Origin of the sequence: Pseudomonas sp. Irchel 3A5 (assembly GCF_900187575.1) — a bacterium.
In the GTDB taxonomy this organism is placed as follows: Bacteria; Pseudomonadota; Gammaproteobacteria; order Pseudomonadales; family Pseudomonadaceae; genus Aquipseudomonas; species Aquipseudomonas folii.
Genome location: NZ_FYDU01000004.1, coordinates 1 through 230,686 on the forward strand (window position 1 = coordinate 1; position 230,686 = coordinate 230,686).

Consider the following 230,686-nt stretch of genomic DNA (forward strand, 5'->3'; position numbering starts at 1 on the left):
CGCGATTCAGGCGCCTCGGTGCATCAGACATACCGAGTAATCTGCATCGCGGGCAAGCACCGCTCCCACAGGGAATGTGCGAGGCCGTTCGATCGCCTCAATGCCCATGACTCCTGCCCACATGGGAATGCTCCACATCAGCGGTCACCACGCTGCCGCTGACTTGGGGTCGGCTGCCGAGATATAGCCAGACCTGGAGTATCGACAGTTCTATATCCGGACGGGTTCTTTTATGGCGTTCTGTTTTTCCAGCCCCGGGGTAAAGCAGAGTTCTATTACAGAGCCCTCTCTGGCGAACTTCATACTATAGTTCCCCGGGGTGAAGTTTAAGGTTTCTCCTTGCATCACATCAGAGCCATCTGGCTCGAGCTCTCCCCCGGACGTGTCCTCCCCTGCCCCAATAAAAACGTTGCCCGATGGGAAGTATATATTTAATGACCCTGCTTCATTTTCTATGGTGTCCAGAATTTTTATCGTGTAGTTACCGTCTTCTCCCAAACCAAGAAAAACGATGTTACCTTCGTTTATCTCGAGAATCTCGTCCTCCACAATGCTCCACCAGTCAGGGGAGTCTGAAACTCGATGCTTCATGGCATCGATATCAAATATTGAAATTGTTGCAGTGTCGGTGAATATGGAAAACTCTTTTAACATGCTGCGTCTCCTGCGATCCCTGACTATCTTTCATATGGACCTTAGTGTGGATGATTCAGATCTTTGCTCTCAAGGATCTGACTAATCAGATTGCACACAATTGGCAGTTTCTCATGGCGGCGAAACAACGCTCCCACCTCTGAAAATATGGGCGGCCCGGCTATCTCCTTGAAGACAATATTCGGCAATTGGACAGTTTGAACGAGAACGCTGGGGATCACCGCTATACCCATACCCAGTGCCACCTGTGTCAGCACAGCGACCAGACTTCCAGGAACCGAACCAATCTGTGGAGCGAATCTTCCGCGCCTGGCCACTTCGCGCAACCCCAACCCCTGTTCAGGTAGGACAAACAATTCGCTGGCAAGCGCGCTCGGGAGAATGTCATTAACTGTTTTTGCCAGGAAATGGTCAGCGGGCAACGCCAGGCAGAAGCGGTCTCGCGCCAAAATACGGCTGGAGATCGCGTCAGGTAGATCCACTGGCATTCGTACAAAGGCCACATCAATCCGTCCATCCTCAAGCAGTGCGGTGAGCTGCTCTGTAGGGAATTCACGGGTGTTCACCATGACGTCTGGCCACTGATTGCGAAACCGCTGGACTTGGTCCTGGAGTACGCCGAAAAAGGCGGCTGACCCCACGTAGCCGATTTCAACGCGGCCGACCTGACCTCGACCTGCACGTTGACCCACGCTGATAGCTTTCTCGAATTGTTCCAGAGTAGCGCGGGCTTCTCTCAGAAATGCCTCCCCTGCCGGAGTCAAAGCAACGGAACGCTTTGTTCTATTAAAAAGCCGAGCCTCTAACGAGCTCTCTACTTCCTGAATCTGCGCAGTAAGGGTTGGGGCAGAAACGCCCAACTGCTCAGCTGAGCGTGAGAAATGCAGATTTTCCGCAACTGTGACGAAGGAGCGGAGATGGCGAATATCCATGAAAGCTGCACCTGCTATTCAGATTTACTGAATTATAAGACGGTTGAGCTTTGTTGTACTGAATTATCCTGCCTGTTTCAATCGCTGAACTCACCACATCAGGAGTTCACCCATGTTCCGTCTTCCTCACATCGCCACTGCTCTGGTTCTAGCCGAATGCCTTGCATTGATCTCTTTGCCAGCAGCTGCATCAGATTTGCCCACCCAGCCAGTTCTGACCCTTGCCGCAGCTCAACATATCCTCACGGCAGCGCAAACCAAGGCGCAAATGGCCGGGTGGCCTTGTGTTATCGCAGTTGTCGATAATGCGGGTTCGCCTATTCTGCTCGCCCGAATGGACAACGCCGCTGTCCCAGCGGGTGTCGAACTGGCGCCCGGGAAAGCTCGCACTGCCGCTCTGTTCCGTCGTCCCAGCGGCGCATTGGAAGACGCTATCAATGGCCAGAGACCGGCCGCCATCACCGCCCAAGGCTTCGTGCTGATGCGCGGAGGTTTTCCGATCATCGTCCACGGACACACCGTTGGAGCCGTCGGAGTCTCCGCGGACACGCCTCAGCACGATGAAGAAATCGCTCAAGCCGGTCTGGCTGCATTCAAATAACGCTTAATTCAACCAATGCAGTCACCGCCCCGGCTATCCAAAGAGGCTCGCGTTCCATGAGAAAAGAAGCAGCCATACTGGTTGTCGCGTCAGCAGGTTGTGCCATGACCGTTCTTGATACGAACGTCGTGGGCATCGTTTTGCCAACCATTGCCAGAGATCTTCATGCATCGTTTGCAGAGATCGAGTGGGTCATAAGCGCCTACGTGCTCTGCTTTGCTGCCCTCCTCCTTCCGGCTGGCTCCATTGCTGACCGGTACGGTCGACGGCTCGTGTTTCTATTCGGGATAGCACTCTTCGGCGTCGCTTCCCTGGCCTGTGGTCTGGCGCCTTCAGCACCGGGCCTTTATCTCGCAAGAGCGGTACAGGGAGTAGGCGCCGCGTTCCTGCTTGCGCCTGCCCTGGCCATCATCGGACATACTTTCCACGATGAAAAAGCGCGCAGCCATGCATGGGCGATATGGGGTGGCATCATGGGACTCACCATGGTTATCTCGCCGCTGATGGGTGGCGTGATCAGTAGCTCGCTTGGCTGGCGCTGGGCGTTCTATATCAATATCCCGGCCTGTTTGTTGCTGGCGACCGCTGTCGTCATGCGGGTGGATGAGTCTCGTGACCCCACGCCCCGGGTTCTGGATATCCCGGGAATTACGCTCTTCGCCCTGGGCATGTTCAGTGTCACCTGGGCACTCATCAGCGGCCCCAGTCATGGATGGATGAGTAGCCCCGTGCTCCTGAGCATGATCGCAGGCCTGCTATTGTTCACAGTCTTTGTCTGGGTTGAAAAACGTCGCACTTACCCGATGCTTGATCTTGAATTGTTCAAAGCCAGGCCCTTCGTCGGCGCCGTACTCGCGATGCTCGCCTACGCCTCATCTGCTCAGGTCATGGCATCGCTGTTACCGCTTTTTCTACAAAACGGCCGTGGAAACGGCGTACTTGCAGCGGGTATCGCCATGCTGCCCTTTGCCCTCGCGATGCTGATTTTTCCGCAGGTAGGTCGGCGACTTTCGCCTTACCTTGATAGTGCGCGGATCCTGGCACTGGGGCTCTTGATCGTTGCATTGGGTAACCTGATCCTGATGTTCGCTGCCGTTAACCAGGGAGAACTGTTGCTGATTTCCGGTATGGCAGTTCTGGGAACAGGCGGTGGATTGCTCAATGGCGAAACCCAGAAGGCAATCATGGGCACTGTTCCCAGGCATCGGGCGGGAATGGCATCAGGCATCAGCACCACGTCCCGCTTCACCGGTATATTGCTGGGCTTCGCCGGACTGGGAGCGGTGCTGGCCAGCGGCGTGAGATCTGCGATTGAAAGCAGCCTGATGCATTCCGGAGTGTCTGTTGAAAGCGGATTTGCTGAATATGTCATGGCTGGCGACTTCGACCGTGCTGTCGCTATGTACCCCAACGACTTGACTGAAACGCTGAAAAGGCTTGCTCAGCAAGGCTATAGTCAGGGGTTCGCCGGTGCATTCTTGATTGCCGCGATGTTCGCGCTACTCGCCTCTGCTGCGGTGTATGTGCTGATGCGCCGCAATCAAAGCAAGAGCGAGCCATTTATAACGCATGAGTAAAGTTCGATGTCGCACAAGACTCGACTTATCACCGGTTGTAACCTCGCGGTTCACAGCCGACACAGCCTTTGATATTCGAACAGACTTTTGCTTCATGGCAGGCGATGTGTATTGAAAGCCAGGCGCATAATTTTCGCTCGAAGGAACGAGATTCAGATCAGCTCTCGCCTCCGATCCTCCCTCGGGCATTTCGCAAACCGCGCTCGGTAGCTTCGTGTGAAATACGACGGCGATTCAAATCCGCAGGCGATACTCACTTCCAGCACACTAAGACCGCTTTGACGCAGCAGTTGCCGGGCTTTCTCCAGACGCAGGCCCAAATAGAAGTTGCTCGGCGTGTCGTTCAGATGCAAACGAAACAAGCGCTCCAGCTGGCGTCGGGTGACTTTGATCGCCTCGGCCAGCGCCAACGTGCTCAGCGGCGGTTCGGTGTACTGTTCCATCTCGCCGATCACGTGTAGCAGTTTCTTGTTGGTGATGCCGTAGCGCGTGGCGATCTGCATCCGTTGGTGGTCTTTGCGCGGGCGGATGCGACCAAGGACGAATTGTTCAGACACCTGAATCGCCAACTCAGGGCCATGTGCCTGGGCGATCAGGTCGAGCATCAGGTCGATGGACGCGGTGCCCCCAGCGCAGGTGATGCGGCGGCGGTCGATCTCGAATAGCTCCTGGGTCACGGTGAGCCGTGGATAGGACTCTTTAAATGCGTCGATGGCCTCCCAGTGCAGGGTCAGCCGATAGCCTTCGAGCAGGCCGGTTTTGGCAAGCACGCATGCGCCTGTGTCGATGGCGCCAAGGGTCACGCCTTCATGGTCGAGTCGACGCAGCCATTGCTCCAGGGCCGGAGTGACAAACTGCAGCGGTTCAAAGCCTGCTACCACCAGCAAGGTGGTGTCTTTTTCCAGCGGCATCAGCGATGCGTCGGCGTTCACCGACATGCCGTTGCTTGCGTGTACCGCCTCGCCGTCGGCGCTCAAGACGTGCCAGCGGTATAGCTCGCCGCCAAAGCGGTTGGCCACCCGCAGCGGCTCCAGTGCGGAGATAAAGCCGATGGCCGAAAACCCCGGCATCAACAAAAAATAGAAATCCTGGGCCATGGGGCGCTCTCGTCGGACCGGCAGCGTGCTGCTGTGATAATTCCGGTTATGGGCGGATTCAAGGGTGGCAGGTCGCCGTAGTGCAAAAGCCGGTCGCCGCCGTGCGCTTCGTCGCCTGTCAGGCCGCGTAACTTGATCTCACGGCGCACAAAGACGCCGAAACCCATAATAACAATCTGCCCAGGGCCCCACCATGAACCGACTGATCAGCCGTAACGTACTTGCACTCAGCGTCACCACTATTTTGAGCTCCAACGTGATGGCAGCAGATGCCGCATCATGTCAGAACGTGCGCATGGGCGTGGTGAACTGGACCGATGTCATCGCCACCAGCGCCATGACCCAAGTGTTGCTCGACGGCCTCGGCTATAAGACCAAACAGACCAGCGCTTCCCAGCAGATCATCTTCGCGGGCATTCGTGACCAGCGCCTGGACCTGTTCCTGGGTTACTGGAATCCGCTGATGACCCAGACCATCACGCCGTTCGTTGAGGCCAAGACAGTCAAGGTCCTCGAAAAACCAAGCCTGGAAGACGCCCGCGCCACCCTCGCCGTGCCTGATTACCTGGCGGACAAAGGCCTGAAGACCTTTGCTGATATTGCCAGGTTCGAAAAGGAACTGGGCGGCAAGATCTACGGCATCGAGCCTGGTTCAGGCGCCAATACCCAGATCAAGACAATGATCGCTAAAAACCAGTTTGGCCTGGGCAAGTTCCAGCTAGTGGAGTCCAGCGAAGCCGGCATGCTCGCCGCCGTAGACCGCGCGGTGCGCCGCAAGGAAGCCGTGGTGTTTTTCGGCTGGGCGCCGCACCCGATGAACGTCAACTTGAAGATGACGTACCTGAACGGCAGCGACGGCGCTTTGGGCCCGAACGAAGGCATGGCGACCGTGTGGACCGTTACTTCGCCGACTTATGCCGAACAGTGCCCCAACGTGCACAAATTGCTGACCAACCTGACGTTCACTTCCGCGGAAGAGAGCCGGATGATGCAGCCAATCCTGGATCACAAGGATGCCCTGGAGTCCGCCAAGCAGTGGCTCAAGGACAATCCCCAAGACCAGGCGCGCTGGCTGGAAGGCGTCACCACCTTCGACGGCAAACCGGCAGCGGCAAACCTTCAATTGAGCAGTCAATAACCTGATTTGAACTCACGTTTCGCGGTCATCCCCGGCCGCGAACGGCATCTCCACGTCTGTAAGGAGCCAACCCTATGAACCACGACGTCATCATCACCTGCGCACTCACTGGTGCTGGCGACACGACCGCCAGAAGCCCGCACGTACCGGTCACGCCCAAACAAATTGCGGCAGCCGCGGTCGAGGCCGCCAAGGCAGGTGCGACGGTGGTGCACTGCCATGTGCGCGACCCGCATACCGGCAAATTCAGCCGCGACGTGGCGCTGTACCGCGAAGTGATGGAGCGTATCCGGGAGGCCGATATCGACATCATCGTCAACCTCACCGCTGGCATGGGTGGCGATCTGGAGATCGGCGACGGCGAGCGTCCGATGGAGTTTGGCCCCAATACGGACCTGGTGGGCCCGCTGACACGTCTGGCCCATGTCGAGGAACTGCTGCCGGAAATTTGCACCCTCGACTGCGGCACTCTGAACTTTGGTGATGGCGACACTATTTATGTGTCCACCCCGTCGCAACTGCGTGCCGGGGCCGAACGTATCCAGGCGCTGGGCGTGAAGGCTGAGCTGGAAATTTTCGACACCGGCCATCTGTGGTTCGCCAAGCAGATGATCAAGGAAGGATTGCTCGATAAGCCGTTATTCCAACTGTGCCTGGGAATTCCATGGGGCGCCCCGGCCGACACCACCACCATGAAAGCCATGGTCGATAACTTGCCCGCCGACGCGGTGTGGGCCGGTTTTGGCATCGGCCGCATGCAGATGCCGATGGCCGCGCAAGCGGTATTGCTGGGCGGCAACGTGCGAGTCGGTCTGGAAGACAACCTGTGGCTGGACAAGGGCGTGCTCGCTACCAATGGGCAACTGGTGGAACGCGCCAGTGAAATCCTCAGCCGCCTTGGCGCGCGAGTCATGACCCCGGCGGAAGGTCGCATCAAGATGGGCCTCACCAAGCGCGGCTAACGCCTGATGCGCCGCGCCGCGCTGTCGCGCCACAAACACAGGATCTGTTAGAGCTCAGAGCACCACGAGGCAGCGATGGCGTCCCGTCTGATCCACCGCCATCGCCGCCTCGCGGTGCTCATGAGCGCCTACAGGAAAGTAAGCCAAATCAGATACAAGCTAACTCCCATATCCGGGTTGGCTTGTACATCGAATCACCGCACTCTTCAGGAATGTCGCCATGAGCTTTATCACTGAAATCAAAACCTTCGCCGCTCTCGGCAGCGGCGTGATCGGCAGCGGCTGGGTATCCCGCGCCCTCGCCCATGGCCTTGATGTGGTCGCCTGGGATCCCGCTCCCGGGGCCGAAGCGGCGCTGCGCGAACGTGTCGCCAATGCTTGGGGCGCTCTGGAGCAACAGGGTCTGGCACCAGGTGCATCCCAGAGCCGCCTGCGCTTTGCCGCCACTATCGAAGAGTGTGTGAGGGACGCGGACTTCATCCAGGAAAGCGCTCCGGAACGCCTGGAGCTGAAACTGGATCTGCACAGCAAGATCAGCGCGGCGGCCAGACCGAATGTGTTGATTGGTTCAAGTACGTCCGGCCTGCTGCCAAGTGCATTCTACGAAAGCTCGGTGCATCCGGAACGTTGCGTGGTCGGCCACCCATTCAATCCGGTTTACCTGCTGCCGTTGGTGGAAGTGGTGGGCGGCAAGAATACCGCTCCGGCGGCCATTGCGGCGGCTATCAAGGTGTATGAATCCCTCGGCATGCGCCCGCTGCATGTGCGCAAGGAAGTCCCCGGCTTCATCGCCGATCGCTTGCTCGAAGCGCTATGGCGCGAGGCGCTGCACCTGGTCAATGACGGCGTGGCGACCACCGGCGAAATCGATGATGCGATTCGCTTCGGTGCCGGGTTGCGCTGGTCATTCATGGGCACTTTTCTTACCTACACATTGGCGGGTGGCGACGCGGGCATGCGTCACTTCATGGCGCAGTTCGGCCCGGCGTTGCAGTTGCCGTGGACCTACTTGCCAGCGCCGGAGCTGACCGACAAATTGATCGACGATGTGGTCGACGGCACCCGTGATCAGCTGGGTAAACGCAGTATTTCAGAGCTGGAGCGCTACCGTGATGATTGCTTGCTCGCAGTGCTGGAGGCGGTGAAAACGACCAAGACCAGGCATGGCATGACCTTTGTCGAATAACGCTAGGGGCTGGCGGCGGTGAGTTGAGTATCGCCACTGCAATCAAGCCAGCCCCCACAGTTTTGCGCCCCCCCTCCCCGTGGACCCGCTTTGGCCGGGAGGGCGTCGGCACAGTCGTTAAATATCCTTCGCCAGAAATACCGCTCGCCCGGCTAAAGCCGGTTTACAGGAATCTCCCAAATGCCAGCACTGACCACCTATACCACCCAAGTCCAACCCGCCTGGGTCGACTATAACGGGCACCTGCGCGACGCGTACTACCTGCTGATCTTCAGCTACGCCACTGACGGGCTGATGGACGCCTTGGGCCTGGACAGCGATAACCGCGAAGCCAGCGGCCACTCGCTGTTCACACTGGAGCTGCACCTCAATTATCTGCATGAAGTCAAACTCGGCGCCGAAGTTGAGGTGCATACCCAACTGATTGCGTACGACGCCAAGCGCCTGCATCTCTATCACAGCTTGCATCTGGTCGGCGATGAGATGGAGCTGGCTGGCAATGAGCAGATGTTGTCGCACGTAGATCTGGCCGGGCCGCATGCAACAGCGTTTACCGATGCCACACAGGAAAGACTTAACGCCATAAGCGCTGGACAATCCGAGCTGCCGAGGCCTGCCCTCCTCGGCCGAGTCATTGGTTTGCACGCTAATAAATAAACGGCCGCTGCCCGGTTATACGGCCTGTCTGGGAGACGCTCTGATTGGGAGAAACAGCCTGAGCGCAATGGTGTGGAAAACTGGACGTCGCTGATTGTTGAATCCGGGACGGACTTTTTCAGCACATAAGCATCCAATTCCGCGACAGGCACCGCCTTTTCAGATCACATGTCCTCCGTTCAGGAATCACTATGACCTTCTACATTTATCTACTCGCATGCTGTGCTGCCGCCGCAACGGGCATCATCTTCAAACCTGGGGCTTGGTACGAGTCGCTTCAAAAGCCAGGCTTTACCCCACCGAACTGGGCCTTCCCGGTGGCGTGGACGACGATCTATCTGCTGCTCGCATGGGCAGGTTACCGTTTGACCCTGATCCCTGGCAGCGAGATCGTGCTCGCGCTGTGGGCTGCACAAATAGCGCTGAATACGTTGTGGACACCGGTATTCTTCGGCGCGCACCGCATCGCCATTGCGATGGTGGTCCTCGCGCTGCTTTGGGTGGTAGTCGCTACCATGGTCGTGATGTCTTTCCAACTGGACATCGTTACGGGCCTGATTTTATTGCCCTATCTGGCGTGGCTCTCGGTGGCGGCTGCACTGAATTTTTCTATTCTTCGGCACAATCGCCAACGTTAACGTTGTGCTCACGTTCGCCAAAGAGCCCCGGTAGCCTGCAAAGCTACCGGGGCTCTTTGTTTCAGCAAGGCTAAAAACGACGGGCCAACTCGCTGGTAATTAAAACGATACGTCACATTCGTAATGTTTTCCTGAACCATTACCTATGTCATCGCGAGCAAGCTCACTCCTACAGATGAATGCGGTTTTCTGTACGAGTGAGCTTGCTCGCAATAAAAGGCAACAATTGGAGTTCCCATTCGTATGCATGAGTGAACAGGGATGAGGAGCCTCACGGCACACTACTGAGCCCCGCTCATGGCTTCATGTTGAAAACCCCGGTTATCAGCAAGCGCCCGGTGCCATAGGCTCCGACTACGAGAAGTCCAGTAACACTGTCTTTTCATCCGGTGCGCTGGTGAATATTGCCTTGCCAAGAGGCATGAAGGCGGTCGGTCGATTGAAAAGGAGCAAGCCCCATGAAGTTTGATACGCCTGCAAGCACCAACCCAATCGATCAGATGAAAGTGATTGGTCAGCCCGAAGATCGTGTTGAAGGCAAACTTAAAACAACCGGCACGGCGACCTATGCTTACGAACAGCAGGCCACTGTCAGCGCGCCCGCCTACGGCTATGTATTAGGTGCATCCATTGGCAAAGGCCGGATCTCCTCAATTGACTCGAGCGAAGCACGCCAGGCCAGCGGCGTTATTGCAATCGTCACGTATGAAAATGCCGGGCATTTGGACAGAGGCGAATTTTACGTGGATCGCGCACTTGCCGGCCCTGAGGTGGACCACTATCACCAGGCGGTAGCAATCGTCGTCGCGCAGACGTTCGAACAGGCCCGGGCCGCTTCTGCTTTGCTTCGCGTCCATTACGTCAAGGAGTCTGGTGCCTATGACCTTGCCGCGCAGCGAGAGTCAGCAACAACACCTGCACCGGGCGCGTTTGGCCCGCCTCCACACACGGCGATCGGGGATTTCGAAGGCGCATTCAAGCAAGCAGCTTTCACCCTCGACGGTCATTACACCACCCCGGATCATGCCCACGCGATGATGGAACCCCACGCTACCATTGCTCAGTGGCAAGGAGACAAGCTGACGCTATGGACGTCTATTCAACAAATGAACTGGGGTGTCAGAGATCTGGCCAAAACACTGGGTATTTCCAAAGACAACATTCATTTGATCTCGCCTTACATTGGCGGCGGTTTTGGCGGAAAAGGCACCATTCTGTGTGACGCTGTGTTGGCGTCTCTTGCGGCCAAAGAAGCCGGGCGGCCGGTCAAAGTAGCGCTTCCCCGCCCGCTGATGTTCAACAACCTGACCCACCGACCCGCAACGATTCAGCGAATACGGCTGGGTGCCAATCCGGACGGCAAACTCACCGCCATCGGCCATGAGAGTTGGTCCGGCAATCTGCGCGGTGGTCGTACTGAAGCCGCCACCGCATCGACCCGGACATTGTATGCGGGCGCGAACCGTATGACCCGTTTGTACCTGGCCAAACTCGACCTTGCTGAAGGTAGCGCCATGCGAGCGCCCGGTGAGGCGCCTGGCATGATGGCGCTGGAAATTGCCATGGACGAAATGGCTGAGAAAGTGGGCATGGACCCTGTGAAGTTTCGCGTCATCAACGACACCCAGGTAGACCCGGAGCAGCCTGATCGCCCGTTTTCTCAGCGCCAGTTAGTCGAATGTCTGAATACGGGAGCTGATCGTTTTGGCTGGGCTCAACGCAACCCCCTTCCCGGCAAGGAACTGCATGACGGCTGGTGGACCGGCATCGGCATGGCCTCTGCGATTCGAGGCGCACCTACAACGAAATCTGCTGCTCGCGTCCGGCTGGATCGCGATGGCATCGTCACCGTTGAAACCGACATGACAGACATCGGAACCGGCTCTTACACCATCATTGCCCAGACCGCTGCGGAAATGATGGGTGTAGGCATGGATAAGGTTAACGTGCATCTAGGGGATTCACGTTTCCCTGAGTCTTCCGGATCAGGCGGCCAATGGGGCGCAGCTTCATCTACAGCAGGCGTGTACGCCGCCTGCGTAAAGTTGCGGGAAACCATCGCTACGAGGTTTGGCATGGACCCAGCAAAAGCGGAATTTATCGATGGCCAGATTCGTGATGGTTTAAACAGCGCGCCATTGGCACAAGCGGCACTGGACGGTGATGTAGTGGCCGAAGACATCATGGAGTTCGGCGACTTGGCAAAGCAGTATGCCCAGCAAACCTTTGGCGCTCACTTTGTCGAAGTTGGCGTCAACGCGGCCACAGGAGAAATTCGTATCCGCCGCCAGTTGGCGGTCTGTGCAGCAGGACGGATACTCAACCCCAAAACAGCCCGCAGTCAGATCATCGGCGGGATGACCATGGGCGCAGGTGCAGCGCTAATGGAAGAAATGATTGTGGATCATCGCCTGGGATTTTTTGTTAATCACGATCTGGCCAGCTACGAAGTACCAGTGCATGCCGACATCCCGCATCAGGAAGTCATTTTCCTGGATGAAGTAGACCGCTATGCAACACCTCTCAAGGCCAAAGGTGTCGGCGAGCTTGGTATTTCCGGAGCAGCAGCGGCCATTGCCAACGCTGTTTATAACGCTACCGGCATCAGGGTTCGCGATTATCCCATTACGCTCGATAAGCTCATCGACCATTTGCCCGCGCTGGGCTGACCTTCCCTTATTCAATTCACTTGGCTTCGGAGTCATCCATGCAGCTCAGCCGCACGAACCTGGCAGATATTGTTTATTTCCTCGCCATCGCTCGGCATCAGAGCTTCAGAAAGGCAGGTCTGGAGGTCGGCATCAGTGCGTCAGCGCTGAGCCATGCCATGAAGGGGCTTGAAACACGGCTTGGTGTTCGACTTCTCAATCGCACAACCCGAAGCGTGACGCTCACGGCTGCGGGCGAAGAGTTGCAGGGCCTCATCAGCACTCCCGTAGATGATATCGGGCAAGCGCTTGAGTCCCTGAATCGGCTGCGTGATGAGCCCGCCGGGCGTATTCGCTTGAACGTCCTGAGCGACGGCGCAAAATTGCTGTTGGGCCCCGCTCTTCCGGTTTTTGTTGACCGCTATCCGAACATTGAGGTCGACCTGACCGTCACCAATCGGATGGTCGACATCATCGGCGACGGGCATGACGCAGGCATTCGTTTTGGTGGGACGGTTCCCGCAGACATGATTGCTCAACGCCTGTCTCCCGATGTGGCATGGGCAGTCGTTGCATCGCCTGACTACCTTGCGCGATTCGGTACCCCGAAACAGCCTGAGGATCTATACCAACATCGTTGTTTACGCGTGCGTCTGGGTAACGCACGCATCTACCACTGGCAATTCTCGAAAGAGGGTCAACAGATGGAGATTGACGCGCCCGGCGCCATAACCATCGATGAAACCCGCGTTGGTGTAGCAATGACGATGCGCGGCGCCGGTTTGATGTATGTTCCCGCGTCTGTCGTCGAACGACAGATCGCCGAAGGCTCGCTGCAGCGAGTCCTGGAGGACTGGACTCACTACGACCCAGGTTTTCACATCTACTACTCCAGCTTCAGGCAGGTTCCCGTGGGCCTTCGCCTGCTCATTGATCTCATCCGCGAGCTTGAGCCTTTGGGCCCGCTTCCATAGCGAACCTGGCTCGCCTGCAACCAGATGAAGATTTCGCCAACTCCTGTTACCGCAAGATTTCTGAATGGCACGCCCATCAGATTGCGCCCTGTACACGGCCCATTTGAATGGTGACAGAAACTGTCCACATACACCGTTAGATTTGACTCCGAAGCTGGCTCACCTACTTGATGAGGTTTGGAGACGTATCATGAAACGCATTCAATATCACACCTACGGCGGGCCGGATGTTATGCGGGTCGAAGATTTTGACCTGCTTCCCCCTGGCGAAGCCGAAGTGGCGGTCAGAGTCAGATTTGCTGCGATCAATCCGATTGACTGGAAGCTGCGTAGCGGGCAAATGAAAATCGTCACCGGTAATAAATTCCCTAGAACAATGGGGATGGATTTTTCTGGCACAGTTTTATCGGTCGGCCCAGGTGTCAAGCGTTTGAAGGTGGGCGATGCGGTTTTTGGATTAGCCCGATTCAAAGAAAGCGGCGCGTTTGCCGAGGCTGTTATCACCAAAGAAGCATTTCTAACCCAAAAGCCCGATGAAGTTTCATTCCAGGACGCCGCGTGCCTCGGCACGCCAGGTATAACCGCATGGAATGGACTCATCGACAAGGCGAAGTTGCACGCCGGCCAGCATGTATTCATCAATGGTTGTGCCGGCGCCGTCGGCGAGGCCGCTGTGCAAATAGCAATGATGCATGGCGCTGTCGTCTCAGGCAGTTGCAGCGCCAAGGACATCCAAAGGGCACAAACACTCGGTGTGCAAACCGTGTATGACTATCGCACTACACAGTTATCCAGTATCACCGCCCGATTCGATATCGTTTACGACACGGCGGCGACGCTTTCGATTTCCACAGGCGTTGCAATGCTGCGCGCGGGAGGCGTGTTTCTGGATCTGAACCCTGGCCCCTGGAAGTTTGTTCGCGCGATCTTTGACCGCCGTCTCAAGCCCGTCATCGGGTCGCCACGCGCAGACATTCTGGATAAGCTCGCCAAAGCTGCCAGTGCAGGAAGCTTCAGAATCCCTGTAGGCAAAACTGTTGCTCTGCACGATGCCATTCAACTGATCGGGGATATCGAAAACGGTCGAAAACCTGGCGGTAAGGCTGTCATTGAGATGGGAGATGCATAGGGGGAGCTATGGCCAGAAGTGATCGATTGTTTGAGCTGATGCAAGTGCTTCGGCGTCATCGCAGAACGGTATCGGGACGAATACTCGCTCAAGAATTGGGAGTATCCCTTCGCACCATACGCCGCGATGTTCTGACATTGCAGGGTATGGGGGCGGACATTGATGGTGAACCCGGCCTGGGCTACGTGCTCAAGCCGGGTTTTCTTCTGCCTCCACTCTCATTTACTGAGGAAGAAATACAGGCACTGGTGACCGGCGCTTTATGGGTCAGTCGTCATACCGATGACAAGTTTGCTTTTGCGGTCAAAAACGCATTGGCCAAGATTAACGCCGTACTTGCGCCGGATATGCGACCGGCCTTCGAGGATGAAACGTTCTACGTAAGCAGCCCCACGCTACATTTCGCACCAATCGATTTAAGCGAGATTCGCCGCTCCCTGCGCAACCAGTGCAAGCTACGTATCACGCTATCGATCAATCATGGGCCAATGGAAGACCAGGTTATCTGGCCAATCATGTTGGGGTTTATCGAAAATCGGCATTCTGTGGCAGCCTGGTGCGAGGCTGACGCCAGGTTTCGCATGATAGACCTGGATAATGTGGCAAACGTTGAAGTGCTTGAAGAACGTTACTCCCGTAATCGTCGCCAAATGATCAAGGAATGGCGCGCCCTGAATATTTTGCCTTGCAACAGCCGTGGTGAGACCTGCGAATAGTAATCGGCTCACGGTGTTTATTCGTATACGCCAGTTTTGGCAGCGTAAGACATGGTTATTACGCAGCCGATATTCCTGGATAAATCGCAACGCGTTGGCGAACGTTCAACACTCATGCACGTCTTGGCAATACCCCATAATGCATATAGCCATAAAGGCGCTCGCCTCGTGAAAGTGTGCATTAACAGTGCATATTTCCAGTCCCCACATTTGCTCTTATTGGCAAACAGCGCCCACCACAAACGAAAAACCTCCCCACAGCAGGCAAACGGGTAGTTCCGTTCATTAACGGCCGCCCACCCCACCGGCAAGGGCGAAAATGGCAAGCAAATTGCTATTCCTTACAGGAAACTAAATTACCCAAAGGGAATGACGCGTTTCACCCTGAGGCGTAAATCCAAGCGCTGAAGCACTTTGCCCCGCAGAGTCGTGACAGCGAAATTCCTGACCTCTGGAGATACTCAGCCATGATCCGCCTTACTCGTACAGGCCGCGCCCTCTGCGGCCTCTTTCTTGTTGTGGCTTGCTCTTCAGGGTATGCCGATGAAACTGCGCCGGTGATCAACACGGGCGACACAGCGTTTGTTGCACTGTGTTCGCTGGTCGTCTTATTGATGACATTACCCGGCCTCGCGCTGTTCTACGGCGGTATGGCAAGAACCAAGAATGTCCTCTCGGTGATGATGCAAGTGTTCTGCACGGCGGCCTTGATGTCGGTCATATTTGCCGTGTATGGCTACAGTCTGGTATTCGGAGACGGTGGCTCGTTGAATGCAATCATTGGCAACTTCGACAAGTTGTTTTTGCAGGGTGTGACCATCCATACGGTGGTGGGCACTATTCCAGAATATCTGTACTTCCTGTTCATGTTGCTGTTTGCCGCCATTACCCCTGCAATTATTGTCGGTGCGTTTGCCGAGCGCATGAAGTTTGCGGCAGTCATGGTGTTCATGGCGGTGTGGATCACCATTAATTACATCCCTATGGCACACATGGCATGGGGCGGCGGCTGGGTATTCAGTCTGGGCGTGCAGGATTTCGCCGGCGGCAACGTGGTGCACCTCAACGTCGGTATTGCCTCGCTGGTCGGTGCCTGGCTGATTGGCCGGAGACGCGGTTTTGGAACCTCGGCGCTCGCACCGCACAACATGACGATGACCATGACCGGCGGTTCGCTGTTGTGGGTTGGCTGGCTGGGTTTCTGCGGTGGTTGCGTGCTGGCGGTTAACGGTTTCGCCATGCTGGTGATGGTCAACACTATGCTGGCCAGCTGTGCCGGTGCGCTGGGCTGGATGGTCGTGGAATGGAAACACCGCGGCCGGCCAAGTCTGTTCGGTGCGGTATCGGGCTCTATCGCGGGTCTGGTGGCAATTACCCCGGCATGCGGTTTCGTCGGGCCCATGGGCGCCATTGTCCTGGGCTTTATCGCAGGCCCGCTGTGCGTCTGGTCAGTGGAAAAACTCAAGCCGATGCTGGGCCTGGACGACGCGTTCGATGTATTTGGCGTGCATGGTGTCGCCGGTATTCTGGGTGGGCTTCTGACGCCCGTCTTCGCCATGACAGCGTTGGGCGGTCAAGGGTTTGCTGAAGGTCGCGATCTCATCAGTCAGTTGATGGTCAATGGCGGCGCGTTGCTGTTCAGCATCGTGTTTTCGGCAGTGAGCAGCCTGGTGGCATTCAAGATCGCGGCGATGCTGTGCGGTGGCTTGCGCGTCGATGAAGATGCCGAGGTGGATGGTCTGGATCTGGCCGCCCACGGCGAGGTCGGTTACAAATACTCGAACTGAGTTTCAGGATTATTCGGGGTTGATCGTCGGGCTGAAGGTGTTCAGCCCGGCTGCAGATTTGCGCAAACCAAATCCACCGCAATCTTGTAGGACTGGCTTTAGCCGGGAGGACGTCGGGGCATTCACTAAACCCTGTTCAGCAGAAATACCGCCCTCCCGGCTAAAGCCGGTCCTACGCAGTTGCTGGCAAACATAGAATCTCCCACGCGGTATGCGCAAACCTCAAGTCCACCGTGCCCCTTGTGGGACTGGATTCATCCGGGAAGACGGCATTTCTGACGATGAAGAAGCTATGGCTCTGAGGGGGATGCAGCTACACGCCCCCTCCTTTTCAATCAAATGAAAAAAAGCGCCAGTGCAAGATACATCCTGCAGTGGCGCCTTTTAACGCTGGAAAGATTTCAGCTACGAACCCGCAGCTTGTCTGGATCGTACGCCACGGTACTGGCCGCTACCTGCGCGCGAATGCGCTTTTGCTGGCCATCAAGCTTACCGACCTCCACCGTCGTGCCCGGTTCGCAGTACGCAACGTCCAGTCGGCACAAGGCAATGTTGCGCCCAAGCACCGCAGAGCGCGTCGCGCTGGTGATAACGCCGACTTGTGCGCGTCCCACCCGCACGCAATCGCCATGCGCCGCCACTTCATTGCCTTCCAGCACGAGCCCCACCAGCTTATGCCGAGGCTGGGCACTACGCCGCAACAGCGCTTCACGGCCGATGAAGTCAGCGGTTTTACTCTTGAGGGGCACGCAAAATCCAATCCCGGCTTCAAACGGATCCGTCTGGTCGTCGAACTCGTAACCGGCAAACACCAGTCCGGCTTCGATGCGAAGCATGTCCAGAGCCTCAAGCCCCAGTGGCACCAGCCCCAAGGGTTCGCCGAGCGCCCAGAGCCGTTCCCAGACTTGCATCGCGTGATCGGGATGGCACCAGATTTCAAAACCCAGTTCGCCGGTGTAACCGGTGCGCGAAACCATCAGCGCCGGGCCGTTATGGCCATCAAGACGACCAGTGAGAAAGCGGAACCAGCCAAGCTCCGCCATTGCTGGCTGGGTGCCTGGGGTCCAGATCATCTGCTTGAGCAGTTCGCGGCTCAACGGGCCTTGTACGGCGACGTTACTGATCTGTTCGGAAGCGCTCTTGATCCACACTTTCATCCCGAGCTTTTCGGCCTGCTCACGCATCCACACACCGGCGTGGTCTTCACCGCCAATCCAGCGAAACGCATCCTGGCCCAGGCGCAGCAAGGTGCCGTCATCGAGCATACCGCCATGTTCGTAACACATCGCCGAATAGACTACCTGTCCGATGGCGAGTTTGCGCACATCGCGGGTCAGGCAGTAATCGAGCAAGGCTTCCGCATCGGGCCCAAGCACTTCGAATTTGCGCAATGCCGACAGGTCCATCACCGCCACCCGTTCACGGCAGCCGTGGTATTCATCAAGGGCGCCGTAGCCATCAAAGCGGCTTGGGGTCCAGAAGCCACGATAGTCGATGAACTGTCGGGTCAGGCTTGAAGTGCCCGCATGAAAACCGCTTTCGCGGGTCAGCACCGGGTCGGCGTCAGCAGTCTGTCGGGTAGTCATGGCGATACTGAAACGCTCCTTTTCGGAATACACGCGAACGTGGATATCGGTGGGTTGCCAGCCATTGGCCGGGTCGATGTCATCCGGGCAACTGCTGCTGGCGCAGAGGAGATCCGTCATGGCCTTGAGTAACACGTAATCACCGGGACGAGACCATGGCTCATCGAGAGTCAGGTGCTGATGGGCATCGATACCGGTATTGAAAAAGAAATTGATCGCAGGCCACCCCGCCCGCCCCTGTACCCCATGCGCGGCAAGTACACGGCTGATGTTATCGCTGCAGTTTTCGTGGCCGAAGTAGCCCTGGGATTCGTAATAGCGTGCGGTGCAGGCCAAGGCAAACGTGTCATGGCGGCCGACCGTGTCACGGACCACTTCCAGCATTGGCTGCAGGTTGCGGTCGAAGAAACGGCTGAACAGGCCTGGTCCCGGATAGGCACTTCCGTTGAGGGTACGTGTGACCGTGGGGTCCAGATCGATTTCGCGCCCGGTATCCAGGCCTCGCTGATCGAAGGCGACAAAGTCCGAGCATTGGCGTCCGGCGACGTCAATCACCTGAATGAACTGTCCCGCGGCCACTCGATAATCCCGCGCGGTGCCGGGCGTGATGGTGAACTCGTCGATGACTTCACCCAAAGGCGCTGGCAGCGGTGGCACCCATAATGCTGTCGGATTGGCCCGCTCAATGATCAGGCGCAACTCGCTGGCCCTGTCCTGCCCATCCACAGGTGTACGCCCGCCGGGTGCGGCGACTACCACCAACAGATCGGCACTGGCGGTCATGGCGCGGCTGAAGCCTGCCGGTGTGGCGCTCGGCCAGAGGCTGCACGCTTCGCCGAGATGGCGGCAATCCACGCCGCGCTGCGTCAGGCCCGCCGCAACATGCTGCGCTTCACGGTTTGCCTGGCCAAGGCTCTCGCCGATAAAGCGTGCACCGGAAGTACGTTGCAACCCCAGTGCTGAAAGCGCCTCGCGGCCGTCGACCAGAAAGGCCAGCAATTCAGCGGGCTGGTCCCCCTCCAGATCGATGACCTGCAAGCGATCGCCGGCCTGCAAGGCAATTACCGTCAATCCACCCGGCGCAACCCGATGGCGTTCATAACCGGGGGTGCGGGCAAACAAGGCCGGCTCCAGAGGCCGGCTTGTGACAGGAAGATTCATGGCAACCTCAACCTGCAGATTTCAGGCGATCGAAACCATCACTGGCCAGGTAGGCGGCTAATGAATCGTCCAGGGCGTCCAGCCACGGCGTGTGGTGCACGGTCGCCATAGTGCCGGTGATCAACGAGCGATAGCAGTGGTTGCGATAGCCCATGATGTCGGCGTGCTTGTCCTTCTTCCATTGAAGGAAGGTCTCATTCACCTGCGAGATATCGAAACTGGGGTAGTCGGTGGCTTCGATCAATTGGCGAATGTATTCACCCTGAAATTCGAACATCTGTTGCGCGGTCTCAAGGCGTTCTTCCTCATAGCGCCAAGCCAGGTTTTCAGCCTGCATGGGGGCTCTGTCCGGTAAATCAATGCGCCCCAGAATAACGTCGCGGGCATACCAGGCCTGGGCGTCGAACATGTTGAAGCTGTACCACTGGTCCTGCATGCCCAGATAAATCAGCCGAGGGTTGGCTTCCCAGAAAATGCCTTTGTACAGGTTCAGCGGCCACAGGCGGTTGCCTGTTTTCAGGCGCAGGTCCTCGGGCAGGAAAGCAAAATGATGTTTGTAGCCGGTGCACAGAATCACCGCATCGACTGCCTTACTCGTGCCGTCGACAAAGAACGCCCGATTGCCCTGTACATGAGTCAGCAGTGGCTTCTCTTCCCAATTGTCCGGCCAGTGATAGCCCATCGGTGCGCTGCGATAGCTGCTGGTGATGGTCCGCGCGCCGTACTTGTAGCACTGCGAGCCAATGTCCTCGGCCGAGTAACTGCTGCCGACGATCAATACGTCCTTGTCCTTGAATTCCAGTGCATCGCGGAAATCGTGCGCATGCAGCACGCGCCCGGCGAACGTCTCGAAACCCGGAAAATGCGGCACATTGGGTGTGGAGAAATGCCCGCTGGCAACCACCACATAGTCGAACACTTCGCTGCTGGTCAGGTCCTTGCCGTGATCATGAACGGTGACGGTGAACTGCTCTTGCACCTCGTCAAAAGTCACGCTGCGCACCACCGTATTGAAACGGATGTAATCACGCACGCCCGCTTTTTCGACCCTGCCCTTGATGTAATCCCAGAGCACCTCGCGCGGCGGATAAGAGCCGATGGGGCGGCCAAAGTGCTCGTCGAAACTGTAGTCGGCAAACTCCAGACACTCTTTTGGCCCGTTGGACCACAGGTAGCGGTACATGCTGCCGTGCACCGGCTCACCATGTTCGTCCAGCCCGGTCCGCCAGGTGTAATTCCACATGCCGCCCCAGTCAGACTGTTTTTCGTAGCAGACCAGTTCGGGTGCCTGCTCCGGCGTGCATGCGCCGGACTCTACGGCCGACTGAAAGGCTCGCAACTGAGCCAGTCCGCAAGGGCCCGCACCAATGATCGCGACTCGTTTTTTCATGTTCTATTCTCCGCAATGAGGAAAGCTCGATGCCTTACAGGCATTTCAAGCGGGTGGCGGCAAAGAGGTTGTGTATCAGGCAGGCGATAAACATCGGGCGCTCATCGGAAGATCACCGTCTTGTCGTGGTTGATGAATACGCGATGTTCCAGGTGGTATTTGAGGGCCCGCGAAAGCGCGACGGTCTCGGTATCGCGGCCGATGGCGACCAGGTCGTCCGGGCTATGGTCATGCTCGACCCGTTGCACCTGCTGCTCGATGATCGGCCCCTCGTCCAGGTCGCCGGTGACGTAATGCGCTGTTGCGCCGATCAGTTTGACGCCCCGTGCATAAGCCTGGTGATAAGGCCTGGCACCCTTGAAGCCGGGCAAAAACGAGTGGTGAATATTGATCGCCCGCCCCGCGAGCTTGTGACACAGCTCATCGGACAGAATCTGCATGTAGCGTGCGAGCACCACCAGGTCGGTTCCGGTCTGTTCGACGATGCTCATCAACTCAGCTTCCTGCTGCGCCTTGGTGTCGGGCGTGACGGGCAGATATACGAAGCGGATGCCCTCGCGCTCAGCCATCGGCCGCAGGTCCAGGTGGTTGGAGACAATGGCGGTGATGTGCATGCTCAGCTCGCCCTTTTGGTGGCGATACAGCAGGTCGGTCAGGCAATGGTCGAACTTGCTGACCATCAGCAGCACCCGCAGCGGTGTGTCGCCAGCGTGCAGGGCCCATTGCATGTCGAATGGCACAGCGACATCGTCGAACCCCTGGCGCAGGGCCTGGATATCGCCCGTGGTGCCAGCATTGAAGCGAAACACCGCCCGCATGAAAAAACGCCCGGTGTGCTCGTCGTCGAACTGCGCCAGTTCGCTCAGGTAACAGTCGCGCTCGGCTAGGTAAGTGGTCACGGCGCTGACAATGCCCGAGGTCGCCGGGCACTGAACGTTGAGTATGTAGTGGGAGGTGGACATGGCATCTTCTCTTGTCATGAAAAAATCGCTCACTCAGCCCTTGGCCGTGCGTTTTTTCTTCTCGGGGTCATCGAATGGCAAGCTGTGGCTGATTGCCTTGGTGCTCAGGCTGCCGCGAACTTCCAGGGCAACGCCCTGCTCGGCAATGTGCGGCTCGACCCGGGCGATCGCCATGGATTTGCCGGTCAGACGCGAGTACATGCCGCAGGTAATCAAACCCACCTCCTTGCCTTCGAACCACAGGCTGTCGCCCGCCTGAGCCGCCACCTGACCGTCGAGCAGCACACCGAATATCTTGAAGCGCTCAGAGCCCTGGCGTCGGTAATGCTCCTCAGCACCCCGAAACCCCTGCTTGCCGGGCGACACGGTGAAATCCAGGCCCAGTTCCCAGAGGCTGTCGCCGGCCTTCTGATCGGCAAAGGGGTACATCTGCGAGTTGTCGTAGGGGAAAAACAGCAGTGAGCTTTCGACACGCAGCCAGTCCAGTGCGGTAAAAGCGCACGGGATAATGCCCAGGTCGCGGCCCTGCTCAAGAATGCCGTCCCAGATCAGCGGGGCATCGGCAGCCTTGCAGAAAATTTCGTAACCGCGCTCCCCGGTGTAGCCCGTGCGCGAGATCATCACCGGGCGGTCGAACAAGCGGGTTTGCAGATGGTGGAAATACGCCAGATCCCGAATACCCGGTACGTGATCGGCGAGGAAATCCACGGCCTTCGGTCCTTGCAGCGAAAGATCGTGCAGGTCGTCATCGAACAACACCGCGACCTGACGGCCCAGTGCCGAACGCACCAGCAACTCATGGCCACTGCCTGCGCCATGCACAACCATGAAAGCATTGGGGCCGGTGCGATACACAATGCAGTCGTCAGCAAAGTTTCCGTCTTCATCGAGCATGCAGGCGTATACCGATTTGCCCGGATACAGCTTGGCGATATCGCGGGTGGTGGCCTGCTGTAACAGGCTTTCGGCGTGCGGCCCGACGTAATGCACCTTCTTCAGGCCCGACACGTCCATCAACCCGGCGCGGGTGCGAATGGCCTCATGGTGGTCAGCCAGGTCGCTGGCGTAGGTCCACGCAGTGGGCATGCCGTTCCAGTCTTCCAGCTGTGAGCCAAGGGCCAGGTGCCGTTCGCGAAGCGCAGGGGTGCGCCATGAATGAGTCATGGAGTATTCCTCTTAGATTAAGTGAGGGTTTGAGGTCAGAGCTGGAAGTCAGGCCTGATCTCAGGTATCGAAATCAAAGCGTCGCAGCCACTCGATCAGGGCCTGCCGATAGCGGGTCATGCCCTTGTAGTCGGCAATGGCCTCGGGCAAATCGCGAATTACCCGGTGCATGCGTTGCGCCCAGGCCGGATTGGTGACGAGTTCGTCCATGCTGATCAGGTAGGTGCGAATGCCGAACATCAGCGCGTTGGAGCGCGGCAAGCGCATCATCAGCTGCATCTCCACACGCAGATGAACCAGTCGTCCTGCGTTTTCGGCAGTGACCTTGCCACGGTCGTTGCCCCATTCATGAAAGGTTTCGGGCGACGAATCCAGTCGCGGATTGATCGTCAACGTCCAGTTCAGGCGACGCACCGGCTGGCCGACCTGCACATTCAGCAGGTATTTCAGCGCCCGGTCGAAGATGCCCATCTGATGCGCCATCGGTACCGGCGAGTGCCATTGTTTGAAGCTCATGCCAGCGTCGAAACGCAATGACCAGTCGGCCGGACAGGTGACCATGCCCGCGTCCATGAACAGGTCGCCATCTCGCTGGTCGAGCACAGCGAAGTCGCCCTGCAACTGGCGGGTGATATACTCCAGTGGCTCGCACGGCAGGCTCGCCGGATCACCGAAGGTGAAACGCTGATCAATACCCATCGGCAGGTTCTGCCAGTGCCAGGCGTCGCCGTCGCGCTGCAGATGAAAGTGCTGCGGATAGTCTTCAGACAGATGCTCCATCAGCACCTGCACCATGTCCCAGGCGGCCTGAGTCATGTGCGGCATGACCAGACAGCGCCCGGGGTCGCGTTCCAGTACCCGGGCTCGTTCGGCGGTCTCGGACAGGTAATGTTCGTCGATGTCGAACGGATGCTCGAAGATCGAACCCGGATCGCGGGAAGTTGCTGGCTCGATGTTCACCGAGTACATGTACTGATCTTCGGGAAACGGAAACGGGAAGCGCGCGATGGCCTGCGGGCTGTTGCGAAAGCTGAAGTCGTCGCAGTAGGTTTGCGGCGCTTTGAAGGCTAGGGTCATGACAAAACTCCACAATCAGATATCGAGTACCAGCGCTCCGCCGCAACTGCGCGACACACAGGGCATCAAGTGAGTGTTGCGTTCGTGGTCGCTGAGAAACAGATCCCGATGCTCGACCGCGCCGTCTATATAGGCTGTCTGGCACTGCCCGCAGACCCCGCCGCGACAGAGGTTGGGCACCTCGACACCCGCCGCTTCCAGGGCTTCGAGCAGGCTGTCTTCGGCATTGACCTTTAACCGTTGACCGCTACGTGCGAGGTGCACATCGAAGGGCACACCAGGCTCCGGCGCAGCGAACGCCTCCCAGTGCACGCGGCTGGCCGGCCAACCCAACGCCTGGCTCTGCTCACGCAAGGCATCGATCAGCGTTTGCGGGCCACAGGCGTAAACATGCGTGCCCAGTGGTCGCTGGCTCAGCAGTTTGTTCAGGTCCAGTCGCCGCGTGGGGCTGGCATAAACATGCAGGCGTGCCTCCAATTGCTCGCGCAGCGTGTCGAGATAAGCATCGCTGATGCCGGGACGGCAGGCGTAATGCAGCTCGAAATCCTGGCCCTGACGCGTTAGCTCCGCGCAATACGCCATGAACGGCGTAATGCCGATGCCCGCTGCGATCAACAGGTGCAGGCGCGCTTTGCTGTGTACCGGAAACAGATTGGCCGGTGCCGAAATGGTCAGCCGGTCACCGACGTCCAGTTCGTCATGAACGAAGTGCGAGCCACCGCGTGACAGAGACTGACGGCGCACGGCAATGCGGTAATGGCGCGTCTGCGCCGGATCGCCGAGCAGCGAATAGGCATTGCGCCGACCATTGGGCAAGTGCACTTGCACATGGCTGCCCGCTGAAAACGCCGGCAAAGAACCCCTCAACGGCTCCAGCAACAGCTCGCGCACCATCGGGGTCAGCAAGTGGGTTTGCGCCACTCGAACGGCAATCGTGTGGCTCATGCGCAAGCCTCCCCGTGTGGTCGGTCGGCATCGGCGCAGACTCCGATATACGCCCCCAAACGCTCTGAAAAGTGCTGGCGAATTTCGAGTACCACAGCGCACTGGCAGCAGGTGTGCAGCGCGGCCTCTGTAGCGTCCTGCACCCTTGCACAGTGCACGCAGAACACCGAACGGCTACCGCCCTCGCCCGGTCCCGAGTTCAGGCTCAACGTTATTTCATCGGCCAGCAGCCCGGCGTCAATGGCCACCGTGCGAACCTTCCAGAGAAACGACTCATCGCCCTGCACATGCAACTGCACACCGACATGGCTGTTGCGTAAATGCTCGGCCAGTACCCCCTGTAACGTCTGTAGATCTTCCAGTTCGGGCAAGGCCAGGTGCGTCAGGCTGCGGGCTTGTGCAAGCCGGTCTTGTAGCTCGGCATGAAGTTTAAGGCCTTGCGTCTGGGTCACCAGCAAGTAATCACGGGACAACTGCATGGGTGGTACTGCGTCATACGTCGGCAGGCTGAAAGGGCGCGACGCTGCAATCGGATTGTTCATGTCGATCCTCGTGCTGACGAGGGCGGAATTGCCCTGGCGTGTTTCCTCATGAGCAAGATAATTTCCTATGGGGCATTCATCCTCAATCCTCAAGACGAGCTACTCCCAATGGGGTAGTTGACAGCCAAGGGCATGGAATTTGCTGTCGCACTGGACTCATGCCGATAAGACGGGAGGAAAAAATGCACACAATCAGCCCCGCGCCTTCGCCGCTATCGACCACCCATTCGCTAACCGAACGTGAGACGCAAACCCTCAGCCTGATCAGGGACGGCCGCAACAACAAGCAGATTGCCCGGGAATTGGGCATCAGCGACGGTACTGTGAAGATTTATGTGCGCAACCTGCTGCGCAAGTTTGACCTGCACTCACGCCTGGAGCTGGCGTCATGGATGCATCGTCATGAAGCGCAGCCGCAAGGTCATGAACCGATAACGGTCACTGAACAAGCTCCGCAGGCCGCCACCTCGATCAGTGTCAGCGGCTTGGTCAACGACTTGCCGGCGCTGATCTACAAGGGTGAAAACGTGCGCGCTTGGCGCATGCAATACGTCAGTGAAGGCTGCCTGCACCTGACCGGCTACTCCGCCGAACAACTGACTCGCGAACAAAGTTACGGCGCTTTGATTCTTGAGGAATACAGCGACTATGTCTGGTACTGCGTGCAATGCGCACTGCTCAAGCGTGAGCCGTTTCAGCTGAAGTACCGGATATGTTGTGCCGATGGCCGCATCAAGGAAGTGTGTGAGACCGGGGTCGGGTTGTACTCGAGTAGCGGCGAGATCCTGGGGCTTGAAGGGGTGATATTCGAAGTGGGTGCGTAAGGTCTGTACCCTTCGATATTTCAGGTGTTCCGTGGTCTATTCGGCGCCTTCCACGTCTCTCATCAAACATCACGTCAATAATGGATTGAAATACATTTTCTGTAGGAGCTGCCGAAGGCTGCGAAGCACCTTGTCCTGACACACGGTGATCGCAGCCTTCGGCAGCTCCTACAAGTCCTATGTTCACCGCGAGACAGCGCGGCGGCTGGACGACGTATAAATCAATAGCACACCTGTGCTATCGAAAATGATCCGCAGGTCAATTACTGTTTTTCAGCTGAACCAGATTTTCAGGTTCATTGAATACAGTCATTGCCATGCTACGTACCACCTTGTTTTCATTGCTGATGCTCACAGCGTTTGCCCCAGCATTCGCCCAGACGGCTTGCCCGGGCGGCGTTGCTCCCGGCAGCCCTCAGTGCGGGCCGGACTCGGGGACATCAAGAGCCGATTCTGCCCCTTCCCGTCCGACCGGCGAATGGCTTAAAACCTGGGGCGCGATTGCAATGTCTAGCTCCACAGGCGAAGTAGGAGCCGTTGTTGGCAAACTATCCGAGGGCGATGCGAAGAGCTCTGCCATTAAACAATGTGCCAAGGGCGGAGCGAATGATTGTGCTGTTCAACTGGTTTATCGAAATCAATGCGCTGCGCTGGCTGCGTCTCAGGTGGACACTTTTTTCCAGTCGTCTCCGAGCGAAGAGCTTGCAGAGAGTAACGTGAAAAAGGTGTGTGATGAGAGTGGTGGAGGGACATGCAAGGTCTTGTACTCGGAGTGTACCGAACCGCTGTTCAGAAAATACTGAAGTCGGAACCGGCTTATCCTTGGTCACCGATGTTCATCGCGAGTTTCATTCCCCTTGAATAACCGTTATTTCACGCAGAGCGCAATGTTCGTGCGCGCAGCGTGGATCACGCTCAAATAATCGTCGACGACGGCAGGTGACATGTCCTGGGTAATTGCATCATCGGCCATCGCAGCATCCTGGCGATATTTCGACAGCGTCGCCAGGCATCCAGCTTTATCCTTCAATTTATACTGCGTGAGCGCATAGTCATTGCGCAGACCGCCCTCATCCATCATTCCCATTGTGTTGAGGCACTCACGATAAACGGGCGCCAGGGTCGTCTCGGCCTGGGAGTATTTTTTCTCGTCGTAGAGTTTTTTGAACAGTCGACGCGTCTTGTCCAGCGCGGGTTGAGCGCAGAAGGCCGGCACATAGCGGTAATCACCTTCGAAACTGCCATTGCTGCCGCAATACTCACGACACTGTTCTTTTGTAGATGTACTCACCACTAACCCGTCGGGGGCGATGGTCAGGTCCAGTGAACATTGGCTCGGGGCATCGCCTTCGTAAACTACCGCGCCTCCTCCCGGGTTCAACCTGCCGGAAAACGTGCAGCCACTACCGGCGTTTTCGGTGTCCAGTGAGAACGTCTGGATACCCTTCGCGCCTGCGGATTCAATGACCAGTTGCCCCCAACCACCCTCAGTCCCATAAGTGCCCGCTTTTAGCGGTGATTGTTGCGCCATGGTTGATGCAGGCAACATCAAAGAGGTAAAACAAAAAGCAGCACAGCAAATATTAATAGCTCGCTTCATCGCTACGCCCTTATGGAGGATTGAGCCCATTTACTGCCACCGCGGATAAGATGCATAGGGACCTGAAACTGCCCCACTGCGTAAATAAACAACATCGAGTTTGGCGCTCCGCAACGTTTCGACAGGCGCACATGACGCTTCCTAGCTCTTGGTGAGCGCCGTTTTTTTCTGGTAACCAACTTACGGACTGCAGGCGATAAATCAATAGCACACCTGTGCTATCGAAAATCATCAGCAGGTCAATTACTGTTTCTCTCTGGGCAGGTGTTTAAAGGTTCATTGAAATTGAGTAATCAATATGATTCGTTCCACGTTATTTTCACTGCTGGTACTCGCTGTCTCTACTCCGGCCTTTTCGCAGACGGCTTGCCCAAGCGGCGTCGCCCCTGGCAGCCCTCAGTGCGGACCTGACTCGGGGACTTCACGAGCGAACTCCGCGCCTTCACGGCCAACCGGGGAATGGATTAAAACCTGGGGGGCGATTGCTGGATCGGATAGTCGTGGGGAGTCGTGGACCTCTCTTGGGAAATTATCGAAAGACGACGCAGAAGACGAGGCACTTAGTCAATGCAAGGCGGCTGGTCTGCCGGACTGCAGGGTCAGTATGACTTATCACAATCAATGTGTATCGATGGCATCACCTCCTGGTGAAGGGACTAGCTCGATACGTACCGCGGAGAGCAAAAAGATCAGCAGCCAAGATGCGCTGAAAATCTGCCACGATTTAAACGGTGTGAAGTGCGACATTGTTTATGCAGCTTGCACAGATCCGATATTCAGAAAGTTCTGATAATCATGACAACCGGAGTTAGCTTGCGTGAGGAGAGACAACATTACTTCTCACTGGATAATCCGTCACGCAGTGCATCACTTACTCGACAACACGAGAGCCCAAAACGAGGGCGCACTGGCAAGCGATGACAACTCATGACATGACAGCGCCTAACAGCCCTAAAGCAAACGAGTTCTACACGCTGATGCCCGACATCCGCAGTAACTGGGGGCCCTGCGGCGTCATCTTTTCGAATGAGCGCGAGTTACTGACACCGCCGCGCCGTATCCTGCGGCCCCCTGAAGGTGGTTTCCCGCCGCTACGCCAGATACCGCAGCTTGAATATGACCCCAGGAAAGGCAAAATGCCGCGCGACCTTGAAGGCATATTCAGCGGCTACTGGCTGGTTTCAGAGCGGCTGAAGAAGGTGTTCGAAGAGATAGATCCATTGGCCTTTGAGTTTGCCGAATGCACATTCCGTTTGCCTGATGGCTCGATGGGCCCCACTCATTTCCTCTGTGACATTGTGCGCGTCCTCAATGCGGTGGATGAAGAAGCCTCCAGGTTGAATGTCGAGATCAGCGATGAATTCGTGAATGGAAAGTTCTATAACCTCTGCGGCGGCGCGAGGCTCGTTTTTCATCAAAGCGTCGTCGGTTCGGCGCACATTTTCCGCGTCCCCTACTCCGGCCGTTTGGTTGTCTGCGATAAAGCATTTCGGGATGCGGTTCGACAGGCCGGGATTGGCGCCAAGAGTCACTCGGATGGGCTGTGGTTCGAAGATGCTGCCAATCTGTAGGCCGAGTCAAACACTTGAGGTCGGGGCAAATCTTGTGGCCCCGGTGTCCATAGTCCTGCGCTGTCTACCCGCAGACATAGGACCTGTAGGAGCTGCCGAAGGCTGCGATCTCGGTATACCTGTAGAAATGCTTCGCAGCCTTCGGCAGCTCCTACAGAAAATGCATTTCAATCCAGTATTTTTGCTGTTGCTTGATGAGCGCGCTTGCCCGCGATTCGGTCTGTCAGTCGATGAAGATATCGTCTGTGCTGGCGCAATCGCGGACAACCGCGTTCCTACAGGAAAAATCACTCTTTCTGGATGAATCCTCTCTGAGATACGCGCCATGATTAATTCACGCTGAGGAGCCAGCCATGCAGTTGTCCCCCTCGTTGAAGTCCTTGATACCGGAATGCAGGCAATGGCTTGATCGGGCCCGGACCTCGGGCGATATCGACCGCTACACAAGCGCCGTGGAAGATCATCTCGCAGTTGCCGGCCGCCTTAACCCCAAGGTCGGAACACAGCTTGGACGAATTAGCCACTTTTGGAGCGTCGCCGCCTGCGACGCATACTTTCGGGCGGATCTGGATAAACTTGCCTGTTTTTTAGGTGGACGATTGAAAGCCGTGCGCTGGTGCTGCGCTGGGATGCGGTACACAGTCAGCTGCGTCCACAGCTTGGCAACTGGCCCCGGGAGTACGAAGACAGCCTGCGCGCTGCAGGCCCCACCGTGTTGTCTCACTGGGATACAGGCAAGATTAGCGCCCGGCGCTTTCTGGAAATGGCGGAGAAAGATGCGCGGCTCAATCTGTTCCCTCAGTCACGTCGAATCGCTCATAACACCCACGATGTGTTTTTAACGTTCCTGTTCTGCGACGCCTATGGACTGTCGATCCGGTTCGAGCCACGCAAGCCCTTGATTGAGGTCTATCAAGGGCTTCTGGATAACTGGAAGACCGACGACCAGATCACCTTTGCGCAATACATGAGCCAGGCCGCTGAATTCCATATCAGTCGGAGCAAGCACAGCACAGGCTGGAAAATTTGCGAATTCGACTACGACTTTGATCGCGTCTTCCCGATCGAGTTACTGGCCGTCCTGGCACTACGACGTCGAGATAACTTCGCAGACTTCCCGGCGGGTCACGTGCTGATCGATGGGCCTTGGTCGGTGCTCAGGGACCTGCCCTGTGCTGAGCTGCACCCTCTCATCGAGGCTGTTCTGACGCGTGTGAAGAATGATTATCCGCAATTTCTTTGACTGAGGCCCGGTCAGCGACTGGCGCCGCAATAGATCGCAACTAACGCCAGGAAAACTCACGCTCAGCGTTGAAAATAGAGGTAGGGATGAAGGACTGGAAACTCGCCGAACTCAATCAGGCAACTATCAGGCTGATCCTGGCAGGTTGCGTGATCGCATACGTGGTGGTCGTTGGGCTTGTCCCGGGCCTTGTCCTTGAGCATTACCGGCTGATCATTGGGTATTACACCGGCGTTTTGGTGTTTTCCCTGATATTGCGCATGCACATTGTCAGCTATCCGGGCGTGTATCTGACGCGCCGCCTGTTGGCAATGGTGCATGACTACATAGGGATCTCGGTCGGTCTGGTATTGGGCGGTGAAGCTACCCTACCGCTTTTCAGCCTGATGGTTTGGGTCACCCTGGGTTACGGCATGCGCTTCGGCTCGCGCTATCTGGCCACGGCGGCGGTCATGGCGCTGCTGTCTATATTGATTACCTATCAACTTACGCCCTACTGGCAGGCGCAGCCTTATATGGTCGTGATGCTGCTATTGGTCATTATTCTGGTTCCGGCCTACGCCAATACCCTGCTGATAAGGCTCCGTCAGGTCTCCGAGCAGGCGACGGTTGCGAACCAGGAAAAGGAACGGTTTTTAGCCCAGGCCAGTCATGATCTTCGGCAACCTATTCACTCCATTGGCATGTTCACCGCATGCCTGCGTACGAGCTCTCTAGGCGAATATGAGCGGCAGTTGGTCGATAACATTGATCGCTCACTGCAAAACGTGTCGCAGCTTTTCCGCTCCATACTGGATATCTATACGCTGGACAGCGGCAAAGTCTCAGTCAAATCAGAGATGGTAAATATCGGCGACCTGCTTAGTGATCTGGCCCGGCAAAATGCAGCTGCAGCGCGCTGGGCTGGCGTCGAATTGAGAGTTCGTGCGTGCCCACGATGGGTCAGAATAGACGCCACACTGCTGTCGACGATGGTGCAGAACATCATTTCCAACGCGCTCAAATATGCCCCGGAGCATCCGGTTCTGATCGGGGTACGCAGAACCCGCAGTGGTCTTTCGATCCATGTACACGATCAGGGGCGCGGCATCTCGGATGAACACTTGCCCAAGGTTTTTGATGAGTTCTATCGCGTTCGACATACGCGGGAGAAAGACATCGAGGGTGTGGGGCTTGGATTATCAATTGTCAGGCGCCTTAGCCAGATCCTTGGTCTAAGAGTCAGCCTTGTTTCCCGGTTGGATCACGGAACCAGTGTGGCCATTCACGGCCTTCAAGAAGTGTCGGCGCCCATGCAACAGACCTTTAAGAAGATACCTGGCGATAGTCTGCTCAGAGGCCTGAGAGTCTGTCTGGTCGAGGACGACGAAAACGTGCTGACCGCTACCGCTACGTTGCTGGGACGATGGGGCTGCGAGGTTCAGACCGCTCGTTCGGCGCAGGGTTTGATCACCGAGTGTGACATCCTCATCGCCGATTATGATTTGGGCACAACCGCCAATGGCGTGGACTGCATTGATCAGGTCAGAGCTGCACGTGGCAGAGATATTCCGGCCATGATCATTACCGGGCGTGATGTCGGGTTTGTCGCTGAAGAGTTGCATAAACGTAATGTCGTGTTGCTGGCCAAGCCATTAAGGCCCTCAGAGTTACGACTGGGTCTGCTATCAATGCGCGAGACATTAATGGATGCCCCCCCGTGATGTTCTGGCGCGCGCCATGCAGGACTAGCGGTTCTCCTTTAAAACTGATGATTCGGAAGACTCCAGCAAGAGAAGCTTAAATGACTACCAGGCAATTACTGGAAAAAGAACAGTTTTATGTGCTGCAGAGTGATCCGCGCGGGGGCGGACCCGGGACGGACGTTGAGATCGCAAATCTGGACTCCCTGTTAACGCCACCGAGCCGCATTCTCAGGCCTGAAAACGGTGGAATTCCTTCATTGCCAGAGGTGCCGCATTTGGTGCATGCCAACAAGTCAAAGCGAATGCCTCGTGATCTCGAAGGTGGATTCAGCGGTTACTGGCTGGTTTCCGAGCGTCTGAAGCAGGTCTTCGAATCCATAGATCCAAATGGATTCGAGTTTCTGGCCTGTGACTACACGCTGCCAGATGGTTCAAATGGCCCACCGCATTACCTCTGTGACGTTGTACGCATGATCGCGGCATTAGACGAAGAAAAATCAACTTATCAAGTTCGCACAGGTCATGAATTCGAGACTGGCAAACCGTTCAGGATAATGACCTTTCTAGGTGGCGCACGTCTCGCCTTCAAAAAAGATCTTGTGGGTTCTGCCCATGTTTTCCGCATGGCCGAGAAGAAGTCGTCAGTCATTTGTGATCGCGTGATGTACACCGCGATCAGGAAAGCCGGTATTGGCGTCAAGCCAAGTTCTGGTGGTCTTTTATGGCGCGACGCTGCCGATGTGTGAAAGGTACGTCCAGTCTGAATGTCTTAATAACATACTCGTTAAAACCGAACCTATAGTACGGGTGTGCTATTGGAAAAATGCCCTGCCCCTGTAACTTACAGAAGATCATCGCTGGATTACTTTTCCACGATTTTTTGATCAGGCACGAAAGCACAGAGGCTTTTCAATTGACGCTAGATACCGTTACCAACCGTTTGCCCGTGGGCTGGAAAAATCCACTGCTGCGAGCAGCGTTCATCACAGTGGCGGCGACATGCTGCTGGCAGCCGCTGAGCGCACTGGCCGGATCTATGTCCCCTGCTAACGCTTCCTCTACCCTGCCTGTCGATAACACCGAAGCCTCGCTGAACCTTGATGAGCGCAAGCTGATTCAGGAAGGTTTGATCTGGGGCGGTTTTTATCAGGGTGCTATTAACGGCAACTTTGACAAAGATACGCGGGCCGCCATTACCGAGATTCAGCAGCAGTATAAACAGCCCGGCACTGGTCTCCTGAACGCCGACCTGGCCATGCACCTCGGCGGTTCAGCGCTGAATAAACGAACAGCCTTCGGCTGGACCACCGGGACGGAGCCAAAGACCGGGGTGAGACTGGGTTACCCGTCAAAACTACTTACGGTACTCACCAGCCCAAATTCCAATACCGTGAATCTGAATGCCGAGGACAGTAGTATCTCGTTGCGGGTTGAGCGACTGATCAATATGAAACCCGGCCAGATTGGTACGATCTACAACAACCTGGCCAGCGATACCCAATCCACCCTTACGTACAACCTCAGACATGATGATTCTTTCATCACTGCGGGCTCGCGTGGTCCGCTGAAGTTCCTGCGTCGCTATGAGCAGCGCGGGAGTGAGATTCGTGCTTTAGACCTCGTATGGGTTAGCGAGCGCGATGCAGATATGAAAGCCCTCGCGATACTGATTTCCAACAGCTTCGACCCGTTCAATACTTCGGGCCCGCAAAAAGAGCCGGAATACCCTTACCTCTCCAGCCTCGCCCGCTCAGCAAGTAATGAGTCGACTGGCGGCAAACCCAATGCCGTGCCCACTCAGTAATGCAGTTCGGCAGAAGCCGGACTTGAGAACGGAAGTCTCAGTTGAATGAGACTTCCACTGGCCCTCGTTGCAGCTGCCTGCCTGGTTATGGACCTCCCCATCGTGAGTGCGAGCGAAACAAGCGCCGTGACCAATGAGCAGGGATGCATCAGGCAGCGCGGCGGTCCACAGGATCCCGGCACGGTGCCGCCGCCCGTCATGGATGCCTGCGTGGGCCCCTACTCTCTGCGCATTCCCGCCAACTATTTCGATGACCAGATGGGCCCGAACTTTGATGGCAGCTTTGGGCTGTATCTCGAATACCCGGACCTGACGCCCTTCGCGCCAGGCGAACGAACACACCTGACACTGGATGTGGCCACGCGCACGGTGAACATTGGTTATGTCTACCTCGACCGGGTAAGCGCCGAGGCGTTTATGCGACGACAAACCGTGCCAGACGGTTCTGGCGAAGATGCGCCCGAAATGGATATCCAGACGCGTCTCAAAGGCAAAGAGGTCGATGGGCTCACACCTTATTACGCCGATGTTGCGACGTATCGCGCGCACTATCTGGCGAAGGGGCTGAAGCCGTCCAACTCCATCATGCAAGCCAGTTATTACAAGGACTGGTACGTGGCGCGCGATACGCGAGGCCAAATCGAGACGATCATCAAGTGCACATCGCGCGAAGTCCAAGAGTCCGGCGTGGAATATCGTGAGGGCAAGCTGATACGCAGCAAGGAGCGCCAGTTACCCGAGTGTGAGCACACATTTGTCATGCCCGAGATGAAGGTGGCCGTGAAAATCAACTATGTGCGCTTCGCGTTCAACGACTGGAAAAAGATTCAAGACCGCGCACGAAGCGCACTGCAGGAATTATCTCGTGATGCTGGTTTGACCCGCCGTTAATGAAGAAACGGAGGTTGTGCTGTTGCAAGACATCATCCACAAGCAACTTAAGGAGATCGGGTCATGACCCAGTCGTATTCACCAAACCCGGCCTGCTTATCGATAAAAACTACGTCTACGCGCGCGATGAAGCTTATCTTTGCGCTGAGCCTTACAGGGCTATCGCATTGCGCTTTCGCTGCCAGTTTCGATTGCAATAAGGCCTCGACCGCCACGGAAAAGCTGATCTGTAGCGATGCCGAGACCTCCGCGCTGGATGGCAAGCTGCAGCAAGCCTATAAGACGGCACTGGCTGCGACCGATGCGTATGGCAAGAAAGCCTTGGCTAAAGAACAAAGCAACTGGATCACTTACAGTCGTGGCCTTTGCCAGGATACGACCTGCCTGCAACAGGCATATACCTCTCGCATCGCCATGCTGGCGCGTAATGAGAAAAACATACTCGACGGTGAGGCTTACCCGGACTGCAAGCTGCCGGGCGAAGCCAACCAGACCGGCAGTGGCGAATGCGTAAATGTGGTGCCTGTCCGAGATCCTGACTCCCGGATCGACTCATTCAACCAGTCGCTGAAACAGCGCAAGCAAAACGGCCAGGTGATTGGTTGCAGCCGACTGATTGATCTGCCGGTGGGCGTAGCCGTAAGTAATCATAGTTTTGGCGGCGTCTGCGTCTTGCAGGAAGGTGCGCAGCGCAAAGCCGTGATGATCTGTAACGACGATATGTTCGGGCATTTCCAGATCCAGCCGTCCACTCTGCAGAACGTTCCAGACAAAACCCTGATCGATTTCACATATGCGCAATGTTATGGCGGTTGATGCGCACCGTTATCTAAATCCAATAATCCACGCTGATAGTCAGTTACTGCCACAGGATTAAAAAGATGGGATTTAAAGTTCACTTGGTGAGTATTTCGCTGCTGTTATTCAGCCTGCAAGCCGGAGCGCAGACAAGGTGCCCTATGGGCGTTCAGGCAGGCAGCATTCAATGCATTCCGGATGACCCGCAGACCGGTCAAAGTGCACCTCCCCGTATGACCGGCGAATGGATAAAAACCTGGGGAGCAGTTGCAGGTTCGGATGCAACTGGCGAGTCCGGAGCGGTGGTCGGCAAGTTAACCGAAGAGGAAGCGAGGTCGGTAGCCCTGCATCGATGCGCTCTAGGAGGAGCCACTGACTGCAAGGTGAACCTGGCCTATAAAAACCAGTGTGTCGCACTGATCTCCAGTGAAATCAATAGCGTCGTACAAGGCTCCGTTTCGGAACAGAGAGCGATTGATTTGGCAATGGCCAGTTGTAAAGAAGATAGCGGTGGCCGTGAATGCAAGGTCCTGTACACCGCCTGCTCTGATCCGATTTTTCGCAAATATTAAGCTTTTTGTGTCGAGTGTGAGCTAACTAACCAGGTTTACGGTCAGCGCACGCCAGCTTCTTCAAGGCATGGCAACGCTGCCTGGCGTTAACTGTTCACTGGCGTGGAGCGTCAGTCGCAGGCCCCCAAAACGCTCTATAGGTGAACTCCGGCAACGTAGTCGCGAGCTCCGGTCGACCTATTTTGATCATGCCGTTGGTTCGCCGAGTGCTTGCTTTACAGACGAAATCATAGGGCCGCTCCAGCATGGTGCGGGCAACCGGTTCCCACTGAGTACTTGTCGGTCCCTGGGTGACGTCGCCCGAACGCAGTTTAGAATTCGATGCGTCTACACTGTACAGGCCAGCCTTACACTGAAAGGCAATCCTGTACAGGGTGAAGAGAGGTTTGTTCTCATCTTCGAATACATAAACAACATCCACTGAACGCGTGGGCTCAGCACCTGATTTCGAAGGACTGTCCGCGACGGAAAGAGCATCGGCATAAATGACTTGCCGTTTCGGCTGGTCCCCACTTCCGAAGATTAGCCACCAGTCAGGCATTGCGGCAACTGCCGCGCCTGGGGCGATGACAAGCGGGGACAGGACGGCGAGAACCAAAGCGTATTTATGCACCAGCGTTTACTCCCGGAGTTGCTGACAATAAGATTCGAACAAACTTTTAATTGACGTTAATGATCGCATACCCTCTTTAGCGTTCAATAGCACACCTGTACTATTCACCACGACAACTCCGGGACCTAGAGTCAAGGTCTCGAACACACAATTGCGGGAATTGAAAAGTATGCTCAAAAACCTCTTCAACAGCCTTTTCAATCGTCCGCTGACAAAAGATCAGTTCGCCGAACACCTCATCGAGGCCGCGCGGGAAAAAGGCTTTACCGGCCCTCTCGAATACCGCCCGGAAGAATTCAGAATCGAGCATGGCGATAACAGCTACCTGAATCTTCACAATGCGTTTGACGAGTATCAGAACGCTGATAAAACCGAAAAGCCCCAAATAGTGGCCAGGTATGTGACGGCGTTTATCCATGCCAGCTCCGCCCCCTCAGCATCGTCCCGGACTTTCGAAGACACCAGAGCCCTGTTGCGGCCGGTTATTCGTAACCTGGCGACGTATGAGGAAATTCGCCTGAATCAGGTCCGCACTAAAGGCTGGGATGCCCCGTTCGAAATAGCCCAGCGGACCTTTGGCAAAGATTGCGCTGTACTGCTCGCAGTCGACTACCCGGATTCGCTATCAACTTTGTTCAACGGTATCCCTGATGACTGGGGAATCACGCTGGACGAAGCATTATCGATTGCAATTCGAAACCTGCGTGAGGAGACCGAAGACCGCTTCGAAGAGGTCGCGCCGGGACTTCATGTCGGTCGCTGGAATGACGGTTATGACATCAGTCGGGTACTGCTGCCTGACGTTTTGCAGCGAATCCCCTTGCAGGGACAGCCAGTTTTCATGGTGCCTACACGCGATGTTTTGTTGGTGGCCGGCGACAAGGATGAGCACGGAATTCGCCACATGATTGAGGTCTGCTTCCAGGTAATCGAAACCGGGTGCGCCGTTTCCAGCCAGTTATATACGTATCAGGACGAAAATGTCGTCACGTTCTTGCCTCAGGACGAGGACAGCCAAGCCCGTCTCGCCACACTGGGACGGATGCTCCTTCAGGGTGAGTACGATTCACAAAAGACGCTTCTTGATGCGCTCCATGAGGAACAGCAGGAGGATGTGTTCGTTGCGTCTTACTTGCTTTACAAATCGGATGAGTCCGGCGAAAGCACTTTTTCCATCTGTAGCTGGGCAGAAAACGTCATCACGCTGCTGCCCAAAACAGACCGGGTTTCGCTTGTTCAACCTCTGCAGGATGGAACAACCCATACGCGCATTGTGGAATGGGACGAACTTGAAAGCCGGTTCGGCGAGTTGATGAAGCCCGTGACGCTCTACCCGATCAGGTACCGGGTCGATGGATTCCCGACGGCCGAGCAGCTCGGCCAACTGCCGTAAATAATCAGGCCACCAGCATTTCAAACCACTGCCACGGGGTCAGTTTCGTCACCATCATCAGCACCACGATGAACATGCCGAGAAAACCGCAAACGCCCATCCAGAACCATTTCTGGTAGAGGTTATGGTATCGATCATCCAGTAACAGGCCCTGTTCAACCGCGCTCAATGCCAGCCCATGCATCCTCTTTTGCAGGACGAGGACCGGCAGCCAGAGGGCACCTACGCCAATGAAGATCGCCACCGAAGTCATCAACCAGGGTGATGTCAACGGCAGCCCCGCAAGCGTTATCAGCAGGTAGCCCGTACCGAGCTGAAGAAAGCCGGCGGGCGTGGTAATCCAGGTATCGAACCGCACCACCATCGCACAGACATGGGCGATGACTTGTGGGTTGCGAGTACGACTTGCAGCGATCAGATAAAGAAACGAGCCCATGCCGAATCCGAACAGGAAGATCGCCGCGATCACATGCAAATACTTCATCGCCAGATAAAGCATTGATCAACCGTGCTCATCTGAAAAGCCTACAGCCAGCTTTATATTCTGCGGATCGTTCATAGCTGCCAGATATTCGTCAACGCTGATCTCCCCCACACAGGGTCGGGCGCCTGGCTGCGGGCGATACTGCTGAGCGACTTTTGCCACCAGCGCTACCGCAGCGCAACTGGGTATTTCCGGACCTTTGTCGTTGTACGCCGTTAGCTGGGCATTCATGCTCAGGGCATTACCATCCACGCCGACACCCTCCACATCGATGTACATCGCACTGAGACCGTCACCGAAGCGCTCGAACAGCGTTCCCCAGCGATGCAGTCGAGCGGCCCATCCCATCCGATCCTTGACCAGCCCTGCGCGCAAGGAGGCTGCCAACAGGTAATTGGCTACGCCCCCAAGCTTGAGGCCCGAGCCTGCTTTGAAACTCAGGGTGTGCGCGCCATAACGGCTGCCAAAAATGTCGATATCCGGCACATCGACGTTGGCCAGCACGCGCGTGCCCAGATGCTGCATTTTGCGTAACGTCAGATCCTGCCAGCCCGAAACTTCGTGAACCTGCCCGCCTCGCAGTTGTTTGATCGGCTTGCCCGCGTAAGCGAGCACCCCTTCAACGGTGGACAATCCGGGCATTTTTGCCGAGGAAGAGATGCCATGTTCAATGACGTCAATACGGCTGAAGCGATGACGGTACTGATCAATGATGGCTGATGACAGCGTAGGCACCGAGCTGCAGCCGCTAAGCAGGGTTACGCCTGCTCGCCTGGCTGCTGCGTCGAGAATGCCGATACCGTTGACGAAAGCTCGGCAGTCCGCCAGGTCACAGTAGTTGACCCCGGCCTCGATACACGCCTGGGCCACAGCATAGGACTGCCCCTGAAATGGACCGCCTGTGTGGATGACCCACTGGATATCCAGCGCGCGCAATGCCGAACCGAACTCTGCGCCCATAGCATTACCACACCAGCTCTCACACATAACGCCCGATTGGCCTTGCAGCGTACTGACACTGTCAGCCAGCCTTTCAGGGTTGCGCCCCGCAATTACAAGCGCAACGTTGGGCATGTTGATCAGGTGTCGGCAGACAATCGTGCCGAAATTTCCGTACCCGCCAACCACCATGACTCTCAGCGACATTCAATGCTTCCCTGTCTTAAATACTGTTCACGTTAACATTCGCCGCTAGGTTGATCAGGCCCGTTCCACAGGTTTCTCACACATCGACAGCAGTGTCAGGCGCAGTTCCGAAGGTCTCAGCGGTTTTGACAGCACAGAGATGTCCCGTGCCTGCGATGCCTCCTGAACCATGTCCACTTCTCGGCCGGTGACAATCAGCGCCGGAACATCCCAGCCCCGAGCCATGCGGATGCTGTCGATGCAATCGAGACCGTTGGCTTTCGTACCCAGATCGTAATCGGCCACGATAATGTCGCAGTTGGTACTCAACCCTTCCGCCGAACTGGCGGTCTGTACGTCGCAGCCCCAGCGCTCAAGCAAAGCTGCGGTGGCCATGAGGACGTTGTTGTCGTCCTCCACCAGACAAATTTTAACGCCCTTGAGCAGGCTGTGCCCCAGTGTTTTTTTGCGCGGTTGCTGCACGGGCGCAGCGACTTCTTCGAGACCGTGAATGGTCACGCTCGTACCACGGTTTACCCTGGATTTAATCTGAATCTGCACGCCGATAATCAGGCTGAGTCGCTTGACAATGGACAGGCCTAATCCCACGCCTTCTACATCCTTGTCGCGCTCGTGGCGTATTCGATAAAACTCATCCCAGACGTTCGGAAGATGTTCGGCGGCGATGCCCGGCCCCTGATCATGGACACTGATCGACAGTCCTTCCTTGTGGTTACGTACACCGATCAGTACTGGATGATTTGGAGCGTATTTGAGTGCGTTGGAAAGTATGTTTTGGACCATCGTGGCGAGCAGCGTGGCGTCCACCCTCACCCACCGGTTACAAGGCCGGATCCTGAGTTCGACGCCGGCCCAGCGCGCAGCAGCGATATTCTGTTGCGCGATTTCACCCAGCATTTCGCCGAGGTTAACCACGTCTGATTTGGCCGAAACCTTGCCGCTGTCCAGTGTGTAGATGTCCAGGATCGAGCGGAACAATTGCGCCACGTTATGCAGTGAGCGATCAATGTTATCCACCAGCTTGCGCTCGTAATCCCCGAGCGGGCTTGAACGCAGGCAGGCAGTGAACATGCCGATGGAGTGAATGGGCTGACGCAGGTCGTGGCTGGCCTGGGCGAGAAAACGTTCTTTCTCCTGATTGGCAACGGTGGCCTGCTCCGACGCCTGGCGCGCCCTGACCAGCAAGATGTGGGCGTAGCCCGGCACCAGAATGGTGACAGCAACCAGCATCAGGACCATGAACGGCTGGGCCTGCCAGTACGGAGTCAACTGATAAATAATCAGGATCGCCAACAGTGCCAGAGACGCAGCAATCGCCAGGTAGCGCGAGCCGTAGCGCATGCCGTTCCCCAGCGTGACCCAGACCATCACACTGAAGATCGGCAGCGTCGCCTCTCCGCCCACCACCAGCCCGACTGAAATTCCGGTGTAATCGTGCACCATGCCGAATACCCGACGTGCCGGGAATACGCCAGGGCGACTGATGATGTACTGCCGCAAGATATATGAGACCACCAGAAAGCCGGCATAGTAAGCAATGATCGGTTCATACTGTGCGACATCGTATCCCGGCAAAAAACCTATCAGCGATACATAAGTGATCGCCACCGTCGCCACGGTCAATCTCAGCGTGGCCTGATCCAGCTCAGCGTTTTTCCGGTCTGTCATGAGTAACCCTGCCGTTAGCGTGGCGGTGATGCGCGGTCTTGCTTCGGATAAGTTTAAAGATGAGACATGGAATACTCACTCAGCAAGTCCCTGCCGTTCAAATTCGGCAACTGCTTAGCTGCTTGTGATGACTGAACGGCCTTGCAAAGGCGGATTTATTTTCCCTGATGAGCCTTGCCAAAATGGATCTCGAGTGGGGCTGGAGGCGTATCGGCCAGGCTTCCTTCCCGCTGCACAGTCACTTGATAGTGACCCGTCTCAAGTTTTCTCTTAACCAGATCGGCACTCAGATAGTTGCCGGCCCAAGAGTTTAGTTTAGGGTGCATGACCTGCTGGTCCAGCATCTCTATACCGCTTTCGATCTCTTGAATGCGGACTTGAAATACTAACGCGGAACCTGGCTCGCTCCAGGTATCGCCCTTCCGGGCATCCCCACCCGCCAGGGCCCAGGCTTTCTCTCGCTCACCGCCGTCGCCGTATGGGTAATGAAGCGCCACGGCATAATTACCGGGTTCCGTCACCCACACTTCAAGATTTGTTGCACTTGCCGGGCCCTGCATGTCCAACACGACGCTATACCTTGGCGTGCGGTCTGTCGGGAACTGTGTAAACAAAAACATGACGAAGAGCACAATCGTTCCGCATACGACTGCCAGAATCCCGAGCGCACCGGCCAGCAGTTTTCTAAGCAAGGAAAGCCTCCCGGCGCAAACGCGCATTGCAATACTTAAGGATTGAGAAAGTTGGCGTCAACACACCCCGGCTGGTGATCGCTGTTATTGTCCACCGACTGCACCAGAGGGTAGCCACCTGGCGGGTGATTACTTCGTCGGAAAATAAAACCTGATGGTAGATGCTTAAAGGTTATTGCCCGCTACCTCTTCCAGGCAATAGCACATCTGTACTATAGGCAATTTTCTAACAGTCCCTTTAAGCTATCGCCATAAACGAAATCTACCAACCGTTAGAAGTATGCGTGGCCCGGTAACTCCACATGGCAAGTAACCTGCCATTTGCAGTCGCACCTGCACGAAAAAGATTAACACCATTCTACTTTCAGAACAGAGGTAACAGGCATGGGTACTTATTGCCAACTGGCAAAATTCAAAGGCTTGGCGACTGCAGCCATGTTAATGGCTGCGTTGACGGCCTGTTCAAGTGGTATCGGGAGTTCAATTCCTGGACTGGATTCTCTGACGGGCGATTCAAAGTATGCACCTGAGTACATTAAGGCAAACATTATTGCTGGCAAATCGTCAAAGCAACAGATTCGGGAAAAGTTTGGCGATCCTACCTCGGTGCGTGATGATTTAGGTAATGATTCTTCTGAGTGGGTCTACGACAGCAAAGATTCGAAACTGGGCAAGCTTGCGGACATGGCCTATAAATACACCAGCCGATATGGAGCAGGCGATTCTGCAAGCGCCATCATTGGTGGTCAAAACAAAGTAGGCGACGCTCAAGAAATTGCGGAAGACGCGGGCACGCTCTCAGGCAGCAACACCCCCGGAAAAAAGGTAAAAATCACCTCAATCCATATTGATTTCAGAGGTGAAGTCGTACGCGCCTTCAGGACTTATTGAGCAATGACCGATGCCTTTTAAAGATAAAAGGCATCGGTTCTCAGGCGCCCGGGCTCTATCAGAAACGGTAAGTAGCCCCTACCCCAAACAAGTTGGCGTCGCTTTGATAAGTCGCACTGTAACTCGCCAACGCATTGGAGCGACTGACATCAACGCTTTCTTCCTTGAGGTAGGAATAAGCCAGATCAATCGTCAATTGCGGCGTCACGTTATAGCCGACACCGACGCTGAATATCTGCCGATCGCCAGTCGGCGTTCGCGGCGAACGATTGGTGTTGCTGGTCGGCGATTGATCGAGCGTCAAACCGGCGCGCACGACCCATTGCGGGTTCAACTGGTACGCAGTGCCAATCGCATAAGCCCAGGTGTCATGCCAGTTCAGCCCTTCCTGAATGGAGCCAGTCAAAGCCGATGCCAACACACCACCCTGCGCTGCCGAGATCGGCTGATTACGCAGACTCAGGTCCTGCATGCTGCTCCAGCCGGTCCAGGTCGCGCTGGCGAAAAGCTTCCAGGCGTCGGTAATTTCCTGGGTAACCGAAAAATCGTAGGACTCAGGAGTCGTCACTTTCAGCGTGCAGTCATAGCGGTTGCTGGCCAGTATCTGCGGGGGCGTTCCTGCACCGGTGGCTACCTGAGTGTGACAGTCCAGCTTGTAATCCACTTTGGAGTGGTAGGTCAGCCCGACGCGGGTGGTATCGGTGGCATTGAACAACACGCCCAGATTGAAGCCGACAGCTGTGTCGTCACCTTTGACCTTGACGTTGGTGTCAGGAATGGCCGGATTCAGTGTGACGTCTGACTCAAGCGTGCCAGCAATGCGGTTGAAGGTAGGCCCGAAGCCGATCGACAACCGGTCGTTGAAGGCGTAACTGACGGTGGGCTGCAGCGTGACGACCTTGATGTCACTCTTGCTGGCAAACATGCGCCCCTGAAAGCCGTTTTCATAATCAGTCGACAGGCCAAACGGCGCATAGACACCGAAGCCAAAGGACCAGTGCTCATCGAGCTTTTGCGTATAGAAGCCGAATGGCACCGTGCTGAACGGGACCATATCGCCGTCATTGCTGCCAGTGGAACGACCGCTGACGTTGCTGATGTCCGTGGAGGCGTCGATGAATGTTGCGCCAGCGGTAATCTGCGTGCCTTCAAGGCGCGCCATGCCTGCCGGATTCCCGTACACGGTACCTGCGTCATTGGCGGCCGATGCGCGCCCTGCCTGACCACTGCCCATGGAACTGATGCTTTGTTCAGTGCGGGCGAAGCCGCCAGCAAGAACCTGAGTGGATACAAATGCAACGGCAAGGCCAAGGGTTGTCTTGAGCATGGTCATTTCTTTCTTCAGAACCCGTTATTGAAAAGCGCCGGGGAAGATCATCAACGATGCCTTCTCTTCCAGCATGAATCGGCGCGAGGCCGAGGCGAGTCCGTTCACACAGCAATCCGATAAATCAAACACTCAGTTTCATGGCGAGTTATTGCGAGGTGGTGACGATTTTTATCGTTTCGTTAGTCACGTCCGGCAATCCACCATGGGCTGGAACAAAAGTTTTTATGAGCCGCCCGCGGTACTGCCCGGCCGACGCAAACCAACTCTCGATGACAGCCAGATTTCGCCCATCCTTGCTGGAAGCGAGTCCCGAGGAAATCTCATTGGTGAACTTGCAGGTATCGAAAGTGCCCAGCCGCGTCGTTATTGTCTCTCGGCCGATGTAGGTGTGCTTTTCAGTAATATCGTACTCGACACCCGGCCCGGCCGTAACGGTTTTGCTACGGTAGCTGACCGTAATGGATTGACCCGGCTGAAGATCGATAGGGACGGCCGGCGGCGGCTCATTGTAAGTCGTGACCAGCGAAGCACCGCTGCCGTGCTGGTTGCCGTATCTGACGAGCTTGCCATCCACCAGATCGACAAAGGCATACCCGGTAAAGACCGGGGCGTTATTAATCAGCGTTGTCTGTGCCTGCATCAGCGGGTTGGCACCGGCAAATGATTGACGGCCGAGGGTCTCGGTTTTGTTGTGACCTGGCGCACCGGGCGCGCTGCTGATCCACGTCTGAGTTTCGACCACCGAGCCTTGACGGAAGTCGGTCTCGGCAACGCAAGTGCCTGACGACTTGTCGCTGGCAGCCGCTGAGCCTGCAAATACCCCGCTCCATGCCACAACCACCAAAGCAGCGAAGTGCATCGCTTGTTTTGGGTAGCGACGTTTCAAACTGAATTCACCCATGGACCGTCTCTTAGCCAGCAATAAACGCCCTCCGCCTGGCATTCGCTGCACAATCATTTGGCTGCGTCGACGTGAAGACAAACCACGGACGATATCAGCCGCTGAAAACGTGCTCAATAGCACATATGTGCTATATGGCCATGCTGGAGGTATGGACTTTTATTGCGCGGGAACCGCCCCGGTGTCCAGCCTGTAGGAGCGCACGAGCACCTACGGAAAAGTATTCCAAATTCAATAGTTGTACCGGGGTATCGATGACACCGCGCTATCTCGAAAACATTGTGATCTGTAGGAGCTGCCGAAGGCTGCGATCGCGGTGTATGAGGCAGGACGCCATCGCGGCCTCGCAGTGCTCGTGCACTCCTACAGGTCCCCTGCTTGCTGCGCGACAGCGTGATGTCGGAGACAACGGGGCAGCGCCTACAGAAAATGCTTTACAGATTGAACAGGGTAATTCAGCTCTGGAACCTGACTGGAGGGTAATGTTGGTTAATCCCTCACTTATGCAACGGCCCGGTGCTACCCATTCCCATGAAACCGCAGCCTATGGTTCTATAGCCACCGATGATGCAGCCCGTAATTCAGACAATCAATAAGGCTGGAAGAACTGGCCCGGTCATCATGGTTGATACTGATTCAAACGGAGCTTGTCAACTACCTGAACATAAACCGGGCTGATCTGCGGGGTAAGCAAAGTACATCGGCTGATCAACCCGAACTCAGATAGAGAGAGCGAAGCCTTAATAAGGTGATTGCTTGGTGGGCTCACCCTTTTTCGAACATGAAGGCGGGTTCGTCATGCCCATGGTCAGAATGTTGCCACCGTTAATGATGCAAACGAACTCTTTTTTATCGTTGGTTTTAAAGTTGGCGTAGGTGTTAGTGCCATCGGTACGACGATTGACGAGGGTCAATTCTTCGGGCGAGTAACCCAACGCACCAGCGCCAATCGATTTTATTTTTTCGTCATCCAGAATATTGGTTTTGCTGGCGATGATATTACAGCCTGCCAGACTTGAAACGATAAAAAGCGACAACGCGATTTTTTTGAACATGATGTTTAGTCTCCAGAGCGATTGCGATAAGACCAAACGATACCCGCTGCGAGTCCGTTAAAAAATAGTACACATGTGCTATGGGGATAAAGAATAAGGCGTGCGAAGTAAAAGGCCGGGGCCGTATAAAAAACATTACGATCATTCCCGGCGCACTATTGGCTATTTTATTCAAATCAGCTGGCGAGCCACGAGTCTACGACGTCTGCACCGTACTTGGTTTTCCATTCTTTAAGGGTGCGATGATTGCCGCCTTTCGTTTCAACAACCTCCCCCGTCTCGGGATTCTTGAACACCTTGATCACTCGCGCCCGGCGGGTTCTGCGCTCGGTGACAGGCTTGTCGGTGGTGAACCGGGGAGCGGCAGCGTGTGGATCAAGCACGGCCACCACATTTTTCAGACTGAAACCGTATTCAGCCAACAGGCCGCGCAACTTGGTTTCGAATTCGATCTCTTTCTTTAGCCCTTCATCGCCTTTCAGCGCATCCAGCTCTTTAAGCTGCTCGGCCAATTTTCTTTCCAGCAAACGAAACTCTGCAAGCTTGGACATTTATAACTCCATCACGTATTGGAGGTTGGAATGGGCGGGCAAACCGAATTGTCCTGTTCGCTCGCGGAAAAGCATTCAATGTTGCGCCAGGTCGCGCTGTGATCCAGAACAGCTTCTCTACTGGCTTTTTATACGAACGGCATTTACCTGACTAAGCATACTGTCTTTAGTGAACGCGAAGGTCATCACAACGGAACTGGCATCAGGGTCGACTATAGCCCGACCCCGATTATCCCGAACCACAACTCTGTCGGGAAGATTCTCGACAATCGTCCACGTACTGGACGGCGTAAATGCTCGGATGAGCGCCGCCTTGTGGGTATTCAGCGGAAAATATCGCGTGACCACATCGCTGACATCGATCTGTTCAAACCCGACCGGTTTTCTAGACGCGTAAATCTCTTCAAGCATGGCGTTCAGGTCCGTAGACGCGCCCCATGGAAAGCCGGGATCTGTCAGGCATTGTTTCAACCACTGCTCATCGCCCTCTTCGGCCCAGAGCTCCACGTCGAGACTGGCCAGCGGTTGTTTATCAATCTGGTCATAAATACGTTGCGTGTCTGCATCCGGAGCATCGGACCTGGCACTCCAGCCAGCACTGCCTTCAACGCAATTCTTGATACCAGGTTTGCACGTCGCAATCAGGTTTGGCTTCCCGTCAACGATATCTGCCACAGCACGGGTCTGATACAGGTCCCCGCTGGCCCAGTCCTGAGAAAGACTGCAGACCCGGTTCTTATTCTGATGAAAGCGAGTCCCGAAACAACCGTAGGCATAGGAATCCGCTTGTGGCACAAACTCACATGCAACGTTACTTCCGGCGAATCGACCGCCTGTAAATCCTGCATCAAACTTACTTTGATCAATAGCTCGCTTAACCAACTCAGGTTTCGCCAATGCCTGATCTGAAATCCGACCCAGTTGCCGGGTACGCTCCTGGATAGCTTTCAGCACAATATTGCTCTGCACCTGCCGGGTGTATGGCTCACCTGTCCGGGTATCAATACTGTCACGCAGTTTCCCGAGACTTTGATCTCTTGCGGTCATCCAGCGACGCTGGCTCGCAACCAGCATGCTGCGAATCCTTGCGTCATCTGCGCTCTTCAGGATCGACGCATAGGCTTTACCCATTGCCGCATCAGCAGTGAGCAGACGGGAATCGGCGCATATCAAATGTTCAATTTCGGATGATGCCTTACCACAATCCATGGATCGCGCCAGAGCATGCTGCGAAGAGAAAGCCAGCAAAATAACTGCAACCGCGGGGTACTTCATTAAGAGGATCCTTGGTAATTCTTGACCTGATATTTACCGGAACATTGTTGACCAGGATTTACAGACAACCCTCTTCCCGATAATTGCCGTCAACATAAGCCAGCGTATCGCCCGGCCCAGGCTGCCAGCGGACCCTGGCAGTCACCCTGCACGGTATCCATCCCTCGCGTCGTACAGCACCGTAATAACCTGCACTCTCAAACCATGTGGGCTTGAAGCCTTCCTTGTTGAGTTCGCGAACGAAGTCACCCGCGGGCATACCCAGAGGAAAGCGGGCGCGCAGACGACTGTCAAACTCCGCAGACGCGCCGTTCCATGAAGTGGGTAATCCATCAGTCAGAAAAGATGGCGAACGCACCGAGTCCCACATCAGAACGCTGAAAACTCCGATGACGACCCCTGAACCGTATAGCGCTGCATGTCGAAAAAATCTTCTAACGTTCAGTCCAGGAGCTAGTTCCACGGACAACCCCTTGATGGTTTCTGATCCTGCTCGCCTGTCATGACTCGCGTTTAGTGGTGCACTTCGAAAAGATGTAGCCAATGGCAGCAATTAATTCATTCATGCCAGGCCGTTTTCAATAGCACATGTGTGCTATTTGTTCGTGCGCGACCTCGGTATAGCCTTTCGCAATGCCACTCATGGGCATCGCTGATCTGTTAGTTATCTATGAAGGATGTTTTATGCACCATCGCTTGCTGACTACTCTGGCTCTTGCTGTAAGTGCGATCACTGCTTTCCAGGCTCAGGCGAGTGATGATGACTCCTGCACACCGACCTGGTCAGTCAACAAGAATCAATTCAGTGTTTGCAGCAATCTCCCTTTTCTCAGCCCCAGTAACGACAGCACCGTCAACTTGCGCCTGTTACTGGCAGACTTCGGCAAACTGCCGCTGACACCTGCGCCCCTTAGCAAAGATGACATCGCAGAAGGTTATGGTGAGGTGCCTTTCGCCTACTATCGCCTTCAACCCGCGTCTGACACTGAGAATGAAAGTACGACATCTTCGGACAGCGCAAAAAGCCAGAGCCTTGATCCATTGCTGACAAGCCTGGGAATCAAGCGCGAGCAGTCGGAGGTCGCCAGCTCGACACTGGTCGACGGTGAAGGCAGTCGTTGCCGAAGCAACAACGAACAGACAGCTGCAAATTTTATTCAGGCGCTGGTCAACACACAGGATTTATCACCTGCTGAACGCTCTGCACTGGGCGCGAGCAGGTTGCGTATGCTCTCGGCTTGCAGTTGGGAGCGAGAGCAAGTTAAAAGCATGCTGCCTGCGGATCTGCAGTCCGCTGCAGGCAAATCTTTCGCTACCTATCTGGAGGCTGCGGGGGATTTTTACAGCGGCCGGTTCCTTGAATCCACGTCTGGCTTTATGTCGCTCGCGAATAATCCCAATCCCTGGCTGAAAGACACATCGCTGTACATGATCGGCCGCAGCGAGTTGAACCTGGCTCAGGAGAAGGCCTTCGAGTACGGCGAGCTGAAGCCTGATCGGGTCGATAAAGCGGCTGCCCAACGCGCCGAGGAGGCCTTCGACAAGTACCTTGAAACGCTCCCGTCAGGCACTTATTCCGCCACAGCCAAAGGGCTGCAGCGCCGCGTCCACTGGCTGTTACAGGACACCAACAAGCTTGCTGCCGAGTATGAAGCGTTGTTTGCCGATATCGATAAAGCCACTCAAGCCGACAGCACCGCCTACGACGCGCTGATTCGCGAACTGGATCTGAAGCTGATCACGCCTAATAAAGCGCCTGTCAGTTCGCCACTGATTGCGGCGGTCAATGACCTGATGTGGATGCGCGTGGGCATATCGAACACGTTGACCGAACCGGCTCTGCTTCAGCAGAAAGAGATTTTTGCTCAACAGCCCGCACTCTTCAGCTACCTGCAAGCAGCGGTCGCCTTCTACACCGAAAAAAATCCGAATCGCGCGCTGCAATTGTTGCCTTCCGAGGTGCCTGACACGCTTGGCTATGTCGCGTTCAGCCAGCAAGTCTTGCGCGGCCTGGCGCTGGAGGCCATCAAGGATGACAAGACCGCACAGCAACTCTGGCTGCAATTGTTGAGCAAGGCCAAATTGCCGTTGCAGCAAGAGCAACTGCAGCTCGTGTTGGCGATGAACTATGAGCGCAGCGGTCAGGTGGCCGATGCATTCCGCGCAGACTCGCCGATCAAGAACGAGAAAGTGCGGTATATCCTGCTAGCCAAATCGGCTAATGCAGATCTACTGCGTCAACAGGTTACTCAGGGGATCAGCAAAACTGAACGCGACACCGCCCTCTTCCTGCTGCTCTATAAACAATTGATGCACGGTCAGTTCGCAGCGTTTGCCAAGGACCTGAAACAACTGCCTGATCAAGTCCCTGACACCAAGCTCAGTTACAGCCTGGGCTATCAATATGATCAGGGCCAGTCACTGGCACTGTTCAAATGGAACGGTGAAAAGGCTGAGTCCGGTTACCGCTGCCCGAGCATCGCCGAGATTGCGGCGGTACTGGAGAAAAACGCAAGTGACGACCAAGGTTTGATTTGCATGGGTGAGTTCATGCTGCGTAACCATCTGGACGACTCGCCACTGAATGAAAAGCTGACTGATGGCGTGTTGGGCGGCGGCCCCTCGAGTTTCCCGGGTGAGTCGTTCTCACGGCATAACGCTTACGTAACGGTCATCAACAATCCAAAGGCCAGTCACACAGACGTCGCCTATGCGCTTTACCGCGGGATTAATTGCTACGGCCCGGCGGGTATCAATAGCTGTGGCGGAGAGGATGTAGAACCCAAAGTCCGTAAATTCTGGTTCCAGGACCTCAAGAAAGAATTTGCTGATACCCGTTGGGCGAAATCCCAACAGTATTACTGGTAAATGCGGGCGCTGTTATGGCTGACCCTCGCCAGCCTGCTGCATGTTGCTCCGGCATCAGCTGCAGTTGAGGCCGAGGACTATGATGCGTTCTGGCTCTGGGGAGGCGTGTCATCGCAAACGGTGCTCGCCAAGGCCCAAACGCTGTATGTGCTGCAGGGACAAATCAGCAGTTCACGCAGTGAGCGCCATCAACGGGTGAATTTTGTCGCGCAGGGCATGCCAATCTCCAGGCTGCCTCAGGAAGAGCTCTGGATTGTTTATCGTGCACATACCCTGCGCTGGCCGGACTCTGTCTACACGCAGTTGCTCGGACAGCTCAGTCGATGGCGGCAGGCTGGTAACAACGTTGTAGGCATCCAGATCGACTTTGACGCCCGTACACGGTATCTCGGCGAGTACGTGGAATTCCTGCGCGATCTACGCGATCGCCTTCCCGAAAACTATCGATTGAGCATCACGGGTTTGATGGACTGGAGCAGTAACGCCGACGCGTCGGTCATCGGCGAGCTCAAAGGCGTGATCGACGAAGTGGTGGTTCAAACCTATCAGGGCAGGCACAGCATTCCGGATTACAAAGCCTATCTGCCGCGACTGAGTCGCCTGGGGCTGCCTTTCAAAGTGGGACTGATTCAGGGCGGTGAGTGGAATGCGCCCGGTTATCTGGAGCGTAGTCCGGGTTTTTTGGGGTATGTGGTGTTTCTGCAAAACCCTCAGTGAGCACACTTACATTGCCAGATCAGGGGCGACATCGTATGCAAAGCCACATCCATCCATCCTTGAAACGCCTGGCACTGGACTGTAGTGAGTGGGTTGAACGCGCCAGGCTTGAAAGTAAACACGAGAATTTCACAGCCGCTGTCCAGGGCTACCTCGATACCGCTGGCCCACTTCACGCAAAGGCGGGACTGCATCTGGACAGCCTGGCTCATTACTACGATGTGGCCAGCTGTGACGCGTTTCTTCGCGGCGACAGGCCAATGCTTAGCCGTACGCTTCAACGCGCAGCCTCCTTGAGGGCACTGATACTGCGTTGGGACGGTATGTACAGCCATATGCGTCAGGATCTAGGGAACTGGCCTAGAGAGTTTAAATACGGAATGAGGGCTGCCAGTCCGGCGATGTTTTCCTGGTGGGACCGCGCCGAGATCTGTGCCCGTTTATTTATCGAAATGGCCGAGAAAGATCAGCGTATTAACACGACGCGTGAGATGCGCAGGATAAAGCGCGGCACGAGCGACGCTTTATTGATTGGCCTGTTTTCCCAGGCATTCAACATCGAAACGGATTTCATCGCGCCAAAGCCGCTTATCCCAAGTTACCAGCTGCTACTGGAGCACTGGCAAAGCGAGGATGAATCCACCTTCACCACCGTCATGCAAGAAGCGGCTGACTTTCATATCAGCAGGAGCAAGGAAAATACAGACCGGCAAAGGTACGAGTTTGACGCCACGCTGGATCGCTGCTTCCCCGCCGAGCTACTTGCAGTTCAGGCCCTGCGTCGTCGAAAAGGTCTTCCCGAATTTACCGTAGGCCACCTCCTCATCGACACTCCCTGGAGTTTCGTGCAGGAGATGAAATCGGTGGAGCGCTATGCATTGGTGGATACCGTGGAGGCCAGATTGATTCATGACTATCCGGAATTTCGTTGAAGTCATACGCCAAGCTTAAAAAGCTGACGGCTAGATGAACACGCGTTTTTGCAGCAACCATTAAACCAGGACGACGAATATGATCCGCCCCGCACTGGCATTGATTTTGTTGATTTTCTCTACTGCGGCGTTCACTCAGACACGCTGCCCTGTAGGGGCTCAAGCAGGAAGTGCGCAATGCATGCCTGATGAACCTGCAACCGGAACGACACCTCCTCCCCGGCCGACCGGTGAATGGATAAAAACCTGGGGCGCAATTGCGACGTCGGAGCTGGGCAACACAGGTGTCAGTACTGGCTACGTGGAAAAAGATGCTGCAGAGGCAAGCGCAGTTTCGAGCTGCGAAAAACTGGGTAAAGAAAAATGCCAAGTGTCGCTGACATTTTTTAATCAGTGCGTGGCGGCCGCGATGTCTGATTCAGGTAAAGGCGCAGCATTGACCTCGGACACATTGGAAAAAGCATCCAGCCTGGTCAAAGATCGGTGTGAAAGTTTGTATGGCGGTCAGTGCCGGATCACTTTATCGGCCTGTACAGACGCCGTGTTCAATAAATTTTAGCTCAGACAACTACTGAGGCCAGACCTGAAATCGATCTATGGATTCAGGACCGAGAAGCCAGGGGCAGTTTCAAACCCGGCGCCGGATGCCGTACGTGAATTGGCAGGTGTATGCCATGTAGAAGCAGAGGAACTACCCATTGACGATGCTGACTATTGCAACCCGTGTCTCGGCGCTCTGGAAAAATCGCATGCTGCGTTTGGCGTTCACTGCCACTGCGTCAGCATTTTTGTGGCAACCGCTGGGTGCATTTGCCGCGCCGACAGCACCCGCGCCTCCCTACCCCATTCAGACTGCGGATGACATCGAAAACCTGCTCAATCTTGATGAGCGAAAAATCATTCAAGAAGGCTTGATCTGGAGCGGGGTTTATACCGGCGGGATCGATGGCAACTTTGAAAAGGACACCCGTGACGCTATTGCGGTAATCCAGAAACAGTACCAACAACCCGAAACGGGTCGGCTGAGTACTAAAATAGCCGCGCGTCTGTACCAGTTAGCCCAACACTCAAGAAATAAATTCGGCTGGGAAAGCTATATCGACCCGAGGACGGGCATGACGCTTTCCTACCCGGAGATATTACTCACAGCATCCCCCGACCCACGCACCGGAGCGATGGGCTTTGTCTCCGACGACAAGAAAATAGTGCTTCAGATGGTCAATCAGGTTGGGGTCCAATTTGACGCTCTCGACGCCCTTTATAAGCAAACGACTGAAAACTCAAAGTCAAACATCACTTATAAGCTAAAGAACGAGAACATGTTCGTCAGCGCCGGGGAGCGTGGTGCTGTTAAACACTACAGCCGTTACGAGCAACGAGGGGATGAGATTCGTGGTTATGACCTGATATGGTTCCACGAGCGTGATATAGAGATGAAAATTCTATCCCCCTTGATTGCCAACAGTTTCGCATTCGGCACGCTCGGGACATCAGACCCCTTTCTTAAACCTCACGGGATAAAGTTTCCTCATTACCCCTACTTGGGGGATCTTTCTCAGGAAATAAAAAAACAATCCGTCGCCACCAAAGCTTCATCTCTTGAAAAACAACCTCCGGTCAAAGCCACTGCCGATGGGCTTGGTCCGCGCTTTTCGTATTCTTACGAGGAGTTCACAAGTGGAAAAGCTGTAGACGCCTATCGCGTGGCACGCAAGTCTGAATTGCTGAGAAGCAACGTCGCAATCGCCGCGCTGGATGGGATGTTCATGACGCAACATCCTCTGCGTTATATCGCCAGACCTTGTCGCGTGGATGCGGACTACGAGCCCGAGGAAGCCGCAGTTTTCCTGTGTTATGAGATGGTCGACTACCTTATTCGCCAGGCTAAATCTCTCTACGTCGATAAGGATCCGGCATTCCAGCTTCAATACATTAAAGCCAGACTGCAGCTTATTCTTCTGCATGCGACAGGCCATGCGCTCATGGACCTCTTGAAATTGCCACCGCCTATGAACGTAGAAGAAGCTGTCGATCAACTGGTCGCCACCCTGATTCTGCTGGGTATGAAAAATGAGGACGATCCTGAAGAAATCACGCACATGCTGGCAATGAACGCGGCCGGATTCAAAGCCGATCCGTCAGTACAGCCGGCTTACACCCGCGACTATTTTTCCGAAAAACACGCCTGGAATGAGGAACGTTATTCCAACGTGTTGTGCATGATTTATGGCAGCAACCCGAAGAAGTACGCGTCGATTATCGATCAGCAGTTGCTTCCAGAATCCAGATCAGCAAGTTGCCGAGAGGAGACGCCAAGGAAATATGAAGCATGGGTGGGCTTTCTGTCGCCATACCTGGCACCGCGTTATCAGAAGAACATCAGCGGTTCAGTTGATCACGAGGATGCGCAGACGCAGAAATAAGCATCGAGTTCTTCATCCATGCACGCCTGGCGGCGACTTGCCTCACCCGTCAATGCCAGGAGAACCAATAGCGCGTTTGACTTGAGCATCACGCTATCCTCACGGCACCATTGAAATAACGCTTGTTAACGTTAGTTGTTAGCACACTCGCTATCGCGGTACCTATAGTACGGATGTGCTATTGGAATTTTATCGTTTCCCCGTACATTGCTAATAACCAACCTCTGCTATTTCTGCCGAGAGCGTGATTTCGCGGCCGACATTAGAAGCCGCCGACAGTGCAGCAATTAAGGATAACTACGGAGTATGGCTACTGCATCCGTCTGGATAACAACACCTCGTAAAGCCTCAGCAGGCTTCATGGTGTCACTTGTACTTCTGGTACTGCCCGCCGGCGTCCATGCCAGCGGGCAACTGCCGCCGAGTACGCTCGAAGACCGCACGTTGCCTAGCGCTGCCGCCTGCCGTGCTTTCCTTGAGGCGACCTGGCGAACCGATCAGCAGAAAGCCGATCCGCAGCCTTTGCCCGGTGATAACGGATCGAGGCAGACGTTGATCTACTCCGACGGTGTGGTTGCCATTGATGACAAACACCTGACTTATGACGTTGAGGAAGGCTGGCAATTCCGACGGCTGCTGCGCGATATAAATATGAATAGCATACGAACTTCCTACAGTTACGAAAAGCGAAGTTACAGGTGCGATGACGCTCATCTGACGGGCACGAGTATCAAAGGCTACGCACTGGAAGGCTATGAAGACCTGCCTGACAACTGAACTGAACGATGACGAACTTACTTAATCTGGCGAGCGCACTTCAGGGGCTATTCCATTGATGATAGGGACCGTAGCAACCCGCTCCTCGACGAGCTGGAAAAATCGAATGCTGCACGTGGCATTCATCACGACCGTTGCAGCTTTGGGCTGGCAGCCTGCAAGTGTGTTAGCGGGTGTCGCCGCCCCCGCTAACCCCTACGCCACCCAGAATGCCGACAACACTGAAGGCTCGCTCAATTACGATGAGCGAAAGCTGATCCAGGAAGGCCTGGTCTGGGGCGGGTTTTACAACGGCTGGATCGATGGTCAGTTTGGCAAAGGCACCCGGGACGCCATTGCAACTGTTCAGCAGCAATACAAGCAACCTGGCACCGGGATGCTCAATGCAGATCTCGCGGTGCATCTGGGTGGTCTGGCGCTGAATAACCGCACGAAGTACGGCTGGACGACCATCACCGAGCCCAAATCCGGCGTGACCCTGGCCTACCCTTCAAAGTTGCTTACCAGGACCACCAATCCGGAACCGAATTTCGTCAATATTGATTCTGAAGATCGAAGTGTTTCGATCCAGCTATTACGTATCGATAACGTCAAACCCGACGCCATCGACACGCTGTACAACGACCTGACCGGCAACGGTAAATCCACCGTCACTTACTCGTTCAGAAAAGGCAGTTTGTTCATCATCTCGGGTGATCGCGGTACCGGCAAATACTACAGCCGCTATGAACAGCGTGGTGGCGAAGTCCGTGGTTATGATTTGGTCTGGAGCGGCAGTCGGGACGCGGAAATGCAGCCGATCTCGGTATTGATTTCAAACACCTTTGAACCCTTCGACACCCCTCGCCAGAATAGAGAACCTGACTACTCCTACCTTGTCGGGCTGGCCCAGGCTGCCAATAAACAAACCGGCGGCAACCCGCCTCCAAATAACGCACCCGCACAGCAACCCGTCCAACAACAACAACAACAACAACAACAACCTGTACAGCAACAACCCGCTCAACAGCAATCCGCTGCGCAGGACACGCAAAAAACCGATGTCTCGGACGGCAAGGGCACGCGGTTTTCCTATACCTATCAGGCCCCCCGTGATGCCCGGTTGGAAGATGCTTACCGTTTTACACGCAAGGCCGACCTGCTGGTCGGTAACGTAGAAATTGACGCCATGGACGGCATGTTCATGATGCCTCGCCCTCTGCACTATGTGGCCATGGAGTGCGGGATGGTGAATGCGTTCTACAGCCCGAAAGACTCTGCGGTGTTCCTCTGCTACGAGATGGTCAACTACCTGCTGCGTCAGGCCGATGACCTGAATACGAACAACGACCCGGATTTCCCGACCGATTACGTAAAGTCCAACCTGCGTTTTATTCTGCTGCATGAAACCGGCCATGCATTTATCGACTTGCTGAACCTGCCCTCCACAGGGCGTGAAGAGGACGCGGTCGATCAAATGGCGGCGACCATGATTCTGTTTCACGTCAACCGTGATGAGACACCTGAACAGCTGACTCGCGTACTGGCGATGACGGCGACCTGGTTCAAAAACAATGCATCACTGCAAAATGGCAACACGCACAATGACGCGTTCTCGGATGAGCACTCCTTGAATGAACAGCGTTATTACAATCTGCTCTGCATGGTTTACGGCCGTAATCCTCAGGAGTACGCGTCAATTGTCGATCGAGGGCTGCTACCGAAGTCCAGAGCTGCACGCTGCCCTCAGGAAACCAGCAAAATCGTCTCGTCGTGGGCGCGATTATTGCTGCCGCACTTTGCACCGCGTTATCAGAAGGACGCCAACGATTCAATCAATCGCCAGGATTCTCAGAGTCGGCAGTGAGTCTTTTCAACTACATATCCTGAGATCTCTACCAGTGGGAGATTCTATGCTTGTCCGCAAGCTGATTGACGACGTGGGACCGGCTTTAGCCGGGAAAGCGGTGTTCCTACGGATGAAAATTCAGCGTCTGTCCCGGCCTCTTCCCGGCTAAAGCCGGTGCCACGTCATCATTGACTCCTGCGGGATTCATTCGCGAAGGGGCAGGTACATTCGATGCATCTGCGTCGTCAGGAATACCGCCTTCCCGAATGAATTCGGTCCTGGGATTAGGTCGCTTCACAGCGAAATATCAAATGAGCGCTCGTCAAAAACCAGCGGCTGCCCCTGCTCAAGCAACTGCCTGATGCCCGGCCCCAGCAAGTCTTGTGGGCCATCCAGGGGCGTGGCCGGGTATTGCTGGAAGCGACGTCTGTTGGCACTGACCTGCACCAGAATCTGTCGGTCCTGGCGCAGGATGACCTTGAACGCCTGCCGCAATACGGCACGTTTCAGTACGGCGGGAATTCTGCCCCGCGCAGTCGCCACTCGCGCAAAGACCCGCAATTGACCTTCAGCGCAGGGCGTCATCCAGGCACTGACCAACAAATTGAGGCGGTCATTGCCATCGCGGTACTCGATCTCCGAGAGCCCCGGCAGGCGAAAACGCCCCATGCTCTCGCCCCGCTGCCCTTCGAACAACCGTGAGATAAGCCCTGACTGTTTGCCCTCCTCGCTGTAAATCGCTTCGATACCGTCGTTGAGCGGGCGAACACGGGCTGAGACGCGTTGGCGCTGCTTGTCATGACGAATCCAGCCCGCATGAACAAAATGAGTATGAAATCCGTCCAGGAAATTCTCCGCTGCGTCCTGCAATGAGCACTGCACTTGATCCGTCATCCAGAACGTATCGAGTTTCCGCCCCTGCTCGGCCGGGGCAACCGGCAAATCATCCGGACGCTGGTCACTCAAGCAGACCCACACCAGGCCATGGGCTTCGCAGCAGCCCAAGCTGTTCAGCAATGCTTTGCCGGAGGGGGGGTGATCAGTGCCGGGGACCCGGGTGCACCGACCGTCCGCGGCAAACCGCCAACCGTGATAAGGGCATTCGATATGTCCATCGTGAACCCGGCCCTGACTCAACGGTGCAAAGCGATGCGGACAGCGGTCCGGCAATGCGGCTGCATGTCCATCGTCGGCGCGGAACAGCACCAGAGGCATGTCGTGAACCTGACACGCCATCGGTGCTTTTTTCAGTTCGTGGCTCAGCGCTACCGGCCACCATTGAGCAAGGCGATTCACAGTTTGAGTTTTCTCATGAGGGGCACACCTATCCCATGCAGCAGAACACTGAGCAATCGCCATATCCAGCGACGCCCCCAAGGTAAATGGGCGACCCTGATCAGGCTGTACTCGATCTGCGGCTGCCCCCCGCGCAAGCGTTTGAAACCTGCGGCACCGGAGCTGAAATTCAGTATGGTACGGCGCTCGGCGGCTTCCAGCAGGCACAAACAGGTCAATTGCCGGTACAAGCCGGTCTTCTGGGGCAACCCGGTGTCGTATCCCACAATCGGGGTGCTGAGCGTCGCGTCATTGGCAAACCAGCCCAGCGCGCCGTCGATACGGCCATCCGGGTTGCGCAGAACGCGTATCTCCAGCCAGCCCTCTCGTTGACCACGCTGCATCCAGCCAGCGCTGTAATGCGGGTTGAGCCGACAATACTTGTCCAGATACAGCATGCTATACAACTGCTCTATCCGAACAAAGTCACTGTCGCTCAGAGCAGAGCCAGGCACTACTTCATAAGGGCTGCGGCGCAACAGTGTGCGGTCGAGCCGGGTGTTGTGATGCCGGAGGAACGGCGCATCCGCTCCGCTCCGGCCGTCGAATACGTACACCTGTCGGCTAGGGACACTCAGGAAGCCGAGCCCTCGCAAACGCTGTTTCAGTTCGCGGTTGCTGAACTCATTGATCGAGCGAAAACACAGCGCGTGATCGGGAAATGTTCGCTGTAAAAAAGCGCTGATCTGCGGCAGCTCGTTCAGATCCCAGTCAGCAGGATACAGATTGGTCGACAGCAGCCAGTTGTTGACATGAACCAGCTTGTCGACTTTGGCTGCGCTCAACAAGGTATCGACGCCCTGGGTCAGTGCGCTCAGTGGTCGGGTCAGCCACGGGCGGCCAATGCGGTTGAGTTCTTCGCGGGCGTAACCGCTGTAGGCGGTACGGGGCGACACCACATAGCAGTTGTCTTCAGGGTCGTGTCCATCATTGATGCTCACCGCAAGCTGCTGCGTCCCGGTGTCCAGCAGCGCCATCCGAGTGCTGACATTGGCAATCAGTCCTGTCTCGCTCCAGCCGCGGACGTATTGTCGGGCTGGACTTTCGTTGGGGGTCACCGGTTCCTGAAGAAGTTGCTCCTGAAACAACAGCCTCATCGCGGCGGCTCCCCTAATGCTTGCCCGTTCCACTCGATGTCTGCGGTGGATGCGGCCAGCACCCCGCAGCGGCGCGAGGCAGCGCGGCAGAGGATTTCCCCCAGGCTCAACCATTGGGCGGCCAGCGGCAGGACATCACCTTGCTGAACGATCACGTCGCGGGCCAGCCGGTAATCGCGCCAGAACGCCGCGCTCAATGCACGTGACGGCGCAGCCAGTAAAAGCATCGCCAGCGCGATCATTCGTGGTTCCTGGGTAGGCTCAATCACGCCACTGGATGCTTCGCCAAGGCTGTTCACCAGCGCCTGACGCTGATTGTCGAACAGGTGCACGCCACTGGTGGCCCGCGGGTTGCACTCCAGCACATGGAAACGGCCTGCTTGATCTTCAATAAAGTCAAAGCCGACCTGTCCGGTATAGCCGGTTTCACGCCCGAACTGCTCCAGGAATCGACGCACAGGTTCGGGCGTCGCAGGCGCAAAATAGATCCCCGATCCCCGGCCCACACGGTAGCGCGGCTGGTAGACGCTATGCGCGCGCAACTGGCCATTGATCAACACGCTGAAGCTGCAAAACTCCCGCCCCTGAATAAACCGCTGCGCAACCCAGGGCGCCTCAATACTGGGCTGGACTTTACTCAACTGCGTCATGTTTGGCTGAATCAGGGTTTGCGAAGCGAAACGCGAATAAGCCGGTTTGAACACCCACTCCTCAGTCTCCGCGCTCAACGCCAACACAGACGGGTAATCCGTCAGCAGCCGGGTTTCGGGGGTCGACAACGTCCAGTCCTGAATCATGTCCGCAAACTGGCCCTTGTGATGCAGCCGATGCAGCAGCGCAAAATCACTGGTCAGCACCCGGCACAATGGCCCGAGGCGCGCCAGACCATGGGACAGATAGAACACTTCTTCGCAGGTTGGCAGCAACACGTCGATACGTTCTGCCTTGATCACGCTGGCCAGCGCTTCGATCCAGCCTGCGGGGTCGAGTCTGGGCTCGGGTAAACGAACGAAGTGGTGTACTGAACGACTGAAACGGCTCAGCGGCTGACCCAGCGAATCCCCCACGCTCACGGTCCAGCCGGCCTCGTTGAAGGCCCTCGCCCACTCCAGACAGGCAGGTGCACGAGCCCCCAGAATCAGTACGCGCATGGCAGCCCCTCAGGCAATTGCAGGAGTTTCAAACGTCGGCGTTTGACGTGCGGGGGCGGCGCTTGCCAGTGACCGAAGATGAACTCCGGTGGACGCATGCCCTGCCCGGCACATAACTGGTGAAGGTTTTCGCTGATAGCCTTGCACAGCGCGTCATGATCGCCGTAGGCCTGAATGTTGATCTGCCAGTTCAGCCTGGTCTGATGGATCTCATATTCCTGCAGCTTAGCGCCATGCATTAGCAAGGTACGGCGCAGGACATCCGGATACAGCGCCCGCAACTGACGTCCCGCCACATCAGGCAGCCAGAGAATGTCGTCGGCACGCCCCTCGATAGCGGCAATGGCCCTTTCGACCCGCCCGCAAGCGCAAGGAGCCTCACTGACCCGCAGCACGTCGTTGAGCCGATACCGCACGATCATCTGCGTACGTCTGGAGAAGTCGGTAATGATGGGCTGAAAACGGGTGTGTTCGGCGTCCAGCCACTCCGGCTCAATGTGCAGATGGCTTTCATTAAGATGCAAAGTCCCCTGCTCGCAGGTGTAACCGAGAAAGCCTTCGCTGGCCTGATAAATCTGCTGCGGCATCACCCCGAAGGCTTTGAGCACGGCATCTGCATCCGTGCTTTCAAGCACCTCGGCCACCGACAGAATATGCGTCGGGCGTATGGACAAACGCCCGTTCAATGAAGCTTCAGCCAGACCCCGCAACACCGTCGCCGGGGCAACAAGCACATCGGGATTCTGCGCCTGCAGACGTTCAAGTGACGCCTCGAGCCCCCGCGTCAGATCGTGAAACACGAAGTCGATACGGCGACTGCTCAACGTGGTGTACAAACGGCTATTGGCCCGCAGGAAAAAAGCGATCCGCAAAGGCGCTTGCCAGAAGCACAGCAGACGGGGAAGGAAGCGGCCCGGCAAGGTCCTCGCCAGTAGAATCCCTGCCCAACGCTGACGCTCAAGAGAACTGACCAGAAACACGCCCTGGTTACCGGACGTGCCACTTGAAAGCCCCACGGTTATATCGCCCAGCGTGGGGCTGAAGTCGCGGGATTCTTCTGCCCGCCGCGCAACTGGCAAGACCTGATCCAGACCAAGACCGCGAGTGTTGTACGCAGCAAAGTCGCTCATCATTGTCGCTTTGTCCATCAGCGGAAAGTCCGCCAGATGCGTGTACTGATGGTCTTTGAAGCGCTCGGCTGTCGGCAACACATCTTTCAGGAAATGCTTCAACTGTTGAGCCTGCCACGCCTCCAGTTGCTCTCGTCGAGTGAACCGCAAGCGATAGCGACTGTTGAGAAAACTCAGTGCGCTGCGCAGCTTGCCGATCAAGCGTTCATTGCTCATTGCTGAACGCCTCCCAGGCATGCGTGCAGTGCGAAGGCAGCACCGCCACGGCGGGTTCTCGCCGGATCAGCGTGCCAAGGTTGGCGTAGGTCTGTCGGTATTGTCTGGCGTCGTGACCGGCAAACCACAGCGCGGGCGCCGCCGGCAGTCGTTCTGCGCGACAAGCGGGCACAGACCAGCAGGCATCGGCCACCAGAAATACCGGGCGCCCCTGGGCATCGGGGATGAACAGACCCAGTTGGCCATGGCTGTGTCCCGGTAGCGGCACACCGATCAGGCTGCCGTCACCTAACAGGTCGAGGCCATGGGTGAAGGGGGCCATCCATTCCGGTAAGGTTGCTTGCCTGCAATGATCGGCAAGGGTCAGCCGACTGGCGAAATCATCCGGCAACAAGCCAGGCAAATGGCCGCCTAGGGTGGCCCGCCAACGCGAACCGCGAAGGCTTTCAATGTGCTGCCGATCAGCATCAAGAGCAATGAATGAAGCCTGATTGAAGTCTCGCAACCCGGCGACATGATCGCCGTGAAAATGCGAAATGATCACTGTGCGGATATCCTCCGGCTGAATGCCGAAGCCCTTCAGTTGGGCGAGCAATTGCTCCTGAACGGGCAACTGCACCGGCACCGCTGTGCGATACAAACGCTCTGGCAGGTCCTGGGTAGCCTTGAAGAAATGTTCGGAGTAGCCCGTGTCGTACAGGATCCAGCCTGCGACGGGATGGCGAATCAGCCCGCACAATGACGGGAAGCGCGTCGGCGCCCAACGAGCGCTGCGATCTGCCATGCATGCCAGGTGTCGGCACCAACCGGCACGCAAAACGTTGAGGCTGACCGTCCGGCTCATTGTTTGATGCCCTGTTGCGCAAGCCACCATTGGGCATGCTGGCGAATGCCCTCCTCCTGAGTGATCACCGTGCGGTAACCCAGATCGTTGCGTATCGCGTCCAGATTAAGGGTCTGGCTGAATGCAAGCACTCCAGCACCATAGCGAGTCAGTAAAGGTTCGCCGCTTTGCCACAGGCGAGCACTGGTTTCGAAGGCCAGCGCTACGGCATCCACGACCCGCCATGGCAGGCGTCGGGTTCGCAGCGTCAGCTGAAATTGTTCGGCAATGCGTTGCAGCAGATCTTCAACGGCCAGCGGCGTACCGTTGCTCACGTTGTAAGTACAGACCGGGCGCGGTAACGGTTGATTGAGGCTCAGTTCCACGGCGTGTACCAGATTGTCGATGCAGGTCAGGTCCAGTTGAGCCCTGCCTCCGCGCATCAGCGGTATGTGCCCGCGCTGCATGACACGCAACAGGCGCGGCAATAACGTACCGTCCCACGGGCCGAATACCGCGCGCGGGCGCAAAATCACCGCCTCGGCAAGACCCGCTTCCAGCACCATCGTTTCGGCCAGCGCTTTGGTGCGCGCGTACTCGTTGACCGGCGCAGGCAAAGGTTCGTTTTCATGGATGTCGAGCCGGTCACGAAAGGCAAAGTACAGGCTGGGCGTCGAGAGGTGTACGAGGCGCTTCACCTGATTGACGCGGCAGGCGTTCAGGACCTCTTGAGTGGCCAGCAGATTGGCTTGGGCAAACGCTTCTGTCGTTCCCCAGGGCGAGGACAAAGCCGCGCAATGGACGACTGCCGTGCAGCCACGCGTCGCCTCGATCAGCGCGCTCGCTCCCGCTGGAGAACCGTGCTCAAGCGCAAGCCACTGAATCGCGCCAGGGCTATGGCGAATGACATCCGCCGCTGCTGCCGCGTTGCGACCGCTGAACAGCACTTCACAGCCTTGGGAGGCAAGTCGCCAGACGATATGCCGACCAATGAAACCGGTACCACCGGTCACCAGAGTTTTCATCAATACTCCAGGATCATGCCGCCGATCGATAACCCTGCACCGGTACCGATCAACATCAGGATCTGTCCGCGCTGAATGCGCTGGTCTCGAATCGCAATGTCCAGCGCCGTTGGCAGTGAGGCGGCCACCTGATTGCCGTGATGAGCAAAAACGTCGATGACTTTTTCCGGGGCAAAACCCAGACGCCTGGCCGCATGCTGCATGGCTTGCTGGCTGGCTTGATGAGGGATCACCCAGTCGATCTGGTCTTGAGTCAGCCCGGCCTGATCCAGCAGATCATTCATCAACGTGGGCAGGTGCTTCGCGGCAAGACGGAATACACCTTTGCCCTGCATGGAAAAGCTGGTCAAAGGTTCGAACGGGATATCGATACGGCGTGGATGAAAGCGCGATCCACCGGCCGGGATCTGGCATAAATGGGCCCCCTCGGCAAACGTCTTCAGGTTCGAAGCGATAATCTTCGCCCCGCCCTCGCTCGCGCACAGGACAACAGCCGCTGCACCGTCGCCGAAAATGCCGCTGACCTCTACTTGCTGCCAGTCCAGCCCGCAGGAGGCGATATCGGAGCAGACCAGCAGAACGCGCCGGTAGCGGCCTGCAACGAGGGGCCATGACAAGGTGTCGACGGCGGCAATGAACCCCAGGCAACTGGCATTGATGTCCATGGCGGGAATGCCTGAGTGCCCCATGCCCAACTCTCGTTGCAACAATGCGGCGTTGCAGGGCATGCCCTGATCCATAGTGCCACTGGCGCAGGCGATCAAGTCGATCTGGTCCAGCTCGATGCCGGCGGCCGCCAGGGCATTTCGCGCGGCAGCCGCGCCCAGGCTTGCAGCCGTTTCCGCGCAGGAAGCGACATGCCTCTGCACAACCCCGCTGATCTGCTCGACGCTGCCCGCCGCCAGACCCAACTCATGATCAAGGGCGATGCTGGTGACTATTCTGTCCGGCAGCGCATGGCCGGAACCGAGAATAGTCACACGCCTTGGGGGCAAAGCCAGCGGTGAAGTGTGCATTCAAATTCCGTTTAGAGAAGATCATTGTATTGACACTTATACGGGGTGATTACCGCACGGCGGTATAGTACAGGTGTACTATTTTTTACGCGCTCGAAACACTTTAAGTTATTGAAAATAAGTGCAGATTTCAAACATAAGGCTTATCCATAACTTTCAGGCGACGGCTGGCAGATTTTTGACTGCCTCGTCACGTACTGACGCTTAATAGTGAGCGATCAATGCGCCCCTGTTGCTGATCAAAAAGGATGTTATTGAGTGCTGTCTCTTCTTCTGGAAATGGGTCTGGGGATAGCCGATTTTCTCAATGATAATCCGGCGTATCTCTGGGTCATTGGCGCCCCTCTGTTACTGCTGGGCCTGGGCGTCTGGCTCAATCAGCGTGTCACAGCGCTGAGTCTGGATTCTGCCCGGCAAAGCGAACAGCTGGCGCAAGCGCAGCAGCAGATTGGAACCTTGCAAGCACGCATCTCTATGCTGGAGTCGATGCCTGTACAGGCATCGGATTCGCCAGGGCCAGCCGCAGCATCTGCGCAGCTTTCTGACACTACTTCCACTTCTGTCAGCCAGGCGCCTGAGACGGAGCTCGTCTGGGAGCTTCCTTCGCAAACACCGGACTTACCCGTAGAGCCTGCAGCGCCCGTTACCAGCCAGCTGGCCGCTCGACCAGCACCACCAAACCCCGCCATGCCGAACGTTATAAACGTCGCTTTCATGACAGCGCGTGACTGGTTATTGGGCGGCAATACTGTGCTGCGAATAGGGGCTGTGGTGCTCTTTTTGGGGCTTGCCTTTCTATTGCGTTACGCCACCGAAGGCGTTGTGGTGCCAATCGAAACCCGATACGCAGGGGTTGCTGGCAGCGCAATCGCGTTGCTCGGCCTCGGCTGGTGGCTGCGCCACCGCAAACCAGCCTTCGCGCTGATGATGCAAGGCACCGGCGTCGGCGTGTTGTACCTGACCGTCAGCGGTGCCATTCGCGTGCATGAGTTACTGGACCCGACGCTGGGCTTTGCGCTGTTGGTGGTCATCATGCTGTTCTCCGCCATGCTCGCGATTACTCAGAACTCTCTGGCGCTGGCCTGTGCGGCGACACTGGGCGGTTTTGCCGCGCCGATTCTCTCCTCCACGGGCCAGGGCAGTCATGTCACGCTGTTCAGCTATTTCGCCTTGCTCAACGTCGGGATTTTCGCTATCGCCTGGTTCAAGACCTGGCGTGTGCTGAACCTGATCGGTTTTTTTGGCACGTTCGGGATTGGCGTGGCATGGGGGTTGTGCTCCTACACCCCGGATCTGTTCTGGAGCGTCGAGCCGTTCCTGATTCTGTTCTTCCTGATGTATCTGGCCATCGGACTTCTGTTTGCCCGACGCAAACTGCAGGAGCTCAGCGATGCCCCGACAGACGCCGGCCGCGAGGCGATGCTGCAATGGTCCCGACGTCAGGGTGACTACGTCGACGGCACGCTGCTGTTGGGTACGCCGCTCGTGGGCTTCGGTTTGCAATACGCACTGACAGCCGATCTCGAATTCGGCTCGGCGTTCAGCGCCCTGGCGTTGGGCCTGCTTTACATGGGAATCGCCCGCCTGCTTTCTGGCCGGGCACCGGGACGTGCCTTGCTGCTGGTTGAAACATGCCTGGCACTCGGCATCGTGTTTGCCACCCTCGCTATTCCGCTGGGGCTGGGTGCGAAATGGACCACCAGCGCCTGGGCCATCGAAGGTGCGGCAATCTTCTGGCTGGGTATGCGTCAGCAACGTCTGCTGGCTCGTGGCTTTGGGGTGCTGCTGCAAATAGCTGCAGGTCTGGCATTCGTCGGCGTGATGACCACCTGGTACTTCCCTTCAACAAAAGGGGGGGATTTCTGGACGCCAATGATCATCGCCCTCTCCGGCTTGTTCAGCGCCCTGCAGGTGCACCGCATCAAGACTTTGCGCTACATGAACGAGAAAGCACTTTCCGCGATATTGCTGCTCTGGGGCGGTGCATGGTGGGGAACGTCGTTACTCGTAGCGAACATGCACCTGGCACCTCATACCCTTTTCGCTTCGCTGCTACTGCTGTCAGTCGCGATCAGTGTCGGTCTGTGGACTATTGGGGCGAGACATTGGCGTTGGCCCGGCCTGGCTGCGCTATGCCTGGGGCTGACACCAGCCAGTTGGCTTGTACTTGTCTTCTCGGTGACCGAGTACACACACCCGTTTGCACATTGGGCCTGGGTGGGATGGAGCGCATTGCTGATGGTGCACATGCTGTCATTGCGCCGCCTGGCGGAATTGCTGCCTCGCAGGGCAGTGACGGGTGTCCACATTCTTGGGGCCTGGTTATACATAGTTCTGCTCAGCATTGAACTGAGATACGGCTTAGATAACCTTTTCGATTCCAATGCTGATTACAGCGCCTGGTTTTCCCTTGCGGGCTCGCTGATCCCCAGCCTTTACCTGATTGCCATGGCCGCGAGCCGTCGCTGGCCATGGCCGGTTGACGCGTATCCAAAGGCTTATCGCGTTTGGGCCGCCGTTCCCTTTGTCCTTTGGTCGCTGGGGTGGTTCTGGTTGATGAACTACTACAGCAACGTCAAAGCCGACCCGCTGCCTTACATACCACTGCTCAACCCTCTGGATCTGGGCCTGTTGTTTGCCCTGCTGGGGATCGTGAACTGGATCCGTCATAACCTGCCGCTGATTGGTATTGAGGCTAAACATGCCGAAAGACTGGCGATCATTACGGGCGGTGCTTCGTTGTTCGCCCTGATCACCGGGATGGTGTTTCGCAGTCCCATCGATCCCACGCTCCTGCAAGCGGCACTCTCTATCGTCTGGACGCTTATAGCACTGGCGCTAATGATTAGCGGCCACCTTCGCAGGCAGCGTGAAGTATGGATTACCGGCGCAGTGCTGATCGGGGTCGTGGTTGCCAAGCTGTTCCTGATAGAGCTGAGCGACCGTGGCGGTATGGCGCGGGTCATCTCCTTCATCGGGGTCGGCATTCTGCTATTGGTGGTGGGTTACTTCGCCCCTCTTCCGCCAAAAAAGACTACAACGCAAAAAGCTGATTCAGTTGCCGGCAAGCCGGATCTGACACTATGAGGAGCGCACTCTTGAGTTATAAGCAGCTGTTCCGGCTAGCCCTGTGTGGTGTCGCATTGCTTGGCTCGACACTTGCCAGTGCAGATGACAACCAGGCAGATTTCGCCAGCAAGACCCCCTTGAAACTAAGCGGTAACGGCCCGTGGTATCGAATTGAACTGCCCATGAATGTGCAGCTCAATTCTCGACAGCAGGATCTGGGTGATCTGCGCATTTTCAATGCCCAAGGACAGGCTCAGGCGTATGCCCTCGACCGTAATCCGCCTCAGGCGAAGCAGTCACAAGCGCCGACGATGGTGAAGTGGTTCCCTCTTTACAACCGGGCGGACGAGCTCGACAGAGCGCCCAGGATCAAGGTCGAGCGCAGCGCCACGGGTACGCTCGTGGAGGTTCAACCTCAGGATGGCGCATCCCCGGATGAGCAGGTCTTGCGAGGCTGGCTGCTGGACACCAGCACCATCAAACAACCTCTGCAAAAACTGATTCTTGACTGGGATAGCGCTCAAGACGGCTTTCAGCGTTTCAGCATCGAAGCCAGCGATGATTTGCAGAACTGGAGTCCATGGGGCACGAGCCAGGTAGCGCGTCTGTCATTCGACGATCAAACTGTAGAACAGCGCGAGGTCACCCTGCCCGTTCGCACCGCACGTTATCTGCGCCTGATCTGGAGCTCCTCGGCCGAAGCACCGATGCTCACGTCAGCGCAGTTGGTGACGGTGAATACCGACACCCCACCTTTACCGCTTGCCTGGTCGGAGCCCGTGACTGGCAGCGTTGAAAAAGCTGGCAGCTATATCTGGCAATTACCGAATGGCCTGCCCGTCGAGCGCCTGCAAGTCGATATGGCCCAGGCTAACAGCGTCGCCCCGGGCCGCTTTTACGGTCGAACGGACAGCAAGGCACCCTGGCAGGCCATCGGCAATGGCCTGCTTTACCGGCTGACGCAAGACGGTAAGGACGCTGTCCAGAATGAAGTAGAGACCAACGGCACAATCGTGCGTCAGGTAAAACTCGAACTCGACGAGCGCGGCGGCGGACTGGGCTCTTCGTCGCCCACCTTGCGTTTCGCGTTGCGCGCGCCGCAGGTGGTGTTTCTGGCACGGGGCGACGGTCCGTTTACCCTGGCGATTGGCAACGCTGCAGCAAAACCCGCCGATTTACCGATTGCGACGCTGATCCCGGACTTCACCCCGCAGAGAATGAACAGTCTGGGTCGCGCTGAAGCCGACAATACGCAGGTCAAACTGATCCCGATGTCACCGGATGACGCATCAGGTATCGACTGGAAACGTGTCGGGCTCTGGTCAGTGCTGGTTCTGGGCGTGATGCTGCTCGGCTGGATGGCATTCAGTACGCTGCGCGCTTCGCCGTCAAAGGCCAGGACCGGCTCTGCTGACGATGAATCCCCTCCTCTGCTGTTCACAAGAGCGCCATCGGGTGAATGGGAAGCTCTTGAGGGTTATTATCAGGCGCGATTTGAGGGCACGCGCGTGGGTAATAACGTCTACCTCAATGTGAATGGCAAACCGGAAGCATCGGTTTTTGTCTGGTCAGAATTGAGCCATGACAATGAAGTTCGTGGTCGTATGTGGACACTGGGGGCGAAGCCTGAATTCGGCCAGTTAAAAGTGGGTCATCACACGTGCGATACGATATTCCTTGCGCTGGCCAAGGCCGTCAGTGAGACCGAGAACGTTACGATAGTTTATGACCCTGCGATACAAAACACCGTGCTCGATCGCTGGGGGCCGTAACCCGGTTCATGGGTCAGTGGATCAGTTAATGCAGTCGCGCTGTTACAACGCCATAGGTGTTATTCACCGCAGAAAAACAACCGGATAGAGCTTTTATCCTCTGTGAAGAAATTTGAATGAATCCGCTCAAGATCCTGACAGCGTCATTTCGCCTGCTATTCCGTAACGCCGGTAGTATCGCGTTGCTGTGCGTGCCACTTCTGGTGGTAGAGATGTTCATAAGAGATATCAGTAGAAGCCTACTGGGTATCGATAACGACTGGGCATGGCAAGCGATAATCGGCACAGTCATCCCGCCGCTTTACACCGGATTGCTGCTGCTCATTCTCGATGCGCGCAGCCGGGACGAGCCACTGGCCAAAGCCGGCTTACTGTCCAAAGCAATACGCCTGTGGCCAGCACTGGCTGTGCTGTCTGCGCTCGACCAGATGCTGATCGTCATTGCCGGTCTGGCGTTCATTTCTGCTGATACGTGGCTAAAGATCATCCTTGCCACCGTTCAGTTCATCCCTCCCGGGGTGTGGGCGGCATTTAAGTGGGCAATGTTTTTCCTGGCACTGTGGGTAATGATGCGACTGATGTTTAACCAGTGCCTGGTGCTATTTCGGGGACTCTCGATAAAAGCATCAATACGCGAAAGTATCATCCTGTCCAGAGGGCTGCTATGGCCGGTAGTGGCTTGCCTTGCGTTATTACTGGCCCCGGTGTTGCTGGCTATTCTTATCATATTCATTCCGCAGCCCGACTGGGCGGCAGACGTCATGATTGCTCTTCAGCAAGACAGTCCAGGTAGCGTCACGGCCTATTCGATATTCGCGGGTTTTATCCGGCTGTTTACGACCATTGTGGTATTTCGCTTTTTCACAGTGGTCGCCGAACAACCAGGCAATAAGGAGTGATCCGTATGGCGCCTTTGGACATTATAAAATCTTCATTTGGCCTGATACGGCAAAATGCCCTGAGCATCGCCGTATTATGCCTGCCAGTGCTGTTAGTAGAGATGGGTTTAAGGCAGCTCATCAGAAGCCAACTGGGGGACGAAAATGCGTGGGCCTGGAGCGCGCTGATCAATACAGCCTTTATACCGCTCTATGCGGCATTTGTGATTCTCACTCTGGAAGCTCGCAGCCGCGAAGAACAATTAGGCAAGGCTGAGTTACTGTCCATCGCGCTCCGCCGTTGGCCCTATCTGGCGGCGCTTTCAGCGCTCAATGAGTTGCTGTACATACTCGGTGATTTGCCGTTCATGGGGGAGCACGAGTGGAGGCAGCTCATGTTCAATACCTTTGACTACCTGCCTACCCAGTTCTGGCAAACAGTCAGATATTTGCCTTACCCTTTCGCAATCTGGCTGATGATCAGACTGACCCTCTGCCATTGCCTGGTATTGCTGAGGGGCCGTAACTGTGTCGCCGCGATACGTGAGAGTTTTCTCATGATGAAGGGGGAATTCTGGCGAGTGGTGGGCTGTATCCTGTGGGTATTCATTCCGTATCTACTGGTCACCTATTTTATTATGCTTCAGTGGCCCGGCCTTTATGTCAGTTTGCTGCATGAAGATATTTTAGCCCCTCAACATGGAGCGGCACCCAGCATGATTATGTTATGGAGCGAGAGCTTTGTTTTGAAAATACTGGTCGTGGTGGTGTCATTCCGCCTGTTTACGCTGATAGCGGGTACTCAGACAAGAATGCCTTATCGGTAGATCGAGCAGCTTCAAGATGTGAGCAATAATGGGACGGTCTCCGCTGGCGCTCATTTTTCTTACCTTTATTAATGGACTACAGGTCGATGCGTAAACTTGCCGCTTTACCGCTGCTTTTCTTCCCATTGCTTGCGTTACCGTTGTTTGCCTCGGCGAACTGTGCAGACAATATTCGGGGATGGGCCAAGACGCTGCGCCCGGACTTGAAGCTCGACAGCGAGCACGCGGTGTGCAAAATCAATCCAGCCAACTCCAGCCAGGTTCTGGCCGCTCTGCCCTTTGCCGAAAATGTCACCGAGGATGGCCAAGGCGACTATGGCCTCGGTGTAATCGTCGCGAACGCCAGCAATGGCAAGATCATCTCGCAGCACTATCAAGCAGCTGCGATCAGCTCAGACGCCATCTATTTTTCCGGACTGGAACTGGATACTGCCCGTTATCAGTTGGCACCGAAGCTGCGAGCGTTTGGTGTGCGAGTGACCTACGGCGGCTCGTCGCGCCCCAATCCGTTCGAAAGTAAAGTCCTGACGCTGTACGCAGCGCTGCCAGGCGCTCAATTGCAGCCGGTGGTGAGCGGGCTGGAGGTCAAAAGAAGCAACGGTGAATGGGACACTCGTTGCGCCGGCGAATTTACCGAGACGCAGCGCACGATCTCCATCTCGGACAAAAGCAATAAAGGTCTCGCGGCCCTGGAAATCGAGCAGACAGTCATCGACACCCAGAACCGGCCCAAGGGCGAAGAGTGTGAAAGGATCTCAGCCAAACCGGCGGTTACCCGTTTTACGCTGGAATATGACGGCAGCCAGTATCCAGTGCCGAAAGAGCTGTCTTCTCTTTGATGAACATCGGCCCTACCCCGAATGGGGCCTTCGCACCCGTTTCGACACGCCATCAGGGCATTTCAGTTCACTCGCCGGTTTCAGCAAACCACTTGAGTTCCCCGGTTCTGTCGATGGTCATGGTCAACATGCAGCCAGCGCCGTTGATCTGGTCCATGGTGCCGCCCGAAAAGTTGTAATACATGAAGCAATTGGCGTCTCGGTATTTGACCCATAACCGTTGCGCATCGCGCAGTTGTGTTTTTTGCTCGTCCGACAGTGCGCCCATCGCGGCTTTGTAGGACTCATTCAGGCGGGTATTCTGTAACGCCAGTTCCTTGTTATTGCAGTCGTTCAGGTTGGAGGTAATACCTTCAGACTTCTCCACGCAGGCATCATATTCAGGGGAATATTTGTCTTCCGCAGATGCATGCAGGGAGAATACAACGGCGCACAATACAGCCAGGCATCGCATCATGACTTAAATCCGGTTCAATGAGGGGGTTCAACAATCAAGCTTTTCCTAAAGCCAAAGGCTTTTCAATAGTACAGGTGTAGTATTTCTAATTCGTCGAAAGCCCCTTTATTGTGTCGATCACTATAGAAAGAGGCAGACAGATGAACAAAAGGATTGGCCTGTGCTTTACAAGCGCCCTTCTCCTTGTCTTTACCCTGCACGCGAATGCTGGAGCCGACGATATTCCGCCCGGCTATTCCGATTTCGGGTTTGCCGAGCGCTGCGACGATGAAAGTGCAAAGTTGACCACGCTCGAAGATATCGCCTGTTCAAGCGAAAGCCTAAGAGCGCAGGAAAACAAAATGTTGTCTTTGGTTGAAGACGTGAGGGCTGAAACCAAAGGGGTCGATGGTGAGACCGGTAAGGCGCTGGACCCCATGGGCGCACAACAGAAGGAGTGGCGCGATTCACTGGCCCGCGCGTGCAAGGATGCCGTCTGCCTCTCTGTGGCTTACGCAGCACGCATCGCAGCAATCCACAAAGAATGGTCGGAGGCGCTTTGATGAATACACTTGCTCACTGGCGAACCCACGCAACCGCCCTGCTGGCAGTTTCGATTATTTCCACCGCGACGCTGCAAAGCCCGGTGTCCCTCGCTGCGGATACTCAATCGCCGACGGCAAGCGTGGCGACGTGTCCGGCTCAGGATTTCGATGGCTTCCTGAAGCGCTTCGCCAACGACATCGAGGTACAGAAAGCGTTTGTCAGTACGCCGTTGCAGAGCGAGTACATCGATCCTGAAGCACAACCGGAACCTCGTCCTGTCTCTGAGCTACTGTACAAGTCCCAACTGCAGTTTCCACTGATGCCCAGCGATCAACAGCAGCACGATCAAGGTTTGACGCTTGCCAAGCGGCTCAAGAGGCCGGATCAGGCAGTGATCAAACTGACTAAAGCCGACACGGGCTACCAACTCTCATTATTCTTCAAGCGAGAAGCCTGCTGGATGCTATACCGCATTCAGGATGAGTCGCTGTAACCCATACTCTCTGCCGGACCTATAGAAAATTATCTATACCGCCCTATTCAAGATTGCATCAGTGTAAAAGCGCATAGTACATCCGTACTATTGCGCGACTGATGAGATGAAACTTAACCTGACAGTCATAAACAAACGAATTATTCCATTTGATCGTCGGCAAGTTGACACAGACCTCATGGCGTCCTTTGTGCAGACATTGACCGTGGTGTTAAATACCGGTCACACGTGATGTCGACATTGAGGAGATGGCCAACCGTATGGATTCATCTAAACGCGTGCGACTCACCTTTCAATATACGGTAGGCCCTGATGACCATACCTTATCTCCCACTGCAGGCATGGAACAAGCACTGGAGACTCAGGGGCGAGTCAGTGTACTGCCAGCACTGTGGTTATTCACAACACCTTATTGATCCCCACCCGTTCAAACATGCGCCACACTGCCCGCACTCTTCATTGCTTTATCAATCACCTGGGCGTGAGTTAGGTCAGATTATTGAGCAAAAGATAAAGGCAGGGTTGTTCTGAATAACGGCTGGCCTGAAGATCCCGGCGTCCATCGCTGTATAACCATGCCGTGTTGGAGCGAGGCTTGCCCGCGAAGAACGATAATGTGTTGGGCCTGACTGACCGAGTTGACTGGTTCGCGGGCGAGCCTCGCTCCAACAGAAGCAGAATTCAGTTTCTCAGGGCAAAGTTCTGGGACTTGCCCGAACGCCCGGACTCGCCTCCTGCGGTTTGTCTGTCCACGTCAGGAGTTTTGACAGGGTTCCATAGGGCGTAGCAAAGCGTTGGCAAGACGCCTCATCGGTCGCATCAGATAGTCTCGCTGACTGGGTTGCGCCCGTACGCAGCGCCTTCAACCATTCCTTGGCACGGCGCTTGTCCTGATCAGCCAACGCGTACCGGCTATAGTTCAGTTGCGCGTGAGCATTGCGAGTAATGGTGTCAGCGTCAGCCTGATCCAACACCCGACATAACTGACCGATCATAACCAATCGCTCAAGCCGTACGGTGTTCATGACCTCGCCCTGCCACTTTTTCCACGAGAGCAATCGCTGAACATCAGCCGGCATTGTTCCGCCTGACGCGACTGCACTCTGGATGTACCTAATTTCCGGATCTGTCGCGTGCCAGGCAAACCACTCACTTTCCGTGCGGGGCAGCCATTTACCCCATTGGGTAAATAACCGGTCATCCTCAGCACTGTCACCACCTACAGGCGTGCACACAAACGTATTCAGTTGCGAAGGACGGCACTTCCAGGTGGCTTCGCTGAGCGCCCGCTCACTTACGACACTGACAATGCGGGCGGTATTCGCGTCTTTGCCGACAAGGCCAACCAATAACCGTGGCGGCTTTGAATGATCAGCCTGGTTGTCTGGTTTATATTCGCAGACAGTCGTGATCGGCGATAACTTGATGTCAGCGGGCGCACAAGGCAGCTCGTCCAGTTCGGTGACGTCGAACCACAGCTCCATGAAGTCGCGCATTTTACGCGATGTCCACGCAAGATCCTCTGAGCGGAAATCCTCCAGTGCTGCCATGGGATCAATGGGCTGCTCTACGGGCGTCAGCGCCATAGCCGGAGCAAGTGCGCTGCTTAGCCACAGAGTCAAGACACACGCTGCTCTGCGTCGTGCAATATCGAGGACGCCCGCAAACATAGTTGATCTCCCACTGTTATTTGCTTAACGAATTATGGTTCTTCGTGTCCTAATAGCTGCGCTATCCGGCTTGACGCTTGACTCGACATTCTATGTTTTCAAGCCTTGAACCCACCGCAATCCCCTTTCGCTCAAACTGCCCCTGCATCACCTCCAGCGCATATTTGGCAGGCTGCCCGGACAAGTGATAGTCCGCAGAATCCGGCTCCATGTCCTCCATCTTGAACACCCTTCGATCCTCGCCAATGTAAGCGACGGACAAAGGCACCCATGTATTGCGCATCCAGAATGAGAGTGTTCCCGCTGAGTCGTAGGCAAACAGCATCCCGGGTCCTACATCATCGCGATAAGACAGCCCTTTGGATTGCTGCGGCCAGGTACGCGCGACCGGTACGCCAGCAAGCTTGATGTTTCCGGTGAATGTCAGGTCGCACAGTTCTGTTATTTCGGCTGCCGTAGCCAGTGGTGCGTTCAGCGCACCTGTCAGCAGCAAACCAGCAATTGCCCTGAGGGCTGCGGTTTTCAAAGCGTTCGCAATCATCAAAGGTCACGGCTTTGGCAGATATATTATCTGGACCGGCGCATTGTACTTTGTGTAAGACCCCGTGGGATCCACGTTCGGTTTCAAACCCGGGTACCACGCCCTGAACTGTGTGTCCGACAGCCATTCAAGTTGCAACTGTTCGACTGCCAATCCGGGCGGGCTCGCTTTGAATCCTGTAAAGGACTGCACCTGTGAATGGCATTCTTCCGATACGCCCGCTTCGAGAATCCTCACCTCCAGTTGCTCGCCCCACGTGATGGATCCGGTTTCAGGACAGCTTCGAACCTGGGCGTGATATTTGCCATTGGGTGAAGGAAGATCGTAAACGATTTTGTCGGGCCCGCAGGCTGTCAGCAGGACAGACGATGCGAGTAAAAACAGGGCAGTCTTCTTCACGGTGCTACTCCAGGTTCAATCAAGCGCGACATTTAATTTTTTTTGTACCTCGGCTGAGTACATTCCGTGAATACCAGATTACATTCTGATTTTTTGGCATTGCGCTTACAGTAGCCCATCGACTTCTCTTGCGCCGTCAAGGGATCGTCTGCGGTGAAAACAGCATTTACGCTCCCGTCTTCTGACTGGACCGCTGCCACACACTGATCGGAATAGGTCGCGACGAGAAAGCAATCCGTGGCGCCCGCTGATTCGCACCGGCCAAGAACATCCCGTTTGGCGTATTCCGCGCTTTGCTGTTTAGTGGTCGTCCAGATCTTGTCGAGTTGGCCCGAGGTCATGACCGCGCCCCAGGTACTGACCCACTCTCCAGATTTCGATCCTGAAGTATCGGAGTCAGGCCCACATGCAGCGATCAGCGCGATTGACGACAGTAGCAAACAGCGCTGCAAGTTATCCATTCAGCGTCCTTACAGGGGTAGCAAGCGAGATGAAAACAATTGAACAGCATGTCGAATAAAATGAAACAGTAAAACCCTACGGCACATAGAAATTTTTTACAGTGCGGGATTCGCAAATCCAAGACCACAAGCCTGAACTAAAGATTACTCAGCCAACTTACACAGAACACAATTTTTCTTGAGCTCACCACTTCCAAAAAAAGCATCCATAAAACCACAGTTTTCGACCTCGTAATCCACTACGATGTCTTGAGAGTCAGCGGTGACGTTGACGGAGCAATACTCTCTCCACGTTTGTTGTTGGTAATGATCGGTAATTTGTAGATACCCGGCGCTCCGGTCATGAGTGGCGCCCATGTATTTATTCTCCGAAAACGTACCCTTATATCGCCTCCATCCATAGTTGGTGTTCGTTGGATTTTCACTATCAGGCTGTACCCATTCCGGCGGCCCGCCCATCAGAGGCGCAAGTTTTGCGATGACCTCACTGACATCTTTACCCTGGGCATCTTTTACACTACTGAGCTCCTGACTCGGAATCGAAGTACACCCCACCAATGAAGACAGCAAAGCGGCGACAAGCGCATGTTTTGTGGCTGCGCTTTTTAAAACTCTGAAAGCGGCTGTCTGGGCGGAAAGCTCTATCCGCGGCTCAGACCTTTCATTCATCATGCTTGTCATACACCGTCTCGTTCAAAATTACTGGAATGGGTGGAATCGTGAAAAAATCATATTCGACGCTCTGAAGTTTTTCGATAGTACAGGTGTACTATCGGCTTTCTCGTCGTGACGACGAGCCGTAATCAGTGCGGGATAGTTTGTGTGGCTGTTGCCGGTAATTTAACGGGCGTGCTATTCCAGCAAAAGACTACGGGCGAGCCCTTCGATATATGCTTCATCCTGGCCATTGGGATGTGCCTTGAACGCCAGGTGCAGGTACTCGTGCGTCAGGTCGAGACGGTCTTGAAGCGACAGCACGCCACGTACGTAGATCCGGTTGCGCTCGCGGTCGACATGGGGATTACCGAAAGCCACACGGCATACGGCAAAGGTACTGACTTCGTTGTAACCCACCTCCCCTTCGAGCCGTTGACGCCAGGCCCGGCGCTGTTTTTGCAGCCACTCCTGAGCGTCGGGCAATGCTGTGCAGGACGCGACCGGATTGTCCCAGCGGGCAAGACTCGCGTCTGGATAGGCGTGCGACAGGATGGCGTCGTAACGCTGACCAGCATTGGCTTGCTCGACCGCTTGCTGCCAGGACAATTTGTCGGCATCCGGTTGCGTCAAGTGATAGGTGACATTCGTGCCCACGAGGATCAGGTCGCTGGTCCACGCGGCGATACGCCGTGAATCGGTACTCGCCGGGCGCGGCGCGACACGCTGTCGGTTGCTGCTGTCATCGATAGTCAGACATTCACCCGTGCGGCCGGCGTTTTGCAGGAGGTAAGTGCGAATCGCGACGGCCAGCGCCTTGGCGGCTTCGGCCGGTTCTGCGCTGGCTTCGCGTTGCAGCACGCGCGCCACATATTCTTCGCGGTCCAGCCGGGCGACGAGTTTGTCCTTCACCAGAAAGAGTTCGCCGTCGCTGTGGATGTCCAGTTGGTTGCCATTCAAAAACTCGACGCGATAGTCGCCCAGCAAGGGGCCTGACTCAACGGCGCGGCCCGCCTTGAGCACATGCCCGATCGGGTAACGTGAGAACAGGTCGACTTCCACGCAACGTCCCGGCTCGGCTGGCCAGCCTGCGGGCAGGACCGACGCCAGAGCCTCGTTGTAATTGCGCAGGACCGTCTGACTGGTGCCGCGCCCCTGCGCCCAGATGGGTGTGCCATCCACGGTCCAGCCGGCAAAACCGCCCTCCCGTTGCGCAGCGGCTTCGTCGGCAAACCAGCTCCAGGTTTTGATCCGCAGAAGACCACCCAGCGCGCCAACGACATTGCCGTCCGCCGCGCCCAGCACCACATCCAGCAGCACCCGTCGTGCCTGATCCTGTGCCGGAAGCGTGCCGAGCGTTTCCAGTAATTGCGCAACGGGAACCTGGGTCTGTGGCTGCAGTGTCGAAGTGCTGAGCAGCCATGGCGGTGCTTTGCGCGCTTGCCAATAGGCCCGCCATTCAGTCTCTGAGATGCGGAGACGCTGTGGCTCAAAATACAAACCACAGGATTTCACCAATGCCTGATCGCGACCGATGCTGCCATCGGCCGTGCAGCAATAAACTTCTTCCTTGGACTGCCCTCGGCACTCATAGGCGGGCTCGGTGGCGCCGGTGTCTACCAACCAGGCGTAGACAAACAACTTCCACAGACTGCCCAGCGGGGCCTGTAAATCCGAGGGCAACGGTGCTCGCGAAACGAGCCCGGTGCGGTTGAGGGACAACAGCTCTCCCTTCAACGCAACCTGAATCGGGTCCTCCTGCGCCGAGGTCAGCGCAGGGAGTATAAACAGCACCAGCCAGAGCCAGCGTGAACGCACGTCAGTTGACCTTGATCTGGCCGAATGCAGGTTTTTGCTCAAGGGCCTGGTGCTGCGGTGCGTAGACCTGGGTGAAGCGCACTGGCGGCAGATTGAACTGGCCTTTTTGCGAGAAACGCACCAGATGCCGCATGCGCAACTCACCGCTCAATGCATCCACCGGAATCGCGTAGCCCAGCTGGCCCGGCTCGAAGCGCGCTTTCTCAAGCGCTGCGGCTTCGGTGCCCGCCTTGCCTTGGAGTTTGATACCCCAGGTCGTTTGCTCGATATCAGCGCCGGGCGGCAATGGCACTTCGATCATGCCGTAGCGCAGTGGCTTGGCAGCCTTGCTGGTGATGATGACTTCATCCAGATAGAGGCTGTCGCTGGACAGCGGTTTACCGTCGATGGCTTCGAGGCTGAAGGTGAACGCTTCAGTGCCCGGCACAAGACGAGAAAGTCGTCGAGTGACGGTCACAGGCATTGGCTCCACCGCAGGCTGTCGGGTCTGGTAGCTGAGCAACGCACGCAGAGGGCGTTCCTGGGCTCCGGCCAATGACAACGATGAAGGGACGGGATTGGCACCTTCCCATGTCCAGTACATTTCACCGCTGGCACCGTAGCGCTTCTTCCAGCCTTCGCCTGGCGCCAGCGCGATAGTCGGCGACGCCTGCTCGATGCTGCGCTGCAACCAGCTCAACGCCAGAGCACGCTCAAGGGTTGATTGCTGAGGCAGCAAACGCTGCAACAACGCACGCGCACGTTCTTGATCGAAAGCTTTGAGCGACAGGTTCAAGGCTTCGGCGAATGGCTCGGAGCTGACATCCAGACGCTGCTGAGCGCCCGGCAACTGGCGACTGAACGCCTCTGGCATGATCACCTTGTTCTGCCTGGCCAGCGAAGCCGTCATTACCCGCGCGGCTGCGAGGCCCAAAGCAGAATCCGGAGCATTCATGACGATGCTGACCTCATCCATGTCCATGACGTTGGCCTGAGCGCCCTCGCCGGCTTTCGCCAGGTCATCCATCAAGCCACTGAGCAGCGTATTGACCGGCAGTTGCATTTGTCTGGCAAACGAGAGGATAAGCGCGCGTTGCAACAGCGGCGTTTTACCGGCCTGCTTCGCATAGACATTCAGCACGCGTTGCCAGTGCTCGGGCGGCAGCGACAATTCCAGCGCCTTGCTCGCGTGCCAGTCGGCATAGTAAGCGTAAGCCGTGAGGAACGCGTCCGGTTCACCGCCGTAGCCCCACCAGTTAAAGCTTGCCGAAGGCCCCGCCAGATGCACCAGACGTAAACGGCTGTTTTGCATGATCAAGCGCAAGCGGTCTCTGATTTGCGGATCAGATGACAGTACTGGATACGCCATGCCCAGTGGCAGCAAACGGCTGGCTATCTGCTCGACACCGCCATAGGGGTAGCTCAGCAGATCATCCAGTGCCGAGCGGAACAACGCTTGTGAGCTGTCATCCAGACGCAGTCGAATGGCGGTGGCGTCGGCTGGCAAGGTCAGCGGTGTATCGCCACTGACCGCGTCCAGACTCTGGCTCTGCGTGACCTGCCAGCCCTCACCAGTGGCGGTCAGGCTTACGGCCAGCGCATCAGCAGTTTTACCGTCCTGCACCAACTCGGCCTTCCACTCGCCACTTGCGAGGGGGAATGCAGGCAACGCGATGTAGTTGATGCCTTTGTTCAAGGTCACCGGTATGCGTTGCTCGGCTCCCGCGTAGTGGGTCACGAGTTCTGACTTGACTGGCTGATCGGCCTGGCTGAACGCGAACACGCCGAGGTCCGGCTTGTCTCCGGCGCGGAATCGGGTAGGCCCGCTCCATTTCAGGTACAACGGTTTTTCCGAGCGCACGAATTGCTTTTTCTGACCGACCTGTCCTGTTTGATCGATGGCCCTGGCAGTGATGCGCCAGCGAGTCAGCGAGTCCGGCATTTTGAAGGTGAAGCGCACTTTGCCGTTTGCATCGGTCACCAGTTCAGGCTCCCACGCAGCCGTGTCAACGTCTTCACGGCGTGGCCGCTCCAGCACTTTAACGCTGCGATCACTGCGATTGGCCTTTCCGGGCGCGGTCGGGCTGCCGGGCAACGCGACGTCGTAGCTGATGAAAGACAAGCTGGCACTGGTGCGCACATTGTTACGGCGCGGGTGGTGGAAAAACTGGTCGATGGCGGGCGCAATTTCCGGCTGCAGCGCATAGATCATCTCGTCGACCACGCTGACCGTCAGATGCGCGGGAATCGGCTTGCCTGCGAACTGAGTCGTCAGGTCCACGGACACGGTGTCGCCCGGCCGATAAGCGTCTTTGTCGGTGGCGATGACTACGTCGATTTGTGGTGCGAGGACCTTGATCCCGGCGTTCTGGAAGCTGTACTGCCCGCCTTTGGTGTAGAGCACCGAGAAGGTCAGGTTCGGGGCGAAGTTATCCTTCACGGCAATTCGCACCCGGTACTGGGTATCGTTGAGCTTTTCCAGCTTCAACCAGTCGCCGCCCTTGGACAGCAACGCCGTAGCTTCAACCTTGTCGCGCTCCAGAGACAGCAATGCATCGCTGACGGGCTCAGGGAAGGTGATCAGCGCAGTAGCTTCGTCGCCGACGGTGTACTCGGGCTTGTCGAAAATCACTTCAACAGTACCCGCTACCGCCTTGACGCCGTCACCGCTCACCGAATGGCCGGTGGCCCCCAGCAAACGACCGCTTTCATCCATCAACGTCAGGTTGTAAGTGCCTGGTTGCTGAAAGGTCACGCTGAAACCTTCATTCCCCGCGACGAGTTTGTCACCGCCACTGGTCTGGTCCTCCAGTCGCACCCATTTATAGCTGGCGGGTGTGACGGACCGGGTTTGCTCGCTGCCACCTTCGTTCGAATAGCCGAAGACAACCTTTTCACCCACAGCACTGAACCGTTGCGGGGCGGTAATCCGGTAGCTGGCGGCGCCTCGGTCAATCAGGATTTCTTTCGTGGTCCGGACACGATACGCCGCACCGTCACTGGCAAACACAGTGAGCATGTAGCGACTGGGATTGAACGCAGGCGGCAAGTCGATTGCCGCATTGCCCTTCGCGTCAGTGGTGAGTTCGGCGCTCTTCAATTCCACCGGAAACTGCCCAAGGTATTGCAGTTCATTGTCCACGGTCGACAACTGCTGAGCACGCAAGCTCAGGGTCAACTTTGCATTCGCCACCGGCTTGCCATCGGGATAGAGCAAGGTCAGGTTGCCTTTCACCGGCTCGTTGATGCTGTAGTCCTGTTTAGCGAGGTTCAGGGATATCTCAAAGTGCGGCTTGATGTACTCCGCTACGCGAAACGCGCTGCTGTAGGCCTGATCCTTGTACCTGAAAAGCACTTCGTAACCACCGGCAACGGCATTGTCCGGAAGCTGAAAACGGCCTTGGGCGCCCGCCTTCGAATCAAGCTTCAGGGCCAGCGACTGCAGCGCAGTACCGGTGGCATCCAGGATGGTCACGTCAACATCGGCAGCGGCTGGCGCCACGGAATCGCGAGCATTCTTGAACTCCCGCCCGACAATCTTCAACGAGACCCAGTCTCCGGGGCGGTACAACGGCCGGTCAGTGAACGCGAAGAGTTTGGTGTCGTAAATCTCGCTGTCGTAATAGAAATTCTCTGCAACGAAAACCCCACCCTCCTGGTCTTCACCGATCACGAATGAGCGTTCGGGGCTGACGTGTTTCAGTCTGAGCAAACCCTGCGCATCAGTCGCGCCGCTGCTCATGACGCCCAGGCCGTCGGTCCAGAGCACGTTGACTTTCTCCGCCGGGCTGCCTTCGTTTTTGCGGGCAGCCCACACCAGAAGCTCATCACCGGCAACTTTGCTCACTGCAACGGTATTGGAGACGAACACCATGGTCGTGGCGCGGTACTTGCCGATCAGCGCCTCCACGAGATACAGCCCGGGCTTTAACTTGCCTAGCGGGATGTAGACGTTACCGGGCACGACTTTGATGAATTTGCTGGACGAGCCGTTCAGGTCAACACCAGCCGGTGGCTGGATCGGTTTTGCTTCCCAGATCGGGTAACGGAACTGACTCACCACCGGCAAGCCGGGGATCAGTGCGAACTGCGCTTGGGCCTCGTAAGGTGTAGGCGCAGCCATCGCGTTACCCATCTTCAGCTCAGGCACTTCCTCGGTGACCTGCTTGCGGGACTCATAGGAAAACGCACGCTGCATGACGCGTCGGGACTGGCGATACCAGCTGTCCCAGAGATACGCGAGGGTGTTGGAAAGCCCTTCCCCCCTGAACTGTCCGTCACTGACCACGCGGTGCAGATTTTTCTGACGTTTGAGGAAGTCCATGGGTTTGTCGATGCGATACACGCGGATGTCTGCGCCGCCGTAAGGCTGCATGCGGAATCGTCGATAGTCACGGCCCGGAGCTTCCAGGCGTACTTTGGCCTGCTCATCGCTGGAAAAACTGCTGTCCGCCAGTAGAAAAAAACTTTCTCCCGGTACTGCGCTATAGCCGCTTGGCTCGACGCTGTCGCCGGCGTTGACGCTGGTCATAGGCAGCAACAGTGCCAGCGACAATGTAATCAGAGAGCAAATACGCGGCATGCGGGCACCGATCATTGGGAGAGAAAGTTGAGTCGATAGACGCCGATGAAATTCGGGTTGGCAGCGTCGGGTATCCATCGGGTGTCCTTCCATGTCATGAGTTGCTGCAGGCTTGCCGAGCGCATGCCGTTGTCAGTGGGTGTCGTGGTGCCGGTGTGATAGGCGATGTAGCGGCCCATCCAGATCATCAGGTGCTGGTCGTCGCCCTGATCGAAAAACATCAGGTCACCGGGTCGGGCCTGAACCATGTCGCGCCCTACCAGATGACTGTTGAACTGAATCAATTTGATCGCATTCACGTAGGGGCCGGTTTGTCCGTCGCCTTGCTGCCATTGCTGGGCGAGTCCCCGCTGAGCGTCGCTCAGTTGCATCTCCGGCGGCAGGTAACGATTGGACAAGCCATTGCTGCGCAGCCATTTGTCGTCGTGAACCTTCAGTGCTTCGTTGCTGGCAAAGCGCACCAGGCCCGCGCAATCCTGCTGATACCAGCGTGGGCTGGGCCCTTGGGCCAGTTGCTCTTGAGCAATACGTACGAACCAGGCACGAAATACCTGAGACTGCTGCGCGTCGAGCGCTGGAATCTGACTGGCAAATGCTGGGCTGCCGAGCAAGATCGCCAGCAGAGCAAGGCCTCGACCCAGAGCAATCACAGCGGCTTCCACTCCAATGGCAACCACTGCCATTGACCATCAGGCTCAGTACCTTGCGGCAGCGTCAGCGCGTACTTGCCGTACCCACCGAGTTTCTGCAATTTCGGGATCAGATGCGTCTGCGCGGCGTTGTAAAAAACCGGTTCCATGTCCTTGGGCAGACTGCCCAGGGTTTCCTGTTGCAGGAGTTGCGCAATGGCGCCAGGGTTGAAATACATCGGGACCAGTTGATCGCCAGGCAGCACGTCAGCCAGCGGCGGGAAACGTTTGTCGAGGGTGCCGACGGCTTTGTCCAGGAGTTGGTCGTCCAGGGAGAACAGCAGTGTCGAACCGTGCCGCGCCAGACTGACCTTCATGAACGCATTGCCGCTGACCGCGTCAGGTTTTTCCGCCTCTCTGGCCAGATACGGACCAAAACGGGTGCTGACTTGTCGCTGCCACTGATGAGTATCGCCCTGCTGCTTCTCGACCACCGGGAACACATGACCTTCGGCATTGGCCTCGTAGGCGCCGACCATGGAACCGAACAGCTTGCCCAGATCACCATCCAGGCTGGCGCTGTTCTTGTCGTTCAGATGAGCAACCAGCAACGGCGTGTACAAACGCGAATCGGCATACCAGCAAAGACCCGCTGCATCAGAGATGTGCGCAGTGAGCGCCTGTGCAACCGGCTCTTCTGCTCCGAGCTTTACCAGCAATGGCTTTTGTTGCGAGGCCGCAAGGGGCAAGGCCACACAGGCGCTGGCACCGACGGGCATCGCCTGCCAGATCGGTTTGAAATCAAAGCCTGGCTGATGTTCGGTTTCGTTCATCGCCAGAAAGCTGTGCCAGCCCTTCTCGTCCATTTCGAAACGCAGACCGGCGAAGTTCGGAATGAAGCGCTGATACCCCATGGCAAGAACACTGGCGTTGACCGACAGCCGTTGCTTGACCTGCGGCGCGCGTGGCTGCAGCCCAAATGCTTCTGTGAACAATTTTTCGCCACTGAGTAATGCAGCGAGGGCTTCGGGCGAAATGCTGCCGGACTCCAGAGCAGACTGTTCGGCTGCCTGACCCTGAGGCTGACCCACGCTGGACGGCGCTTGTCCATACAGAGTCGAATCACGCCCCGCGATTTTGTTCGGATTTGACACCACCACCAGCTTGTCGCCATAGGAGGCGAACGCCAGCGACTTGCTGGCGTTGTAATTCAAAAGATAGAGCGGCACCTCATCGGAACCGATCTTCACCACACCGATTTCACTCAACTGCGGGTCATAGAGCACTTTGAGCAACTGTTCCAGCATCTTGGCCATGCCACCTCGATCCATGACCATAAGGAAGTCTTTGAGTCGCCCGTCCTTGCCGCGCCACAGTGCGATGTCCGCAGGCTGATCAAGGAGTTGCTCAATCAGGGTGTCCTGTAATGTCAGGTCATATTCGTAGATGATTCTGCGCAGGCTACCGATCAATCCGAGGCGGTCGGCATGGGTTTCGTAATAGAAAACGAAATCTTCGGTCAGTGTGTCTTTCAGGAACGGCACCGCCAGCAAATCCTTGGGCAACTGGCTCAAGGATGTTGTTTCCAGCAAACCATCCGGTCGGCTCAAGTGCAGTTTGTCACTGGCAATTTCGACCATCGTCCCCTTGGGTTTGAGCATCAGCCAACCCATTGCACCGGCAACACCGGCGACCACACACAGTCCGCCCAACAGCAACGGCCAGCGTCGGACAGGTTTTACGACGGGCGTGCCGGTTGGCTCGGAAGTCGCTGAAGTCGAGTTATCGCTCATGTTCACAAAACCCAATTCATCCGTGGGAGGGGATGATCAATAGTTGAATGTCTTGACCAAGAGCAGGTCACCGATGCCACGCAAAGGCACGATGAATGTCTCGCGTTTTTCATTGACAGTGTTTTCGTTGAGCACCAGGTTTATCTGCGAAGTGATCACTTCTTTTTCGTTACTGGCCTCATCGAAGTTGTAACCGCCGCCACTGCTGTAGTTGCCCCAATAATTCACGTAAATCAGGTAGGTGCCCTGCAACGGCGCAGTCATGGTGAACATCTCGGGGCCAGGTCCATCCACGCTGTCGGTATCCAGACCGCCGCCGTTGGTCAGCACTGGATGGGCGAAGAACGCGTGCTGGCCGTCGGGCGTAACGATGTGCAAGTCGAGCTCGGCATTTGGATCATCCCAGCCCAGCACGACACGAATGCGTGCTGGCGTGCGCTGGTTGTTGGCTTCGTAGAACTGCACGCGTTTGAGGGATTTTCCTTCGGCGCTGCGCACCTCGACACTGTTGGAGCCTGCACCAAAGGCATATGGCCGGGCAAAGCGCCCCTGCTCATCCGTATAAAGGTTCAAAGGGTTGCCGTTGACCGAGAGGACATTGGGGCCGCGTTGTTTGCCAAGGGCCTTGATCTGGCCCTCGATCATGGTGCGACTGCGCTGTCCGCCGCGGTCGATGGGAGGTGTGGGATACGCGACTCGCGGGGCTTCACTTCGATCCAGAAGGCCGTTGTAACGCCAGCCACCCACGGGCTCCGTGAGTGCAGAAGATGACTCGGCGCAAGCCGTCGTCACCGAGGCAAAGGTAAACATCAGCGCCATCACACAACGCACCGGCGCGCTTCCAAACAGCTTGTCACTGGTCCCGCGCATGAAAGCACCCTGTTTTTTATGCGAATTAAACGCTAAGTCCATACCGCGCAACGTCAGCTCCCTGAGCAATGGGGCACGGGAATGCCGAATAAAATTTTATTGGTGCTCACACAAGATTGGGCATAAAGCGAAGAAGCAACTGCCGGACATTATTCTTGGAGGCCAGCCCGGCTTTCAATAGCACACATGTACTATGTTTTATCGGGTTCACTGACTTCACGATAGGTTCATGGCTGCGACTCCATTGCCATACCTGTTGCAACAAAGCTGTTTAGCCGAATTTCACTGCCTGCGCCATTTTATCAAGCGCTCGATTGTACAGGTTGTAGATAGATACCACGTTCAGGACAGGCATCAACACCTCAAAAAGAGCTTCCAGCATGCAAAGCTTCAGGCACTACGTACTCCTCGCCCTGCTTGCGTCACCTGCTGTATTCGGACAAACAGCCTGCCCAGGCGGCGTAGCACCAGGGAGCCCGCAGTGCGGACCTGATTCGGGTACATCGAGAGGTGATTCTTCACCGCCTCAGCCAACGGGAAAATGGATCAAAACCTGGGGCGCTCTTTCCGCAAACACTTCGGGTGACATTGGACTGGCCTCAGGCAAGCTATCCAAATCCGATGCTGCCGCAGAGGCTGTCGCACGGTGCGAAGCGTTTGGTGCAGGCAAGTGTGTGGCAAAGCATTATTTCTATAATCAATGCATCTCGGTGGCCCGAGCCGAATCAGGGCAATCAGCGACCGTGACAGGCCCCAGGGAAAAGGCCGCAGATCTCGCAGTCGAGGAATGTGAAAAAAATACAAATGCGACTTGCACGGTTTTGTTAACAGAATGCTCAGCCCCCGTTTTCGAGAAATTCTAAGTAGCAGCAGCCTGGGCTGACAACGTCCAAAAGCTAGCCATTCGAGGTTTATTAAATGCTCCGTTCTTTCTCGTGTGTATTCCTGCTTGGCTCGATTATCTCTGCCACCGCCATGGGCCAAACGCGATGCCCAATCGGAGTCCAGGCGGGAAACATCCAATGCATACCGGATGATCCTCAGGCAGAAGTGAACGCCGCTCCCAGGCCAACAGGTGAATGGATCAAAACCTGGGGGGCGATCGCCAGTTCGGAAAACGGTGATATCGGCAGCAGTACCGGGAAATTTTCAAAAAAAGACGCCGAAGCTGAAGCAATAAAAATCTGTGCGGACTTTGGGAATTCGGACTGCAAGGTCAACATGACTTATAAAAATCAATGTGTGGCCGTGGTTCAGGCGGCCAAAGGTCGTACGGGCGGCAAGATCATCACTGCTGAAACCGCGGACATTGCGAAACGAACTGCACTGCGAGAATGCCAAGATGCCTCCGGGGCGCAATGTTTCGTCAGGGGCACCGATTGCACCGAACCGTTCTTCAACAAGTTCTGAGGCGTCATTCATTGCGAGCAGTTGAGACCTGTGTCAGCTACCGAAATACCAACTCTTCGACATCCGTGTGCATCCCGAACCCACCGCCTTCGCTTCGCTGATGATATTTCGAGTGTCGACCTGGAGATTGACCGTGCAGTAGTGATTCACGCGTTTATAGTCGTAGGTGTGCACAATGACGGGCCGACCTGAGTCAACATCCTGGTACGAACCTGTTTGCTCCGGCACATCTTCGTAATTGACTTTCAGAATAGCGACTCGGTCGCCAATTTCCTGAGGATGCGCTCGGGCACCACCGAGTGGACGAATACTTCGCGTCCCTCTTCTACATTCAAGGTGGGGTACGACACCAAAAATCGCGGCGACGAGAACGACCCTAAACACGCTTACTTCCAGGTGGTTTTCGGGCGGACGATGTACATGATTTATCTGGTCGATCCTAGCAATTACTCGATTAGCGGCGTGAGCTACAACTTGCCGCGAACGCGTGGTTTCGAAACCCCCGGTGGGCGCAATATCAGTCCATCCCCTCTAGGCCATGCGATGCTCAAATCCTTTACCATCGACGAGTTCGAGCGCGGTCAGAAATGGGAGGACGCAAGCTACCGCAATCAGACAGTTCAGGAGGATTACTGCACCTCAAGGCGCGTTGTTAACAATGAATGCACCATTTGGGGGAAATCATCCTACGACGTCAAACAACAAACCTCCGAAGCTGGCTGGGTGCCCAGCATTCAGCAGAACACCCTTGAAGCCCGGTCGGTCAAGGTCGAGCTGAACAAGGAATTTGCCGCATTTGATATCGCCGCCGGTGAGGTCATTCTGATCGATGGCTTCTTCGCAGAACCACCCGCCGCAACTTTCAAAGATAAAAGCTGCAAGCAGACGAATCAGGAGCAGATGCGTTGCGAGCTTAAACAAGTCTCTCTGGTGCAAATGCTTGGTGAACTCGAAGAAGTCAGAAAAGCCGACAACCCTGCGGACTGGGGCATGCCAAAACTGGCGGAAACCCTGAAAGGGCTTACTTATCGTCCAATCCAGATCAAGGCTCGTGAAGTCCAGGGCGATTCGGCATGGGGCCCGACGTACGCAGTGAAGGCCGAGTAAGGATGCAACGCCGAACGCCGTCACATGGATTGTGACGGCGTTCTTCCAAACAGCGCAGCGTTTCTAGCGCAGCTGACTATCAATGATCGGTGTCAGATGATGAAATCGGCTCGCCATGCTGCGTTATCTATTCAGCGTGCACTGATCCGGTTTTCAGAAAATATTAGTTTGTAGAGAGCCAGCTGTTCTATGCTCACCGACTCATGCTTCTAGATTTTGAATTTCCGCCCTCGCTGAATCTCCCCCCGTCTACTGCCTCCTGGAACAACTGCTACCCTTCCCGTTTCCTGCGCAGACTAAACGCACACAAATTTTTGTCTGAAAAGTTCCCTCCTCATTGCAACTTTGCGACGAAACCACACTCTGACTGCGTATCACTTTTGATACAGATCGTGTCCTCGTATGTATGATGCTCCCTTGAATTACGGAGACAGACGAATGTCGTGCAGAATTATCGTGGCTGACGACCACCCGCTGTTTCGTGAAGGTATGTTTCGGACCATCGAGCGACTGCTGCCCGGGTCGATCATTGAGCAAGCCAGCAATCTCGATGAAGTGCTGGCATTGGCCCGGTCCGGCACTGAAGTTGATACGTTGTTTCTGGATCTACATTTTCCCGGTTTGAGTTCGATGCAGGTCATCGCCGAACTGCGCGCGGAGTTCAAACGCACGTCCATCATAGTGGTGTCCATGGTCGATGATCTGGAGACCATCTCCCTCGTCATGTCGCATGGCGCGGACGGTTTTATCGGCAAGAACATCGATCCTCAGGAAATTGCCGAATCCATCCTCGCCATTCGCGAAGGTGAGATTATCGTCAAATACAAACCCGGCGGTTCGATCCTCAACGATGCCGATGTGAAGATTCTCAGCCACCTGACAGCTCGCCAGAAACAGGTACTGAGTCTGGTGGCCTCTGGAAAAACCAACAAGGAAATCGCCAAGGAACTGGGTGTGTCACCCTTTACCGTGCGCATCCATGTATCCAGTCTGCTCAAGGTACTGGGCGTACCGACACGCTCAGCCGCTGCGGCGCAGTTTTCCAGCCTGGTCATCAAGTAACGCAGGCTGACGCCACGTCGGCCTTACGTTTCAGACGACCAGTGTCCGCCCTGTTTATGCATGGCAACCAAAACATATGGACCGCCCTTTTGGGGAGGACAAAAGAGTCCGGTGTTATAACCGCATTATTTGATCCAGCCTGGCAATCTTTCGGCTAATTCCAGGATAAGGCGCTGCGATGTCAATGATATCGATACTCACCAAATGCAAAGACCTGGAGATGATCCAGGCTTTATTGCGCATGGCGGTGATTGCTACCTCCGCGCTGTACACACTCATCGCCTATAGCATGGACGACGTCACGGCCACGCGGATGTGGGTGATTCTGGGTTATTGTTTTGCCTTCGGTCTCGTCAATACAGGATTGATCATACGTATCGCGCAAAAGCCCGGCGCTTCCACTCAGCGCAGGATGTTTGCCCTGGTGGTCGACAACATGGCCGGCATCGTCACGATTACCGTTGGAGGCGAAGCCATGCTGCCCGTCTATTCGGTGATGTTGAGCATGACGGTGGGCTACGGCATGCGCTACGGGCGCACGTACCTGTTGCTGGCCACCGGATTTGCCCTGGCCTCCCTTGCACTGATCATCCAGCTCACCCCTTTCCTGCAGGAACACCCTGCCGTTGCGGTGATGATGATTCTGACGATGCTGGTGCTGCCGTTATTCGTTTATTTCCTGCTCTCGCGTCTGCACATTGCACTTGAGGAAACACAGGCGGCGAATGAAGCCAAGTCACGCTTTCTGGCACAGGCCAGTCACGATCTGCGGCAGCCGATTCACTCCATCAGTTTGTTCACCGCCTGCCTGCGTGACGGGCAACTTGGCAATGATGAGCGGCGGCTGGTCGACAACATTGACAGGGCCTTGAGCGCCGTTGAGCAACTTTTCCGCTCGTTGCTGGATATCTACACCCTCAATCAGGGTGATATGAAGCCGCATCTGGAAACCATCGATGTCGACGCGTTACTGAGCAATCTGGTGAGTCAGAACAGTGAAGCGGCCAACTGGGCAGGCGTTGAAGTCCGACTGCGACCATGCCGTCAACATGTTCGCTGTGACGCCGCGTTATTACGCACGCTGGTGCAGAATCTGCTTTCAAACGCGTTCAAATATGCGCCAGACAAACCTGTGCTGATTGGCTGCCGACAGCATAAAGGCAAGCTGAGCATTGGTGTTTATGACTTGGGCCGTGGGATATCGGCGGAACACCTGCCGCACTTGTGCAATGAGTTTTATCGGGTTCGCGAGAAACGCGATCAAGACATCGAGGGGGTCGGCCTGGGGTTGAGTATTGTCAGCCGTATCGCCCGACTCTTGAAACTTCAGCTCAGCATCAAGTCTCGCCCGGATCGCGGCACATCCGTGATCATTAATGGCTTACCTATCGTACCCGCCAACGTGGTTGCCCCAGCGCCTGATATCGACTGGAACAAACGCCTGCTCGGTGGCTTGCGTGTGTTGCTGATTGAAGACAACCACAACGTTCTGCAAGCGACCGCGATGTTGCTGCGTAAATGGGGCTGCGATGTTCAGACCGCTTCAGCGATCCCCCAGAACCGCGTGGATTGTGACCTTGTCGTCACCGACTTCGATCTTGATCGCACCGCGACCGGTGCCGACAGCATCGCTTATCTGCGCGAACTGCACGGCCGACGGATACCAGCGATCGTAATTACCGGTCATGAGCTACAGCATGTCCAGCAATCACTCAACGATCCGGATATCCCGATACTGTCCAAGCCCGTGCGACCTGCTGAACTTCGCTCATTACTGCTGAGTTTCAAAATGAACCAGATGCAGGACGTGGGTTACGCGACGCCTGCATTGGGTTGATGTATCGCAGTGTCACACCGCGAATAGCTGCTGGGTGAAGCATTGGCGGGCATGGCTCATGGAGCCCACGGGTAACTCCGTTCAGCTTCCTCGTAATGCACTAGGCGCGTATCGAAGACTTTGCCACCTCGTTTGCGGACGAGTTCCAGCGGGTACATTCCTGCTGTCGCGCCACTGTCAGTCTTGATCTTCAGTTCACTGGTTTCATCCGGCGAGCGCTCACTTACCTGAGGCATCGCCGAAACATCGCGAATTTCCTCGCCCATTGGAACCTCAAGTGAATAACGCGTCACTTGCACACCCTGCCATAAACCGCCAGTGGTGGACAGCCAGCCATATCGATCAGGCCCGACCTGAACGACTCGGGCATCAAGGCATCCGCAATCGCCCGCCTGCCCTTTGTCAATTGCCGATCTGGAGGCCCGTAGTTTCAGGTTCTGGTTAGCGTCCATATCCGCCACAAAAAGCCCTTCAAGCCCGGGATCAACCTGAGAATATATTTCAGCTTCAGGATCACTGTGGGCTTGCACATAAACAGTACTGCCGCTTTTGGTAGTCACGACGCTGGAAACAGTGCCGACCATGCAGTAATCCAACGAGTCCTGGCCTGACTGAAAGGAGTGTTTCCAGCATTTTCGCGATGCGTCGTAATGACCAGCGCCATACGCCGAATTCATCACGCCTTTCAATATGACTTCAAGTTCGGCGGCACTCGGTTGAGCAGAGTTGTTGCCTGGCTTGTTCTGAACCGCCGTGTCTGCGGTCATACTGGGCACTGTCATGCACGCTGCTGATGCGATCAAAAAACCGGCCGCCGAGACTTTCAATATGCCGTTCAAGAAAGAACGCTCCTCTTTCAGTAGTTCTACTGTGAACTTGGCGCGCGTTGTAAATCAAGATTTCCAATAGGTCGCAAACTTGTAACAGGCAATTACTGCAACCGATTGATGGGGTGAACCTAACACTTCCCGAGTAACGCAAACATAGTACAGGTGTACTATTTCAAATAGTGGCCGTTGATTTACTTTATGCATTCAGAAGACTTCCAGGTGAAAGGTGCATGGCACCGCACCCTTCAACTGCGGGTCACCGCAGAGCTGTGATTGCCATAAGCACCGTTTGCTAGAGCCTGGGCCGAGCAGACTTCCGTATTCTCAAGACATGGACATCCAATGCTTATTAATACCACCCGTGCCAACCCCGTCGGCGGATGGATGGCTGTCGCGAAAGATCAGGCCACCGGAGCGGCTCTACCGTTAAAGCCGTCTCATCAGCACAGCATCATTCATTACATCAGTGGGGTGTATGCCACTGGCAATCCTCAACCTGATCTCGCCGGGGAGTGCGCAGCATGATTCGCTTGTTGAGCCTTCGCCTGTTGCAGGCCTTAATGGTTGTACTACTGGTCGCGGCACTGACTTTTATGTCAATAATTGTTCAGAGCGATGCAAGTCTGCCGCCTGATCAGTCAGTCATGTTGCTTTATTTCGGCCGGATAGGTGAACTGCTGACCTTTGAACTTGGCAACTCGTTGGTCTCGGGTCAACCCGTCCTAGATACGGTTATCCAAGGCTTGGGGCGTTCAATTCCCCTGGCCGTCGGCGCACTGATACTTTCCCTGTTGATCGGGACACCGCTAGGGATCATTGCGGGCTTGCGTGCGGGTGGATGGGTGGATCGCGCACTCGTGGCCATGACCACAGCGATACGCGCAATCCCGCAATTTGTCCTCGGCATCCTTTTTATATTGATCTTTGCAGTGGCCCTGGCTGTACTTCCGCCTCACGGGCACGCCACATTCGCTCACTCAATCCTTACAACTGTCACCCTCGCTCTAGGCTTGGCAGCAGTGTCTTCAAGTGTCGTGCGAGATGCCACATTAGCAATTACTTCGGCGCCCCATTACGCGTCCGGACGACACGAAGGACTCAGCACATTCACAGTATTCAGGCAGCACGGATTGCGCGACATAAGGGGCCCGATAGTCACCGCTCTCGGCGCTCAACTCGTGTATCTGATGGAAGGCATCATCGTCGTTGAGACAGTTTTTGCCTGGCCTGGAATCGGCATGGAACTGGTGCGCGCTATCGCCGAACGCGACTCACGAATGATGCAGGGTAGCGCTTTGGCTATCGGCCTGATGTTCGTGCTCCTCAAGACCATTGTTGACCTGGTAAACCACTCCATCGATTCTCGTCGGAGAAACTCATGAGCCACGAAGCCGCTATCCAGAGCAACTCTCCAAGGACGCATGCCCTGCCTCGCATCATTGGATTCTCCATTCTCGCAGCGCTGATACTGTTTGCCGTGTTGGTACCCTTGATCTGGGGGGTAAGCAGTGTGGACATGGATCGCACAGCGCTGCTGTCAGGTCCCGTGCATGGACATCCCCTGGGCACAGACGAACTGGGCCGTGACATGCTAGCGCGGCTAGCCGCCGCTGTAGGCTTATCGCTAGGGTTCGCTGTTTTTAGTGTCATCACAGCCGCAGTACCCGGAATATTGCTGGGCGTTCTCGCTGGCTGGACAGGCGGCGTCATAGATAAATGCCTCAGCCTGCTGGCCGAAGTGTTTCTGGCCCTGCCCCGATTGCTGTTGGTGCTACTGATCGTCGTTATATTTCCGGGAAATCTTCTGGCGGTATATGGCGCTATCGCACTGGTGCTATGGACTGAATGCTTCCGTATGACACGCGCACTTTCGCGCACGGTGCTGGCTTCGCCGGACGTGGCAGACAGCCGCCAGCAGGGGCACGGTGCACTCTACGTAATACGCCGACATGTATGGCCTGAGTTGTCATCAAGACTCATGACCTTCTCCGCATCTGGTGCTGCCTCAGCCATTCTGGCTTTAGCAACACTGTCCTATTTAGGCGCCGGGGTCAGTCCTCCAACCGCTGAGCCTGGACTCATGATTACGCAGCTTATGGCTTATTCCGAGGCTGCACCTTTCAGCTTTGCATTACCAATATTCGTAATCTTTCTGACTGTGCTTTCACTCTTGATGATTGGCAGCGGACGCAAGCCATGAAACTTGTTTTGAACAAAACATGCTGTTGAAACCAGTACGCGTTCTCAAGCCAAGGACATCCAATGTTCATCAAAACCATTCCACTGATTCTCGCTCTGGCAGCACTGGCGGCAGGGACATCGGCATTGGCACATAACGACGGCGCCGCACCCGCGGAGCCTGCGCCCATCGCGAGGGATCCTGCCACAGGAGCGGCTCTACAGTTAAAGCCACCGCGCCCCGACAGCATCATGTATTACATCAGCAGGGTCGATGGCAACGGTGATTTGTCATACCCGACGGTCAACGGCAGCTGGATCAATTACTGGTACGGTTTTCAGTTCGAACTGAACGGAACGCTTTATTACACAGGGTTTGTCTGGGAGACACCGGACAAATACGGTGCCGAACTCGAGAATGACTTTCCTGCGCCGGATACCAAAGTAACCATGGCGCATGCCACGTTTGTCACCAGCCAACCCGGCAGCAAGTCGCCGTGGTTGCTGCAAGGCGTGGAGCCCTGGATAGGCGAATTCGGCGGCAGCGAACGAGGCAACGAAGTCGACACAGAACGTGAACCTCAGACATGGAATACCCCATCGGGTGACATGCTGCTGGCACTGCCGACCTGGTATCTGGTGTCCGGGGAGCGTATGCGAACGATCGAAATCCTGCTGTTCAATCCCCATGACCTGTCGAACACCGACGACAAGCGGTGGCGTTACCTGGCAACCCTCGAAGCCGGTTTCAATAACGAGGCCAATTGCGGCCCTGACTCGGCCGGAGCCATCCCCTGTGCCGACACGACCGGTAAGCTCGCGTTTATTGTGCAGAAAGACAGTGACCTCCCGTTACTGCGAGTGACGGTGCCTGCCGCCGGTAATCAGCCCGAATCAGTGACTGATTACCGATACGAGGCTGCGCGCAAGGCGTATGAACCGATCCAGTGACCATGACAACGCGCTTTCTGACACCTGACCTGTAGGAGCGCACGAGCACCGCGAGGCCGCGATACCGATGTATCAGACGGAACGCCATCGCGGCCTCGCGGTGCTCGTGCGCTCCTAAAGGATTCATTTCAATCCAGTGGCATGCCTGTAACAGGCCTATACCGCCCTACGATTTTCGGCTGGAACTGATAAGGTGCGTTGCCTGTAGACATGGATTGGGATGACGCTGCCGGATCACCGCGCAAGGGCGCACTACATCCAGCAACGAACACAGCCAAAGGAAACGCGTTTAATGTTTCACGTCATGTTCAGCCTGCCATGCCTGTATGTCATCGTCCGTTTCATCCTGCCGATGCCATGGAAGTTGCAGGCGAAAATCGCTGTCGCGCTGCTGCTGGTGCTCGCCTCGCAATATCACCTGTATTCCCGGTTTTCGTCCGGCAGCGTGTTCTCCCCGGAATTCCCGCGAACTGTCGTGATGCTGTTCAACTGGGCCTTTGGCTCGATTCTGCTCATCGCGGTAGGCCAGATCATTGTTGACCTGATAGCGCTGCTGACGATGCTCGTTCGGCGGCAAAGACTGACTATTCCAGCCAACCTGCGTTATGGATTCGGTATTGCGGCGTTCTTGCTGGCCGCACTCGGTGTGAACCAGGCGATACGGGTTCCGCCCGTCAAGGATATCGAGATAGCGATCAACAACCTTCCCCCACAATTCGATGGCTACAAGATCCTGCAACTGACGGACTTGCATATCAGTCGTCTGTTTGACGAGCCGTGGACACGAGCGGTGGTGAAAGACTCGAACGGTCTGGGTGTCGATCTGATCGTCGTCACAGGCGACCTGATCGACGGTTCGATCCGTGACAGGACCCGAGATATTGACGCACTGCGTGATCTTCGTGCTCCCGACGGTGTTTACGTCATTCCCGGCAACCATGAATACTTCTTCGACAATCAAGCCTGGATGCAGCATTTCGTTTCATTGGGGATGATCCCGCTTGCGAACAGCCATACGCTGATCAAACGCAACGGCGCGCAGATTGTATTGGCGGGCGTTACGGACGTAACAGCACCTAAAACCGGCTTCCCCGCGCCAGACCTGAAGCAGGCGCTGCAAGGCTCGCCAAAAGACACACCCATCATCCTGCTCGACCACCAGCCCAGAAACGCAGAATTCTCCGCAAGCCAGGGCGTGGCTGTTCAGCTGTCCGGTCATACCCACGGCGGCATGATCCTGGGGCTTGAACGGGTGATCGCCTTGGCGAATGAGGGTTTTGTCTCCGGCTTTTATGACGTCGGCGGGATGCAGCTTTACGTCAACAACGGCACCGCCCTGTGGCCCGGATTTGCGTTGCGACTGGGTATACCGTCGGAGCTGACCCGCATCACGCTTCGAACTGCGCAGCAGTCGACCCAATGAGTGTGAAAGCGAGCGTCCCTGCCCCTTTCCTGAATCCAGACGACACGGTGGTGCTGTTCGACGGAACCTGCAAACTGTGCAACGGTTGGGCACGATTCGTGATCCGTCATGATCAGGCTCACCGACTTCAGCTGGCTGCGGTGCAGTCACTGGAAGGCCAGGCATTGCTGGGCTGGGCCGGATTGCCTCAGGACAAATTCAATACCATTGTGCTCATCTCGAACAACAAGGTGTCCATACGCTCCCAGGCGATGTTTGAGATCCTCGAGCGCTTGAACGCACCGTGGCGCTGGATGACAGTTGCACGCGTCATCCCGCAAATCCTGCGGGACTGGATGTACGACAAAATCGCCCTGAATCGCTATCGTTTGTTCGGCAGGTATGACTCCAGCCGAGTTCCGACAGCAGACCATGACCGCCGTTTTTTGAAAGCGAATCAGTAATTTTGGTCTGCGTACAGGCGAGAAAGTCAGCGCAGGACTTCCCTTCAATCGCCTTCAAGCGCCTTCGGGCAGCTTGGCAATTACCTTGATTTCAAACTGAAATCCAGACAACCAGGTGACACCCACCGCAGTCGCAGTCGGATATGGCGCCTCGCCCCAGTATTCCGCCACCACAGCCCAGGCACGCTCGAAATGGGTTTGCGGGTCGACCATGAACACTGTCACATCGATCACGTCATTGAAGCTACAGCCCGCCGCAGCAAGAATCGCGTTGAGGTTCTGAAACGCAAGGCGCACTTGGGCATCCAGTTCTGGCTCCGGTGAACCATCGGCCCTGCTGCCGACCTGACCAGAGACGAACAGCAGGCCGTTGCTGCGGATCGCAGGGGAATAGCGGTGCAGCTCGTAAAGTGCATGGCGGTCAGGCGGGGTTACTACGTCGCGGACAGTCATTGGGTCATTCCTTCAGTTGGCTTTGCAGGTGCCAACTGTAGGTTTGGGCGGGTGACGGATAAACGGGCAGTTCGCTAAATGACTGTTTGCATTGGCCAAACAATGAACTGCCAGAATGGCCGATAAACGCAGGGCGTCACCTTGCGAACGCCACGCACCTTGTGCAGCGTTTTGATCACAACCTTGCCGAACGGCCCGCGAGCCAAATGCTCTTAGGCTTCCCGCGCCTGCTCGAATGGGTACACGTGGTCGATGACAGGACGGATATGATGGGTGTCGAGGAACGCATAGGCGTTAACTTCCTGTCCGGGCAAAGCAACCGCCCTCTGGCCTGGCACTTTCAAGAGGCATGCGGCTGAAACCCAAGACTGTCAGCAGCGCATTTCCTTCATCAAAATAGCTCAAACTCAACACGGGTAACCCGGCATCAGTACAGACATAACAACCAGAACAAGACGGTAGAAAGAAATGACTATGGAACTGGACAGCAACGAGTACGTGACCACGACAGAAGCGCTGGAAAAGCTGTACGGCGCAATTGCCCGCCCCTCGATGATCAAGGAGGTGGATCATATTCACCCCGCCTACCGACCTTTCATCGAGTCGGCACCCTTTGCGATTCTTGCTTCGTCAGGCCCCGATGGACTTGACGCATCGCCACGTGGCGATCAGGCAGGGTTTGTTCATATCGAAGACAGCAAAACGCTTTATTTGCCCGATCGGCGCGGTAACAACCGAATCGATACCCTACGCAATATCGTCACTGATCCCAGGGTTGCACTCCTTTTTCTCATACCCGGGGTCGGGGAGACATTGCGGGTCAACGGCACGGCACAGATATCAGTGATCCCGGAGTTGCTGGCGCGTTTCGCCGTGAACGGCCAACTGCCCAAATCGGTGCTGCGGATCACCGTTACCAGTGTTTACTTCCAGTGCAGCCGTGCTGTTATCAGAGCGGGACTTTGGGATGCAACGCGTCACGTGGAGAGAAGTAGGCTGCCGACTGCCGGGAAAATATTGAAGGAAATCTCGGCTGCCGAAATCGATGGCGATGCGTATGACAAGGCATTGCCGGGGCGTATTGCTGATACGTTGTATTGATCGACTGGGAAGAAACCGATGGTCGCAGGCGGCTCACTGGCTGAGCCGCTGCGTTACCCATCGATATCCAGGTGCTAAGACATCAAAGCTTGAACTTGCCCACTAACGTATTGAACGAAATCGCCAGACGCGACAATTCCTGACTCGAAGCGTTGGTCTGGTTTGCACCGGCGGATGTCTGGGTCGACAGGTCCTGGATGTTCACCAGGTTGCGATCGACTTCGCGGGCTACCTGAGCCTGTTCTTCGGCTGCGCTGGCGATCACCAGGTTGCGTTCGTTAATCTCGCTGACACCTGCGCTGATTCGCTCCAGTGCCAGGCCCGCTTCAGTCGCCAGCGACTGCGTGCTTTGAGCCATCGACTGGCTTTTGCTCATCGACTGTACGGCCTCGTCAGCGCCTGCGCGTACGACCTTGATCATCGCTTCGATTTCGCCAGTGGAGGCTTGAGTGCGGTGTGCCAGTGCCCGGACTTCGTCGGCGACAACGGCGAAACCTCGACCCTGTTCACCGGCGCGAGCGGCCTCGATGGCGGCGTTGAGAGCCAAGAGATTGGTCTGCTCAGCAATACCGCGAATCACGTCCAGCACCTTGGTGATGTCACGAATCTGACCGGCCAGGGTTTCGACACGCTGCGTGGAATCGTTGATGTCCCCTGCCATGGTGTTCATCGCCGTTACCGCCTGCTGCACTTGATGCTGGCCTTTGATCGCATCTTCTGCGGTCTGGGTCGACACCTGTGAGGTGCTGACCGCATTACGGGCAACCTCTTCCACTGCGGCGGTCATCTCGTTTACCGCAGTCGCGGCTTGCTGAATCTCGTCATTCTGACGAACCAGGCCACGTGTGCTGTCTTCGGTCACGGCGGTCAATTCTTCGGCAGCCGAAGCCAACTGGTCGGATGCATCGGCGATCTGCTGCACGGTGCCTTTGAGGTCTTTTTGCATGTTGGACAGCGCTTTGAGCAGTTGCCCGGTTTCATCCTCGCTGTTCGATGTGATCTCTTTGGTCAGGTCGCCCTGAGCAATGCGGGTGGCACTTTCCACGGACTGATAAAGCGGTCGGGTAATCATGCGGGTGACAAACAGGCCCAGAGCGATGGCGGCCGCGGCTGCAACAAGCCCACCAATAATCAGCGCCCACGTCACTTGATGGTTGGTATCGTTCCCTGCGGTAGCCACGTCAAGCGCTTGCCGGGCATTGGACTCGATCATGATTTTGACTTCGCCAATGGTCTTGCGATATGCCGGTGTTGCGTTGGAATCAGCAAGCCTGGCGGCTTGGTCGACGTCGCCACTTTTCAGCAGCGAAAAGACGTTTTCTGCGGCTGCGATGTACGCTGGCCAGTCCCGCTCGAAGTCATCACCGGCAGCACGCTCGTCAGCTTCGAGGGGAGTGGCGCGGTAGATCTTGAATTGTTGCTCAGCCTCGGCCTGGTTGTCCTTGAAGGATACAACGACAGCGTTGATGTCTTCCGGCGCGGCTTTGCGCAAAGCCAGATTGATGGCTCTGAACATGTCCCGGTGGGTGGCAATCACGTTGGCTTTAACCGAATCGGTTTTCTGAATCGATACCAGGTTGTTGCTGACCGTGCTCTGCAACAGGCCGTAGATGCTTGAGATCCCGCTGTACCCCAGCGCCGCAACACCGACCGTGATGACCGCGCATAGACCAAAAGCAAACAGCAGCTTTGATTTGAGCTTCAGATTAAGGAACTGGGACATTGGGAGTACTCAGGCTTGTAGTTGTTAGAGTCGAGGGCTCCACGCATCAGCGCCCTCTCTAGCAGCGTTATCGACTGGGAGTGGACAAACTTGATTGTCCTGCAACACCCCGGAGAACACTGCTTACAACCGGGCTTAACCGGACTCCCGCACAAGCCTTGTAAACACCCGATCCAGCCTCAGTTAATCGTCAAATTACGCTGAGTCCCCTCTTCGGCATTGATATGACTCAGCCGCCCCTGATCATCAAACATGAGCCAGTCGGCACCTGAAAGGCGTGTCCTCACTTCGGGTCGAGGCCATTGCAGCGTTGCGCAAAGGCGGTCGCTACCCCGGTGGATGAACTGCCAGCGGGTGTCATCAAGCGAAACGAGATAACCGATGAGCAGCCAGTGTTCAAGCAGGAGTACTTCAACAGGGTCGTCTTCAAACCCTTCAATACACCCAGGCAAGCGATAGCCCTTGCGGCTGCCACGCTGTTCGATCACAAGGACGGGATCATCTTCTCTTTCACGCTTGATGCGAAATTCGGCGACGTCACTGGATGCACTGAACAACTGACGGCCGTCATCAAAGACGGTCTTCGAGGCAGGTTCGCGACTCATCAGGCGACGATCAGGCAATCGGTAATGCCACAGTTCACTGCCCGACTCCGGGTCGGAGAGCCAAAGGTATTCGCCATGAGCATCGTCCTTCAGGCCCAGAATACGGCCTGGCAGATCACTGACATGCCACAGTGTTTCAAACCCTCGATCCACGTCGACCACTCGCAGTTGCCGGTTTTGCCCAATGGTCCAGGACGAACCGTTGAAGATCCTGGCGAATACGTCGAACTTATGAACGCCCAGATCCGTTGCGGTGCGATTAACCAGATCCAGCTTGCTGATCCTCCAGGCTTCGCTTCGGCGAACCAGCACCAGCGCCACTTGTTGGCTGTGGGCCATCACGATGGCTTGCGCCGGTACTGAAAAGTGAAAAAGGCGCTTGCCGGACGCATCGACGACCACTGCACCCGCCTCGCCCAATGCCAGCAAGTAACGCGAGTCTTCCAGTGTCACGGCATCCAGTATGGCCCTGCTGCCCATGGCGGGTGCTGACCATTCAAGCGTCGTATCAACGCTGTCCAGAGGCTGTTTACCCCGGCGAGGCAGCGCTTTGCCAGGCAGGTCAGCCTGGAGCAGTTTGTCCTTGCTCATGATGACCAGCGCCTGCAGCTGGTTATGGGTCAGCCGCCCTTGTCCGCCTGCTTCATCCGCAACGATCGCGTGTATCGTCGCGCCGGTCAGCCATGCCAGCGCTTTTGCGTGACTCTGGTGCTGCAATAATGCCTCGGCCAGGGCGGCACGCTCAGCGAAGCGCTGAGGATCATCGCGAAGTTGCTCCACCCATTCCCCGTAGGCCACCAGCGTGTCAGGCAACAGAATCGCTCGTTTGACCAGTGCCCTGATGGCAAGGCGTCCACCAGCAGCCTCCGCATCAAGCAGCCATTGAGCCGCCCGGCCACGCTCGCCAGGCAAACTCCAGATGGCGTCGACAGCCTGCATCCAGAGACCTTTGCCGATCAACGATTCGGCCCATTCAAGTCGCAAGCGCCGGGCACTGTCAGGCTGTTTTTGCTCAAGCATCATCACGGCATCAGCAAACGCGTCGTCACGACGAGCCACCAGCACCGCCCGCTGCCAGTTACCGGCTAGGCACAGTAAGCGCACGATCACGGCTGCGGGCATGTCCCACGTCAGCGCCAGGTCGGCGGCTTGTTGGTACCGCTCGTGCTTTTCCAGATAGTCGAGCGCTTCCTGGCGCTCTTTCAGTAGCTCGGCCAGAACGAACACTGCTTCTTCAACACGGCCTTCCCGGTCGAGCCTTTCAAACGACTTCCGGTATAAGTGCTTGAGGCGGTCTTTAAGGTCATCTTCAAAAAGCATCGCGTTGGCAGGTCCGGAACGCTCACCTACAACAAGCTCCTGACGCCGTTGCGGAGTCCCAAATGCCTGCTCCCCCGTGCTCTGGCCACCGTCCAGTGGAATGGCGTGGCGCAGGGCTTCTTCCAGGTCGCCGTTTTCGAACATTTCCATCATGCGTCGCATGTACTCTGCCTGGCGTTTGCCATAGAGCGCAGAAAGCGGTGAGCGAAGTGTCAGGCGTGTCAGCCAGCGACGCCATCGATTGACCTTGGGCTTCGTGGGCATGGCGCGCGGTGCAATCCCCGGCTGGCTCCGGGATTGAGGCACCCCATACCCCCTGGAGGGCTGGCCAGCAAGAAAACGGCGAACCCCCAACAGCAACAGAGTAAACAACGTTGCGCTGATCAGGATTCCCAGAATCACTGCGCCGACATCCGGGGAATCTGCCGCCGACGGCGACATGGTTTGACCCTTTTTATCGTGAACAGCCATCCAGATAAAAGCGGCAACCAATATCCCGCTGATGCCGAGCTTCAGCCAGGGTAGCGATGCCACCTCGGGGCTCTTCCACGGGTTGTCCACTGGCCTATCGGCAGCCTGATCAGAGATTTTTTCAGGCGCGCTGCCTTTGCGTTCCAGCAGCGCCTTCATGATTTCGTCCCGCTCAGGGCTGACAGGCCGCAGCACACCGCCGAGGATCTCGCGCACGTCGGACGCAACAGCAGGCGCTTCGACAACCGGCTCCGGCAGCGCCAGGCGACAGTCGTAGGTATCCAGCAAGGTGTAGCCGCTGACATCGATCCATTGCCCTGGCGTGATTAGTTTGGCATCGCGCAATTGCAACGCGCTGACGTGGCTGGCACGCACCAGCCAGACATCGGCTGCGGGCAGGCTGCGCGCTTCCTGCGGGGTCAGGAGAGCCGAGCACAGCGCGTCGCCTTGCCGTATCAGCGGCCAGCCCACCTGGGTTTCACACATCACGGATTGGGGGTGGCGGAACTGCAACAGATCGCCGTCGGCGAAACGATAGACGCTCGACCCGGTCTGCCATTGATCGAGGATAAGTCTTGCTCGCTCCTGTTCATCAAACCTTTCGTGGGAGAACCATACCCCTTCAATGTGCTGATGACCGACCAGCACCGGACGGCGAATCAGTGTCGAATCATGCTCAAGCATCCGTGCCTTTCCTGTGTTCGTCCGATGTTTCATTGCAGAATATCTGCAGGCGAAAAGCATTGAGTGGCAACGAATAAACCAACAATTCACGGGTGGTATTGGTCAAGGCAGCGATAAGGCCGCTTACAGGGCAAAAGCTGATTTTGGCGATGGGGTTAGAGGTCGTGAACAACACACGCGATTGGCCATTACCACTTCGTAGCGTGACGGATTGCCGCCTGGAACTGTACACAACCAACGAAGAGTAATCGTCGCCCTCTTGCTGCCACACACCGATTCCTTTCCAGCCACTGGACAGATGAAGGGTCTGCGTCCGCACCGAGGCATTCGGGGCCGCGACCAGTTGCCAGCGCTCGCCTTCAGGCGTGACAGTAACCAACGCACAGCCGCCAAAGCCACTTTGCCATTGCTTGCCGCTGGCAAACAGCACCTGAGTGACGCCATGAGCGTCGCCCACCACGTAACCGGGTGACACCACGCCCTCAGCATTGATCGAGTGAGCGTACAGACGTCCGGCATCACTGCGAATGTAGGCTGCCCGATCCTTGTCGACTTTGGCCAGGCCCAGCACGTTGTCCGCCAGGTAATGAGTGATGCCTGACCTGGGTTTGGCGGGCGAACGCGACGTTGCTATCGCCCAAAAAGCCAGATGCCCGTGGTTATCCAGCAAAAAAAGCCGGCCTGTAATGCTGTTGCGCAACCAGACGATGGGCAGAAAGCTGGCCGTGCCGGGCGGTAACTTCAACTCCTCCGGCTCCGGTTTGAGGACAGGAACCAGTCCTGACATGTTCCAGAATGACAGTTGCTGATGGTTACTCAGCACGCCTCCGAGTTTGTTGTGCATGAATGTGATGCTGAGAGGGTTCCACGCCGGGTTCCACAACTGACGGCGAATTTCGAGCGGTTTTTTTTGCCCGTCTGCTGGCAGCTTGATCAACACCACGCCGGGCTCATCAAGCATTTTCATGGCGATGTGGGTGCCCGCGCTTGCAATGACCGGCAGCGAGGTCAGCGATACCCGCGGCACACTGCCTTTAAGTACGGGAGCCTCAATGGTTTCCCCGGTGAATTGACCTTTCAGTAGCTGCAGGGCCAGTTGTTCGTCCGGGATGGGCAGCGAGACACGTCGGGGGCTGGAACTTTGCAACTCAAAGGACAGGTTTTCCCCGTCCAGACTGCGATGCACTTGAGCCCGGTGGGTACAGAGCTTGCCGTCGGTCCTGGGCAGACGCTGCCCGACGACCCAGCACTCTCCGGCGTCATGTTGCTGTTCGGTAAGCCATTCACTCCAGGTCTGCCAGTGCTCGTCACTCGCCACTTCATAGGTACGGGCGTCAAGCAAACGCCTGAGCTGTGCCGGTGTATCGAGTTCATGGAGTTCAGGTGCCTGCTGCAGAATGCCCCAGCGTAGCTCGGCACCCGCTTCCTGGGCGCGTCGTCCAAGCAATATCAGTAACGCAAGGTGAACCAGTCGTGCAGCGCCCAACTGCAAGGGACCGGCATCAAACAGAACCACTATCAGCCGGTTTGCTTGCCGGGCGCGGCATTGCGGTGCGACAAACAGGTGCTCGCCGGCTGCAGCTCGCCGCAAGAACTCATCGGGCACTTCATCGGCCAACAACCATTCGCTGGAAAGTAAGCGCTCATAGGGACCTCGGCGCTGCAGGTCACCCAGGCCGTCGGGTTCGGGCACCCCGCCTTGCTGTTGCCCGCGCAACGGGCCGAGCATTGGATTCAGACGCCCCAGCAGGTCGGCGAACATGGGCAAATGCTCGGGGGCAAACCATTCCAGCCACTGGCGCCAGGGTTGAAGACCTTCAGGTAATTGCATCAGCGTTGCGCCCAATAATCCTGGATGATCAGCAAATGCTGAGACGTAACCGGAAGTTGACGATCGAGGGGCACCACAGCGGACGGCTCACGCCACAGCAGCAGGGGGGAGCGCGAAAAACTGGACGACAACGCCTGCCCGAGCAGATCAATCGGCACATCGGGCTCCCAACTGGTGGGCAACCAAAGGCCAGGCGCTCGCTCATCCACTGCTGCGTACTCCACGCCATCGACCCATGGCAATTCGCCGACAGCACCGGACACTACCATCACATCGCGATTGGCTGTGACTTGCAGGCGTCCTGCCTGCTCGGTCGGCATCAAGGACAGCCGTGCGTGCAAACGCCGTGCTGCCTCGCCCCACGCGACGGCAGCCCGGGGTTCGGCTGGAGTCAGACGAGGCCGCCAACTCCAGGTCTTTGCGTAGCCACTCACGCCGAGGTCGACAGCAACTGGGCCAGTTGCCCACGGACTTCCTGCAAGCGTGCCGGTATGGTCTGGGTGTTGAAGTTGGCATCGATCTCGCGAAGCAAGCCTTCAAGCAAAGGGCTGGCCGGTGTTTCGCTCCGGGCCAGGTAGTCCTCGGCCGTTTCCAGCAGACGGCTGAGCCGCGACATCGGCTGCAGGGTCGCCTCCTCTACTGCACTGAACAAATGACTGTTGCTGGACTGCGCAAAAATGTCACGCAGGACTTCGCGACCGTGCTGCTGAATTTCCTTGGTCGGCAACACATACAGCAGCGGCCACAGGTCTGCATCACTGGCCTCAAGGCGCCCGCCCAGCAATGCGGCTGCCGCGATCAGTCGCTGAGACTTGACGATGCGGCGGTCCGAGAGCTGGATACCGGCCTCACGCAGACGCCGGATTGCGCGAGCCAGTGAGGACCGAACCTGAGTCAGATCAACCTGTTTCAGCGCCTGTCCCAGAGTGTCCAGCTGGCTCAAGCCCAATAACTGCTGAACCGGACGCTGCTCCGACTGCCAGCCACCCGCCAACATGGCCTCCAACTGATTGTCAGGGACTGATTCAACGAACAGGTGCAACAGGAAGCGGTCACCGAACGCTGCCAGTGCCTCGTCGTCGGGCAAGCCATTTGCCGCACCGACGCAGACGCGCAACGGGCACTGGATCTGCGTATGACCGCGGCGAAAGCGCCGCTCGTTGAGCACGCCCAGCAACGTATTGAGGATGGCTGTAGATCCCAGAAAGACCTCGTCGAGAAACACGATGTCGGCCTCAGGGAGCATGCCACTGACATCGGTCTCGACGGTGCCTTCGCGCAACTTCTTGAGGTCCACCGCACCGAACAGTTCGGAAGGTTCGGTAAAGCGCCCCAGCAGGTATTCGAAATAACGTCCGCCCATGGATTGGGCCACACGCCGCACCACAGCGCTCTTGGCAGTACCCGGCGGGCCGATCACCAGAATGTGCTCCTGGGCAACTGCAGCCAGGACAATCAACTCGGCCAGTTGCTCACGTCCCACCAGCCCTTCTGTGGCGACACGGACAGCCTGGCGAATTTGCAACGCAGCGCTCTGCAATGAGGCAATCATGGGGTCTTCCTTGAAACTGAAGCCGAGGATTCTGCCTCACGGCGGCCTCGGCGGACAAGTTCAGTAACAGGATTAGTGTCAGTTTTCAGATAGTTGAATATTGTTTGATAGGGGCGGCCAAGTATTCCTGACAACACGCTGTCGTGATGCAAACACAGGACCAGTAGGAGTGAGCTTGCTCGCGATTACGTCAGCACAGGCAATCTATTCACCGACTGATAAACCGAAATCGCGAGCAGGCTCACTCCTACAGGTCCCATGTTCGCTGCACGACAGCGCGGCTGCTGGACGACGGGGGGATCTCCTACAGTAAAAGGCGTTGCAAATCAGGTAGTAATATTTCGTTTGATAGGAGCTGGACTCATTAAACGGCGGATAGGCCAGGCTTCCTCCAACCCCTTCCGGCTGCATAAGGTCAGCGACAATCGGTAGCCGCTGCCTCAGTTAAATGCCTGACCCCGTCTGTCACGGCCGCGAGGCGATCTCGTCCAGATGTTCAAGCAGGTCTTGTGGGTCTTCATACACCCTCAACGCCCCTGCCCGTTCAAGCTCTGCAATGTCATAACCGCCTGATAGCAAGCCGATACCGGTGGCTTTACAGCGGCGTGCAGCAAGCATGTCCCAGACGGCATCGCCAATCACCAGGCATTCCTCGATAGGCACTTCCAGTTTTTCCGCTGCGGCCAGGAACAGGTCCGGATCGGGCTTGCCGTATTTCACGTCATCGCGGGTGATGATGTTGATCTTGTTGATGTCCAGCTTCAGTGCTTTCAGATTGATCGTCGCCGTATCAATCCCGCCGCTGGTTGCAATGCACCACTTGAGGTTGTCCTGGCTGAGTGTATCAAGCAGCTCTACGGCACCGGGCAGTGCAATGATCTGGCCCTGAAGCCGCTCGTAGGCTTGCGCGTGCTTTTCGCTGAGTCGTTTGGCTTGCGCTTCGCTGATATCCAGCCCGGTTTCTCTCGACAAGGTCTTGAGCATCAGCCCGCCACTCATGCCGATCTTGCGGTGGATGCGCCACATCGCGAGGGGAATATCCTCAGAGTCCAGGGCTTCTTTCCAGGCTGCAACGTTTTGATAAACGCTGTCTGTAAGCGTGCCGTCCAGATCGAAGATGAACGAAGTTTGCGGTCGCATGGGGCTGTTCCTTAAATGAGTTTGAATCGGTGTCTACATTTTTCGAGTGCCTGTGAACTGAGGTGTTCGGTTTTTCTTCAGTTCGTTTCCCAAATACGCTGAACGGCCATACTCACAAATACCTATGAAATACTTGTACAAGAATTTACATTGGTACAGGTTTTTGCATCACTTCGGCTTACAGCCATCAGGAAAGACGTTTTGAACAGAGAGATGCGTTGATGAGTGCGGTTCGCCGATTGTGTCTGGTGCTGGGCGACCAATTGTCCTTTGACCTTGCTTCGCTGGCTGAGCTGGACGCCGAACGCGATGCCGTATTGATGGTCGAGGTCATGGAGGAAGCCAGCCATGTGCCCCATCACCCACAGAAGATCACACTGATCTTCAGTGCCATGCGGCATTTCGCCGAGACCTTGAAAGCGCGTGGTATCAGTGTGTACTACGTCCGGCTTGATGACTCAGAGAACACCGGGTCGGTGCCGGCCGAGTTGCATCGCTGGTACTCATCGCTGCAGCCGAAAGAAATTCACCTGACTGAGACTGGTGACTGGCGTCTCGAACACTCGATCAAGGCGTGTGGCTTAGAGATCCAGTGGCACAGCGACACGCGTTTTCTCTGTAGCCGTGGCGAATTCTCTGACTGGGCCCAAGGCAAAAAACAGCTTCGGATGGAGTTCTTCTACCGGGAGATGCGCCGCAAAAGCCGACTGTTGATCAACGGAGACGGCACCCCGGTCGGTGGCGCCTGGAATTTCGACGCGGAAAACCGCAAGGCGTTGCCCAGGAACGTGCGCGCGCCCTACCCGGCACGCTTTTCTACCGATGCAATCACGCAGGACGTCATTACGCTGGTTCGGGACAGGTTCTCCAGTCACTACGGTGCTCTGGAGAACTTTGATTATCCGGTGACACATGCCGAGGCCCAGTCTCTGTGGGAGTATTTTCTCGATTACGGGCTGGCCGGTTTTGGCGACTATCAGGACGCCATGGCCAGCGATGAGCCCTTCCTTTTCCACGCACGAATCAGCGCCGCGCTGAATATCGGCCTGCTCGACCTTCGTCAGCTGTGCAGCGATGTGGAGTCGGCCTATTGGTCGGGCAGCATTGCCTTGAATGCCGCCGAGGGTTTCATTCGCCAATTGATCGGCTGGCGTGAATATGTGCGTGGCGTCTACTGGTTGAAGATGCCGGACTACGCCAGCGGCAATTCATTCGGTAACAGCAGGCCGCTGCCGGAATTTTACTGGACGGGTAAGACCAGGATGAATTGCATGAGCCAGGCCATTGGTCAAAGCCTGGAATACGCTTATGCGCATCATATTCAGCGGCTGATGGTGACCGGCAACTTCGCGCTGCTTGCCGGCATTGCGCCCCCGCAAATATGCGAGTGGTATCTGGCGATCTATATGGATGCCTTTGACTGGGTCGAGCTGCCCAATACCCTGGGCATGGTCATGCATGCCGATGGTGGTTACCTCGGTTCCAAACCCTACTGCGCAAGCGGCCAGTACATCAAACGCATGTCTAACTACTGCGGTGACTGCGCTTATAAAGTGACTGAAAGCACAGCTGATAATGCCTGCCCTTTCAACTCGCTTTACTGGCACTTTCTGATGCGTCACAGCGACCTTTTGCGCGGCAATCAGCGCATGGGCATGATCTACAAAAACCTTGACCGCATGGCCGAATCGAAACAGGAAGCCCTCTGGCAGCGTGGCGAGATGCTGCTTGCCAGGCTGGATGCCGGGGAGATGATTTAAAGCACATCGTTTGTTAAGCACAGGGCCTGTAGGAGCGCGCTTGCCCGCGATAGCGTCAGCACAGCCGATATATATGTATCGACTGACACACCGAATAGCGGGCAAGCGCGCTCCTAAAGAAAAGCATTCCAAATCAGGTAGTTACATTTATTGAACAGGAGTTGCATTGAAAAAGAATGAGCTGCCCGTAAAAACCTGCATCGTCTGCGGGCTGCCCTTCACCTGGCGCAAGAAGTGGGCACGCTGCTGGGATGAAGTCCGCTACTGTTCGGAGCGTTGCCGACGGAACAAACGCGCCGAGCATCCAAATTAAAAGCCGGGATGTCCGAAACCGTCCTGCATTGGTCCGCGCCTTGTCTATTGCCTACACCCCTCTGTGCTTACCATGGCATCGCTTGAACCACTCTTACAGAGCACAGAAAATAGACCATGAGCAAAAAAGCCCTGATCGTCATTGATGTACAGCACTCGTTTCGTCACTCCGCCTACTGGTCCGAAACTGACCTGCCCGTTTACCTGAAAAATCAACAAGCGTTGATTGACGGATGTGTCCAGCAAGGCATCCCCGTGGTACAAGTCTTTCACGTCGAAGCGCAGGGACACTTCTCTCTGGCGTCAGGTCACGTGAAAACCCTGGACGAACTGTCCATCAACCCGGATGTGGTGATTCAAAAGCGTTTTCACAGCGCGTTCGCTGGTACGCCGCTAGCCGCGTGGCTGACCGAAAGAAATATCAATTCACTGATCATTAGCGGCATCCGCACTGAGCAGTGTTGTGAAACCACTACACGGCAGGCCTCGGACAGCGGCTTTGCCGTGGACTTCGTCAGCGAGGCGACGTTGACCTTTCCCATGACTCACGCACGCAGCGGCCGCACTTACAGCCCCGCAGAGATCCGCGAGCGTACCGAGTTGGTGCTGGAAGATCGCTTTGCCCGAATCGTGACGGTCGATCAGGTGCTCGCAGGTTGAAACGATGACCACTCCGGTGCTGTTTGTGCTGTTGCCCAATGTGCTGATGCTTGATCTGGCAGGCCCGGCGGAAGTGTTGCGACTTGCCGCGCAGAGTGAAGGCGAGTCGGCGCTGAATGTTGATCTGCAATACGTCAGCCCGGTTGCGTCGCTGCAGTCTTCAATTGGCTTGCCACTCGCCGGTTTGGCACCACTGCCTGATTTCCTCGTGCCTGGGACATTGGTGGTACTGGTGGGCTCAACCTCCGCGACAACACCCGCCCGGCAGCTTCAGTTCGAGCAGGCCAGTCTGGTGGTTACCGACTGGTTGCAGCGGGTATTTGCACCGTCGGGGAACCGGCTTGTGTGCATCTGCGCAGGGGCGTTGACCGCCGCTAAAGCGGGTCTTCTAGAGGGTCGGCAATGCACGACTCATCACTCACTGTGCGCAACGTTGCAGGCCATGGCCCCCAAGGCGCGCGTGCTTGAGAACCGGCTTTATGTCACCGACGGTCCGATCAGTTGCAGCGCTGGCGTCACCGCCGGTATCGACCTGATGTTGCATCTGGTCGCCGAGATGGCTGGACCACACCTGGCCTGCTCAGTAGCGCGGGATATGGTGGTGTACATGCGCAGGGGCGGCGCGGACCCGCAATTATCGCCATGGATTGCCGGACGCAATCATTTGCACCCGGCGCTGCATCGTGTGCAGGACGCAATCACCGCAGCGCCGTGTGACGACTGGAGTGTCACCCGCATGGCAAGCTTGGCATGTACCAGCAGCCGACATCTGGCGCGGTTATTTCATGAACACGCAGGTATCAGCCCGCTTGATTATCTGCACCGACTGCGTGTCAGCGTCGCCCGTGAACTGCTGGCCGAATCGACACTGGATATGGAAGCGATAGCCGAGCGCGCCGGGTTTGGCTCGGCGCGACATTTACGGCGCATCTGGGGCAAGTACGAAGCCGCCCCGCCTTCGGAAAGCCGCCCGGGCTGAGTCATTCTTGCTTGATCCATACGTTTGGCGTGCGACGTGACGCCGCGAGGGTTTTTTATTTACAAACCCGGCATGATTTTCCCAAGGATCGTAATCCTTCTTTGCCCTCTATCCATTCAAATGAATGCCTCGCACGAACAAACAAACTCACCCATCGAGTTGATTTACCCTGCCGTCATTTAAGCTGAACCTTTAACTCCCCCTCTGCATCACAACTACGAGAGCTGAAAAAAACAATTAATCATCATGCAAAAGGAATATTAAATGTCTCGTTTAGTTCGAAACACAGCACTGACTTTCGTGATTGCTACAGCAAGTCTGAATGCCTTTGCCGCCCAGGATAACGACGATTTCGTAGAAGACGCCTCGGCCAAAGGTGTCGCGGAAATCCAGGCGGGCAAACTCGCGCAAGAGAAAGGCACATCTGCCGATGTAAAAAGCTTTGCCGACATGATGATCAAGGACCACACCAAGGCCAACGAGGAGCTCGCCAAAATCGCTGCGAGCAAGAAACTCGAGGTGTCCGATGAGGCTATGCTGATGGACAAGGCAAAGGCCATGATTCTTGATCTGCGGGGTGCCAAATCATTTGATCAGGCCTACGCCAACAACCAGTTGATGGCACACGAGCAAACCATTGCGTTATTCGAGAAAGAAGTGAATGAGGGTAAAGACGCTGATCTGAAGGCGTTTGCGAGCAAAATGCTTCCGGATCTGAAGAAGCATCTGGAACATGCCAAAACCTTGGCAAAAGCTCACGGTGGTAATGCCGCCGAGTAACTCAAATCCGGGCCAGCAGAACAGTGGTGCTTTATCAGCATGACTGTTCTCCACCGATAACAAGGAAGCAACCAATGGAAGTTTCATTATTTGTAATCGGTGCGGTGCTAATCATCGTGCTGCTGGATCTATGGGCGATCGTTAGCGTGTATCGCAGTACCAAACGTTCGGGCACTAAACTGGGCTGGGCAATCCTGATTGTAGTCCTTCCCTTTGTCGGGCTTGTCATCTGGGGCATTACCGGACCTCGCGGTGTGGCTATTCCCCCAACTTCCTCAGAGCACAGCAAGGGTTGATTTTCAGATTGAGTGATAGCAGCACTAGCGAACCAGTCGCTTCTCTTTGGATGGCCGGTAACCAAAGAATGCGCTGTAGCACTTGCTGAAATGACTGGGCGACACGAATCCGCAGGCGACCAGCACTTCCACCTGGGACATCTCTGTGTGCTGTAGCAGACGTCGGGCTTCAGTGATGCGCAATTCCAGGTAATAGCGCTGCGGCGTAGTACCCAGTTGTTCCCGGAACAAACGCTCGACCTGACGACGAGAGCGACCGGAATACTTCACCAGTTGTTCCATTTCCAGTGGTTCCTCCAGGTTTGCATCCATCAGCTTCACCACCTCACGCAACGGCGCACTGACCGACAGATGCGCAGACGTCTTGATGCGCCGGTAACGGGACTCTTCAAAAGAAAGAATGTCCTCGATGCCTTCGACCAGCGCTTTGCCATGCAGCGTCTTGATCCACTCCAGCGCCATGTGAAAGGCGCCCGATGGGCTGGCGGCAGTCAGGCGGTCCTGGTCCACCACGAACGGCTCACTGGTGACATGAGTGATTTTGCAGACTTCAGCCAGGGCGGGACGATGTTCCGGATGAATCGCGCAACGATAACTGTCGAGTAAACCGGCGATACCCAGAAACCACGCACCATTCCACAAGCCCGCAAGCGCCGTACCCTGCTCTGCCGCCGAGTTCAATAACGCTGTCAGCTCAGGATAATGCTTGAGTTCGGTCCGGTAACCGCCGCAGATAACCAGCAAATCCAGACCTTTTATCCCGTCCGATGTCAGGCGGAAATCAGGGCGAATGACCAGCCCCAGGTCGCTGATCACTTCTCCCTCCTGCAGCCCGAAGGTGCAGGTCGCAAACAAGCCGGGGCGCAGCAGGTTTGCAGTGATGATAGTGTCCAGCGCCTGGGTGAATGCGGGAAGCGAGAAATGTTCGAGCAGCAAAAATCCCGCTTTTGCCTGACGGGTTGAAGCCGTCGAGTCATCTCCAAGATAGCGAAGATTCTTGCCTTTCATGCCACCGCTGAATTGACGTCGCTCAGTCATGTCGCCCGGTTCTCCGTCTCATCGATGGCGTAGCGGTCGGCGACCGGACCGTGTTGAGCCATCAGCTCTGCAACCCAGTCAATGAATACCCGGACCTTGATGCTGATGTGCCGATTTGGCGGAAACGCCACATACAGCGGCATGGGTTCCATGCGCCAGCCCTCGAACAATCGAATCAACTCTGCGCTTGCTACGTGCTCTTTTGCCATGTAGTCCGGCAGCCAAAGCACGCCCATCCCTGCCAGACCAGCCGCAAGATACGCGTTGCCATCGTCCACCGCCAACACGTAGCGACCATTGATAGTCAGACGTTCGGCGCCGTTCTGCATGGTATACGGCAAGGCTTTACCGGTGCGCGCCCACAGGAAGCCGACGATCCGGTGCTCAGACTCTTCAAGCTCGCGAGGGTGAGCTGGAGTGCCGAGACGCTGCAGATAAGCTGGCGCGGCGTACACCCCAAGCTGCAAGTCACCCACACGGCGCGCCATGAGTGACTGATCGGTGAGTTCGCCACCGCGTACAACGCAATCGACGTTCTCGCCAATCAAATCAACCTTGCGATCGCTGACGCCCATATCGATTTGTATATCCGGGTATCGGGCATGAAAGTCCGGCAGTGCCGGCATCAGAATCATTCTGGCCAGCGGGCTGGGCACATCCACTCGCAACCGCCCCCGGGGCAATGACGCCGCGCTTGAAAGGCTTGTTTCTGCGTCATCCAGGTCCGCCAGCAGCCGTACCACACGTTCGTAGTACACCGCGCCGTCGGCAGTCACATTGACCTTGCGCGTGGTGCGATTGAGGAGTTTGACCCGCAGTTTGGCTTCCAGCTGCTGCACCAGTTGGGTCACAGTGGTTTTGCTCATGTGCAGCGTGTCAGCTGCCCTGGTAAAGCTCCCCGCTTCCACGACCCGGGCAAATGCCAGCATTGCATCAAAACGGTCCATTCATGCCCCGCGATCATTGGTATTGTTTGGAGCTCACAAACAGTAGCGGCTAAGGTTGCGCGTTAATCGTGCAGATGCAAGTGACTATGGTGTTTTCCCTGGCCTGTAGGAGCGCACGAGCACCGCGAGGCCGCGATGGCGGTCTGTCTGATACACCGCTATCGCGGCCTCGCGGTGCTCGTGCACTCCTACAGCTCAAATATCTGTTGATAAACGTGCACGCTCAGTTTTTTTTATTTTTTCCCACGACCTTGAAAAAAATCCCGAAGGGCTACGTCTTTGATCATCAGTTTGAGAATTTTTCGCAAACGTAATCAAGACGTATGAAGGATTGTAATGATGTCGCGCTTACCTACATTGCCGTCTCTTGCCCTGCTCATCATCCTGCCAATGGGCAACGGTTGGGCCGTCGAAGCGTCTGAAAGTCCGCGAACCAACCGCTACAGCATGAGCGCGCAGCCGCTGGCTTCGGCGTTGGCACAATTCGCTCGACAGAATAAATTACAGCTGAGTTTCGACGCGGCACTGGCAAACGGCAAAACCGCACCGGCAGTCAGTGGCGAACTCAGCGAACGCGAAGCGCTGACGCAGCTGCTCAGAGACTCAGGTCTAGGCTGGTCGCTGACTGACGACCGTACGCTGTTGTTGTTCGCGCAGCCTGCCAGCGGCTCAATCAACCTCGCGCCTTCGACGATTACCTCCACAAGTTTTGTCGAACACGCAGACGGCCCGGTACAGGGTTATCGCGCAACCCGTAGCGCCACAGGGACCAAGACTGACACGGCCCTGCGCGACGTTCCGCAATCCATCCAGGTGGTCTCGCGTCAGGTCATTGAAGACCAGCAGGTCAATAACCTTGGCGATGCCCTGACCAATGTCAGCAGCGTGCAACGTGGCAACAGCCATGGCGGCTCTTCCGAGAGCTTCATTATTCGCGGCTTCAAAGCCACCACCTATGCGGTGGACGGCATGCTGATCAACCCCTTGGTGTCGCGCCCGGAAGCGCTGCGTGATCTGGCCAATGTCGAGCGTGTCGAAGTGCTCAAAGGCCCGGCGTCGGTGCTCTACGGCCGTGGCAATCCGGGAGGCCTGATCAATCTGGTGACCCGCCAGCCAAGCTTCACTCCGGAGGCCGAGGTCAAGGCGCAGGTGGGCTCCTATGACTTCTATCGCCTTGAGGCCAACGCCAGCGGCCCACTGGACGAAGCCAAAACCCTCGCCGGACGCATGACGGTCGCGACTCAGACGGAGCGCGGGTTTCGCGATACGTTCCGCGACAGCAAGCGCACCTATGTCGCGCCGACCCTGCGCTGGGAACCCAGCGACGTGACGCGTGTGGATGCGGGCCTGGAGTACATTAACCAGACCAGCCCTTTCGACCGCGGGCTGATCCCGGTCAACGGCAAGATCAACATGAACGCCGATCGCTATCTGCACGAGCCCTGGTCACGGGACAAGGCTGATAAAGTGTCGGTCTGGTATCGCGCCGAGCACGATGTCAATGACTGGCTGATCCTGCGCCAGATGACCCGCTGGGATCAGTCCCACAAGAATCGTTATGTAGTGGATTTGCGCGGCCTGGAGGACGACAACCGCACCCTTGCTCGTCGTGCAACCGATGGCGACGAGCGCATCAAGACACTGGACATGCAGTTCGAAGCCCTTGCCCGCTTCGCCACTGGCGGCCTGAAGCACACAGCCCTGGCAGGTTTCGAGTACATCGACGGCAAGCGCAACGTGGCTACGGATCGAGCAACATTGGGTTCGATCGACATTTTCAATCCGGTCTACGGCGCCCAGCCCGGCGCGTTCTCATTCAACGAGGAAACCGATTATCAACTGGAAGCCTACAGCTTCTATTTGCAGGATCAGATCGATCTGAGTGAACAGTGGAAGCTGATCGTGGGTGCGCGTTACGACGATACGCGGCAGCGCAATACGACCACTGATGCGGACTACGAAGTCACTAAAACCAACCTGGACCCGTCCAGGGTTTCACCTCGCCTGGGCCTGGTGTATCAGCCCACTGACTGGCTGGCACTCTACGCCAGCTACAGCACTTCCTTCACTCCGCAGAGTGATACCCAGCGCAACGGCAGTACTTTGGACCCGGAGGAAGGTGAGCAATATGAGGTCGGCGCCAAGTTTGACCTGATCCCTGACCGCCTTAGCGCCACATTGTCGGTATTTGAAATTACCCGGCAGAACGTGGCGGCAACCGATCCCACAGACGACAACTACTCGGTACAGACCGGCGAACAACGCGTGCGCGGCGTTGAACTGGATGTCAGCGGCACACCACTGGATGGCTGGGAAATCATCGGTAACGTCAGCGCCCTGGACGCAAAAGTCACCAAGGACACGACAATCGAAACCGGCAACCGCCTGGACGGCGTGCCGATACTTAGCGGTTCGATCTGGTCCAGCTACCAGCTACAAGATGGCCCCATGAAAGGTCTGGGCTTCGGTGCTGGCGTCATTGCCGTGGGCGAGCGTCAGGGCGATATCAATAACAGCTACGATGTGGGCGGCTACGCCCGGATAGACGCCAGCGTGTTTTACGACATCGACGAGAACATCCGTGTGTCCCTCAAAGGCCGCAACCTGACGGACCGCAAGTACATCGAAACCGCGGCCGGTACTGACGGCAACTACGCAGGCGCGCCCGCCTCGTTCATCGCCAGCGTGAGTGCGAAATTTTGAGTCGTTCGCAACCCGCCCTGAATGCCGAAACACTGCAGGTCGCCTATAGCAAAATCCTGCGTAAACGCCTGTGGATCTGTGGCGTTCTGGTGCTGACTTTGCTGGCGTGTCTGGTGTCCGACATCACGTTGGGCACTACCCGGTTCGCCGCCAGCGAGGTTTTGCTGGCGATATTCGATCCAGCCAGCGTTGATCCCGATACTCAGGTGATCGTCCGCGAACTGCGCCTGCCCTTCGCGCTGATGGCCGTGCTGGTGGGTGCGGCGTTGTCGCTGGCCGGGGCCGAGATGCAGACCATCCTCAATAACCCGCTGGCCAGTCCGTTTACCCTGGGCGTCTCATCGGCAGCCTCCTTCGGCGCGGCGCTGGCCATTGTGCTGGACCTGGGCATACCCGGCGTGCCTGGCAGTTGGCTGATTACCGCCAATGCGTTCATCTTCGCTTTTGCGTCGGTGTTGTTGTTACAGGCCGTCGCCAGCCTTACCGGCGGCGTGCAGTCACTGGTGCTGTTTGGCATTGCTTTGGTGTTCAGCTTCAACGCCATGGTTGCGCTGCTGCAATACCTGGCCTCGGCGGATGCTCTGCAACAACTGGTGTTCTGGAGCATGGGCAGCCTGAGTCGCGCCAGTTGGCCGGCGGTGCAGACGCTGGCCGTGGTGTTTTTTCTGGTGTTGCCGTTCAGCTTGCGGGCGTCTTGGCAGATGACCACGTTGCGTCTGGGTGATGAGCGTGCCGCAACGCTGGGCATCGATGTCGCTCGTCTGCGGTTGGGAGCATTGCTGCGTATCAGTCTGCTGGCGGCTACCGCAGTGGCCTTCGTGGGCACCATCGGCTTTATCGGGCTGGTCGGACCGCACATCGCCCGCATGCTGATCGGCGAAGATCACCGCTTCTTCCTGCCGGTCAGCGCGTTGATGGGCGCGCTGATCATGTCGCTGTCGGCCATTGTCAGCAAACAGTTGATTCCGGGCGTGGTGCTGCCTATCGGCATTGTGACCGCCGTGGTCGGTGTGCCGTTGTTCATGAGCCTGATTCTCAAGCGAGGCCGGACATGAGCCAGTTGCAGGTACGCAATCTGACCGTTGCCTATAAACGCAGCACGGTGTTGCACGGCATTGACCTGCCGGACATTGCACCGGGTCAAGTCGTAGCACTGGTCGGCCCCAATGGTGCAGGCAAGTCGACCCTGCTGCGCAGTCTTGCCGGGCTGTTGTCGGCGACGGGTGATATTCGCCTGGGTGAGCTAGATCTGCTGCGCTGCAAGCGTCGCGAACGTGCCGCCGTTTTGGGCTTCATGCCCCAGACCTTGCCCGACGGCATTGCTTTGAGCGTATTGGAGACATTGTTCGGCGCCTTGCGCGGCGGTGATTCGCTGGCCATGGTCGGCAACGCAAAGGAGCAGCAAAACAAGGCCTGCGCCGTTCTGGAACAGCTGGGCATCCTGCATCTGACGCTGCAACCACTGGACAGCCTGTCCGGCGGACAACGGCAAATGGTCAGCCTCGCTCAAGCGGTGATTCGCCAGCCACGTTTGTTGCTGCTCGACGAACCCACCAGTGCGCTGGACTTGCGCTATCAAAACGACGTCATGAGCATGGTCCGCCAACTGGCCGATCAGGGCCGAATAGTCGTGGTGGTCCTCCATGATCTAGGGCTGGCGGCGCGCTGGGCCGATCAAATCATGGTGCTCGAACGTGGCCGCCTGAATGTTGCTGGCACGCCCGAACACACCCTGACTCCGACCATGCTGGAGCAGGTCTATCGGGTCCAGGCCAGGGTCGAGCGATGCAGTAAGGGCCGGGTGCAGATTCACGTGGATGGGTCTGTGGCATGAAACGCACATTGCAGCTCGCCCCAACAAAGGACCCACTGGATTACGCACCTCCCACAGTTCCTGCGCCCTCTCGTAGGACCGGCTTTAGCCGGGAGGACGTCAGTACATCCGCTAAAAATCCATCGCCAGAAATACTGCCCTCCCGGCTAAAGCCGGTCCTACAAGGTCAATAGCGCATGAGCAAGCTTGCAGACCAACATAGAATCTTCCACAGAGGTATTGGGGTGTCAGTGACCCGCGGTTGCCTTAAAATCCTGGTATCGGGGACCCTTGGCCTGCTGTTTTTACTCTGCTCCGCAGCTCAAGCCGCCAACTACCCTCTCACCGTCATCGATCTTGCCGGGCGCACCGTCACTTTGGCCCACGCTCCGCAACGTATCGTGTTGCAGGACAGCAATACCCTTTTGTCGCTGGCCCTCCTGGAACGAGACAACCCGCTGGCCCGGGTGATTGCCTGGGATAACAATCTCGCCAGTTCCGACCCGGGGCTGTGGAATGTGGTCAGTCAACGCTGGCCACACGCAAAGCAGATTCAGGACCTCGATTTCCCCGACACCGGCCAGTTGGACATCGAAAGCCTGTTGCGCACCCACCCCGACCTGATCATTGCCAGGCTCAGTGGTCGGGCAGCCATCGAAAACACGGTACTCAACAGCGTACTTGAGCGATTGGACATTCCGCTGATCTACGTCGACAACGAGCTGGACCCATTAGTGAACGTGCCCCGTAGTCTGGAATTGCTGGGGCGGGTATTGGGCGAGGAAGACAACGCCGAAGCGTATTTGCAGGTTTATCGTCGCCAACTGGCAGAGCTGCGCGAGAAAACCGCTGGTCTGCCAGCGCCCAAAGTATTCGTCGAAGCCCGAGCCGGGCAAGCCGGATCTGGGGGCTGCTGCCACACCCAGGCTCACGCCGGTTGGGGGTTACTGGTCGAGAACCTCGGTGCGGTCAATCTTGGCTCCCGCTACCTGCGCAGCGAGTCAGCCGATGTGGCGCTGGAAACCCTGATCCTGAGCAAACCCGACGTTTACTTGATGACGGGTACTCAGCGCCTGCGCAACGGCGTCACCGCGATCCCTTTCGGCTACGGCGCCAATGCCGATCAGATCAAAAGCGAAATGCAGCGCTTGATGGCCCGCCCCGGCTTTGCCGCCACTGCGCGTTCAGCAAAAGCCTGCGTGCAAGGCCTCAATCACCAGTTTTACAACAGCGTTTTCAACATAGTGGGGGCACAATGGCTGGCGAAAATCTTCTGGCCAGAACAGTTCGCTGATCTGGACCCGGATGCCGAGTACCGAATGCTGATCCGCGAATTCACTTCGCTGCCCGATCTGCCCTTTGTGTTTCATGAGCAGGTTTGTTTCGGTAGCCTTTGAATCTGAATTGAAGAATACCTTCTGGACCTCACGAGCACCGCGCGGCAGCGATGGCGGCGTGTCAGACAAACCGCTATCGCTGCCTAGCGGTGCTCGTGAGCTCCTACAGGATTTGGATCAATTCAGAAGGTCATAACATCCAGCACGAAGAGATCCATTGATGATCAGCAACACCATAAAACAACTAAAACTCTGGGCCCGACGCCTCAAAGCCAATCTGATTCTGCTCTGGCTCTGCTGCCGCCAGCCTGACATGCCATGGCTACCGAAAATCGTTGCGTTGGTGACCGTGGCCTACGCCGTGAGTCCGATTGACCTGATTCCAGACTTTATCCCGGTGCTGGGCTTTCTGGATGATGTGATTCTTTTACCGCTGGGCATCGCCCTCGCCTTGCGACTGATACCGAAAGGGTTGCAACAACGCTGCCGCCCCGAGGCGGAAGCCATGGCCGGTGAGCGAATCAAGCTCAAAGGCCGATGGTTGACCATCACCTGCATTGTGCTGATCTGGTTGCTGATTGCCTGGGCCCTGTGGCGTACCTTTGCAGGCTAGAGCCCGGACAACCGACAGCTGTTACTGACGATAAGGCGTCTTGCGCAACTCATCCAGAGTCTGTGCAGACAAGTCATCGCGCCAGCCTGACAGGTGCAGCTCCAGCCATTCTCGCAGCTCATTGAACGCAGGGGCTCTCAGTGCTTGCACAAACAGGCGCAGGGTTCGCGGCAGATGCGCCAGATAACCATGCTTGCCGTCACGCCCGGCCAGGCGGACGAAGATGCCCAGTACCTTGGCGTGTCGTTGTGCGGCGAGCCGCCGGTAGTCATCAACAAACAGCGGCACATTGAGTTCCGGGCGCTGCATCAGGTAGTGACTGAACAGCGCGGCGCGCAGAGGCTCTGACAGGTCACGACGCGCATCCTCCAGCAAGGACATCAGGTCATAAGCCGCAGAACCGACCAGCGCGTCCTGAAAATCCAGAAGACCGCATGCGGCCACACCCTGGCGGCTGTCGAGCAGCATCAAGTTGTCGACATGGAAATCGCGCAGCACCAGCGTTTCACGCCGCTCGGCCACATCACCACAGGCTTCGGCGAACAGTTCGAGGTAACGCTCACGTAGCTCCAGAGCGGCTTCTTTGCCGATCAACAACGGCGCATACCAATCGATGAACAACGCGCACTCGGCACTCAGTTTCTGTGCATCGTAGGCGGGTAACCCGATGCTGGCAGGCGCCCGATGCAGGGCCACCAGCGCGTCGACCGCCAGACCGTACAAGGCTTCTTCAGCATGCCCTGAAGCCAGAAGCCGGGTATAAGTGGCGTCGCCAAAATCCTCGATCAGTGCCAGTCCGGCCTGTTCATCCACCTGACGCAAGGCTGGGGCCGATAGCCCGATGCTGTGCAGATAACCGGCCACCTGCACAAACGGCGCAATAGGTTCGCTCAGTGGCGGCGAATCCATCAACAAAAGGCCGGCACCTTGCAAACGAAAATAACGTCGCGCCGACGCGTCTGCGGGCAATGCCTCCAGAACGGCATCGGCAAAACCGGCATTGGCGAGGAAAGCCGCGCGCGCGCAGGCACGGCTGTCTTGCGAATTGGGTATTGATTCAGCGAGTTGAGTCATCATCTTGCGCAACTCAAGCCTGCTCAAAGAGCACGTCCTGCGCGCCCTCCCACAGGGTCTTCACGCCCAGGGCACGCAGGTTTTCCTTGCCTTGCACGATGGTCAGGAAGTGGTTACCGGCCAGTTGGCCCATTTTGCTGGCAAAACAGCACGAGCCATAGGCGATGAGGATTTCAGTCTCGCTGTAAGGGCCCGGATAAAACAGAATGTCGCCCACCGAAGGGTGACTGGTGTGATTTTCAAAACCAATCGGCTGATCGTTCAGCAGCAACTGATACTCCCCCAAAGGCACCCAGCAGCCCTCGCCGCTCCAGCGCACATGGATCAGCTTCTGCCGGTAAGGCAGCAACTTCAGAAAAGCAGCAACGGTGTGCGGCGCATCGGGATGGGTTTCAGCGAGAAACTCGTATCCGCCAGCGGTGATTTTCAGGGTGGTCATGCAGAGCTGCTCTCAAGATAAGGTGATTGATCATGTCGCGACATTGCGTGTCAGCGCCTAGGCTGGCTGGCCGACTGAATCCGGTTTTCGAACGCTGCCAGGGTTTTCGGTTGAAATCAGGGACGCAGAAAGGCTCACTTCAAAACAGCACCCGTGGGGCACGCGGCTTTCAAGGTTGACCGACCACCCCTGGTGAACGCAGATGCGCTGTACCAGCGAAAGACCCAGGCCAAGCCCTTCCCCACGCTGCTCATCGCCTCTGACGAAAGGCTGGAACATGGCCTGCTGTTTTTCCAGCGGAATGCCAATGCCGCTATCCTGAACAGAAAAACGATCGCCGTGCAGGCTCAGAAAAATGAAGCCTTCATCGGTGTAATGCCAGGCATTGCGCAGCAGGTTGCTCATGACCGAGTGCAACAGCGTCGCGTTATACAGGCGATCCGAACCGATACCCGACTCGTAACGCAACGTCAGGCCTTTTTCTTCAATGGGTTTGCGCCAGATATCCACCAACTCGTCTGCGACCGCCACCAGGGTTGCGCGCGGCCCCTGGCCGGGTACTTCGGTTTCTATACGCGCCAGCAGCAGGAACGTTTCCACCAGTTGACGCATCCCCTCGCTGGCCCGGGATATTCGTAAAACCTGATTACGAGAGCGTGGATCTACAGCGGGATTCTCCAGCAGCAATTCACAGGAACTGGCCAGCACCATTAATGGCGTGCGCAGTTCATGGCTGACATCACTGGTGAACATCTTCTCCCGGGTCAAGGCTGCGCGCAGGCGGCCCAGGGTTTCATCAAACGACACCGCCAGCTCACCCACCTCGTCGTGGGCATACTCCGGTGCCAGTGCCGGAGCCGCATCCATGATCTGGTCCCGCTGACGCACCTGCCCGGCCAGCTTCACCACCGGCGCCATGACCCGTTGCGCCAGCAACCGCCCCAGCAATAACGCCAACAGAACGCTGAGAACAAACCCGACCAGCACAATGGCAAACAAAATACGCTCGCGCTGAACCGTTGCAGTCTGATCCCGCAGCAATACGTACTGACGACCGTCGACCATATCCACCATGGCGTAATAATCGACATTGTCTTTTTTGATTCGGTGAAAGCCGGGTTTCAATGGCTTGAGGCTGTCGGGCATCGCGAAAAGACCGGAAGCGTCCTGCACATAGAAGAACGAATCCTTCTCTGGTCGATGACTCCAGTTGGCGACGTCGTCCATCAACAGCAACCGGTGCAGGTCGCCATTCATTGAAAGTGCGGTCAATTTTTTGCCAACCAGATGCACCGTGACGACGATGCCCGCTGCAAATATCAACGCGACCAGGGTACTCATCAGCGTGAAAACGATGACGATGCGCTGTTTGAGACTGTGTTTGATATCCATGCAGCTTCCGTTGACGGTTTACATCCGGGCAGTATCAGGCCAGATATGTCGTCATTTCGTCAACGGAGCTGCACGTCTGTACAGAAACCGACTATCAGAACGCCGGTAAGGCACTCACCACGCGCAGCGCCAACCCTTCGTAGGCATCCAGCGTGATGGTGAATTCGCCCTGTTCAGTGAGATCCCCTTCGACCCGTTCATTGATGATATCCACCACCGGGCCAGGCGCGATGTCCGGCAGGTGCAGGGTTTCAACAATCGGCTCGGAGCTGAAGTTCAGCGCGGTAATCTGTGTGCCCTTCCCGGCTGGCAGCTCGTGAACCATGATCAACAAGCCTGGGTGCTCAACATCCGGGATGAGAATCTGCTTGCTCGCAGCGATGTCATAAGCCCGACGCACAGCAAGAATCTTCTTGAGTTGCGAGGCAAATGAATCAGGGCGCTGTAGCTGGCTGATGATACTGCCGTACAGCGTACGGGAGCGCGGCATGTTGCCTGCCGAGAATTCCGCCTCCGGGTCCAGATCCACCAGATCATAAGCACCACGGTGGATCCAGCGCGTGTCGCCATCCTGCATCAGATGCTGAACCTGCTCGGCAGGCAGCGGCAATGCGCCGACCAGATCCCACCCGGACAACGCAAACACGCCAGGCTGCATGGCATTGAACATCACCAGCAGCAAGTGAATATGCTGAATTTTCTGAGTGTCTTCTTCAGTGATGGCGTCCAGATCACGAATACCCAGCGCCGCCGTAATGATGCTCGCGGTGGTGCAGGACACGCCATTGGTGACGAATTTCAGGTTGTAGGGAGCGTGCTCGCCTGCCAGTTTCTCGTACATTTCCTCACGAATATGCTCGCGCAAGATGTTGCCCGGCAGCGTCTGGCCTTGATAGTGGTAGGTGTCGTGGGCATGCAAGGTCCAGAAATGCACCAGCTCCAGGGTCAATTCGTCGTGGTTCTGCAAGGCATGAATCAACGACGCAGGATCGATACCGAACGCGTGAACCTGGCGCAGCATCAGCCGCAGAAACTCGGTGGTGCCCGTCAACAGTGCGTGCTGATAGGCCGGACGCGAGATGAAGTCGTAAGACAGATCGGCGCCGCCGTGGGACATCGAGGCGATGTCATCCAGAGTCAGGTTCAGCTCCTGGAAACTGAAACCGCCCGCTTTGCGGATCGCTCCGCCCAATAGCTGGTTACCGGTGATCGACAACGGGTGGCTCTCGGACCAGGCATTGCCTTCAGCCTTGCGCTCCACCCCGAGGAAGCCATTGGCATCCAGACGCAAGACCCGCGCGCCCATGACGTCGATGGAATGCAGCGCATCACCAATGATCATTTGCTGAGCGGCGAAGCTTGGGTCCAGCCAGTTCAGCGAAGGCTGACCTTCCTTGAAGTAATGCAGATAAACCCAGCGCCGGGCCTTGCCGTCTACGCCCTGAACAATACCCGTAGCGCTCCAGTCGGTTTCCTTGACGCCGGGCTCGAAGAAAATGACCCGCTGTAGCTGACCAACGATGTAGTGCTTGTCCTTGAGGGCATCGACCACCTCAGGCATCAGGTTCACTGCATCACGACCGGCCGGAATATCCGGCAGCAACTGCCAGTCTTCCTCACGGATTTCAACCATGTGATACAGGCCCGGATAATCCTCGTAGGCCATTTCTGCCAAACGGAAATCAGAGCCCTTGCCGGTGTGGGATGGAATCACGTCATCGATCACCACTGCGTTATGCGCAGCCGCTATGCGACTCAGGCTGAGCAATTGCGCATCGGTACCCAATTCAGGGTCAATGCCGAAACTGATCCGGTCGAAATTGCCATCGATGGTCGGCGTGTGTTGCCGCCCCTGAAGGCCACCGGAGGTTTTCAGCGGCCCGTTATGGATGCCTTGAATGCCGATTTCCGACATGGCATGCCACAGGGTCTCATCGCCCAGGGCTTCAAGGACCGAGCCACCCGGACGGGTGATTATTGACGCCGGATAAGCAGTAAACCAGACGGAGGCAATCGCCGACGCGTCTCTGGGCCGGGATTCGGCGAACGGGCGCTGCCACAGCCTGCCCTGCCCCGAGTACAACCTGGCGCGCTGGCGTGCGGCATTGAGCATTGATTGTTCAACCAGCCACTCTACGTACTGCTTGTCCGGTGTCGTCATAAATTCCAATCATCCGTTTCTCGTGAATCGGGCGAAACGATCGGAGAAGGTTCAACTGTTCCGATTGAGTCATGTATTACCCGCTGTAAGAGCCTCGCGGGCGGCAAACGTTGCATTTTTGTTTGATCAGCGTGGCCCATAACGCAAAAAACTCCAGCGCCTATTGGACACTGGAGTTTTTTTGCAAGCATGTGACAGGCGCAGTGATCAGACCCTCCGACGCCATCAGGCCGTCGCGAACAGCTCTTCTTTGATCTGCTTTTGCGCGGCGGTCAGCGCGTTGGCACGTGGTTCGTCACCGTAAGCCAGACCATGAGCGAAGACGAATTTCAAATCAGTCACGCCGATGAAACCGAACAGAACCTTGAGGTAGTCCTCATGACCCACACTGGTCGGCTGGCCAACGTGCACACCACCGGCAGTGGAAACGATGACCACCTGCTTACCGCCCGCCAGACCTTCAGGGCCGGTTTCGGTATAGCGGAAGGTACGACCGGCAACCGCGATGCGATCGATCCAGGCCTTGAGCTGGGTCGGGAGAGTAAAGTTGTAGACCGGCGCACCAATCACAACCACATCAGCGTCGAGGAACTCCTGCAGAATCTGCTCGTTGTCAGCCACTTCCTGCCTTTGCGCAGCGTCACGACCTTCTTCAGGCGTGCCCGCAGCAGCAAGCGTTGCCGGGGAGAAGTGGCTCAGTGAATCGCTGGCCAGATCGCGATAAGTCACCTGTGCGTTCTGCTCTACAGCGGTGAATGCTTCAACAACGTTGCGGCTGAGCTGGCGAGACGCGGAGTGATCGCCGAGGATGCTGGAATCGATGTGCAAAAGTTTCATAACGTGCTTCCCAATTGAAAAGTCGCCAGCTGGCGATCAAGTGGCGATAATCCTACAGCGCAATCCAATAGCTGATTAGTCGGCATAAATGCGATAGTTCGTTCTACACACAGGACAATCGGCTCACAGCATGCAAGACCTGAACGATCTTTATTACTTCGCCAAAGTGGTGGAATTCGGCGGTTTCGCGGCTGCCGGACGTCTGCTGGGCATCCCTAAGTCACGCCTGTCACGGCGCATCGCCGAGCTTGAGTTGCGTCTGGGCGCGAGCTTGCTGCAACGCACCACGCGCAAACTGGCGTTGACCGCCGTGGGTGAGCGCTACCTGAGTCACTGTCAGGCGATGTTGCTGGAAGCGGAAATGGCTGACGAAGCGGTTGCGTCGCTGTCGGCTGAACCTCGGGGGCGCTTGCGGGTGTCTTGCCCGGTGGGAATGACGCACTGGAACCTGTCCGGAGTGGTCAATGAATTCCTGATTCGCCACCCACTGGTACAGCTGGAATTGATCCTGGTGAACCGCCGGGTTGATCTGGTCAATGAGGGCATTGATGTGGCCTTGCGGGTTCGCGACATCGGCGATGAAGACCCCAGCCTGATTGTTCGGCAGCTGTATCCCGCGAACACCGTGCTCGTGGCTTCTCCCAGGCTACTCAGCGGACGCAGCATCACGCATCCACGGGACCTTGCCAGCTTGCCGGCATTAGGTGCCATCGAAGCGGATCGAAAAGTGCATTTTCAGCTGCTGCACAGCCATGGCGAGCGTTGCGAAGTGGCGATTGAGCCGCGTCTTGTAGTGGATGACTTCCCTATTCGCAAGAACGCAGCCGTGCAGGGCCTGGGCATTACGTTGCTGCCGTTGATGAACTGCCATGAAGAACTTGCCAGCGGTCAATTGATCCGCTTGCTTCCCGACTGGTCATTGCCAAGCGGCAATGTCCAGGCCGCTTACACCCAGCGCCGTGGCATGCTCCCCGCGGTACGCGCGTGGATCGAGCACATCAGCCTGGCGTTCAAAAACGAACCGCCCTGGAGCGATGTTCAGAAATCAACGGAGCAGATCAATGAACGCTGAAGACGTCGCCGGGTTTTGCCTGCAACTGCCAGGTGCCCGGGAGGATTACAAATGGGGCGGCACGCGGGTGTTTTCCGTGGCTGGCAACAAGATGTTTGCGGTGATGGATCTGGCTGGCAAAGGGTTGTCATTCAAGGTCGGACCCGACCTGTTCCTCGGCTACGTGGACCGTCCCGGGGTTCGGCCCGCGCCGTATCTGGCGCGGGCTTACTGGATCAGCGTCGCCACGCCCTACTCCCTGAGCGATGGGGAATTGCGCGAGCTGCTGACACGGTCCCATCAATTGGTCGTCAGCAAGTTGCCGAAGAAACAGCAGATTGCCCTGAAGCTCTGACAGATCAGTAGAAATGTCGGGTCAGGTAATTGCCGCCGAGGAACAGGCGGTCAATCCAGACCAACTCGTGCAACACAACGATCAACCAGAACACCAGTTGAAAGGACAGCTTGCGGGTTTTGTGACGCAACGCCTGTTGCGCCACCAAAGCGCCCGGCCAGCCACCCAGCAGTTCCACCGCGTGCAGGATTTTCTCCGGCGTTCTCCATTCATTTGATCTGGCATGACGCTTGTCGCGCCAGTACAGAAAGAATGCCAGCAGGCTCATCGCCAGATAGATTGCACCGGGCACCCATACCCCGGTGAGCAGCAACGAGGTGAGGCCCGCCACCGGTAACGCACAAATGGCGAGAAATACCGCCAGTTTCAGCCGCGGATACCGCGACGGATGCTGTTTCGCCGTTGCGGTTTTGTTCGATTTTATACGCTGATCCATGTTCGTCAGCCGTTCACGCTGGTCCAGTCAATCCAGCCGAACTGCCAGGTCGCCAGAATCAGGATACCGAAGACGATGCGATACCAGGCGAACACGGCATAGCTGTGGGTGGCAATGAACTTGAGCAGCCCGCGCACGGCAATCATGGCAAAGATGAACGAGACGACAAAACCCAACGCAAACACCGGGAAGTCCGCAGGCTGGAACAGGTGACGGTACTTGAAGCCCGAGTACACAGCAGCGCCCACCATCGTCGGCATCGCCAGGAAAAAGGAAAATTCGGTAGCGGTCTTGCGCGACAAGCCAAACAGCAGGCCGCCAATAATCGTCGAGCCAGAACGAGAAGTCCCCGGAATCATCGCCAGGCATTGGGCGCAGCCGACTTTCAGGGCATCACGCCAGGTCATGTCATCCACGCTTTGCGCATGCACCACGTGATCGCGGCGCTCAGCCCAGAGCATGATCACACCGCCAATGACCAGGGCCGTCGCCACGGTAATCGGGTTAAACAGGTATTCGTGAATCAAGTCGGCAAATATCACCCCCAGCACGACGGCTGGAAGAAACGCGATCAGCAGATTGATCGTGAAACGCTGCGCCTGACGTTGCTTCGGCAGGCCAGTCACCACATCAAGGATCTTGCGCCGGAATTCCCAGACCACCGCCAGTATCGCGCCGAGCTGAATGATGATGTTGAAGGCCATCGCCCTTTCGCCGCCAAAGTCGATCAGGTCCGCAACGATAATCTGGTGTCCGGTACTGGAAATGGGCAGGAACTCCGTCAGCCCCTCCACAATCCCGAGAATCAATGCCTGAGCGGCGGTCCAAAGATCCATCATTCCCCCAAGTGAAGCATTGCTCGAAGCAGGCTTCTTGATATTGTCATGTCCAAACAGCGCGCAAATATGCCCGTCGAAAGGTGAAAAGTCCGTTAAAAACGGACGCTTACAACGTCAACCAAAGCAAGGCGTGGCGATCCTAACAGACCTTCAGGCAGGACGCTGCCATTGAAGCTTGACGTGTAACCCTTGACGTAAGGGGAGCTGTTTTCCAGTAGCCGCTATCGGCGTTTTTCTGCGCTGAAACCGCTGCGCTAACGGGCGTATGCGCTTACAATCGCGGCCGCTTTACGCCCCTGAGGAATCGCAATGCCCGCACCTGAAACCGCCAGAACAACACCGCGCGCTATTTTAGCTCCGGAAAAGGCAGTGGCTTGATGAAAGTTGTTGTGCTGACAGGTCCTGAGTCCAGCGGCAAAAGCTGGTTGGCAAGCGAGATACAGCGCTGCTATGGCGGGGTTCTGGTGGGGGAATATGTACGATGCTTCATCGAGCAGAATCAGCGTGACACCACTTACGCAGATATTCCGGCAATCGCTCAAGGCCAACTGGACAGCGAAGATGCCGCTCGGGCCACACAGCCAGGGTTGCTGATTCTGGACACGCACCTGTTGAGCAATATCCTCTGGAGTCAGACATTGTTCGGGGACTGCCCCGCGTGGATCGAGCCTGCGCTGCTGGCTCGTCAGTACGATCTGCATCTGTTACTCGACCCGAGCGGCGTCGACTGGATCGGCGATGGCCAGCGCTGCCAACCGGAGCTGAGTTCACGACAGGCATTTTTCCGTGACACCCGGCACTGGCTTGAAACGCATCACCAACCCTTTCAGGTCATCGGCGGTGACTGGACGCAACGTCGTGAGCGAGCCTTCGCCGCAGTTGAACAACTGCTCAAAAACCTCTGAAGCTCGCTGCAGATCAACGAATCTGGTGCTTGTGCAGCAATCGATAGAATGTTGGCCGGGAAATGCCCAATACCTTGGCGGCAACGCTCAAGTTATCGCTATGGCGGGTCAATACATCGCACAACGCCTGACGCTCGGCCCGGGATTTGTAGTCATCCAGGGTGCCCATGGTACTGACGACATCGTCATCACCGAGCAACCCCAGATCGGCGGCTTCAATCTGCCGCCCTTCTGCGAGCACCAGACCTCGGCGAACCCGGTTGGCCAGCTCCCGGACATTACCCGGCCAGTCATGTTTGCCCATTGCAACCAGCGCGTCCTGACTGAAGTTACGCACCCGCCGACCGGTTTCCTGACTGTAAAAATGCGCAAAATGATTGGCAAGCAACGCCAGATCACCATGCCGCTCGCGTAAAGGGGCAGTCCCGACCTGTAGCACGTTCAGGCGGTAATACAGATCCTCGCGGAAGTGTTTTTTGCGAATGGCGGACTCAAGATCGACGTGGGTGGCGGCCAGTATCCTGACATCCACGGCAATGGAGTCTCGCCCGCCAACGCGCTCGACTTGCTTGTCCTGAAGAAAGCGCAGCAGATTGGCTTGCAGCTCCATCGGCAAGTCCCCGATCTCATCGAGAAACAAGGTGCCGCCATCGGCCGCCTCGATGCAGCCGATTTTCAGTTCGTTTGCCCCTTCGAACGCGCCCTTCTCATAGCCGAATAATTCGCCCTGAAGTAAATGCTCAGGCGTCGTCGCGCAGTTGATCGCAATAAATGGCTTGCTGCGACGGTGAGATTGAGTGTGCAGGGTGCGCGCCACCAACTCTTTGCCTGTCCCGGACTCGCCACGAATCAATACCGGCGACTCTGTGGGCGCGAGCTTGCTCAGCAGCCTGCGCAGCTCACGGATAGGACGACTTTCACCGAGCATTTCATGATCCGGGCCGGATACATAAACCGCTCCCTGGGCCCGCAGGCGCGCCATGCCATACGCCCGCCCCAGTGTGACCTGCATGCGCGCGACGTCGAACGGCAAGGTGTGGAAGTCAAAAAACCATTCGCAGACAAAATCGCCAATCTTTTCCCGGCGCAGGTCATCCGGGCTCAATACGGCGATCCATTCCGTGTGACTGCGCGTGATCAGATCCTTGACCACCTCCGGATGCTCGAAGTGATAAGGCATCAGGCGAATCAAACCTACGTCGCAACTGCGACTGACAGCGTCTTCAACCGTAGTGCTATCGACATCCCAGCCAGCGGCACGGAGAACGGGAATGAGCTGATGACAATCATCGCAGGGATCAACAATTAACAGACGTCGCAGTGAGGGTGCCGATTCATGCATGGGGATTCCTTGGCGCTGCGATTTGGGTTCAGGTTTATAAAATCATTGGATAAACAGAGAGTTGAAGCTATCAGTTTGAACGTTAGCAAATTTTTGACAGCCGCTTGGATCGATTGACTATAGCCATCAGATCGAAAGGTAATTAGTCATTCAGCGTGGGCAGTAACGGATGTTTTTCGGTCTGATCGAGCGTGCTGAATATCCGTCGGAATGCGCTCGCAAGGACTTTGAACACGAGGGACGGTTAAAAAAACTGAAAAATAATCGGCACGCTGTGTGACTTGACAGCCATCAAGGGTCATCAACACAAGTAACCCGCTGAACGGTAAGCCCGACCGACAGCGCGCAATTTTGATATGGGCACTTTGAGGAAATAACCATGAACGCCCCATTGCGCTTCAACGATGCCCTCCTGATCGCTGGACACGCTTTTGAACCTTTCCAATGCGTCGCCTGGGCACCGCAAGACGGTAACGGCGAGCTGAGCCTGACGGTCATCGACCGTACCAGCAATCGTATTGGTCGCCGCCAGATCGCGCGCAGCACCTATTCCGATGCCAAGCGCCTGGCCAATGAGCTCGAACTGGCCCGTGCTGAAATCAGCAACGAAGGCCACCGTCTTGAGCCGTGGACCATGCCTGCCTGAAGGTAACGCAATACCCTGTGGGAGCTGCCGTAAGCTGCGATGGCAGAGTGTCAGCATAAACGCTTCGCAGCCTTCGGCAGCTCCTACCGGGATGGCATTCCAGTTCGATGAAGAATGGCCAGCTGGCCGGGGCCGGTGACGTTTTTCTTGCGCAAGGCGCAGATCAGGTAGGAGGCTTGTTGGCGAGAAGGGTTGACGCGGTGGTTCACAGCTGGCGCCTAGCGAACAAGTTCGCTCCTACCGGGATTGCATTCCCGTTCGATGAAGAATGGCCCGCTGGCTGGGGCCGGTGACGTTTTTCTTGCGCAAGGCGCAGATCAGGTAGGAGGCAACTTGTTGGCGAGAAAGGTTGACGCGGTGGTTCAGAGCTGGCGCCTCGCGAACAAGTTCGCTCCTACCGGGATTGCATTCTAGTTCGATGAAGAATGGCCCGCTGGCTGGGGCCGGTGACGTTTTTCTTGCTTAAAGCGCAAATCAGGTAGGAGGCAACTTGTTGGCGAGAAGGTTTGAAGCAGTGATTCAGAGCTGGCGCCTCGCGCACAAGTTCGCTCCTACCGGATGGCATTTCAGTTCGATGAAGAATGGCCAGCCGGCCGGGGCCGGTGACGTTTTCTTGCGTAAAGCGCAAATCAGGTAGGAGGCAACTTGTTGGCGAGAAGGGTTGACGCGGTGGTTCAGAGCTGGCGCCTCGCGAACAAGTTCGCTCCTACCGGGATTGCATTCCAGTTCGATGAAGAATGGCCCGCTGGCTGGGGCCGGTGACGTTTTTCTTGCTTAAAGCGCAAATCAGGTAGGAGGCAACTTGTTGGCGAGAAGGTTTGAAGCAGTGATTCAGAGCTGGCGCCTCGCGAACAAGTTCGCTCCTACCGGGATTGCATTCCAGTTCAGTACTCGTATCGCAGCTGTTCGATAGTCCTACAGGCCTAACGAGTCTTCAGCTCATCAATGTGCTGATACTCAATCCCCAGGCTCTGCGCCATCTGTTGCGCCCTTCCCAGGCGGATCGGCCCGCTTTCGATATCGATCAGCAGGCCCGGACAATTGAAGGCTGGCAGCGCGCCTGAATCCTTTATCCGCCCGTCGGTCATGACCAGAAGATGCTGTTTTTCAGCAGGATGCTGCTTCTTGCGCGCATCCAGCCATTGGTGTGCCTGATAAAACGCGTCGATCAACGGCGTGCCGCCACCAGCACCCAGTTCATCAAGCCAGGGCTGCAATGCACGGGATGCTTTTAGCCCCTGATGTTGCCAGCGCGGCGTGCTGCCGTTAGCCGTCAGCAGCGCCAGACGCACACGGCGACGGTAAGCGTCGTCGAACACTTGAGCCAACAGTCCTTTGGCCCGGCTCAAGGCCTGATGGCGCCTGGTCGAGGCCGACGCGTCGACTATCACCAGCCATAACTCACCGGGGTGCTGGCTTCGTGGTTGTCGGATCAGGTCGGCGCGGACCTTGGGCCGTCCGCGTAACAGCGTCGGCAACCAGGCAATCGCTCCGTCGGCGCCGCTGCGCAACGCGCCAGTACGACCACCGGGCGCTTTACCGCGCCGAGGCTTGGCATCCGCCCCCGGAACTGCGCGAGGACGGATGCCTAAGGCTTTTTTGGCCAGCTCGGCACTTCACGGCGGACGCCTGTCGGCATGGACTGCGCGGGCAACTCACCCCAACTGCCCTGCCCTTGATCCGGCGCGGACTGTGGCGTGGGCGTAGACGGGTTTTGCTGCGACTCAGGTTGCTGCGGTGGCTGCTGGTCCCGGGGTGGCGGCTGATCTTGAGGAGAGTGACGACGCCGGTGACGCAAGGCAAACTCTGCCACGGCGTCTATATCCTGCTCTTCAATCGCCGAGACGCCGCGCCAGGCCGCGTGAGCACGGGCAGCCCTCAGCCAGACCAGATCAGCGCGCATGCCATCAACAACCGCAGCAAAACAGCGTTCGGTGATGACCGTGAGCGACTGATCATCCAGCGCGATGTTGCCCAGAATACTGCGCGCCTGCTCGCAGCGGAGTTTCAACGCCTGCTGCTGATCACTCCACAGGGCGCAAAAGGCCTGCGGATCGCTGTCGAAGTCCAGACGACGGCGAATGATTTGCCCGCGCTCGGTCGGCAAGGTTTGCCCGCTCAACGCCACGTTCAAACCGAAGCGATCCAGTAACTGTGGCCGCAGTTCACCCTCTTCAGGGTTCATGGTGCCAATCAGTACGAACCGTGCCGGATGACGATGGGAAATGCCGTCACGCTCCACCAGATTCACGCCGCTGGCGGCAACGTCCAGCAACAGGTCAACCAGATGATCCGCCAACAGATTCACTTCATCGACATACAGCACGCCGCCATCGGCCTTGGCCAGCACGCCAGGTGAAAACTCGGCCCGGCCTGCGCCCAACGCAGCATCCAGGTCCAGCGTGCCCACCAATCGCTCTTCAGTGGCGCCGAGGGGCAAGGTGACGAATTGACCGCTTGCCAGCAAATCGGCCAGACCACGTGCCAGCGTCGATTTCGCCATGCCCCGCGGCCCCTCGATCAGCACACCGCCGATTTTCGGGTCAATGGCGGTCAGGCACAGCGCCAGTTTCAGTTCGTCGGCACCCACCACTGCAGCCAGCGGGAAATGCGGGGTGTCGCTCAGAATCGTGTCAGGCAACGTCATCAGCTCTCTTCTATGTCCAGCAACAGGCTTTCCAGCGCGTCACGGTAATTGCCCGGTTCCTGCCACAACCCGCGCTGTTGCGCTTCAAGCATGCGTTCGGTCATGTCTCGCAAGGCGTCAGGGTTGTGCTGCTGAATAAATTCCCGGGTCGACGCGTCCAGCAAATAGGCATCGGCCAACAGTGCGTATTGGTGATCGTCGATGAGCTCGGTGGTGGCGTCGAATGCGAACAGGAAGTCTACGGTGGCTGCCATCTCGAAGGCACCTTTGTAACCATGCCGTTTGACGCCGTCGATCCATTTCGGATTAGCCGCACGAGAGCGGATGACCCGGTTCAGCTCTTCCTTCAGCGTCCGGATCTTCGGCAAGTCTGGCTGGCTATGATCGCCATGGTAGCTGGCAGTCTTCTGGCCGCTGAGGCTCTCGGCGGCTGCAAGCATGCCACCTTGAAACTGGTAGTAGTCGTTCGAGTCGAGCAGGTCGTGCTCGCGGTTGTCCTGGTTCTGCACCACCGCCTGAACTTGCGACAAGCGTTTTGCAAAGCGCTCCCGGGCTGGCGTGCCCTCATCGGCGGCACCATAGGCGTACCCGCCCCAGTTCAGATAGACCTCGGCCAGATCATCCCGGCTCTGCCAGAGGCGACCGTCAATCGCGCCTTGCACACCCGCACCGTAGGCACCAGGCTTGGCACCAAAGATGCGCCAGCCAGCCTGACGCGCAGCCTCATCATCGGTAACGCCACTGCTCAACAAGGCAGCACGCTCTTCGCGAACCTTGGCGGCCAATGGATTCATATCGTCCGGCTCATCCAGTGCCGCCACGGCCTGTACCGCAGCGTCGAACAGCCGGATCAGATTGGCAAAAGCATCGCGGAAGAACCCGGAGACGCGCAGCGTCACGTCAACCCGCGGTCGGTCCAGCAAGCTCAATGGCAGAATCTCGAAGTCATCGACACGCTGACTGCCGGTCGCCCAGACCGGCCTGACGCCCATCAGCGCCATGGCCTGGGCAATGTCGTCGCCGCCGGTGCGCATGGTTGCGGTGCCCCACACCGACAAACCCAGTTGACGCAGATGATCACCATTGTCCTGTAAGTGCCTCTCCAGCAGCAGGTTTGCCGACTGGAAGCCAATGCGCCACGCCGTGGTAGTAGGCAGATTTCGCACATCGACCGAGAAAAAGTTTCGCCCGGTGGGCAGCACGTCTATACGGCCCCGACTGGGCGCGCCGCTAGGGCCCGCCGGAACAAAACGCCCGCCTAGGGCGTCCAGTAAGCCCTGGATTTCTCCCGGACCACAAGCATCAAGGCGCGGCGCCACAACTTCTTTCAAATTATTAACAATATCCAGTAGATCATTGTTTTCTAAAGGAATAGTAAAGTCGTCTTTACTGATAACCTGTTCAATCATCCACGCGGCGTATAGCTCCAGACGCTCACGGGTATCACCCGCCGTGCGCCATGGGTCAGTGTTGACGGCGAGTAGTGCTTCAGGCCTTGCGGCCAGCCAGGGTTCAGCAAGTTCGCAATCCAGTGGATCAAAACCCAGCTCGAAGGCTTTGCTCAATGCACGCAGCAGACTCGACTGCGCACCGCGACCGTCACCCCGCGGGATGCGCAACAATGCCAGCAAAGTATCGATGCGCAGACGGCCGACGGGAGACTCACCAAAGATATGCAGACCGTCACGAATCTGCGATTCCTTCAGATCACACAGGTAGGTGTCCAGGCGTGGCAACCAGACCGCCGCATCGTCATCCTTTAACGAGTCACCGAGGGCCAGCTCCCGATCAATATGGGTCTCGCGAACCAGCTGGAGGATGTCGCGTTGCAGCTCAAGGGCGCGACGCGGATCGAGCAGTTGTGCTTCGTAATACTCGTCCGCCAGCAGCTCAAGATTGCGTAATGGCCCGTAGGTTTCGGCGCGGGTCAGCGGCGGCATCAGGTGATCGATGATCACGGCCTGAGTACGACGCTTGGCCTGGGCGCCCTCGCCCGGATCGTTGACGATGAATGGGTAAACGTTTGGCATCGCGCCGAGAATCGCATCCGGCCAGCAGGTCTCCGACAGCCCGACGCCCTTGCCTGGCAGCCATTCCAGATTGCCGTGTTTGCCCACATGCACCACCGCATGGGCACCATAGGCTTTGCGCAACCAGAAATAGAAGGCCAGATAACCATGGGGCGGGACAAGATCCGGGTCGTGATAAACCGCGCTGGCGTCCACCTGATAACCCCGTGCCGGCTGAATGCCAACGAAGGTCAGGCCAAACCTGATCCCGGCAATCATCATCCGTCCACTGCGGAACATCGGGTCTTTATCCGGCGTGCCCCAGCGTGCAATCACCGCTTCACGGTTGGCCAGAGGCAGTTGCTCAAACGCAGCGGTGTACTCGTCGAGCGCCATGCTTTGGTGGCAGGGACGAAGGTCGATGCTGTCCAGATCATTGGTCACGCCGCCAAGCAACTGGTGGATCAAGTCAGTACCCGTTTCCGGCAATTCGGCAACCGGATAACCCTCGCCCTGCATGGCTCGCAGGATGTTCAGCGCCGCCGCTGGCGTATCGAGGCCGACACCGTTGCCGATTCGACCGTCGCGCGTGGGGTAATTGGCGAGAATCAACGCAACGCGCTTGTCAGCATTCGGCAAACGCCCGAGCAATATCCAGCGACGCGCCAGTTCGGCAACAAAATCCATGCGCTCAGGTTGCGGGCGATAGCAGACCACATCTGACTGACTGCGCTCACTGTGCCAGGCCAGATCCTTGAAGCTGACCGGCCGACTGATGATTCGCCCGTCCAGTTCGGGCAACGCGATGTGCATGGCCAGATCCCGGGCACCCAGACCTTGCTCGCTGGCCCGCCAGCCAGGTTCGTTATCCTGAGCGCAAATCGCCTGAATCACCGGGACGTTACGCCGGAATGGCCGCAAATGCGGCGTTTCCGGGCTGGACTGAGCAAAACCGGTGGTGTTGAGGATCAGCTCAACGCCGACCTCGTCCAGCCAGTCCTCGACCACCGTCATGCAGCCCGCTTCCTTCAGGCTGGCGACGGCGATGGGCAACGGGTTCAAGCCTTGCGCCTGCAAACGAGCGCAAAATACATCGATGAACGCGGTATTGGCGGCCTGCAAGTGCGAGCGGTAGAACAGCAGCGCCACGACTGGCTGATCCACCACCCAGTCAGCGAACCATATTTCAGGATCAGCGCTGACGCCCTGCGGATGGTAAACCGCAGTTCGCGGCAAGGCTTTTGGCTCGGACCACGAATAATCCCGATCCAGCATGCGAGTCGCGAGGCAACGGTAAAACTCCAGCGCGTTGTGCATGCCGCCCTGACGCAGAAACTGCCATAACCGGTGGCAATCCTCGGCGGGCGCAGTGCTGCGTTCAGTCAGCTCGGGATCATGACGATCACAGCCTGGCACCATGATCACCTGCACGCCCCGTGCTGCCAGCTCCATCAGGCGTTCGACGCCGTAGCGCCAGTAGCCGATCCCGCCATGCAAGGAAATCAGAATCACCTTGGCGTGGCGCAGCACTTCATCGACATAGAGGTCGACCGAAGCGTGGTTCTGAACCTGCATCGGGTTGGCCAGACGCAAGCTTGGGTAATCTTCCGGCAGTTGCTGCGCGGCTTCGGCGAGCAACGCCAGGCTTGAATCACCACTGCAGAGAATCACCAGCTCGGCGGGGGTTTGTCCGAGGTCGGCAATACTGTCGTCCGGTACAAAACCACCGGGCTGGGTTCTCAACAGGTGCATGGGTCAGTCCGCAAGCGCAGCGCGCAGTTGGGATTCAAGTGCAGCAGCATCGAGCTTCTGACCGATCAGCACCAGATGAGTGGCGCGCTCTTCGTCAGCACTCCAGGCACGGTCGAAGTGTTTGTCGAAACGCGTACCCACGCCCTGAATCAGCAAGCGCATCGGCTTGCCAGCGATGGCAGCGAAACCCTTGACCCGCAGGATGCCATGCTGAACGACCAGTTGGGTCAGCGCGGCAAGCAGCTGTGTTTCTTCGGATTGAGGCAGCTTGATGGAAATAGAGTCGAACGCGTCATGGTCGTGGTCATCATGATCATCGCCTTCGTGGTGATCGTGATGGGTCTTGCGCCCGTCGATGTGCTGCTCGGACTCGGCACCCAGCCCCAGCAGGACGTTGATCGGCAGACGACCGCTGCTGGCTTCGATGACCTTGACCGCAGGCGGCAGCTCTTCGGAGACTTCGGCACGCACTGCGGCCAGACCGGCAGCGTCGATCATGTCGGCCTTGTTGAGGATGACCAGATCGGCGCTGGCCAGTTGATCGGCGAACAATTCATGCAGTGGTGATTCATGATCCAGATTCGGATCGAGCTTGCGCTGTGCATCGACCTGATCAGGGAATGCAGCAAACGTACCTGCGAGTACTGCAGGACTGTCGACGACAGTGATCACCGCGTCGACGGTGCAGGCGTTGCGAATTTCTGGCCACTGAAAGGCTTGCACCAGTGGTTTTGGCAGCGCCAGACCGGAGGTTTCGATGAGGATATGATCCAGATCACCGCGGCGCGCGACGAGTTCGCGCATGACCGGGAAGAACTCTTCCTGGACGGTGCAGCACAGGCAGCCGTTGGCCAGTTCGTAAACGCGGCCAACCGCCTCTTCTTCCGTGCAGCCAATGGTGCATTGCTTGAGGATTTCACCGTCGATGCCCAGTTCGCCAAATTCATTGACGATCACGGCGATGCGCCGACCTTCCGCGTTATCCAGCATGTGGCGCAGCAAGGTGGTTTTGCCCGAACCGAGGAAGCCGGTAACGATGGTGACGGGAAGTTTGGCCAGTGTTTTCATCGGATGCCCTTTGGCAATACGGCGGGCAAGCAGGACGAAAACCCTGTGTGGCCACAGGCGTGTAGCCACAGAGATGCGATTCGCCACCGGATCACCCCGCCCGGTTGTAGTGAGAATTCGTCGGGCTCAAGGCCCGAATCGAGGCAGGTCTCCTGGCTTGCGGCGCCCCTGAAAACCTCCGGGGCAGTCATTGCGCCTTCCCGCCCTTGACGGGCAGTGGCTGTGCAGAGAATGCAATGACCGTGCGATAAATCAGCACCGCTTACAGTTGCGGGGGCAGCCGCGGCATTGACCGCGTTCCCGTCTTAGCTCCATATCGTCCGACCCGCAGATCGGCTGGAGAACCTCGAACCCGCAAGGCTACGCAGTGACTGCGGGCAGGTCAATCGACTGATTGACGTTCCATGCAGACGCATGCTCTCCTACACGCCTTGTTACGGGTGCCCCTCACGGGGTGAAACGGGAAACCGGTGAGTTCAGGCCTCTGGCCTGCACAAGTCCGGCGCTGCCCCCGCAACGGTAAGCGAGCGAAGAATCAGATCCACTGTGCGCATCACGGCATGGGAAGGCGATTCTTGCAGGTTGACGCCATGGTGCGCTCAACCCCTCGCAAGCCCGGAGACCGGCCCGACATGAAACAAATAACGAACCCGCGGTGGGCGGGCGCAGTTGCACTCCCCTGACACTCGTCAGCGGACAGTGCTGCGCATGCCTGCTTGCCGACATCAAGAGGGAAGCGCCATGTCGATCATTACAACCAGCCACTCCGCCAGTACCGCAACCACCCAGACCCAACGCCTGACCGCCGCCATCGGCGCAGCGATTCTCGGCGCCTGTCTGGTGTACTTCGCCGGTTTCTCGCACATCGAAGCGGTCCACAACGCCGCCCATGACACTCGCCACAGCGCCGCCTTTCCTTGCCATTGAGACCTGACGCCATGTTCAAGCGAATCGCTCAAACGGCCGGGTTCACCGGCCTGCTCGCCGCCCTGCTGTTGACCCTGCTGCAAAGCTTCTGGATCACGCCGTTGATCCTGCAAGCCGAAACCTACGAAAACGCGCCTGCCGAGCAGGTCCATGAACACGCTCACGGCGAGACTGCACAGGCGGGCCATGTGCATGACGTCGAAGCCTGGTCGCCGCAAGACGGCTGGCAGCGCATTGTGTCCACCACCGGCGGTAATCTGGTGGTGGCAGTGGGTTTCGCGCTGATGCTGGCGGCGCTGTACACCTTGCGAGCGCCGGGCAGAACCTCCCAAGGCCTGTTCTGGGGGCTGGCCGGTTTTGCCGTGTTTACCCTGGCGCCAACCCTGGGCCTGCCGCCCGAACTACCGGGCACCGCTGCTGCGGACCTCAATCAGCGACAGATCTGGTGGATCGGCACCGCAGCCTCGACGGCTGTCGCTCTCGCGCTGATCGTCTTTGCCCGGAACTGGCTATTGAAAGCCTTGGGCGTGGCGATTCTGGTAGTGCCTCATGTGATTGGCGCACCGCAGCCTGAAATCCACGAAAGCCTGGCACCTGAAGCGCTGGAGTCGCAATTCGTGATCGCTTCACTGCTGACCAACGCGGTGTTCTGGATCGCCATGGGCCTGATCAGCACGTGGCTGTTCCGTCGTAACAACCCTGATCTCGACCCAGCCTGATCTTGAGCAAATTTGACATAAGCTGTCTCGCAGCAAACATTGGACCTGTAGGAGTTCACGAGCACCGCGAGGCAGCGATGGCGTCCTGCCTGATACACCCTCATCGCTGCCTCGCAATGCTCATGAGCTCCTACAGAAAAGCATTTAAATTCAGTGAGTTATATTTTGTTTGATAACAAGCAGCCGATACTGGTGGCAGGCTTGGGTTGCCAACGCGGTTGCTCCGCAGCGGCGCTGCTGGAGCTTATTGAGCACAGCCTTGAAGCGCATGATCTGCGCTTGCAAGACATCAGCGCCCTCGCCTCCATCGATCTGAAAAGCCAGGAGCCCGGGCTGCTGGAACTGGCGATTCAGCGTGATTTGCCGTTGAGTTTCTTCAACGCGGAACAGCTGGCTACTTACGAGTCGCAGCTCAGCCATCGCTCACAGATCGCCTTCGAGCACACGGGGTGTTTCGGCATCGCAGAAAGCTCAGCTCTGGCGCTGGCGAGCCAATCCGGTTCGGCCGAGCTGCTGATACCCCGCCAAAAATCCTCGCAAGCCACTTTTGCTTTGGCCATTGCCCGGCCAATTCGCTGATAATCGCCATTTTTGCCCCTTCACATCTGGAGTCTTCATGACGGTTTTTTTCATCGGCGCAGGCCCCGGCGATCCCGAGCTGATTACGGTCAAGGGGCAACGATTGATCCGCAGTTGCCCGGTGATCATCTATGCGGGCTCGCTGGTGCCTGCTGCCGTTCTGGAAGGTCATCAGGCGGTTCAAGTGAGCAACAGTGCTGAATTGCACCTGGAGCAGATCATCGCCTTGATGAAATCTGCTCATGAACAGGGACAGGACGTCGCGCGGGTGCACTCCGGAGACCCTGGCCTGTATGGCGCTATTGGCGAGCAGATTCGCCACCTGCGTGAGTTGGGCATTCCGTTCGAGATTATTCCCGGCGTTACGGCTACCGCAGCCTGCGCTGCACTGCTGGAGACCGAGCTGACGCTGCCGGATATTTCCCAAACGGTAATCCTGACCCGCTACGCGGACAAGACGTCTATGCCCGAAGGCGAAGCCCTGGCCGACCTGGCCCGTCACAAGGCAACCATGGCGATCCATCTGGGGGTCAACAACCTGCCGAAGATCGTCGCTGAACTGACACCCCATTACGGCGCAGATTGCCCGATTGCGGTGGTTCATCGCGCCAGTTGGCCGGATCAGGATTGGGCGGTTGGCACGCTGGCGGATATTGAAGCCAAAGTGGAAGACAAGGGTTTCCGCCGCACGGCGCTGATTCTGGTGGGCCGAGTGCTGTCCAGCGATACATTCAGCGAGTCATCGCTGTACCGTGCCGGGCATGCTCATTTGTTCAGGAAGTGAGATGACGCAGTAAGCGCGATTTCCCGTGAGAGCTGCTGTGGGACCGGCTTTAGCCGGGAAGAGGTCAGTACATTCAAGTACATCTTATCGTCAGAAATACCGCCTTCCCGGCTAAAGCCGGTCCCACATCATCAATCAGCTTGCGGGCAAACATAGAATCTCCCACAGGGGATAAGCATTCCCCCCATAGTCGCGTGATGCTCAAGTCTTCTGATCAGGCACAAAAAACCCCGAACACGTCGGGGCTTTTGATACTGCGCAGCAAACAGCTTAGTAGTAAGCGTTTTCTTTCTGCGTGTGGTCAGTCACGTCACGTACGCCGTGCAGCTCTGGAATGCGCTCAAGCAAAGTGCGTTCGATGCCTTCCTTCAGCGTTACATCGGCCTGACCGCAACCCTGGCAACCGCCGCCGAATTGCAGAACAGCGATGTGCTGCTCCTGCTCTTCAACCACGTCGATCAACGTAACCTGACCGCCGTGGCTGGCCAAACCGGGGTTGATCTCGGTTTGCAGGTAATAGTTGATGCGCTCGTTGATCGGGCTGTCGGCATTGACCATCGGTACTTTTGCGTTAGGAGCCTTGATCGTCAACTGGCCGCCCATGCGGTCTGTGGCGTAATCCACAACGGCATCGTCCAGAAAGTTTTCGCTGAAACCATCGATCCAGGCGGTGAAGCTCTTCAGACCAATGGCCTTGTCTTCCGGTTTTTCTTCGCCGGGCTTGCAGTAGGCAATGCAGGTTTCAGCGTACTGGGTGCCAGGCTGGGTAATAAACACGCGGATGCCAATGCCCGGGGTGTTCTGCTTTTCCAGCAGATCGGCCAGGTAATCGTGGGCAGCATCGGTAATTGTAATAGCGGTCATGAAAATTCCTCGCAGACGTGCGGGCAGTTTACGCCAATCCCCAGCTTCGCACAAAGTCCTAGTATTTTTGTCAGGAAAGCGCTTGAGAGGTGTTTCTGGCCCGGCGGTCGTCCAGCCAGCCCTTCATGCGACGGTACAAGCCCTTCTCCAGCCACTCGTAACTGATCCATGCACCCAGGGCGATCACAGGCACACAAATGGCAAATACCAGATAAGGGTTGAGGTCGTAATGCTGCGAAGCAAGCCAGCCACCGTACAGCACCAATACGTGGAGCAGATAAACCGAATAGGAGCAATCGCCCAGCACTTTAAGCAGTCTGTTGCCGCGGAATACCGGCTCCATGGCGATGCACGACAGCACAATCAATGCACTTGGCAGGCCCCAATTGAGCAATCGCTGCTGATCTGCGCCCAAGTGATAAATGACCACTAACCCTGTGGCGATACCCAGCAACGGTAGCCATAACCCTTCCTTGATCCAGCCCCGGCGATAGATGATGCCGATGCCAATGCCAAGCAAGAACTCATAAATGATGTCGTTGCCATAAAAACGGCTGATCAACCCGGAACGCGCCAAGACCTCACACACCGCAAACAGCGCTGCAGCCACGATCAATGGCCGATGGCGCTGCTTGAACAGGAAGACTGTGGAGAACAATAGATAGAAGAACATCTCGTAGTTAAGCGTCCAGCCCACGTTCAGCGTGGGGTACAGCCCATAACCACCGGGATTTTCCGCGGGGATGAAAAACAGCGACAGCATGAACGTCTGCCAGTTGATCACCTGATGCGGCAGCAACGGTGCGGCAAACACCAGTAACAGGCCCATGGCTGCGGTGTAGAACCAGTATGCGGGGACAATCCGGATGATGCGGTTGAGCATGAAGCGCCTTGCTGGCATTTCACTGTTCTGAGTAGAGAGGAAGATTACCAGGCCACTGATGACGAAAAAGATATCAACCCCTACCGCACCCTTCGTCACGAAGAAGTCGCCAATCGGGCCGCTGGCGTGGAAATTGAAGAAAATCTGCATAAAGTGATGACATACAACGACCCACGCGGCGAGTGCCCGCAGGGCTTGAACAGAAATCAACATCACAAACCTCATTGCCTCTTTGAACAACAATCCAGGGCTGCAGATACATCAGCATGCACAAGGACACTCACGGGGTCGGACCGTGATAGTTCCTAAAAGGTCATGAAAAAATGAGATTTCCGGTCAGCGGTAGATGGCTGCGGGCCATGTGGAGCATGGTGTGCAGCATTCACTGATGACGTAGGACCGGCTTTAGCCGGGAAGAGGCTCGTACATGCAGTACAGCTCTATCGTTAGAAATACCGCCTTCCCGGCTAAAGCCGGTCCCACGTCGGCTTCCGGGCAAACATAGAATCTTCCACAGGAGAAATGCAATCTCATGCGGGAGCGGCTTGCCCGCGACAAGGGCGACACAAATCTACAGATTCTCGTACCGATTCATGTCCATCACCCCCGCCTCAACAGGTTCCGTCTCCTGAATATAGCGAGTCAGGTCATGGAAATACGTCCAGAACTGCGGGTTGCTGCGCCGCACGCCCCAACGCTCCACAATCTTCTCGAACTCGCTCTTATGCCTCGCCTGCTGCATACGCTCAACAAACTCAGGCACCTCGTTGGCAGGTACGTTGAACATGAAATTCGGATAACTCGCCAGCACGCCCGGATAAATCGTCAACGAGTCCAGCCCGGGCTCATAGCGATGCGATTCACCCAATAAAAACGCCACGTTCGTATGCGCCCGGTTACGCAGCATGCTGTACATCATCCGTTTGCCGTTGCTGTCCTCAATTCGCAACATCGTCGCTTCAGGCAGATAATCGATCACTTTCAAGCCCGCCGCAGGTCGGGACGTCAAATGGCTCAAGGACTGCTCGACCTGAGCGAAACTGTCACTGATACCGGCCCGGGAACAATAAGCCCCCGAGCAACGATTGATCGGATCCGGCGCAGCATTCAACGTGCCGGACCGCTCTATCAGCTTCAGGGCGAAATCGCGCTTCGGATCTTTTTCATCCAGCGGTATGCCACTCGGCGTGTCATCGTCGATGTCTTGATAATCCAGCCACATTTTCAGCTTGCCGCCGTTGCGGTACCAATCGCTCAACAGGTCATCGCGTTTGTCGGCGGGCATCAGCCGCAAAAAGTTAACCTCGGCGCCGTTACGGATCAGGTCGAAATACAGCCGCGTCTGCACCTGATGGGACACGTTGCCGTAAACGTCGAAATTCACCGCCAGTTGATAATACGTGCGCTCCAGCAGCGGGTAGTCGAACAGCCAGAAAGTCTGTGGCACTTCACCAATCAGCCCTTTATTGACCGAAGCACTGTCGAAGTGACGGAAGACTGTCAGCAGCGAGTTATCGTTACCCGCCCACAACGTGGCCCAGCCCGGCGCTGGCATGTGCGCGTAGCTGTCGCGGCGCAGATCTTCGTATTCGTTGCGTTTGTCCCGATAGGCGTGCCACAGACCCAGCACACTGCCGACATCATCGTTCTGCCCCGGCATCGCCAGCAGAGGCGTCGCCAACCCCCGATAGCGGGCATCGACGATATAGCGATCATGGGCCGGATCCTGAAACGTCACCCAGAACTGGTCGCGAATCACGTCCGTTGCGATCTGCCCCCGACACACAGGCCCGCGAATAAAAGTACGGACAAAGTACTCGGCGTTATCCAGCATGAACTGATAGCGCGCGGCGGCAGGAATCGCTTCAAAGGTTTCAAACGGATTGGCACGACGGCCGGGGCCATAGCCCGGCAGCGAATCCACACGCCAGTCGTTGCCATAGAACAGCTGTTTGACCCGCGCCATCTTCTGCGGGCCCAGCGCATAGGTAATGTGCGTCTTGTGGACGATCACACCTTTGACTTGCTCAAGACGGTAATAGAAGTCACTGCCCGGATCATCGTCCGGCCTGCGGGTGGCAATCACATCGATGGGCTGACCACTTGGCGTCCGAGAACGAACCCATTGAAAGAAATGCCCCGGCTCACCGCCTGCAAAATAGATGTGCGCGAGGAACAGGTGCTCGTACAGCCACCGGCCCACCAGCGCCTGAGTGGAGCCGGGTTGATTGAGCAAGGCTTCCCACTCGGCAATCTGCGCCATTTCACTGATTGAGGGGCTTTGCGCCTGGTCATCCACCGGAGCGCCCGCTGCGAACCAGCGTTGCAGGGTCTCGTACTCAGCGTCGGTCAACCCGGCGACGGCCAGCGGCATACCTTCCTTGGGGTGCGCCCGGGCGTAAACATTGAACTCCCCCGGCTGAGCGCAGAGATTTTCACGATTCAGGCCCAGTACGATTTCAGGCGGGACTTTCGCGTTCGGTTCAAGTGGCGCGTTGCGCCCTAGATCAAGCATTCTGCTCATCAGCGCAGCCTGGCTGCCCTGAGCGTCAAGCACCGAGTAGAAACCCTTGCTCTCCCAGGCTTTCGGCCCTTTGGCATCAATGAACAGGCGGGTGGGAGCCTGGGCAACGCTGCGATCGCCCTCATAAACCGGAATCTTGCTGGCACCCCGAGCGACCCCCTCCCCGGCGCCCAGGTTCAACTGGCATGGCGCATCGTTGCAGGCATGGCATGCAACGCACTTCTCGGTAAGGATCGGCTGGATGTCCCGAACATAGGAAATGTTCGGCTGCATAGGCTTGTCGCCCGCCTGGACCTGAAATATGCCGCACATCAACAACACTGTGATGCTTACAGCCAAGCGATACGGCATATCCGGCGTCCAAAGGGTCTTAAAAGATGAAAAAACGCAGCAATTCTACCGAGGATATCGCAGGCCAACATGAGCGATATTCATACCAAAGTCTTATCAACACCAAAACCGTTCGGGTTTGCTATCATTTCGACCTTTCTGTATCGATCTTTTCCAGGTAGCCCTATGTCTGATCGCAGCGCCCGTCTTCATGCTCTCCAGCAAGCTCTTCAGCAGAGGATCCTGATCCTCGACGGCGGCATGGGCACCATGATCCAGAGCTATCGCCTTGAGGAAGAAGACTATCGCGGCAAGCGCTTTGCTGACTGGCCCAGCGACGTCAAGGGCAACAACGACCTGCTGGTGCTCACCCGCCCGGACGTGATCGGCGCTATCGAAAAGGCTTATCTGGACGCCGGTGCCGATATTCTCGAGACCAACACCTTCAACGCCACCCAGGTGTCCCAGGCCGACTACGGCATGGAAGAGATCGTTTACGAGCTGAACGTCGAAGGTGCACGACTGGCGCGTAAAGTCGCCGATGCCAAGACTCTGGAGACTCCGGACAAGCCGCGCTTCGTAGCGGGTGTTCTCGGCCCGACCAGCCGGACCTGTTCGCTGTCCCCGGACGTCAACAATCCTGGCTATCGCAACGTCACCTTCGATGAGCTGGTGGAAAACTACACAGAGGCGACACGCGGCCTGATCGAAGGTGGCGCAGACCTGATCCTGATCGAAACCATTTTCGATACCCTGAACGCCAAGGCCGCGATCTTTGCCGTACAAGGTGTCTTCGAAGAGATCGGCTTCGAATTGCCGATCATGATTTCCGGGACCATCACCGACGCCTCCGGCCGTACCCTGTCCGGGCAGACCACTGAAGCGTTCTGGAACTCGGTAGCCCATGCAAAACCGATCTCGGTGGGCTTGAACTGCGCGCTGGGCGCCAGTGATCTGCGACCTTATCTGCAAGAGCTGTCGAACAAGGCCAGCACCTACGTTTCTGCGCACCCTAACGCGGGCCTGCCCAACGAATTCGGCGAGTACGACGAACTACCGAGCCAGACGGCAAAAATCATTGAGGAATTCGCCCAAAGCGGCTTCCTGAACATCGTCGGCGGTTGCTGCGGTACCACGCCGGGCCACATCAAGGCCATCGCCGAAGCCGTCGCCGGTTATGCGCCGCGACAGATTCCGGACATCCCGAAAGCCTGTCGTCTGTCCGGTCTTGAGCCGTTCACCATTGATCGCAACTCGTTGTTCGTCAACGTCGGCGAGCGGACCAACATCACCGGTTCCGCCCGTTTTGCTCGCCTGATCCGTGAAGATAACTACACCGAAGCCCTGGAAGTCGCCCTGCAGCAGGTCGAAGCCGGCGCTCAGGTGATCGACATCAACATGGACGAAGGCATGCTGGATTCGAAGAAGGCCATGGTGACCTTCCTTAATCTGATCGCCGGTGAACCGGACATCTCCCGGGTGCCGATCATGATCGACTCCTCCAAGTGGGAAGTGATCGAAGCCGGCCTCAAGTGCATCCAGGGCAAAGGCATCGTCAACTCCATCAGCATGAAGGAAGGCGTCGAGCAGTTCATTCACCACGCCAGGCTGTGCAAGCGCTACGGTGCTGCGGTTGTGGTCATGGCGTTCGATGAAGCCGGTCAGGCCGATACCGAAGCGCGCAAGAAAGAAATCTGCAAACGCTCCTACGACATTCTGGTTAATGAAGTCGGCTTTCCGCCGGAAGACATCATCTTCGACCCGAACATCTTCGCCATCGCCACCGGTATCGAAGAGCACAACAACTATGCAGTCGATTTCATCAATGCCTGTGCCTACATCCGCGATGAACTCCCCTATGCACTGACGTCGGGCGGCGTGTCCAACGTGTCGTTCTCTTTCCGGGGCAACAACCCGGTGCGCGAAGCGATTCACTCGGTGTTCTTGCTGCATGCGATCCGCAACGGCTTGAGCATGGGCATCGTCAACGCCGGGCAGCTGGAAATCTACGACCAGATCCCGGCCGAGTTGCGCGACTGTGTCGAAGACGTCGTACTCAACCGCAACGCCGATGGTACCGACGCCCTGCTGGCCATTGCCGACAAGTTCAAGGGCGATGGCAGCGTCAAGGAAGCGGAAACCGAAGAGTGGCGCGGCTGGCCGGTGAACAAGCGTCTGGAACATGCGCTGGTCAAAGGCATCACGACCCACATCGTTGAAGACACCGAAGAGTCCCGTCAGTCCTTTGCTCGCCCGATCGAAGTGATCGAAGGCCCGTTGATGTCCGGCATGAACATCGTCGGTGACTTGTTCGGCTCGGGGAAAATGTTCCTCCCGCAGGTGGTCAAGTCCGCCCGTGTGATGAAGCAGGCAGTAGCTCACTTGATCCCGTTCATCGAGCTGGAGAAAGGCGACAAGCCGGAAGCCAAAGGCAAGATCCTCATGGCTACGGTCAAGGGCGACGTACACGACATCGGCAAGAACATCGTGGGCGTGGTACTGGGCTGTAACGGCTACGACATCGTCGACCTGGGCGTGATGGTCCCCGCTGAGAAGATCCTGCAAGTTGCCAGGGAACAGAAGTGCGACATCATCGGCCTGTCTGGCCTGATTACTCCGTCGCTGGATGAAATGGTCCATGTTGCCCGGGAAATGCAGCGTCAGGACTTCCACCTGCCCCTGATGATCGGCGGTGCGACCACCTCCAAAGCCCACACGGCGGTGAAGATCGAACCCAAGTACAGCAACGATGCCGTGATCTACGTGACGGACGCCTCTCGTGCTGTTGGCGTGGCGACGCAACTGCTGTCCAAGGAGCTGAAACCGGCCTTCATCGAGAAGACCCGCCTCGAATACATCGAAGTGCGTGAGCGCACTTCGGCTCGAAGCGCTCGCACCGAGCGCCTGAGCTATGGCGCTGCCGTCGCCAAGAAGCCGCAATTTGACTGGGCGGCCTACAATCCGGTGAAGCCGACGTTTACCGGTGCCAAGGTGCTGGAAAATATCGATCTGGACGTATTGGCCGAATACATCGACTGGACGCCATTCTTCATCTCTTGGGATCTGGCAGGCAAATACCCACGCATCCTCACTGATGAAGTGGTCGGTGAAGCAGCCACGTCATTGTTCGCCGATGCCCAGCAAATGCTGCGTAAGCTGATCGACGAAAAATTGATCAGCGCCCGCGCGGTATTCGGCTTCTGGCCGGCCAATCAGGTGAATGACGACGATCTGGAAGTCTACGGCGACGACGGCCAGCCCTTGGCGAAACTGCATCACCTGCGCCAACAGATCATCAAGACCGACGGCAAGCCGAACTTCTCGCTGGCCGACTTCGTTGCGCCTAAAGACAGCGGGATCACTGACTACGTGGGCGGCTTCATCACCACCGCGGGTATTGGCGCTGAAGAAGTGTCCAAGGCTTATCAGGATGCAGGCGATGACTACAACGCAATCATGGTCAAAGCCCTTGCCGATCGCCTCGCCGAAGCCTGTGCCGAGTGGCTGCACCAACAAGTGCGTAAAGAGCACTGGGGTTATGCCAAGGACGAGCAACTGGACAACGATGCGCTGATCAAAGAGCAATACGCGGGCATCCGCCCTGCTCCCGGTTATCCCGCCTGCCCGGATCACACCGAAAAAGGCACCTTGTTCGAACTGCTGGACCCGATGCCGGACGGCAAGCCGGGCAAAAGCGGCGTATTCCTCACCGAACACTACGCCATGTTCCCTGCAGCAGCGGTCAGCGGCTGGTACTTCGCCCACCCGCAGGCGCAGTACTTTGCCGTGGGCAAGGTCGACAAGGATCAGGTGGAAAGCTACACCGCGCGCAAAGGTCAGGATCTGAGCGTAACCGAGCGCTGGCTGGCGCCGAATCTGGGGTATGAGGAGTAAGCAGTAATCCTGGGGGATTGAACTGATAATGCGGTCCAAATGTGGGAGCGGTGCTTGCCCGCGATGAGGCTGGACGCGATCTAAAGTGAACCGCGTCCGGCCTTATCGCGGGCAAGCACCGCTCCCACAGTTAGACCGCGCTCTAACTCATAGACAGCTCAGCCCCGCAGCATTTCCTTTGGCACGTACTTGCCAATCTCGAACTTGCCAATCGCCGCCCGGTGTACTTCATCCGGGCCGTCTGCCAGGCGCAGCGTGCGCTGCATGGCGTACATATAGGCCAGCGGAAAGTCGTTGGATACCCCTGCACCGCCATGAATCTGGATTGCCCGGTCAATCACCCTCAACGCCACGTTCGGCGCCACCACCTTGATCTGGGCGATTTCACTTTTCGCGACCTTGTTACCCACCGTGTCCATCATGTAGGCCGCCTTCAATGTGAGCAGGCGTGCCATATCGATCTCCATTCGCGAGTCGGCAATCTTGTCGACGTTGCCGCCCAACCGCGCCAATGGCCGCCCAAAAGCCTCGCGGCTGATCGCTCGTCTGCACATCAATTCCAGGGCGCGTTCAGCCATACCTATCGAGCGCATGCAATGGTGAATGCGCCCCGGTCCTAGCCGCCCCTGGGCAATCTCAAAGCCGCGCGCCTCGCCCAGCAATACATTCTCATAGGGCACCCGAACATTCTCGAAGACGACTTCAGCGTGCCCATGAGGCGCATCGTCGTAACCGAATACGGGTAACGGACGGACAATTTTCACGCCGGGGGTGTCGGTCGGCACCAGGATCATCGAATGCTGTTGATGGCGCGGCCCATCGGGATTGCTCAGGCCCATGAAGATCAGAATCTTGCAGCGCGGATCGCAGGCACCCGACGTCCACCATTTGCGTCCGTTGATGATCCACTCATCACCCTGGCGCTCGGCACGGGCGGCCATATTGGTGGCATCCGACGAGGCCACATCAGGCTCGGTCATGGCGAACGCCGAGCGAATCTCCCCGCGCAGCAAGGGTTCGAGCCACTGTTTTTTCTGAGATTCACTGGCATAGCGCACCAGGACCTCCATGTTGCCGGTATCAGGCGCCGAGCAATTGAAAGGCTCCGGCCCCAACAACGAACGCCCCATGATCTCCGCCAACGGCGCATATTCCAGATTGGTCAGACCCGCCCCCAGTTCAGACTCAGGCAAGAACAGGTTCCACAAGCCCTCGGCTTTGGCTCTGGTCTTGAGCTCCTCCATGATTGCCGTAGGCTGCCAGCGGTCGCCCTCAGCCACTTGCTGCTCGAATATCGGCTCAGCGGGATAGACATGGTCATCCATGAACGCTGTGACGCGCTCGCGCAATTCCTGAACCTTCGGGGAGTAAGCAAAATCCATGGGCAACTACCTTGTGACTGAGGTTGTAAGGGCATGTGACGATGCTAGGCCTACTCCTAACATTTATCTAACCTATTCTCGGCGTGTATAAACATTCATAACCGATATATGATCGGGCCACGCTCCGCCACGGAAGCGACACAACAAGAACAGCACAAGAGGCGCACGGAATGAACCTGAGCAAGGTCGATCTCAACCTTTTCATTGTCTTTGACGCGATCTACACGGAAGCCAACCTGACCCGCGCCGGACAAATCGTCGGCATCACCCAGCCCGCAGTATCCAATGCGCTGGCCCGCCTTCGGGAAACCTTCAACGATCCGCTGTTCGTTCGCACTGCCCAGGGCATGGTGCCCACGCCGATGGCCCAGAACATCATCGGTCCGGTGCGCAACGCGCTGTCGCTGTTGAGAGTCTCTGTGCAGGAAAGCCGGATTTTCACACCGTTACAGGCCGTAAAAAACTACCGGATCAGCATGACTGACCTGACTGAAGCGGTGATCCTGCCCGCCCTGTTTCAGCGTCTGCGTCGCCAGGCACCGCAAGTGACCATCGAGAGCTTTCTGTCGAAACGTCGGGAGATGACCAAGGAGCTGGCTGCCGGACGCCTGGATTTCGCCGTGGATGCGCCGCTCAACACTGACCCGCAGGTGCGCCACGTCAAGTTGATGGCTGACAAATACGTCTGCGCCATGCGCCAGGGCCATCCCTTGGCGGGCAAGGAAACCTTCAAGCTGGATGACTACCTGTCGGCATCGCACATTCACATTTCCAGCCGTCGCAGTGGGCTGGGTTACGTGGACCTGGCGTTGGGGAAAATGGGCATCCAGCGCAAAGTTGCCCTGCGCTCACAACACTACCTGATGGCATCACAGGTGCTGCAACAGACCGATATGGTCATGACCGTGCCGGAACGTTTCGCCAAACGCCATGAACTGCGTTATTTCCCGCTACCCGTGAATGACGTTCCAGCGGTGGAAACTCACCTGTACTGGCATGAAAGCACCGATCAGGATCCCGCGAATCGCTGGATGCGCGAGCAGATTATTGAGCTGTGTCAGCAGGTCACGGCACATGAGAACAAGCTAGAGATGGCTTGAACATCAGAATGTAATCATTTGTTGTTTAAAAATTTTTTAATCATAGAAGCCGATCTCCTGTGGGAGCGGTGCTTGCCCGCGATGCATGAGACGCGGTTGCAAGGCACACCGCGTCATCGTTTATCGCGGGCAAGCACCGCTCCCACAGAAATGCATTCCAAGATCCTTGATCTGTGTAGGCCCTGCAGTATTTCCTGCTTGACGTAAACGTAAAGGGAACCTTAGGTTAAGCCTCTGTTTCCCCGCCGAGCGCGTACATGACCAGCCAGACCTACAGCATCTCTGATCTCGCCCGTGAGCTGGATATCACCACCCGGGCGATCCGTTTCTATGAAGAACAAGGCATGCTTGCCCCTGAAAGACGTGGGCTGGAGCGTATCTACTCGGCCAGAGACAAGGTCACGCTCAAGCTCATTCTGCGTGGCAAGCGCATCGGTTTTTCCCTGGCTGAATGCCGCGAATTGATCGAGCTTTACGACCCTGCCGGCGGCAATCACAAACAACTGGAGACCATGCTCGGCAAAATCGGCGAACGCCGTATTCAGCTGGAACAACAACTCCTGGATATCCAGCACATGCAGCTGGAGCTGGACACCGCTGAAGAGCGCTGCAAGTTGGCGCTCAGTAAAACTATAAAAATCAAGTAACTGCAGAATTATTCTCGAATGAATCGAGAAGGAGCCAGTCATGCCACTACCTGAAAAAGTCCGCATGGTAGAAGTGGGTCCTCGCGACGGATTGCAGAACGAATCGCGGCCTGTCAGCGTTGCGGACAAAACCAGACTGGTGGATGAGCTGTCGGCAACCGGCCTGAGCTACATCGAAGTCGGGAGCTTTGTGTCACCCAAGTGGGTGCCGCAGATGGCAGGCTCGGCAGAGGTCTTCGCCGGTATACAGCGCAATGAAAAGGTGACTTACGCCGCACTGACTCCCAACTTTCGCGGCTTTGAAGATGCCCTCGCCGCTGGAGTCAGAGAAGTTGCCGTTTTCGCCTCTGCGTCCGACACCTTCTCGCAACGCAACATCAACTGTTCGATCAGTGAGAGCCTGGAACGCTTCGCTCCAATCCTGGAGGCCGCACGCTTGCACGGTATGCGGGTGCGCGGTTATGTCTCCTGCGTATTGGGCTGTCCGTATGAAGGCCGAATCGCGCCAGCACAAGTCGCAGCCGTCGCCAACGAGCTGCTTGGCATGGGCTGCTACGAAATATCCCTTGGCGATACCATTGGTGTTGGAACCCCCGATAAAACCCGTGAGTTATTCAATGTCGTTGCAGGGCGCATCGCCCGGGGCAAACTCGCCGGGCATTTCCACGACACCTATGGCCAGGCCTTGGCCAATATCTACGCCAGCTTGCTGGAAGGCATCCACGTCTTCGACTGCTCCGTCGCCGGGCTGGGTGGCTGCCCCTACGCAAAAGGTGCCAGCGGCAACGTCGCCAGCGAAGATGTGCTTTACCTGCTTGACGGGCTGGGGATCGAAACCGGAGTTGATCTGGATCGGCTGATCAACGCTGGCCAAGGCATCTGCGATGTCCTTGGCAAGGTCAATGGCTCGAAGGTAGCCAAGGCACGTCTGTCGGCCTGAGGTGCGACATGTTGCCGCAGAGTGTTACCCTGCCCGCATCAAGCAGGAAAAAGCGGGTAACACGGAAACAGCTAGCGGCATGATTGATCGAGTCTCAGACTGACGATTTCCATCAAGCCCCTGTTTTTAAAAGGATTTAAATAAACTGGCACGCCTCCTGCTATATGTTCGGTACAACAAAAATAAAAACGTGCAGTAACCCAATAAAAACAAGACGTATCGGCTCTGACATAACAAGAACAACACGGACAGAGGCGCAGCTAACAGATTTTTTTGGAGTGGATAGCTTTTCTGAGGACCTTGCAAAAGACCCTCGCAACCGGACAGAGAACAACAAAACTACCCTGAGGTAGCTCCAGACCTGGTTGGATCAACAAGATAAAAGCCGCATCAGCGCTCAAAAAAATACGTTTGCTCTTGATCCCCAATGGGATCGCTTAAAAACAGCGACAAGGGTACGGCCACCAAAAACAACAACAGGCCGCCCAACAACAAAAAAGAGCATCGAAAAAACCTTGAAGGGGAGCCCAGGCTCCCCTTCGTGCTTTCTGGGGTTTGATGAGGCCGTGAGGCCGGGCATCGAACCGCATCAACAGAAACCGACATGCTTTTGATCTGCTTTTGATCCGGAATTCGATATTGCTGTGTGGGGCAAGAGCGTTTTGCTTTCTTTGCGCTCCATCAAAAGTGAGGCGCTGTAAAAGCGCAACCAATATCAGCAGTGACCGCAGAAACGGATATGTACGCAACAAGTCATAGGCACGTATGCACTGGCCTCTTCGCGAATGAATTCTTACAGGGCAATCGCACATCGATAATGGGTCTACGGCTCAGTGGATCCTAATCCCCCACCCGCAGCCGCTTCAGCACCTCGATCACTTCATTCGCCGCATTGGACAACAACGACCCTGGTCGGGCAATCACGCTGATACTGCGCTCAACCTGCACCGGCAAACGAACGCACTCGAACAGACGGCCCTCGTCCGGAACCAGGCGGCTGGGCAGAATCGTCATACACTGCCCCTTCCCGACCAGATCCAGCAACGTCGCCACACAACTCAACTCCCCGCGGTGACTGAGGCGCACCTGAGCGGCAGCCAACTGACCATGCAACCGCTCCACACCCGCATGGCGCCACGACACATACCTTACGCCCTCACATAGCTCGTGAAACGGCCGCGGCGTCAGCAAACGGCTTCGGGCAGCGACCAACACATAAGCGTCCGACCAGTGCACATGCTCAACATGATGCTCATCAAGCGTCGTCGTGGGCAGGATCAGAATATCCGCCAGCTCCCGTCGCAACACATCCAGGGTTGGATGCTGCTCACTGCCATGCACCACATTCAAATGCACCCCGGGGTGCAGCCGGGTCATCGCCTCGACGCACGCCGCCAGAGACGTCTCGTCCATGTGGTTACAGTAATGAACCGTGACACTGCCGCTGAGCTCACTTTTTTTAGATGCTCAAGGGTCGCCAGCAGACTGTCCAGCGTACGGCTGATGACCTGCCCCTCCGGCGTCAGGGTGCAACCTGCGCGACTGCGAATGAACAGCCGCTTGTTGAAATAGTCCTCCACTTCCTTGATGGCATAACTGATGTTCGATTGACTGCAACCCAGAATCGCAGCGGCTTCCGAAAACGAGCCATGGGAAGCAACGGTCTGGACGATTTTGAAGAAGTGGGTATTCATTTTTCTTGCACTCTGTAAGCGTTGAAGGCTCTGGACTGCGCGTTGAGGAGATAGTGGCGTGCAACAAACCTGCTATGCCAGCTTGTTGCGGAAAAAGGCGGGGATAGAAAATGCAGGAACTGCCCCGGTGTACATGGCACCGCGCTGTTTTGCGTCAAATGGTGAATCTGTAGGAGTGCACGAGCACCGCGAGGCCGCGATAGCGGTGTGTCAGACAGGACGCCATCGCTGCCTCGCGGTGCTCGTGAGCTCCTACAGAAAGATCTTCCAGATCAAGTATTTATGCTTTTTTTATAACCAAAATCTCAGCAAGCATCTGGCCAGACCGGTCGACACCGTCAGATCAATCGTTCTCGGTCCAATCGAAATCCAGTTGCAATGCAGTACGCTCGGCCAGTTCTCGACTGTGCAGGCGCTCCACAAGGTGCAGGCTCATGTCGATCCCCGCAGAGATCCCCGCCGACGTCACGAAAGCACCCTCGTCCACCCAACGCAATGTGCTCAGCACATCGACCGACGGGAACATCTCTTTAAGGTCATCAATGTCTTCCCAGTGCGTGGTGACTTGCTTACCGGCCAGCTTGCCGGTCTTGACCAGCAAAAAGGCTCCAGTGCAGACTGCCGCCACCACGCGCTCCGGTACTGACTGCTCGCTGATCCAGCGGATCACGTCAGGCTTTTCCAGCTCGGCATTGACCACACCGCCCGGCACGATCAGACAATCTATCGCAGGGTGGTCATTGATCGAGAAATCCGGATCGACTTTCAACCCGGCACGGGCGCGGATCGGGTCGGTGGTACGACCAATGGTGAATACGTTGAACAACGCCCGGTCATCGCGGCTTTTACGCAAGTGCATGCGCGTCGCGGTAGTGAAGACTTCGTAAGGACCTGCGAAGTCGAGAACTTCAACGTCGTCGTAGACGTAGATACCGATGTTGATAGACACGAACGTACTCCTGGATCGCACCGGCGACCGCTGGCAAATGGTAAGGCAACCGCCTGATTTCAGGGCTTCAGGTTAACCAGTACATTTGCACCGCACTACTGGCGGAAATGCCAATATCCGGTAACATCGTGCCATGAAAAATCATCTTGTCGTCGCCCTCATCTACAACCAGCTGTGCACCTTTGAATTCGGCTGCACGGTTGAAGTATTCGCCCTTAAAAGACCCGAGCTGGGTGTCACCTGGTATGAGTTCGCTACGTTCCCGGTGGACGAAGGCCAGATTACGGCGGCAGGCGGTATTACCATCGTGCCGACGCCGGGCGAAGTGTTGCTGGAGAACGCCGATACCATCATTGTGCCTGGCTGGCGCGGAGTCGAATCAGAGGTCCCTCCCAAGCTGATTGCCCAGTTACAGGCCGCCCACGCCCGTGGCGCACGTATCTGCTCGATCTGTACCGGTGCATTTGTCCTGGCTGCGGCGGGATTGCTCGAAGGCAAGCGCGTCACGACGCATTGGCGCTACACCGATTTGCTGGCCAGCATGTACCCGGAACTGACCATCCAGCCCAACGAGCTGTATGTCGATCAGGGCCAGATTGTGACTGCTGCGGGTTCTGCGGCGGGCCTGGACATGATGTTGCATCTGGTGCGTAACGATCACGGCGCAAAAGTGGCGAACATGGTCGCGCAACGCATGGTCATCCCGCCCCATCGTGAAGGCGGTCAGTCGCAATATGCCTCGCGCCAGCTGGTGTCTGCCAATGAAGGACCGATCTCGAAGTTGATGGACTGGATCCGCAGCGACCTGCAACGCCAGCACAGCATCAAGGACATGGCGGACCACGCGGCCGTCAGCACTCGCACGCTGCACCGCAGTTTCATGGAAAGCACCGGCCTGACCCCCAACGACTGGCTGCTGGGTGAACGCATTGCCTACGCGAAGGAATTGCTCGAGTCCTCGAACATGCGCCTGACTGAAGTCGTCGATGTCGCAGGGTTCGGCTCCGAGGAGTCGTTCCGTCGCCACTTCCGCAACATCGTCGGCGTCAGCCCCAGCAGCTACCGCAAGCAGTTCACCAGGGCTTGATGGCTAACGGCGAATAAATCGCTTCGATCAGGGCCTCTGGAAACTCCCCCCAGGCCCCCGCCACCGCTGTGTTGGTCATCGCCACCAGACTGATTTCGGCTTGCGGATCCACCCAATAATGGCAGCCGTAAATCCCGCACCACGACCAGCTTCCGGGTCCTTGTGATTGCCGGGCCTGAAGCGGATCGGTCAGCAGCATGGGGCCTAGGCCAAATTTCCAGCCCGCCCCCCTTCCCTTGATCTGCACCTCGCCAATCGCATTGCTTAACAGGCTGGACGTGGCAGCCTCGGTCAATAACGGCGCACCGCCGAGCCGCAAGCACTCCAGCAAACGTAGATAGTCATCGGCGCTGCCGATCATCCCGGCCCCGGCCGATGACCAGGCATGCGGATCACTGCTGCGACAGGCCGAAACGCTGACCCTGCCAGTGTCCAGATGCAGCTCATCAGCGCAGTTGATTAACACCGGCAAATGGGCGTCATCCTTGTAGGCACATGCCAAGGACTGCGGATCACCCTCGTGAAACCCGGTAGCGCCCATTCCCAGCGGCTCGGTGACCCAATGCCTGATGGCCTCAGGCAATGTCATGCCAGTCACACGTTCAACAACCACGCCCAGTACATCTGTGGCGAGTGAATACCGCCACGCGCTGCCCGGTTTGAACAGCAACGGGACGCTCGCCAGCCGCCGCAGGTTTTCAGCCTGATCGAAAGCGACGAGATCCAGCCCGTCGCTGACGCCAATCTGCTCATAGGCGTTACCGGGGGGCAATTCAAAACCATAAGCCAGCCCCGACGTATGAGACAGCAGATGGCGCAGCGTGATAATCGGCATTGAGCCGTCCGCCAGTTTCGGCGTGAAATCCGGCAGCCAGCGGGTCAGCGCATCATCGATATGTAGCACGCCATGTTCCTGCAAACGCAGAATGCAGACCGAAGTAATCAGCTTGGTCAGGGACGCCAGCCTGAAACGTTGATGCCGGGTGATGGGCCTCTGCGCCTCGCGATCCGCCCAACCCCGGGCACAGGCGTAACGAAGTTCACCCGCCTGAGCCAGCAGCACCACGCCACCGACAATCCGGCCTTGATCAACAACGCCACGCCAGACTTCGTCGATGCGCTTGATGGTTGCCGCGTCGACAATCACCGGCCTCGCACCGCATTGCAGAATATCTGCGCGTACATCTCAGCCGAATGGCGGATCGGATTGGTGTGCGAGCAGCCATCGGCAAACGCCATCTGCCCCACCAGCTCGGCATCGTGTTCGTCGATACCCAATGCACCAAGCGTATGGGGAATACCGATGTGCTCACGCAGCGTCAGCAACCACTCCATCACCCCGTTGAACCCAGGCCGGGTCAAACCCAGCGCCACGGCCAATGCATCCATCTGCGGCCCCAACGCCGATTGATTGGCCTGCAACACGTAGGGCAGCAGGATCGCGTTGAGCAACCCATGGTGATGGTCATACAGAGCGCCCAGCGTCTGAGCAATCGCATGCACGCCACCCAGGCCGCGCTGAAAGGCCGCTGCGCCCAGGCTGGAAGCCACGAGCATTTCCTGCCGGGCCTGCAGGTCGCTGCCATCGGCAACCGCTCGAGGCAGGAACTGTTTGATCATCTGCATGCCCTTCACCGCAACGGCTTCTGCCATGGGGTGATACTTCGGCGAGCAGTACGCTTCCATGCAGTGGGTCAAGGCATCGACGCCGGTTGCCGCGGTGAGGTCGGCGGGCAAACCCAGTGTCAGGTTGGCATCCAGAATCGCCACCCGCGGCATCATCCGGATATGCAGAATCGTGCGTTTGACCCGTGCCTGTTCGTCAGTGATCACTGAGGCCCGACCGACTTCCGAGCCAGTCCCGGCCGTGGTGGGCAACGCGATAATCGGGGCAATGCCGTCAGGATCAGCGCGCTTATGGTTTTCACCGATGTCTTCAAAGTCCCACAACGGCCGAGTCTGACCGGACATCAACGCGATGGCTTTGGCGGCATCCAGCGCGGAGCCGCCACCAAAGGCGATCACTCCATCATGGGCGCCCGCTTTGTAGGCTTGCAGACCCTCGGCAACGTTGGTCCCGGTCGGGTTGCCTTTGACCTGATCGAACAGACCGCAGAGCCCAAGCGCTCTACGGCAGTCCGCCAGTGCACGCTGAATCATGTCAGTACCGCCGAGGAATCGGTCAGTCACCAACAGTGGCCGACGGATACCGCTGGCTTCGCACGCCTGGGCCAATTCCCGAACGCGCCCCGGCCCCACCCGGATCGACGTCGGGTAGTGCCAATCATTGCTTTGCATGGTGTTCATCCTTGTTCAAATCAATAAGAGTCGCCCCGTGCCCCTGACACCGCACTATCGCGCAGCAAACACAGTTCCGTGTGGGAGCGGTGCTTGCCCGCGATAAGGGCGACGCGGTCTGAAGGGTAAATCGCGGTGCTCTTATCGCGGGCAAGCACCGCTCCCACAAAAATCGCACCTATTCAGTGATTCATGATTTGTTTGATAGGGGGTTGCGCAGGTTGCGGATCAGATAGGCCACAACCCGATCAGCAAGCGCAGGCCAAACGCGACCATGAACACTCCGGTGATGATGTCGATGGCCTTTTTCATGCGCTGATAACGCGCCTGCACGGCGGGAATGGAAAACAGCGTGGCAAGCAGCACGAACCAGGAGATGGCCAGCACGGCAATGATCAATACTCCGGCCGTACGCACCCACATTGGCAAGCCTGGTGTCGAAACAGTGGTGAACACGCTGGTGTAGAACGCCAACGCCTTGGGATTGGTCATGTTGGTCAGCAAACCGAACCGATACGCCCGGCCGAGACTGCCAATACCCAGCTCGCCGATGTTGCGCGGCTTGGGTTGCGCCCCGGCATTGCGCAGGCTTTTGCTGCCCAGCCAGATCAGGTACGCGCCCCCCAGCACCTGCAACGCGGGTTGCGCCCAAGGCAACTGCTGGAACATCAGACCCAACCCCGTGCACGCCAGCAATGCCCAGATGATGCTGCCCGAGGCGACGCCGAGTCCGGCGCAAATCCCCTGCTGCCGGGACTGGCTGATGGACAGTTGGGTAATGACCAGAAAATTCGGCCCGGGACTGATGATCAATACGATAAAAGCGCCGGCAAGCGCGGTCAGCAACGTAATCTCGACCATGGAGATAATCCTTCTTCAGTAATTGGATAAAAGTGAATGGGTAGAGTTAATCAACCGCCAGGCTCTCGACCTCGGCATGCAGCGCAGCGAAGCAGGCCAGCACCGCGGTCCGCGCCTGCAACGGTGCTTTACAGGCAGGGTCCGGCGTTGGCACGTAATGGTTGTAAAAGCTGCTGCCTTCGACGCCGGGCCCCAGTACCCAAAGGCGTTCGTGGGTAGAACCGTCGCGACGTAGCGCCCGGCTTTGGGCATCAACCGCGATGCCGTCAGCCGGGTATGGATGCGCCGCCCTGATCAGCCCCTGCGTCAGCATGTCGTTGATCAAAGGCAAATGGCTCTGGCTCAGGCCGCTGTGGGCGTTACGGGCATTGATCAGGCTGTCGACTTCAATCGCGTGGATGCCACCAGGCGCTAAAGGCCTGACCACGCCTGAATCCATCAGCGCCAACAAATCTTCGTAACGTTCTTTCTGCGGCCCGCCGACCAGTCGATTACCAAGGCCCGCCCATGCGCCGTAGAATTCAAGGGTCGAGCGATCATTGAGGCCATCGTGATCGGCGACCAATCGCAACAGGTCCCGGCAGTCACGCCAGACCTCTAGCGCTTGCGTGAGTGGACTGGCATCGACACCCAGACAACTGCGCGCCAGATCGCGGGCAATCCATTGCCGAAACCATTGGGGGTAGTGCTGCGGATCGCCCTGCCAGCCCTGAATACCCAGATAGTCCTGCGGCTCGAACGGGCCAAACTCCTCGGCCAATGATGCAAAAACATCCCGTACCGCTTGTTCAGTCCTCGCGTTTTGCAGCGAGTGGCTAACGAACTGCAGGCGGCCCGGCTGGTGCAGACGCGCTTGCGCCAGGTAGAAAACACTGCGCATCTCGTCTTCGATCAGCGGCAAAACCTGCTGAGCGAAATCCAGTCGCCCATCCGGGCTGTTTTTGCGCAGTCCGACGATGGCCTGCGCCGTAAAGAACAACCGCTGAGTCACTACGGCGGACGGCGCCCCCTGCGGCCGGCAATGAAACGGCAGGCCCGAACGGGAAAACAGATATATCTGCGGCTCCCGCCCCGAAGGCACGTAACGCCAGCTGCCCTGGCTGTCATCGCGGACAAAGCGGCCACCCCGGCCTTCAGTCAGGTGGGCGATCTGATCCATGGCGCTCAGACCAAGTCCTTCGATCGCTACGCGTTTACCTTCGCAATCTGCCTTTGGTTGCGGCGTGTGTCCGGTGGTCAGAAACACTGCGTCAGCCTCAACGTCCAGCCCGTCAGCGGTGTGCAGTTGAAAGCCTTGATTACTAGATTTCGGTCGACAGCCAGTAATCAGGTTCCGACGATGGTTGACCTGCACATGTGGCGGGCAAAGCGTCAGCAGATGTCGATAGCAATCCTGTAGGTAACGGCCGAGCAGCTTACGTGGCACGAAGTCAGCAAACTCGATGGGCCGCCCTGATTCGCTGACACTTGAATGACCGCGCTCATCCAGGCTTAGCCCCTCGGCGGTGCACCATTGCAGGAAGGTCAGGCCCGGCGCTTCATCAGGCTCCCAGGCCGGGTACGCCGATGAAAAGCCGGACAACTGGCCCGCCATGGTGTTGAGCATCAAGTAGTCAGGCTGCTCCGGCAGATGCAGACCACTGCCGGGCAGTTGTGGGTCGAACAGGTCGATCACCAGCGGCCTGTGCGGATCCCGCCGGGCCTCGCCGATCAGTTGTTCCAGCACACTGAGGCCGCGAGAGCCCATACCGATGATGACAATCCGTTGGGCGTCGAAAAACGTTGGCATAGGCATCACCAGCGCTTCGATTCAAAGAAAAACTCCGGCACCGGCAACGCCGCGCCCTGTTCCACTGCGCGGTCATAGACCCGCTTGCCCACCGCCAGATCGAGTACTCCCAGGCCGAACGGCGAGAAAATCGTCGGCCGGTCCGGGCTGACTTCCACCTCGCCCAGCATCAGTTGCGCCAGGGTGCCCGTGATGAACGAACGATGCTGATAGTGCTGTACGGCCAGATCCGGCGAAGTCTGGGCTTTGAGGCAATGCTCGACGTCGTCCAGGATGTTATTGGCCTGCGCAATGATCTCCGGCCCCAAGTCCCGCAGCGAAATATTCAGCAGGATCTGCTCAGGCCCAAAGCGCTGTTCAATAACGTAAGGGCTGGGTGCCGTGGTGGCGAACACCACGACATCGGCCTGCAATGCCCTATCGAGGTCAACTGCCTGACACACCAGTTGGTGTCGCACGGTGGCGTGACCGACGAGTGCGGCGGCTGAATCGCTGTGCAGATCGAATACTTCCAGCGCTTCGATCTGCCAGCCGTCGCTGACGAACATATCGAGGATGGTCCGGGCAATGAACCCGGCACCCACCACTGACAAACGTCCGATCCTGCGTTGCTGCCGGTTCAGCCAGCGCACCGCCAGCACCGCTGAAGCTGCCGTACGCATGGCGCTGATCCGCGATGCTTCCAGGCAGGCGTAGGCATAACCGCTACGCGCATCATTGAGGATCAATACCGCTGAAGCGCGTTGCAGGCCGGACTCGATGTTGCCGGGGAAACTGGAGATCCACTTGATGCCACTGACCGGTTGCTCTCCGGACAGGCTGGCAGGCAGCGCAATAATGCGATTGGCCGGAGCCTGCGGGAAGCGCAGGAAGTAACTGTCTGGGTTGATGCTGCGCCCGGCATGATGTTCCAGATAGGCCTGCTGAACATCATCGATGCAGGCCACTGGATCCTCGGCGAGGATTCGCGCGACAGTCTTGCCATCGACCACATGAAAAGCAGACTGCTTGAGGCGAGCACTGTACAAGTCAGTGGTCCGCGATGACTCGACAGGCATATCATCCAGGGTCATCTGCAACACATGACGGCCAAACCGCTGCTCGACCCAGTGATCGTCGTAAAGGGTGTCGAGATAGCGTTCGCCCCAATCCGGCGAGAGCGCGACGACCACCGAACCCGGTTCAATGCGATCGCGCCAGGCATGCACCGCGGCGATGACCGTCGCGGTGGAACCTCCTACTAGCAGACCTTTGTTGCGTGCCAGCAAACGGCACATGGCAATGGTCCGCTCCTCCGGGACCATTTCCAGATAATGAATGCCCTCGGCATTGAAGATCGGCGGCCGCTGACTGGTGCCCAGCCCCGGAATGAAACGCTTGCCGGGCGGCGTATCAAAAGTCACCGAGCCCACACTGTCCACCGCCACAATCGTCGTCGCGGGATGGTGACGGCGGAAATACTGTACGCAGCCCATCAGCGTGCCAGTAGTGCCCGCGCCGACAAACAGGTAATCCACATGGCCGAAGTGCCGACCGATGGACTGCGCGGTGGTTCGGGCATGGGCGCGGGGGTTGGCAGCGTTTTCGTATTGGTTGAGCCACACGTATCGCGGATCGGCAGCGACTTTCTCGCGGATCAGCGCAATGCGCGTGCCGAGATAGCCACCATTGGCGTCCAGCTCATTGACCTGAATGACCTCGGCGCCATAGGTCTGCATCAGGCGGATGTTGTGATTGGAGCTGTTGGGATCAACCACGCAAGTGAACCTGATGCCGCGCTCGGCACAGATCATCGCCAGCGCCACACCCAGATTGCCCGACGAGGATTCGATCAGCACGGTGTCCGCGTTGATCTGGCCCCGACTCTGCAAATCATCGACCAGGCCAACCGCCGTTTTGAGCTTGATCGAGCCAGCAGGATTCAGCGACTCCAGCTTTAGAAAGAACTCAGGCCCGATTCCCGCTACTTTGAGAAAGGTCTGGTCGTGAACGATTTCGGAAATGTTGTTGTACATGAGGGTCACGTCATTCAGCCAGCAGCGGTTCAAGGGTTTGTGCCTGCACGGCACGTTCGAGGCCCAGCGCGATACGCTCTGCACGCAATGCCATCAGCGAAAACGACTGACTGTCGCTGATGCCGTGACTGCGTTCGGAGAGCCCGTTGACCCACACCTTGATGTCGCATTGGCCCTGAGTAGCGATGCGGTAATCACGATCAATCACCAGTCCGCCATCCAGATCGGCCTTGAGCCACGGCTGCAAGTTGCTCAGCAGCGGCGGCAAGACAGGCTGCTGATAACCGGTGCCCAGCACGATCACGTCAACCTCCAGCACCTGACTGCTCAAGCTGAAGGTGTCCGTCAGTGTGACCCGGTAGCCATCAGTGGTTTTTTCCACCTGGCTGATCTCGCTGTAGGCATGGGTGCGCAGGCGTTGGCGACCGGCGATGGCGTCTTCGTAAATCAGTGAAAACAGCTTCTGGCTTTCGTCCGGATCGATTCCGGCGTAATTGGTCGAGCGACTCCAGTCCAGAAAACGCTGCCGGGCGGCAGGGTCCAGGCTGTGGAAGTAATCCACGTGGTCTGGGGCGAACACCCGATTGGGGAATTGTCCGAGCTGGGTCAGTTTGAAACCCGCAGAACGATGAACCGAATGCACAAGGATGTTGCGCTCCCGGGCGATCAGCTCCAGCACCGATTCGCTTGCACTCTGCCCTGAGCCGACCACCAGCCAGCGCTTGGGCAATAACTCGCCGAACGCCTGCAAGCGGGTCAGGAACTGCGAGGTGTGAAATAACGTCGGGCCAGGTAGACCCTGGAAAAGCTGAGGAATATGAGGCGCGCTGCCGCTGGACAGCACGATATTGCGGGTTTCTACACGGCCGTTCGGTGTTTCGATCTGAACACGGCTAAGGCGCCCCTCCTCCATCACCGGCAGAATTTCCCTGACCGGCGCATTGAATTGCGTCTGACCATCGACTTGCGCCGAGACCCAGCGCAGGTAGTCCGACCATTCGTGGCGACTGGCCGGACGCCCCAGCAGTCCGAAGTCGAACAGGCGGCCCTGGTCCTTGAGGTACATGGCGAACGAAAAGCGGCTGCGCGGATTGCGCGGCGTGACCAGATCACGGAACACGTGATGGTTGATGTCGGTGCCGCTGAGGAGCAGTTCGCGATGCCACTGCGTGTCATGTGCGGCTTCCAGAAAACACATCGAGAGTTCGCCAAGCGGCGAGCCCAGCTCGCGTGCGTCTTCGAAGACACACGACAGCGCGATGCCAGCCGGGCCGAAGCCGATACACACGGCGTCTGCGTGAACGCCCCTTGTTGTTGATGCACTCATTTGCGTCCCATCCATAGTGTTTAAGGCGTTGCTATTCGTTAATGGCTTGCAGCCCTTGGGGGCCCACTCGCCAGAGGTTGTTACACGCGCCCCGGCGCTCGCCCTGGTCGAAACTGACGTCGCCCAACGGCGTGTTGAAGGTGGTGTGATTCAAGGCATGCAGGAGCTCGGCGCGACGCCAGTGGCGGCCGGCCAATACGCCCAGTACGTGAAACAGCAGCAGGCTTTCCCGGTAATAGGTCTCGGGGACAACATCGACGCCATCCCCGAATAGCTCGCGATACTGCGAGGTGCCCGGACATGGCTGCGCTGCGTTCTCGGCATTGCCGAAACCGATCACCCAGGTCGTGCGATCGTCTGCGGCGGCGTTGCCCAAGTACGGCGAAGCGGCGTCATCAGTCAGGATCAACGGCCGGTGACTGCCCGCCGCACGACGTTGCTGCCAATGCTCACGGCTGCTGCGTAGGCGCCCGGCAAATACTTCCACCTGTGCCAGTTCACGCTCATCGGTCTGGCGTAGCCCGCCATCCCTTGCGGCCTGAGCTATGCACTTGGCCAAGGCTTGCCCGTGCGCGCTGTGGTCGGCGCTGATGTGCAGGGTTTGCCAGCCTTTCAAGGCTATCCAGCCCAGCAGATCCCTGGCCAGTTGCCGGTCCGACGGGCAAAAACGAAACACGTTGTGGTGGTCCTGGGTCAGGCAATCAATCGTCGCCGCCGGAGTCAAAAGCGCAATTCCTGCTTGCCGATAAACCGGTGCTGCGCTGACTGCCGCATCGGATGAGAAATGGCCGATCACCAGATCGACGTCAGCAGCCACCATGTGCTCCGCGACCTGCTTGGCACGCGCACGATTAGCGCCATCATCAAGGAAATGCCACTGCACCTGAGCCAGTGCCGGGATGAAATTACGTGCCACGCACATCGCCCGCAGAAAGGTTCTGGCGTGCGGGGTATCCGCAGGATCAAACAAGGCAGACACACCGACTTTGAGCAACGTCATGGCTGCACTCCCGCGACAACTTCCCCATGTTGCATGGCACGTTTTGGGGAAAGTGCCGACCAGCCAGCGCTGGCTTCCTGACCCAGCAGATGCCTTTGCATGTGCTCAAAAGCGATCTGGGCGATGCCTGGCGCAAATTTGAAACCCAGGCCGGACATACCAGTGGCAAGGAACACCGGGCTGTCCTCCCCGACAAAGCCCAGCAACGGGCGACCGTCAGGGCTGTAGCTGTCAAAACCCGGCAGCACGTCAAGCAGTTCAGGGTGGATGCAGCCGGTGAGCTGGCGCACCCGCTCAACAGCGTTTTGCCGATTGCGCAGGTCGGTGGGTGGCAGATCATCCGGGGATTGCTGCGTGTCGCGAAAGCCACAGCCGGTCTGCACCACCTGACGGGTCAGAGGGATCAGGTAACTCTGGCTGACGGCATCAATCAGCGGCATGCGGCATTCTGTGTCGGTCAGCACACGAGCCAGCGGAATAGAGCGGGTGTGCAGTTGCAAATCCGGCACCCATTGCCGACTCCATCCACCGGCAGCCACCACCACCGCACGGCAGCGCAAGGTGCTCTCGCCCAGGCCTACATGAACCTCCTGAGGTGATTTGCAATCGATGGCGCGTACTTGGCAATGTTCCAGCAACAGGCCATTGCGCCGCACCACATCTGCCAATAGTTGCGCAGCCAGCCTTACATTGCCGATGCAGGCATAGGGCTCGTACAGATTGACCCGCGCTTGATCAGGGCACAGTGGAAACTGCCCGCCATCCAGCTCGCGACTGGCGATCAGGCGCATGGGGTAACGAGGGCTGGCGTGTTGCTCAATGGCGCGGCACAGGTCGTCCATTTGCTCAGGTGCAGCGCGATAGATTGCGCCGCTGCGCTGCAAAGCCCGGGCGTAAGTACCCGCAAAAATGGCGTCTTCCATCAAGCCGATGGAAAACGCAGCCAGATCCATCAACAGTGGATCGGGGTCATACAGCCGCACCAGCCCGCCGGACAGCGCACTTGCTCCGCCAGCGCCTGCCGCGTCCTTATCGATCAGGGCCACAGCCAGTCCGGCAGTGCTGAGCCGGGCCGCAATACTGGCGCCGACAATGCCCGCGCCGATCACTGCGACGTCATAGTCCATCAACATGAGGTGCGCGTCCGTTCAAATGCAGTATTCAGCGGCCGAGCCGGTGAGAATCGTTGCGCTGACCCTGTCCAGGGGCAGCTCGAATGATTCGACGATGCGTGCGGTCGTGTCCGGAATCAGTGCTTGACCAGTCACAGCAATGAACGCCGCGAAGTGGCTGACCGGGCGTCCTTCACCCAGACGAATACGCGCGATTGCAATCACGTCGAGCAGCACGCTGGCCATGGTTTTCATGGAGAATTGTTCCGGCTGGGTGGCCTTGATCCATTGCAGGCGCAACGCTTCAAGCAGGCCAGCGTCAGGTCCACACATGCCGCTCCACCAACTGCCGCGCTGCTGGGCACCCGCCTCAAGCAACGCAGGGAAAAACTCGCCAAACAGGCTGTCGCGCCAGAGCAGGAAATGCTGCAGACGGAAATCGCCCTCACACTCCTCCGGCGCAATACTCGCCAGATACAGCCGGGCGCTGTCGGTACAGGCTTGTCGGGCCAGATCGGCGACCCAGATCGCATGGTTGCGGCTGGTGGACAGGTTCAGGCCGTCAAGCTTGAGGAACTGGTTGGGCATGAAATGTTGGCGGATCTGCAGATCGTCCAGCACAGACAACAGGGCCGGGTAGACCACCGCGTGGCTGAACACACAGTCGAAGCCGAGAAAATGCACCAGCGTGCCCTGCCCCGATTGCCAGTACTGCTGGAACAGCTCGGGCTCGCCTATACGAGCGGCGTGCTCACGGAATGCGGCCATATAACCGGCCAGCCCCATGAACCAGGTGTGCACCCGGCACGAATCGCCTTCGGCCAGATCCAGCCCAGCGTCGCCGGGCCGGGTCACGCCCCAGTCGTGCAGATGTTCGAGCGTTTCGGGCAGCCAGCTGTCCAGCGGCTTGCGCCACTTGCGATTGAGCAGGCTGTCGCGTAACGCGGGTTTGAACTGCGCCAGTTTTAGGAATGCCCGATGGCTGCTGCGCCATTGCACCGGCTCACTGCACAGCTTGCAACGCAGTTCGGTCATCAGTTCGGAGTCGGGAGCCTGAGCGCAGTTTTCACACTGACTGGCATCGGACTCGGCCCCGCAGTAGCTACACAGGCCACGAGCAAATGCTTCGTAACCCCAGACGTCACAATCAGGGCAGTACGCTTCGCTGGAATCACGAAATTCGATAACACCCGCCTCACGGGCCTTGTCGAAAACCTCTCGCACGGCGTCAGCAAAAAACGCATTGCCGTGGGGCCGCATCCAGTTGTCGGGTCTGATATTGATCGCCGCCAGCGACGCCTCAATCCGGTCAGAGTTGCGCCCCGCCAGCTGGACCGGGTCCACGCCTTGCTCCAGCCCTTTGCGCAGCATGTACGACTGGTAATCGTCGGAATAGGAAACCAGCACGCAGTCGTGACCCCGCTGGCGCTGAACACGGGTGAAAACATCCGCCCCCAGAAAAGGCCCGGCGATGTGCCCGATGTGCAGGTCGCCATTGGGGGTCGGTGGCGTGATGGTGACAACGAACCTAGTCATTCAGGCACCCCGTGGTTTCGTTGTGCCGGGCGACGAAGTCATTGACGTAGTTCATGTCCCACCAGACCACGTAGAAGTGAAAGTCCTCTTCCGAGTCATTGATGATGTAGTGATTGGTGTGTTTCGGAATCGCCGCGATATCACCCACGCCGAACTCCAGCTCACGTTCACCCACGATCAGTCGGGAGCGGCCTTTGATGGCGATGAAGATTTCCTGATCGATCTGGGTGTGCGCTTCGCTGCTTGTTCCTGGCCGGACGACGCACCATCCCCCGGCAAACGGCATGGGATAGCCCTGCCATGGCAGTAAACGACTGCCGTCCAGACCGTACTCATGAACGAGATTATCGAAGCGGGTTTGTCGAAGTATTTCGAACTTCTGCATGTTCAGCCTCCGTGGCTAATTGATGGCCAGGAGCATGCAATCGACGGCGAAAAGTGGCTATCTGATCCATTGATAGATCGCCAGCTTCGTATCGAATTTTTAGATTTTCAGGGCGGCAGGGTCGCTCTCCAACCGAGGTTTTTTCGTTATGTAGATGGGTTAGCTCTTATAAAACAATGCAACTATCAGAATGCTTTTCTGTAGGAGCTCGTGCGCTCCTACAGGTCTCAGTACTTCGGGACAGCGAAGTGTCAGGAAAGCAGAGGCGAACACTAGTCAGACAGAACGCAACTGCCGGATGTGGAATGGTTTTCTGTAGGAGCGCACGAGCACCGCGAGGCCGCGATGGCGGTGTATCAGACAGACCGTTATCGCGGCCTCGCGGGGCTCGTGCGCGCCTACAGGTCTTCGTTTGCTTCGGGGGGCGAATTCCTATCAAACAAAATATTAATAGTTGAACACATGCGTTTTCATGTCGAGTCAGATGTTCTCCCTGAGAAACACCACGAAATATAATTAACAACAGCATTATTGACATATAAGAAACTTTTGCTCGTGAGTTTCTCATCCGGAGTCTGAACTGCAATAAACCTCACCGAAGAGCCATCATGCAAAACCGATAATAGTCACTATCAACTTTCGTAATAGTCCAAATCTTCCGGCCGGTGTTAGTGTTGGCGGCGATGAAGAACATGTTTCAATCGCTTTCTGACTCCGCATCAGAAAGCGCCAGATTGATGCTCCCGCTTCATCATTCCTTTGGTTAAAACTTTAAGCCACCTCACTTTTTGTGCGGTGGCTTTTTTTTGGGTTTTGCCCTGATGTGGTGCTCAGCACTGGAGTCGCACGGCAGTTTCTGGTCTATTAGCCCCTCGACTGCCGATCCAAAGCGCACATCCAGCGTCCGCAAAAAGGTAATTTTTTAATGTCTGCCCAACGTTACAAGCACATCTTCACGACCTTTACCGTTCTCGCATCACTCAGCATGGCTGCAACCGCTTCCGCTCACGCGCATCTTGAGAGCCAACTGCCCGCGGCTAAAAGCACCGTCACCAGCCCTAAAGAACTGCGCCTACAATTCTCGGAAGGTGTCGAGGAGAAATTCACCAAGGTCACCATCACCTCAACCGCGAAAAGCGGGAAAAACATGGTTGAACCGGTTCCGGCTATCGCCACCGATCCGGCGGACAAGAAAACCCTGATTGTGACGCCAGCCGCGCCTTTGGCGGCGGGTGACTACAAAGTTGAGTGGCACGCCGTCTCGGTTGATACCCACAAAAGCGAAGGCAGCTACAGCTTCACTGTAAGCCCCTGATCCATGCAGACTGCACTCATCCTGTGTCGTTTTGTGCACTTTTGGGTGCTGTTGACGCTGTTTGGGATGTACCTGTCCCACGATCTGCTGCTGCGTTATCGACTTGCGCAAGGCAAGCATCTGCTGCCCATCCGGGGCATGCGCTGGCTTGCCGGATCAGCGCTGATCAGTGCCATTGCCTGGCTGATGCTGACCGCCGCGAGCATGGCGGGCAGTTGGGTTGAAAGCCTTGACCCGCAAACCCTGCTGCTGGTGCTGAGCCACACATCTTTCGGCAAGTTCTGGGCCTGGCATCTGGGTCTGAATCTGGTATTGCTGGCGCTGCTGCTCAAGCCGGGCACTCCATCTCCCCCGCTACGCTTGCTACTTGCGACCCTGCTTCTGGCAACGTTGGCACCGGTTGGGCATGTGGCAATGTTCGACGGTATCTATGGCGGGTTGTTGATCCTTAACCAGTTCATTCACTTGCTGGCTGTCGGTGCCTGGCTGGGTGGTCTTTGCTTGCTGCTGGTATTGGTATTGTTGCCTGACCGCCACACAAATATTGATATGCGGGCCGTCCTGCTGCGTTTTGGCGGGTTCGGGTATTTCATGGTGGCGATGATTATCGTGACCGGGCTGATCAACGTCCGGGTCATGAGTGGCGCGCCGTGGCCTGCGCCAGCTTTTTCCGGCTTCGGCCTGGTGCTCGCCGTCAAAGTAACCATGGTGTTGTGCATGCTGGCGCTGGCCCTGTTCAACAGGTTGATGCTCAGTCGCAGCGAGTTACGGCTCGACATCGTGCGAGTCAGCATCGTGGTCGAGTGCCTGTTTGGCATAGCTGCGCTGGCGGCGGTATCACTGCTGGGGACATTGCCACCGATGCTTGCCGAATAGGTCGAGTTTGACCGCAAGACTCGGAGTGCAGCCTCTTCGGCCACTGCATAAGCTGGAACTCATTGTATCGATGCAAGGTATCGGCTCATGACTCGCAATAGATCGCCCTCGTCGTCCGCTGAAAATGACCCGCGCTGGCGCTCAGTGCTGGCCCGGGATGCGGCGGCTGACGGCCAGTTTGTCTACGGGGTGCGGACGACAGGCGTGTATTGCCGCCCGAGCAGCCTGTCGCGGCTGCCCAACCCAGGCAACGTGGTGTTTTTTGATAGCGCGGAGCAGGCGGAAGCGGCCGGTTATCGGCCCAGCAAACGCATCGCCACTGACCAAAGCCATGTCGCTCAACAGCATGCCGCCTTAGTCGCCAGCGCCTGTCGTTGCATCGAGCAGGCTGAGTCTGCCCCCAGCCTGAAGGCGTTGGCGCAGGAGGCGGGACTCAGTCCGTACCACTTCCATCGAGTGTTCAAAACCGTGACCGGCCTGACACCCAAGGCTTACGCCGATGCACATCGGGCAAAAAAGATACGCCAGCAACTGGCTTCGGGCGGCTCGATCACCGACGCGCTGTACGATGCTGGCTTCAACTCCAGCAGCCGCTTTTACGCCGCATCCGATGCGTTGCTTGGCATGAAACCGGCGCAGTACCGTCAGGGCGGTCACGACACAGAGATCCGCTTCGCTATTGGCGAATGCTCGTTAGGTTCGATTCTGGTGGCTCAGAGTCAGCGAGGCGTTTGCGCCATTCTGCTCGGCGATGATCCAGAAGTGCTGGTGAGGGATTTTCAGGATCAGTTCCGCCACGCAACCCTGGTCGGTGCTGACGATGATTTCGAGCAGATGATTGCCCGCGTGGTGGGCTTTATCGAGTCGCCGAATCTGGGCCTGGACCTGCCGCTGGATATGCGGGGCACGGCCTTTCAACAGCGGGTTTGGCTCGCGCTCAAAGACATTCCGCCTGGCAGCACCGCCAGTTACGCGCAAATCGCCCAGCGCATTGGCGCACCGAAATCTTTCCGCGCAGTGGCCATGGCCTGCGGCGCCAACCAGCTGGCCGTGGCCATTCCCTGCCACCGGGTGGTACGCAGCGATGGTGGTCTGTCGGGGTATCGATGGGGCGTTGAACGCAAGCAGCAGTTGCTGGATCGGGAGATTGAATTGGCGAAGCTGCCTTAGTCTTTCTGGAAACACTGATCTCCACGCTGATTAGCGACGTGGGACCGGCTTCAGCCGGGAAGGCGATGTTTCTGACAATATATATGCGTGGTCTGTACCGGCCTCTTCCCGGCTAAAGCCGGTCCCACGACATTCACGCCGCCCCGTCCCGGAATGAATCCAGCCCAACCCCTAGCGATTCACATCCACCACCACCCTGCCCCTGACCTCGCCCGCCAGTAACTTCGGCGCAATATCGATCACTTCTTTCAAGCCGATTTCACGGCTGATCAGTGGCAGCAACGCTAGATCCAGATCGGTCGCCAGCCTCGCCCACGCGGCGACTCGGTCGGCGCGTGGCCGGGTGACGCTGTCGATGCCCGCGAGGGTGATGCCGCGCAGAATAAATGGCGCCACAGACGCCGGAAACTCCATGCCCTGAGCTAGCCCGCACGCTGCGACGGTACCGCGATAGCGCGTGGCGGCGCAGATATTGGCGAGGGTGTGGCTGCCGATCGAATCAATGGCACCCGCCCAGCGCTCTTTGCTCAACGGACGGCCCGGCTCGGACAGGGTCTTGCGATCAATCACCTCAGCCGCACCCAGTTGTTCAAGGTAGGCGGTTTCATTCAAACGCCCGGTGGACGCCACGACTCGATATCCCAGTCGGGACAGGATCGCTATGGCAAAACTGCCCACGCCGCCATTGGCCCCGGTGACCAGCACATCGCCCTTGTCAGGGGTTACCCCGTTACTCTCCAACGCCATCACCGCGAGCATCGCCGTGTAACCGGCAGTACCGATCGCCATGGCCTGTGCCGCACTGAATGCATCGGGCAGCTTGATCAGCCACTTGCCCTGCAAGCGGGCTTTCTGTGCCAGTCCGCCCCAATGGCCTTCACCGACTCCCCAGCCGTTGAGCACCACCTTGTCACCCACGGCGAAATCCGGATCGCTGCTGGCAGTAACGGTGCCTGCCAGATCGACACCCGGCACCATAGGAAAACTGCGCACAATCGGACCGTCACCGGTAATTGCCAGGCCGTCCTTGTAATTGAGCGTGCTGTAGGCGACGTCCACTGCCACGTCGCCTTCGGGTAGCGAATCTTCGCTCAGCTCAGTCAGTGTTGAACGGTAGCCGTTGTCGTCCTTTTCGATCAGGATGCCTTTGAACATGGGTGCCTCCAATTTAGACCGATCGTCTTTTAATAGCCAAAAAGGTTCATTGCGGTAGTCCGCGCAGAAACCCCGTAATGAAGGTATTGAGCGGCGCATCACTGGCAACCAGGCGCGCGCGCAGCACCGCGCCTTCCCAGCCAATCCAGAAGAACGCCGCCAGTTCGTCGCAATCAGCATCGCGAGACAGTTCGCCATGGACTTGAGCCGCCCGGAAACAGGCGCTCAAGCGCGATTGCCAGTCGAGAAATATGCCTTCAAGGATTCCTCGAAAGCCTTCCGGCAACAGACTGACTTCCTGGCCCATATTGCCCACCAGGCAGCCGCGGCGATATTCATGGCGGGCCATGCCGGCCTTGGCGTTTTGCACGAAGCCGACCAGGCGTTCAAGCGGGCTCAGGGTTTCATCGAGCAGCCAGCGGTCGAGCCTTTGCGAGAAGTAACTGGCGTAGTTATCCAGCACCGCGTGGCCGAAGGCTTCCTTGCTGGGAAAGTAGTGATAGAACGAGCCCTTGGGGACACCGACCCGCTTGAGGATGTAGTCGATGCCGGTGGCAGTGAAGCCTTGCTCGGTGAGCACTTCGGTGCCGCAGCGAATCAGCGCTTCACGGGTTTCGAAGTTCTCCCGGTCGACCTTGGGTGGACGGCCTGGGCGGCGTTTCAATTCAGGTGTGTTCATGAGGCGCAATATTAGACCGATCGTCTTTTATGTCAATGCGCTCACCTCGAAGGTTGCCAAAAGCTCCGCGCCGACGCTCAATAGCGCCTCGAACAGCCCTTCAAAAAACACTTCAACCAACATCGCATGGAGCCTTCTATGAGCGCCTGGCCTGATACCCGTGTCCTTGACTTGTTTGGTATTCAAATGCCGATCCTTCTCGGGCCTATGGCGGGCGCTGGTGGTTCGGCGCTAGCCATTGCGGTGGGCAACGCGGGTGGTCTGGCTTCCCTCGCCTGCGCGATGCTTGGCCCGCAGCAGATCCGCGAAGAAGTGGCTCTGATTCGCCAGCACAGCAATGCTCCGCTGAACCTGAATTTCTTCTGCCATCAGTCACCCAAGGATGACCCACAAAGCCACGTGCGCTGGAAGGAAGCGCTGCAGCCTTATTATCAGGAGCTAGGCGCTGACTTTGAGGCCCCTACGCCTGTGTCCAGCCGCGCTCCGTTTGATCTGGTCAGTTGTGAACTGGTCGAAGCACTGAAACCCGAAGTGGTCAGTTTTCACTTCGGCCTGCCCGAAACCGCCCTGCTCTTGCGGGTCAAGGCCACCGGAGCCAAGGTTATTGCATGCGCCACCACCGTAGCCGAAGCCGTCTGGCTTGAGAGCCATGGCTGTGACGCGATCATTGCTATGGGCTACGAGGCTGGCGGGCACCGCGGGATGTTCCTCAACACCCAATTGGACACGCAGGTCGGAACCATGGCGCTGGTGCCGCAGATCGTCGATGCGGTCAACGTGCCGGTGATTGCCGCCGGGGGTATTGCTGACGGGCGTGGGATTGCGGCGGCCTTCATGTTGGGCGCCTCAGCGGTACAGGTCGGTACTGCCTACCTGTTTTGCGCGGAAGCCAAAGTCAGCAAGCCTCACTATCAGGCGCTGCGTAGCGCTGACGAAAGCCAGACCGCACTGACCAATATTTTCACCGGCCGCCCGGCCCGAGGCATCGTAAATCGGATCATGTCCGAACTGGGCCCGATGAGCCCTTTGGCACCGGCATTCCCCCTGGCCGGAGGTGCCCTGTTGCCTTTGCGAGCGATTGCCGAGCCCCAAGGCAATGGCGATTTCATGAACCTCTGGGCTGGACAGGCCGTCGGGATAAAGCATGAACAGGGTGCAGAGGCTCTGACTCGTCTGATCGCCCGTCAAGCACTGGAAAAATTGACCCGTTCATAAACTTAGCTTCCATGGGATCTGGCGTCGCTATATATTCTGTTATATAGCGAGCGACCATATGAGTTCGTTCAGATACCGCCTACGCCATGGAGCTGTTCAATGCCCACGTTTCACAAAAGCCTCGCCTTCAAATCCCTGACGGGGGTCATTGCCGCACTGGCGATGGGCTCTGCATTCGCTGACGAAGTCCAGGTAGCGGTTGCCGCCAACTTCACCGCGCCGATTCAGGCCATCGCCAAGGATTTCGAGGCCGACACCGGTCATAAGCTGGTGGCGTCGTTCGGCTCCACCGGGCAGTTCTACACCCAGATCAAGAACGGCGCGCCGTTCGAAGTGTTCCTCTCTGCTGACGACAGCACCCCGGCCAAGCTGGAAAGCGAAGGCGATATCGTCAAAGGTTCGCGCTTCACGTATGCGGTTGGCACGCTGGCCCTGTGGTCCGCGAAAGAAGGCTACGTGGACGCCAAAGGCGACGTCCTCAAGAAAAATCAATATCAGCATCTGTCCATCGCCAACCCGAAAGCCGCACCTTACGGCCTCGCTGCTACCCAGGTACTCGCCAAACTCGGCCTGACCGATGTCACCAGGCCAAAAATTGTTGAAGGCCAAAGCATCACTCAGGCCTATCAATTCGTGTCCACCGGCAATGCCGAGCTGGGTTTCGTTGCCCTGTCGCAGATTTACAAAGACGGTAAAGTGACTGACGGCTCGGCGTGGATCGTACCGGCTGAGCTGCACGACCCAATCAAACAGGACGCCGTGATCCTCAACAAAGGCAAAGACAACGCCGCCGCCAAGGCGCTGGTCGAATACCTCAAAGGTCCTAAAGCTGCCGCTGTGATCAAGTCCTTCGGATACCAACTGTAAGATGCCGCTCGACAGTACCGACTTTGCTGCCATCTGGTTGACCCTTAAGCTGGCGTCGCTGACCACCTTGATTCTTCTGGTAATCGGCACGCCTATCGCCCTGTGGCTGGCGCACACTCGCTCATGGCTCAAAGGCCCTGTCGGCGCCATTGTCGCCCTGCCTCTGGTGCTGCCGCCCACGGTGATCGGTTTTTATCTGCTGCTGCTGCTCGGTCCCAACGGTACTGTCGGTCAGTTGACTCAAAGCCTGGGTCTGGGAACGCTGACGTTCAGCTTTCCCGGTCTGGTCATCGGTTCGGTGCTGTACTCCATGCCCTTCGTGGTACAGCCGCTGCACAACGCTTTTGCTGCCATCGGCACGCGCCCACTTGAGGTGGCGGCAACCTTGCGTGCCAATCCCTGGGATACTTTCTTCAGTGTGGTGTTGCCCCTCGCAAAACCCGGTTTCATTACCGGGGCCATTCTTGGCTTCGCTCACACTGTGGGTGAATTTGGCGTGGTGTTGATGATCGGCGGCAATATCCCCGAGAAAACCCGAGTAGTGTCGGTACAGATTTTCGATCACGTCGAGTCCATGGAATATCTGCAAGCCCACTGGCTTGCTGGCTCGATGGTGGTGTTCTCATTCCTGGTTCTTCTGGCGCTCTATTCCAGCGGCAAAACCAAAACGGCCTGGAGCTGATTCATGGGTGCAGAGATTCAGGTCCGCCTGCAGGTGAAGTACCCGGAATTCAGTGTGGACGTCGACCTGGTTTTACCCGGTCGCGGGGTGACGGCGCTTTACGGCCACTCGGGTTCCGGCAAGACCACCTGCCTGCGCTGCATCGCTGGCCTGGAAAAGCCCGAGCACGGTTTTATCCAGATCAACGACGAAGTTTGGCAGGACTCGGCCAAAGGTCTGTTCGTCCCGCCACACAAACGCGCTTTGGGCTATGTCTTTCAGGAAGCCAGCCTGTTCCCGCATTTGTCGGTGCGCGGCAATCTGGAATTTGGGCTGAGGCGCATCCCCGCTGATCAGCGTCATGTGGATTTGCAACACGCGACGCAGTTGTTGGGAATCGAGCACCTGCTTGCAAGACGCCCGGACAAACTCTCCGGCGGTGAGCGGCAACGGGTTGGTATTGCCCGTGCGCTGCTGACCAGCCCGCGTCTGCTGCTGCTCGATGAGCCGCTGGCAGCGCTGGATACCAAGCGCAAAAGCGAAATCCTGCCCTATCTGGAACGCCTGCACGATGAGCTGGACATCCCCATGCTGTATGTCAGCCACTCTCAGGACGAAGTGGCACGACTGGCTGATCATCTGGTGCTGATGAGCGACGGCAAGGCGCTGGCCAGCGGCCCGATTGGTGAAACCCTGGCGCGGCTGGACCTGCCCATGGCCATGGGCGACGACGCGGGCGTGGTGATTGAAGGCACGGTGATTGCCCACGATGCCGAGTATCAATTGCTCAGCGTCGCCCTGCCCCACAGCGATCTGCAAATGCGCCTTGCCCATACACCGCTGCCATCAGGCAAAGCGCTGCGCTTCAAGGTTCAAGCCCGGGACATCAGTCTCAGCCTGCAACCCGACAACCAGAGCAGCATCCTCAATCGCCTGCCCGTCAACGTTGTCAGCGAGATGCCCGCAGACAATGCCGCTCATGTGCTGGTCCGTCTCGACGCAGCCGGTACGCCCTTGTTAGCCCGTATCACCCGCTATTCCCGAGACCATTTGCAACTGGTGCCGGGGCAACAGCTCTGGGCGCAGATCAAATCGGTAGCGGTGCTGGCCTGAGTGTAAATACTGGGCACCCTTGAGAAACAGCGCGGTCAATCCAATTACCTGCCCTGTGGATTGAACCCATGCCTGACTCGACCGTTATCGACCAACTGCCGCCGGACCTGCATTACGTAGAGGATACCCAGGCGGGTTTCAGCCGAAAGATCCTGCGGGGCAAGTTCGTTTACTTTGACAAAGACGGTCAACGGATTCGTGACGAAGCGGAAATCAAACGCATCAATGCATTGGTGATTCCGCCTGCTTACACCGATGTCTGGATTTGTCCGGATCCACGTGGACACTTGCAAGCCACTGGCCGCGACGCCCGTGGGCGCAAGCAATACCGCTATCACGCGCGTTGGCGGGAAGTTCGCGATCAGAACAAATACTCACGCATGATCGAATTCGGTCTGGCCTTGCCCAAGGTGCGCAGGAAGATCGAAGCGCAGCTCGCCGAACCCGGGATTGGCCGGGACAAGGTCATGGCCACGGTTGTTTCGTTGCTTGATGCAACACTGATCCGTATCGGTAACAGCCAGTACGCACGGGATAACCGTTCTTATGGGTTGACCACGCTGCGCAACAAGCATGTCGAAGTTCACGGCAACGACATCCTGTTTGAGTTTCGCGGCAAAAGCGGCGTCGAGCACCAGATCAACGTGACTGACCGACGCCTGGCCAAGGTCATCAAGCGTTGCATGGAATTGCCCGGCCAGAACCTGTTCCAGTATCTGGACGACAACGGCGAGCGGCATAGCGTGAGTTCTTCAGATATCAATGCTTACCTGCAACAGCTCACTGGCTCGGATTTCACAGCGAAGGACTACCGAACCTGGGCGGGCAGCGCGCTGGCACTCGCCACCCTCAGCAAACTGCACTGGGAGCCAGAGGCGGACGCGAAAAAACACATTGTCGATATGGTGAAGCAGGTCGCCAAGCAACTGGGCAATACCCCGGCGGTCTGCCGCAAGTGCTACATCCATCCCGCTGTGCTGGAAGGCTTCCTGTTGGGGGAGCTTGCGCTCATACCCAAGTCCCGACAACGGAAAGGCCTACGTCATGAAGAGGTAGCGCTGGCAACTTATCTCCAGAGCCTCGCGCAGAAGGTGCTCGCGGAACCCTCAGGCAGCGCTTGATTCTTCAGCACCTGCTGCAACCACGCTATTGAATGGACAGGTTCAATAGCGTGCTACTTTTTACCCTCAACATTCAGGTGCTCGCCGACCACTTCACTGCTGCCGGAAAGCCCCTCTATCGTCGACACAAAGTGACGAACAGCTTGTTGGACTTCGATCAGCAGCAACTCCGAATTGATGGGCACGGCGTCTACTTTACTGAATGCGCTGTCAATCTGGACACGCGCCGAACGACGGCTGGTGAGCACGAACAAAACGTCCACTCCCGCCTTCGCCAGAGCCGCTAGATAATCGGCCCTGGGCGCACGTTCTCCGCTTTCATACTTGCCTTGCGCATTGGCGGCCACCCCACCCAGCTCACCCATTTCTTTTTGGGAAAGCCCCAGACGCTTACGCTCCTGCTTTAGTCTGCTACCGATATCGATCATGGATCTGCTTGCTCCATATCAAGCTTGTTAGTGGGTCAGGAAAAAACGGATTAAACAGCCAATCTCAAAGCCCGCACAACAGACCCAGAGACTGTAGGACCATTCCTACGTAAGTTGCCGATTACTCCTATCAACTACATGCAAGCCCCAGAATTGAAAAGCATTCAGTGGGTGCTCACGCGACGGCAGTCTGTCTGATAAACCGCTATCGCGGCCTCGCGGTGCTCGTGCGCTCCTACAGGTTCCCGGTTGGACGTGAGACAGCGCGGTGCGGCGGACACCATGGTGGCATTTAGTGATATAGCGCCTAAATAGCACTGCATGTACAGCCGTTTCCTCATCACGACGCGGGACACTCGCTCACATGTGGATGACCCTTCGCTGGCCAGCGGGTTTGAACTGAATGATCATCAGCCGACGAAGCGTATGAATCGTCGCTGGACGCATTGGATTGAACGATCAGTGGCGCTACCTGATCGTAATCCTGTGACTTTTAGCCTCAAACTCTGGACGACCCTAATGCCTCAAGACAAACGCGACCTCCCAGGCAACAATCTCAACGATCCCGAGCAGCACCCGGCGGATATTGCAGACCATCAGGATCGCACTGAAGAAACCCGAGAAGAACAGGCGCAGACTGGCGGGCAGCAGGACGATCAGGGGCATGCGCCAAAGGTCCCTGGCGCAAATGCCAACGCGCCGAAAAAACACTGATTAATCAACTCAAGCAGCAGGCGTGGGCCGTGCCGTCGCCTTTATTCAATGACAAGGCTGGACGATGACTTCACAGCACACCCCTCCCGACGAAAAGACCCTCTCCGCCGCAGCACCTCAGCAGCACAACGGTTTCGTGCGAGTACGCGGCGCACGCGAGCACAATCTGAAAAACGTCGACGTGGATGTGCCCCGTGACGCGCTGGTGGTGTTCACCGGCGTTTCCGGTTCGGGCAAATCTTCGCTGGCGTTCTCGACGCTGTATGCCGAAGCCCAGCGCCGCTACTTTGAATCAGTTGCGCCCTACGCCAGAAGACTGATCGATCAGGTTGGCGTGCCTGATGTGGACTCTATCGAAGGGCTGCCGCCGGCAGTAGCCTTGCAACAGCAGCGCGGCACGCCGAGCACACGTTCCTCGGTGGGGAGTGTGACGACCCTGTCGAGCCTGATCCGCATGCTGTACTCCCGCGCGGGCAGCTACCCTGCCGGGCAATCTATGCTGTACGCCGAGGACTTCTCGCCCAATACGCCTCAGGGGGCCTGTCCGCAGTGCCATGGCTTGGGTCGGGTTTATGAGGTGACTGAACAGTCGATGGTCCCGGATGATTCGTTGACCATTCGCCAGCGTGCCATCGCCTCGTGGCCTACTGCATGGCAAGGCCAGAACCTGCGGGATATTCTCGTCACCCTTGGCTACGACGTGGACATTCCATGGCGCGATCTGCCGAAGAAGCAGCGGGACTGGATTCTGTTCACCGACGAACAACCCACCGTGCCGGTGTACGGCGGCCTGACACCTGCAGAAACCCGCAAGGCCCTGAAACAGAAACTTGAACCCAGCTATCAAGGCACTTTCACCGGGGCACGTCGCTACGTGCTGCACACCTTCACACACTCGCAAAGCGCCCTGATGAAGAAGCGCGTTGCACAATTCATGATCGGCAGCCCGTGCGCACTGTGTGACGGCAAGCGCCTGACGCAGGCCGCACTGTCAGTGAAGTTTGCCGGTTTCGATATCGGTGAACTGGGCCAGATGTCTCTGCTGCAACTGGCTGAGGTGTTGCGTCCCGTCGCCGCCTCCGACGCGCCACTTGAAGCCGAACTGTCTATCGAGAAACGTATTGCTGCGCAAAGGATCGCTCAGGATCTTTTGGCGAGAGTCAGTACCCTGACCGATCTGGGCCTAGGTTATCTGGCACTGGAGCGCAGTACGCCAACCCTGTCGTCCGGAGAACTGCAACGACTGCGTCTGGCAACCCAGCTCGGCTCGCAGCTGTTCGGCGTTATTTACGTGCTGGACGAACCCTCTGCCGGGCTGCATCCCGCTGACGGCGAGGCACTGTTCAGCGCCCTGCAACGCTTGAAAGCCGAGGGCAACTCACTGTTTGTGGTCGAGCATGATCTGGAAACCATGCGCCGCGCCGACTGGCTGATCGATGTCGGCCCAGCAGCTGGCGAACACGGCGGGCGCGTTCTTTACAGCGGTCCGCCGGCCGGACTTGCGGAAGTCGAAGAGTCCCAGACCCGGTTACACCTGTTTGCCGAACACAAAGCCGGTAAACCCAAGCGACGCAAAGCAACCGACTGGCTGAAGCTGGAAGGTGTCACGCGCAATAACCTGAACAGCCTCGATGCTGCATTTCCGCTGGGCTGCTTTACCTCAGTCACGGGTATCTCCGGCTCGGGCAAATCCAGCCTCGTCAGCCATGCGCTGCTTGAGCTGGTGGGCTCGCATCTGGGCCATGTCACTGAAAATACCGAGACCGATGCGCCGAGCCTGGAAGACGACGCTCCGCAATCCGCCAGCGGCAAAGTTGTCAGCGGACTGGACGCGATTCGCAGGCTCATCAAGGTCGATCAGAAACCCATTGGCCGAACCCCACGTTCAAACCTCGCCACGTACACGGGCCTCTTCGATCAGGTGCGCAAGCTGTTCGCCGCCACCCCGGAATCACGCAAGAAAGGCTACGACGCGGGTCAGTTCTCCTTCAACGTTGCCAAAGGACGATGCCCGGTTTGCGAAGGCGAAGGCTTTGTCAGTGTTGAGCTGCTCTTCATGCCCAGCGTCTACGCACCCTGCTCTACCTGCCAAGGTGCGCGCTACAACCCTGAAACCCTGACCATTACCTGGGAAGGATTGAACATCGCCGAAGTGCTTCGACTCACCGTGGATGACGCGGTAGCGCTGTTCAAAGACGAACCCGCAGTGCTAAGGCCGCTGACCGTGCTCCGCGACATCGGCCTGGGTTATCTACGCCTCGGGCAACCCGCGACAGAGCTGTCGGGCGGTGAAGCACAGCGCATCAAACTCGCCACCGAGCTGCAACGCACTCAGCGCGGCGCGACTTTGTACGTATTGGATGAACCTACCACCGGCCTGCACCCGACCGACGTCGACCGCTTGTTGAAACAACTCAACCTTCTGGTGGATGCCGGCAACAGCGTTGTGGTTGTCGAGCATGAAATGCGCGTCGTGGCCCAAAGCGACTGGGTGATCGACATAGGCCCCGGCGCAGGCGATCAGGGAGGCGAGATCGTGGCTGCCGGAACTCCGGAGCAGGTGGTGAAAGTTGCAGCGAGCAAAACCGCGCCGTTTTTGAGGCAGGTTCTAAACGCCTGATACGGTCCGCAGGTGGCCTGCTCAGCAAGGGTCTCGGTCCCGACAGACGAGGCCCTCACGTTTTTTCTGGCCCAAAATGCAAGATCTTGTCTTATTTCAATATCTTGCGGGCTTGCTTCAAGGGGGTTGGGTGTATATATTCCCTGCTCTTCAGCGCTACCGCCCCGATGGCGAAATTGGTAGACGCAAGGGACTTAAAATCCCTCGTCCTTTGGACGTGCCGGTTCGACCCCGGCTCGGGGCACCAATTAAAATCAAGGGCTTACCCAGGTTTCTGGCGTCGGCCCTTGTTGTTTCCGGTCCGCAATTCCCCGCCTTCTCCGACGCCATGCCGACCTACGAAATCTGCCTTTTCTTTTCCGCCGTTAGCGTCCCGCTAATACACGTTGATTTCAATAGGGTACGCGAAGCAGTGCCCGCTTCTTGATAGATGTCTGGTTGAAGGGATAAGTAATTATCGCGCCGGCAAAGCCAGCTCGGCGTGTCGTGTCGCATTCCCCACGACTGATCTCTCCCTTTCATTGTTTTCCAGCATGATCCCGAATCGGCCAGACAGCTCCTTTCGGCCCTTGGATGTCAATGCGAGTGCCCGACTATCAAGGTCTTGGATAACCCACTTGCGGCTTATGACCGTCTGTAGAAAAGCCGCTCCAAGTGCTCCGGCAAGATGAGGGCGCCGCATGCTCCAGTCCAGGCAGGAGCACGCGAAACGCCGCCGTTGTGCCCTTACTTTTCCTATCTCGATACCGAGATCGGTCATGGCTTTTTCGCCGCTCATCGTAAGCTGATACATACTCTCCCCGGAAACCGGCACGACTAACCAGCCTGACTCCATGAAATGATCGTGCAGTTGTACAGCCAGTGTTCCTGCCATATGGTCATAACAGGTACGCGCGAACTGCAATCGGGTTGGGGTCGTGGACACATATTGTGCCTCTGCGTTTTGGCTGATCACCATGAGGGCCTCAATAGCCTGGGCCACTTGCGCGTCAGCCAGACTGTAGTAACGATGCCTGCCCTGCGTGTGCAGCTTTACCAAACCGTCCTCTTTTAGTCTTGCCAAATGCGCGCTCGCCGTGGATGCACTGACGTCGGCGATGACGGCCATTTCGGTACTGGTACGGGCGTGGCCGTCCATCAGCGAACAAAGCATTTTAGTCCTCGCTGGTTCGGCAATAGCCCCGGCTACCCTGGAAATCGCGGTGTCATTGCTTCGAGCGTCCATATTTCGTTCCTGAGCGAATCGTCACCATGAAGGATGTCCGATAGTAGCCGTTCTTTGTGAACAGGACTTCTGGAATGACGCCTTTTGAAGCAGCTACCCATGCTGATCCCTACATTTATTACTCAGGCCTCAGGCGACAAAACGGCCTGCTATTCGATGCAGATCTTCGCTTATGGATTGCAAGTAGTGCCAAAGCTGTCCAAGCCATTCTGGGGCATCCCGACTGTCGGGTGCGTCCGCTAAACGAGCCGATTCCTCACGCGATTGCGCAAGGCGTGGCAGGAACGATTTTCGGTCGTTTGATGCGCATGAACGACGGCCCGCAGCACCTGTGCCCCAGGATGGCTATTGAACCTGCCTTGGCCTCTGTCGAGACAGATAGCATCGCAGACATCGTGTCACGTGTGGTCGAGACCCTCGATAACCCGATCGAAAACGTAGATGAGTTGATGTTCACGTTACCGGTTTCCGTTGTTGCCGCCTTGATAGGCCTACCATCCAGCCGGCTACAGGAAGTAGCGAGGCTGACACGGGATTTTGTCGCCTGCCTGTCGCCGTTAAGCAGCGAAATTCAACTCGGTGAAGCTAATTCAGGGGCCACTCGACTTAGTCAATTATTCAGCGCGCTGCTGAGTAACGACGATGAAAGTAACCGCTTCTTGAGCCATATCTGGAGCGGATGCGAAGCCACCGACTGGAGAGATCATGATGCATTGATCGCTAACCTGATCGGCCTGTTGTCACAGACCTGCGAAGCGACCGCGGGCCTGATCGGCAACACCCTTGTAGCGCTCCATCTTAACCCTGATCTGATTAAAGACATGCAACCTACGCAGATGCTCGTTGCAGACTTGGTGGAAGAGGTAGCGCGCTACGACTCGCCCGTGCAAAACACCCGGCGATTCGTTGCGAAGAGATGCACTATCGGAGACATCGTCCTGGAGGCGGGTGATACCGTTCTAGTGTTACTTGCTTCAGCCAATAGAGATCCCTACGCGAACTCAGACCCCGATAGACTCTTGGTCAAACGAACGCAACGACGAACTTTCAGCTTTGGCTCAGGACGACATAAATGTCCTGGCCAGCAACTTGCGTTGACTATCGCCTCTGAGGCGGTTTTGGCATGGCTGCATCGACAACCAGCCTCGTCTGCCCGTCCTTATCGGTGGAGTTATTTGCCCTCCCTTAATGGTCGCATCCCTCATTTTTATCGTGATCGGGAAACTCAGCAATGATCGCGGTTATCTTTGAAGCATGGCCTCATGAGGAGCAATACCAGCGGTATCTTGACCTTGCCGCTCAACTGAGACCATTGCTAGCAGAGCTGGATGGTTTCATCTCAGTTGAGCGTTTCCAAAGCCTAAGTGAACCAGGAAAGGTTCTCTCACTATCATTTTGGCGTGACGAGGAAGCTATTAAGCGGTGGCGCGGCCTTGAGCTACATCGTTCGGCTCAATTAGCAGGCCGCAGGCAGGTTTTCGATGACTATCACCTGCGCATCGCTCAAGTAGTTCGAGATTATAGTCTTGAGGATCGTGATCAAGCGCCGGGCGATAGCAAACAAGCTCATGAATGAAAGAACTGCTTTGTGTTTCTTCAAACCTCGAGCGAGCATCTGCACGAGTTTCATCGGCGTGGATGACGTGCTATTTGAGTACCACGTCGTTCAATGCATCAACCAGAGGCCGCAACTGCCCCCCCGTCACGCCTACCCACTGGGCCAATGTTGAACGTGGAATCGCCAGGCCGGCTCGAATCAAAATCGATCCTGGCGGTAAAGCGGAAGATGGTCGGCAAACCTGGCGATCATGATGTGCGCCAGAAGCCCAGCTGCCGGGATACCCTTGTCGATGATCTGCGCCGGAACCGGCGCCTGAATCAGTGTTTCGCAATCATCGCCGACCCATTTGCCACGGATGTGGCATTCAACGATAAATACGCCCGGCGTGTAGTCCAGCTTCTCGCTGGCGTATTCACCTATACGCTTGAGTGCGCAGCCGCATTGGCAGTGAGTCCCTTGTTGTTGAGCTGGAACTCTCGTTTTCAGCACCTACCCCGGCGTCCTGCCGATTCAGGATCAGAGGGCACGTTTGCGGTGTGCTACTTACGCCGTGTGCACGAAAAAAAATCCGGTGCCTGAGCCGTCTCTTTTCAAGAGAAGGCATCCAACAGCATCGGTCAAATAAAATATATCTTTATATGGATCTGGAAAGTCTGATGAGTATAGCTGCATCACAAACTCGTATTCTTCCAACACCTCCGAGGGCAACGCTATTCCATTAGGTGGGGTATTCGTAAGCATCGAGAATACTGGAAACTCGTCATCTTGTACTTCTTTGTCGCAAAATGCGGTGTTCGTTTTCGGAACCCTATCGCCCGGGCTAATAATTTCCGAGTCTGAGCTCTCCACAACTACTAGCGTGTAACCACTGGATATCGACTCAAACTCTGAAGCGTCACCACTGTAAGTGACATTGTCGAGGAAATAATCAGAGCTGCTGTAGGTTGAAAAAACATACAGCATGCCCTCTTGGGGTATTGAGTTGTAATCGTGAACCCTCCTCAGGGCGGCGCAGTCTATGGTGGCAATTAATACCAGAGCTTCTCCATCAGGGTTCATCGGCCAAGTATTTAATCTTACTGAGTCACCACCTATAACAATCCCAGCGCTTTTTAAATCGTCAGAAAAGACAATCTCTTGAACCATCACCATGTATGTTCACCCACATCCGCTGCTTGAGCTCGACCGTTCATTCAGGGCTAAGCGTGATACCCAGAGCCCTGTTTATAAGCTCTCCAGGGCTGGAATAAAATCCAGAGCGCAGCCGCTAAAAGTCATTTCGCGAACAGCACACTAGTTACAATCACTCAACTTGAAAGGCCGGTGAGGAAAGCTTCCAGAAATATACGAACTCAATAATTCACCCAGCCACGCTGTCATGATTTTTTTTGAAAATGCTTCCGCCAACAAACCAATATCGTCTGAAACGTATCCAGCAGCCTCAGCGTTGCTAGTAAGGCGCAGAGCCGTTTTAAAGGCATACTCCCTCAGCTTGGTGATGTCAGCTTCATCAGCTGAAGCGCCGTAACTCAACGCTGCGAGGTGCTCGTTCTGCTCTACCCATGAAGCGTCAAAGCCCTCCTCATCTCGCTGATCCAATAGTGAATCCCAATCATCGATGGCTTGCAGAAATTGAAAAAAATCAGCTTTTTTAACCTCTGCTGAAAACACTTCCAGATTTTCTATTTTCATTATTTCGATCTACTTCTTTAGCCAACCGTCAGCGTCCGGTGATTTTGATTTCGATGTAACGGAGTATAAGAGTCTGTAAGACCATCCAGGCGACAAAAAGCCAGGTACCGGTCTCGTGACTGATCCCGGGCAACTCATAGATGACGGTGGCGCCCAGCATGAACCCGCCCAACGTCAAAATCATGCTTAAAACAATCCCCACTTCAAAAGCTCCCTGCCTGATAGCCGTGTTTGATTATAAGCATTGTCATACGGCCTCCTCCTCAGGCACATCGCGAAAATTCAGCAGCGATGCGGTGGGCGCTGGTGATGAAACCTGCTCAGTAGGGGGCTGTTTCTATGAAGGTCAAATCGGCATCAGCTTTCCTCATCATCCCAAATCACGCTGCACTGAACGCAAGCCATGACGTACCTGCCTGAATGCTACCAACCCGCATGCGACACGGAAGCCGCTCGACTTCGAGCCTTGGTCTGCGAAGTCGAAAGCCCAGACGAGGATCCACTGCCCGGCAGACAAAAATCGCGACCCGCGCAGGCAGAGGTCTCTACGAAGCCCCGCCTGAGCAGTCGCGACAGCCTGCCGCGCACACCCTCACCAACGACCAGGTGCGGTAGTGTCAGGCGGATGAGAGTGGATTTTCGAAATCAGGCAACGTGTGCAGTAGTGGCTAACCGCGGCTCCTTGAGTCTCAGAACATTTTCCTTACTGATGTAGCAATGCCATCGGAGGAATGCCTGCTCCTGACGAGATTGGGCGATTCGCCACTCGCAGCTGCCGATGCTACTTATCGGCAGAGACATCATCTCTGCCGTAGCGCGATTGAGCTGGCTCAACAGGTCATGACTGCCTTCGGAAATTTTCCTTATGAGGACCATTGTTGGCTTCTTCTTAAGAGGTGAACAAATGAGACCATGACAAATCGAGTCTGCACGCGGATTTCAAAGATTCAGACGAACGGATACTTCGCAGGGATCGCTCAGCATTTCGAAAGCCAATTCAAGTACTGTGCGGAATACCGGAAAACGTGGCTGGCAGGAAGGGCACTTCTGCGTTGAGACCGAGAATGGGCCGCCAAGTGGCGTATGATCAGCGTGGCCGATGCGCTATGGGGGGGTACGCGAAACTCTCGCCTCGTTCGGCAACAAATCTGTATTCGTATTAATGAAGGATAGCGACTCAGCAGGCGCTGAGTAGTCCAGGTATGGGGGGCATTTCATTATCACTGAGACACGAGTTCTGAACTCGTCACGCAATTGTTCGAGCGGCCGCACTAGCAGGGCTGGCGCCAATATGACCAGCCGCGATGCATCAGAACAGGCCTGCGCTGGAATGTCAGCCAATGCTAAGCAAACGCGCAGGCGGCTTCTCATCAGCTTTGCGATAGAGGTATTCACGCCATACCCGAAAGGCGCTCTGCTGACGCGAGCATGCATCCCTCCATTGCTCACCGCCAACCTGTCCCACGTGCAGGGACATCATTATCTCAGTCGCTCTGTCGAGTTCAACAACCAGATCATGTGCGTTCGTTGTGTCAAAAAAATTGGAGTTCATAAAAATCCCTTTTAATTATTGGCTATTTATCGACTAGTCATCTCCTTGATAGTGCTCGGGTTCTGACGAACGGTAAGGTTATGGAGTCCGACCCATGTATTGAGCAACGCCCACTTCCCCACTAAAGCTTTTACAGCCTCGCGATCATCGGCGAGCGAGGCCATGCCATGAACAGACCAGTCAATCAGATGGATTTTCGACTGTCGCAGTTCAGGCACGAAAAACTCCAGGATCATAATCAACGTGGTTATTCCAAAGACATGATGTAGTGGTCAAGGGGACAAGAAGCCGGACCCTACATTCAGGCTATCGACCCTATAGATTTTTTTGAGCAGGATTCTTTTCGCCACACGCCCATAGTGATATCAGAACGCCTCCATCGGCGCGACGATAACTCGATAAGGCGCTTTAGATGCATATCTTTGGTTGGATCCTGCTGATCCTTCTACTCACGTTCAGCTACCTATGTCGAAATGGCGAGGGCTTGGCCGCTACAGCTGCAAACCTATTGTTCATCACAAGCGCAGTCGGACTTTATTTCTACCCCACTCTTTACGCCATCACTCATGGGGTCGAGATCCGCAATTCGATCTTCAAGCTGAACCTGCTGTTGGGATGGACCGGCATCGGCTGGCTGGCGGCCTATTACCGTGCGATTGTTTTCAGGATGGAGAGCAGATAAAAGGCCCAACCAACCGGCCATTCTTCACATTGTTTTCACATAGAGTCTCGTAATCTAATTACAGGCTCTATCAGGCCTTAGCCCGCTCCCCCATCGCGGGCTTTTCTTTGCGCGGAATTAAGGTATTCGTCAGCCGCCCTCCTCCTGATCTTCCTTGTGCAAATCCACAACCAGGTTCGCCGCCTCTTCTTCTGACTCCAGATAATGAAGCGTTCCGTCGTGACTTTTCACTTCGATCAGGGCTTCAAGATCGGGGCGACGATGCTCACTTGGGATATCTTCACCGGTTAGCGTTTTCAATGTGACTGCCATGAGCGTTCCTCCTTAAAAGAAAGCTGACAAAGAGACCTGCCGACAATTCAACCGGCTTGGCCTGATTCTGATAGCCAGAATGGCGCATACACCGACTGCCGCTCCTCTATCGCCCCAACCGAGCGATCCTGAACCGCGAGCAATCCCATCTGACAGTCACCGAGCCGTCGTCATCACCAGTCAAATCCTGCTTGTCCTCAGCCAAGTGAAACGCTTCATCGAGTGCCTTGAAGGCCCGATATCCTTGGCCTATGCTCGAAATTGATGGTCCATGACGGGTCAGTTTTTCACGCTTGGGAGAAATTCAATGAGCAAATTCATTCTGTCGGCAATAACCGCTACTTTCCTGATGGGCGCGGCCGTACCTCTCGCCTTGGCTGAAAGCGAACTGGAGAAAGGCATCCGGCACGACAATCGTGAATTGGACAAAGGTGTTGAACATGATGCAAAGGAAGTGGATAAAGGCGTGAAGCACGACGCAGACGAGGTGGATAAAGGCGCTAAACATGATGACAAAGAGCGCCACAAGGCTGACAAGCACATCGACAAAGAGGTGAAAAAGGATCTCTGAGCCAAACGCGCAAGCCGTGCATGATGCGGGCTTCTTTATGTTTATCATTATGATTGTCAAACGCTCAGACCGGGCCTTAGAATGCCTCGCCCTGGACTGCCGATTCGATAACGGCGCGGAACATTATTTTAAATCAAGGGCTTACACAGATTTCTGGCGTAGGCCCTTGTTGTTTTCCGGGCCTCAAAACCATAGCCGCGACTCAACCCTTTTCTCGCTAAATATCGAGTACGTATTCAAGATACAATTTGGCGCGTCTTCGACCTCTGAACTACCTCTGAACTAAAGAGGGTCGACTTTAAAAAGGACCAGACAGGCATGACCAGGGATAATCAGGAACTTCGGGATGCACTTGTGTCGGCAGCATTTCTGCTCAAGTGGTCGTCCGCGGATCTGCACAAAAAGGCGCAGGATTTAGCTGATGCTGGCAACCAGACGGAAGCTGATGCAATACGGGAAATCGTAAATAATTATCAGGCTTGCGAATCGAACCTGCTCAGCTTCGCAGATGAAGTGAAGGCTGGACGAATTAATCGGGAATCCGTCGAAGAGCCTCGCTAGCTCGACGCAAATCACCTGCAGCCGCTATTCGCGCGCTCGAAGCAAGGCGCGAATAGCGACGTCGGCTGCTCAGCAGGCGCCAGGCGGAATACCACCCTTATTGAAATCCTTCAGACGTTCCTGCTCTTCCTTGGTGGAATGAGCAGGTGTGTCATCTTTCGGCGGCTCTTTCTTTTCGTCAGTCATTGCACTGTCCTCATGGTTGGTGCTGTTTCGGCACCTTGAGGGAGCGGCAGTTCAAATTGTTCTCTGCCCGCGTGGAGAACCTTTTACAGGCGCTGGGGACAAGTTCGGTTCGAACGTCAGCGGCAAGCCAAGCGGGCATCAACCTTCTCTACGGCTAGCACGTGTCCTGAAAGGTTCACGGACCAGCCTGGATTGGCATTCAAGCAGCGCAAGCCCCCCAGAGTCGGCCTTACCTACATCTCCACTTGTGTACCGAGCTCAATAACCCGGTTAACCGGCAAATTGAAGTACCTGAGGCTTCCGTTGGCGTTCTTCAACATGAACGAGAAGAGGCGTTCTCTCCAAAGCGCCATCCCGATCTGTTTGGTAGGGATGATGGTTTCTCGACTCAGGAAATACGTTGTACGCATCGGAGCAAACTCCAGTCCATCGAATCGACAGTGGAGCAGCGCGCGGGGTACATCCGGCTCTTCAATAAAACCGAAATTAAGAGTGACTCTGTAAAACCCTTCCCCACAGCTTTCTACCTCAACACGCTCATTGGGCGGCACCCGTGGTCTCTCGTCAGATATGACCGTCAAGAGAACGACCTGCTCATGCAACACCTGATTGTGCAGCATGTTGTGCAGCAAGGCATGTGGAACCGCGCCGGACTTAGCCGTCAGGAAGACCGCCGTGCCTTGCACCCGATGCGGCGGGCCAGCGGCAATACTCTCGACAAATACCGGCAGAGCAAGATGGGTTTCATCCAGTCGCTCCATCAAGATTTCACGACCCCGCTTCCACGTTGTCATCAACACGAAGAGCGCGATGCCCGCAACGACCGGAAACGCACCGCCCTGGAAAATCTTCGGCACATTGGCAGCGAAATACAGACCATCGACGAGCAGAAATCCGAACAGCATGGGAATGGCAAACCAGCGTGGTGCCTTCCACAGCAGCAGAGCAACTGCCGAAGCCAGAAAGGTGGTAATCAACATCGTGCCAGTTACAGCGACCCCATAAGCGGCAGCCAATGCACCTGACGATTCAAAGCCGATGACCAGAAGTACGACGCCGACCATCAAGGCCCAGTTTACAACGCCTATATAGATCTGCCCTTGCTCTTGGCTTGAGGTGTGTTGAATGAACATTCGCGGCACATAGCCCAATTGAATGGCCTGATGGGTCAGCGAAAACGCGCCCGAAATGACGGCCTGTGAGGCGATAACAGTTGCCAAAGTCGACAGCGCTACCATGGGCAGCAGTGCCCAGTCAGGTGCCAACAGATAAAATGGGTTCCGCACGGTATCCGGTGCACCCAATATCAGCGCGCCTTGGCCGAAGTAGTTCAACACCAGGCCTGGCAAGACCAACAGAAACCACGCCCTTGCAATCGGCTTGCGCCCGAAATGGCCCATGTCAGCATAAAGGGCTTCTGCACCCGTCAAGGCGAGCACGACAGCGCCCAGAATCGTGATGCCGATACCTGGGTGACTGATGAAAAAATTGAACGCCCATACCGGATTCAGTGCCTGCAGCACCTCTGGACGCTGAATGATACCGTGCACGCCCAAGCAACCCAGGACGACGAACCAAAGAACCATGACCGGGCCGAACAGCGCACCAATCTTTGCAGTCCCGTGTTTCTGGATGGCAAATAACGCGATCAAAATAATCGTAGCTATAAGTACGACCCACGCGCTGATGCCATCAAACGCCAGATCAAGGCCCTCAACCGCTGACAGAACCGAAATCGCAGGGGTGATCATGCTGTCGCCGTAAAACAGCGCGGCACCAAAGATCCCAAGCATGACTAACAGCGTTTGCAGTCTCGGAAGCCCCACCGTTGCTCTGCGAGCCAGCACTGTCAGCGCCATAATGCCGCCCTCACCCTGATGACTTGCTCGAAGGATGAACAGCACATATTTAATCGTTACGACCCAGATGAGCGACCAAAAGATGAGTGACAGAACGCCATAGACCCCAGCTTCTGTGGGCAGCACCCCGTAATGGCCGCCGAAAATCTCTTTCATCGTATATAAAGGGCTGGTACCGATATCTCCATACACAACGCCAATGGCGGCAATTAGCAGTCCGCTTGCTGTGCTTTTTTTAACGGTACTCTCAGCGGTAATGGTCGACGATTGAGTCAAGAGCGGTTCTCACTGTGTTGGGGGCGGTTCTATGAGCAGGACGCATTTCTTCGCCTGACAGAGGCCATACACGAATTCTTCAATACGCGCGTTGTGTTTGATTAGCGGAGGTTTCGCCACGCCGTTTCGGGCGCCAGGTTATCCGGCCCAGAGTGACCGTCAGACGTCTTAGCGAAAGGCGTAAATTTTAGGTAAATCGAGAGGATGGAATATAAAGAAAACGTAAAATCTTCAGGTCGCAAAAAAACCGTTAGCTTCCAGGCGCCTGACGCTTACCTGAAGGCAGTGTTTATTTAGTGAAGCAAGTCTGTAGAACCTGACCAGATGTTTCATCTATCCGGCAATTGAATCCAGAAAAATTTCCTACCCAAAGGGGCTCCTCATTCGTTACACCGGTATAGGCATCGACTGCCCCGATTCCAATAGCGGGTGCTCGCCAAAGTAAATTGCCTGACGAGTCGTAGCAGAAAAGATTTCGCGCAGGAGCACTCCTCTCAAAAGCCATCCAGTCAAACGTCACCAGCACCCGTCGATTGATCAACACAGCTTCAAGGGCGGGATATTCAACTTCAAACCTTATCCCCTCTCCGAAAATCCAGTTGCCGCTGACTTCGAGTTGCATACACTCTTCCTGTCCATCACCGCGATGGTTACTCCATTGCGGTTTACTACCGTATCACGCTGCCAACGCAGAAGATTAATCAGATTGGTGAGTTGCTGCCGCATAGTCGATGGCACCACGCAGTACCTGGGTGCTGATCGATCAAGTATGTGGACACTATCCTGCGATCTATTTAGGGTTACCTTTCACATGTATGCCGACTTGCGAGAGCTTTATGCCCAATACACTGAGTTTTCACCAGGTCGATGTATTCGCTAGCAAGCCCCTGGAAGGCAATGCCCTCGCAGTCGTAAGCGACGCTGATGATCTGACCACCGAACAAATGGCTGCGTTCGCACGCTGGACAAACCTCAGCGAGACTACATTTCTCATGCGTCCTGCCAATCCTGATGCGGATTATCGTGTACGTATCTTTACTCCAATGCGTGAACTTCCCTTCGCTGGCCACCCTACCTTAGGCAGCTGTTACGTGTGGCTGGGGGATAATGGTTTATCGCAACGTAAAGAAGTCGTTCAGGAATGTGGTGCAGGTTTGGTTCACATCCGATGCGACGGCCCTCGCCTGGCTTTCGCGGCACCACCATTGCTACGTGGAGGCGCAGTTGAAGACGAGGTTTTGCACCGCATCATCGAGGGGTTGCGTATTGCACCTGACCGTATCATTGCGAGCCAATGGGCAGACAACGGCCCGGGTTGGGTTGTCGTAATGCTGCGGTCGCGTGAAGAACTGTTGGCAATACATCCAGACTATGCAGCACTGAACGGGTTGAACGTAGGAGCCTTTGCGCCTTGGGTCGGGCGAGATGCAGGAGCTGATATCGAAGTTCGAGCCTTTATTAGTAACAGGTCTACCGAAGACCCTGTTACTGGTAGCCTTAATGCCGGCCTTGCCCAATGGCTAATACCAGCCGGGCTAATACCAAAACGATATGCCGCCAGCCAAGGTACAGCGTTGGGACGTCTCGGACGAATTCAGGTGGAACAAATTGGCGAGCGTATCTGGGTCGGAGGGGAAGTTCAAAACTGCATTACCGGTCGAGTGTCTTTTTAGCAGATGATTAAAAAGATTGCCGTTGCAAGACATGTTTATTTCGCAAGCACCTTACAACGGCACCTTATAGCCAGGTCGGCGTAGGTCAAGCGGATATGATCCGGGCACTTGACCTGATATCAGCTGGCTAACGACGCTTGAATAAGTGCACGGATTCGATCAGCGTCCGATTTCGTCATAGGACTATAAACAATCATTCCCAGGTCCGGGCGGCCTTCTACGGCAAAGCCGGAATATTCGAGTTCGATCAATCCAAGGGTTTCGTGTCGCAGGCGTTTGACTCCGTCGCCATGGACACGCACATCATTGTCACGCCAGAACGAAGCAAATTCGGGGCTCTGTGCACAGAGTTCTTCCACAAGTCTGGCGACTTCCGATTGGGCACCGGCCCGAATGGCATCCGCCCTGAATGCACCGACCACAAACCTTGCCGTTGCTTCCCAGTCAAGTTGCCCCGCGCGAATCTTCGGGCTGCAGAAAATCAGCCGCAGGATATTGCGCTGTTCCACCGGCAGCGTCCCATAGTCAGTGAGCACAGCCGCCGCGGCACGGTTCCAGGCAAGCACATCCCATGTCGCGCTTTTGATAATAGCTGGGCTGGTCTCAAAACTGTCCAGCAGCCGTTGTAGCCGGGGTGTAACTCCCTCGGGCGGCTTGTAGACAACTTCCGGCGGATGGCCGAACGCGAGCATGAAAACATGCTCTCGCTCGGAGTCGGTCAACAAAAGACTTTCAACAATCCGGTTCAACACTTCCGCTGACGGGTTTCCGCCCCGGCCTTGCTCAAGCCACGTATACCAGGTGGGGCTGATATTTGCCCTGGCCGCAACTTCCTCCCGACGTAAACCAGGAGTGCGACGTCGCCCTGCCGGGAATCCGAGAGCCAAAGGATCAATACGGCCCCGACAATCCTTCAAGTAAAGTCCCAGTGCGTTATTCGACGGGTCCGGCATGTTTTATCCCAGTAGTATTTATACCCTGATAATGTCCCTGCTTTTACAGGATGCAGCTTAAGCGCACTGTATCGGATCAGCACATAGAGAGTTCGATCATGCGTATCTTTTTAACCGGTTCAACAGGGTTTATTGGCTCAAATGTCGCGTCGGAGCTGATTGCATCAGGGCACGAGGTATCCGGACTTACGCGTTCCGAGTCAGGTAGACAAGCGCTGGCAGCAATCGGGGTGCACGCTTATCCGGGAAATATCGAAGACCTGCAAAGCCTGCAACGTGGTGCCAGCGAATGTGATGGCGTGATCCATACCGCCTTCGATCACAACTTTGCGAACTTTGTGGAAAACTGCCAGAAGGATCGACGTGCAATTCTTGCTCTCGGTGCGGCACTTGAAGGAAGTGACCGCCCGCTGATCATCACCTCAAGCACGGCAATGGGTTCGACGGTGCCCGGGCAAAAAGCGCTCGAGAACTCTTTTAACCCTGACCATCCCAATCCCAGAGTGGCCTCGGAATTGGCGGGCCTGGAACTGTCTCAACGAGGCGTTAATGTCTCGGTCATGCGCCTTTCCCAGATTCACGACACCAGAAAGCAAGGCTTGGTGACGGAGGTCATTGGATTAGCCCGCAAGACTGGAATCTCTGCTTATATCGAAGGCGCGCTCAACGGCTGGTCCGCAACGCATATCAAGGACACGGCGCAGCTGTATCGCCTGGCATTGGAAAGGCAGGCATCCGGTTCGCGCTATCACGCTACCGCTGAAGAGTCTGTTCCATTCAGGCGCATCGCGGAGATGATCGCCCATAAATGGGGGCTACCGTTAGTTGCTCTGGATGCGGAAAGCGCAGCCGCTCATTTTGGCTGGCTAACCCCTTTCGTGAGCAAAGATATGTCTGCCTCCAGCGCCCTGACCAGAGAGGCCTTGCAATGGAATCCACAGGGGCCAACGCTTTTGACTGATTTGCAGAACATGCGGGACGACGGTCTGGCGAACTAATGCTATCCCTCTCGACTCATGTCACGGCCGCGCTGGCAACGCGGCCTTTACACCTTGGCGAATCCTTTCGAACAAAGCACAAGCATGCGTACGCGCGCACGCCGCTTACTTGCCCACTACTGTACCGGCAGAAAATTCATCAGCAATAAACTCTGCGCGTAATTAAGGCCAATACGCCGGTAACGCTCATCCTGAATCTGCGCCAGCAAATCCAGACGCGCGACTATCTTGCCAAACTCCACGGCGAAACTCAGGTTACTGGTTTGGTCGGATATCTCATTGGAGAACAGCAGCAGGTCGCCATTGGCATCCTGACGCTGGCTCAGCAACCAGGTGGCTTTTTCGATATTGCGGGCAGCATTGCTGACGAACTGCGGATTGATGGAGTCCGTTACATAAAACTCGGTGCGGCCTCCGTGAGCAGTGATCAGCATGCTACCAATCGCGTAGATGAATGCCCCCACACGATCGCCGCGAAACTCCGGACTCAAGGAATAACTTAGCGCTGCCAGATCCCGACGCTCCCCAAGGGCAGGCAACGGCTGACGCAATTCTATGGCTTGGCGGATCGCCCGCGCGGCACTGACCTCATCGGTGTAACCCGATTGCCGCCACTGGTTAGGATTGCGCATATAAAGCTTGTTCATCAACAGATACAGGCTTTGCAGATTGTCGTGCATGCCTAACGTGGCCATACGGTCAACGCTGGTCTGGAAGATCTCGTCAGGTTTGCCTTTGCTGAATTGATTGGCGATATCGCGGCCCTGCTGCTGGCTGCAACCGCTGATACCGAGCAGAAAAACCACCGCCAGCACAAGCCGCTGGCGCATCAATTGAATGAAACATGCAGGTAACGTGCGATCCATCGGCACTCAGTCAGATTCGCTGTCCGCGCGGGAAATCAGCGCGGTCGGGACAGACATAGATCGGGAAAATCGAGAAAAGTGCGGTATGGGGGCCGGATTGGTGAATCGCCCCGCGAATCAGCCATGCTACGGAAGTGATTGAAATGCACTTTTTGTAGGCGCTGCCGGAGGCTGCGATGGCGGTGTGTCAGGGTGAATGCCTCGCAGCCTTCGGCAGCTCCTTACGGGTTCGATCCAGATTTCCAGCTCGCGCGTAGCGAGTTATGGACAGGAGTCACAGGCGGCGGAGGCTGGACGCTTACTCCTGAAATACCATAGTCTGTTTTTTCTTCGACACCCACCCGGCAACGAGAAAGTAATGATCGAACCACAAGGACGTATCGAGTTTTCCGGGCTGCAATGCCGACCTCTTGGGCGAGATGACGCCAATATGATCAGCTTGCACCGTCAAACAATGTTTCTTGAAGCTGGCGGGGATCCTGAGAATTTACGAGTCATGACTGAACATTTTCGGCCATGGCTCAAGGAGCGCCTGGATGACGGTCGTTACTACGGATTTGCACTCTGCGATGCTGATCAGGTTGTTGCAGCGATTGGTCTTATGACCATCGACTGGCCACCCCACCCTTCGCACCCCACCATGGGTCAGCGTGGTTACGTGCTCAATGTATTTGTCGAGCCGGCATACCGGCGTCGTGGCCTGGCTTCAGGCTTGATGCAACTAGCCGAGGCTGAGTTTGCCAGACGAGGACTCACCTTCGCCGTGCTACACGCAACCAAGACTGGAAAGCCCGTGTATGAGCAAATTGGCTGGATGGGAACCTCTGAAATGGCCAAAACCATCACATGATAACAACCGCTTCGGACCTATAGCCGGCGTTCAAGAATCGTCTCTCGCAGTCATGTTATGGTTAGAACCTGCACGGTAAGGTAAGAAGATAAAACATGGATCTGATTCAGCTCACGCCTGCGACATATCACACAACGGATGATTATTGGCAGCTTCTTCGCGCAAGAGATGGCTCAATCTATATCCTCGTCAACTGCGAGGCGTCTTTTGTGAGTTATGAATGCCTGATTAAACTCAACGATGAAGAATTGCGCGACTACATAGGCTTAGGCTGGCTATCCATTCAGCACCTGGCTAACCGAATCAATTATTTTGTCAGTGAGTACAAAAGCCGCCGGATCACGGGCCCTTTGTTCGAAGCAGCCATTCAGGCTTCCAGGCTCTAAACATCTCCAGAAATCCGGGTAATCGCCAGTGGCGGCGATGCAGACCGAGCAGTAGTTTCTGGCTTCACCCGAGCGTTACAGATCGAGATTATCTGATGAATGACCCGAAACAGGCTCTCAACAAAATAGAAGATCTTCTCAGCGCTGCACGCGGGACAGACGATCTGTTTCTGCATGCCGCGGCATTCAGCGCGATATCTATCCTTACTAAAGGACTCGATGAGTATTTCAAGGAGCGCGCTCCGTACGCTGCCGAAAACATCGAGCGGCTACGCTCTCACTCATCATCGATGCTCGGATACGACATCACTCTCGGGCACAGTACAGAGCAGCACCACCTGTGGGCACTATCTGCAATTTCGGGCCTGAAGGAAGCGCTCGACAGGCTCGATAGATAAAGGAGGGGTTCTCGTACGGAACGACTCTTGGAGCGACCTGGATCAAGCCGATGACCACGAGATAGAGAAACCTGCCTTTCTTTCGCCGACTGGCTAAAAGCCCAACCGAAGAAAACAATCGAACCATTGGCAATATCACCTGCTATCGCAGGCAATGCGGATCGCTACCCCGATCGTTCCTGCAGGTTTTTCGAACGCAATAAAAAACCCGAAGACGTTAATCTTCGGGTTCTTTAATAGTGGAGGCCGAGGTCGGAATCGAACCGGCGTAAGCGGATTTGCAATCCGCGGCATAACCATTTTGCTACTCGGCCTCAAACATCCAGTGCCCAAACAACAAACACTCAATGTGTACAAACTTGGAGCGGGAAACGAGACTCGAACTCGCGACCCCGACCTTGGCAAGGTCGTGCTCTACCAACTGAGCTATTCCCGCATCTTGGTGACGGGCGCTATTCTATAGATTCAAACCGCGCCGTCAACCCTTTGTTTTAAAAACTTATTTTTTATCGGCCGTGGTTTTCAGATGCGGCCATGCAGCTCTCAGGTATTGCAGCATCGACCATAAAGTCAGGCCTGCTGCAAGAATCAGCAACACGTAACCCAACACCACCCAGAAAGTAAACGCAGGGGGATTAGCCAGCAGGATGACCAGCGCAAGCATTTGCGCAGCGGTCTTCCATTTGCCCAGGTTGGATACCGCAACCTGGGCCCTGGCGCCCAGTTCGGCCATCCATTCGCGCAACGCGGAAATGACGATCTCACGGCCGATAATCACCGCCGCAGGCAATGTCAGCCATAGATTGGCGTGGGCCTGAACCAGCAACACCAGTGCCACTGCAACCATCAGTTTGTCCGCCACCGGATCGAGAAACGCGCCAAACGGCGTGCTCTGCTCCAGACGGCGAGCCAGATAACCATCGAGCCAGTCGGTCGCCGCGGCAAAAGCGAACACGCTACTGGCTGCCATGTAGCTCCAGTGGTAAGGCAGATAAAACAGCAGAATGAAGATCGGAATCAGGAGGACACGTAGAACGGTGATCAGATTAGGGATATTCATCGGCACAACTTGCTACGAGGTGAGCGGGCATTCTACTCGCTGTGCAGGTTTGCATAAATCGACTCTGCAAGCTTTTTACTGATTCCGGGCGCTTTTGCGATTTCTTCGATGCTGGCGCGGGACAATTCCTGCAAACCACCAAAATGCTTGAGCAGGTCCCGACGCCGTGTCGGCCCTACTCCGGCAACGCCTTCAAGACTCGAAGTGCGCCGTGTCTTGCCGCGCCGTGCCCGGTGTCCAGTAATTGCAAAACGGTGAGCTTCGTCGCGAATCTGTTGAATCAGGTGCAGCGCCGGAGAATCCCCCGGCAGGGTAAATTCGTGAGCGGAATCGTTAAGGTACAGCGTTTCAAAGCCTGCCTTACGAGTAGTGCCTTTGGCAACACCCAGCAGGATCAGGTCAGGCACCGCCAGCTCATTCAATACATCCCGAGCCATGGACATCTGCCCTTTACCACCGTCAACCAGCAGAATATCCGGCAGCTTGCCCTCGCCGTCTTTCAGTTTGCTGAAACGCCGGGTAAGCGCCTGGTGCATGGCGGCATAGTCATCCCCCGCCGTAACACCTTCGATATTGTAGCGGCGATAATCCGACTTGATCGGCCCTTCAGGACCAAATACCACGCAGGAGGCCACTGTGGCTTCACCGCTGGAATGGCTGATGTCATAACACTCAAGGCGCAACGGCGGCTCGTCGAGTTTCAAAACCTTTTGCAGTGCATCGAAGCGCGCCGCCACATGCTGACGATTGGCAAGCCGCGCAGCCAATGCCTGTTCCGCGTTGGTCACCGCCATCTGCTGCCAGCGGGCACGAGTGCCACGCACCCGATGACTGATCACCAGCTCGCGGCCTCGGGACTCTTCAATGGCGTCGATCAGGGTCGGGAAGTCGTCATGCAGCACATTGACGATGATTTCAGCTGGCAGCTCACGATCAACACCGCCAAGGAAATACTGCGACAGGAAGGCCGACATGACCTCACCCACCTCCTCCTCGATACCGACCTGCGGGAAGAAGTTCTTGCTACCCAGCACCCTGCCCCCGCGCACGCTGATCAGGTGCACGCAAGCACCGCCGGGGTTGACGAACGCGGCAACGACATCCACATCACCCGTGCCGCCTTCCATGCTCTGTTGATCCTGAACCCGGCGCAGCAACGCAATCTGGTCGCGCAGTTCGGCAGCCTGTTCAAAATCCAGGCTCATGGCGGCTTTTTCCATCAGCGCGTTCAACTCGTCGGTCAGCGTATTACTGCGACCTTCGAGGAACATCACCGAGTGGCGCACATCTTCCGCGTAAACCTGGGGTTCCACGAGACCGACGCAAGGCCCCTTGCAGCGTTTGATCTGGTATTGCAGGCACGGTCGGGTGCGGTTCTTGTAAAAGCTGTCTTCGCACTGACGCACCAAAAAGGTCTTCTGCATCAGGCTCAGGCTTTCCCGCACCGCGCCGGCACTGGGGTAAGGACCGAAATAACGACCTTTGGATTTCTTGGCGCCGCGATGAATGCTCAGACGCGGAAAGTCGCCATCCGAAAGATAGACGTAGGGATAGGACTTATCGTCGCGCAGCAGAATGTTGTAGGGCGGCCGCCATTCTTTGATCAGCGTCTGCTCAAGCAGCAGCGCCTCGGTTTCATTGGCGGTGATGGTGGTTTCGATCTGAGCGATCCGCGAGACCAATGCACTGGTCTTTGGGGCGTGGCCGGTCTTGCGAAAGTAGCTCGCCAGCCGGTTTTTCAGATTCTTGGCTTTGCCGACATACAGCAGGCGCGCCTCGGTATCGAACATGCGATACACGCCAGGACGACCGCTACAGGTTGCAAGAAAGGCACTCGGGTCAAACGGTGGGTTCATTTCAGGCGCTGGCATCGACCATGCCGTGACGTACCGCCAGCAAAGCCAGCTCGACATCGCTGCCAATCGACAGCTTCTCAAAGATACGGTAACGGTAGGTATTTACGGTTTTGGGGGACAGACACAGCTTATCGGAGATGGTCTGGACTTTCTGGCAGCCAACGATCATCAGGGCAATTTGGATCTCACGCTCCGAGAGCAGATCGAAAGGCGAGTTGTTGACCTGCGGCTGAAAAGACTTGAGGGCCAGTTGCTGGGCGATCTGCGGACTGATGTAACGCTGCCCGGCAAAGACCAGACGAATGGCTTGCACCATTTCTGCCAGGCCAGCACCTTTGGTCATGTAACCCGCCGCCCCGGCTTGCAACAGCCGCGTTGGGAAAGGATCTTCCTCGCAGACCGTAACGGCCACAACCTTGATTTCAGGATGGCTGCGCAACATTTTGCGAGTCGCTTCCAGGCCGCCGATGCCGGGCATCTTGACGTCCATCAGCACAACGTCCGGTTTCAGCTCGCGCGCTTTCTTTAGCGATTCTTCGCCAGAGTCCGCCTGGCCAACTACCTGAAGCCCATCGATATCGGCCAACATGCGCGTAATGCCTGTCCGGACAAGATCATGGTCATCAACAACTAGCACCTTAATCAAGCAGACACCTCGCAAAACGGTCATAACGAATACGGGTCACCATAGCAAAAACAAAGGGCCAGACCTAGCGTCACGCAAGGTCTGGCCCACAATGATTTTGATATGGCGCTGAGGACACGCTATCACCGATGCCCTCAAATGATGAAATTATTTGCGCCGCTAATCGTTAACACAATGAAGTTTCAAACTCCCCCAGGGTTAACGCGCCTTGTTCTGGATCGCATATGAAGCTGACAGCTCAGCCATGGTGATGGTCAATCGCCTGATGGCATCCTGATCTTCCTTGGTAAGGGTACGGTAGCTACCCAGAACTTTCTCCTCAGCATTGCTTAGATTTTCGACAAGGATAGGCGTAGCGCTTCCGGTCAGAACAAACAATACATCCACGCCCTTGGCGGCGATGGCTGCGAGGTAATCGGCCTTGGGGGCACGGTCACCACTTTCGTATTTGCCCTGAGCGTTGGCCTCCACGCCTCCGATTTCTCCAAAAGCTCGCTGAGATAAACCCAGGCGTTCTCTTTCTTTTCTCAGTCGGGAACCTATTCCACTCATTTGAATGCGTAATCCTGTTGACCCCATCCTTACGAATGGTAGAATCGAGTTAAATTAAACTGATTTGAACGGTTTTGAACTATGCCCGGAATACGCACTGCCGCACAAGCCAAAGCATGGCTTGAACATCAAGGTAAATCTGTTCAAGAGTTTGCCCGTGAGCACAGCATTGATCCGGCAACCACATATCAGGTTTTGGCTGGCCGTAAGAAGGGTCGGCGTGGAGAAGCCCACAAAGTGGCGGTTTTACTGGGCATGAAAGACGGCATCATTCCCGCCGAGCCACAACGTCAGGTCGAAGCGGCTGCTGATTGAGATTTTTCTGCGTCAGAAAATGCAGATGAATACGCGGTATTAATGGACACTCGCCCGTAGGAATCTTCTCGATTCCTCTATGGTTTTAAACATCTTGTCTCGAACTCGTTGAACGAAAAAACGCGAGTCCCTCGACTGATCTCGCTGAATCCGCCTATAGCCGCCATTGATATTTCTGATTGAAATGGCCCGCAAGGCTGAAGTAAGCTCGCTGCACTTAACGGAGACGTGTCATGTTGCCATCCACCTCACAGCTACTGTTGCAGACCAGCGTTGATCGTCTGGCAGCGCGTGCAGCCGTGCGTGGTCAGTCAGCAAACGTCGCTCCGCAAAGCACTTCTTATTTTGGGTATTGGTTTAGCCACTGGCGCGCCTGATACCCATCCGGCGCCCATATCAAGGGGACGCCAACCAGAGAATTCTCTACCCCCGGTCGGCTACCCGACCGGGGGTTTTGTTTTTTAACGCCCCTGAAAATTGAATCGAATCGAGGATTACGACATGACCTACAGCACCTATTACCGCACCGACATTTGCACTGCCTGGCGATTTAGCAGCCTCCGTTCGGGACAGCAAGCCGCCTCCGTTCGGTCACTGACAGGTGGCAACCCATTACAGAACGCCCAACCGGCAAATTGTCGAACACCCCAGTAGGGCTCAAGCGGGCCTGACCCGCCAGCCCAGGAAGCAGAACCATGAATTCGTCTATCGCCGTGAAACCGTCCGACCTGTCGACCCGCAACCTGACCGTGCTCGACAGCATCCCTGCCCCGCAGCGCCTGCCGAGTACGCTGCAACTGAAATCCCAACTGCCTCTGGATCTGGCTTTAAGCGATCAAGTCGCCGCGCATCGCCGTGCTGTTCGCGCCATCCTCAATGGCGAAGACACCCGCCTGCTGGTAGTTGTAGGCCCCTGCTCCCTCCATGATCCGCAATCAGCGATCGAATACGCCGAACGCCTGGCAGCACTTGCCGGTGAAGTCAGCGATCAAATGCTGCTGGTGATGCGCGCCTACGTAGAAAAGCCTCGTACCACGGTCGGCTGGAAAGGCCTGGCCTATGATCCGCAACTCAATGGCAGCGATGACATGGCGGCGGGCCTGACGCTCTCACGTCATCTGATGCGCGAGATGCTGCGCCTGGGACTGCCTGTTGCAACAGAGATCCTGCAACCCATGGCAGCCGGCTACTTCGATGACCTGCTCAGTTGGGTAGCAATCGGCGCTCGCACCACTGAGTCGCAGATCCACCGGGAAATGGCCAGCGGCCTGTCCATGCCAGTGGGCTTCAAGAACGGGACTGACGGCGGCGTCGCCATTGCCTGTGACGCCATGCGTTCGGCTGCTCATGGGCATCGTCATTTCGGTATGGATCGCCAGGGGCATCCGGCGATTATCGAAACCCAAGGCAATCCGGACACTCACATCGTGCTGCGCGGTGGGCACAAAGGCCCTAACTACGATCGTCAGAACGTGGCGCAAGTACGCGAGAACCTGGCGAAACAGCGAATTGCCGAACGCATCATGGTCGACTGCAGTCACGCGAACAGTGGCAAAGACCCGTTGCGTCAGCCCGAGGTGTTCAATGAGGTGCTCGCGCAGCGCTTGGAAGGCGATTCATCGCTGGTCGGCATGATGATCGAAAGTCATCTGTTTGAAGGCTGCCAGCCGATCAGCGCATCCATGCGTTACGGGGTTTCGGTGACTGATGGCTGCCTGGGATGGGACTCGACCGAGCATCTGCTGCGCGACGCCGTAAGCAAATTGCGCTACAGGTAACGAGCGAAAAAGAGCGGCGGACAAACGCCGCTCAACGCATCCCATGGTTATTGCCCTGAACTTTATCGAGAAATGCCTTCCTTAATCCGGTAGGCTCTTTCTTTTTTTTGACAGGAGTAATTCCCCATGGCTAAAGCCACTGCCCGCCACATCCTTGTATCCAGCGAAGAGAAATGCAACGAACTCAAAGCGCAGATCGAAGGCGGTGCTGATTTCGCGGAAGTCGCCAAATCCAACTCCAGCTGCCCTTCCAGCCGTCAAGGCGGTGATCTGGGCTCGTTCGGCCCAGGCCAGATGGTCAAGGAGTTCGACACTGTCGTGTTCAGCGCGCCAGTTAACGTCGTGCAAGGCCCGGTGAAAACCCAGTTCGGTTACCACCTGCTGGAAGTGACCAGCCGCCAGGATTGATTCCTCGCCACTGATGTTCACAAACGGCTCGCCTCACGGCGGGCCGTTTTTGTGTGTGTGGTAAGCCCATATGCATTGATATGTGGACGCGATCCAAAGTGAACCGCATTCAGCCTTATTGCGAGCAAGCACCCCACATAGACCACGCTATTGCGTAGGACCGGCTTTAGCCGGGAGGGCGTCGGACATGTCACCACATATTCTTCGCCAGAAATACCGCTCTCCCGGCTAAAGCCGGTCCTACGGCCGCTCCTACGGGATTGCAGGCAAACATAGAATCTCCTGTAAAAGCAGAGCCATACCGGCAAGCAAGTGCCGGCCCTGGCGCATAACCCGCTCTGCACCGCGCATCATCCAGTTACAAACCGGCCCGGGTTCCGGTACCTTGTGGAATGCTGCATTGACGGGGCAAGAACGTTGCCTGACCGTGCCTGTCGTATGACTTTAATCATCGCCCCCCTTAACCCTGATGTTTGCCCGCCGACGTCAGTCAGGATCCCAGTAATGCGTTTTGTTTTTTCATCGCTGATCGTGGCACTACTGGCCCTGCTCTCTGGCCCTCAATTATTGTCCGCTGCACCGCAGCACGCCCTGACGGTTTATGGCGAAGCGCCTCGTTACCCTGCGGATTTCAAGCACTTCGACTATGTGAATCCGGACGCGCCTAAAGGTGGCAGCATGCGTCGCTCGGCTCAGGAAATCGGCCAGTTCGACCACCTGATGCCCTATCTCGACAAAGGCACCGGTGTGTCGCAAATCAACGGCATGCTGTATTCACCACTGGCCGTACGATCGCTGGACGAGCCTTACACCGTTTATGGTCTGGTCGCCGAACGCATCGAGCGCAGCGAGGACGGCCTGTCGCTGCGGTTCTATATCAACCCGAAAGCCCGCTTCGCAGACGGCATGCCTATTACGGCCGAAGACGTGCGCTACACCTACAACCTGCTGATGACGCAAGGCAGCCTGTCATACCGGACACAATTTCAGGACATCAAGGGCGTTGAGGTTGAATCACCGACCCGGATACGCTTTGATTTCAAATCCAGTGAAAATCGCACGCTGCCGCTGGACCTCACTTCCCTGCCGGTTTTTCCGGAACACTGGTGGAAGAGCCGCGATTTTGCGGGCGGTGGCGGCTTTGAGATTCCGGTGGGCAGCGGTCCCTACAAAGTCGCCAAGGTGGACCCGGGACGCAGCATCACGTTCGCCCGCGATCCGGACTGGTGGGCCAGGGATCTGCCGGTGAACCGTGGTACCTACAACTTCGACACTTTCAGCGTCGAGTACTTCGGCGACATTGACGTCGCCCGGCAAGTCCTTAAGGGCGGTGCCTACGACTACAACCGTGAGTACTCCGCCACGGCCTACTCGATTCTCTATGACAGCCCGGCGCTGACCGACGGCCGCCTGCAAAAGGCCCAACTGGCCAAAGGTGCCGTGCAGAGTTCTCAAGGTTTTGTCTTCAACCTGGACCGCCCCATCTTTCAGGATCGCCGGGTGCGCCAGGCGCTATCCATGCTCTGGGACTTTGAATGGACCAATCGGCAGATGATGCGCAACATGTACATCCGCCAGAACAGCTACTTCTCCAACTCGTCTCTGGCGGCCACTGAGCTGCCGACGCCAGCCGAACTGAAAATCCTTGAGCCACTGCGCGCCAACGTGCCGCCGGAAGTTTTCAATAAAGTGTTCCACACCCCGAAAACAGAAGGTACGGGATACATCCGGGACAAGCAGCTTGAGGCACTGAAGCTGATGGAAGAAGCTGGCTGGACGCCCAAGGGCGATCATCTGGTCAACGCCAAAGGTGAGCCGTTTACCTTTACGTTTCTAAACGGCCAGGCCGGGTTTGAAAAAATCCTGCTGCCTTACAAGCGCAATCTGGCGCAGATCGGTATCGACTTCGAGATCCGCCGCATTGATGCGGCGCAATTCCTGAACCGGGTCATGGCCCGTGATTACGACATGATCGTGACCGGCTACTCGGTTTCAACCTCGCCCGGCATGGAGCTGTATAACAATTTCGGCTCCAAAGGTGCTCGCGACCCCGGCTCCACCAACTATATGGTGCTGCAGAACCCCGCGGTGGACAGCCTGATCGCCGGACTGGTCAGCGCCGATCAGAAGTCCACCATGGTGGATTACGCTCATTGTCTGGATCGGGTGCTGCAATGGGGCTATTACTGGATCCCCAATTATTACCCGCCGGGCGCGTCGACGCTGTGGTGGAATCGCTTCGGCATCCCGAAAGTCCAGGCCAGTAATGCGGAGGCGATTGAAACCTGGTGGGAGGTCAGTCCTGTTCCGCTGACCAACGAGCAGTTCGCAGAAAAACGCGGTGCTTCCGCCGTCGCCTCGGAGATGAAGTGAATGCTCGGCTATTTATTGCGACGTCTGTTGCTGATCATTCCGACTCTGCTGTGCATTTTGCTGGTCAACTTCTTCATCGTACAGGCGGCCCCCGGTGGCCCCGTTGAGCAGGCCATTGCCCGCTTGCAGGGCGTAGGTGGTGCCAGTTCCAGCGCTGGCGGCGCATCCAGCGAGTCAATCAATGCCAACTCGTCACGCGCTTCTCGCGGCCTCGACCCGAAACTGATCAAGGAAATCGAACATCAATATGGTTTCGACAAGCCTCTGCACGAACGCCTGTGGCTGATGCTCAAAAGCTATGCGCAGCTGGATTTCGGTAAAAGCTTCTTCCGGGGCGCAACGGTCACCGACCTGATTCTGCAAAAAATGCCGGTGTCCATTTCACTGGGGCTTTGGGCAACGCTGATCACGTACCTGGTCTCGATCCCTCTGGGCATTCGCAAGGCAGTCAGGCACGGCAGCCAGTTCGATATCTGGAGCAGCACCGCCATCATCATTGGCTACGCAATGCCGGCGTTTCTGTTTGCGATGCTGCTGGTGGTGCTTTTCGCCGGGGGCACGTCGCTTAACTGGTTCCCGGTGCGCGGGCTGGTTTCCGAAGACTTCGAGCAGATGAGCACCGTGGGCAAGATCGCCGATTACTTCTGGCATCTGGTGCTGCCCGTTTCGTCACTGGTCATTGGTGGTTTCGCGACGCTGACGATTCTGACCAAAAACTCGTTTCTGAATGAAATCACCCGCCAGTACGTGGTGACGGCCAGGGCCAAAGGCTTGAGCGAGCGCCGCGTTCTGTACGGTCATGTGTTTCGCAACGCCATGTTGCTGGTGGTAGCGGGTATTCCCCAGGCATTCATCAGCGTGTTTTTTGCAGGCTCACTGCTCATCGAGGTGATTTTCTCCCTCGATGGTCTGGGACGCATGAGCTATGAAGCGGCGGTTTCACGGGACTATCCCGTGGTATTCGGCTCGCTGTTCATCTTCACGCTGTTTGGCCTGCTGATAAAACTGGTAGGCGATATCTGCTATACCCTGGTCGATCCACGAATCGACTTCAGCGCGAGGAATGTCTGATGAACAGACTGTCTCCGCTGGCCCAACGACGACTGGACCGCTTCCGCAATAACCGCCGAGGCTGGTGGTCGCTGTGGCTGTTCTGCGGTCTGTTCCTGCTGACACTGGGTGGCGAGTTGATCGCCAATGACAAGCCGCTGGTTCTCAGTTATCAGGACTCGCTGTATTTCCCGGCACTCAAGCGCTACACCGAGCAAGAGTTTAGCGGCCAATTGCCGTTTCAACCGGACTACCGCAGTGATTACGTCCGGGACCTGATCAGAAAAGGTGACGGCTGGATGCTGTTTCCACCCATTCCATTTAGCGATAACACGCCCAATTACGACCTCAATCGCCCTGCCCCCAGCCCGCCAACAGCACAAAACTGGCTGGGCACCGATGATCAGGCGCGTGACGTTCTGGCCCGAGTGATTTTCGGTGCCCGGGTGTCGATTCTGTTTGCACTGGTATTGACCACTATAAGTGCCCTGATCGGTATCGCCGCGGGTGCGCTGCAGGGTTATTACGGCGGCTGGGTCGATCTGATCGGTCAGCGCTTGCTGGAAGTCTGGTCAGGGTTGCCGGTGCTGTATCTGCTGATCATCCTGTCCGGTTTCGTCGAGCCCAATTTCTGGTGGTTGCTGGGCATCATGGCGCTGTTTTCATGGCTCGCACTGGTGGATGTGGTGCGCGCCGAATTTCTTCGCGGCCGCAATCTGGAATACGTCAAAGCCGCTCGCGCCTTGGGCATGAGCGACCGCAAGATCATCACCCGGCATATCCTGCCCAACGCGATGAACGCGACCCTGAGTTATCTTCCGTTTATCCTCACCGGGGCGATTTCCACCCTGACAGCGCTGGACTTCCTGGGCTTCGGCATGCCCGCTGGCAGCGCTTCCCTGGGGGAATTGATCGCCCAGGGCAAACAGAACCTGCAAGCGCCCTGGCTGGGTTTGACCGCTTTCTTCACCCTGGCGTTGATCCTGTCACTGCTGGTGTTCATTGGCGAGGCGCTGCGTGATGCCTTCGACCCGAGGTCTTGATATGTCGGACAACCTGATTGAAATCCGTGACCTTTGCGTCGCCTTCAGCGGGCAAACGGTGGTCAAGAACCTGAGTCTGGATATCCGCGCCGGTGAGTGTCTGGCGCTGGTGGGTGAATCCGGCTCCGGCAAGTCAGTTACCGCCCATTCGATCCTGCAATTGCTGCCCGCCAAAGGCACGGTCAGCACCGGTAGCATTCTTTACCGGGACAAACAGCTGCTCGGTGCAGACAGCCGCACATTACGCCGCTTGCGGGGTAATCAGATCGGGATGATCTTTCAGGAGCCGATGACCTCCCTTAACCCGCTGCATACCGTATCCAAACAAATTGGTGAGACCCTTCTGCTGCACAAGGGGCTGACGGGCCGGGCTGCCCAGAAACGCATCATTGAATTGCTCGAACTGGTGGGAATCCAGCAACCGGAAAAACGGCTGAAGGCTTATCCCCACGAGTTGTCCGGTGGTCAGCGCCAGCGGGTGATGATCGCCATGGCCCTGGCCTGTGAACCGGAGTTGCTGATCGCCGACGAGCCGACCACCGCGCTGGATGTCACGGTGCAACGCAAGATCCTGCTGCTGCTCAAAGAGCTGCAGCAGCGCTTGAACATGTCGCTGCTGCTGATCAGCCATGACCTGAATCTGGTGCACAGCATTGCCCAGCGAGTCTGCGTGATGCGCGCCGGGGAAATCGTCGAGCAATCCAATTGCCACTCCTTGTTCAAACAGCCACAGCACCCCTACAGCAAACTGCTGCTCGACGCCGAGCCTGCTGGCGAACCTCTGCCCCGTGACAGTCGGGAGAAAGTGCTGGAAGTGGAGAACCTGCGCGTCTGGTTCTCACTGGGTGGCGGGATTTTCCGCCAGCACAAGGAATACCTGAAAGCAGTGGATGACATTAGCCTGAGCATTGAACGCGGCAAAACCCTCGGTATCGTGGGCGAATCCGGCTCGGGGAAATCGACACTTGGTCAGGCAATCCTGCGCCTGCTTGAATCGCGTGGCAGTATCCGTTTTCAAGGACAAAGCCTGGACGACTTGAATCAGAAGCAAATGCGGCCGTGGCGCAAGCAGATGCAGGTGGTTTTCCAGGACCCTTATGGCAGCCTCAGCCCGCGTATGTCCGTGGCGCAAATCATCAGCGAAGGACTTGAAGTTCATAGCGAGATGGACGCGACGCAATGCGAGGTTGAAGTCATTCGGGTGCTGGAAGAAGTCGGCATCGACCCGCAAAGCCGGCATCGTTACCCCCATGAGTTCTCGGGTGGCCAGCGCCAACGGATCGCCATTGCCAGGGCCCTGGTCCTCAAACCAGCGTTGATTCTGCTGGATGAGCCGACCTCGGCACTGGACCGGACCGTTCAGAAACAAGTCGTGGCCTTGCTGCGCCAGTTACAGGAAAAGCACGGACTCACGTATTTGTTCATCAGCCATGACTTGGCCGTGGTCAAAGCACTGGCCCACGACGTGATCGTGGTCAAGGATGGCAAAGTTGTCGAACGTGGCGCCAGTCACGATCTGTTCGACGCCCCCCAACATCCTTACACCAAGGAATTGTTGGCGGCGGCACACCCTGGATTCAGTTGAAAAAAAGGGCATTCTGTACGGCCAGACGCCGGTGACGCACAACGGAACACCCCATGAAAGAGAGCCATAGCCTTAACGATTACCGCAGGGTTCGGCAACTGGCGATTCGTTCGCTGTTCGAAATCATCGAGCAGTCGAGCGAGGGCACCGTGATTGTCGACAAAAACGCAAAAATTGTCTGGATCAATGAGCGTTACGCCCGCCGCTTCGGGTTGCAGGATTCCAGCCTGGCGCTCGGCCAACCCTGTGAGAAGGTCATCCCCGGCAGCCTGCTGCGCCAGGTCGCCACCAACGGGCGACCAATCCTGCTGGACATGATGGACACCGCCAAGGACCCATTGGTGGTCATGCGCTTGCCCATTCACGATGACACCGGTGATTTGATCGGAGCCATCGGTTTCGCCCTGTTTGATGAGCTGCAGTCGCTTTCGCCGCTGCTCAAGCGCTACCTGAGCATGCAAGAGGAACTGGCCTCGACCCGTTCGTTGTTGCGTGCCCGCCAGGCCAAATACAGTTTTGCGCATTTCATTGGCACCAGCGCGGCCAGCCTGGAAGTCAAGCGCCGCGCGCGACGCAGCGCCAGTGCTGAATCCCCCGTTCTGCTGCTGGGCGAAACGGGCACCGGCAAGGAATTGCTGGCCCATGCGATTCACAACGCATCACCACGGGCGCACAAAGCATTTGTCAGCATCAACAGCGCGGCCATTCCGGAAACGTTACTGGAGGCGGAGTTTTTCGGCACCGCGCCGGGCGCTTTCACCGGCGCAGATCGCAAGGGGCGACCGGGCAAACTGCAGATCGCCCAGGGCGGCACGTTGTTTCTCGATGAAATCGGCGACATGCCACTGCCCTTGCAGAGCAAACTGCTGCGAGTCCTGCAGGAAAAAGAGTACGAGCCTGTCGGCTCCAACCAGGTGCACAAGAGCGATATCCGGCTGATTGCTGCGACTTCCACTGACCTTGAAGCCGCAATCAAACGCGGTCAGTTCCGCGCAGACCTTTATTACCGTTTGAGCGTCTTGCCAATCCAGGTGCCGCCATTGCGCGAACGGCTGGACGACCTGCCTGCGCTCAGCGAATCGATCCTCGAAGAACTGCGCAGCCAGCACGAACTCGATCCGGGCGCACAGGCATTACTGGCGCAGCACGCGTGGCCGGGCAATATTCGCGAGCTACGTAACGTGCTGGAGCGCGCGGCCTTGCTCAGTGATGATCTGGTTCTCAATGCCAAAGAGATCAGGGCGTCGATCGGCAGCCTGGTCCCGATCAACAGCCGGAGCGAAGCATCTCAGCCCGCCTGCTTCGAAACTTTCAGCCAGGCCCGACAACGCTTTGATCGGCAATTGATCGAGCAGGCATTGGTGCAGTGCGCAGGGAATGTTGTGGAAGCCGCGAGTCAACTTGGACTCGGTCGCTCGACGCTGTACAAGAAAATGGCTGCGCTGGGGATTGCCGAGTCTCAATAGAGAGACTCTAGTCTCTGAATGGAGAATGCACGATTGCATGCGATCTCCATGGGCACTCGAGCTCTCTTGTGGGAGCGGTGCTTGCCCGCGATCGAAGCGCCGCGGTCCATTAGACACACCGAGGTGCCTGAATCGCGGGCAAGCACCGCTCCCACATGGGTTCTGTATCTCACGCCCAACATCGTCGATGCTGTCAAACAATATTCAACCATCTGATTCGGCGTGCTTTTTTAGCTGTGGAAGCGCTTGCCCGCGACCCGGTCTGTCAGGCGAGATGCCTCGCGAACAAGTTCGCTCCTACCGTTGCAACGCGGTGTTCAGTCAAAAAATTTATTGGCTGTACTGACGCTATCGCGGGCAAGCGCGCTCCTACGGATCCATCTAACTAAGCCTCTTGTAGGAGCTGCCGAAGGCTGCGATCGCGGTGTGTCAGGAATGACCATTCCGCAGCCTTCGGCAGCTCCTACAGGTTCGAATGTTTTTCAAAGCAAATAAACAGTCTCGATTCGGAGACGGAACCTGATCCCAGACTCGGCCAATTAGCAAAAAGCCTATAAATATCAATGCGTTGAAAACTGGCACGATTCCCGCTATAGACCTCAAGCGGCACTCCCGCAGCCGAAAACAATAACAATATGCCGACAGGATTCAGCGAACCATGCAGAGCGCTTTCGGCGGCCTCTGAGTACGCCGGATTCCCAGGCCAGGAGACACTCCATGAGTGTAATCATCGCCCTGGCAGCCCTCGCGCTGTTGATGCTTGCTGCTTATCGTGGTTACAGCGTTATCCTCTTCGCCCCTATTGCCGCCCTCGGCGCAGTGCTGCTGACGGATCCATCCGCCGTGGCCCCGGCCTTCACCGGGGTGTTCATGGACAAGATGGTCGGCTTCATCAAGCTGTACTTTCCGGTATTTCTGCTGGGTGCCGTGTTTGGGAAGCTGATCGAGTTGTCCGGATTTTCCCGGGCTATCGTAGCGGCGGCCATCGGCGTACTGGGCACCCGCCAGGCGATGCTGGTCATCGTACTGGTCTGCGCCCTGCTCACCTACGGCGGCGTCTCACTGTTCGTCGTGGTGTTCGCGGTCTATCCGTTTGCGGCAGAGATGTTCCGTCAAAGTGACATCCCAAAACGTTTGATACCGGCGACCATCGCCCTCGGTGCGTTTTCGTTCACCATGGACGCCCTGCCCGGCACTCCGCAGATCCAGAACATCATCCCCACCACGTTCTTCAATACCACCGCCTGGGCCGCGCCATGGCTGGGGGTGATCGGCACCATTTTCGTGTTCTGTGCTGGCATGCTCTACCTTCAGCGCCAGCGCAATAAAGCTCAGCGCGCCGGTGAGGGTTACGGCATTGAGCTTCGAAATGAACCCGACACTCCGGAAGACATCAAGCTGCCCAACCCATGGATCGCGATTTCACCTTTGCTGCTGGTTGGGGTGATGAATCTGTTGTTCACCTGGTGGATCCCACAGTGGTATGGCAAGACGCATACTTTGGCCCTGCCAGGCATGGCGACACCGGTCCAGACCGAGATCGCCAGGCTCACCGCCATATGGGCAGTCGAAGCCGCGTTGCTGATCGGGATTCTGATGGTGTTGGCGTTCGGCTTCACGGCCATTCGCAGCCGTCTGGCTGAAGGCAGCAAAAGTGCAGTCAACGGCGCGCTACTGGCCGCGATGAATACCGCTTCGGAGTACGGCTTTGGTGCGGTTATCGCCTCCCTGCCAGGCTTTCTGGTGCTGGCGGACTGGCTCAAAGGCATTCCCAACCCGCTGGTCAACGAAGCTATCACTGTAACCTTGCTGGCCGGGATTACCGGGTCGGCGTCTGGCGGTATGAGCATCGCCCTGGCGGCCATGTCGGAAACCTTCATCAGTGCCGCCCATGCCGCCAACATCCCGTTGGAGGTGTTGCACCGAGTAGCGGCCATGGCCAGTGGTGGTATGGATACGCTGCCGCACAACGGCGCGGTGATTACCTTGCTGGCGGTGACCGGGTTGACCCATCGCGAGGCTTACAAAGACATTTTTGGCATCACCATTATCAAGACACTGGCTGTGTTCGTGGTAATCGGCACTTTTTACGCTACTGGCATTGTGTGAGGCGCAACGTATGAGTCTTAAAGGTAAAACGGCACTGGTCACCGGCTCAACCAGCGGCATCGGGCTGGGCATTGCCCTGTCGCTTGCCAACGCGGGGGCGAATTTGATCCTCAATGGCTTTGGTGATGCCTCGGCAGTCGTTGCCGAGGTGGAGAAGCTTGGCGGCAAGGTGGGCCATCATCCAGCAGACGTCAGCAAACCCGAAGAGATCGCCGACATGATCGCCTACGCCGAGCGCGAGTTTGGCGGAGTCGACATCCTGGTCAATAACGCGGGTATCCAGCACATTGATGCTGTCGAGGATTTCCCCGTTGAACGCTGGGACTCGATTATCGCGATCAACCTGTCTTCGGTTTTCCACACTACCCGCCTGTGCCTGCCTGGCATGCGAACCAAAAACTGGGGACGCATCATTAACATCGCGTCGGTACACGGTCTGGTGGGATCTACCGGCAAAGCCGCCTACGTGGCGGCCAAGCACGGCGTGATCGGCCTGACCAAAGTCGTCGGCCTGGAAACCGCCACGACCAATGTCACCTGCAATGCGATATGCCCCGGCTGGGTGCTGACGCCATTGGTCCAGCAGCAAATTAATGATCGGGCAGCGGCCAGTGGCGATGCGGATCAGGCCAGACATGACCTGCTGGCCGAGAAACAGCCGTCGCTGGAGTTCGTCACACCGTCACAGTTGGGCGAACTGGTGTTATTCCTGTCCAGCGATGCTGGCAGCCAGGTCCGTGGCGCGGCGTGGAATGTGGATGGCGGGTGGCTGGCGCAGTGAGGTAATCAGACCACTCGAAATTTGAAATGCAGTCCTGTGGGAGATTCTATGGTTGCCCGCAAGTCGACGTGGGACCGGCTTTAGCCGGGAAGGCTGCATTTCTGACGATGAAGATGTACTGAATGTGCAGGCCCCTTCCCGGCTGAAGCAGGTCCCACGTCATAAGTGATTCCTGTGGGCGGTGCTTGCCCGCGATAAAATCAACTCGGTTCCACTGCAAAATCGCGGCGTCTGCATCGCGGGCAAGCCCGGCTCCCACAGGAGAAAGCGCTCGCCTGTCAAAGCAACGCTAGCCCGCGACGGCTTACTTCAGAGAAGCTATCGCGCTGCCAGCACATAACTCTGTGGGAGCTGGGCTTGCCCGGTATAAAATCAACTCTGCCCCCCACCCTCATCGCGCTCATCCACCAATCCCCAGTCCGATACATTCACGCTGGAAGTGCCGACGGGAGCGCTCGGGGCGGCGGTGGGGTTGGCCGTTACACCTTCACCATGCAGCTTGAGACGCAGGCGGACGTTGTTCTGGGAGTCGGCGTATTTGAGCGCTTCTTCTTCGCTGATCACACCAGCTGCGGCCAGATCGAACAGCGCGCTGTCGAAGGTCTGCATGCCGAGATTTCCGGACTTTTCCATGATGCCTTTGAGCTCGGTCAACTCGTTACGCTGGATCAGGTCGCGGATGGTCGGCGTGCCCATCATGACTTCCACCGCCGCCCTGCGCTTGCCATCCAGAGTCTTGACCAGACGCTGGGAAACGAACGCCTTGAGGTTGTTGCCCAGGTCCTGCAGCAACTGCTGACGCCGCTCTTCCGGGAAGAAGTTGATGATTCGGTCCAGCGCCTGATTGGCATTGTTGGCATGCAGTGTCGACAGGCACAAATGCCCGGTATCGGCAAAGGCCAGGGCATGTTCCATGGTTTCCCGATCGCGGATTTCACCGATCAGGATGACATCCGGTGCCTGGCGCAGGGTGTTCTTCAATGCGGCGCGAAAACTGCGGGTATCAACCCCGACCTCACGCTGATTGACGATCGACTTCTTGTGCCTGTGAATGAACTCCACCGGGTCTTCAATGGTGATGATGTGCCCGCTGGCATTGCGGTTGCGATGGTCGATCAGCGCTGCGAGTGAGGTGGATTTGCCTGAACCGGTCGCCCCCACAAAAAGCACCAGGCCGTGCTTTTCCATGATCACATCGAGCAGCACCGGTGGCAGGTGCAGGTCCTCGAAACGCGGGATATCCAGCTTGATGTTGCGCGCCACGATCGACACTTCGTTGCGCTGCATGAAGATGTTGATCCGGAAACGACCGATCCCGGCCATGGACACCGCAAGGTTCATCTCCAGATCACGATGAAATTCCCGCTTCTGCTCGGCATCCATCAGCCCGTCGGCAACCAGGGCTACTTGCCCAGGCTTGAGAGACTCAGTGCCCAACGGCTTGAGCACACCATTGAACTTGGCGCAGGGCGGCGCCCCAGTAGAAAGATAAAGGTCCGATCCATCCTGACTGGCCAGAGTCTTCAACAACGCCGGAAAATCCATAAGCAACACCGCACACATGATTTGACTGAAAGAGGCCGCATCTCATGCGACGTTCAACCGGATCGCGATCCGGGATGAGTGCGCATAGCTTGGCGGTAGAAGACATCGTGAAGCAATGATAGATGAAGCCGGGTGTGCAACAGAGAACGTATTTTTGCCATTCCGGACAGTACCGGGGAACAAGTCCTGACGGCTGTGTGATAATAGCCGCCGTTTTTTCTTCAGGCTCCCGACTCATGAAAGCCCAAGCCCGCCACATTCTGGTGAAAACCGCCGAAGAGGCCGAACAACTCAAACAGCGTATTGCCAAGGGTGAAGCCTTTGACGTGCTGGCCAAAAAGCATTCGACCTGCCCTTCAGGCAAACGCGGCGGCGATCTGGGTGAAGTCCGCCCTGGGCAAATGGTAGGCGCGATTGATCAGGTGATTTTCAAAAAGCCGCTGCGTACGGTGCATGGGCCGATCAAGAGCAAGTTTGGTTATCACCTGGTTCAGGTGTTTTATCGGGATTGAGCCCTTCTCAAATACCCGGACGTCCCTGTTGGAGCGAGGGTCAATGCAACCGCAGATATTGGCGTGGGACCGGCTTTAGCCGGGAAGAGGCCCTCACAGTCGCTAAAAATGGGGCATCAGAAATACCGCCTTCCCGGCTAAAGCCGGTCCCACGTCAGTTTCCGGTCAAATATAGACTTCCCACATAAGTCGCCCAAGGTCCCACAGAATCATCTACAACCCCGGCATCACACTTCTGGGAATCAAAGCCCCCGGATGCTGAATCACCACGCTCGCCAGACGATGCCCGGCTTCAGCGGCCTGCATCGGGCTGCCGCCTCGCAAGCGCATCGACAGATAAGCCGCGCTGAACGAATCCCCCGCCGCGGTGCTGTCGATGACCCGCTCCACTCGGTGGGCAGGAATCTCATAGCGTTCACCGCCCGATTCCACCAGACAGCTTTGCGAGCCACGCTTGACCACGACTTCGCTGATACCCAGATCGCGGTAGGCACTTAGCAGTTGCTCACTTTCGGTGTACCCGAACAGAGCCTGCTCGTCGTCCTCGGTGAGCAAAGCCACGTCAACATGGGCCAGACACGCGCGATACGCTTCACGCGCCTGCTCCACCGAGGCCCACAGACGAGGCCGGTAGTTGTTGTCGAAGGCGACCCTCGCACCCGTGGCACGCGCCTTGGCCAGCGCTGAAAACAGACGTTGCCGCCCCTGCTCGCCCAGCACCGCCAGGGTGATGCCGCTCAGGTAAAGAAGGTCATAGTCCGGCAATGAGCCCATAACCGTGTCCGCCTCCGGTGTATTGAAGCAGTCACGCACCGCAGCTTCGTTGCGCCAATACAGAAAACGACGCTCGCCACTTGCATCAGTCTGAATACAGTACAACCCCGGCAACCGGCCCGACAGCCGCTGCACCTTGCTCAACCCGACGCCCTCCTGCGCCCAGCCCTGGCACATGGCATCACTGAAGCTGTCATCGCCCAGCGCAGTGACATAATCCACCTGGGCGCTGCTGCCCAACTGGCGGGCCATATACACCGCCGTATTGAGCGTGTCGCCGCCGAAGCTCTGTTGCAGAGCGCCGTTGGCATGCTGTTGCAGCTCGATCATGCATTCGCCGATCAGGGCGATCCGTGGGTGACTATGGCTGATCAGCTCACTCATCGAGTGCGACTCCAGAGACTAGAAATACGTGTCGAAACTTTCAATGACTTGCAGGTTTTCATCCACCAGACAGCCACTGCGCCACTTGTCGAACGTCAGGCACGGGTGGGAAGAACCGAACGCAATAATGTCGCCGACTTTCAGCTCACAACCCGGCGCAACGTTCATGAAGGCGTGCTGATCCATCACCGCTGTCACCTTGCAGGCGCTGACATCCACGCCTTGCGCCGGCACGACACCAGGCTTGTAGCAGAGCAATGGGCTTGGCAAGCCCGCGTCATAGGCAACATCGCGTTTGCCCATGGCAATCACGGCGAAGCCGGGCTCAGGCATCGATTGAACATGGGCCCAGACTTCCATTGCCGGGCGCAGACCTTCGTGCAGATCACTGCGGCGATCCAGCACGCAGCATTGCGCGTCTTTATAGATACCGTGGTCATGCACGACATAGCTGCCGGGACGCAACACACCGAGGAATCGCTCACGCACCTGACGCTCGTCGAAAGCTTCAGCGATCAGGTCATACCAGGCCGACCCCGAGGCGGTAACGATAGGCCGCTCCAGCGCAAATGCACCGCGATCCTGCAGATCCACTGCCAGACGCACCAGCGAAGCCGCGAAAGCGCGAATACCGCTTTCAGCCTGATCACCGTGAATTACCCCTTCGTAGCCTTCGATACCAGTCAGCGCCAAGGCTGGCTGGGCCGCGATCGCCTCGGCCAGTTCCAGTACCTGTTGCTCGGTACGGCAACCGCAGCGACCACCGACAACGCCGTACTCAATCATCACGTTCAAACGCAGACCACGGGCCGCAAAAAATTCGCCCAGCGCCGCGACGTTATCCGGGTGGTCAACCATGCAATGGAAGTCGAACATCGAGTCAGCAAGCATCTCGGCGATCAACCCCATGTTTGCCGCGCCTACCAGCTGGTTGGCCATCAGCACTCGACGAACGCCATGGGCGTAGGCCGCGCGCGTCTGCACTGCCGTGGCGAGGGTCAGGCCCCAGGCGCCCTCTTCCAGCTGCCGACGGAACAGCGCGGGAACCATGCTGGTTTTGCCATGAGGCGCCAATTCAGCACCGCTGTTCGTGACAAATGCCTGCATCCAGCGAATGTTATGGTCCAGCGCCTGACGATGAATCACCAGCGCGGGCAGACTTACATCACGCACCAGATGATCGCCTGGAGCGGCGGCGCCCTTTTCTACAGCTGCAATAGTCATGGTGCTCTCCCGGATATTATTCATTGATGCGACTCGCAAGCCCGTTGGCGCTGTCGATCAGCACCCTGCGGTAGTCGGCGTAATGTTTTTTTGCATCTGCTCGTGGAGCAACGATGCACAGCGTTGCAATGCACACGCCATGTTCGTCTTTGACTGGCGCCGCGAAGCAATGAGTGAAAGTGTCAGCAACACTATCGAAGGAAAAGAAGCCTTCCTCACCCGCCTTGCGAATCTCGCTCAGGAAGGTCTCAAGTGGCAGGCGCTGACCATCGGGCAACACAAAATCATCGGTATCAATCAGGTCGACTATTTCCTGATCGCTAAGGTGGCATAGCAACAAACGCCCGGAAGCAGTCCACGGAATCGGCGCGTTTTCGCCGATATTGGAGGAAATCCGAAAGTGCCGCTCACCCTCTTTCATCAGCGCGACGGTGTACTTGCGGCCATTGAGCAGGCACATCTGCGCAGTTTCCCGGGTCTGACTGACGATATCGCCCAGGCAGACTTCGGCCTCGCGGGTGAAGTCGAAATGACGCAAGTGCGCCTGACCGAGAAAATACAGCTGACGCCCCAGATAGACATGCCCGTCCTTGCCCACTGACTCAAGGATGCGCCGCTCCAGCAGCGAGCCGACCAGTTCATAGACCGTCGACTTGGGGCCGCCAATCCCGTTGGCGATCTCGTTGGGCCGCATCGGTCTGGCCTGTTCCTTGAGAAAGTCGAGGATATCGAACGCCCGATCAAGCCCACGGGCACGGCGTTTGATGGTGTCTTCGGTCATATGCGCATCCTTCGATATTTACTGTAGAAGCTCACGAGCCCCGCGAGGCAGCGATGGCGGCCTGTCTGATACACCGCTATCGCGGCCTCGCGTTGCTCGTGCGCTCCTACAGGTCGACTGTGTGCCGCCGCGGGCACCGCGGCAGCGCCTGCCGGTCAGGCCTTTTTCTTGTAAGCCACGCAGTCAATCTCGACCTTGCAGTCAACCATCATGCTGGCCTGCACGCAGGCGCGAGCCGGAGCGTGTTCAGGTGTGAAGTATTCACCGAACACTTTGTTGAAACTCCAGAAATCCCGCGGATCTTCCAGCCAGACGCCAACCCGGACCACATCTTCCAGCCCATAACCAGCTTCAGTGAGGATCGCCACCAGGTTCTGCAGAGTCTTGTGGGTCTGCTCAACGATACCGCCGACAATGATTTCGCCATTTTCGGCGGGCACTTGACCGGAGACATGGAGCCAACCGTCAGCTTCTACAGCGCGAGCGAAAGGACGTGGTTGACCGCCCCCGGCGACGCTACCAGCGCCATAACGAGTGATGCTCATGAAGATCTCCTCTCAAATAGAACTTAATCAACCGAATAAACTGTTGGAGCGAGCGGGCGGCGATCCAACAAATCCGGTGTTGCCAAAGCGCTGTGTCCGAGACGCAAGACAATCTCGTATCACAATATCAATTCCGCTATATCGGAACATAATCTGAAATAGCGGAAACATAATTTCGAGTGTGCCACAGCACTGGATGGAAAAAAACCAACGAGTATCATCCGCGATGGTCTGTCTGATGACATGCCCGAAAAAAATACAACGGAGATCCAATGGCTACAGCAGAACATCCGCACAAACTGGCGCTGGAAACTTTCCTGGCGCAGCGTCCCGAACTGCAGCAAGAGCTGGATAAGCTCAACCCCTTGGCCGCGCAGGCTGCCGGGCTGACACGCGATCAATATCGCGAGGAGTGTTTGCATGAGGCTTTCGAGGCCGAGGCCGAACGTCAAGGTTTGTTTGCCTGGGAGCTTACTTTGCAACTGACCGCTGCAAGCCCTGAGGAATATGAAAGCCAGCGCCGTGAGGTGCATAAGGAAGTGGCCCAGATGGCCGGCATGGACTGGGTCGAATATTGCCAGCTGAACAAGCTGGAACCTTGACCTTGGCCCGCGGGGCGTGACCGTTCGTCGCCATAGAGGGCACTCTTGCAAGGGGGTGGCTGACCAATATCAGGTAACGCTCATAAATTGGAGACGTACCATGATGAAGTCAAAGACGACTAACTTATTGCTCGCAGGCCTGCTTTCACTTTCGTTTGGTTCCGCTTTCGCAGCTTCCACCAGCACGGGTCCTGTAAAACCTGAAACTGGCGGTGTGCAAACTGGCTCGGCAGTGCCACCGGGCACCCATCCTGCTCCATCATCGGGCAGCACCAAAAGCGCTGACGCAAATGGCCGGGCCACGGGTTCAGGCGCAGGCAAGTCAGTTGATGGCGGCACCACCGGCAGTGCGGTCGGCAAAACTGGCGGCCCAGGCAAGAACGGCCCTAACGGCACCGGTGGCGGTGCTGCTGGTTCCCCCGATAATTGATCGGTGCGAACGAAAAAAAGCCCGGCTATTGAAGCCGGGCTTTTTTTTGTCCTGAATTTCAGGTTGATGCCTACAAACAAGTCGCCAACGCAGCACCGCGACGCTCAGTCGCCAGATTGGAAGACGGCGCGTAATACTGGATTGCACTTGCACCGCCTTGAGGCTGCACATCGACGAAGAATTCTGCGCCCGTGTTGTAAACAGTGAAGCCCTTCTCACTGGACTGCAAAAAGGCATCCGCCTCTGCCCCCATCAGTGCCTCGTCCTGCCAGGAATATTCAATGCACTGCGCAACCACCGCCGCAGTTTTCTGACTCGAATAGGTCTTGTAGGGGCCAACAGCGCGCGCCTGGTTGGACGGCGATGTGCAGCCAGCCAGCACCGCCAGGGCCAGTGCCGAAATCAGAAGTTTCATGACATTCCTTGAACGCGAAAAAAGCGGATTCTACACCGCTGGGCAAAGCGCATGAACGAGACATGCGCCCGCCCCGCTTTTTCACGCCTCAGTGAGCTGCTCTTCGTATTCCTTGACGTACTTGCCAGCCAGGGATTGTTTCTGCTGCTCGTCGAGTAACTTGCCCGCCATCTGAAAGAACTTCTGCTCTTCTTCTTTCAAGTGATGGTGAACCTTCTCGGACAGCTTCTTGGCAGTGGCCAGCCAGGCAGGACTGGACATCTCGGTCTCGTCCAGGGTTTCCATCATCTCGTCCATCTCATGGTGTTCCGAGATCGCATGACGACTCAGATCGATACCGTTGTCATGTTCCATCAGCGGGATATAGAAGAAGCGCTCTTCGGCGGTTTCATGGGCCTGAAGTTCAGCTTTCAACTGCTTGTAGGCCTCTACACGCTCAATGTTGTCACCGCTGGTCTTGACCAGAATGTCGGCATAGTTGCGCTGACGGTCATGACTTTCTCTCAAGGCTTCAAAAATATTCACAGGCTGTACTCCTCGGACAGCTTCCGAATGTGGAAGCGATGGTTACTAGACATCTCCGGGAAAGCGGCAGTTCAGTCCTTTATTACTGCAAATTCGCTGGCAAGGCTCTGCGCCCCTTTGGCAGTCAGGTTGATGGCGAGTCGGCGTGTCACGGACGCCGCCTCGCGAACAAGTTCTCTCCTACCGACGGCACGCACGCGATGGATGATTAATCCTGCTTGCCATACAACTGCCACTCACTCTATGCGACAATGCGCGCCAAATTCGGCATGAATCCCGCATTCATTTCCAGTCATCCGACTCTTTACGTCGCAGATGCTGGCTAGATATGGCCCAAAGAATGGCCTCGGCCCGTGATAAAAATCGCCAGGGCAAAGACGGAAACGGGCATCAAATCGGTATCGGCTGCATCCAGCCAAGTCCAAGTTATTGAAAGGTAAGGTAATTGATCTCCACAGCGAATATCACCATGCAGTTTGCATTGGGGTTCTCTGAGGGTTATAGAGCGCAATTACGGGGGTTGTAGCCTGCACCAACCCCCAACAAAACTCCCCACTGGTCCAAAATCTGGTCCAACCTCCCGGCGTTCTGCCAACTAAAACATAACCCCTAAACGTGCTACTCGTCACTCGGACCTGTCCGGAATCGCTCCACTCGATTACTGTATATCCAAACAGTATAACGAGCAGTAGTGATGCAACCCGTCAAACCCCCAAGCCACACTGAGGAGTGGTATCGATCATGCTGGAACGCCAGCGCCTGGACCAACCCCAGTGCCAATTACCGGTACCTGATGAGGTTTGCTGACAACTTATTGAAGATGGGGAGCGTCGACGAAATGGAGCGATTCGAAATGCTTGAGCTGGCAACTGGCGCGTTCTGTCATTACATCGAGGAAGCTCCGCCCGCTTGGAGAAACCCAGCCGCGGACTATGACATCTACGACGAAGCCGGTGCCCAGACAGGCAGCCTCAGCGGAAACCGGGTATTTCTTCACGAACCAGGTATGAAGCCGGGACCTATGGAGTTCTTCGCCCAGATCCACGAAGCAGAGGGAGACAGGCCCGTTATCACCAGAACCTACGCCCAATATGGCGTCTTCAGGGATCGCTACATTTACACCGAGGCTGGCCAAAAGCTCACGCTTGTAGAAACAGGGAAGTTGGTTGACGGAAAGATGATCAAGCGCCTGGATGATTCTGACACCTACAGATCAATCATTGATGCCGGGCTGATCGCGCTGGAGGAAGGCGACATGGTCCGTTACGTCGCGCTATGGGAGCGGGAGCAATTCTCAATTTTTAGGCAGTGTTCGAGTTGCTGTGACCGCTTCGAACTCCGCGAGGATTG

The 230,686-nt window shown here is 56.8% G+C and carries 211 protein-coding genes, 3 tRNA genes, 2 pseudogenes and 2 riboswitches (1 of these 218 cut by a window edge); of the genes and pseudogenes, 113 read left to right on the forward strand and 103 right to left on the reverse strand.

Features of this window, described 5'->3' with window-relative positions; translation table 11 throughout:
• Positions 1–210: 210 nt before the first annotated feature.
• Positions 211–654, reverse strand: a complete 444-nt coding sequence (locus tag CKW31_RS06930; RefSeq protein ID WP_095093636.1) for a DUF6386 family protein — start codon at positions 652–654, stop codon at positions 211–213.
• A 41-nt stretch (positions 655–695) separates the two neighbouring features.
• Positions 696–1,586, reverse strand: a complete 891-nt coding sequence (locus CKW31_RS06935; RefSeq protein ID WP_095093637.1) for a LysR family transcriptional regulator — start codon at positions 1,584–1,586, stop codon at positions 696–698.
• A 112-nt stretch (positions 1,587–1,698) separates the two neighbouring features.
• Here CKW31_RS06935 and CKW31_RS06940 point away from each other — a divergent pair, with 112 nt between their 5' ends.
• Both CKW31_RS06940 and CKW31_RS06945 read left to right on the forward strand, forming a co-directional pair.
• Positions 1,699–2,187 carry a heme-binding protein gene (locus CKW31_RS06940; RefSeq protein WP_095093638.1) on the forward strand — a complete coding sequence of 163 codons (489 nt, stop codon included), beginning with the start codon at positions 1,699–1,701 and terminating at the stop codon, positions 2,185–2,187.
• Between the two features lie 104 nt (positions 2,188–2,291).
• Positions 2,292–3,764 carry an MFS transporter gene (locus CKW31_RS06945; RefSeq protein WP_256582507.1) on the forward strand — a complete coding sequence of 491 codons (1,473 nt, stop codon included), beginning with the start codon at positions 2,292–2,294 and terminating at the stop codon, positions 3,762–3,764.
• Between the two features lie 152 nt (positions 3,765–3,916).
• Here CKW31_RS06945 and CKW31_RS06950 read toward each other — a convergent pair whose 3' ends face one another.
• Positions 3,917–4,861, reverse strand: coding sequence for a GlxA family transcriptional regulator (locus CKW31_RS06950; protein ID WP_095093640.1), 945 nt, complete (start codon positions 4,859–4,861; stop codon positions 3,917–3,919).
• A gap of 193 nt (positions 4,862–5,054) precedes the next feature.
• Between CKW31_RS06950 and CKW31_RS06955 the strand changes: the two genes are divergently transcribed.
• The 10 genes from CKW31_RS06955 to CKW31_RS07000 all read left to right on the forward strand — a co-directional run bounded on the left by CKW31_RS06955 (position 5,055) and on the right by CKW31_RS07000 (position 16,696).
• On the forward strand, positions 5,055–5,999 hold the full coding sequence (locus CKW31_RS06955; protein ID WP_095093641.1) for a choline ABC transporter substrate-binding protein: 945 nt from the start codon (positions 5,055–5,057) through the stop codon (positions 5,997–5,999).
• 74 nt (positions 6,000–6,073) lie between these two features.
• Positions 6,074–6,961, forward strand: a complete 888-nt coding sequence (locus tag CKW31_RS06960) for a 3-keto-5-aminohexanoate cleavage protein (RefSeq protein ID WP_095093642.1) — start codon at positions 6,074–6,076, stop codon at positions 6,959–6,961.
• A 220-nt stretch (positions 6,962–7,181) separates the two neighbouring features.
• On the forward strand, positions 7,182–8,147 hold the full coding sequence (locus CKW31_RS06965; protein ID WP_095093643.1) for an L-carnitine dehydrogenase: 966 nt from the start codon (positions 7,182–7,184) through the stop codon (positions 8,145–8,147).
• Between the two features lie 180 nt (positions 8,148–8,327).
• Complete coding sequence (locus CKW31_RS06970; protein WP_095093644.1) at positions 8,328–8,804, forward strand: thioesterase family protein; 477 nt, start codon at positions 8,328–8,330, stop codon at positions 8,802–8,804.
• A gap of 191 nt (positions 8,805–8,995) precedes the next feature.
• Positions 8,996–9,442: a TspO/MBR family protein gene (locus CKW31_RS06975; protein ID WP_095093645.1), complete on the forward strand. Its 447-nt coding sequence runs from the start codon at positions 8,996–8,998 to the stop codon at positions 9,440–9,442.
• Positions 9,443–9,900: 458 nt separating this feature from the next.
• Positions 9,901–12,111, forward strand: coding sequence for an aldehyde oxidoreductase molybdenum-binding subunit PaoC (gene paoC, locus CKW31_RS06980; protein WP_095093646.1), 2,211 nt, complete (start codon positions 9,901–9,903; stop codon positions 12,109–12,111).
• Between the two features lie 38 nt (positions 12,112–12,149).
• The gene (locus tag CKW31_RS06985; protein ID WP_095093647.1) at positions 12,150–13,064 is read left to right on the forward strand and encodes a LysR family transcriptional regulator; all 915 of its coding nucleotides are present in this window, start codon (positions 12,150–12,152) and stop codon (positions 13,062–13,064) included.
• Between the two features lie 190 nt (positions 13,065–13,254).
• Complete coding sequence (locus CKW31_RS06990; protein WP_095093648.1) at positions 13,255–14,193, forward strand: NAD(P)-dependent alcohol dehydrogenase; 939 nt, start codon at positions 13,255–13,257, stop codon at positions 14,191–14,193.
• 8 nt (positions 14,194–14,201) lie between these two features.
• Complete coding sequence (locus tag CKW31_RS06995; RefSeq protein WP_095093649.1) at positions 14,202–14,909, forward strand: YafY family protein; 708 nt, start codon at positions 14,202–14,204, stop codon at positions 14,907–14,909.
• A 467-nt stretch (positions 14,910–15,376) separates the two neighbouring features.
• Positions 15,377–16,696 (forward strand): ammonium transporter, encoded by a 1,320-nt coding sequence (locus tag CKW31_RS07000; RefSeq protein ID WP_095093650.1) that lies wholly within the window; start codon positions 15,377–15,379, stop codon positions 16,694–16,696.
• Positions 16,697–17,097: 401 nt separating this feature from the next.
• On the opposite strand, the gene CKW31_RS07005 is transcribed toward CKW31_RS07000, so the two are convergent.
• From CKW31_RS07005 to CKW31_RS07035, 7 genes are all read right to left on the reverse strand, one after another.
• Positions 17,098–19,443: a DUF1989 domain-containing protein gene (locus CKW31_RS07005; RefSeq protein ID WP_095093651.1), complete on the reverse strand. Its 2,346-nt coding sequence runs from the start codon at positions 19,441–19,443 to the stop codon at positions 17,098–17,100.
• 7 nt (positions 19,444–19,450) lie between these two features.
• Positions 19,451–20,833, reverse strand: a complete 1,383-nt coding sequence (locus CKW31_RS07010; protein ID WP_095093652.1) for an NAD(P)/FAD-dependent oxidoreductase — start codon at positions 20,831–20,833, stop codon at positions 19,451–19,453.
• 101 nt (positions 20,834–20,934) lie between these two features.
• Positions 20,935–21,795: a formyltetrahydrofolate deformylase gene (gene purU / locus CKW31_RS07015; RefSeq protein ID WP_095093653.1), complete on the reverse strand. Its 861-nt coding sequence runs from the start codon at positions 21,793–21,795 to the stop codon at positions 20,935–20,937.
• 33 nt (positions 21,796–21,828) lie between these two features.
• A complete protein-coding gene (locus tag CKW31_RS07020) occupies positions 21,829–22,959 on the reverse strand; it encodes an aminomethyltransferase family protein (RefSeq protein WP_095093654.1) in 1,131 nt (376 codons plus the stop codon).
• Positions 22,960–23,019: 60 nt separating this feature from the next.
• Positions 23,020–24,036: a DUF3445 domain-containing protein gene (locus CKW31_RS07025; protein ID WP_095093655.1), complete on the reverse strand. Its 1,017-nt coding sequence runs from the start codon at positions 24,034–24,036 to the stop codon at positions 23,020–23,022.
• A 15-nt stretch (positions 24,037–24,051) separates the two neighbouring features.
• A complete protein-coding gene (locus tag CKW31_RS07030) occupies positions 24,052–24,981 on the reverse strand; it encodes a PDR/VanB family oxidoreductase (RefSeq protein ID WP_095093656.1) in 930 nt (309 codons plus the stop codon).
• Positions 24,978–25,523, reverse strand: coding sequence for a dimethylamine monooxygenase subunit DmmA family protein (locus CKW31_RS07035; protein ID WP_095093657.1), 546 nt, complete (start codon positions 25,521–25,523; stop codon positions 24,978–24,980). Before CKW31_RS07035 ends, CKW31_RS07030 begins: the two co-directional genes overlap by 4 nt.
• Positions 25,524–25,705: 182 nt before the next feature.
• Here CKW31_RS07035 and CKW31_RS07040 point away from each other — a divergent pair, with 182 nt between their 5' ends.
• Together CKW31_RS07040 and CKW31_RS30280 are read left to right on the forward strand one after the other, a co-directional pair.
• Positions 25,706–26,347 carry a LuxR C-terminal-related transcriptional regulator gene (locus CKW31_RS07040; RefSeq protein WP_095093658.1) on the forward strand — a complete coding sequence of 214 codons (642 nt, stop codon included), beginning with the start codon at positions 25,706–25,708 and terminating at the stop codon, positions 26,345–26,347.
• 347 nt (positions 26,348–26,694) lie between these two features.
• A complete protein-coding gene (locus CKW31_RS30280; protein WP_371856709.1) occupies positions 26,695–27,150 on the forward strand; it encodes a DUF4189 domain-containing protein in 456 nt (151 codons plus the stop codon).
• 65 nt (positions 27,151–27,215) lie between these two features.
• Here CKW31_RS30280 and CKW31_RS07050 read toward each other — a convergent pair whose 3' ends face one another.
• On the reverse strand, positions 27,216–27,977 hold the full coding sequence (locus CKW31_RS07050) for a hypothetical protein (protein ID WP_218192132.1): 762 nt from the start codon (positions 27,975–27,977) through the stop codon (positions 27,216–27,218).
• 268 nt (positions 27,978–28,245) lie between these two features.
• On the opposite strand from CKW31_RS07050, the gene CKW31_RS30285 reads away from it, so the two are divergent.
• The 10 genes from CKW31_RS30285 to CKW31_RS07105 all read left to right on the forward strand — a co-directional run bounded on the left by CKW31_RS30285 (position 28,246) and on the right by CKW31_RS07105 (position 38,517).
• The gene (locus CKW31_RS30285) at positions 28,246–28,737 is read left to right on the forward strand and encodes a DUF4189 domain-containing protein (RefSeq protein WP_095093660.1); all 492 of its coding nucleotides are present in this window, start codon (positions 28,246–28,248) and stop codon (positions 28,735–28,737) included.
• 142 nt (positions 28,738–28,879) lie between these two features.
• The gene (locus CKW31_RS07060; RefSeq protein ID WP_218192133.1) at positions 28,880–29,518 is read left to right on the forward strand and encodes a DUF1629 domain-containing protein; all 639 of its coding nucleotides are present in this window, start codon (positions 28,880–28,882) and stop codon (positions 29,516–29,518) included.
• A 616-nt stretch (positions 29,519–30,134) separates the two neighbouring features.
• Complete coding sequence (locus CKW31_RS07065; RefSeq protein ID WP_218192134.1) at positions 30,135–30,761, forward strand: hypothetical protein; 627 nt, start codon at positions 30,135–30,137, stop codon at positions 30,759–30,761.
• 86 nt (positions 30,762–30,847) lie between these two features.
• Positions 30,848–32,464, forward strand: coding sequence for a hybrid sensor histidine kinase/response regulator (locus CKW31_RS07070; protein ID WP_095093662.1), 1,617 nt, complete (start codon positions 30,848–30,850; stop codon positions 32,462–32,464).
• 80 nt (positions 32,465–32,544) lie between these two features.
• Positions 32,545–33,192 carry an imm11 family protein gene (locus CKW31_RS07075; RefSeq protein WP_095093663.1) on the forward strand — a complete coding sequence of 216 codons (648 nt, stop codon included), beginning with the start codon at positions 32,545–32,547 and terminating at the stop codon, positions 33,190–33,192.
• A gap of 167 nt (positions 33,193–33,359) precedes the next feature.
• A complete protein-coding gene (locus CKW31_RS07080; protein ID WP_176469814.1) occupies positions 33,360–34,250 on the forward strand; it encodes a peptidoglycan-binding domain-containing protein in 891 nt (296 codons plus the stop codon).
• Positions 34,251–34,295: 45 nt separating this feature from the next.
• Complete coding sequence (locus CKW31_RS07085; RefSeq protein WP_095093665.1) at positions 34,296–35,141, forward strand: hypothetical protein; 846 nt, start codon at positions 34,296–34,298, stop codon at positions 35,139–35,141.
• Between the two features lie 63 nt (positions 35,142–35,204).
• Positions 35,205–35,957: a lysozyme inhibitor LprI family protein gene (locus tag CKW31_RS07090; protein WP_218192135.1), complete on the forward strand. Its 753-nt coding sequence runs from the start codon at positions 35,205–35,207 to the stop codon at positions 35,955–35,957.
• A gap of 65 nt (positions 35,958–36,022) precedes the next feature.
• A complete protein-coding gene (locus CKW31_RS07095; protein ID WP_027899943.1) occupies positions 36,023–36,511 on the forward strand; it encodes a DUF4189 domain-containing protein in 489 nt (162 codons plus the stop codon).
• Positions 36,512–37,293: 782 nt separating this feature from the next.
• Positions 37,294–38,517, forward strand: coding sequence for a DUF1444 family protein (locus CKW31_RS07105; protein ID WP_095093668.1), 1,224 nt, complete (start codon positions 37,294–37,296; stop codon positions 38,515–38,517).
• A 4-nt stretch (positions 38,518–38,521) separates the two neighbouring features.
• Here CKW31_RS07105 and CKW31_RS07110 read toward each other — a convergent pair whose 3' ends face one another.
• From CKW31_RS07110 to CKW31_RS07125, 4 genes are all read right to left on the reverse strand, one after another.
• Entirely contained in the window at positions 38,522–39,016 is a 495-nt protein-coding gene (locus CKW31_RS07110) for a DUF2269 domain-containing protein (protein WP_095093669.1), read from the reverse strand.
• 3 nt (positions 39,017–39,019) lie between these two features.
• Positions 39,020–40,147 (reverse strand): saccharopine dehydrogenase NADP-binding domain-containing protein, encoded by a 1,128-nt coding sequence (locus CKW31_RS07115; RefSeq protein WP_095093670.1) that lies wholly within the window; start codon positions 40,145–40,147, stop codon positions 39,020–39,022.
• Positions 40,148–40,201: 54 nt separating this feature from the next.
• Entirely contained in the window at positions 40,202–41,815 is a 1,614-nt protein-coding gene (locus CKW31_RS07120) for a hybrid sensor histidine kinase/response regulator (protein WP_095093671.1), read from the reverse strand.
• 155 nt (positions 41,816–41,970) lie between these two features.
• The gene (locus tag CKW31_RS07125; protein WP_095093672.1) at positions 41,971–42,507 is read right to left on the reverse strand and encodes a DUF5625 family protein; all 537 of its coding nucleotides are present in this window, start codon (positions 42,505–42,507) and stop codon (positions 41,971–41,973) included.
• Between the two features lie 384 nt (positions 42,508–42,891).
• On the opposite strand from CKW31_RS07125, the gene CKW31_RS07130 reads away from it, so the two are divergent.
• Positions 42,892–43,398, forward strand: a complete 507-nt coding sequence (locus CKW31_RS07130) for a hypothetical protein (protein WP_256582510.1) — start codon at positions 42,892–42,894, stop codon at positions 43,396–43,398.
• A gap of 58 nt (positions 43,399–43,456) precedes the next feature.
• On the opposite strand, the gene CKW31_RS07135 is transcribed toward CKW31_RS07130, so the two are convergent.
• From CKW31_RS07135 to CKW31_RS07165, 6 genes are all read right to left on the reverse strand, one after another.
• The gene (locus tag CKW31_RS07135; RefSeq protein ID WP_095093673.1) at positions 43,457–44,725 is read right to left on the reverse strand and encodes an OmpP1/FadL family transporter; all 1,269 of its coding nucleotides are present in this window, start codon (positions 44,723–44,725) and stop codon (positions 43,457–43,459) included.
• A gap of 148 nt (positions 44,726–44,873) precedes the next feature.
• Positions 44,874–45,686, reverse strand: a complete 813-nt coding sequence (locus CKW31_RS07140; protein ID WP_141230118.1) for a DUF3108 domain-containing protein — start codon at positions 45,684–45,686, stop codon at positions 44,874–44,876.
• Positions 45,687–46,369: 683 nt separating this feature from the next.
• Positions 46,370–46,684 carry a hypothetical protein gene (locus CKW31_RS07145; protein ID WP_095093675.1) on the reverse strand — a complete coding sequence of 105 codons (315 nt, stop codon included), beginning with the start codon at positions 46,682–46,684 and terminating at the stop codon, positions 46,370–46,372.
• A 176-nt stretch (positions 46,685–46,860) separates the two neighbouring features.
• Entirely contained in the window at positions 46,861–47,235 is a 375-nt protein-coding gene (locus tag CKW31_RS07150; RefSeq protein ID WP_095093676.1) for a histone-like nucleoid-structuring protein, MvaT/MvaU family, read from the reverse strand.
• A gap of 117 nt (positions 47,236–47,352) precedes the next feature.
• Positions 47,353–48,510, reverse strand: coding sequence for a DUF6393 family protein (locus tag CKW31_RS07160; protein WP_218192136.1), 1,158 nt, complete (start codon positions 48,508–48,510; stop codon positions 47,353–47,355).
• A gap of 58 nt (positions 48,511–48,568) precedes the next feature.
• On the reverse strand, positions 48,569–48,868 hold the full coding sequence (locus tag CKW31_RS07165) for a hypothetical protein (RefSeq protein WP_141230119.1): 300 nt from the start codon (positions 48,866–48,868) through the stop codon (positions 48,569–48,571).
• Positions 48,869–49,194: 326 nt separating this feature from the next.
• Here CKW31_RS07165 and CKW31_RS07170 point away from each other — a divergent pair, with 326 nt between their 5' ends.
• The 7 genes from CKW31_RS07170 to CKW31_RS07200 all read left to right on the forward strand — a co-directional run bounded on the left by CKW31_RS07170 (position 49,195) and on the right by CKW31_RS07200 (position 58,073).
• Complete coding sequence (locus CKW31_RS07170) at positions 49,195–51,378, forward strand: outer membrane assembly lipoprotein YfiO (RefSeq protein WP_095093678.1); 2,184 nt, start codon at positions 49,195–49,197, stop codon at positions 51,376–51,378.
• A complete protein-coding gene (locus CKW31_RS07175) occupies positions 51,379–52,095 on the forward strand; it encodes a DUF3142 domain-containing protein (protein ID WP_095093679.1) in 717 nt (238 codons plus the stop codon).
• A 35-nt stretch (positions 52,096–52,130) separates the two neighbouring features.
• Positions 52,131–53,027 carry a hypothetical protein gene (locus tag CKW31_RS07180; protein WP_095093680.1) on the forward strand — a complete coding sequence of 299 codons (897 nt, stop codon included), beginning with the start codon at positions 52,131–52,133 and terminating at the stop codon, positions 53,025–53,027.
• A gap of 79 nt (positions 53,028–53,106) precedes the next feature.
• Positions 53,107–53,586, forward strand: coding sequence for a DUF4189 domain-containing protein (locus CKW31_RS07185; protein ID WP_095093681.1), 480 nt, complete (start codon positions 53,107–53,109; stop codon positions 53,584–53,586).
• 145 nt (positions 53,587–53,731) lie between these two features.
• Entirely contained in the window at positions 53,732–55,450 is a 1,719-nt protein-coding gene (locus CKW31_RS07190) for a DUF4344 domain-containing metallopeptidase (protein WP_095093682.1), read from the forward strand.
• A gap of 306 nt (positions 55,451–55,756) precedes the next feature.
• A complete protein-coding gene (locus CKW31_RS07195; RefSeq protein ID WP_141230121.1) occupies positions 55,757–56,227 on the forward strand; it encodes a hypothetical protein in 471 nt (156 codons plus the stop codon).
• A 106-nt stretch (positions 56,228–56,333) separates the two neighbouring features.
• Positions 56,334–58,073 carry a DUF4344 domain-containing metallopeptidase gene (locus CKW31_RS07200; protein ID WP_176469815.1) on the forward strand — a complete coding sequence of 580 codons (1,740 nt, stop codon included), beginning with the start codon at positions 56,334–56,336 and terminating at the stop codon, positions 58,071–58,073.
• A gap of 276 nt (positions 58,074–58,349) precedes the next feature.
• On the opposite strand, the gene CKW31_RS07205 is transcribed toward CKW31_RS07200, so the two are convergent.
• Genes CKW31_RS07205 through CKW31_RS07235 form a run of 7 tightly spaced genes read right to left on the reverse strand, consistent with a single transcriptional unit; the run spans position 58,350 to position 65,848 of the window.
• Positions 58,350–59,351, reverse strand: a complete 1,002-nt coding sequence (locus tag CKW31_RS07205) for an aromatic ring-hydroxylating dioxygenase subunit alpha (protein WP_095093685.1) — start codon at positions 59,349–59,351, stop codon at positions 58,350–58,352.
• The gene (locus CKW31_RS07210; RefSeq protein WP_095093686.1) at positions 59,348–60,487 is read right to left on the reverse strand and encodes a hypothetical protein; all 1,140 of its coding nucleotides are present in this window, start codon (positions 60,485–60,487) and stop codon (positions 59,348–59,350) included. The genes CKW31_RS07205 and CKW31_RS07210 overlap by 4 nt, the downstream gene beginning before the upstream one ends.
• Positions 60,484–61,638, reverse strand: coding sequence for an ATP-grasp domain-containing protein (locus tag CKW31_RS07215; protein ID WP_095093687.1), 1,155 nt, complete (start codon positions 61,636–61,638; stop codon positions 60,484–60,486). The genes CKW31_RS07210 and CKW31_RS07215 overlap by 4 nt, the downstream gene beginning before the upstream one ends.
• Positions 61,626–62,984, reverse strand: a complete 1,359-nt coding sequence (locus tag CKW31_RS07220; RefSeq protein WP_095093688.1) for a F390 synthetase-related protein — start codon at positions 62,982–62,984, stop codon at positions 61,626–61,628. Before CKW31_RS07220 ends, CKW31_RS07215 begins: the two co-directional genes overlap by 13 nt.
• Positions 62,974–63,828, reverse strand: coding sequence for an MBL fold metallo-hydrolase (locus CKW31_RS07225; RefSeq protein WP_095093689.1), 855 nt, complete (start codon positions 63,826–63,828; stop codon positions 62,974–62,976). The genes CKW31_RS07220 and CKW31_RS07225 overlap by 11 nt, the downstream gene beginning before the upstream one ends.
• Positions 63,825–64,832: an NAD(P)-dependent oxidoreductase gene (locus CKW31_RS07230; protein ID WP_095093690.1), complete on the reverse strand. Its 1,008-nt coding sequence runs from the start codon at positions 64,830–64,832 to the stop codon at positions 63,825–63,827. The genes CKW31_RS07225 and CKW31_RS07230 overlap by 4 nt, the downstream gene beginning before the upstream one ends.
• Complete coding sequence (locus tag CKW31_RS07235; protein WP_095093691.1) at positions 64,832–65,848, reverse strand: beta-ketoacyl-ACP synthase 3; 1,017 nt, start codon at positions 65,846–65,848, stop codon at positions 64,832–64,834. The genes CKW31_RS07230 and CKW31_RS07235 overlap by 1 nt, the downstream gene beginning before the upstream one ends.
• A gap of 258 nt (positions 65,849–66,106) precedes the next feature.
• Between CKW31_RS07235 and CKW31_RS07240 the strand changes: the two genes are divergently transcribed.
• The 5 genes and pseudogenes from CKW31_RS07240 to CKW31_RS07260 all read left to right on the forward strand — a co-directional run bounded on the left by CKW31_RS07240 (position 66,107) and on the right by CKW31_RS07260 (position 73,233).
• The gene (locus CKW31_RS07240; protein WP_256582511.1) at positions 66,107–68,935 is read left to right on the forward strand and encodes a DUF2339 domain-containing protein; all 2,829 of its coding nucleotides are present in this window, start codon (positions 66,107–66,109) and stop codon (positions 68,933–68,935) included.
• A pseudogene (locus tag CKW31_RS07245) lies at positions 68,932–70,302 on the forward strand (DUF3999 domain-containing protein); the annotation flags it as partial. The gene CKW31_RS07240 and the pseudogene CKW31_RS07245, both read left to right, overlap by 4 nt.
• A 503-nt stretch (positions 70,303–70,805) precedes the next feature.
• Entirely contained in the window at positions 70,806–71,588 is a 783-nt protein-coding gene (locus tag CKW31_RS07250) for a hypothetical protein (RefSeq protein ID WP_095093694.1), read from the forward strand.
• Between the two features lie 5 nt (positions 71,589–71,593).
• Positions 71,594–72,394, forward strand: a complete 801-nt coding sequence (locus CKW31_RS07255) for a hypothetical protein (RefSeq protein ID WP_095093695.1) — start codon at positions 71,594–71,596, stop codon at positions 72,392–72,394.
• Between the two features lie 86 nt (positions 72,395–72,480).
• Positions 72,481–73,233 carry a hypothetical protein gene (locus CKW31_RS07260; RefSeq protein WP_095093696.1) on the forward strand — a complete coding sequence of 251 codons (753 nt, stop codon included), beginning with the start codon at positions 72,481–72,483 and terminating at the stop codon, positions 73,231–73,233.
• A 67-nt stretch (positions 73,234–73,300) separates the two neighbouring features.
• On the opposite strand, the gene CKW31_RS07265 is transcribed toward CKW31_RS07260, so the two are convergent.
• A complete protein-coding gene (locus tag CKW31_RS07265) occupies positions 73,301–73,600 on the reverse strand; it encodes a lysozyme inhibitor LprI family protein (protein WP_256582513.1) in 300 nt (99 codons plus the stop codon).
• Positions 73,601–73,830: 230 nt separating this feature from the next.
• On the opposite strand from CKW31_RS07265, the gene CKW31_RS07270 reads away from it, so the two are divergent.
• Together CKW31_RS07270 and CKW31_RS07275 are read left to right on the forward strand one after the other, a co-directional pair.
• On the forward strand, positions 73,831–74,232 hold the full coding sequence (locus CKW31_RS07270; protein WP_095093698.1) for a hypothetical protein: 402 nt from the start codon (positions 73,831–73,833) through the stop codon (positions 74,230–74,232).
• A complete protein-coding gene (locus CKW31_RS07275) occupies positions 74,232–74,708 on the forward strand; it encodes a hypothetical protein (RefSeq protein ID WP_095093699.1) in 477 nt (158 codons plus the stop codon). The genes CKW31_RS07270 and CKW31_RS07275 overlap by 1 nt, the downstream gene beginning before the upstream one ends.
• 689 nt (positions 74,709–75,397) lie before the next feature.
• On the opposite strand, the gene CKW31_RS29770 is transcribed toward CKW31_RS07275, so the two are convergent.
• The 10 genes from CKW31_RS29770 to CKW31_RS07330 form a co-directional block, all read right to left on the reverse strand.
• Complete coding sequence (locus tag CKW31_RS29770) at positions 75,398–76,330, reverse strand: hypothetical protein (RefSeq protein ID WP_176469817.1); 933 nt, start codon at positions 76,328–76,330, stop codon at positions 75,398–75,400.
• A 109-nt stretch (positions 76,331–76,439) separates the two neighbouring features.
• The gene (locus tag CKW31_RS07290) at positions 76,440–76,919 is read right to left on the reverse strand and encodes a DUF192 domain-containing protein (RefSeq protein ID WP_095093701.1); all 480 of its coding nucleotides are present in this window, start codon (positions 76,917–76,919) and stop codon (positions 76,440–76,442) included.
• A gap of 6 nt (positions 76,920–76,925) precedes the next feature.
• A complete protein-coding gene (locus CKW31_RS07295; RefSeq protein ID WP_095093702.1) occupies positions 76,926–77,318 on the reverse strand; it encodes a hypothetical protein in 393 nt (130 codons plus the stop codon).
• A 32-nt stretch (positions 77,319–77,350) separates the two neighbouring features.
• Positions 77,351–77,779 (reverse strand): DUF4189 domain-containing protein, encoded by a 429-nt coding sequence (locus CKW31_RS07300; RefSeq protein WP_095093703.1) that lies wholly within the window; start codon positions 77,777–77,779, stop codon positions 77,351–77,353.
• A 144-nt stretch (positions 77,780–77,923) separates the two neighbouring features.
• Positions 77,924–78,460 carry a hypothetical protein gene (locus tag CKW31_RS07305; protein ID WP_095093704.1) on the reverse strand — a complete coding sequence of 179 codons (537 nt, stop codon included), beginning with the start codon at positions 78,458–78,460 and terminating at the stop codon, positions 77,924–77,926.
• 171 nt (positions 78,461–78,631) lie between these two features.
• Positions 78,632–80,251 carry a DUF2300 domain-containing protein gene (locus CKW31_RS07310; RefSeq protein ID WP_095093705.1) on the reverse strand — a complete coding sequence of 540 codons (1,620 nt, stop codon included), beginning with the start codon at positions 80,249–80,251 and terminating at the stop codon, positions 78,632–78,634.
• 1 nt (position 80,252) lies between these two features.
• Entirely contained in the window at positions 80,253–84,827 is a 4,575-nt protein-coding gene (locus CKW31_RS07315) for an alpha-2-macroglobulin (protein WP_095093706.1), read from the reverse strand.
• Positions 84,824–85,495 (reverse strand): DUF1175 family protein, encoded by a 672-nt coding sequence (locus tag CKW31_RS07320; protein ID WP_176469818.1) that lies wholly within the window; start codon positions 85,493–85,495, stop codon positions 84,824–84,826. Before CKW31_RS07320 ends, CKW31_RS07315 begins: the two co-directional genes overlap by 4 nt.
• Positions 85,459–87,234 (reverse strand): DUF2138 domain-containing protein, encoded by a 1,776-nt coding sequence (locus CKW31_RS07325; RefSeq protein WP_095093707.1) that lies wholly within the window; start codon positions 87,232–87,234, stop codon positions 85,459–85,461. The genes CKW31_RS07320 and CKW31_RS07325 overlap by 37 nt, the downstream gene beginning before the upstream one ends.
• Before the next feature lie 36 nt (positions 87,235–87,270).
• Positions 87,271–88,053: a YfaP family protein gene (locus tag CKW31_RS07330; RefSeq protein WP_095093999.1), complete on the reverse strand. Its 783-nt coding sequence runs from the start codon at positions 88,051–88,053 to the stop codon at positions 87,271–87,273.
• A 431-nt stretch (positions 88,054–88,484) separates the two neighbouring features.
• Between CKW31_RS07330 and CKW31_RS30290 the strand changes: the two genes are divergently transcribed.
• The 5 genes from CKW31_RS30290 to CKW31_RS07355 all read left to right on the forward strand — a co-directional run bounded on the left by CKW31_RS30290 (position 88,485) and on the right by CKW31_RS07355 (position 93,520).
• Positions 88,485–88,967 (forward strand): DUF4189 domain-containing protein, encoded by a 483-nt coding sequence (locus tag CKW31_RS30290; protein ID WP_095093708.1) that lies wholly within the window; start codon positions 88,485–88,487, stop codon positions 88,965–88,967.
• A gap of 55 nt (positions 88,968–89,022) precedes the next feature.
• A complete protein-coding gene (locus CKW31_RS07340; RefSeq protein ID WP_095093709.1) occupies positions 89,023–89,514 on the forward strand; it encodes a DUF4189 domain-containing protein in 492 nt (163 codons plus the stop codon).
• Positions 89,515–89,934: 420 nt separating this feature from the next.
• Positions 89,935–90,621: a hypothetical protein gene (locus CKW31_RS07345; protein ID WP_256582514.1), complete on the forward strand. Its 687-nt coding sequence runs from the start codon at positions 89,935–89,937 to the stop codon at positions 90,619–90,621.
• 438 nt (positions 90,622–91,059) lie between these two features.
• Positions 91,060–91,683, forward strand: coding sequence for a response regulator transcription factor (locus CKW31_RS07350; RefSeq protein ID WP_095093711.1), 624 nt, complete (start codon positions 91,060–91,062; stop codon positions 91,681–91,683).
• 220 nt (positions 91,684–91,903) lie between these two features.
• Positions 91,904–93,520, forward strand: a complete 1,617-nt coding sequence (locus CKW31_RS07355; RefSeq protein WP_176469835.1) for a hybrid sensor histidine kinase/response regulator — start codon at positions 91,904–91,906, stop codon at positions 93,518–93,520.
• Positions 93,521–93,576: 56 nt separating this feature from the next.
• Here CKW31_RS07355 and CKW31_RS07360 read toward each other — a convergent pair whose 3' ends face one another.
• Complete coding sequence (locus CKW31_RS07360; protein WP_218192137.1) at positions 93,577–94,302, reverse strand: hypothetical protein; 726 nt, start codon at positions 94,300–94,302, stop codon at positions 93,577–93,579.
• Positions 94,303–94,692: 390 nt separating this feature from the next.
• On the opposite strand from CKW31_RS07360, the gene CKW31_RS07365 reads away from it, so the two are divergent.
• From CKW31_RS07365 to CKW31_RS07390, 6 genes are all read left to right on the forward strand, one after another.
• The gene (locus tag CKW31_RS07365; RefSeq protein ID WP_095093712.1) at positions 94,693–94,875 is read left to right on the forward strand and encodes a hypothetical protein; all 183 of its coding nucleotides are present in this window, start codon (positions 94,693–94,695) and stop codon (positions 94,873–94,875) included.
• Complete coding sequence (locus CKW31_RS07370) at positions 94,872–95,732, forward strand: ABC transporter permease (RefSeq protein WP_095093713.1); 861 nt, start codon at positions 94,872–94,874, stop codon at positions 95,730–95,732. Before CKW31_RS07365 ends, CKW31_RS07370 begins: the two co-directional genes overlap by 4 nt.
• Positions 95,729–96,550 carry an ABC transporter permease gene (locus CKW31_RS07375; RefSeq protein WP_095093714.1) on the forward strand — a complete coding sequence of 274 codons (822 nt, stop codon included), beginning with the start codon at positions 95,729–95,731 and terminating at the stop codon, positions 96,548–96,550. Before CKW31_RS07370 ends, CKW31_RS07375 begins: the two co-directional genes overlap by 4 nt.
• Positions 96,551–96,612: 62 nt before the next feature.
• Positions 96,613–97,479 carry a hypothetical protein gene (locus CKW31_RS07380; RefSeq protein ID WP_095093715.1) on the forward strand — a complete coding sequence of 289 codons (867 nt, stop codon included), beginning with the start codon at positions 96,613–96,615 and terminating at the stop codon, positions 97,477–97,479.
• Between the two features lie 292 nt (positions 97,480–97,771).
• The gene (locus tag CKW31_RS07385; RefSeq protein ID WP_095093716.1) at positions 97,772–98,902 is read left to right on the forward strand and encodes a metallophosphoesterase; all 1,131 of its coding nucleotides are present in this window, start codon (positions 97,772–97,774) and stop codon (positions 98,900–98,902) included.
• On the forward strand, positions 98,899–99,345 hold the full coding sequence (locus CKW31_RS07390; protein ID WP_095093717.1) for a thiol-disulfide oxidoreductase DCC family protein: 447 nt from the start codon (positions 98,899–98,901) through the stop codon (positions 99,343–99,345). Before CKW31_RS07385 ends, CKW31_RS07390 begins: the two co-directional genes overlap by 4 nt.
• A 54-nt stretch (positions 99,346–99,399) precedes the next feature.
• On the opposite strand, the gene CKW31_RS07395 is transcribed toward CKW31_RS07390, so the two are convergent.
• Positions 99,400–99,798, reverse strand: a complete 399-nt coding sequence (locus CKW31_RS07395) for a RidA family protein (RefSeq protein WP_095093718.1) — start codon at positions 99,796–99,798, stop codon at positions 99,400–99,402.
• 474 nt (positions 99,799–100,272) lie between these two features.
• Here CKW31_RS07395 and CKW31_RS07400 point away from each other — a divergent pair, with 474 nt between their 5' ends.
• Positions 100,273–100,899: a pyridoxamine 5'-phosphate oxidase family protein gene (locus CKW31_RS07400; RefSeq protein WP_095093719.1), complete on the forward strand. Its 627-nt coding sequence runs from the start codon at positions 100,273–100,275 to the stop codon at positions 100,897–100,899.
• An 82-nt stretch (positions 100,900–100,981) separates the two neighbouring features.
• On the opposite strand, the gene CKW31_RS07405 is transcribed toward CKW31_RS07400, so the two are convergent.
• The 6 genes from CKW31_RS07405 to CKW31_RS07430 form a co-directional block, all read right to left on the reverse strand.
• Positions 100,982–102,622: a methyl-accepting chemotaxis protein gene (locus tag CKW31_RS07405; protein ID WP_095093720.1), complete on the reverse strand. Its 1,641-nt coding sequence runs from the start codon at positions 102,620–102,622 to the stop codon at positions 100,982–100,984.
• 179 nt (positions 102,623–102,801) lie between these two features.
• Positions 102,802–105,702 (reverse strand): bpX6 domain-containing protein, encoded by a 2,901-nt coding sequence (locus tag CKW31_RS07410; RefSeq protein ID WP_095093721.1) that lies wholly within the window; start codon positions 105,700–105,702, stop codon positions 102,802–102,804.
• The gene (locus CKW31_RS07415; protein WP_095093722.1) at positions 105,695–107,533 is read right to left on the reverse strand and encodes a hypothetical protein; all 1,839 of its coding nucleotides are present in this window, start codon (positions 107,531–107,533) and stop codon (positions 105,695–105,697) included. Before CKW31_RS07415 ends, CKW31_RS07410 begins: the two co-directional genes overlap by 8 nt.
• Positions 107,533–107,967, reverse strand: a complete 435-nt coding sequence (locus CKW31_RS07420; RefSeq protein WP_095093723.1) for a hypothetical protein — start codon at positions 107,965–107,967, stop codon at positions 107,533–107,535. The genes CKW31_RS07415 and CKW31_RS07420 overlap by 1 nt, the downstream gene beginning before the upstream one ends.
• Positions 107,964–109,085 (reverse strand): AAA family ATPase, encoded by a 1,122-nt coding sequence (locus tag CKW31_RS07425; RefSeq protein WP_095093724.1) that lies wholly within the window; start codon positions 109,083–109,085, stop codon positions 107,964–107,966. Before CKW31_RS07425 ends, CKW31_RS07420 begins: the two co-directional genes overlap by 4 nt.
• 465 nt (positions 109,086–109,550) lie before the next feature.
• Positions 109,551–110,225 (reverse strand): HAD family phosphatase, encoded by a 675-nt coding sequence (locus CKW31_RS07430; RefSeq protein WP_095093725.1) that lies wholly within the window; start codon positions 110,223–110,225, stop codon positions 109,551–109,553.
• 221 nt (positions 110,226–110,446) lie between these two features.
• Between CKW31_RS07430 and CKW31_RS07435 the strand changes: the two genes are divergently transcribed.
• From CKW31_RS07435 to CKW31_RS07460, 6 genes are all read left to right on the forward strand, one after another.
• The gene (locus tag CKW31_RS07435) at positions 110,447–111,985 is read left to right on the forward strand and encodes a cryptochrome/photolyase family protein (RefSeq protein WP_095093726.1); all 1,539 of its coding nucleotides are present in this window, start codon (positions 110,447–110,449) and stop codon (positions 111,983–111,985) included.
• A gap of 166 nt (positions 111,986–112,151) precedes the next feature.
• Positions 112,152–112,298: a DUF2256 domain-containing protein gene (locus CKW31_RS07440; RefSeq protein WP_095093727.1), complete on the forward strand. Its 147-nt coding sequence runs from the start codon at positions 112,152–112,154 to the stop codon at positions 112,296–112,298.
• A gap of 116 nt (positions 112,299–112,414) precedes the next feature.
• Positions 112,415–112,957 (forward strand): cysteine hydrolase family protein, encoded by a 543-nt coding sequence (locus tag CKW31_RS07445; RefSeq protein ID WP_095093728.1) that lies wholly within the window; start codon positions 112,415–112,417, stop codon positions 112,955–112,957.
• Between the two features lie 4 nt (positions 112,958–112,961).
• Positions 112,962–113,936 (forward strand): GlxA family transcriptional regulator, encoded by a 975-nt coding sequence (locus CKW31_RS07450; RefSeq protein ID WP_095093729.1) that lies wholly within the window; start codon positions 112,962–112,964, stop codon positions 113,934–113,936.
• A gap of 264 nt (positions 113,937–114,200) precedes the next feature.
• Positions 114,201–114,716 (forward strand): DUF4142 domain-containing protein, encoded by a 516-nt coding sequence (locus CKW31_RS07455; protein ID WP_095093730.1) that lies wholly within the window; start codon positions 114,201–114,203, stop codon positions 114,714–114,716.
• Between the two features lie 74 nt (positions 114,717–114,790).
• On the forward strand, positions 114,791–115,012 hold the full coding sequence (locus CKW31_RS07460; RefSeq protein WP_095093731.1) for a PLD nuclease N-terminal domain-containing protein: 222 nt from the start codon (positions 114,791–114,793) through the stop codon (positions 115,010–115,012).
• Positions 115,013–115,036: 24 nt separating this feature from the next.
• Here CKW31_RS07460 and CKW31_RS07465 read toward each other — a convergent pair whose 3' ends face one another.
• Positions 115,037–116,050 carry a GlxA family transcriptional regulator gene (locus CKW31_RS07465; RefSeq protein WP_095093732.1) on the reverse strand — a complete coding sequence of 338 codons (1,014 nt, stop codon included), beginning with the start codon at positions 116,048–116,050 and terminating at the stop codon, positions 115,037–115,039.
• Positions 116,047–116,997 (reverse strand): LysR family transcriptional regulator, encoded by a 951-nt coding sequence (locus tag CKW31_RS07470; RefSeq protein ID WP_095093733.1) that lies wholly within the window; start codon positions 116,995–116,997, stop codon positions 116,047–116,049. The genes CKW31_RS07465 and CKW31_RS07470 overlap by 4 nt, the downstream gene beginning before the upstream one ends.
• Positions 116,998–117,336: 339 nt before the next feature.
• Here CKW31_RS07470 and CKW31_RS07475 point away from each other — a divergent pair, with 339 nt between their 5' ends.
• The 5 genes from CKW31_RS07475 (at position 117,337) to CKW31_RS07495 (ending at position 123,463) form a co-directional block, all read left to right on the forward strand.
• Positions 117,337–119,700 (forward strand): TonB-dependent receptor, encoded by a 2,364-nt coding sequence (locus CKW31_RS07475; RefSeq protein WP_176469819.1) that lies wholly within the window; start codon positions 117,337–117,339, stop codon positions 119,698–119,700.
• Positions 119,697–120,755, forward strand: coding sequence for an iron ABC transporter permease (locus CKW31_RS07480; RefSeq protein WP_218192138.1), 1,059 nt, complete (start codon positions 119,697–119,699; stop codon positions 120,753–120,755). The genes CKW31_RS07475 and CKW31_RS07480 overlap by 4 nt, the downstream gene beginning before the upstream one ends.
• On the forward strand, positions 120,752–121,534 hold the full coding sequence (locus CKW31_RS07485; protein ID WP_095093736.1) for an ABC transporter ATP-binding protein: 783 nt from the start codon (positions 120,752–120,754) through the stop codon (positions 121,532–121,534). The genes CKW31_RS07480 and CKW31_RS07485 overlap by 4 nt, the downstream gene beginning before the upstream one ends.
• Positions 121,535–121,758: 224 nt before the next feature.
• On the forward strand, positions 121,759–122,910 hold the full coding sequence (locus CKW31_RS07490; protein WP_176469820.1) for an ABC transporter substrate-binding protein: 1,152 nt from the start codon (positions 121,759–121,761) through the stop codon (positions 122,908–122,910).
• 160 nt (positions 122,911–123,070) lie between these two features.
• The gene (locus CKW31_RS07495) at positions 123,071–123,463 is read left to right on the forward strand and encodes a YkvA family protein (protein ID WP_095093738.1); all 393 of its coding nucleotides are present in this window, start codon (positions 123,071–123,073) and stop codon (positions 123,461–123,463) included.
• Between the two features lie 21 nt (positions 123,464–123,484).
• Here the strand turns inward: CKW31_RS07495 and CKW31_RS07500 are convergent, their stop codons facing one another.
• From CKW31_RS07500 to CKW31_RS07520, 5 genes are all read right to left on the reverse strand, one after another.
• Complete coding sequence (locus CKW31_RS07500) at positions 123,485–124,540, reverse strand: aminoglycoside phosphotransferase family protein (RefSeq protein ID WP_256582515.1); 1,056 nt, start codon at positions 124,538–124,540, stop codon at positions 123,485–123,487.
• Positions 124,541–124,550: 10 nt separating this feature from the next.
• Entirely contained in the window at positions 124,551–124,976 is a 426-nt protein-coding gene (locus CKW31_RS07505) for a DUF3830 family protein (RefSeq protein WP_095093739.1), read from the reverse strand.
• A 57-nt stretch (positions 124,977–125,033) separates the two neighbouring features.
• Positions 125,034–126,368: a HAMP domain-containing sensor histidine kinase gene (locus tag CKW31_RS07510; RefSeq protein WP_095093740.1), complete on the reverse strand. Its 1,335-nt coding sequence runs from the start codon at positions 126,366–126,368 to the stop codon at positions 125,034–125,036.
• A 94-nt stretch (positions 126,369–126,462) separates the two neighbouring features.
• Positions 126,463–128,529 carry a maltose alpha-D-glucosyltransferase gene (treS, locus tag CKW31_RS07515; RefSeq protein ID WP_095093741.1) on the reverse strand — a complete coding sequence of 689 codons (2,067 nt, stop codon included), beginning with the start codon at positions 128,527–128,529 and terminating at the stop codon, positions 126,463–126,465.
• 225 nt (positions 128,530–128,754) lie between these two features.
• Positions 128,755–129,366, reverse strand: a complete 612-nt coding sequence (locus CKW31_RS07520; protein ID WP_095093742.1) for an FMN-dependent NADH-azoreductase — start codon at positions 129,364–129,366, stop codon at positions 128,755–128,757.
• Between the two features lie 130 nt (positions 129,367–129,496).
• Here CKW31_RS07520 and CKW31_RS07525 point away from each other — a divergent pair, with 130 nt between their 5' ends.
• The gene (locus tag CKW31_RS07525; RefSeq protein WP_095093743.1) at positions 129,497–130,438 is read left to right on the forward strand and encodes a LysR substrate-binding domain-containing protein; all 942 of its coding nucleotides are present in this window, start codon (positions 129,497–129,499) and stop codon (positions 130,436–130,438) included.
• Positions 130,428–130,772, forward strand: coding sequence for an MmcQ/YjbR family DNA-binding protein (locus CKW31_RS07530; RefSeq protein WP_095093744.1), 345 nt, complete (start codon positions 130,428–130,430; stop codon positions 130,770–130,772). Before CKW31_RS07525 ends, CKW31_RS07530 begins: the two co-directional genes overlap by 11 nt.
• Positions 130,773–130,776: 4 nt before the next feature.
• Here the strand turns inward: CKW31_RS07530 and CKW31_RS07535 are convergent, their stop codons facing one another.
• Both CKW31_RS07535 and CKW31_RS07540 read right to left on the reverse strand, forming a co-directional pair.
• On the reverse strand, positions 130,777–131,208 hold the full coding sequence (locus CKW31_RS07535) for a DUF1294 domain-containing protein (RefSeq protein ID WP_095093745.1): 432 nt from the start codon (positions 131,206–131,208) through the stop codon (positions 130,777–130,779).
• A gap of 5 nt (positions 131,209–131,213) precedes the next feature.
• Entirely contained in the window at positions 131,214–132,044 is an 831-nt protein-coding gene (locus tag CKW31_RS07540; protein WP_095094003.1) for an undecaprenyl-diphosphate phosphatase, read from the reverse strand.
• A gap of 380 nt (positions 132,045–132,424) precedes the next feature.
• On the opposite strand from CKW31_RS07540, the gene CKW31_RS07545 reads away from it, so the two are divergent.
• Positions 132,425–132,952 (forward strand): AAA family ATPase, encoded by a 528-nt coding sequence (locus CKW31_RS07545; protein WP_095093746.1) that lies wholly within the window; start codon positions 132,425–132,427, stop codon positions 132,950–132,952.
• A gap of 13 nt (positions 132,953–132,965) precedes the next feature.
• Here CKW31_RS07545 and CKW31_RS07550 read toward each other — a convergent pair whose 3' ends face one another.
• Positions 132,966–134,294 (reverse strand): sigma-54 dependent transcriptional regulator, encoded by a 1,329-nt coding sequence (locus CKW31_RS07550; RefSeq protein WP_095093747.1) that lies wholly within the window; start codon positions 134,292–134,294, stop codon positions 132,966–132,968.
• Between the two features lie 379 nt (positions 134,295–134,673).
• Here CKW31_RS07550 and CKW31_RS07555 point away from each other — a divergent pair, with 379 nt between their 5' ends.
• The gene (locus tag CKW31_RS07555; RefSeq protein ID WP_027901210.1) at positions 134,674–134,940 is read left to right on the forward strand and encodes a hypothetical protein; all 267 of its coding nucleotides are present in this window, start codon (positions 134,674–134,676) and stop codon (positions 134,938–134,940) included.
• A gap of 923 nt (positions 134,941–135,863) precedes the next feature.
• Here CKW31_RS07555 and CKW31_RS07565 read toward each other — a convergent pair.
• The 4 genes from CKW31_RS07565 to cobW all read right to left on the reverse strand — a co-directional run bounded on the left by CKW31_RS07565 (position 135,864) and on the right by cobW (position 142,416).
• A complete protein-coding gene (locus tag CKW31_RS07565; protein WP_095093749.1) occupies positions 135,864–136,451 on the reverse strand; it encodes a VWA domain-containing protein in 588 nt (195 codons plus the stop codon).
• 77 nt (positions 136,452–136,528) lie between these two features.
• Positions 136,529–137,587 carry an ATP-binding protein gene (locus CKW31_RS07570; RefSeq protein ID WP_095093750.1) on the reverse strand — a complete coding sequence of 353 codons (1,059 nt, stop codon included), beginning with the start codon at positions 137,585–137,587 and terminating at the stop codon, positions 136,529–136,531.
• Entirely contained in the window at positions 137,587–141,348 is a 3,762-nt protein-coding gene (gene cobN / locus CKW31_RS07575; protein WP_095093751.1) for a cobaltochelatase subunit CobN, read from the reverse strand. The genes CKW31_RS07570 and cobN overlap by 1 nt, the downstream gene beginning before the upstream one ends.
• Positions 141,349–141,351: 3 nt before the next feature.
• Positions 141,352–142,416 carry a cobalamin biosynthesis protein CobW gene (gene cobW, locus CKW31_RS07580; RefSeq protein ID WP_095093752.1) on the reverse strand — a complete coding sequence of 355 codons (1,065 nt, stop codon included), beginning with the start codon at positions 142,414–142,416 and terminating at the stop codon, positions 141,352–141,354.
• Between the two features lie 124 nt (positions 142,417–142,540).
• Positions 142,541–142,780, reverse strand: a riboswitch (cobalamin riboswitch).
• A gap of 57 nt (positions 142,781–142,837) precedes the next feature.
• Positions 142,838–143,062: riboswitch (cobalamin riboswitch) on the forward strand.
• Positions 143,063–143,157: 95 nt separating this feature from the next.
• Between cobW and CKW31_RS07585 the strand changes: the two genes are divergently transcribed.
• The 4 genes from CKW31_RS07585 (at position 143,158) to cobM (ending at position 145,425) form a co-directional block, all read left to right on the forward strand.
• Positions 143,158–143,343 (forward strand): CbtB-domain containing protein, encoded by a 186-nt coding sequence (locus CKW31_RS07585; protein WP_095093753.1) that lies wholly within the window; start codon positions 143,158–143,160, stop codon positions 143,341–143,343.
• Between the two features lie 11 nt (positions 143,344–143,354).
• Complete coding sequence (locus tag CKW31_RS07590) at positions 143,355–144,062, forward strand: CbtA family protein (protein ID WP_095093754.1); 708 nt, start codon at positions 143,355–143,357, stop codon at positions 144,060–144,062.
• Positions 144,063–144,224: 162 nt separating this feature from the next.
• Entirely contained in the window at positions 144,225–144,641 is a 417-nt protein-coding gene (locus CKW31_RS07595; RefSeq protein WP_095094004.1) for a cobalamin biosynthesis protein, read from the forward strand.
• A gap of 37 nt (positions 144,642–144,678) precedes the next feature.
• Positions 144,679–145,425 (forward strand): precorrin-4 C(11)-methyltransferase, encoded by a 747-nt coding sequence (cobM, locus tag CKW31_RS07600; protein WP_095093755.1) that lies wholly within the window; start codon positions 144,679–144,681, stop codon positions 145,423–145,425.
• A gap of 270 nt (positions 145,426–145,695) precedes the next feature.
• Here the strand turns inward: cobM and nfuA are convergent, their stop codons facing one another.
• The 3 genes from nfuA to CKW31_RS07615 form a co-directional block, all read right to left on the reverse strand.
• Positions 145,696–146,289, reverse strand: a complete 594-nt coding sequence (gene nfuA, locus CKW31_RS07605; RefSeq protein WP_027902653.1) for a Fe-S biogenesis protein NfuA — start codon at positions 146,287–146,289, stop codon at positions 145,696–145,698.
• A 70-nt stretch (positions 146,290–146,359) separates the two neighbouring features.
• Positions 146,360–147,385, reverse strand: a complete 1,026-nt coding sequence (locus tag CKW31_RS07610; RefSeq protein ID WP_095093756.1) for an acyltransferase — start codon at positions 147,383–147,385, stop codon at positions 146,360–146,362.
• Between the two features lie 358 nt (positions 147,386–147,743).
• On the reverse strand, positions 147,744–150,047 hold the full coding sequence (locus CKW31_RS07615) for a fatty acid cis/trans isomerase (RefSeq protein ID WP_095093757.1): 2,304 nt from the start codon (positions 150,045–150,047) through the stop codon (positions 147,744–147,746).
• 165 nt (positions 150,048–150,212) lie between these two features.
• Between CKW31_RS07615 and metH the strand changes: the two genes are divergently transcribed.
• Positions 150,213–153,920: a methionine synthase gene (gene metH / locus CKW31_RS07620; protein ID WP_095093758.1), complete on the forward strand. Its 3,708-nt coding sequence runs from the start codon at positions 150,213–150,215 to the stop codon at positions 153,918–153,920.
• A 158-nt stretch (positions 153,921–154,078) separates the two neighbouring features.
• Here metH and CKW31_RS07625 read toward each other — a convergent pair whose 3' ends face one another.
• Complete coding sequence (locus tag CKW31_RS07625; protein WP_095093759.1) at positions 154,079–155,302, reverse strand: acyl-CoA dehydrogenase; 1,224 nt, start codon at positions 155,300–155,302, stop codon at positions 154,079–154,081.
• Positions 155,303–155,472: 170 nt separating this feature from the next.
• On the opposite strand from CKW31_RS07625, the gene CKW31_RS07630 reads away from it, so the two are divergent.
• From CKW31_RS07630 to CKW31_RS07640, 3 genes are all read left to right on the forward strand, one after another.
• A complete protein-coding gene (locus CKW31_RS07630; protein WP_095093760.1) occupies positions 155,473–156,402 on the forward strand; it encodes a LysR family transcriptional regulator in 930 nt (309 codons plus the stop codon).
• Between the two features lie 257 nt (positions 156,403–156,659).
• The gene (locus tag CKW31_RS07635; RefSeq protein WP_095093761.1) at positions 156,660–157,049 is read left to right on the forward strand and encodes a MerR family DNA-binding transcriptional regulator; all 390 of its coding nucleotides are present in this window, start codon (positions 156,660–156,662) and stop codon (positions 157,047–157,049) included.
• A 40-nt stretch (positions 157,050–157,089) separates the two neighbouring features.
• The gene (locus tag CKW31_RS07640) at positions 157,090–157,989 is read left to right on the forward strand and encodes a hydroxymethylglutaryl-CoA lyase (RefSeq protein WP_095093762.1); all 900 of its coding nucleotides are present in this window, start codon (positions 157,090–157,092) and stop codon (positions 157,987–157,989) included.
• Between the two features lie 840 nt (positions 157,990–158,829).
• On the opposite strand, the gene CKW31_RS07650 is transcribed toward CKW31_RS07640, so the two are convergent.
• The 3 genes from CKW31_RS07650 to CKW31_RS07660 form a co-directional block, all read right to left on the reverse strand.
• Positions 158,830–159,402, reverse strand: a complete 573-nt coding sequence (locus CKW31_RS07650) for a LysR family transcriptional regulator substrate-binding protein (protein ID WP_095093763.1) — start codon at positions 159,400–159,402, stop codon at positions 158,830–158,832.
• On the reverse strand, positions 159,363–159,683 hold the full coding sequence (locus CKW31_RS07655; RefSeq protein WP_095093764.1) for a LysR family transcriptional regulator: 321 nt from the start codon (positions 159,681–159,683) through the stop codon (positions 159,363–159,365). Before CKW31_RS07655 ends, CKW31_RS07650 begins: the two co-directional genes overlap by 40 nt.
• Before the next feature lie 343 nt (positions 159,684–160,026).
• On the reverse strand, positions 160,027–160,632 hold the full coding sequence (locus CKW31_RS07660; protein WP_095093765.1) for a DJ-1/PfpI family protein: 606 nt from the start codon (positions 160,630–160,632) through the stop codon (positions 160,027–160,029).
• Between the two features lie 133 nt (positions 160,633–160,765).
• Between CKW31_RS07660 and ftrA the strand changes: the two genes are divergently transcribed.
• A complete protein-coding gene (ftrA, locus tag CKW31_RS07665; protein ID WP_095093766.1) occupies positions 160,766–161,719 on the forward strand; it encodes a transcriptional regulator FtrA in 954 nt (317 codons plus the stop codon).
• Here the strand turns inward: ftrA and CKW31_RS07670 are convergent.
• The 10 genes from CKW31_RS07670 to CKW31_RS07715 form a co-directional block, all read right to left on the reverse strand.
• Complete coding sequence (locus CKW31_RS07670; protein ID WP_095093767.1) at positions 161,706–162,866, reverse strand: serine hydrolase; 1,161 nt, start codon at positions 162,864–162,866, stop codon at positions 161,706–161,708. The genes ftrA and CKW31_RS07670 overlap by 14 nt on opposite strands.
• Positions 162,863–164,017 (reverse strand): iron-containing alcohol dehydrogenase, encoded by a 1,155-nt coding sequence (locus CKW31_RS07675; protein WP_095093768.1) that lies wholly within the window; start codon positions 164,015–164,017, stop codon positions 162,863–162,865. The genes CKW31_RS07670 and CKW31_RS07675 overlap by 4 nt, the downstream gene beginning before the upstream one ends.
• A gap of 228 nt (positions 164,018–164,245) precedes the next feature.
• On the reverse strand, positions 164,246–164,878 hold the full coding sequence (locus CKW31_RS07680; RefSeq protein ID WP_095093769.1) for a LysE family transporter: 633 nt from the start codon (positions 164,876–164,878) through the stop codon (positions 164,246–164,248).
• Between the two features lie 46 nt (positions 164,879–164,924).
• Positions 164,925–166,667 (reverse strand): FAD/NAD(P)-binding protein, encoded by a 1,743-nt coding sequence (locus tag CKW31_RS07685; protein WP_095094005.1) that lies wholly within the window; start codon positions 166,665–166,667, stop codon positions 164,925–164,927.
• Positions 166,668–166,672: 5 nt separating this feature from the next.
• On the reverse strand, positions 166,673–168,682 hold the full coding sequence (gene sbnB / locus CKW31_RS07690) for a 2,3-diaminopropionate biosynthesis protein SbnB (protein WP_095094006.1): 2,010 nt from the start codon (positions 168,680–168,682) through the stop codon (positions 166,673–166,675).
• A 10-nt stretch (positions 168,683–168,692) separates the two neighbouring features.
• The gene (locus CKW31_RS07695) at positions 168,693–170,009 is read right to left on the reverse strand and encodes a SidA/IucD/PvdA family monooxygenase (RefSeq protein ID WP_095093770.1); all 1,317 of its coding nucleotides are present in this window, start codon (positions 170,007–170,009) and stop codon (positions 168,693–168,695) included.
• A 31-nt stretch (positions 170,010–170,040) separates the two neighbouring features.
• Entirely contained in the window at positions 170,041–171,009 is a 969-nt protein-coding gene (locus CKW31_RS07700; protein WP_095093771.1) for an ABC transporter substrate-binding protein, read from the reverse strand.
• Complete coding sequence (locus CKW31_RS07705) at positions 171,006–172,142, reverse strand: FAD-binding oxidoreductase (protein ID WP_095093772.1); 1,137 nt, start codon at positions 172,140–172,142, stop codon at positions 171,006–171,008. The genes CKW31_RS07700 and CKW31_RS07705 overlap by 4 nt, the downstream gene beginning before the upstream one ends.
• Positions 172,143–172,157: 15 nt before the next feature.
• Positions 172,158–173,657: a methionine--tRNA ligase gene (locus tag CKW31_RS07710; protein ID WP_095093773.1), complete on the reverse strand. Its 1,500-nt coding sequence runs from the start codon at positions 173,655–173,657 to the stop codon at positions 172,158–172,160.
• Complete coding sequence (locus CKW31_RS07715) at positions 173,650–174,042, reverse strand: cupin domain-containing protein (protein ID WP_095093774.1); 393 nt, start codon at positions 174,040–174,042, stop codon at positions 173,650–173,652. The genes CKW31_RS07710 and CKW31_RS07715 overlap by 8 nt, the downstream gene beginning before the upstream one ends.
• A gap of 925 nt (positions 174,043–174,967) precedes the next feature.
• Here CKW31_RS07715 and copC point away from each other — a divergent pair.
• The 3 genes from copC (at position 174,968) to ada (ending at position 177,403) form a co-directional block, all read left to right on the forward strand.
• A complete protein-coding gene (gene copC, locus CKW31_RS07720) occupies positions 174,968–175,357 on the forward strand; it encodes a copper homeostasis periplasmic binding protein CopC (RefSeq protein ID WP_095093775.1) in 390 nt (129 codons plus the stop codon).
• Between the two features lie 3 nt (positions 175,358–175,360).
• Positions 175,361–176,233 carry a copper homeostasis membrane protein CopD gene (gene copD / locus CKW31_RS07725; protein ID WP_095093776.1) on the forward strand — a complete coding sequence of 291 codons (873 nt, stop codon included), beginning with the start codon at positions 175,361–175,363 and terminating at the stop codon, positions 176,231–176,233.
• An 87-nt stretch (positions 176,234–176,320) separates the two neighbouring features.
• Positions 176,321–177,403 carry a bifunctional DNA-binding transcriptional regulator/O6-methylguanine-DNA methyltransferase Ada gene (gene ada / locus CKW31_RS07730; protein ID WP_095093777.1) on the forward strand — a complete coding sequence of 361 codons (1,083 nt, stop codon included), beginning with the start codon at positions 176,321–176,323 and terminating at the stop codon, positions 177,401–177,403.
• Between the two features lie 171 nt (positions 177,404–177,574).
• Here the strand turns inward: ada and CKW31_RS07735 are convergent, their stop codons facing one another.
• Together CKW31_RS07735 and CKW31_RS07740 are read right to left on the reverse strand one after the other, a co-directional pair.
• A complete protein-coding gene (locus tag CKW31_RS07735) occupies positions 177,575–178,558 on the reverse strand; it encodes an MDR family oxidoreductase (protein ID WP_095093778.1) in 984 nt (327 codons plus the stop codon).
• A 46-nt stretch (positions 178,559–178,604) separates the two neighbouring features.
• Complete coding sequence (locus CKW31_RS07740) at positions 178,605–179,237, reverse strand: TetR/AcrR family transcriptional regulator (RefSeq protein WP_095093779.1); 633 nt, start codon at positions 179,235–179,237, stop codon at positions 178,605–178,607.
• 138 nt (positions 179,238–179,375) lie between these two features.
• Here CKW31_RS07740 and CKW31_RS07745 point away from each other — a divergent pair, with 138 nt between their 5' ends.
• The 5 genes from CKW31_RS07745 to CKW31_RS07765 all read left to right on the forward strand — a co-directional run bounded on the left by CKW31_RS07745 (position 179,376) and on the right by CKW31_RS07765 (position 184,214).
• A complete protein-coding gene (locus CKW31_RS07745) occupies positions 179,376–180,452 on the forward strand; it encodes a nitronate monooxygenase family protein (protein WP_095093780.1) in 1,077 nt (358 codons plus the stop codon).
• A 162-nt stretch (positions 180,453–180,614) separates the two neighbouring features.
• A complete protein-coding gene (gene modA, locus CKW31_RS07750) occupies positions 180,615–181,319 on the forward strand; it encodes a molybdate ABC transporter substrate-binding protein (RefSeq protein WP_176469839.1) in 705 nt (234 codons plus the stop codon).
• A 1-nt stretch (position 181,320) separates the two neighbouring features.
• Positions 181,321–182,001 carry a molybdate ABC transporter permease subunit gene (gene modB / locus CKW31_RS07755; protein ID WP_027898560.1) on the forward strand — a complete coding sequence of 227 codons (681 nt, stop codon included), beginning with the start codon at positions 181,321–181,323 and terminating at the stop codon, positions 181,999–182,001.
• 3 nt (positions 182,002–182,004) lie between these two features.
• Positions 182,005–183,093, forward strand: coding sequence for a molybdenum ABC transporter ATP-binding protein (modC, locus tag CKW31_RS07760; RefSeq protein WP_095093782.1), 1,089 nt, complete (start codon positions 182,005–182,007; stop codon positions 183,091–183,093).
• 68 nt (positions 183,094–183,161) lie between these two features.
• Positions 183,162–184,214 carry a DNA topoisomerase IB gene (locus CKW31_RS07765; RefSeq protein WP_095093783.1) on the forward strand — a complete coding sequence of 351 codons (1,053 nt, stop codon included), beginning with the start codon at positions 183,162–183,164 and terminating at the stop codon, positions 184,212–184,214.
• 53 nt (positions 184,215–184,267) lie between these two features.
• Here the strand turns inward: CKW31_RS07765 and CKW31_RS07770 are convergent, their stop codons facing one another.
• On the reverse strand, positions 184,268–184,642 hold the full coding sequence (locus CKW31_RS07770; protein WP_095093784.1) for a helix-turn-helix domain-containing protein: 375 nt from the start codon (positions 184,640–184,642) through the stop codon (positions 184,268–184,270).
• 519 nt (positions 184,643–185,161) lie between these two features.
• On the opposite strand from CKW31_RS07770, the gene CKW31_RS29485 reads away from it, so the two are divergent.
• From CKW31_RS29485 to CKW31_RS07785, 3 genes are all read left to right on the forward strand, one after another.
• Positions 185,162–185,356, forward strand: a complete 195-nt coding sequence (locus CKW31_RS29485; RefSeq protein ID WP_141230123.1) for a hypothetical protein — start codon at positions 185,162–185,164, stop codon at positions 185,354–185,356.
• Between the two features lie 64 nt (positions 185,357–185,420).
• A complete protein-coding gene (locus CKW31_RS07780; protein WP_095093786.1) occupies positions 185,421–187,976 on the forward strand; it encodes an excinuclease ABC subunit UvrA in 2,556 nt (851 codons plus the stop codon).
• A gap of 161 nt (positions 187,977–188,137) precedes the next feature.
• Positions 188,138–188,223 (forward strand) — tRNA-Leu (locus CKW31_RS07785).
• Positions 188,224–188,430: 207 nt separating this feature from the next.
• Here the strand turns inward: CKW31_RS07785 and CKW31_RS07790 are convergent.
• Positions 188,431–189,201, reverse strand: a complete 771-nt coding sequence (locus tag CKW31_RS07790) for a helix-turn-helix transcriptional regulator (protein WP_095093787.1) — start codon at positions 189,199–189,201, stop codon at positions 188,431–188,433.
• Between the two features lie 74 nt (positions 189,202–189,275).
• Between CKW31_RS07790 and CKW31_RS07795 the strand changes: the two genes are divergently transcribed.
• Positions 189,276–190,436 (forward strand): cytochrome P450, encoded by a 1,161-nt coding sequence (locus CKW31_RS07795; protein WP_176469821.1) that lies wholly within the window; start codon positions 189,276–189,278, stop codon positions 190,434–190,436.
• The gene (locus tag CKW31_RS07800; protein ID WP_095093788.1) at positions 190,433–190,777 is read left to right on the forward strand and encodes an antibiotic biosynthesis monooxygenase; all 345 of its coding nucleotides are present in this window, start codon (positions 190,433–190,435) and stop codon (positions 190,775–190,777) included. Before CKW31_RS07795 ends, CKW31_RS07800 begins: the two co-directional genes overlap by 4 nt.
• Before the next feature lie 6 nt (positions 190,778–190,783).
• Here CKW31_RS07800 and CKW31_RS07805 read toward each other — a convergent pair.
• The 3 genes and pseudogenes from CKW31_RS07805 to CKW31_RS07815 form a co-directional block, all read right to left on the reverse strand.
• Positions 190,784–191,215, reverse strand: a pseudogene (locus tag CKW31_RS07805) (transposase); the annotation flags it as partial.
• A gap of 90 nt (positions 191,216–191,305) precedes the next feature.
• On the reverse strand, positions 191,306–191,914 hold the full coding sequence (locus tag CKW31_RS07810; protein ID WP_095093789.1) for a DUF1963 domain-containing protein: 609 nt from the start codon (positions 191,912–191,914) through the stop codon (positions 191,306–191,308).
• A 141-nt stretch (positions 191,915–192,055) separates the two neighbouring features.
• A complete protein-coding gene (locus tag CKW31_RS07815; protein WP_095093790.1) occupies positions 192,056–192,454 on the reverse strand; it encodes a hypothetical protein in 399 nt (132 codons plus the stop codon).
• A 158-nt stretch (positions 192,455–192,612) separates the two neighbouring features.
• Here CKW31_RS07815 and CKW31_RS29490 point away from each other — a divergent pair, with 158 nt between their 5' ends.
• The 3 genes from CKW31_RS29490 (at position 192,613) to CKW31_RS07835 (ending at position 194,688) form a co-directional block, all read left to right on the forward strand.
• Positions 192,613–192,861, forward strand: coding sequence for a hypothetical protein (locus CKW31_RS29490; RefSeq protein WP_141230124.1), 249 nt, complete (start codon positions 192,613–192,615; stop codon positions 192,859–192,861).
• Positions 192,862–193,745: 884 nt separating this feature from the next.
• Positions 193,746–194,021 (forward strand): hypothetical protein, encoded by a 276-nt coding sequence (locus CKW31_RS29775; RefSeq protein WP_176469822.1) that lies wholly within the window; start codon positions 193,746–193,748, stop codon positions 194,019–194,021.
• A 397-nt stretch (positions 194,022–194,418) separates the two neighbouring features.
• Positions 194,419–194,688 carry a superinfection immunity protein gene (locus tag CKW31_RS07835; protein ID WP_095093794.1) on the forward strand — a complete coding sequence of 90 codons (270 nt, stop codon included), beginning with the start codon at positions 194,419–194,421 and terminating at the stop codon, positions 194,686–194,688.
• A 129-nt stretch (positions 194,689–194,817) separates the two neighbouring features.
• On the opposite strand, the gene CKW31_RS07840 is transcribed toward CKW31_RS07835, so the two are convergent.
• The gene (locus CKW31_RS07840) at positions 194,818–195,000 is read right to left on the reverse strand and encodes a hypothetical protein (protein WP_095093795.1); all 183 of its coding nucleotides are present in this window, start codon (positions 194,998–195,000) and stop codon (positions 194,818–194,820) included.
• Positions 195,001–195,307: 307 nt separating this feature from the next.
• Here CKW31_RS07840 and CKW31_RS07845 point away from each other — a divergent pair, with 307 nt between their 5' ends.
• Together CKW31_RS07845 and CKW31_RS07855 are read left to right on the forward strand one after the other, a co-directional pair.
• Positions 195,308–195,571 carry a hypothetical protein gene (locus CKW31_RS07845; protein ID WP_095093796.1) on the forward strand — a complete coding sequence of 88 codons (264 nt, stop codon included), beginning with the start codon at positions 195,308–195,310 and terminating at the stop codon, positions 195,569–195,571.
• Positions 195,572–195,889: 318 nt separating this feature from the next.
• A complete protein-coding gene (locus tag CKW31_RS07855; protein ID WP_095093798.1) occupies positions 195,890–196,132 on the forward strand; it encodes a hypothetical protein in 243 nt (80 codons plus the stop codon).
• A gap of 419 nt (positions 196,133–196,551) precedes the next feature.
• On the opposite strand, the gene CKW31_RS07865 is transcribed toward CKW31_RS07855, so the two are convergent.
• Together CKW31_RS07865 and CKW31_RS07870 are read right to left on the reverse strand one after the other, a co-directional pair.
• Positions 196,552–198,453 (reverse strand): potassium transporter Kup, encoded by a 1,902-nt coding sequence (locus CKW31_RS07865; protein WP_176469823.1) that lies wholly within the window; start codon positions 198,451–198,453, stop codon positions 196,552–196,554.
• Between the two features lie 289 nt (positions 198,454–198,742).
• The gene (locus tag CKW31_RS07870; RefSeq protein WP_095093800.1) at positions 198,743–199,075 is read right to left on the reverse strand and encodes a hypothetical protein; all 333 of its coding nucleotides are present in this window, start codon (positions 199,073–199,075) and stop codon (positions 198,743–198,745) included.
• 214 nt (positions 199,076–199,289) lie between these two features.
• Here CKW31_RS07870 and CKW31_RS07875 point away from each other — a divergent pair, with 214 nt between their 5' ends.
• Complete coding sequence (locus CKW31_RS07875; RefSeq protein ID WP_176469824.1) at positions 199,290–200,126, forward strand: PhzF family phenazine biosynthesis protein; 837 nt, start codon at positions 199,290–199,292, stop codon at positions 200,124–200,126.
• A 119-nt stretch (positions 200,127–200,245) separates the two neighbouring features.
• Here the strand turns inward: CKW31_RS07875 and CKW31_RS07880 are convergent, their stop codons facing one another.
• Positions 200,246–201,079: a helix-turn-helix transcriptional regulator gene (locus CKW31_RS07880; protein WP_095093801.1), complete on the reverse strand. Its 834-nt coding sequence runs from the start codon at positions 201,077–201,079 to the stop codon at positions 200,246–200,248.
• A gap of 98 nt (positions 201,080–201,177) precedes the next feature.
• On the opposite strand from CKW31_RS07880, the gene CKW31_RS07885 reads away from it, so the two are divergent.
• Positions 201,178–202,077 carry an SDR family oxidoreductase gene (locus tag CKW31_RS07885; RefSeq protein ID WP_095093802.1) on the forward strand — a complete coding sequence of 300 codons (900 nt, stop codon included), beginning with the start codon at positions 201,178–201,180 and terminating at the stop codon, positions 202,075–202,077.
• Positions 202,078–202,193: 116 nt separating this feature from the next.
• Here the strand turns inward: CKW31_RS07885 and CKW31_RS07890 are convergent, their stop codons facing one another.
• The gene (locus CKW31_RS07890) at positions 202,194–202,907 is read right to left on the reverse strand and encodes a hypothetical protein (RefSeq protein WP_371856710.1); all 714 of its coding nucleotides are present in this window, start codon (positions 202,905–202,907) and stop codon (positions 202,194–202,196) included.
• Positions 202,908–203,301: 394 nt separating this feature from the next.
• On the opposite strand from CKW31_RS07890, the gene CKW31_RS07895 reads away from it, so the two are divergent.
• The 3 genes from CKW31_RS07895 to CKW31_RS07905 all read left to right on the forward strand — a co-directional run bounded on the left by CKW31_RS07895 (position 203,302) and on the right by CKW31_RS07905 (position 204,577).
• Positions 203,302–203,793 carry a GNAT family N-acetyltransferase gene (locus CKW31_RS07895; protein WP_095093804.1) on the forward strand — a complete coding sequence of 164 codons (492 nt, stop codon included), beginning with the start codon at positions 203,302–203,304 and terminating at the stop codon, positions 203,791–203,793.
• A 95-nt stretch (positions 203,794–203,888) separates the two neighbouring features.
• Positions 203,889–204,179 carry a hypothetical protein gene (locus CKW31_RS07900; RefSeq protein ID WP_095093805.1) on the forward strand — a complete coding sequence of 97 codons (291 nt, stop codon included), beginning with the start codon at positions 203,889–203,891 and terminating at the stop codon, positions 204,177–204,179.
• Between the two features lie 95 nt (positions 204,180–204,274).
• Positions 204,275–204,577, forward strand: coding sequence for a hypothetical protein (locus tag CKW31_RS07905; protein ID WP_176469825.1), 303 nt, complete (start codon positions 204,275–204,277; stop codon positions 204,575–204,577).
• A 240-nt stretch (positions 204,578–204,817) separates the two neighbouring features.
• Here CKW31_RS07905 and CKW31_RS07910 read toward each other — a convergent pair.
• From CKW31_RS07910 to CKW31_RS07935, 6 genes are all read right to left on the reverse strand, one after another.
• Positions 204,818–204,891 (reverse strand) — tRNA-Cys (locus CKW31_RS07910).
• Between the two features lie 46 nt (positions 204,892–204,937).
• Positions 204,938–205,013, reverse strand: a tRNA-Gly gene (locus CKW31_RS07915).
• A 63-nt stretch (positions 205,014–205,076) separates the two neighbouring features.
• Positions 205,077–205,637 (reverse strand): CDP-diacylglycerol--glycerol-3-phosphate 3-phosphatidyltransferase, encoded by a 561-nt coding sequence (pgsA, locus tag CKW31_RS07920; protein ID WP_027898587.1) that lies wholly within the window; start codon positions 205,635–205,637, stop codon positions 205,077–205,079.
• 32 nt (positions 205,638–205,669) lie between these two features.
• The gene (gene uvrC, locus CKW31_RS07925) at positions 205,670–207,493 is read right to left on the reverse strand and encodes an excinuclease ABC subunit UvrC (protein ID WP_095094010.1); all 1,824 of its coding nucleotides are present in this window, start codon (positions 207,491–207,493) and stop codon (positions 205,670–205,672) included.
• Position 207,494: 1 nt separating this feature from the next.
• Positions 207,495–208,139 (reverse strand): UvrY/SirA/GacA family response regulator transcription factor, encoded by a 645-nt coding sequence (gene uvrY / locus CKW31_RS07930; RefSeq protein WP_027898589.1) that lies wholly within the window; start codon positions 208,137–208,139, stop codon positions 207,495–207,497.
• Positions 208,140–208,337: 198 nt separating this feature from the next.
• Positions 208,338–208,691 (reverse strand): helix-turn-helix domain-containing protein, encoded by a 354-nt coding sequence (locus tag CKW31_RS07935; RefSeq protein WP_095093806.1) that lies wholly within the window; start codon positions 208,689–208,691, stop codon positions 208,338–208,340.
• A gap of 81 nt (positions 208,692–208,772) precedes the next feature.
• Here CKW31_RS07935 and CKW31_RS07940 point away from each other — a divergent pair, with 81 nt between their 5' ends.
• The 11 genes from CKW31_RS07940 (at position 208,773) to CKW31_RS07985 (ending at position 221,599) form a co-directional block, all read left to right on the forward strand.
• Positions 208,773–209,006, forward strand: coding sequence for a DNA-binding protein (locus CKW31_RS07940; protein ID WP_027898591.1), 234 nt, complete (start codon positions 208,773–208,775; stop codon positions 209,004–209,006).
• 233 nt (positions 209,007–209,239) lie between these two features.
• The gene (locus tag CKW31_RS29780) at positions 209,240–209,383 is read left to right on the forward strand and encodes a hypothetical protein (RefSeq protein ID WP_176469826.1); all 144 of its coding nucleotides are present in this window, start codon (positions 209,240–209,242) and stop codon (positions 209,381–209,383) included.
• Between the two features lie 318 nt (positions 209,384–209,701).
• Positions 209,702–210,784, forward strand: coding sequence for a 3-deoxy-7-phosphoheptulonate synthase (locus CKW31_RS07945; protein WP_095093807.1), 1,083 nt, complete (start codon positions 209,702–209,704; stop codon positions 210,782–210,784).
• A 126-nt stretch (positions 210,785–210,910) separates the two neighbouring features.
• Complete coding sequence (locus CKW31_RS07950; protein WP_027898593.1) at positions 210,911–211,192, forward strand: peptidylprolyl isomerase; 282 nt, start codon at positions 210,911–210,913, stop codon at positions 211,190–211,192.
• 504 nt (positions 211,193–211,696) lie between these two features.
• Complete coding sequence (locus CKW31_RS07955) at positions 211,697–213,565, forward strand: extracellular solute-binding protein (RefSeq protein ID WP_095093808.1); 1,869 nt, start codon at positions 211,697–211,699, stop codon at positions 213,563–213,565.
• Positions 213,566–214,636 carry a microcin C ABC transporter permease YejB gene (locus CKW31_RS07960; protein ID WP_095093809.1) on the forward strand — a complete coding sequence of 357 codons (1,071 nt, stop codon included), beginning with the start codon at positions 213,566–213,568 and terminating at the stop codon, positions 214,634–214,636. It abuts the gene before it with no gap.
• Positions 214,636–215,658 (forward strand): ABC transporter permease, encoded by a 1,023-nt coding sequence (locus tag CKW31_RS07965; RefSeq protein WP_095093810.1) that lies wholly within the window; start codon positions 214,636–214,638, stop codon positions 215,656–215,658. The genes CKW31_RS07960 and CKW31_RS07965 overlap by 1 nt, the downstream gene beginning before the upstream one ends.
• A gap of 1 nt (position 215,659) precedes the next feature.
• Entirely contained in the window at positions 215,660–217,243 is a 1,584-nt protein-coding gene (locus tag CKW31_RS07970) for an ABC transporter ATP-binding protein (protein ID WP_095093811.1), read from the forward strand.
• 53 nt (positions 217,244–217,296) lie between these two features.
• Positions 217,297–218,709 carry a sigma-54-dependent Fis family transcriptional regulator gene (locus tag CKW31_RS07975; RefSeq protein WP_095093812.1) on the forward strand — a complete coding sequence of 471 codons (1,413 nt, stop codon included), beginning with the start codon at positions 217,297–217,299 and terminating at the stop codon, positions 218,707–218,709.
• 717 nt (positions 218,710–219,426) lie between these two features.
• Positions 219,427–220,818 (forward strand): GntP family permease, encoded by a 1,392-nt coding sequence (locus CKW31_RS07980; protein ID WP_095093813.1) that lies wholly within the window; start codon positions 219,427–219,429, stop codon positions 220,816–220,818.
• Positions 220,819–220,828: 10 nt separating this feature from the next.
• Positions 220,829–221,599 (forward strand): 3-hydroxybutyrate dehydrogenase, encoded by a 771-nt coding sequence (locus CKW31_RS07985; protein WP_095093814.1) that lies wholly within the window; start codon positions 220,829–220,831, stop codon positions 221,597–221,599.
• Positions 221,600–221,971: 372 nt separating this feature from the next.
• On the opposite strand, the gene CKW31_RS07990 is transcribed toward CKW31_RS07985, so the two are convergent.
• Positions 221,972–223,144 (reverse strand): PilT/PilU family type 4a pilus ATPase, encoded by a 1,173-nt coding sequence (locus tag CKW31_RS07990; protein ID WP_095094011.1) that lies wholly within the window; start codon positions 223,142–223,144, stop codon positions 221,972–221,974.
• 236 nt (positions 223,145–223,380) lie between these two features.
• Between CKW31_RS07990 and CKW31_RS07995 the strand changes: the two genes are divergently transcribed.
• The gene (locus CKW31_RS07995; protein ID WP_017133756.1) at positions 223,381–223,656 is read left to right on the forward strand and encodes a peptidylprolyl isomerase; all 276 of its coding nucleotides are present in this window, start codon (positions 223,381–223,383) and stop codon (positions 223,654–223,656) included.
• A gap of 213 nt (positions 223,657–223,869) precedes the next feature.
• Here CKW31_RS07995 and CKW31_RS08000 read toward each other — a convergent pair whose 3' ends face one another.
• From CKW31_RS08000 to CKW31_RS08015, 4 genes are all read right to left on the reverse strand, one after another.
• A complete protein-coding gene (locus tag CKW31_RS08000; RefSeq protein WP_095093815.1) occupies positions 223,870–224,814 on the reverse strand; it encodes a sugar kinase in 945 nt (314 codons plus the stop codon).
• 18 nt (positions 224,815–224,832) lie between these two features.
• Positions 224,833–226,038 (reverse strand): amino acid deaminase, encoded by a 1,206-nt coding sequence (locus CKW31_RS08005; RefSeq protein ID WP_095093816.1) that lies wholly within the window; start codon positions 226,036–226,038, stop codon positions 224,833–224,835.
• 16 nt (positions 226,039–226,054) lie between these two features.
• A complete protein-coding gene (locus CKW31_RS08010; protein WP_095093817.1) occupies positions 226,055–226,819 on the reverse strand; it encodes an IclR family transcriptional regulator in 765 nt (254 codons plus the stop codon).
• Positions 226,820–226,974: 155 nt separating this feature from the next.
• On the reverse strand, positions 226,975–227,364 hold the full coding sequence (locus CKW31_RS08015; protein ID WP_027899441.1) for a RidA family protein: 390 nt from the start codon (positions 227,362–227,364) through the stop codon (positions 226,975–226,977).
• A 272-nt stretch (positions 227,365–227,636) separates the two neighbouring features.
• Here CKW31_RS08015 and CKW31_RS08020 point away from each other — a divergent pair, with 272 nt between their 5' ends.
• Together CKW31_RS08020 and CKW31_RS08025 are read left to right on the forward strand one after the other, a co-directional pair.
• On the forward strand, positions 227,637–227,966 hold the full coding sequence (locus CKW31_RS08020) for a DUF6388 family protein (protein WP_095093818.1): 330 nt from the start codon (positions 227,637–227,639) through the stop codon (positions 227,964–227,966).
• 100 nt (positions 227,967–228,066) lie between these two features.
• Positions 228,067–228,396, forward strand: coding sequence for a hypothetical protein (locus CKW31_RS08025; RefSeq protein ID WP_095093819.1), 330 nt, complete (start codon positions 228,067–228,069; stop codon positions 228,394–228,396).
• Positions 228,397–228,466: 70 nt separating this feature from the next.
• On the opposite strand, the gene CKW31_RS08030 is transcribed toward CKW31_RS08025, so the two are convergent.
• Both CKW31_RS08030 and CKW31_RS08035 read right to left on the reverse strand, forming a co-directional pair.
• A complete protein-coding gene (locus CKW31_RS08030; RefSeq protein WP_095093820.1) occupies positions 228,467–228,811 on the reverse strand; it encodes a 2-oxoacid ferredoxin oxidoreductase in 345 nt (114 codons plus the stop codon).
• A gap of 81 nt (positions 228,812–228,892) precedes the next feature.
• Positions 228,893–229,336: a hemerythrin domain-containing protein gene (locus CKW31_RS08035; RefSeq protein ID WP_095093821.1), complete on the reverse strand. Its 444-nt coding sequence runs from the start codon at positions 229,334–229,336 to the stop codon at positions 228,893–228,895.
• A gap of 694 nt (positions 229,337–230,030) precedes the next feature.
• On the opposite strand from CKW31_RS08035, the gene CKW31_RS08040 reads away from it, so the two are divergent.
• Positions 230,031–230,686, forward strand: partial view of a hypothetical protein gene (locus tag CKW31_RS08040; RefSeq protein WP_095093822.1) — the 5' portion only. Its footprint extends 88 nt past the window's final position; 656 of the gene's 744 nt are visible here — the first part of the coding sequence; the start codon lies at positions 230,031–230,033; its stop codon lies off the right edge, out of view.

Coding starts and splice junctions, on each gene's coding strand:
- CKW31_RS06930 (WP_095093636.1), bottom strand. CDS start 654: ATGTTAAAAGAGTTTTCCATATTCACCGACACTGCAACAATTTCAATA.
- CKW31_RS06935 (WP_095093637.1), bottom strand. CDS start 1,586: ATGGATATTCGCCATCTCCGCTCCTTCGTCACAGTTGCGGAAAATCTG.
- CKW31_RS06940 (WP_095093638.1), top strand. CDS start 1,699: ATGTTCCGTCTTCCTCACATCGCCACTGCTCTGGTTCTAGCCGAATGC.
- CKW31_RS06945 (WP_256582507.1), top strand. CDS start 2,292: ATGACCGTTCTTGATACGAACGTCGTGGGCATCGTTTTGCCAACCATT.
- CKW31_RS06950 (WP_095093640.1), bottom strand. CDS start 4,861: ATGGCCCAGGATTTCTATTTTTTGTTGATGCCGGGGTTTTCGGCCATC.
- CKW31_RS06955 (WP_095093641.1), top strand. CDS start 5,055: ATGAACCGACTGATCAGCCGTAACGTACTTGCACTCAGCGTCACCACT.
- CKW31_RS06960 (WP_095093642.1), top strand. CDS start 6,074: ATGAACCACGACGTCATCATCACCTGCGCACTCACTGGTGCTGGCGAC.
- CKW31_RS06965 (WP_095093643.1), top strand. CDS start 7,182: ATGAGCTTTATCACTGAAATCAAAACCTTCGCCGCTCTCGGCAGCGGC.
- CKW31_RS06970 (WP_095093644.1), top strand. CDS start 8,328: ATGCCAGCACTGACCACCTATACCACCCAAGTCCAACCCGCCTGGGTC.
- CKW31_RS06975 (WP_095093645.1), top strand. CDS start 8,996: ATGACCTTCTACATTTATCTACTCGCATGCTGTGCTGCCGCCGCAACG.
- paoC (WP_095093646.1), top strand. CDS start 9,901: ATGAAGTTTGATACGCCTGCAAGCACCAACCCAATCGATCAGATGAAA.
- CKW31_RS06985 (WP_095093647.1), top strand. CDS start 12,150: ATGCAGCTCAGCCGCACGAACCTGGCAGATATTGTTTATTTCCTCGCC.
- CKW31_RS06990 (WP_095093648.1), top strand. CDS start 13,255: ATGAAACGCATTCAATATCACACCTACGGCGGGCCGGATGTTATGCGG.
- CKW31_RS06995 (WP_095093649.1), top strand. CDS start 14,202: ATGGCCAGAAGTGATCGATTGTTTGAGCTGATGCAAGTGCTTCGGCGT.
- CKW31_RS07000 (WP_095093650.1), top strand. CDS start 15,377: ATGATCCGCCTTACTCGTACAGGCCGCGCCCTCTGCGGCCTCTTTCTT.
- CKW31_RS07005 (WP_095093651.1), bottom strand. CDS start 19,443: ATGAATCTTCCTGTCACAAGCCGGCCTCTGGAGCCGGCCTTGTTTGCC.
- CKW31_RS07010 (WP_095093652.1), bottom strand. CDS start 20,833: ATGAAAAAACGAGTCGCGATCATTGGTGCGGGCCCTTGCGGACTGGCT.
- purU (WP_095093653.1), bottom strand. CDS start 21,795: ATGTCCACCTCCCACTACATACTCAACGTTCAGTGCCCGGCGACCTCG.
- CKW31_RS07020 (WP_095093654.1), bottom strand. CDS start 22,959: ATGACTCATTCATGGCGCACCCCTGCGCTTCGCGAACGGCACCTGGCC.
- CKW31_RS07025 (WP_095093655.1), bottom strand. CDS start 24,036: ATGACCCTAGCCTTCAAAGCGCCGCAAACCTACTGCGACGACTTCAGC.
- CKW31_RS07030 (WP_095093656.1), bottom strand. CDS start 24,981: ATGAGCCACACGATTGCCGTTCGAGTGGCGCAAACCCACTTGCTGACC.
- CKW31_RS07035 (WP_095093657.1), bottom strand. CDS start 25,523: ATGAACAATCCGATTGCAGCGTCGCGCCCTTTCAGCCTGCCGACGTAT.
- CKW31_RS07040 (WP_095093658.1), top strand. CDS start 25,706: ATGCACACAATCAGCCCCGCGCCTTCGCCGCTATCGACCACCCATTCG.
- CKW31_RS30280 (WP_371856709.1), top strand. CDS start 26,695: ATGCTCACAGCGTTTGCCCCAGCATTCGCCCAGACGGCTTGCCCGGGC.
- CKW31_RS07050 (WP_218192132.1), bottom strand. CDS start 27,977: ATGGGCTCAATCCTCCATAAGGGCGTAGCGATGAAGCGAGCTATTAAT.
- CKW31_RS30285 (WP_095093660.1), top strand. CDS start 28,246: ATGATTCGTTCCACGTTATTTTCACTGCTGGTACTCGCTGTCTCTACT.
- CKW31_RS07060 (WP_218192133.1), top strand. CDS start 28,880: ATGACAGCGCCTAACAGCCCTAAAGCAAACGAGTTCTACACGCTGATG.
- CKW31_RS07070 (WP_095093662.1), top strand. CDS start 30,848: ATGAAGGACTGGAAACTCGCCGAACTCAATCAGGCAACTATCAGGCTG.
- CKW31_RS07075 (WP_095093663.1), top strand. CDS start 32,545: ATGACTACCAGGCAATTACTGGAAAAAGAACAGTTTTATGTGCTGCAG.
- CKW31_RS07085 (WP_095093665.1), top strand. CDS start 34,296: ATGAGACTTCCACTGGCCCTCGTTGCAGCTGCCTGCCTGGTTATGGAC.
- CKW31_RS07090 (WP_218192135.1), top strand. CDS start 35,205: ATGACCCAGTCGTATTCACCAAACCCGGCCTGCTTATCGATAAAAACT.
- CKW31_RS07095 (WP_027899943.1), top strand. CDS start 36,023: ATGGGATTTAAAGTTCACTTGGTGAGTATTTCGCTGCTGTTATTCAGC.
- CKW31_RS07105 (WP_095093668.1), top strand. CDS start 37,294: ATGCTCAAAAACCTCTTCAACAGCCTTTTCAATCGTCCGCTGACAAAA.
- CKW31_RS07110 (WP_095093669.1), bottom strand. CDS start 39,016: ATGCTTTATCTGGCGATGAAGTATTTGCATGTGATCGCGGCGATCTTC.
- CKW31_RS07115 (WP_095093670.1), bottom strand. CDS start 40,147: ATGTCGCTGAGAGTCATGGTGGTTGGCGGGTACGGAAATTTCGGCACG.
- CKW31_RS07120 (WP_095093671.1), bottom strand. CDS start 41,815: ATGACAGACCGGAAAAACGCTGAGCTGGATCAGGCCACGCTGAGATTG.
- CKW31_RS07130 (WP_256582510.1), top strand. CDS start 42,892: ATGGGTACTTATTGCCAACTGGCAAAATTCAAAGGCTTGGCGACTGCA.
- CKW31_RS07135 (WP_095093673.1), bottom strand. CDS start 44,725: ATGCTCAAGACAACCCTTGGCCTTGCCGTTGCATTTGTATCCACTCAG.
- CKW31_RS07140 (WP_141230118.1), bottom strand. CDS start 45,686: ATGATTGTGCAGCGAATGCCAGGCGGAGGGCGTTTATTGCTGGCTAAG.
- CKW31_RS07145 (WP_095093675.1), bottom strand. CDS start 46,684: ATGTTCAAAAAAATCGCGTTGTCGCTTTTTATCGTTTCAAGTCTGGCA.
- CKW31_RS07150 (WP_095093676.1), bottom strand. CDS start 47,235: ATGTCCAAGCTTGCAGAGTTTCGTTTGCTGGAAAGAAAATTGGCCGAG.
- CKW31_RS07160 (WP_218192136.1), bottom strand. CDS start 48,510: ATGAAGTACCCCGCGGTTGCAGTTATTTTGCTGGCTTTCTCTTCGCAG.
- CKW31_RS07170 (WP_095093678.1), top strand. CDS start 49,195: ATGCACCATCGCTTGCTGACTACTCTGGCTCTTGCTGTAAGTGCGATC.
- CKW31_RS07175 (WP_095093679.1), top strand. CDS start 51,379: ATGCGGGCGCTGTTATGGCTGACCCTCGCCAGCCTGCTGCATGTTGCT.
- CKW31_RS07180 (WP_095093680.1), top strand. CDS start 52,131: ATGCAAAGCCACATCCATCCATCCTTGAAACGCCTGGCACTGGACTGT.
- CKW31_RS07185 (WP_095093681.1), top strand. CDS start 53,107: ATGATCCGCCCCGCACTGGCATTGATTTTGTTGATTTTCTCTACTGCG.
- CKW31_RS07190 (WP_095093682.1), top strand. CDS start 53,732: ATGCTGACTATTGCAACCCGTGTCTCGGCGCTCTGGAAAAATCGCATG.
- CKW31_RS07195 (WP_141230121.1), top strand. CDS start 55,757: ATGGCTACTGCATCCGTCTGGATAACAACACCTCGTAAAGCCTCAGCA.
- CKW31_RS07200 (WP_176469815.1), top strand. CDS start 56,334: ATGCTGCACGTGGCATTCATCACGACCGTTGCAGCTTTGGGCTGGCAG.
- CKW31_RS07210 (WP_095093686.1), bottom strand. CDS start 60,487: ATGAGGCTGTTGTTTCAGGAGCAACTTCTTCAGGAACCGGTGACCCCC.
- CKW31_RS07215 (WP_095093687.1), bottom strand. CDS start 61,638: ATGCGCGTACTGATTCTGGGGGCTCGTGCACCTGCCTGTCTGGAGTGG.
- CKW31_RS07220 (WP_095093688.1), bottom strand. CDS start 62,984: ATGAGCAATGAACGCTTGATCGGCAAGCTGCGCAGCGCACTGAGTTTT.
- CKW31_RS07225 (WP_095093689.1), bottom strand. CDS start 63,828: ATGAGCCGGACGGTCAGCCTCAACGTTTTGCGTGCCGGTTGGTGCCGA.
- CKW31_RS07230 (WP_095093690.1), bottom strand. CDS start 64,832: ATGAAAACTCTGGTGACCGGTGGTACCGGTTTCATTGGTCGGCATATC.
- CKW31_RS07235 (WP_095093691.1), bottom strand. CDS start 65,848: ATGCACACTTCACCGCTGGCTTTGCCCCCAAGGCGTGTGACTATTCTC.
- CKW31_RS07250 (WP_095093694.1), top strand. CDS start 70,806: ATGAATCCGCTCAAGATCCTGACAGCGTCATTTCGCCTGCTATTCCGT.
- CKW31_RS07255 (WP_095093695.1), top strand. CDS start 71,594: ATGGCGCCTTTGGACATTATAAAATCTTCATTTGGCCTGATACGGCAA.
- CKW31_RS07260 (WP_095093696.1), top strand. CDS start 72,481: ATGCGTAAACTTGCCGCTTTACCGCTGCTTTTCTTCCCATTGCTTGCG.
- CKW31_RS07270 (WP_095093698.1), top strand. CDS start 73,831: ATGAACAAAAGGATTGGCCTGTGCTTTACAAGCGCCCTTCTCCTTGTC.
- CKW31_RS07275 (WP_095093699.1), top strand. CDS start 74,232: ATGAATACACTTGCTCACTGGCGAACCCACGCAACCGCCCTGCTGGCA.
- CKW31_RS07290 (WP_095093701.1), bottom strand. CDS start 76,919: ATGATTGCGAACGCTTTGAAAACCGCAGCCCTCAGGGCAATTGCTGGT.
- CKW31_RS07300 (WP_095093703.1), bottom strand. CDS start 77,779: ATGGATAACTTGCAGCGCTGTTTGCTACTGTCGTCAATCGCGCTGATC.
- CKW31_RS07305 (WP_095093704.1), bottom strand. CDS start 78,460: ATGACAAGCATGATGAATGAAAGGTCTGAGCCGCGGATAGAGCTTTCC.
- CKW31_RS07315 (WP_095093706.1), bottom strand. CDS start 84,827: ATGATCGGTGCCCGCATGCCGCGTATTTGCTCTCTGATTACATTGTCG.
- CKW31_RS07320 (WP_176469818.1), bottom strand. CDS start 85,495: ATGGCAGTGGTTGCCATTGGAGTGGAAGCCGCTGTGATTGCTCTGGGT.
- CKW31_RS07325 (WP_095093707.1), bottom strand. CDS start 87,234: ATGAGCGATAACTCGACTTCAGCGACTTCCGAGCCAACCGGCACGCCC.
- CKW31_RS07330 (WP_095093999.1), bottom strand. CDS start 88,053: ATGGCGCTGATGTTTACCTTTGCCTCGGTGACGACGGCTTGCGCCGAG.
- CKW31_RS30290 (WP_095093708.1), top strand. CDS start 88,485: ATGCAAAGCTTCAGGCACTACGTACTCCTCGCCCTGCTTGCGTCACCT.
- CKW31_RS07340 (WP_095093709.1), top strand. CDS start 89,023: ATGCTCCGTTCTTTCTCGTGTGTATTCCTGCTTGGCTCGATTATCTCT.
- CKW31_RS07345 (WP_256582514.1), top strand. CDS start 89,935: ATGATTTATCTGGTCGATCCTAGCAATTACTCGATTAGCGGCGTGAGC.
- CKW31_RS07350 (WP_095093711.1), top strand. CDS start 91,060: ATGTCGTGCAGAATTATCGTGGCTGACGACCACCCGCTGTTTCGTGAA.
- CKW31_RS07355 (WP_176469835.1), top strand. CDS start 91,904: ATGATCCAGGCTTTATTGCGCATGGCGGTGATTGCTACCTCCGCGCTG.
- CKW31_RS07360 (WP_218192137.1), bottom strand. CDS start 94,302: ATGACAGTGCCCAGTATGACCGCAGACACGGCGGTTCAGAACAAGCCA.
- CKW31_RS07365 (WP_095093712.1), top strand. CDS start 94,693: ATGCTTATTAATACCACCCGTGCCAACCCCGTCGGCGGATGGATGGCT.
- CKW31_RS07370 (WP_095093713.1), top strand. CDS start 94,872: ATGATTCGCTTGTTGAGCCTTCGCCTGTTGCAGGCCTTAATGGTTGTA.
- CKW31_RS07375 (WP_095093714.1), top strand. CDS start 95,729: ATGAGCCACGAAGCCGCTATCCAGAGCAACTCTCCAAGGACGCATGCC.
- CKW31_RS07380 (WP_095093715.1), top strand. CDS start 96,613: ATGTTCATCAAAACCATTCCACTGATTCTCGCTCTGGCAGCACTGGCG.
- CKW31_RS07385 (WP_095093716.1), top strand. CDS start 97,772: ATGTTTCACGTCATGTTCAGCCTGCCATGCCTGTATGTCATCGTCCGT.
- CKW31_RS07390 (WP_095093717.1), top strand. CDS start 98,899: ATGAGTGTGAAAGCGAGCGTCCCTGCCCCTTTCCTGAATCCAGACGAC.
- CKW31_RS07395 (WP_095093718.1), bottom strand. CDS start 99,798: ATGACTGTCCGCGACGTAGTAACCCCGCCTGACCGCCATGCACTTTAC.
- CKW31_RS07400 (WP_095093719.1), top strand. CDS start 100,273: ATGGAACTGGACAGCAACGAGTACGTGACCACGACAGAAGCGCTGGAA.
- CKW31_RS07405 (WP_095093720.1), bottom strand. CDS start 102,622: ATGTCCCAGTTCCTTAATCTGAAGCTCAAATCAAAGCTGCTGTTTGCT.
- CKW31_RS07410 (WP_095093721.1), bottom strand. CDS start 105,702: ATGCTTGAGCATGATTCGACACTGATTCGCCGTCCGGTGCTGGTCGGT.
- CKW31_RS07415 (WP_095093722.1), bottom strand. CDS start 107,533: ATGCAATTACCTGAAGGTCTTCAACCCTGGCGCCAGTGGCTGGAATGG.
- CKW31_RS07425 (WP_095093724.1), bottom strand. CDS start 109,085: ATGATTGCCTCATTGCAGAGCGCTGCGTTGCAAATTCGCCAGGCTGTC.
- CKW31_RS07430 (WP_095093725.1), bottom strand. CDS start 110,225: ATGCGACCGCAAACTTCGTTCATCTTCGATCTGGACGGCACGCTTACA.
- CKW31_RS07435 (WP_095093726.1), top strand. CDS start 110,447: ATGAGTGCGGTTCGCCGATTGTGTCTGGTGCTGGGCGACCAATTGTCC.
- CKW31_RS07445 (WP_095093728.1), top strand. CDS start 112,415: ATGAGCAAAAAAGCCCTGATCGTCATTGATGTACAGCACTCGTTTCGT.
- CKW31_RS07450 (WP_095093729.1), top strand. CDS start 112,962: ATGACCACTCCGGTGCTGTTTGTGCTGTTGCCCAATGTGCTGATGCTT.
- CKW31_RS07455 (WP_095093730.1), top strand. CDS start 114,201: ATGTCTCGTTTAGTTCGAAACACAGCACTGACTTTCGTGATTGCTACA.
- CKW31_RS07460 (WP_095093731.1), top strand. CDS start 114,791: ATGGAAGTTTCATTATTTGTAATCGGTGCGGTGCTAATCATCGTGCTG.
- CKW31_RS07465 (WP_095093732.1), bottom strand. CDS start 116,050: ATGACTGAGCGACGTCAATTCAGCGGTGGCATGAAAGGCAAGAATCTT.
- CKW31_RS07470 (WP_095093733.1), bottom strand. CDS start 116,997: ATGGACCGTTTTGATGCAATGCTGGCATTTGCCCGGGTCGTGGAAGCG.
- CKW31_RS07475 (WP_176469819.1), top strand. CDS start 117,337: ATGTCGCGCTTACCTACATTGCCGTCTCTTGCCCTGCTCATCATCCTG.
- CKW31_RS07485 (WP_095093736.1), top strand. CDS start 120,752: ATGAGCCAGTTGCAGGTACGCAATCTGACCGTTGCCTATAAACGCAGC.
- CKW31_RS07495 (WP_095093738.1), top strand. CDS start 123,071: ATGATCAGCAACACCATAAAACAACTAAAACTCTGGGCCCGACGCCTC.
- CKW31_RS07500 (WP_256582515.1), bottom strand. CDS start 124,540: ATGATGACTCAACTCGCTGAATCAATACCCAATTCGCAAGACAGCCGT.
- CKW31_RS07505 (WP_095093739.1), bottom strand. CDS start 124,976: ATGACCACCCTGAAAATCACCGCTGGCGGATACGAGTTTCTCGCTGAA.
- CKW31_RS07510 (WP_095093740.1), bottom strand. CDS start 126,368: ATGGATATCAAACACAGTCTCAAACAGCGCATCGTCATCGTTTTCACG.
- treS (WP_095093741.1), bottom strand. CDS start 128,529: ATGACGACACCGGACAAGCAGTACGTAGAGTGGCTGGTTGAACAATCA.
- CKW31_RS07520 (WP_095093742.1), bottom strand. CDS start 129,366: ATGAAACTTTTGCACATCGATTCCAGCATCCTCGGCGATCACTCCGCG.
- CKW31_RS07525 (WP_095093743.1), top strand. CDS start 129,497: ATGCAAGACCTGAACGATCTTTATTACTTCGCCAAAGTGGTGGAATTC.
- CKW31_RS07530 (WP_095093744.1), top strand. CDS start 130,428: ATGAACGCTGAAGACGTCGCCGGGTTTTGCCTGCAACTGCCAGGTGCC.
- CKW31_RS07535 (WP_095093745.1), bottom strand. CDS start 131,208: ATGGATCAGCGTATAAAATCGAACAAAACCGCAACGGCGAAACAGCAT.
- CKW31_RS07540 (WP_095094003.1), bottom strand. CDS start 132,044: ATGGATCTTTGGACCGCCGCTCAGGCATTGATTCTCGGGATTGTGGAG.
- CKW31_RS07545 (WP_095093746.1), top strand. CDS start 132,425: ATGAAAGTTGTTGTGCTGACAGGTCCTGAGTCCAGCGGCAAAAGCTGG.
- CKW31_RS07550 (WP_095093747.1), bottom strand. CDS start 134,294: ATGCATGAATCGGCACCCTCACTGCGACGTCTGTTAATTGTTGATCCC.
- CKW31_RS07555 (WP_027901210.1), top strand. CDS start 134,674: ATGAACGCCCCATTGCGCTTCAACGATGCCCTCCTGATCGCTGGACAC.
- CKW31_RS07570 (WP_095093750.1), bottom strand. CDS start 137,587: ATGACGTTGCCTGACACGATTCTGAGCGACACCCCGCATTTCCCGCTG.
- cobN (WP_095093751.1), bottom strand. CDS start 141,348: ATGCACCTGTTGAGAACCCAGCCCGGTGGTTTTGTACCGGACGACAGT.
- cobW (WP_095093752.1), bottom strand. CDS start 142,416: ATGAAAACACTGGCCAAACTTCCCGTCACCATCGTTACCGGCTTCCTC.
- CKW31_RS07585 (WP_095093753.1), top strand. CDS start 143,158: ATGTCGATCATTACAACCAGCCACTCCGCCAGTACCGCAACCACCCAG.
- CKW31_RS07590 (WP_095093754.1), top strand. CDS start 143,355: ATGTTCAAGCGAATCGCTCAAACGGCCGGGTTCACCGGCCTGCTCGCC.
- cobM (WP_095093755.1), top strand. CDS start 144,679: ATGACGGTTTTTTTCATCGGCGCAGGCCCCGGCGATCCCGAGCTGATT.
- nfuA (WP_027902653.1), bottom strand. CDS start 146,289: ATGACCGCTATTACAATTACCGATGCTGCCCACGATTACCTGGCCGAT.
- CKW31_RS07610 (WP_095093756.1), bottom strand. CDS start 147,385: ATGTTGATTTCTGTTCAAGCCCTGCGGGCACTCGCCGCGTGGGTCGTT.
- CKW31_RS07615 (WP_095093757.1), bottom strand. CDS start 150,047: ATGCCGTATCGCTTGGCTGTAAGCATCACAGTGTTGTTGATGTGCGGC.
- metH (WP_095093758.1), top strand. CDS start 150,213: ATGTCTGATCGCAGCGCCCGTCTTCATGCTCTCCAGCAAGCTCTTCAG.
- CKW31_RS07625 (WP_095093759.1), bottom strand. CDS start 155,302: ATGGATTTTGCTTACTCCCCGAAGGTTCAGGAATTGCGCGAGCGCGTC.
- CKW31_RS07630 (WP_095093760.1), top strand. CDS start 155,473: ATGAACCTGAGCAAGGTCGATCTCAACCTTTTCATTGTCTTTGACGCG.
- CKW31_RS07635 (WP_095093761.1), top strand. CDS start 156,660: ATGACCAGCCAGACCTACAGCATCTCTGATCTCGCCCGTGAGCTGGAT.
- CKW31_RS07640 (WP_095093762.1), top strand. CDS start 157,090: ATGCCACTACCTGAAAAAGTCCGCATGGTAGAAGTGGGTCCTCGCGAC.
- CKW31_RS07650 (WP_095093763.1), bottom strand. CDS start 159,402: ATGGACGAGACGTCTCTGGCGGCGTGCGTCGAGGCGATGACCCGGCTG.
- CKW31_RS07655 (WP_095093764.1), bottom strand. CDS start 159,683: ATGAATACCCACTTCTTCAAAATCGTCCAGACCGTTGCTTCCCATGGC.
- ftrA (WP_095093766.1), top strand. CDS start 160,766: ATGAAAAATCATCTTGTCGTCGCCCTCATCTACAACCAGCTGTGCACC.
- CKW31_RS07675 (WP_095093768.1), bottom strand. CDS start 164,017: ATGCAAAGCAATGATTGGCACTACCCGACGTCGATCCGGGTGGGGCCG.
- CKW31_RS07680 (WP_095093769.1), bottom strand. CDS start 164,878: ATGGTCGAGATTACGTTGCTGACCGCGCTTGCCGGCGCTTTTATCGTA.
- CKW31_RS07685 (WP_095094005.1), bottom strand. CDS start 166,667: ATGCCAACGTTTTTCGACGCCCAACGGATTGTCATCATCGGTATGGGC.
- sbnB (WP_095094006.1), bottom strand. CDS start 168,682: ATGTACAACAACATTTCCGAAATCGTTCACGACCAGACCTTTCTCAAA.
- CKW31_RS07695 (WP_095093770.1), bottom strand. CDS start 170,009: ATGAGTGCATCAACAACAAGGGGCGTTCACGCAGACGCCGTGTGTATC.
- CKW31_RS07700 (WP_095093771.1), bottom strand. CDS start 171,009: ATGACGTTGCTCAAAGTCGGTGTGTCTGCCTTGTTTGATCCTGCGGAT.
- CKW31_RS07705 (WP_095093772.1), bottom strand. CDS start 172,142: ATGTTGATGGACTATGACGTCGCAGTGATCGGCGCGGGCATTGTCGGC.
- CKW31_RS07710 (WP_095093773.1), bottom strand. CDS start 173,657: ATGACTAGGTTCGTTGTCACCATCACGCCACCGACCCCCAATGGCGAC.
- CKW31_RS07715 (WP_095093774.1), bottom strand. CDS start 174,042: ATGCAGAAGTTCGAAATACTTCGACAAACCCGCTTCGATAATCTCGTT.
- copC (WP_095093775.1), top strand. CDS start 174,968: ATGTCTGCCCAACGTTACAAGCACATCTTCACGACCTTTACCGTTCTC.
- copD (WP_095093776.1), top strand. CDS start 175,361: ATGCAGACTGCACTCATCCTGTGTCGTTTTGTGCACTTTTGGGTGCTG.
- ada (WP_095093777.1), top strand. CDS start 176,321: ATGACTCGCAATAGATCGCCCTCGTCGTCCGCTGAAAATGACCCGCGC.
- CKW31_RS07735 (WP_095093778.1), bottom strand. CDS start 178,558: ATGTTCAAAGGCATCCTGATCGAAAAGGACGACAACGGCTACCGTTCA.
- CKW31_RS07740 (WP_095093779.1), bottom strand. CDS start 179,237: ATGAACACACCTGAATTGAAACGCCGCCCAGGCCGTCCACCCAAGGTC.
- CKW31_RS07745 (WP_095093780.1), top strand. CDS start 179,376: ATGAGCGCCTGGCCTGATACCCGTGTCCTTGACTTGTTTGGTATTCAA.
- modA (WP_176469839.1), top strand. CDS start 180,615: ATGGGCTCTGCATTCGCTGACGAAGTCCAGGTAGCGGTTGCCGCCAAC.
- modB (WP_027898560.1), top strand. CDS start 181,321: ATGCCGCTCGACAGTACCGACTTTGCTGCCATCTGGTTGACCCTTAAG.
- modC (WP_095093782.1), top strand. CDS start 182,005: ATGGGTGCAGAGATTCAGGTCCGCCTGCAGGTGAAGTACCCGGAATTC.
- CKW31_RS07765 (WP_095093783.1), top strand. CDS start 183,162: ATGCCTGACTCGACCGTTATCGACCAACTGCCGCCGGACCTGCATTAC.
- CKW31_RS07770 (WP_095093784.1), bottom strand. CDS start 184,642: ATGATCGATATCGGTAGCAGACTAAAGCAGGAGCGTAAGCGTCTGGGG.
- CKW31_RS29485 (WP_141230123.1), top strand. CDS start 185,162: ATGCCTCAAGACAAACGCGACCTCCCAGGCAACAATCTCAACGATCCC.
- CKW31_RS07780 (WP_095093786.1), top strand. CDS start 185,421: ATGACTTCACAGCACACCCCTCCCGACGAAAAGACCCTCTCCGCCGCA.
- CKW31_RS07790 (WP_095093787.1), bottom strand. CDS start 189,201: ATGGACGCTCGAAGCAATGACACCGCGATTTCCAGGGTAGCCGGGGCT.
- CKW31_RS07795 (WP_176469821.1), top strand. CDS start 189,276: ATGACGCCTTTTGAAGCAGCTACCCATGCTGATCCCTACATTTATTAC.
- CKW31_RS07800 (WP_095093788.1), top strand. CDS start 190,433: ATGATCGCGGTTATCTTTGAAGCATGGCCTCATGAGGAGCAATACCAG.
- CKW31_RS07810 (WP_095093789.1), bottom strand. CDS start 191,914: ATGGTGATGGTTCAAGAGATTGTCTTTTCTGACGATTTAAAAAGCGCT.
- CKW31_RS07815 (WP_095093790.1), bottom strand. CDS start 192,454: ATGAAAATAGAAAATCTGGAAGTGTTTTCAGCAGAGGTTAAAAAAGCT.
- CKW31_RS29490 (WP_141230124.1), top strand. CDS start 192,613: ATGAACCCGCCCAACGTCAAAATCATGCTTAAAACAATCCCCACTTCA.
- CKW31_RS29775 (WP_176469822.1), top strand. CDS start 193,746: ATGACCAGCCGCGATGCATCAGAACAGGCCTGCGCTGGAATGTCAGCC.
- CKW31_RS07835 (WP_095093794.1), top strand. CDS start 194,419: ATGCATATCTTTGGTTGGATCCTGCTGATCCTTCTACTCACGTTCAGC.
- CKW31_RS07840 (WP_095093795.1), bottom strand. CDS start 195,000: ATGGCAGTCACATTGAAAACGCTAACCGGTGAAGATATCCCAAGTGAG.
- CKW31_RS07845 (WP_095093796.1), top strand. CDS start 195,308: ATGAGCAAATTCATTCTGTCGGCAATAACCGCTACTTTCCTGATGGGC.
- CKW31_RS07855 (WP_095093798.1), top strand. CDS start 195,890: ATGACCAGGGATAATCAGGAACTTCGGGATGCACTTGTGTCGGCAGCA.
- CKW31_RS07870 (WP_095093800.1), bottom strand. CDS start 199,075: ATGCAACTCGAAGTCAGCGGCAACTGGATTTTCGGAGAGGGGATAAGG.
- CKW31_RS07875 (WP_176469824.1), top strand. CDS start 199,290: ATGCCCAATACACTGAGTTTTCACCAGGTCGATGTATTCGCTAGCAAG.
- CKW31_RS07880 (WP_095093801.1), bottom strand. CDS start 201,079: ATGCCGGACCCGTCGAATAACGCACTGGGACTTTACTTGAAGGATTGT.
- CKW31_RS07885 (WP_095093802.1), top strand. CDS start 201,178: ATGCGTATCTTTTTAACCGGTTCAACAGGGTTTATTGGCTCAAATGTC.
- CKW31_RS07890 (WP_371856710.1), bottom strand. CDS start 202,907: ATGCGCCAGCGGCTTGTGCTGGCGGTGGTTTTTCTGCTCGGTATCAGC.
- CKW31_RS07895 (WP_095093804.1), top strand. CDS start 203,302: ATGATCGAACCACAAGGACGTATCGAGTTTTCCGGGCTGCAATGCCGA.
- CKW31_RS07900 (WP_095093805.1), top strand. CDS start 203,889: ATGGATCTGATTCAGCTCACGCCTGCGACATATCACACAACGGATGAT.
- CKW31_RS07905 (WP_176469825.1), top strand. CDS start 204,275: ATGAATGACCCGAAACAGGCTCTCAACAAAATAGAAGATCTTCTCAGC.
- pgsA (WP_027898587.1), bottom strand. CDS start 205,637: ATGAATATCCCTAATCTGATCACCGTTCTACGTGTCCTCCTGATTCCG.
- uvrC (WP_095094010.1), bottom strand. CDS start 207,493: ATGAACCCACCGTTTGACCCGAGTGCCTTTCTTGCAACCTGTAGCGGT.
- CKW31_RS07935 (WP_095093806.1), bottom strand. CDS start 208,691: ATGAGTGGAATAGGTTCCCGACTGAGAAAAGAAAGAGAACGCCTGGGT.
- CKW31_RS07940 (WP_027898591.1), top strand. CDS start 208,773: ATGCCCGGAATACGCACTGCCGCACAAGCCAAAGCATGGCTTGAACAT.
- CKW31_RS29780 (WP_176469826.1), top strand. CDS start 209,240: ATGTTGCCATCCACCTCACAGCTACTGTTGCAGACCAGCGTTGATCGT.
- CKW31_RS07945 (WP_095093807.1), top strand. CDS start 209,702: ATGAATTCGTCTATCGCCGTGAAACCGTCCGACCTGTCGACCCGCAAC.
- CKW31_RS07950 (WP_027898593.1), top strand. CDS start 210,911: ATGGCTAAAGCCACTGCCCGCCACATCCTTGTATCCAGCGAAGAGAAA.
- CKW31_RS07955 (WP_095093808.1), top strand. CDS start 211,697: ATGCGTTTTGTTTTTTCATCGCTGATCGTGGCACTACTGGCCCTGCTC.
- CKW31_RS07960 (WP_095093809.1), top strand. CDS start 213,566: ATGCTCGGCTATTTATTGCGACGTCTGTTGCTGATCATTCCGACTCTG.
- CKW31_RS07965 (WP_095093810.1), top strand. CDS start 214,636: ATGAACAGACTGTCTCCGCTGGCCCAACGACGACTGGACCGCTTCCGC.
- CKW31_RS07970 (WP_095093811.1), top strand. CDS start 215,660: ATGTCGGACAACCTGATTGAAATCCGTGACCTTTGCGTCGCCTTCAGC.
- CKW31_RS07975 (WP_095093812.1), top strand. CDS start 217,297: ATGAAAGAGAGCCATAGCCTTAACGATTACCGCAGGGTTCGGCAACTG.
- CKW31_RS07980 (WP_095093813.1), top strand. CDS start 219,427: ATGAGTGTAATCATCGCCCTGGCAGCCCTCGCGCTGTTGATGCTTGCT.
- CKW31_RS07985 (WP_095093814.1), top strand. CDS start 220,829: ATGAGTCTTAAAGGTAAAACGGCACTGGTCACCGGCTCAACCAGCGGC.
- CKW31_RS07990 (WP_095094011.1), bottom strand. CDS start 223,144: ATGGATTTTCCGGCGTTGTTGAAGACTCTGGCCAGTCAGGATGGATCG.
- CKW31_RS07995 (WP_017133756.1), top strand. CDS start 223,381: ATGAAAGCCCAAGCCCGCCACATTCTGGTGAAAACCGCCGAAGAGGCC.
- CKW31_RS08000 (WP_095093815.1), bottom strand. CDS start 224,814: ATGAGTGAGCTGATCAGCCATAGTCACCCACGGATCGCCCTGATCGGC.
- CKW31_RS08005 (WP_095093816.1), bottom strand. CDS start 226,038: ATGACTATTGCAGCTGTAGAAAAGGGCGCCGCCGCTCCAGGCGATCAT.
- CKW31_RS08010 (WP_095093817.1), bottom strand. CDS start 226,819: ATGACCGAAGACACCATCAAACGCCGTGCCCGTGGGCTTGATCGGGCG.
- CKW31_RS08015 (WP_027899441.1), bottom strand. CDS start 227,364: ATGAGCATCACTCGTTATGGCGCTGGTAGCGTCGCCGGGGGCGGTCAA.
- CKW31_RS08020 (WP_095093818.1), top strand. CDS start 227,637: ATGGCTACAGCAGAACATCCGCACAAACTGGCGCTGGAAACTTTCCTG.
- CKW31_RS08025 (WP_095093819.1), top strand. CDS start 228,067: ATGATGAAGTCAAAGACGACTAACTTATTGCTCGCAGGCCTGCTTTCA.
- CKW31_RS08030 (WP_095093820.1), bottom strand. CDS start 228,811: ATGAAACTTCTGATTTCGGCACTGGCCCTGGCGGTGCTGGCTGGCTGC.